The sequence below is a fragment of the Tardibacter chloracetimidivorans genome, from assembly GCF_001890385.1.
GTDB classification, from domain to species: domain Bacteria; phylum Pseudomonadota; class Alphaproteobacteria; order Sphingomonadales; family Sphingomonadaceae; genus Tardibacter; species Tardibacter chloracetimidivorans.
This window is the reverse complement of sequence record NZ_CP018221.1, coordinates 3,007,166-3,225,000: the sequence shown is the minus strand read 5'-3', so window position 1 is coordinate 3,225,000 and position 217,835 is coordinate 3,007,166. Positions and strand designations below refer to the sequence as shown.

Here is a 217,835-nt window from a genome sequence, read left to right as displayed (position 1 = left end):
CGTCCAGCTTGAAATCGCCCTGCGTCAGGGTTGCCGAGACGCCGATGCGGCGCTCGAAGGCGAATGCGTCGGTGAAGGCGGCGCGCTCCATGAAGGAGATGAAGCGCGAGCTCGTCAATTCTTCAAGCGACTGGAAGTTGTTGTGCTGACCAAAGCTGATGGCCGCGACTTTGCCCTTCCACTGGAAATAGGCGTCGGCCAGCTCAACTTCGTTGCCGGCAAAATCGGCCTCGAACTTGTAGGCGAAGGAACCAGGGGTGGTACCTTCGACTCCGATACGGCCACGGCGAAGCTCGTTGCTGAAGCCAAGCTCGTTGGTCGCAACGCCATTGCTCGGGTTGGACACATAGGCGAAATCATATTGCAGGCGGCCGCGGACCTTGAAGTCCCATCCGGCTTCCTTGTCGCCGAACAGCGGCGAGCCCTTGAACGTGGGCGCGCTGCTCTTCTTCGCCTTCTGCAGATCGGCGATCTGAGCCTGCATCGATTCGAGCTGCGCCTTCAGGAACTCGATCTCGGCGGACTGATCTTCCGGAGCCGCAACCATAGCGTCCTGGGCGAAAGCGGGCGTGGCAAGGCAGCCAAGCGCGGCCGTAGCAAGCAAGGCGGCAGTCGTCTTCAACTTCATTGGGTAACCCCCCTTTGGTGCACTGGTTTAGTGTCGCGGCGAGCCCTAGGGGGCTGTGGTGACCGGTCCGAGACTCTTTTATTGCAGCTTGGTGACAATGGCCGATGTTGCCCGATTGCAACGACCTTCGCCGTCTTTCAGCCGGACATGAAAAAGGGCGGCCCCGCTTCCGCGCGACCGCCCCTCAAACCATCCGATGACCAGCCTGTCTGTCAGGCTTCCGCTTCGGCCACCGTGTCCTTGCCGCCTTGCGCACGGCGCGTGCGGCGGCGCGGCTTCGGCGCTTCCTCCTGGGCGTTTTCGGGAGGGGTCAATTCGAGCTGAGGCAACGGGGCGGCTGCACGGCGGGGCGCGCGGCGGCGGGTCGGCCGCTCATCAGAAGCATCCGCGGTCTCCGGCTGCGCCGCATTCTCGGCCTGACGCGCCTCTCCGGTTTCCGAGGAGGCGGCGTCCTGACGGCGCGGCGGGCGTCCTCGCCCTCGCGGGCGGCTCGCCCGGTCATCGTCGCCGTCGCCAGCCTCGTGCCTGCGGTCGCGGTCGGAAGAATCGTCCGACGCCGCGCTTCCGATCGCCGGGGGCAGGCCGCTGATGGAGATCGGCGCGGTCGCGTCTTCGTCGCGTTCATCGCGAAGGTCGTCGCCACCGTCGTCCTCGCCATCGTCAAAACGCTGGTCGGGATAGCGGGGCCGCTCGCGCTGGCCTTCCTGGCGCTCGCGGAACTCCTCCTGACGGGCGCGATGTTCATTCAGCACGCGAAAATAATGATCGGCGAACTGCAGATAATATTCGGCGGTCACCCGGTCACCTTGGGTCTGCGCATCGCGCGCCAGGTTCTTGTACTTTTCGAGAAGCTGGCTCGCATTGCCCCGCTGGCGCGAATCAATCCGGTTCCCCGCGTCAGGACGCTGGCCCTGACCGCCGCCGCCACTCATCGGACGCTGCCCGCCCCGACCGCGCCGATTATTGCGGCCGTTCTGCCGATTATTGATCAAAATTCCATTTCCCTTTTCGTTGATCCGGCCAATGCATGCTGCTCCCGGATCAGGGTAAGGCCAACCACAGCCGAACCGGTCCACTCGTCACGAGGGACCATTGCCCACGCCGGCACATAAACAGCCGGGCGATCATTTGGGGTCAGCGGCGGGGATGTTTTTCACCTGCCCGCCTGACCGTCCTGTAACGGCAAACACGCGCCGCTCCAAGCGGAAAGTTACAGGCGTTGCAGGATTATGCACCGGTCCAGACCGGCCATGTCCCGCCTTGTCGTCGCCCCCAGCCCTGCTGCGGCGGCGATCTCGATCACCGGCCCCGCCTGAGCCGAACCGATTTCAAGAAAGGCCCGCCCTTCCGGCGCAAGCAGCGCGGGCAGTTGCGGGATGAGGCGACGGTAGTCGTCCAACCCGTCCACCCCCGCGAACAGCGCGCCGGCAGGTTCATAATCCGCGACATCGCGCGGTAGCCGGGCCGTGCTTTCTATATAGGGCGGGTTGCAAAAAATGCCATGGAAGCGGCCCCACAAGGACTGCGCCCAATCGCCGCGAACAAAGGCGGCGCGGTCACCCAGCCCCAGACGACGCGCATTTTTCGCGGCAACCGCGAGAGCGGCGGCTGAGCTGTCGACCCCCACACCCGTGCTTTCCGGCCACTGGTCCAGCGCAGCGAGCAGCAGCGCACCGCTGCCCGTGCCGAGATCGAGGAAGCGCAGCGTCCCCTCGCGCGGCAGGCTTTCCGCCGCCGCCTCGATCAGCGTTTCGGAATCGGGCCGGGGAATCAGCACATCCGGGGTGATATGAAGCGCGATCGTCCAGAAATCCCGCGTGCCGGTGATATAGGCGACCGGCTCATAGGCGAGGCGGCGGGCGAGGAGCGCCCAAAAGGCGGCGGGCGGCGCGTCATCCATATGCCCCAGCAACAGGCGTTCGCGCGAGACGCCCAATGCGTGCGCCATCAGCAGTTCGGCATCCAGCCGGGGGGTTCCGCTGACATCGGCCAGCCTTGCCGCCGCCGTTGCAAGTGCGGCGCGGATGCGGTCAGTCATGCCGAAACGGCACGGCGCGTCAGGCCCCATTGTCCAGATGGGCGAGGCGCTCGGCCTGATCCTCGGCGATCAGGGCCTGCACCACTTCTTCAAGGCCCGGCCCTTCAAGGATTTCATCCAGGCGGTGGAGCGTCAGGTTGATGCGGTGATCGGTCACGCGACCCTGCGGGAAATTATAGGTGCGTATCCGCTCCGACCGGTCGCCCGAGCCGACCATCGACTTGCGCGCGCCCGCACGCTCGTTCGCCAGCCGCTCGCGCTCCAGTTCGAACAGGCGCGCCCGTAGCACCTTCATCGCCTTGGCCTTGTTCTTGTGCTGCGATTTCTCGTCCTGCTGGCTGACGACCAGCCCGGTCGGAAGATGGGTGATCCGAACCGCCGAATCGGTCGTGTTGACCGACTGGCCGCCGGGGCCGGACGAACGGAACACGTCGATCCGCAGGTCCTTCTCGTCGATATGAACGTCGACATCCTCCGGTTCCGGCAGCACCGCGACCGTCGCCGCCGAAGTATGGATGCGCCCGCCGCTTTCGGTCGCGGGCACGCGCTGCACCCGATGAACCCCGCTTTCAAACTTCAGCCGGGCGAACACGCCCTGCCCGGTGACGCTGGCGACGACTTCCTTATAGCCGCCGACGTCGGACGCGGAGGCGGAGATCAGCTCGATCCGCCAGCCGCGATCCTCGGCATAGCGCTGGTACATGCGGAACAGATCGCCCGCGAACAGCGCCGCCTCGTCCCCGCCCGTGCCCGCGCGGATTTCCAGCATCGCCGGGCGTTCATCCGCGGCGTCGCGCGGCAGCAGCCTGAGCGCCAGGTCCCGCTCCGCATCCGGCAGCGCGCGGCGGATCGTCTCCAGCTCCTCGCGCGCCATCTGCCGCATCTCGGAATCGGCGGCGCCGTCCTCGGCAAGCTCCGCAAGCGTATCCTGCTCATCGCGCAGCTTGCGAACATGGGCGGCCGCCTCCGCCACCGGAGTCAGCTCGGCATATTCCTTGGAGAGCGCGACGAACTTTTCAGGCGGAAGATCGGGGCGCGCCATTTCGGCCGATAGCTCGGCGTGGCGGGCGGCGATCTGGTCCATGCGAGCGGAAGGTATCGACACCATCAGCCGCGCACCGCCTCGGCCAGCCCATCAAGCGCCACCGCCCGCTGCGTGCCGTCCGCCAGATCCTTCAGCGCCGCCTCGCCTCGCGCCAGCTCGTCCTCGCCGATGATGACGGCATAGCGCGCGCCGCTGGCGTCGGCCTTCTGCATCCGCTTCTTCATATTGCCGCGAAACGCCATGTCGGCTGCGACACCAACACGGCGAAGATCGGCAAGTATCTTTTGCGCGGCGACTTCCGCCGCCTCGCCCATCGGCACGACAGCGACCTCGATGCGTTCAGCTTCCGGTGCGTCGATCAGCATCGCCAGCCGCTCGATCCCGGCGGCCCAGCCGACTGCGGGGGTATGCGGGCCGCCGAGCGTCTCGATCAGCCCGTCATAGCGGCCGCCGCCAAGCACCGTGCCCTGCGCGCCCAGCCGCTCGGTAATGAACTCGAACGCGGTGTGGCGGTAATAATCGAGGCCGCGCACCAGCCGCGACGCGCGGGTCCAGAGCACGCCTGCTGCATCCAGGCCGCGCGTCACCGTTTCAAAGAAGCGCCCGCCCTCCGCCGTCAGATAGGCGTCGATCTCCGGCGCTGCATCGGCGATCGGCCGGTCGCGCGGGTCTTTTGAATCGAGGATGCGCAGTGGATTGCGTTCCAGCCGATCAAGGCTTTCCTCGGACAATTCCCCCTGATGGCGGCGGAAATGATCGACCAGCGCCACCCGCCAGGCCTCGCGCGTTTCCGCGTCGCCCAGCGTGTTGAGGTGCAGCGTCACGGCCTCGTCCACGCCAAGCTCGTTCAGAAGCTGCGCCGCGAAGGTGAGAAGCTCGACATCCGCGGCCGGTTCGCCCGCGCCGATGATTTCCGCGTCAAGCTGATGGAACTGGCGGAAGCGCCCTTTTTGCGGCCGCTCGTAACGGAAGAGCGGCCCCCATGCGGCAAGCTTCAGCGGCGACCATTGCTGCCAGCCCTCGCTGACATAGGCGCGGGCGATGCCGGCCGTGAACTCCGGCCGCAGGGTCAGCGAATCCCCGCCGCGATCGTCGAAGGTGTACATTTCCTTCGCCACGACATCGGTGGTTTCGCCAAGCGAGCGCGAGAACACGCTGGTCGCCTCGAACACCGGCACCTGCACCGGCTGAAAGCCGTAGAGCCGCCGCACCCGCTCGAACACGGCGACCACATGATCGAAGCGGGCGGCGGTTTCGCCTATCATGTCCTGCGTGCCGCGAATGCGCTGGGGCTTTTGTATCGATGACATGGCGCGCCTTTAATGCAGCTTTATCGACGCGGGAAGCTTTTCTGCCGTATTTGGGTATTTGAAGCCTTTCCATTTTGCGGTGCAGCGATAGATAGCGGGCGTTGATTCGTCCCGTCCCATTCAAGGTGCGTAACATCCATGAACATCGACCTCATTCCCATCGGAGACAATCCGCCGGAAAGCCTCAATGTCATCATCGAGGTGCCGATCGGCGGTGAACCGGTCAAATATGAGTTCGACAAGGCAAGCGGGGCGCTGTTCGTGGACCGCATCCTCCATACGCCCACCCGCTATCCGGCCAATTACGGCTTTGTTCCCCACACGCTTTGCGAGGACGGCGATCCGCTGGACGCGCTGGTGGTCGCCCGATCGCCCTTCATCCCCGGATCGGTCGTAAAGGCGCGGCCTGTCGGCGTGCTGAAGATGGAAGACGAAAAGGGCGGCGACGAGAAGCTGCTTTGCGTGCCCGTGGACAGCCTCTTTCCCTATTACCGCAACATCCAGGGGCATGGCGACCTGCCCGAAATCGTGATGCAGCAGATCGAGCACTTCTTTGCCCATTACAAGGATCTGGAGCCCGGCAAATGGGTGAAGATCCAGGGATGGGGCGACGCCGCCGAGGCGCGGGAGATCGTGGCCCAGTCGATCGCGCGGGCGAAAGGCAAGAAAGCAGCCTGAACGGACGGGAGCAGCGGGGGCTCAGCGCCCCCCGCTCACCAGCTTCAATCCGATGATGCAGCCGACAAGCCCGATGACGAGGGCGATCCGAGCCCAGCCAAGCGGCTCCTGATAAAAGGCGATTCCGACCAGCAGCGTCCCGAGAGCGCCGATGCCGCCCCATATCGCATAGGCGGTGCCCATCGGAATCTGGCGCGAAGCCAGTTCAAGCAGGCTCATGCTGAGCGCGACCGAGGCCAGAAACCCCAGCGTCCACGGCAGATTGCGGAAGCCGTCGACGTGGCGCAGGCAGGTGGTGAACCCGACCTCGAACAGCCCGCCCAGAAGCAACCAGACCCAGGCCATCAGGCGGACAGGCTATTCAGCGGCCCGTGCCTCGGCCAGGGCGTTCGCAGCCTCGATCTCGGCGGCCTTGGCTTCCACCAGCGCGACGATGTGATCAACCATCCGCGCGTCGTCGATATGATGATCGGTGACGCCCGCCAGATAGACCATGTGCTTGCCCGCGCCGCCGCCGGTGAGGCCGATGTCGGTCTCGCGCGCTTCGCCCGGACCGTTGACGACGCAGCCCAGCACCGAAAGCGACATCGGCGTGCGAATATGCTGAAGTCGCTCCTCCAGCTTTTCGACCGTGCGGATCACGTCGAAGCCCTGCCGTGCGCAGCTTGGGCAGGAGACGATCCGCACCCCGCGATTGCGGATGCCGAGCGCCTTCAATATCTCGAAGCCGACGCGCACCTCTTCCTCCGGCTCGGCCGAAAGCGAGACGCGGATGGTGTCGCCGATCCCCGCCCATAGCAGATTGCCGATGCCGATCGCCGATTTGACGGTGCCGCCGATCAGCCCGCCCGCCTCGGTGATGCCAAGATGCAGCGGGCAATCCACCGCTTCCGCCAGCCCCATATAGGCCGATACGGCGAGGAATACGTCCGACGCCTTCACCGCCACCTTATATTCGTGGAAATCCTGGTCCTGGAGCAGCTTGATATGATCGAGCGCGCTTTCGACCAGCGCCTCGGGACATGGCTCGCCATATTTTTCGAGCAGGTCCTTTTCGAGGCTGCCCGCGTTGACGCCGATGCGGATCGCGCAGCCATTGGCCTTCGCCGCGCGCACGACCTCCGCCACGCGCGCTTCGGACCCGATGTTGCCCGGATTGATCCTGAGGCAGGCAGCGCCCGCGTCGGCCGCTTCCAGCGCGCGTTTGTAGTGGAAATGGATGTCGGCGACGATCGGCACGGTCGCCGCGCGGACGATCTGCTTCAGCGCGGCGGTGGAATCCTCATCGGGGCAGGATACGCGGATGATGTCGGCCCCCGCCTCCTCGCAGCGGCGGATCTGGTCAATCGTCGCCGTCGCGTCGCTGGTGGGCGTGTTGGTCATGGTCTGCACCGTGACGGGCGCACCACCCCCCACCGGCACATTGCCGACCATGATCTGACGCGACTGGCGGCGCGCGATGTCGCGCCACGGACGGATGGACATGCTCAATCTCCGATTACGCGCGGCTTATAGACTTATGACATGCGTTTCGAAAGGCCGTGTGACACCGCAGTCTTCCGGCGCGTGCCGGAGCGGGAGACCGCCGTCAATTTTACTGCGATCCGTTCGCAAGAATCATTTGCAGTTGCGAATGGTTCTCGATAAGTGGCGCGAATGACCAGTTTCATGCCAGCGACGAAGAAAAAGGCCGGACTGACCCGTTCGTTCTGGCTGAAGCAGCTTCACCGCTGGCACTGGATCAGCGCCGCGCTGAGCCTGGTCGGAATGCTGCTGTTCGCAATCACCGGAATCACGCTGAACCACGCCGCCGACATAGAGGCGAGCCCAACCGTGACCGAGCGGGAGGCCCAACTGCCGCCGCCGCTCCTGAAAGCGCTTCCGGTTGGAGGCGCGGACAAGGCCCCGCTGCCCGAACAGGTCGGCGCGTGGCTGGACAAGGAACTGTCGGTCAGCGCCGCCGGCCGCGAGGCGGAATGGTCGGACGATGAAATCTACCTCGCCCTGCCCCGCCCCGGCGGCGACGGCTGGCTGAGCATCGACCGCGCGACCGGCGACGTGGTGATGGAAGAGACCGATCGCGGCTGGGTTTCGTGGCTGAACGATCTGCACAAGGGCCGGAACACCGGCAGGGCCTGGTTCTGGTTCATCGACATATTCGCAGTCGCCTGCGTGATCTTCACCATCACCGGCCTGTTCCTGTTGCAGCTTCACGCGAAACACCGCCCGGCGACATGGCCGACGGTGGGGCTGGGCTTCATCCTGCCGCTGCTTGTCATCATTTTGTTCATGCATTGATCGAGGTGCCGATGCGTTCCTTCTTTCCACTGGTCCTGACCGGGATCGCCGTGACCCCGGCTGCGGCTCAGGCGGCCGACATGCAGGTGACGGTCAACATCCCGCGCCTGAACGTGGCCGAATATCACAAGCCCTATGTGGCGATCTGGGTGGAAGGCGCGAGTCTGGCGAAGCCGACCAACCTCGCCGTCTGGTATGACGTGAACCTCAAGAAGAACGAAGGCGCGAAATGGCTGCGCGACATGCGCCAGTGGTGGCGCAAGACCGGGCGGACGCTGAACATGCCGGTGGACGGAATCAGCGGCGCGACCCGCGCGCCCGGCCAGCATGTCCTGCGCTTTGCCGAAGGCAAGGCGCCGCTCGGAAAGCCTCCGGCAGGCAGCTATGAGCTGGTCGTCGAGGCGGCCCGCGAGGTCGGCGGACGCGAACTGCTGCGCATTCCGTTCCAATGGCCGCCGAAATCCGCCCAATCGTTGAAGGCGCAGGGCCAGAGCGAGCTGGGCGCGATCGGCCTGACCCTGAAACCTTAAGGAACGAGCCCCAAGCAACAAGGATGTCCAACATGCTTTCTTTCCGGAAGATCGCCGCGGGTGCGGCCGCATTGTCGCTGGCGGTCGCCCTGCCGTTCGGCGCAAGCGCGCACCGCGCATGGATGCTGCCGTCCTCGACCGTGGTTTCGGGCGACGATGTGTGGGTGACGGTGGACGCCGCCATTTCCAACGACCTGTTCTATTTCGAGCACAATGCGATGCCGCTGGATCGGATCAAGGCCTATGCGCCCGATGGAAGCGACGTGGCGATAGAGAATGGCGCAAAGGGCCGCTATCGCAGCACCTTCGACGTGCATCTGACGCAAAAGGGCACGTACAAGATCGCCGCCGACATGGACGGGCTGTTCGCAAGCTACAAGCTGAACGGGGAAAGCAAGCGCTGGCGCGGCAGCGCCGACAAGCTGGGCGAAATCCCGGCCGCGGCGACCGAGGTGAAGATCACCGAAGTCCAGAACCGCAACGAGATATTCGTCACCTCGGGCAATCCGACCGATACGGTCCTGAAGCCCGGCGGCAAGGGGCTGGAGTTGCAGCCGGTGACGCATCCCAATGATCTGGTGGCGGGCGAGGCCGGGCAGTTCCGCTTCCTGCTGGACGGCAAGCCGGCCGCCGGTGTGAAGGTGACCGTCATCCCCGGCGGAATCCGCTATCGGAACCGGCTGAACCAGATGGATCTGACGGCGGACGCCGACGGGCTGGTCTCGATCAACTGGCCGGAGCCGGGCATGTACTGGATGCAGGCCAGCATCGAGGACGCAGCCGCCAGCGCGCCCCGGGCAACGCAACGCCGGGCGGGTTATGTCACGACGCTTGAGGTGATGGCCCCCTAACAGCTCAGCACGTGACGCGAGTCGCCATTCCGCTGACGCTGGGCGGGGCAGCAGCAGCCCCCGCCGCCGGGGCGCAGGTGGAGAGTCTGGGCGGGCTGACGATGGGGACGAGCTGGTCGGCAAGGCTGGTTCGCCCCGCCTTCGTGCCGCTGGCGGCGGTGCGGGATTTGATCCAGCAAAGCCTTGACGGCGTGGTGAGCGAGATGAGCCATTGGGAGCCGGAGTCCCAGCTCAGCCGCTTCAACAAGGCGGTGCCGGGCGAATGGCGCGACCTGCCGCCCGGCTTCTTCGACGTGCTTTGCTGCGCGCTTGAAGTGGCTGAGGCATCGGACGGGGCTTATGATCCGACGATCGGCACGCTGGTTGATCTCTGGGGTTTCGGCCCCGCCCCCGCCCGCCAGGACGCACCGTCACCGCATGAAATCGCAGCGGCGATGCGGAGCGGCGGCTGGCAGCGGCTGGAGATTGACCGAAAGGCAAGGCGCGCCCGCCAGCCGGGCGGATGCAGGCTCGACTTTTCAGCAATCGCCAAGGGCCATGGCGTCGATCGCGCCGCCGATGCGCTGAAGCGGCTTGGGCTCCGCCATTTCCTGATCGAAATCGGCGGCGAGTTGCGCGGCGAAGGCGTGAAGCCCGATGGGTCACCCTGGTGGGTGGCGCTGGAACGCCCGTCAAACGCGACCTGCGAGGAGATTCTGGTCGCGCTGCACGGGCTTTCGGTTGCGACTTCGGGCGACTATCGCCGCTATTTCGAGGCTGACGGAAGGCGCTATGCACACAGCATCGACCCGCGCACCGGCTGGCCGCTGGACAATAAAGCGGCATCGGTGAGCGTCATCCACCAAAGCTGCATGAAGGCCGATGTCCATGCGACGGCCATCACCATAGCAGGCCCGGACCAGGGAATGGCCTATGCCGAGCGGCTTGGGCTGGCAGCGTTGATCGTGCTCACTACCGGCGAAGAGCGGATTTCCCCCGCCCTTGCCGCGATGCTCGATTAGCAGCAATGCTGACGCCTATGAGCGAGGCATCGGAGCTGATCCGCAGGCTGGACCTGCAACCCCATCCGGAAGGCGGCTGGTACCGCGAAACCTGGCGGGCGGAATCGCCCGATGGAGCGCGCGGCACGGCGACCGCGATATTGTTTCTGCTGGAGGCTGGGCAGAAATCCCATTGGCACAGAGTGGACGCGACCGAACTCTGGCTTTTCCATGCCGGAGCCTCGCTTTGCCTCCAGACAGCCGACAGCGACGAAGGCCCGATCCGTTCAACGCGTCTTGGCGGCGACGTTCTGGCAGGCGATGTGCCCCAGCACCGGATTGCGCCACATCAATGGCAGGCGGCCGACGCCGACCGGGGCTGGGCTCTGGTGTCGTGCATTGTGTCGCCCGCATTCGCGTTCAGCGGGTTCGAGCTTGCCGCCCCCGGCTGGATGCCCGGCGGCTAAGCGGTTTCAGCTGTCCGCCCAGCGGCGCAGCAGATTGTGATAGACGCCCGTCAGCTGGACGATGGCGGGATCGTCGTGCCCGCGATCGGCGGCGATGGTCTGAATCGACCGGTCAAGATCGAACAACAGCTGGCGCGCGCCGTCATCGCGCACCATGCTTTGAATCCAGAAGAAGCTCGCCACTCGCGCGCCGCGCGTGACCGGCGTCACATGGTGCAGGCTGGAGGCCGGGTAAAGCACCATGTCGCCCGCCGGCAGCTTCACGCTGTGGACTCCGTAGCTGTCCTCCACCGCCAGTTCGCCGCCGTCATACTCATCGGGATCGCTGAAGAAGAGCGTTGCCGACAGATCGCTGCGGACGCGGAACTCCGACCCTTTCAGCACCCGGATGGCATTGTCGACATGGGTGTCGAACCGCTCGCCGCCCTGATAGCGGTTGAAGAGCGGCGGAAAGATCTTGAGCGGGAGCGCGGCGGCGATGAACAGCGGGGTGCGCCCAAGTGCGGCCAATATCGTCTGGCCGATCTGGCGGGCGAGGGGCGAATCCTCGGGCAGCTGCATGTTGCGCTTGGCAAGCGCCGACTGATAGCCGGAGGTCACATTGCCATCCACCCATTCAGCCGCGTCCAGCAGCGCCCGCGCCTCGCGGAGCTGATCTGCGCCCAGCACGCCCGGGATATGCAGCATCATGGCGGCGCTATCCCTGGAGGACGAAGGGGATCGGAACGATCACCCAGGCGGCGACGGGCTTGCCCGCCTGTTTGGCCGGGGCGAAGCGCCATTTGCGCACTGCCGACAGCGCGGCCTTGTCGAGCCGCGAGTGGCCGCTCGATTCGGCGAGCTTCAATTCCTGGACCGTGCCTTCGGGGCCGACCAGCACCTTGATGGCGACGGTGCCCTGCTCGCGAAGCCTGCGCGATTCAACCGGATAGCGCGGCGCGGGATTGTTGAGATAATCGGCGTTGAAATCGGGCGGGGTGATCGGTGCGGGCGGACCTTCAGCCGCCTTTGCCAGAGCGGCGGCGACAGCCTCTGTCTTCGGCGGGCGAATAACCGCCAGCATCGGCGAAGGCGATGGTGCCGGAGGCTGCACGACCGGATCCGGATTGACGAGCGGCGGCTTGACCGGATCGGGCGGGGTCGGCTCCTCGACCGCGGCGGGCGGCGGCGCGACCATCTGCGGCACCTCGATCAATTCCATCACCACCGGCTTTTGCGGCTGCATGATCGGCACGACATCGAAGACGACAAGGGCGGCAAGCATTGCGGCATGGACCACGCCAAGCACGGCCATCGTCGGCCAGTTGGTCCGCCTGTCCTGCCCATAGACGTTGCGGGCTGCGGCCGATGTGTCGGCGGACACGCGCTGCACCGGCCGGAGCACAGCATCCGCGCCTGCGCCAAATGGCAGGCGATGCGTTTCGGACGTGCGCCGGTAGGCGGCGTGCATGACCATTCCCCGTTAAAAAAGGCGGCGCGCCCCGATTCGCCACCTGTCACAATCCTGCCTAGCGGCCTTCGTAATGCGAATCAATCGCAGTATCATCCGCGGCGTTCAAAAACGCGAAGGGTCCCGCCCTTTCGGGCAGGACCCCAGACAACTTCCAACGGGGTCAGAAGCTGTAGAAAAGGCTGAGCCGCGCGGAACGTCCCTCGCCCGGCACCGCCCAGCCATTGGTGGTGTTGCGGACGTTGGTGAAATATTTCTCGTTCGTGAAGTTCTGCACGTTCAGCTGCACCGTCATCCCGTTGCCGAACGGATAGGACAGCATCGCCCGGTGGACGAAATAATCGTCCGACTTGGGCAGAGGCCCGGCGGTCACGTCGTTACGCACCACCATGCTGCCCTGATAGGTGAAGCCATAGCCGACCTGGAGGCCGACGGGCAGCGTATAGGCGGTGAACAGGCTGCCTGAATGCTTGGGCGTGGAATTGAGCGGACGGCCCTTCAGAATATCTTCCACCGGGCAATCGCCCACGCCGGGATTGGCAACGCAATAGTCGGAAATGCCCTGGCGGGTTTCGCTGTCGAGATAGGTGTAGTTGGCGAAGACCGTCCAGGCGGGCGTGACATGGCCGGTTGCGCCAAGCGCAATTCCATCCACCCGCGCCCGGCCGTCGAGCACCTGCTCGGTTGGCTGGAGCACGTCGTTGGACGTGACGCGATAGTTGGTGCGCTCGTTACGGAACGCCGCCGCAGTCAGGAGCAGCGCGCCCTCCATCAATTCCAGCTTGGCGCCGATCTCGTAGTTCACGGCCTTTTCAGGCGCGGTGTCGCAGAAGCTGCCGCTGTTGCTGACGCAGCCCAGGCGAACGGTGGCAAGCGCGGGCGTTTCCGAATTGGCGTAGCTGACATAGATCGAGCTGGCCGGGGTCGGCTTGAACACCGCGCCCGCGCGGTAGGAAAAGAGATTTTCGTCGTTATCGCCGAACTGGGTGACGCCGCTCGTGAGGTTTTCCGAGCGGAAGCTACCCTTGTTGTTCTCGTAGCGAAGGCCGCCGTTCAGCTCGAACTGCTCGCCGAGCTTGATCGTGTCGAACGCATAGACCGCCTTGTTGGTGAGCGACCCGGCCTGGATGCTGGACGCGATGAAATTGACCGGGCCGGTATAAACGCCCTGCGGATCGGCGATGCTGATCGGATCATAGGCAGGCGCTGTGCCGTCGGCGAAGCGCTGCACATTGCCCTGCGTCAGATCATAATCTTCCTTGGTGATCGACGCGCCGATGACGAAGGTGTGTTCGAGCCCGCCGGTGTTGAACACCGCCTTCAGGTCCGTCTGGTTGTACATGAGCTGGTTTTCGCTGAACCGCGTCGTGCCGCGCGGGCCGCTGGGCGCATAAAGGCCGGGCGTCGCGCAGGCCGCACCAGGAACGCCGAACGCCGTCTGCGGCAGGAAGCCGTTGGCGAGGCAGTAGCTGCCCTGCGGCGGGTTGACCGTCACATCCTGTTCCGCCCGCTGCCAGCGGCTGAGGTTGCGGATCGACAGCGCATCGCTGAAATCATGGTCGAACGCGACGGTCGCCTGATCGACGGTGATCTGCTGGCGATCCATGTTGCCGAAGCCGAAATAGCCCGAATAGGGCGCGCCCGGCAGCAGCCCGCCTTCATAGACGTAATAGGGCACGCCGTAGGTGGGGATGTTGTCGTCTTCCTGGTGCAGATAGGACAGGGTGACGCGGGTCGGGCTTTCAATGCCGAGCGTCACCGAAGGCGCGATGCCCCAGCGTTCGTATTTCTCCACGTCGCGGCGGGGAACGTCGTTCTCGTGATACATGGCGTTCAGCCGCACTGCGACCATGTCGCTTACGCGCAGGTTGCTGTCGACGGTCGCGCGATAATAGTCGTCGGTGCCGACACCCGCCTCAAGCACGGTGAGATCGGTCGCCTGGGGCGTCTTCTGGACGAGGTTGATCGTGCCGCCGACCGAACCGGAGCCGTTATAGACCGAGTTCGCGCCGTTATAGACCTCGATCTGCTGGAGGTTGAACGGATCGGTGCGGCTGTACTGGGCGCTGTCGCGCACACCGTCGACGGTGATGTCGTTGCTGGCCGAATAGCCGCGCAGGTTGATGCTGTCGCCATAGCCGCCGCCGCCTTCGCCAGCGCCGAAGGTGATGCCGGGAATGGTGCTGAGCGCATCGCGCAGCGTGAGCAGGTTCTGCTGGCGGATCGTCTGGGTGGAAATGACGGTGATCGTCTGCGGCGTGTCGAGGATCGCGGCGGTGGCCTTCGGCGACTGGACGCGGTCGACCTTCGGGCCTTCCTCGATCGCCGTGTCGGTGACGACGACGCCCTTCAGCCGCGTGGCGTTGCCCTCATCGGCGGAAGCCGCATCCTGGGCGGCGGCGGGAAACGCTATGGCCGACGCAATGAAGCCGACGCAGCCGAGCGCGAGGAAAGAAGTCGAAGCGCCGTGCGCCTCGCGATTGGACTTGATCATGAACACCCCTTTGGTCGCAAAATCAGAGTTGCAGGGTGCTAATGCGAGCGATTCGCATGTAAGTCAAGAATGACTCTCAATTGCATGGAGAGGTCAGGCATTTTTGGGAAGCGCCGGTCCCAGCTGTGCAGTCCTGGATTTGCGCGGAGTTCAGCGTCGATCGCGGAAGAAATCGCGAAGGAGTGCGGCCGATTCCGATTCGGCGATGCCCGAATAGACGTCCGGCCGGTGATGGCAGGTGGGCTGGGCATAGATGCGCGGGCCATGCTCCACTCCCCCGCCCTTGGCGTCCGGCGCGGCATAATAGAGGCGGCGGACGCGCGCGAAGGAGATGGCCGTCGCGCACATCGGACAGGGCTCAAGGGTCACATAAAGATCGCAGCCCGCAAGCCGCTCGCTCCCCAGCCTTTCACACGCCGCACGGATCGCGACGACTTCGGCATGGGCAGTCGGGTCCAGATCGCCAAGCGTGCGGTTGCCTGCCTGCGCCAGGACAACCCCGTCGGGCGAAAGGATGACCGCGCCCACCGGCACCTCGCCGCGCGCGGCCGCCGCCTTCGCCTCGGCAAGCGCAAGCGCCATGGCGCGGGAGGGCGGAAAAGCGGAAGTCACCGCGCCTTCTAGCCCGCGCCCTTGATGTAGGAAAGGGCCGGGCAATCGGCCCGACCCTCTCGCGACCCCATGGGGGAAAGCTGTTTACTCGGTCGGTTCGACGTCGACGGTCGGCACCTTCACTTCTTCCTTGGTCGTATCGACATCCACCTTGGGCAGTTCCACGGTTTCAGTGGTCGTTCCGACATCGACATCGGCCGTATCGACATCAAAAGCCGGCATCTGCCCACCTTCGGTCTTCACTTCCGGCAGGGCCGTCTCCCTGGTCTGGTCGATATCCACCAGCCCGAACGCAAACACGGCTATGACAACAAGCACCGCCACCACCGCAATGATCAAACCCGTTCGTGCACCACCCGACATAATCTGTCCTCCTTTTTGTTCGGTGAGAGTAACGACTTCACGGCGGCTTGGTTGCATCGTCACGAGGAAGCGGACGACTCCAGCCAGTCCTCAAGGCCACGTTCGGCGGTGGGCCGGACCTCCACCCCCATGTGCCGCCGCAGCAGCCGAAGCGCGAATTCGCCCCCATCCGCCGTGGAGGACGCAACGCAATCGGCGGGCGTCCAGAGGCTGTAATCGCGCATGTGCGCATCGGCCGCGGTGAACAGCACGCACAATTCGGTCGCCATGCCGGTGAGGATCAGGCGGCTGACGCCAAGCCTGGGCAGCAGCGCCTGGAGATTGGTGGCGTAGAAGCCCGAATGCATCGGCTTGATGATGAAAAGGTCCGCCTTGCGCGGGCGGAGCAGGCGGACGAGCGTCGCGGCGGTCTCGCCTGAGGCTTCGCACATCTCCACCAGGCGCGGCCACTCCATGCCCCAGTGACCGAAATTGTCGTTGACATAGATGACCGGAAGCCCGGCCCGGGTCGCGGCGGCGCGCAAGGCCTTGATCCGCCGCGCGGCCGCTTCGGCAGGCGCGGCGATCTCGTCGGCGTGGCGGAAATCCATGTTGCTGATCATGTCGATGATCAGCAACGCGGCTCCCGAACCCGCGCTTGGATCAGCCGGACGGTCCTTTCCCTTTCCCATGCCCGCTCAACGCCCGAACGGACGGGAAGGATGCCTCTGCCGTTAGGCGGCGGCTCTGCGCGAGGCGCGCTTGCGCTCGTGCGGATCGAGGTGAAGCTTGCGCAGGCGGATGGACTTGGGCGTCACCTCCACCAGTTCGTCGTCGTCGATATAGGCGATCGCCTGCTCAAGCGTCAGCCGCTTGGGTGGGGTGAGGCGCAGCGCATCGTCCTTGCCGCTGGCGCGGAAGTTGGTGAGCTGCTTGGACTTGAGCGGATTGACCTCGAGATCGTCGGACTTGGCGTTCTCACCGATCACCATGCCTTCGTAGACAGGCTCGCCTGGCGACACCATCAGGATGCCGCGCTCCTCCAGATAGCCGAGCGCATAGCCCACGGCCTCCCCTGTCGAGTTGGAGATCAGCACGCCGTTCGGACGGCCCGCGATCTGGCCCTTGTAGGGGCCGTACTTCTCGAACAGGCGGTTCATGATGCCCGTGCCGCGCGTGTCGGACAGGAATTCGCCGTGATAGCCGATCAGCCCGCGCGACGGCGCAGAGAAGGTGATCCGCGTCTTGCCGCCGCCCGATGGCCGCATGTCGGTGAGTTCCGCCTTCCGCATCGCCATCTTTTCGACGACGGTGCCGGAATGCTCCTCATCCACGTCGATGACGACGGTTTCATAAGGTTCTTCGCGACCGCCGCCTTCGCCTTCGCGCAGGATCACCTTGGGGCGGCTGATCGACAGCTCGAAACCCTCGCGGCGCATCGTCTCGATGAGCACGCCAAGCTGCAATTCGCCGCGTCCCGCGACTTCGAAGCTGTCCTTGTCGTCGCTTTCCGTGACGCGGATGGCGACGTTCGATTCCGCTTCGCGGAACAGCCGGTCACGGATCATGCGGCTCGTCACCTTGCTGCCTTCGCGGCCGGCGAAAGGAGAATCGTTGACGGCAAAGCGCATCGACAGCGTCGGCGGATCGATCGGCTGGGCTGCCAGCGGCTCGGTCACGGCCGGGTCGGCGATAGTATTGGCGACCGTCGCATCGGTGAGCCCGGCGATCGAGATGATGTCGCCTGCATGAGCTTCCTCCACCGGCACGCGCTCAAGGCCCCGAAAGGCGAGAATCTTGGTCGCACGACCCGCTTCGACCACCTTGCCGTCGGAATCGAGCGCCTGGATCGGCATGTTCATCTTCAGCGTGCCGCTGGCGATGCGGCCGGTGAGGATACGGCCGACGAAATTGTCGCGGTCCAGCAGCGTCACGAGGAACTTGAACGGGCCGTCACGGTCGGCGACCGGCTCCGGCACATGATTGACGATGGTTTCAAACATCGGCGTCAGATCGCCCGAACGGGCGTCCGCGTCGAGGCCGGCATAGCCGTTGCGGCCGGAGGCATAGAGCACCGGGAAATCGAGCTGGTCGTCGCTGGCGTCGAGGCTGACGAACAGATCGAACACTTCGTCGAGCACTTCCTGGATGCGTTGGTCGGGACGGTCCACCTTGTTGACGACGACGATGGGACGAAGACCCAGCGCCAGCGCCTTGCCGGTCACGAACTTCGTCTGCGGCATCGCGCCTTCGGACGAATCGACGAGCAGGATGACGCCGTCGACCATCGACAGGATGCGTTCCACCTCGCCGCCGAAATCGGCGTGTCCGGGCGTGTCGACGATGTTGATGCGGGTGCCGTGCCATTCGATGCTGGTGCATTTGGCAAGGATGGTGATGCCGCGCTCTTTTTCGAGATCGTTGGAATCCATCGCGCGCTCGGCGACCCGCTGGTTGTCGCGGAAGGTGCCGGACTGGCGGAAAAGCTGGTCCACCAGCGTGGTCTTGCCATGATCGACGTGCGCGATGATGGCGATGTTGCGAAGGGACATCGCGGAAGTCTTTCAAAAAAATGAGCCGGAAATCGGGCGCGCCCTTAGCACTCATGCCGCGTCGCAACAAGGAAAAGGTTGGAAAGGCCGTGGAGTGGCGGGAGATTCGATGGGGCGATGCCGTGTTCATGGATGCTGAAACAAGTTCAGCATGACGAAGGTGGGGAGCCAACGCACGTCGCGCGCCTCTCGCGCCCTCCATGTCCCTGCACATGCGCCAATGGCCCGGCGCGCGGGGCGGCCGGGTGGCGTCAAGGACTGATGACCGGCGCGGGGTTGCCGCATTTCGTGCCCGGACCCGATGGTTTCGATAGTGCTGTGTTCAAAAAAAGAAGCACATCGGGATTTGACGCCAGCGGCGGCCGCTATGACCCAGCTTGATGCGACGGGCCTGCTGTCACCTGCTGACTATGTGCCGTGCGAAGCCTCGACCTTTTGCCGGGACTCCCACGCCGGTCATCTTCCGCCCGCGCCGAAGCACGGACGAAAACGCCCGCCCCCGCATCTCGAGCTGCAAGGACCGAATCGAATTAACCGATCCGGTTTGCTGTAGGACAGCGATTTCGCGAGGCCGGGAGCGCTCAGGCTCAGCTTGTCGGAAGCCAGCGCCTCCTTCCGCTAACCCTTCGACAGGCTCAGGGTGAGCGGGAAATGACATCCAAACCGCGCAGAATCTAGTCTTCCGTCGATTCCGACTGGAGCTGGATATAGTTCTCAATGCCCATCAGCTTGATCATGTCGAGCTGGGTCTCAAGCTGGTCGACATGGTCTTCCTCGCTTTCGAGGATATGGGCGAAGAGATCGCGGCTGACGAAATCGCGCACGCTTTCGCAATGGGCGATCGCCTCCTTCAGCACGGGAAGCGCCTCCATCTCCAGCTCAAGGTCGGCTTTCAGCACCTCTTCGACCGATTCGCCGATGCGAAGGCGGCCGAGGAGCTGGAAATTGGGGAGGCCGTCAAGGAACAGGATACGCTCCGACACCTTGTCGGCGTGCTTCATCTCGTCGATCGATTCGCCATATTCGAACTTGGCGAGCTTCTTGACGCCCCAATGCTCGAGCATTCGGTAATGGAGAAAATACTGGTTGATCGCCGTCAGCTCGTTCTTGAGGACGGCGTTCAGATATTCGATGACCTTGGGGTCGCCCTTCATCGTTCACACTCCGATCAATGGGTGCAAAGCATGAACCATGGCAGCGGGAGGGTCAACATATACCGGCAGAAAAGCGCCGATTTTCAAGCAATTGCCAATGCGTCGCAATCAAATCTGATTGGTCGAGCCCTGCTCCGACGCAATGATCTCGCGCGCGAAGGGAAAGCATTGCCCGCACTTGGGACGGTGGCCGGCACGCGCATATGCCGAAGACGGACACGAAGCGCCCGAACGAACTGCGGCGCGGACATCCTTTTCCCGGATGGCATTGCAGACACAGACGACCATGCTTTCCTCTTCCGAATCTGTTTGAACGGAGAGTAATGCATATGAGACTGGCTCGCAATAGCGTTCAGTCGACGGGAAGCGCCTTTCTCCATGCCCGGGCGGACACATCGCTGAAAAGCCCGACTTTATTATAAGGGTCGCCGTCAGCAAAAGCATCGGCGGCGGCCTGATCGGCGAAATCCGCCACGATCATCGAGCCGTTGGGCTGTCCGTCCGGCCCGAGAAACGGTCCCCCCACCACCAGCCGGTCGCCAAGCCCGTTCATATAATCCAGATGCGCCGGGCGCGTATCCAGGCGGAGTTGAAGCGATCCGGGCCGGTCGGTACACTGGATAACGAATAATGGCATGGCGCGGCAAACCTCCCGAAGCCTTGACGAATGACGACCGCTCGCTTATGCGCGCCATCTTTCCGGACGCAAGCCGGAATCATAGATTTCAGCCGTAAACAGGATTTAGACAATGTCGCGGATCTGCGAATTGACCGGCAAGGGCCGTCAGGTGGGCCACAATGTGTCCCACGCGAACAACAAGACCAAGCGGACCTTTCTGCCCAATCTGCAGAATGTGACGCTGATGTCGGACAGCCTCGGCCGTTCGGTGCGGCTGCGCGTTTCGACCAACGGGCTGCGCTCGGTCGAACATGTCGGCGGCCTCGACAACTGGCTGCTGAAGACCTCCGAAGCCAAGCTGTCGCTGCGCGCGCGCCGTCTGAAACGCGAACTCGCCAAAAAGGCGCAGCCCGCCGCCTGAGCCACATCGGCAACGGACTACGCACGGCCGGCGCAACGCCGGCCGTCGTCATTTTCGGACCATTTCGAACTTCATCAGCAGGGTGCGCTGAAGCCCGCTGAAATTGTCGTCCGACAGCAGATAGACGAACTGTCGACCGGATTCGCGGCGGACGGCCAGTCCTTCCATATTGTCGATGCTGAGCGGCGGCGCGAACACGGCCAGCGGCACGGCTGCGATTCGGGGCCTGCCGTCGTCGCCCACCTCCACGCTGAGCCGGTCCAGCCGCGCGGCGATGCCGTGCATCAGCGAATAATGGCGCGACAGCATAAGGAACTCCCGGCCGCCAAGGTGAGCGGCGTCGGTCGGGCTGAACCCCTCAGCGACCGAAACCGCGGCCTCCTGCCAGTCTCCCCCGCCCAGCCGGACAAGCGCGACTGCGGCGCCCGTGCTTGTTCGCAGCGATTCGGAAATGACCAGCGTGACGCCCTCCCCCGAGGCCAGGGCCTCCATCCCGCCATTGCCAGGCAGGCGTGACAGCCAGGCGGGCGGAAGCGCAGCCGGACGCGGCCGACCTAAAGGCAGCCCCCCGGCAAAATCATAGGCCCAGAGACGATGGTCCTGCTCGAACGCGACAAGCGCGCCGGTGGGCTGGCAATTGCCGTCAGCGCAGGGACGAACAAGCTCAAGCGCCTCGGCGTCGCCCGCCTTCTTGCCGGATAGCGGCGCGCCGTCCGCCCCTGAAAGGCGCGTGATCCGGACATCGGCGACGCCGGTGAGTCGACCTCCCGATTCCCGGACATTGAAGCTGAACCAGTCGCCCGCGTCGCTGACGGCGAGAAGCCGCGCGCGATCCCAGCGCAGGCCCGACAGTCCGCCGAAGCGCGGATCGCGCGAGTCCAGATGCACCCCGCCGCGATATTCGAGCGCTCCGACCCGCGTCCGCGCCGGATCGTCGGTCGACAGCGGGATCGCGGTCGCGGTGACCTGAAGACTGGCTGGACCCGCCTCAGGTGGGGGCACGGGCGCGCATGCGGCGGCAAGCGCGGGGAGGAGGAGCGCAGGGAGCAGGCAGGCGAGGCGCTTCATCATGGCAGCGGTCCATAGCCGAAAGCCGGGCGCGGCTGAACGTCCACTTTCTGCCCCGTTCAGCTTCCGCTCACGCGAATCGGGGCAGATTGGTTTCATCGAAAGGCGCGGGGCCAGACGCCGGTCTTTCAGGGTATGGAGTAAAACTATGCTGAAGAAGATTTTTTCAGGGATTGCGATCGCGGCGATGATGGCGACGACAGCGGCGCCGACCGCGGCCCTCGCCCACGACAGGGGCAAGCATCACTGGCACAAGAAGCATGATCGCGGGCATTATCGGGATCGCGGCTATGACCGCGACCGCGGATATTATCGCGATGCAGGATATTATCGCGGCGACCGGCGCTATTCCGGCTATCGCTGCAAGCGCGACAACGGCACGGGCGGGCTTGTGATCGGCGCGATCGCCGGTGGCCTGCTGGGCAATGAGATCGCCCGCGACAAGACGGCGGGCACCATTATCGGCGGCGGCGTGGGCGCACTTGCCGGACGCGCGATCGACAAGAGCGACAGCCGCTGCTGATCGACAACCAGTTCTTCACCCTGTGCGCCGGGATATCAGGTTCCGGCGCACTTTTTTATGCCCGGTACGCCGCCCGCTGTGGAGCGCCATCTTCATCGAAGAGTTCGGCCAGCCGTTCCACCATGGTGCCGCCAAGCTGCTCGGCGTCCATGATCGTCACCGCATCGCGATAATAGCGGGTGACGTCATGACCGATGCCGATCGCGATCAGTTCCACCGGCGAGCGGTTCTCGATCCAGTGGATCACCTGCCGCAGATGCTTTTCAAGATAAGCGCCGGAATTGACCGACAGGGTGGAATCATCCACCGGCGCGCCGTCTGAAATCACCATCAATATCCGGCGATCCTCCGGCCGGGCGATCAGCCGCCCATGCGCCCAGAGCAGCGCCTCGCCGTCGATATTCTCCTTGAGCAGGCCCTCGCGCATCATCAGGCCCAGGTTCTTGCGCGCGCGCCGCCAGGGCGCGTCGGCGGTCTTGTAGATGATGTGGCGCAGGTCGTTGAGACGGCCGGGCAGCGCGGGCCGCCCTTCCGCCAGCCATTTCTCGCGCGACTGGCCGCCCTTCCATGCGCGGGTGGTGAAGCCCAGAATCTCCACCTTCACACCGCAGCGTTCCAGCGTGCGGGCGAGAATATCCGCCGAGATGGCCGCAATCGAGATCGGCCGTCCGCGCATCGACCCGGAATTGTCGATCAGCAGCGTCACGACCGTATCGCGAAATTCGGTGTCGCGCTCCACCTTGTAGGACAGCGAATGCGAGGGGTTGGCGATGATGCGCGATAGCCGGGCGCTATCGAGCAGCCCTTCCTCCTGATCGAAATCCCAGCTCCGGTTCTGCTGCGCCATGAGGCGGCGCTGGAGCCGGTTGGCGAGCTTGGACACGGCCCCCTGCAGATGGATGAGCTGCTGATCCAGATAGGCGCGCAGGCGCGTCAGCTCCTCCTCGTCGCACAGTTCCTGCGCGGCGACGGTTTCATCGAACATCTGGGTGTAGGCGCGATAATCAAAGCCGGGCGCAAGATCGGAGAACGGCCGGTTGGGCCGCACGGGCAGCATGCCCTCCGCGCCGTCTTCGCCAAGGTCGGCGTCGGTTTCACCGTCGCCCTCGCCCTCGGCCTCGCCCTGATCGTCCTCCTCGCCCTCGCCGTCCGACAGCTCGGGCCGGGCGTCGACCTGCTGATCCTGAGCGCCGCCGCTGTCGTCCTGATCCTCGCCGTCCTCGCCCGGCTGGGATTCGTCCTCGCCTTCGTTCTCGCTGGTCTCGTCCTGATCGATTTCGGGCTGCGCCTCGGCATCGAGCAGGTCGAGATCGCGCAGCAGCCGGGTGGAAAGATCGGCGAACGCCTGCTGATCGGCAAGCGCGCCTTCCAGCGCGTCGAGGTCGCCACCGGCCTTTTCTAGAATCTCGTCCCGCACCAGCATCAGCGGCGTGATCGCCTGCGCGGGCGGCGCTTCGCCCGTGAGCTTTTCGCGAAGCATCAGCGCCACGGCCGTCGCAAGCGGCACTTCGGCCTTGTTGCGCGCGCGGACGATCGGATCGGCCTGGACCCGCGTTTCGACCATCTGCGAAAGATTGGCGGCGACGCCCTCCATCTCCCGCGCGCCAAGCGCCTCCACCCGCACCTGCTCCAGCGCATCGAACACGGCGCGGGCGACCGGCTCCACCGGGCGGGACTTCGCATGGGCGGCGGCATTGTGGTGGCGCAGCTTCAGCGCAAAGGCATCGGCCCAGCCGCGCGCCTCGGCGATCTGCCGGGACGTGAGATTGCGCCCCGGGATCGGCACCTTCATCGACTTTTCGGACATGCCCGGAGCGTCGGCGGTATAGCCCAGCTCCGCCTCCGGATCGTGCGCAAGGGCGCGGGCGGCCGCGCCGAGCGCCTGCCGGAAATCCTCAAGGGGATTTTTCTCGGCCAAGACCGTTCAGCCCCCCGCCCGTCAGGCCGCGCGGTGCGCGATCGATTCGGGCAGATCCTTGCCGAAGACGCGCTGATAATATTCAGCTACCAGCGGCCGCTCGATCTCGTCGCACTTATTGAGGAACGAGACGCGGAAGGCAAAGCCGACATCGCCGAAGATCAGCGCATTCTGCGCCCAGGTGATGACCGTCCGCGGGCTCATGACGGTGGAGATGTCGCCGTTGACGAAGCCCTGGCGGCTGAGTTCGGCCACCTTCACCATCTTCTGCACCGTCTCCTTGCCGCCGGGCAGATCATATTCGCCCGACTTGGCGAGCACGATCTGCACCTCGGTCTCGGGCGGCAGATAGTTGAGCGTGGTGACGATGTTCCAGCGGTCCATCTGGCCCTGGTTGATCTGCTGCGTGCCGTGATAGAGGCCCGTCGTGTCGCCAAGGCCGATGGTGTTGGCGGTGGCGAACAGGCGGAACCACGGATTGGGCCGGATGACGCGGTTCTGGTCGAGCAGCGTCAGCTTGCCTTCCACCTCCAGCACGCGCTGGATGACGAACATCACGTCCGGGCGGCCGGCGTCATATTCGTCGAACACGAGCGCGGTCGGCGTCTGGAGCGCCCAGGGCAGCAGCCCCTCGCGAAACTCCGTCACCTGCTGGCCAGCGCGCAGCACGATCGCGTCCTTGCCGACCAGATCGATGCGGCTGATGTGGCTGTCGAGGTTGATCCGGATGCACGGCCAGTTCAGCCGCGCGGCAACCTGCTCGATATGCGTCGACTTGCCGGTGCCGTGATAGCCCTGCACCATCACCCGGCGATTGTGGGCGAAGCCCGCGAGAATCGCCATGGTCGTGTCGGGATCGAACACATAGCTCGGGTCCAGATCGGGCACCCGCTCGTCCTTTTCGGAAAAGGCGGGCACCATCATGTCGGTGTCGAGGCCGAACAGCTCGCGCGCCGAGACCTTGAGGTCCGGCGCGTCCATCACCGTATCGGCGCGGGTGTCGGGATTGATTTCAGGCAAACTGGCCATGACGAACTTTCACTGCTCCTTCAGGAGAAGGCCGGAGCCTTTCTCAGATGCGTATAGGCCGAAATCACGGCCTGCAAAGCCCGCTCGTGCGTGCGGTCCCCGCCGTTCTTGTCGGGATGATAGCGCCGGACCCGCTCCGCATAGGCCCGGCGGATGTCGTGCAGGCTGGCGCAGGCGTCCAGCCCCAGCACCTTCAGGGCCTTGCGATCCTCGCCGGAAAGCACCTGTCCGTTGCGCGAAACCGGCTGCTCCACCGCCGAACGGGCGAATCGCGCGCTCAATATATCCGCCGGATCGGTAAAGCGCGACCATGCCGGTTCCGGATCCCCATTGGCGGCGAAGACCCGCGTTTCCCTTTCCCACCCGGCAAGGGGGCGCTGCGCAGCCTCGATCTCATCGGGAGTCATGCCCTTGAAATAATTATAGCCCGCGTTGAAGGCGCGGACATGATCGAGGCAGAACCAGCGCCAGCGATCGGCCGGTGGCCCCGCGCCCTGCGCCGCCCGGTCGCGGGGCGCCCGGAACTCCCCGGCTTCCTCGCAGCCCGGATGCTCGCAGCCGCGCCCGTCGGCCGCGACACGCCCATGGAAGCGGCCGGGACGGCGCGCCGATGCGCTGCCCTGCCGTTCGCCTTCACCCATGCCGCCGCCGTCCGCCAATGCTGTTCCGCTCCGCTGCGATCCGTGCCAAAGCGCCTATATAGGAAAAGAATTGGGGAATTGGACCGGTTATGGGACCGATTGCACGCGAAATTGAAACGCGCCTTCGCAAAGCGCTGTCCCCGGAATCGCTCCAGGTGATGGACGACAGCGAAAAGCACCGGGGCCATGCGGGCCATGATGCGCGCGGCGAAAGCCATTTTACAGTGAAGATCACCTCGGCCGCGTTCGAGGGGCGATCGCGGGTCGAGCGCCAGCGCATGGTGAACGCCGCGCTCAGCGACTTGCTGGCGGAGCGGGTGCATGCACTGGCCATACAGGCGCGCACCCCGGCGGAGACGGCCGCCTCTTGACCTTGCCGGAGCGATCGCGGAAAGCGTGGGCCGGGCCGGGTTAGCACAGCGGTAGTGCAGCGGTTTTGTAAACCGAAGGTCGGGGGTTCGATCCCCTCACCCGGCACCATTAGACTGGCCGGAAGCCGGGAACGCGGAGCGCCGCCTTTGCCGAGAATCGCCTTCACCACCCATCTCGAGGCGCTGGGGCCGGTCGATCCGACGCCCTATGCCGCGCGGACGGTTGACGAATTGCTGAAAGCGGTCGCCGCCGATTATCCCCGCATTACCGCTTATGTGCTGGACGACCAGCGCCGGGTGCGAAAACATATCGCAATCTTCGTCGACGATGTGATGCAGCCGCGCGAGACGGCGCTGGCCACCCTGCTTGACGATGACAGCGAGGTCTATGTGATGCAGGCCCTTTCGGGGGGCTAGGGTCAGGAGAAGTGGACATGTCGGACCGTCTGTTTGCCGCGACCCGCAAGGGCCTGTTCGAATTGCGCCGCAAGGGGCAGGGCGACTGGGACATCGCCCGCACCTCCTTCATGGGATCGCCGGTCAGCATGATGCTGGACGATTCGCGCGACGGCACGCTTTATGCCGCGCTGGACCTGGGCCATTTCGGCGTGAAGCTGCACCGGAGCGATGACGGCGGCGATAGCTGGACCGAGATTGCCGCGCCATCCTATGCCGGGGTGGATGCGGACAAGGAGGATGCGCCAAGCCTGAACCTGCTCTGGTCGCTGGAGACCGGCGGACCCGGCGAGCCGGGAGTGCTGTGGGCAGGCACCATCCCCGGCGGGCTGTTCCGCAGCGAGGACCGCGGCGAGAGCTGGACGCTGAACCGCGCATTGTGGGACCAGCCGAGCCGTCCGCAATGGTTCGGCGGCGGCTATGACAAGCCGGGCATCCATTCCATATCGCTGGACCCGCGCGACGGCAGGCGGATCGCAATTGCCATTTCCTGCGGCGGCGTGTGGGAGACGACGGACGGCGGCGAAAGCTGGCGGCCGGCCGGCGACGGACTGGTCGCCACCTATATGCCGCCCGAACAGCAGCGCAACCCGGTGACGCAGGACCCGCACCGGCTGGTCCGCTGCCGCGCCGCGCCCGACGCCATGTGGATCCAGCACCACAATGGCATCTTCCATTCGGAAACAGGGGTGGACGGGTGGAGCCAGAACGAGACGGTGGACCCGAGCTTTGGCTTTGCAGTCGCCGTCCATCCCGAAAGGCCCGGCACCGCCTGGTTCGCGCCGGCGATCAAGGACGAGTACCGCTATCCAAAGGACGGGCGGCTGGTGGTGACGCGCACCACCGATGGCGGCAAATCGTTCGACACGCTGACGGACGGGCTGCCCCAGACCCATGGCTACGACCTGATCTATCGCCATTCGCTGGAGGTGGACGAAAGCGGCGAGCGGCTGGCGATGGGTTCGACCACGGGCGGCCTGTGGCTAAGCGAAGATGCGGGCGAGCGGTGGAGCCAGAGCCCCTTCCGGCTGCCGCCCATCAACGCCGTGCGCTTTGCCTGAACCCCTCGCGGTTCGGGCCTGTTCGTCCTAAATAGGGCGGATGGCAGACCTGTTTGCATCCGAGCCGGATTCGGCGACTCCCGAAGCAGCGCAGCCGCTGGCCGAGCATCTGCGCCCGCGACGGCTGGAGGATGTCGTAGGCCAGGAGCATCTGACCGGCGCGGACGGCGCGATCGGCCGCATGGTGGCGGCGGGCAGGCTGGCAAGCATGATCCTCTGGGGGCCGCCCGGCACCGGCAAGACCACCATCGCCCGGCTGCTCGCCGATGCGGTGGGCCTTCGCTTCATCGCCATATCCGCCGTGTTTTCGGGCGTGGCGGACCTGAAGAAGGCCTTCGCCGAAGCGCGCGAGCATGCCCGCATTGGCACGCAGACGCTGTTGTTCGTGGATGAGATCCACCGCTTCAACCGCGCGCAGCAGGACGGTTTCCTTCCCTATGTGGAGGACGGCACGGTCGTGCTCGTCGGCGCGACGACGGAAAACCCCAGCTTCGAGTTGAACGCCGCGCTGCTTTCGCGCTGCCAGGTGCTGATCCTGAACCGGCTGGACCGCGATGCGCTGGAACGCCTGCTGGAGCGGGCGGAGGCGGCGGAGGGCCGCGCGCTGCCGGTGGACGCCGACGCGCGCGAGGCGCTGATCGCGACGGCGGACGGCGACGGGCGCTTTCTGCTCAATCAGGTGGAGACGCTCTATTCGATCCGCATCGACCAGCCGCTGACCCCGGCCGAGCTTTCAAAGCTGCTCCACCGGCGCGTGGCGGTGTACGACAAGGACCGGGAGGGGCATTACAACCTCATTTCCGCCCTCCATAAATCGCTGCGCGGGTCGGACCCGCAGGCCGCGCTCTATTATCTCGCGCGGATGCTGGTAGCGGGCGAGGAACCGCTCTACCTGCTGCGGCGGCTGGTGCGCTTTGCGTCGGAGGATGTGGGGCTGGCCGATCCGCAGGCGCTGGTCCAGTGCCTCGCCGCCAAGGACGCCTATGATTTCCTCGGCAGCCCGGAAGGCGAGCTGGCGATCGTGCAGGCGACGCTCTATCTGGCGACCGCGCCCAAATCCAACGCGGCGTACAAGGCGGAAAAGGCGGCGAAGCGCACAGCCCGCGACACCGGATCGCTGATGCCGCCAAAGAACATTCTGAACGCGCCGACAAAGCTGATGAAGACCATCGGCTATGGCCGCGACTATGATTACGACCATGACGCGCCCGACGCCTTTTCCGGCGACGATTACTGGCCGGAAGAGATGGTGCCGCAGGGATTCTACACCCCCTCGCCGCGCGGCTTTGAAGTGAAGATCGCCGAGCGGCTGGCCTATTGGGACCGGCTCAGGAAGGAACGGCGGGCGGGCGAGTGACCGGTTCGTTCGCTTTCTGTCATCCCGAACTTGTTTCGGGATCCACGAACACCGTGAGGGGATGTACCGAAAACGCCATGTCCATGGATGCTGAAACGAGTTCAGCATGACGGAAGGGTTGTGACGGATTTCACCCGCGTTGCCGCGATCGACTGGTCGGGCGCCAAGGGCAGACGGCACAAGGGCATTGCGATCGCCGCCTGCGGGCCGGGCGACGCCCCTCCGGAGTTGATCGCGCCCGGCCACGTCTGGTCACGCCGGGAGGTGCTGGACTGGCTGCGCGAACGGGCGGCGGATAGCGAACGCTGGCTGATCGGAATGGATTTCAGCTTCGCGCCGCCGCGAATGGTGCGCGGATGCTATCTGCCGGGCGAGGACGTGCCGGGCGATGCGCGGGGCTTCTGGGCCTATGTCGACGCAAAGTGCGCGGACGACGATCTGGGCGCGGCGAGCTTTCTGGAGGAACACCACCGCCGCCACTTCTATTTCGGCGCGGCCGACGGAAAGAAGGCCGATTTCATGCACTTCCGCCAGTGCGAGCTGGCCTTCAACGCAAAAGGCGGCGGCAAGGCGTCCACCGTCTATGACGCGATCGGCGCGGCGCAGGTGGCGAAGGCGAGCTTTGCAGGAATGCGCCTGCTGCACCATCTGGGCGATGCGCTGGCGGTCTGGCCGTTCGACGAGGGGCCGCCGGGACAAAGCATGCTGGTGGAAATCTATTGCCGCGCCTTCATCCGCATGGGCGGCGCGCGCGGCCTGAAGCTGCGCACGATGGACGATCTCAACGCAGTGCTTGCGCGCCTGGGATCAGCCCCCGCCGCAGGAGCAGCGTACAGCGACCATGAGACGGACGTGCTGGCGGCGGCGGCCGGGCTGCGGCAAATCGCGGCGGACCCGCTCTACTGGCAGCCCAAGGACATGGGGCCGGAGATCGCGCGGACCGAAGGCTGGACCTTCGGCGTCGACTGATCGCATATCCTGCTCTAGAGGGGGCGAATGGCAGCTTTTCAACCAATCCACCTTCTGCTGGTGATGACCGGCGGCGGCATCGGCGCTGGCCTGCGCTATCTGTGCGGGCGCTGGGCGCTGGCGCTGTTTGGCCCGGGCTATCCCTGGGGGACGCTCAGCGTGAACATCGCCGGCAGCCTGGCGATGGGCCTGCTGGCCGGCGTTCTGGCGCGCACCGGCGGCAGCGAGCAGATCAGGCTGTTCATCGGCGTCGGCCTCCTTGGCGGCTTCACCACCTTTTCGGCCTTTTCGCTGGAGTTGTACGAGATGCTGCTGCGAGGCGCGCTGCCGACAGCGCTGGCCTATGCGACGATATCGATAACGGCAGGAGTCGCCGGGCTGTGGATCGCAATTCATCTGGTGCGGGCGGCGGCATGAGCGACGTGCGCAGCTTCACCGTCGGCAGCGAAGACGACGGCATCCGGCTGGACCGCTGGTTCAAGCGCCATCTGCCGGAGGCGACGTTCAACACCGTGTCGCGCTGGGCGCGCACCGGCCAGCTTCGAATCGACGGCAAGCGGGCGACGCCCGGCGACCGAGTCGAGACAGGCCAGACGATCCGCGTGCCCCCTGCGGAAAGCGCGCCCTCCCCGCTTGCGGCACCACGCAAGGAACGGCCCCCGCTGGCGGAGGACGAGGCCGCCTATGTCCAGTCGATGGTCATTCACCGCGACCGGTCGGCCATCGTCATCAACAAACCGCCCGGCCTTGCGACACAGGGCGGGACCAAGACGACCGACCATGTCGACCGCCTGCTGGACGGGCTGCTGTTCGACGCCCCGTCGCGGCCCAAGCTGGTCCACCGGCTGGACAAGGACACGAGCGGCGCGCTGCTGCTGGCGCGCACGCAGCGCGCGGCCGCTTTTTTCGCCAAATCCTTTTCCAGCCGCACGGCGAAGAAGGTCTATTGGGCGCTGGTGGTGGGCGTGCCTTCCATCGAGGACGGGATCATCGACCTGCCGCTTGGCAAGCAGCCCGGAACGGGCGGCGAGAAGATGCACGTCGACAAGGAGAACGGCCTGCCCGCACGCACGCGCTATCGTGTGATCGACCGGGCGGGCAACCGCGCCTGCTGGCTGGAGTTGCAACCCTATACCGGCCGCACCCACCAGCTTCGCGCGCATCTGACGGCGATCGGCCATCCGATCGTCGGCGACGGCAAATATGGCGGGCCGGAGGCGTTCCTGTCCGGCGGGATCAGCCGCAAGATGCATCTGCACGCGCGGCGCATCCGCATCGATCACCCCGATGGCGACGTGCTGGACGTGATGGCCGAAGCCCCACGGCATTTCGCCGAGAGCATCGCGCATCTGGGGTTCGATCTGACGGCGGGCGATCTTCCGATCGAAAGCTTCGATCCCGACAACGATCCGGAGGTGCAGGCAAAGCGCGCGGCGGCGGCGGCCAAGGCCCGCCGCAAGGAGCGGCGCGGCGAGCGGCGCAGCCGGAGTCGCGGCAACTGACGGCAATGAACAGGCTGGTTGTCTTCGACTGCGACGGAACGCTGGTGGACAGCCAGGCCAATATCGTGCGCGCGATGGAGATTGCGTTCGACATCCATCGCCTGCCCCCGCCCGATCCGCATGCGACGCGCCGGGTGGTCGGCCTGTCGCTGGTCCAGGCAATGTGCGCGCTGCTGCCGGACAACGACCCCGCGCTGCACGAGGCGCTGGCGGAAAGCTACAAGCGCGCATTCCAGACGCTGCGCGCGGACGGCCATGTCAACGAGCCGCTGTTCCCCGGAATCGCGCGGCTGCTGGACGAGATCGACGCGCGCGGCTGGCTGATGGGCGTTGCGACCGGGAAGTCCAACCGGGGGCTGGGGCTGTGCCTGGCGCATCACGGCATCGGCAGCCGGTTCGTCACGCTTCAGACCGCCGACCGCCACCCGTCGAAGCCGCACCCCGCGATGCTGAACGCGGCCATGGCGGAAGCGGGCGCGACCCCACAAGCCACGCTGATGATCGGCGACACCAGTTTCGACATGGCGATGGGATGCGCGGCGGGCGCGCGATCCGTGGGCGTCACCTGGGGCTATCATGACGCGCACGAACTGCACGAGGCGGGCGCGCAATATGTGATCGACACCGCCGACGCGCTGATCGCCCTGATGGAGGAGCCGGTATGACCAACCCCGAAATCCATGCCCGCAACCGCTATCTGGTGATACAGATCGTGCGGATGGCCGGAATCGCGATGGTCCTGCTGGGCATATTGATCTGGAAGGGCGACCTGATCACGCCGGGCGGCGATGCGATGATCGGCGCACCGATCACGATCCTGGGGCTGATCGACGTGCTGATCATCCCGCAACTGCTTGCCCGGATGTGGCGCAGCCCAAGGCAATGAAGCGCTTTTTCGACAAGGCGGCGGCGCAGCCGATGGAGGGCGGCTTCGGCATCGCGCTGGACGGCCGCCCCGTCCGCACGCCCGCCAAGGCGGCGCTCCTCGTGCCGACACAAGTGCTGGCGGACGCCATTGCCGGGGAATGGAATGCACAGGGCGCGAAGCTGGACCCGCGCTCCATGCCGCTGACGGGGCTCGCCAACGCAGCCATCGACCGGATCGCGCCTGACCCCGCCTTGTTTGCGGCGAGCCTCGCCGTGTTCGGCGAAAGCGATCTTGTCGCCTATCGCGCCGACAGTCCGCCGTCGCTGATTGTACGGCAGGCGGCAGCCTGGGATCCGGTGATCGACTGGGCGCGGCGGCGCTATGACGTGGAGTTTACCGCGACGACCGGCGTCATCCACCACCCCCAGCCCGCAGCGACGCTGGAGCGGCTGCGCGCGGCGGTGGCGGCGCGAACCCCGTTCGAGCTGGCCGGGCTCAATGCGCTGGTGACGATTTCGGGATCGCTGCTGATCGGCCTTGCCATGCTGGAGCGGGAGATCGACGCCGAGGCCGGTTGGCTTGCGGGCCATGTCGACGAGCTTTGGCAGGCCGAGCAATGGGGCGACGACGAACTCGCGCAAAAAGCCCGCGTCTCCCGCCGGGGCGATTTCGACGCGAGCGCGCGATTCCTGAGCCTGCTACACTGACGCAGGCCGGGGCAGGAACCAGCGGGCGATGACGATGCCGCCCGCCGCCAGAATGATGAAATCCGCGACGAAGTGATAGACTGAATAAATCCAGTCCTGATGCCCCCAGATGGGGTCGGCGAGCGTGATGTAGATACTGGCGGCGAGGGTGAAATAAACCACCATCCGCGCCCGGCTGGCGAAGTCGGCGACGCGGGCGGCCACCAGCAGCAGCGCAAGGCCAAGCACCGTGACGCTGACCAGCATATGGATGAAGCCGCCAATCATCGCGCTTGGATCGGCCAACGAAAAGCCGCCCGTATTGTAATGGATGGTGGCAACAGGCCCGCGCCCGTACAGCACCGTCCCTTCGGCCGAATTGGGCCAGGGCACGATATAGGTGCCGGTCTTCGGCAGATTGGCGGCAAGCGCGTTCTGGACAGAGGCGTTGGCGGCGTCGCTCGCCGTCGCATAGGCGAGCATCGACAGTGGCGAGCCGTAAAGGATGAAGCCAAGGATAAACATGGCGACCGCAGCCGCGACACAACCGATGACGAAACGGGTCATGCGCATTCTCCCCATTTGTTACGAGGGAAGAACCATCGGCGCGCGCTAAGGCTCCCTACCCAGTCTTCGTATCGAGCCCGCGCACGAAATCGACGAGGCCGGGCTGGCGCACCCGCTTCAACCGTTCCGCCGCCAATATTGTGCGGATATGGGCGAGGCATGCGTCCACGTCGCGGTTGATGAGGACATAATCATATTCCGCCCAATGGCTGATCTCGGCCTCGGCGCGGGCCATGCGCCCGGCGATGACATCGTCCGAATCGGTACCGCGCGCGCGCAGGCGGCGCTCCAGCTCCGCCATCGACGGGGGCAGGATGAAGATGCTGACCAGATCGGCGAGCACCTGCTTCTGGCGAAGCTGCTGCGTGCCCTGCCAATCGATGTCGAACAGCACGTCATGGCCGCGCGCGAGCATGGCGTCCACGGGTGCGGCGGGCGTGCCATAGCGGTGGCCGAAGACATGCGCCCATTCAAGAAAGGCGTCGCCCGCGACCATCGCGTCGAACTGCTCGGGCGTCTTGAAGAAATAATCGCGCCCTTCCACCTCGCCCGGCCGCTGGGGCCGGGTGGTGGCCGAAACCGACATTTCGATATTCTCGTCAGCGGCGAGCACGGCGCGCGAAAGCGTGGACTTGCCCGCCCCGCTGGGGGACGAGAGCACCAGCATCAGACCGCGCCTTGGAAACGGAATTGCATCGACCATGGCGTTCGGTGCGTCACTTGGGCTAGGCGCGTCAAGTCATCTGGTGGGGAATGGGGGTATGAAGCGGCAGCATTGGGCAAGGATTGCGGGCATCATCGCGCTGGCGGCCGCGATCCTGTGGCTGATGGGACGTGCGCCGATCTGCCGCTGCGGCGACGTGAAGCTGTGGCACGGCGTGGTCGCAAGCGCCCAGAACTCGCAGCATATCGCCGACTGGTACAGCTTCAGCCACATCATCCACGGCTTCATTTTCTATGGGCTGCTGTGGCTGGTGGCGAAAAAGAAGCCGATGGGCTGGCGGATGACGGCGGCGGTGGCGATCGAGGCCGCGTGGGAGGTGGCCGAAAACAGCCCGGCGATCATCAACCGCTACCGCGCCGTGACGCTGGCCTATGATTACTACGGCGACAGCATCCTCAATTCGGCAAGCGACATCGGCTTCATGATGCTGGGCTTTTTCATCGCGCGGCGGCTGCCGGTGACGGCGACCATCGCCATCGCGATCATGATGGAGCTTTTCACCCTCGCCATGATCCGCGACAATCTGACGCTGAACGTGCTGATGCTGGTCTGGCCTGTCGATGCGATAAGTATTTGGCAGGCCGGTTGAACGCCCCAGGGCTGTGGATAGGGCCGAGCGAAAATGATATAGTGCGGACGTCAGTCACTTCTTCACCGCAGGAGACGGATGATGACGGACGCAAACCTCGAAAATGTCCTTGATGAAAGCCATGAGCTGATTTCGTCGGCCCGTGTGGAAGGCACGCCGGTATTCAATCCCAAAGGCGAAAAGCTGGGCAGCGTTCATTCCGTGATGATCCACAAGCATACCGGCCAGGTGGCCTATGCCGTGCTTTCGTTCGGCGGGTTTCTGGGAATCGGATCGCACGTCCACCCGCTGCCCTGGAACCTGCTGGACTACGATCCCGAAAGGCACGGCTATGTCGTGGACCTGACGCGCCAGAAGCTGGAGCAGGCCCCGATGCTGCGCTTGGACGAGGCGGACCGGCCGAGCGACCGGAGCTATGACGAAAGGCTGTACGATTATTATGGCGCGCCCCGCTATTGGGGGCTCTGACCGTTGTTTTTTTGGCCGTCCGCGGCCGCAACATTAAACATTGATTAACCAGCCTGCCCCATCAAACGCCTTTCTGAACAAACGCATGGGGCGAATCTGGCAATGCAGAAGCAAGGCCCGGAACCGGCATTCGCCACCGGTCGCGTCACGGCGCTGATCGACTGGATGACCGCCCGGTCGCGCCGCCAGGCCGCCATTGCCGTCGTGATCGGAGTCGCGGCGATCGCGGTGGCCGACTATCTGACCGGCCCGAGGGTATCGGTCGGTCCGCTGAACCTGCTGCCCATGTGCCTAGCGGCCTGGGCGCTGGGTGCGAGGGCGGGTTTCGTCACCGGCACGGCCGCGGCGGTCCTCACCATTCTGCAGGAAGGACGACCGGGGCCGCTCCAGCCCGAAGGTGCGATGAGCAGGGATTTGACCGCCATATGGAACGCCGGGATGCGCGTTCTGGTGGTGGCTGTGGTGGTGATGCTGGTCGCAGGCTTCCGGCGCGCCTTCGAGGCCGAGCGCACGCGCGGCAACGTCGATGCGCTGACCGGGGCCTATAGCCGACAGGCGCTGAACGCCCGGATCGCCGCCACCGTCGCGCTTGCCCGGCGACACAAGCTGACGCTGGTGCTCGCCTATGCCGATCTCGAGGGGTTCAAGACGGTCAACGACACCCATGGCCATGCTGTTGGCGACGATGTGCTGAAGACGTTCGCTTCGGCGGCGTCGGCGTCGATCCGCAAGAGCGACAGCCTGTGCCGGGTGGGCGGGGACGAGTTCATCATATTGATGACCACCGCATCGCCCGCCCGTGGCTATTCGGCGGCCGAGCATCTCCACGCGCGGTTGAGCCGGATCATGGAAACGCTGCCTTTCGAAGTGACGTGCAGCATGGGGGCGGTGATCTTTGACGGCGACGCACCCGCCGACCCGCAGGCGTTCATCACATATGCCGACGCGCTGATGTATGAGGTGAAGAAAAGCGGAAAAAACGCGCTGCGGATCGCCCATGCCCACATGGGCCGGGCGCAGGACCAGCCTCCTGCCCGAATGAAAGCCCCCGCAAGAACGGCAATGGCCTGAGGAAATCCAGTGACCGGACTGACCTTCTTCTCACCCGCGCGAAGGCCGAAGGACGAAACGCGCCGACAGGCCGTGCTGGACAGCTATGGAATCATCGGCAGCCCGCCCGGCCCGGTGTTTCAGGCGATCGTGGCGGAAGCCGCGCGCGCGATGGGCACGCCCACGGCCGCGATCTCGCTGATCGACCGGGATCGCCAGTGGTTTCTGGCAAGCGTGGGGCTGGATATCAGCGAGACGCCGCGCGCCTGCTCGTTCTGCGCGCACGCGATGCTGCACCCCAATGATCTGCTGTGCGTGCCCGACGCGAGCAGGGACGAGCGGTTCCGGGGCAACCCGCTGGTGACAGCGGAGAACGGCCTGCGCTTCTATGCGGGCGCGCCGCTGATCCTGCGGGACGGAACGCCGATCGGCGCGCTCTGCGCGATCGATGTGGTGGCGCGAGGGCCGCTCACCGCCCGTCAGGAAGAAAAGCTGCGGCAGCTGGCGGGGCGGGTGATCGACGAGATCGAGAAACGAAAGCCTCAACCCCTGGGCTGACGCCTCACCATTTCCTCCGGCCGAACGAGGCGGCGAAACGTCTCCTCGTCCACAAGCCCAAGCTCCAGACCCGCTTCCAGCAGGGTCTTGCCCGTGGCATGAGCGTGCTTTGCAATGCTGGCGGCGTTGTCATAGCCAAGCTCCGGCGCAAGCGCGGTGACCAGCATCAGCGACTGTTCCAGAAGTGCCGCGATCCGTTCGCGGTCGGGCTCAAGCCCCGCAACCGCGCGATCGGCAAAGCTCATCGCCGCGTCGGACAGCAGGCGGATGGATTGCAGCACATTATAGGCGATCAGCGGCTTGAAGACGTTCAGTTCCAGATGGCCCTGAAGCCCGCCCACCGTCACGGCCATGTGATTGCCCATGACCTGTGCCGCCACCATCGTCAGCGCCTCGCACTGGGTGGGGTTGACCTTGCCGGGCATGATCGAGCTGCCCGGCTCGTTTTCGGGCAGGCGCAGTTCGCCAAGGCCGCAGCGCGGGCCGGAGCCGAGCAGCCGCAGGTCGTTGGCAATCTTGGTGAGGCTGACGGCAAGCACGTTGAGCGCGCCCGAAAGCTCCACCATCGTGTCATGGGTGGCGAGCGCCTCGAACTTGTTGGGCGCGGTCGCAAAAGGAAGGCCGGTGGCGGTCGCTGCCTCGGCGGCGAAATCTTCGGCAAAGCCCGGAGGCGCGTTGAGCCCGGTCCCCACCGCAGTGCCGCCCTGCGCCAGCCGACAGAGCCGGGGGAGGACCGCCTCCACCCGCGCGATTCCATCTTCCAGCTGGCGGGCATAGCCGGAAAATTCCTGCCCCAATGTCAGCGGCGTCGCGTCCTGCAAATGGGTGCGGCCGATCTTGACGATATCGTCCCAGCCGGCGGCATGGGCGGCGAGCAGGCCGTGCAGATGGCGAAGCGCCGGCACCAGACTGCCGGTCACCTCGCGCGCGGCGGCGATGTGCATTGCGGTGGGGAAGCTGTCGTTCGACGACTGGCCCATGTTGACATGGTCGTTGGGATGGACCGGGCTCTTGCCGCCGCGCGTGCCGGTGAGCAGCTCATTGGCGCGCCCGGCGATCACCTCATTGGCGTTCATGTTGGTCTGCGTGCCCGAGCCGGTCTGCCAGACGACAAGCGGGAACTGGTCGTCGTGCTTTCCTTCCGCCACTTCCCCGGCCGCAGTTACGATGGCGTTGGCCGTCACTTCATCCAGACCGCCGTTGCGGGCGTTCACCCGTGCAGCGCACAGCTTCACCAGCCCGAGCGCATGGACGAGCGGAAGCGGCATGCGCTCCCCCCCTATAGGGAAATTGCGGATGGATCGCTGGGTCTGCGCGCCCCAATAGGCGGTGGCCGGTACGTCGATCGGCCCGAAGCTGTCCGTTTCCTTCCGGGTGCGGCTCACTTCTTCCGCTTGAAATCGATCGCCACGACGTTGGAGCCGTCGTCGGGCGGCGATGCGGGCGGCAGTCCGTCGTTTTCGGCGGTTTCGCTTTCGTCCAGATCAAGCTCGGCGCCCTGCACCTGGAACTGGAGCGCGAAATTGACCGCCGGATCGACGAAGGACGTCACCGCCGCATAGGGGATGCTGAGCTTTGCCGGCACCTGATTGAACGACAGCCCCACCTCGAACCGGTCCTCGCTCACGCTCAGATCCCAATAGCGGTTCTGGATGACGATGGTCATTTCCTCGGGGAAGCGTTCCAGCAGGTGGCCGGGAATGTTCACGCCGGGCGCGCGGGTGCGGAAGGTGATGTAGAAATGATGGCCGCCGGGCAGGCCGCCAGCGGCCTCCACCTCGCCAAGCACACGGCCGATGACGGCGCGCAGCGCATCCTGCACGATCTCGTCATAGGGAATCAGGCTGTTGATCGTTTCTTCGGTCATCGGGGTATTGGTGAACGCTGGGGCGGCGAGGGTCAAGACGGGATGGGCCGATTTCGGCGATGATCGCGCGTTATTTCAGCCAGTCGCCGAATGCCTCCACGATGTCGGCGTAAAGCCGCCGCTTGAACGGCACGATCATATGGGGAAGCTCCTGCGCGCTCGCCCATTTCCAGGCGCGGAACTCGGGGTGCGAAGTGGCGAGGTTGACGTCGGAATCGGCACCCAGAAAGCGCGCGAGATACCATTTCTGCCGCTGGCCACGATACCGCCCCTTCCAGAGCTTTCCGACCAGATCCTCGGGCAGGTCGTAGGTCAGCCAGCCGGGCGTTTCGGTGACGATCTCCACCAGCCGGGGGGCGATTCCGGTTTCCTCCTCCATCTCGCGAAGCGCGGTGGCGCGGGGCTCCTCGCCCTTGTCGATACCGCCCTGGGGCATCTGCCAGGCCTCGGCCGTGCTGTCGATCCGCTGACCGACGAAGACATGGCGCTGGCGGTTGAGCAGCATCACGCCGACACCGGGACGATAGGGAAGCTCGCTCATGACCCAAGGCCTTTTCACAGTTGCGCCGCGGGCGCTGTAGGTCGGGACCGCCCCCTTTATCAAGGCCGCCGCGCGCCCCATATGAGAAGCCGGGCGCATGGCCTGTCCTTAGCGGGCCGCAATTTTTCTACTTTGTGCCGCCTGCGCCGAAGGCGTAGGGAATGCACACTAAGGAATCTCCGGGGTGACCATGGCGACTTTGGCCAAGACGATTGAAGAAGCAAGCCAGGGCGGCGCGACGAATGTCGAAGCGGTGGTGGTGCGTTTTGCGGGCGACAGCGGCGACGGCATGCAGTTGACGGGTGGCCAGTTCACCCTGTCGACCGCGCTGACCGGAAACGACCTTGCGACCTTTCCCGATTTCCCGGCAGAAATCCGGGCGCCGCAGGGCACGACCTTCGGCGTTTCCGCCTTTCAGATCAATTTCGGGTCCAGCGACATCGAGACGGCAGGCGACGAGCCGGACGTGCTGATCGCGATGAACCCGGCCGCGCTCAAGACCAATGTCGGCGCGCTGAAGCCGGGCGGCCTTATCATCGCCGATTCGGGCGAGTTTACGGCGCGCAACCTCGCCAAGGCGGGCTATACGGAAAACCCGCTTGAGGACGGCAGCCTCGCCAAATGGCAGCTCGTCGCGTTCAACATCAGCCAGCTTACGCTTGATGCGGTGAAGCCCTTCGGCCTTGGCAACAAGGAAGCGCTGCGCAGCAAGAACATGTGGACGCTGGGGCTGGCGCTTTGGATGTTCGACCGCGACCGCCAGCCGCTGATCGACTGGCTGAAGGCGAAGTTCGCAAAAAACCCGACCGTCGCCGACGCCAATATCGCCGCGCTGAACGCGGGCCATGCCTATGGCGAGACCGCCGAGATCGGCGGCCCGATGAAGCAGTATCACGTCAATCCCGCGCCTGCAGCGCCCGGCCTCTACCGCACCGTGACGGGCGCGGAATCGATTTCGCTGGGCCTTGTCGCGGGCGCGCAGCTTGCCGGATTGCCGCTGTTCTTCGGCGGCTATCCGATCACCCCGGCATCCGCCATCCTGCACCAGCTTTCGCGGCTGAAGGAATTCGGCGTCACGACCTTTCAGGCTGAAGACGAGATCGCGGCCATCGCATCGGCGATCGGCGCATCCTATGCGGGCCAGCTTGGCGTCACCTCATCGTCGGGGCCGGGCATCGCGCTGAAAGGCGAGGCGATGGGCCTTGCTGTGATGACCGAGCTTCCGCTCGTCATCGTCAACTCGCAGCGCGGCGGGCCTTCCACCGGCCTTCCGACCAAGACCGAGCAATCGGATCTGTACCAGGCGGTCTACGGCCGCAACGGCGATACGCCGATGCCGGTGATCGCAGCACGGTCGCCCGTCGACGCATTCGACGCCGCGATCGAGGCGTGCCGAATCGCGGTGCAGTTCATGACCCCGGTGATGCTGCTGACCGACGGCTATATCGCCAACGCCGCCGAGCCATGGGCCGTGCCCGACATGGCGGGCTATGCGCCCTTTCCGGTGAAGTTCCATGACGAGCTTCCGCCCGAAGGCGAGCCTCTGCTGCCCTATGCCCGCGACGAAAAGCTGGCGCGGCCGTGGATCAAGCCCGGCACGCCCGGACTGATGCACCGCATCGGCGGCATCGAAAAGCAGATCGGCACCGGCAACCTCGACTATGGCCCCGCCAACCACCAGGCGATGACCGACATCCGCAAGGCGAAGGTGGACGGCATCGCCGACCATGTGCCCGAGCAGGATGTGTGCCTTGGCGACACCAGCGGCAGGCTGGCGATCGTGGGCTGGGGATCGACCTTCGGGCCGATCCATCAGGCGGTGCGCCGCCAGCGGGCGAAGGGCCGCGACGTCAGCCATATCCACATCCGCCATGTCTGGCCGCTGCCGAAGAACCTTGGCGCGCTGCTGAAGAGCTATGAAAAGGTGATCGTGCCGGAAATGAACACCGGACAGCTCAAGACGGTGCTGCGTGACCAGTATCTGGTGGATGCGCGGCCGCTCAACAAGGTGTCGGGCCAACCGTTCCGGATCGGCGAGATCGAAGCCGCCATCGAGGAGGCCCTGGGGTAGGATAGTCGGACCCGTTCGTGTCGAGCCGAGTCGAGACACGCGCGGGAACGTCCCTGGACTTCGCTCGGGACGAACGGGAATGATGATATGAACGAGATGACCAAGCTCACCGCCGCTGATTTCGCTTCCGACCAGGAAGTGCGCTGGTGCCCCGGCTGCGGCGACTATGCGATCCTGAAGGCGGTGCAGCGCACCATGCCGGAAATCGGGGCCGACCCCGCGAAGACGGTGTTCGTGAGCGGCATCGGCTGCTCGAGCCGATTTCCCTATTACATGGCGACCTATGGCTTCCACACTATCCACGGCCGCGCGCCGGCGGTGGCGACGGGGGTGAAGCTCGCCAACCCCGAACTGGACGTGTGGCTGGTGACCGGCGACGGCGACGGCCTGTCGATCGGCGGCAATCATATGCTGCACCTTTTGCGGCGCAACCTGGATTGCCAGGTGCTGCTGTTCAACAACGAGATCTACGGGCTGACCAAGGGCCAGTATTCACCCACCAGCCGGGTGGGCACCAAATCGCCGTCGACCCCGTTCGGATCGGTGGACCGGCCCACCAGCCCCTGCGCCTTCGCGCTCGGTTCGGGCGGGCGGTTCGTCGCGCGCGGCATCGACACGCACAAGAACCTTCCCGAAGTGCTGAAGCGCGCGCACGCCAACAAGGGCGCGAGCTTTGTCGAAATCTACCAGAACTGCATCGTCTATAACGATGCGGTGTTCGAAAGCTTCACCGAGAAGAAGGCCGCGCCCGCCAACCAGATCTGGGTGGAAAACGGCAAGCCGATGCTGTTCGACAATGGCGCGAAGGGCCTGACGCTGGACCGCGAGCGGCTGAAGCTGGAAGTGGTCGAGGTTGTGGACGGCAATTGGGAAGCGGCCGGCGTCATCGTCCATGACGAGACGAACAAGGGCGTCGCGCAGATGCTGATCGACATGCCCTATCCGGCATTCCCGATCGCGCTCGGCGTCATCTATTGCGACCCCGCACCGACCTTTGAAAGCGCCGTCGTCACGCAGAATCTGGAAGCCGCCAAGGGCAAGACGGCCGATCTCAACGCGCTGCTCGCCAAGGGGCAGACGTGGAAGGTGACGCCGGGGGGACATCCCGAGCTTTAGGCCACACGGGCTTGCGGCGTGGCGGCAGGCTCCATCCTCTGGTTCCGGCAAGACCTGCGGCTGTTCGACCAGCCCGCCGTGCGCGCTGTCGCGGCCGATGGCCCGGTGCTTCCCGTCTATGTGCTGGACGATGAGACGCCCGGCGACTGGCGCATTGGTGCTGCGCAACGGTGGTGGCTGCACCACAGCCTGAAAGGCCTGTCGGCGGCGTTGGAGGACAAGGGCGCACCGCTGCTTTTGCTGCGCGGAAAATGCGACGAGGTTCTTGCGGAACTGGCGCGGGAAACCGGCATTCGCCGCGTCCATGCCGTGCAGCATCATGAACCCTGGTGGCGGCGCGCCGAGGCCCGGCTCGCGAAATCGGTGGAGCTTGTGCTGCACCATGGCGCAACGCTTGCCCCGCCGGAACAGGTCACAAGCCGCACCGGGGCGAGCTATCGCGTCTTCACGCCTTTCTGGCGGGCGCTGCTGGACCAGATGCCGCCGCACAAGCCCGAGGCCGCGCCGCAAAGCCTGAAGCCGTTGCCGAAGCCGCCGCGCGGAGAGGCGCTCGCCGACTGGAAACTGCTGCCCAGGCGCCCCGACTGGGCAAAGGGCTTTGACGTGTGGACCCCGGGCGAGGAAGGCGCGAAGGCCGCGCTCAGGCACTTCCTACCCGAAGTCGCCGATTATGACGCCACGCGCAACCTGCCGTCGGTCGAGGGCACGTCCCGGCTTTCGCCGCACCTCCACTTCGGCGAAATCTCGCCGGCCACGGTGTGGCACATGGCGTCAAAACAGGCGCACGCCAGAGCCGGGCCTTTCCTGCGCGAACTGGCATGGCGGGATTTTGCGCTTGGCCAGGTGCAGCAATTTCCACGGCTGGGCGAGGAAAACGGGCGCGAGCAGTTCGACGGCTTTTCCTGGCGGTCGATCAACGCCCGATCGGGCAAGGCCGATTTCGAGGCATGGACGCGAGGCCGTACCGGCTATCCGATCATCGATGCGGGAATGCGGCAGCTCTGGGCGACGGGCTGGATGCACAATCGCGTGCGGATGATCGCCGCCAGCTTCCTCATCAAGCATCTGCTGATCGACTGGCAGCACGGCGCGCGCTGGTTCTGGGGCACGCTGGTCGACGCCGATTACGGCAACAACAGCATGAACTGGCAATGGGTGGCGGGGACCGGCGTGGATTCCGCACCCTTTTACCGCATCATGGCCCCGCTCTCGCAAAGCGCGAAGTTCAACGCGGCGGACTATATCCGCGAATGGGTGCCCGAACTCAGCGATCTGGATGACGCCCATATCCATGAGCCATGGACGGCCCCCTCGCCGCCCGCGGGCTATCCCGAACCGCTCATCGGCCATGCCGAAGCGCGGGCACGGGCTCTGGCGGCGCTTGATGCGGTAAAGTCTGGAAAAAGCTGAGCCGCGCGCCCAATATCCGAAACGCCATGACCACCATCTATCCGCCGCCGCGCGGACGACATCTGCTGACCGCCGACAGGCGCTTTTCCACGGGCGGCGGGCTGGTGTCGCGCATCATCGGACGCGGCGCGGCGCGGCTGCTCGACCGTATCGACTCCGGGCTGGAGCAAGGCTCCATCCGGCTCCGCCTGCCGGACGGGAGCGAACGGACGCTCGGCGGGCGGAAGCCGGGGCCGGACGCGACGGTCGCGCTCAACAGCTGGCGCGCGCTCGTCAGGCTGGCGGTGAGCGGCTCGGTCGGCTGGTTCCGCGCCTGGATGGAAGGCGAGTGGGAAAGCCCCGATCCGGTGGCGCTGTTCGAGCTGTTCATGGTCAATCGCATCAGCCTGGGCGAGGCGGGCCGCGCGTCGGGGCCGAACCGGCTGTTCAACCGGCTGGTGAGGACGTTTCAGGCGAACACCCGCACGGGCGCGCGGCGCAACATCAATTTCCATTACGATCTCGGGAATGACTTCTACCAGGCCTGGCTGGACGAGACGCTGACCTATTCAAGCGCCGTCTTCGCCGAACCCGTCTCCGCCGCCGAGCCGCTGGAGCAGGCGCAGGCCCGAAAGGTGCGCCTGCTGCTGGACCGGCTGGACCTGAAGCCGGGCGACCGGCTGCTGGAGATCGGCAGCGGCTGGGGCTATCTGGCCGAAACCGCAGCGCGCCAATATGGCGCGCAGGTGACCAGCATCACCCTGTCGGAAGAACAGCTTGCCCATGCCCGCGCCCGGGTGGAGCGGGCGGGCCTTGCCGACCGGGTGACGTTCAGCCTCACCGACTATCGGGACGTCGACGGCCGGTTCGATGCGATCGCGAGTGTCGAAATGGTGGAAGCGGTAGGGCAGGAATATTGGCCCGACTTTCTGGGAGCGGTCGCGCGCGTGCTGAGGCCCGGCGGAAAGGCTGCGGTGCAGTTCATCTCGATCGACGAGGCGATCTTTGAAGGCTATGCGCGCAACGCCGACTTCATCCAGACCTATATCTTTCCCGGCGGCCTGCTGATTTCGGAGCGGCGCTTTCGCGCCATCGCCGAGGGGCACGGCCTGTCGTGGGAGGACCGCAAGGGCTATGCCGCGCACTATGCCGAAACGCTGCGCCGCTGGCGGGAGCGATTCGACGCGGCGGTCTCCGAAGCGCGCCTGCCGCCCGGCTTCGACGCGCATTTCCACCGGCTGTGGCGATATTATCTGATGTATTGCGAAGGCGGCTTTCGCGGCGGCGGGATCGACGTCGCGCAGGTCACGCTGCAGAAAATCTAGAGATAGGGCGGCGCGTTGAGGCCCTTGGGGCTTGCGGTGAAAATCTCGCAGCCGGTCTCGGTGATGCCGATCGAATGCTCGAACTGCGCGGACAGCGACCGGTCGCGGGTCACCGCCGTCCAGCCGTCGTCCAGCACCTTCACATCGGGACGGCCGCCGTTGATCATCGGCTCTATGGTGAAGAACATGCCGGGCTTCAGCACGATGCCCGCGCCGGGACGCCCGACATGGACGACATTGGGCGCATCGTGGAACACGCGGCCAAGCCCGTGCCCGCAGAAATCGCGCACCACGCCGTAGCGGTGCTTTTCCGCATGGCTCTGGATGGCATGGCCGACGTCGCCCATGGTGTTGCCGGGGCGCGCCTGCTCGATGCCGAGCATCATCGCCTCATAGGTGACGTCCACCAGCTTGCGCGCCTTCAGCGGAACGTCGCCCACAAGGAACATGCGGCTGGTGTCGCCGTGCCAGCCGTCGACGACGGTGGTGACGTCGATATTGACGATGTCGCCCGATTTCAGCGTTTTCGGCCCCGGAATGCCGTGGCAGACGACATGGTTGATCGACGTGCAGATCGATTTGGGAAAGCCCCGATAGTTGAGCGGCGCAGGCGCTGCCCCTGCCGCGACGATCATGTCATGGGCGAGCCGGTTCAGCTCGTCCGTGGTGACGCCGGGGACGACATGCGGCGCGAGCATGTCGAGCACCTCGGCGGCGAGCCGCCCGGCCGTGTGCATGCCGGCAAAGCCGTCCGGCCCATGGAGCTTGATCGCGCTGCCCGCGATTTCGGCGTCTTCCGCCGCCTCTACGATGGTGTAACTGGTCATAAATGCGCATATAGCAACGCAGGATCATTTTTGCGAGCGAAGAGCCGCTTTCGGGAGTCATGGCGAGTGAGTGAGCGCATCTGGACAGCAGGGCTTGTCGTGATCGGCGACGAGATACTGTCCGGCAGGACGCAGGACGCCAATATCGCCAACAGCGCGAAATGGCTGAACGTGCAGGGCGTCCGCCTGGCCGAGGTGCGGATCGTCGCGGACCTGATGGACCAGATCGTGAGTGCGGTGAACGCGCTCAGGTCTGCCCATGACTATGTGTTCACGACCGGCGGAATCGGGCCGACCCATGACGACATCACGGTGGACGCCGTTGCGCAGGCGTTTGGCGTGCCCGTCGTCATCCACCCCCGCGCGAGGGCGATCCTCGCCGATTATTACGAAAGCCGGGGCGGGCTGAACGAGGGCCGGCTGCGCATGGCGCGGGTGCCGAAAGGCGCCGAGCTGATCGAGAACGCGACATCGGGCGCGCCCGGCATCCGCATGGGAAACGTTTTCGTGCTGGCAGGCGTGCCGCGAATCGCGCTCAACATGATGGACGCGCTGAGCGGCACGCTGGAAGGCGGCAGGCCGATGCTGTCGCACACCATCGGCTGCAGCGTCGCCGAAAGCGAGGTGGCCGAACTGCTGCTGAAGGTGGAACGGGCGCACGAGGGATGCCAGATCGGCAGCTATCCCTTTTTCCGGGACGGCGGCGTCGGCGCGAACTTCGTCATCCGGTCCACCGACCCGCACCAGCTGAACCTTTGCGCGACGGCGCTGATGGAAGGGCTGAAGGCGCATGGCTGGCATCCGGTGGACGGCGGCATCTGATGACCCATGCATTGCCGGTGGTGGTCGCCGCGCTCTATCGCTTTGCGAGCTTTGACGATCATGCGGCGCTGCGCGCGCCGCTGGAAGCCGTCTGCCGGGAGGCCGGGACCAAAGGTACACTGCTGCTTGCGCCCGAGGGGATCAACGGCACCATCGCCGGAACGCGCGAAGGCGTGGACCGGGTGCTTGCCCATATCCGCGCCCTGTCCGGCTGCGCCGCTCTTGACGTGAAGGAATCGGACGCTGCCGAAATGCCCTTCTTCCGCATGAAGGTGCGGCTGAAGAGGGAGATCGTCACCATGGGCGTGCCCGGCATTGACCCGGCGCGCGACACGGGGGCCTATGTCGACCCGGAGGACTGGAACGCGCTGATCGGCGCGCCGGACGTGGTGGTGATCGACACCCGCAACGATTATGAAGTGGATATCGGCACCTTCAGCGGCGCCATCAATCCCCAGACCGCATCGTTCAGGGACTTTCCTGACTGGTTCGACAGGCTTTCATCGGGCTTTGGCGACAAGCCGCCGCGCATCGCGATGTTCTGCACCGGCGGAATCCGCTGCGAAAAGGCCACCGCCTTCGTCAAGGCGCGCGGCGTCGAGGAGGTCTATCACCTGAAAGGCGGCATCCTCAAATATCTGGAGAGGGTGCCCCCGGAAGAAAGCCTCTGGGAAGGCGAATGCTTCGTCTTCGATCAGCGGGTGGCGCTGGGCCACGGCCTTGCCCCCGGCAGCCACGCGCTGTGCCACGGATGCCGCATGCCGGTGAGCCCGGCGGACCGCTTGTCCCCGCTTTATGTGGAAGGCGTGACCTGTCCCGCCTGCCATGAAGAGCGCGACGAGGAGAGCAAGGCGCGCTTCGCCGAACGCCAGCGACAGGTGGAGCGCGCCGCGCTTCGCGGAGAACAGCACATCGGACGGGAACAGGCCCAAACCGCCGAATATGGCCGCGCATCTGGCGGCGGGCGGCAATAGTCCCTATCTAGCATCGATGGACGAACCGCGCCCACCAATGCCACTGACGCCCATGGCCGCGCCCCGCCGGCCGAAGCGCGCCGCGTTTCCGCAACCGGCCTTTCGCGACGCTGCGGGCGATCTCAAATCCATGTTCAGCAACATGGACCGGCGACGCTGGCTGTTTCTGGCGCTGGCCTTCGCCATGACCTTTGCCGTCCTGTTCGGCTTCCTGCTCGACAGCGATTTCCGGAAGCTCGGGCCGGGCGAGCAGATCATCTATGTCGAGAACTGGCGCGCCAACCGCAGCGAGGCCGAAATCGCAGCGCGGCAGCGGCGCGACCAGGCGGTGCAAAGGCAGCAGGAAGAAGAGCGCCGCCGTCAATATCAGAAGCTGGGCAAGTCGCTGGGCATCGAATGACCGGCGGGGGGGGCATCGCCGACACCGACCGCCGCTGGATGGGTTCGGCGCTCGCCCTGTCGGCGCGCGGCCGTGGCAGGACAGCACCCAACCCCAATGTGGGCTGCGTTATCGTGCGCGACGGCCGGGTCGTCGGACGCGGCTGGACCGCGCCCGGAGGACGCCCCCATGCCGAGGCCATGGCGCTGGAACAGGCGGGCGTCGCCGCAAAAGGCGCGACGGTATATGTCACGCTGGAACCCTGCGCCCATGAAAGCGCGCGCGGCCCCGCCTGCGCCGACCTGCTGACGGCGGCGCGTCCCGCGCGTGTGGTGATCGGCGCTGGCGATCCCGACCCGCGCACCGACGGCAAAGGCGCGGAGCGGCTGCGCGCGGCCGGCATCAGCGTCATTGAAGGGACAAGGGCCGACGAGGCCGAAGCGATGATGGCGGGTTTCTTCACCCGCCAGCGGCTGGGCCGTCCGCATGTGACGCTCAAGCTTGCGACATCGCTCGACGGGTGCATCGCCATGGCCGATGGCCGGAGCCGGTGGATCACCGGGGACGCGGCGCGCGCCCATGCCCATCTGGAGCGCGCGCGCGCAGAGATGATCCTGGTGGGGCGCGGCACGCTGGAGGCCGACGCGCCGAAGCTGGACGTCCGGCTGACCGGGCTTGAGGACCGATCCCCCCGGCGCGCGGTGCTGACCGGCGGCAAGGCGGCGAACGGCTGGGAGAGCCTCAAGTCCCCCGGCGACATCGCCGCGCTGGACAAGGTCGACCATCTGCTGGTGGAAGGCGGGGCCGCCACCGCAGCCGCGTTCCTCGCCGCCGATCTGGTGGACCGGCTGCTGCTTTACAGCGCCCCCATATTGATCGGCGGGGGCAGGCCTGCGCTGGGCGACATCGGCCTTGCCGACCTGTCGGCGGCGCACGGGCGATGGCGCATGACGGATCAGCGAAGGTTCGACGCCGACTCCCTCGACGTCTACCTTCGCACGCGCTAGGGCATCTCGCATGTTCACGGGAATCATCACCGATGTCGGCACGATCGACGCCATCGAGCAGCGCGGCGACCTGCGCGTGCGGGTGCGCGCCGCCTATGACATGGCTGGCGTCGATCTGGGCGCGTCGATCGCCTGTTCGGGCGTATGCCTGACGGTGGTGGACAAGGATGAGGGCTGGTTTGCCGTCGATGTTTCGACCGAAACCGTGCGCCGCACCGCTCAGGGCCAGTGGACCGTCGGACGGCGGCTGAACCTTGAGCGCGCGCTGAAAGTGGGCGACGAACTTGGCGGCCACATCGTCACCGGCCATGTCGACGGCGTCGGCAGAATCGCCGCCGTCGCGCCAGAGGGTGATTCGCAGCGCGTAGAGATCGAGGCCGGGGCCGAGCTTGCACCGTTTCTGGCGCCCAAGGGGTCAATCGCGGTCGACGGGGTTTCCCTGACGATGAATACGGTGGACGACCTGCCCGGCGGCGGCGTGCGGTTTGGCATCAACGTCATTCCGCATACCGCGCAGGTGACCAGCTTTGAAACGCTGGAGCCCGGTCGCGAGGTCAATCTCGAAATAGATGTGATCGCCCGCTATCTTGGGCGCATGCAGTCGCTGAGGAACAGCAAATGAAAAAGGCGTTTTTGTCGAGCGTCGAGGAAATCATCGACGAGGCCAAGAACGGCCGCATGTTCATTCTGGTGGACGACGAGGATCGCGAGAACGAAGGCGATCTCGTCATCCCCGCGCAGATGGCGACTCCCGACGCGATCAACTTCATGGCCAAGCATGGTCGCGGCCTGATCTGCCTTGCGCTCAACAAGTCGCGCGTGGACCAGCTTGGGCTGGACCTGATGAGCCGCAACAACGGCACGCGGCACGAAACCGCCTTCACCGTATCGATCGAGGCGCGCGACGGCGTGACGACCGGCATTTCGGCCGCCGATCGCGCCCGGACGATCTCCGTCGCTATCGATTCGTCGAAAGACCGCGAGCATATCGTGACGCCGGGCCATGTGTTTCCGCTGGTCGCGCGCGAGGGCGGCGTCCTTGTCCGCGCGGGCCATACGGAAGCGGCGGTGGACGTGGCGCGGCTGGCCGGCCTCAACCCTTCCGGCGTGATCTGCGAGATCATGAAGGACGACGGCACCATGGCGCGGATGGACGATCTGGTCGCCTTCGCGCAGCTTCACAATCTGAAGATCGGGACGATCCGCGACCTGATCGCCTATCGCCGCCGCTACGACCATCTTGTCGAATGCGTGGCCGAACTGCCGTTCAAGAGCGAATTCGGCGGTGACTGGGTGGCGAAGTCGTTCACCAACAAGGCGTCGGGCGGGGAAAATCTGGCGCTGGTCAAGGGCCGGATCGACCCTGGCAAGCCAACGCTGGTCCGCATGCATGTGATGTCGCCCTTGAGCGACATGTTCGGGGCCGTGACGCCGCGCGCGCGGTTGCTTGAGCAGTCGATGCGCCTTATCGCCGAAGAGGGCACCGGCGTCGTCGTGGTCATCAACCGGGCCGGGCCGGGGCAACTCAGCCGCATCCTGAAGGCCGACGGCGGCAGCGCGCAGGACATGGATGAACTGCGCGATTACGGCATCGGCGCGCAGATTTTGACCGATCTCGACGTGCACGAGATGGTGCTGCTCACCAACTCGCACCACACGCTGGTCGGACTGGAGGGCTATGGCCTCAACATCGTCGGCGAACGTCCGATCAGCGAGCCGGAAGCCTGATGGCGAGGATACTGATCGTCGAGGCGCGCTATTATGACGCGCTGAACGACGCGCTGATCGAGGGCGCGCGCGCCGTCCTCGAGGATGCGGGCCACAGCGTGGAAATCGCGACCGTGCCGGGCGCGCTGGAGGTACCGGGGGCGGTCGCCATGGCGGCGGAGACGGGCCGCTATGATGCGTTCGTCGCGCTGGGGGTCGTCATTCGCGGCGAAACCTATCATTTCGAGATCGTGTCAAATGAAAGCGCCCGTGGGCTGATGGCGCTGACGATGGATGGACTTGCCGTGGGCAACGGCATTTTGACCGTCGAGAACGAAGCCCAGGCATGGGTGCGCGCCCGCAAATCGGAAAAGGACAAGGGCGGCGACGCCGCGCGCGCGGCATTGGCGATGATGGCGCTCAGGGAACGCTTCGGCCAGTGACGGCGACGGCAAAGCCCAACCGGGCCGCATCGCGGTCCGCCGCGCGGCTGGCCGCCGTGCAGGCGCTCTACCAGCAGGAGATGGAGGCGACGAAGCTTCCCGTCCTCCTCACCGAATTCCACAACCACAGGCTGGGCGCGGAAATCGAGGACGAGCAATATCACGATGCCGAAGTCGCGTTTTTCGACGATCTGGTGACGGGGGTTGACGCGCGGCGCACGGAAATCGACGCGCAGATCGTGTCGAAGCTCGCCGCCGGTTGGACGATCGAGCGGCTGGACAAACCGATGCGGCAGATCCTGCGCTGCGGCGCCTATGAACTGATCGCGCGGCCCGATGTGCGGACCGGAACGATCATCTCGGAATATGTCGACGTCGCCAAGGCATTCTACGAAAAGCGCGAGGCGGGATTCGTGAACGGTTTGCTGGACGGCATCGCCAAGGCGGTGCGCGCCTAGGGTCAGCACCCTGGCCTCACAGCGCCGCAAGGGGGGAATGATGACGGCCGACGTGACAATTCGCGCCCATGGGCGTGTGGGCCATATCACGCTGACGCGACCGCGCGCGATCAACGCGCTGACGCTGGAGATGTGCGAGGCGATCAGCGCCGCCCTGCTCGAATGGCGCACCGACCCCGCGGTGGAGGCGGTGATCGTGGACCATGGCGAGGGACGCGGCTTTTGCGCCGGCGGCGATGTCCGGACGGCGGTGGAGCATGGACCCGACGCGACGCGGCGATTCTTCCACGCCGAATATCGCATGAACCATCTGATGTTCGGCTATCCCAAGCCGATCGCCGTGTTCATGGACGGAATCACCATGGGCGGCGGCGTTGGAGTTGCCCTGCCCTGCCGCTATCGGATCGCGACCGAAAACACCGTGTTCGCAATGCCCGAGGCGACGATCGGCCTGTTCCCCGATGTGGGTGCGGGCTGGTATCTGTCGCGCCTGCCCGACCGGGTGGGGCAGTTCATGGCGCTGACCACCGCCCGGCTGGACGGGGCGGAATGCCTCGACCTGGGGCTGGCGAGCCACTATCTGCCGTCGAACGCGCTTTCCGGCGTAAAGGCCGCCATCGCCAGCCAGCCGCATTACATCGACCAGCTCCTGCGGACGAGCGACGTGGTGGCGCCCCCCGCCCGGATCGAACGCAATCGCCCCCACATCGCCCGGCTGTTCGCGAGCGACCGGCTGGAGGACATTCTGGCCGCGCTGGAGGAGGACGGGTCGGAATGGGCGGAAAAGGAATTGCGCACGATCGGCGCGAAATCGCCCACCTCATGCAAGGTGGCGCTGCGGCTGCTCGCCCATGGCGCCGAGCAACGCGACTTCACCGACGAGATGCGGCTTGAATATGCGATCGCGGCGCACATGGCGGCCAGCCATGATTTCATCGAGGGCGTGCGCGCGCTGCTGATCGAAAAAGACAATGCGCCGGTGTGGAAGCCGGCGCGCCCCGAAGACGTGAGCGACGCGATGATCGACGCGATGTTCGCGCCCCTGCCCAAGGCCGAGGAGTGGACCCCGTTCGAAGGGCTGGGCGACCACGGCTATATGTGACGCGGCCCCCGAAAGGCTCAGAAGGTGGTGCGGACGGTCACGCCATAGGTGCGCGGTTCCGCCGGGAAGTTGATGAACATCTGGGTCGCGGAATCCGCATAGCCCCTTTGCACCAGACCGGCCGATCCCGTGCCCTGGCCCGGCGCATTGGCGATGGTCTGGGTGTAATCGACATTGAGCAGATTCTGGCCCCAGAACTCCAGGCTCCACACCTTGCCCGGGCCGGTGAGTCCGATGCGGGCGTTGAGCGTGGTCACGCTGTCCTGCCGCTTTTCGGGGAAGAGGTCGGACCCGGTGTCGAAATCGGACATGTAGCGCATGTCGGCGTGGAACAGCGCGCGCATGCCCATTGCGTTGATTTCGGGCGTATAGGTGAAGCCGGTGGTGACGACATATTCGGGCGCGTTCGAAAGCTGCTGCCCCGGCAGCAGCGCCAGCGCATCGGGAAGCGGCCGCCCGCCGCTGCCCACCAGCCGGGAGCGGTATTCGGTGTCGGCATGGGTGAAGCCCGCCGTCACCGCCACATCGTCCGTCGGGAACAGCCCCGCCTCAAGCTCAATCCCCTTGGAGATGACGCCCGGCCGCGTCCCGCCCGAACAACTCCCGAGATTGGGCGATACCCCTGCCACAGGGGTGAGCGCCTCCTTGCAGGACTGCACATTCTCCACGACGAAACTGATGCCGTTGAAGGTGTTGAGCTGGAACTGTTCGAACTTCTGATAGAAAAGCGCGGCGCTCAAACGGAACCGGCGGAGGTCGAGCTTCAGCCCAAGCTCATAGGCGTCGACCTTCTCCGGCGCGAAACGAAGGTCGGCCACGCTGATGCTGTCGGGGTTCAGCCCCGACCGGTCGAGATTGTAACCGCCCGCCTTATATCCCTTTGAATAGCTGGCGTAGGTCAAAAGCGCGTCCACCGGCTTGTAGCTGAGGACCAGCGTGCCGCTCCATTCATTGTCGCTCTGGCTGTCGCTATAGTCGCCATCCACGGTGGTGCCGATATTCGACAGGCAGGAAAGGGTGATGAGATCGCCCGCAAGCTCGCGGGCAAGCGGCGTCGCGGCCGGATTGTCCCGCACGCCGGCCAGTGCGGCGCGCTGCGCATCGCACGCCGAATTGTCGGACAGAAAGGTCGCGTCGAGCTTCTTCTTGTCGTGCGTCCAGCGCGCGCCGACGGTGACCGCCAGCCGATCGGTGACGTTGAAGACATTATGCGTGAAGAAGGCGAAATTCTCGCTCTTCTGCCGCAGGCGGTCGCCGGTGACACCGACATCCGCGATTCCGTAGAGCCGGGCGAGGCCACCGAGCAACGCCGGTGCGGACGCGCCAAGGGCAGGCCCGACCGCGCCGCCAAGCGCGGGGTTGAGACAGCCGGGGGCTGCCGGTTGCAGGGCGACCGACGCTGGAATGCTAAGGCGGGCGGCGGCTTGGCCGACCACCTGGCACGACTGGAACAGGCCATAGTCGTTGCCGAAGCCCAGATCGTCGGTCAGGCGCAGCGTCTCGTTGGAATAATAGGCCCCCACCAGCCAGTCGAGCCGGTTGTCCAGCGCCCGCCCCTGCAACCGCAGTTCCTGGGTGAAGGTCTTGAACCGCTGGTTGTAGGCGGTGCGGCGCAGCAGATCGAGATTGGAGAAATCAGGGTCCTGCCCCCGCTTTGATTCCCAATCGCGCCAGGCGGTGATGGAGGTCAGCTCGGCCCAGCCGAAATCCCAGTTCAGCTCGCCCGACACGCCCCAGTCGCGCACATCGGACCGATAACCGAGATCGGGGGTGACCGAGACCTGCCGGTCATATGGGTCCTGCAACACCACGCCGCCAAGCGCCCGCTGGAGCGCAAGGACGGAACTGGGCTGTGTGACGATGGCTCCGCCGACATTCACAGTGTCGCTGGCGGGCTGAATCACCGCCGCGCAGCAATCCTCGTTGCGCTTGGCGTAATCGGCGATCAGCCGGACGGAGAGATCGCTGGTCGGCTCGAACAGCAATTGCCCGCGCGCCAGCCAGCGGTCGCGATCGTTGAAGCGGCGGCCGGAGATGACGTCCCTCAGAAAGCCGTCGCGCTTGGTGTAGACGCCATCCAGCCGGTAGGCGAGGGTCTGCGACGTGCCGAACGGCCCGGTCACGCCGGCGGCCGCGCGCCAATAGTCGTAATTGCCATAGGTCAGCTCGGCATTGCCGAGCGCCTCATATTCCGGCTTGCGTGTGATGATGTTGATCAGCCCCGCGCTGGTATTGCGGCCGAAGAGCGTGCCCTGTGGTCCGCGCAGCACCTCTATGCGTTCCACCTCGCCGAGTTCGGAGAGAGCGACTCCGGACCGGCTGCGATAAACGCCGTCGATGAAGGTGGCGACCGACGATTCAAGGCCGGGATTGTCGCCGACCGTCCCGATCCCGCGAATGCGCGCCACCCCGCCGACCGCCTCTGAACTGGTGGATGAAATCAGCAGCGAAGGCGATATCTGGTTGAGACCGCGTATATCGACCGCGCCCGTGTTCTGAAGCTGATCGGCCGTGACCGCCGAAACCGCGATAGGCACGTCCGAAATCGATTGCGCCCGCTTGGTCGCCGTGACGACAATCGCGTCCACGGCGTCATAGCCCGTATCGTCGGAGCTTTCAGGCGTTGCGGGCGGGAACGAAGACTGCTGATCCTGAGCCTGCGCTGGAACTATGGCGCAGAGGGCGGAAACGCAGCCGAGCCAGACAGATTTCCTCATCCGCTTTACTCTCGTTACCGGCGGCTTCACTGGCCGCTGTTCTTGAAAATGCTGCCTTCCTACTTCCCGATCAAGCACCTGCCGCAAAAGTGGCGGGCGGTGCGTCTTAAAGGTCACATGGCGGCCCGGACACCCAGGAGGCAAATCCTTGTGGAACAAGGATGAAGCATCGCCTATGAAAGCGCATCAGTTTTCGGGGGAGTAATCTGATGTCAAATATTCGTAACTTGGCTTTGGGCGTTGTTTCAGGCGCGGTACTGGCGGCGAGCCCGGCTCTGGCTGCGGACAAGTCGTCAGGACGCAAGGCGCAGGAAAAGGGGGTTCAGGAAATCCCCGTCTGCACCAAGAAGTTGGGCACGATCGCGGTGGTTGAACCGGACACCAACTGGTGGCAGCAGATCGGCCTCGGCTCACCCGAGGCGATCATCAAGGTGTTCGTGATGAAATCGGGCTGCTTCGGGCTGGTCGATCGCGGCAAGGGCCTGGCGAACCGCAACATCGAACGCGCGCTTGCCGATTCGGGCGAATTGCAGCGCGGGTCGAACATCGGCCGGGCGCAGGTGAAGGCGGCCGACTATTTCGTGGTGCCGGACATCGTGACGCAGAACAGCAACTCCGGCGGCAACGCGCTTGGCGGCGTGCTGGGCGGGCTTGGCCGGGGCTTCCTTGGCGGCTTTGGCGCGATCGCGGGCGGAATCAACATCAAGAAGAAGGAAGCCAATGTCACGCTGACTCTGGTCAACGCACGCACGACCGAGCAGGAGCGGCTGACCGAAGGCTATGCCCGCAAATCGGACCTGTCGTTCGGCGCAGGCGGCGGCGGCTTCTTCGGCGGTGGCTTTGCGGCTGTCGGCGGCGGCGGATATCAGAACACCGACATCGGCCAGGTGCTGGTGCTCGCTTATCTGGACGCCTACACCAAGCTGGTGCAGCAGCTTGGCGGACTGCCCGAAAACGCAAGCGCGGCGGCTCCGAAGGCCGAGTAGTCCGAATGAGGGGCCGCGCCGGGCGCGGCCCCATCCGATCAGGGCTTTGGTTTGGTGTAGGGAACAAAGTCGCCAAAGCCGCACGCGCCCATGGTCATATGGGCGGGCGGATCGATGACCTGGAATATGTCCCCGCGACAATGGCGGGTGAGCGTCGGCTTGGTCAGGATCGCGCGGCCGGGAGCAAGGCCCGGACAGCCATGCGGCAGATCGTTTCGCCAGATCCGCCCGCCGTGTCCTTCGAACAAGATCGTATAGCGATCGATGATGCGCTGGCTGCCAAGCTCCGACAGGGAGACGCAGCTTTCCGGCTTGCCCGGCGTCCGTCCGGCAAGCGCCTTTTGAAGCGCGGCTTCCGCCCTGGGCGTGCGGGTCGGCGGCTCGCCGGCGGCGGTGAGCGTCAGGACGGCAAGCGCTGCGGCGCATGAAATGAGGCGGTGCATTTCCTTCTCCTGCGAACAATGCCGCCCCTGTCCGGCCGGATCATAGTTTAACCCTTGAAGCTGTCCTTTGCGAGCCGTCGCCGCGCAAACTCTTCCACCGAACCCGCGCGGGTGAAGGGGTTGGTCGCCCGCTCAAGCCCGATGCTGGTCGGGATCGTCGGCAGCCCCTGTTCGCGCGCCGCGTCGACGGACCTCATCCGTTCCGCCAGAACCGCATTCTCCGGCTCAACGGTCAATGCGAAGCGGCCGTTGGACTGGGTATATTCATGCGCGCAATAGACCTGCGTCGCATCGGGCAGCGCCATCAGCTTTTCGAAATTGGCCCACATCTGCTGCGGCGTGCCCTCGAACAGCCGCCCGCATCCCATTGCGAACAGCGTGTCTCCGCAGAACAGCGCGTCATCGTCGGCGAGGTGATAGGCGATGTGCCCGGCGGTGTGGGCGGGAACCTCGATCACCCGCGCGTCGACGCTGCCGAGCGTCACCTGATCCCCCTCCTTCACGGTCCGGTCGATGCCGGGAATCTTGCCCCTTTCAGCGGCGGGGCCGGTGATGGACGCGCCGGTCGCTTCCTTGATCTCAAGGTTCGCGCCGGTGTGATCGGGATGCCAGTGGGTGTTCCATATATCGGTGATCTGCCAGCCGCGCCGCGCCGCCTCGGCCAATACCGGCGGCCCCACGGCAGGATCGACCACCGCCGTCCGTCTGCTCTCCGGATCATGCACCAGATAGATGTAATTGTCCGACAGGACCGGCAACTGGGCGATTTCCACAGCCATCACCATGTTCCCGTATTGGGCATCGACGCCCAGGGTTCGGCCGCCTCGAGGCAACCCTCCTGCAACAGTTCGATCGAAATGCCGTCTGGCGAGCGGACGAAGGCCATGTGGCCGTCGCGCGGCGGGCGGTTGATCGTGACGCCCGCATCCATCAGGCGCTGGCACGTCTCGTAGATATTGTCGACGCGATAGGCGATGTGGCCAAAATTGCGGCCGCCGTCATAGCCCTTCTCGTCCCAGTTCCAGGTCAGTTCCAGCTGCGCGTCCTGGTTGCCGGGCGCTGCAAGGTAGACCAGCGTGAAGCGGCCCTTTTCATTGTCGTGCCGACGTATCTCCCTCAGCCCCAGCAGATTGTAGAATCCGAGGCTTTCCTCGACATCGGACACACGGACCATCGTGTGGAGATATTTCATCTCGCTTCCCTCCTTAGGTCAGGACCCACTCCAATGTGGGGGATCGGGAACGGAGCGGCAACCGTAAAGGCGCAGAGTCCCGGTCGGACTCTAGGCATATCGGCCAGCCGCATCTATAAGGCGCTGCATCGCAATATGGGAGCCTGGTCCAATGGCCGATGAAAAGCCGGTCATCCTTGTCCTGAACGGACCCAATCTGAACTTGCTGGGCCTTCGCGAGCCGGAGATCTACGGGCGTGACACGCTGGACGACATCGCCGGCAAGCTGGAGGACCGGGCGCAGGAACTGGGGGTGTCAGTCGACTGCCGCCAGTCCAACCATGAAGGCCATCTGATCGACTGGCTGCACGAGGCGAACGCGCGCGGCGCGAAGGCGGTGATCCTCAACCCGGGCGGCTATACCCATACATCGGTGGCGCTTCACGATGCGATCAAATCGATTACCGTGCCGGTGATCGAGGTTCATCTTTCAAACCCGCACGCGCGGGAGGCGTTTCGCCACAAGAGCTTCGTCGGCCAGGCTGCGAAAGGCACGATCGCCGGTTTCGGGGCGACCGGCTATCTTCTGGCGCTGGACGCGGCGGTCCGCATCTGACAGGGATGCGCGCAAACCGGACTTGAGCGAGAGTCATAAGTAAAGCAGGGGTTCAAATGACCGATTCCACGGCCAAGGGCGCAGCCATGAAGGTCGATTCCGATCTGATCCGGCAGCTTGCCGAACTTCTCGACGCAAGCAACCTGAGCGAAATCGAGGTTGAGGACGGCGACCGCCGCATCCGCGTGGCGCGGACGCTGAGCGCGGCCCCCGTCCACTTCTCCGCCCCACCGGCAGCGGCCGCAGCGGCTCCGGCCGCGCCGGCGGCAGTCGCGGTGGAGAGCGCAGCCGATCATCCGGGCGCGGTCAAATCACCGATGGTCGGCACCGTCTATCTTTCCGCCGAGCCAGGCGCCGCGCCGTTCATCGCCGAAGGCACGCAGGTGCAGGCGGGCGACACGCTGCTGATCGTGGAAGCGATGAAGGTGATGAACCCGATCACCGCGCCCAGGGCCGGCAGGGTGGCGCAGCTTCTGGTCGAGAATGCGCAGCCAATCGAGTTCGATCAGCCGCTCGTCATCATCGAATAGGCGGGCAGTCGCATGTTCAACAAGATATTGATCGCCAATCGCGGCGAGATCGCATTGCGCGTCCACCGCGCCGCGCACGAGATGGGAATCAAGACGGTGGCCGTCCATTCGACCGCCGACGCCGACGCAATGCATGTGCGGCTGGCGGACGAGGCGGTGTGCATCGGCCCGCCATCGGCCACCGATAGCTATCTGAATATCCCCAACATCATCGCGGCGGCGGAGATCACCCATGCCGACGCCATTCACCCCGGCTATGGCTTTCTTTCCGAAAACGCCCGCTTTGCCGAGATCGTCGAACTGCACAAGCTGGTGTGGATCGGCCCCAAGCCCGAACATATCCGCATCATGGGCGACAAGGTGGAGGCGAAGCGCACCGCCGCCGGGCTGGGCCTGCCGCTGGTGCCCGGGTCCGACGGGCCGATCACCTCGATCGATGAAGCCCTGAAGGTCGCGGACGAGATCGGCTATCCGGTGCTGGTGAAGGCGGCGGCCGGCGGCGGCGGACGCGGCATGAAGGTGGTGCCAGACGCGGCCAGCCTGGAGACGCTGATCGCCCAGGCGCGCAGCGAAGCCAAATCCGCATTCGGCGACGATACGGTCTATCTGGAAAAGTATCTGGGCAATCCGCGCCATATCGAGTTCCAGGTGTTCGGCGACGGCAATGGCCACGCCGTGCACATGGGCGAGCGCGACTGCTCGCTGCAACGCCGCCACCAAAAGGTCCTGGAGGAAGCCCCCTCCCCAGTCATCAGCGCCGCCCAGCGCGACGAGATGGGCGGGATCGTGGCGAACGCGATGGCGAAGCTGGGCTATCGCGGCGCGGGGACGATCGAGTTCCTGTACGAGGAAGGCCGCTTCTACTTCATCGAGATGAACACCCGGCTTCAGGTGGAGCATCCGGTGACCGAGATGGTGACCGGGCTGGACCTGGTGCGCGAGCAGATCAGGGTCGCCGCCGGCGAACCGCTGAGCGTGACGCAGGACCAGATCGAGTTTCGCGGCCACGCCATCGAATGCCGCATCAACGCCGAGGACCCGCGCAGCTTTGCGCCGTCACCCGGCAAGGTGACCGATTATCACGCGCCGGGCGGGCTGCACGTGCGCGTCGATTCCGGGCTCTACACCGGCTACAACGTGCCGCCCTATTACGACAGCCTGGTGTCCAAGCTGATCGTCTACGGGTCTGACCGCGAAGGCTGCATCCGCCGCCTGCGCCGCGCTCTGGAGGAATATGTGATCGGCGGGTTCAAGACCACCATTCCCCTGCACCAGGCGCTGCTGGAAGATCCGGAGTTCCTCTCCGGCGACTATACGATAAAATGGCTGGAGGAGTGGCTGGCCAAGGATACCGGCCAATGAGGGAACCCGGCGCATGAAGGCGACCATCTATCACAATCCCAATTGCGGCACGTCGCGCAACACGCTGGCGATCCTGCAGGAAACGCCCGGCGTCGAGGTGAAGGTGGTCGAATATCTGAAGAACCCGCCCGCCCGCGAGACGTTGAAGGCGCTCTATGAACGGGCGGGAATAACTCCCCGCGACGGATTGAGGGTGCGCGGCACGCCTGCCGAAGACCTTGGGCTCACCGATCCGAACGTCGGCGACGACGACATACTGGATGCGATGGTGCGCCACCCGATATTGATCGAGCGACCGCTGGTGGAAACCGAAAAAGGCGTCCGGCTCTGCCGCCCGAAGGAAAAAGTGACCGAGATTCTTTGAGCCGGTTCATCGCCGGCCTGGCCGGGAACCCTCAAACAGGATTGAGCATTAACGGATAAATGCGTTAATCTCGGCGCTGACAAAATGACGACGCTCGATCCTGATCTGCTGCTGAGAGCTTATGCGGTTGGCGTTTTCCCCATGGCGGACAGCCGGGACGCGCCCGATGTGTTCTGGGTCGAGCCGAAAAGACGCGGTATCCTTCCGCTCAACAGCTTTCATCTTTCGCATTCGCTCGCCAAGGCGTTGAAATCGGACCGGTTCACCGTCACCGCCGACAAGGCATTCGCCGATGTCATGCGCGGCTGCGCGGAGCCCAAGCCCGACCGGCCGGAAACATGGATCAACGAACTGATCATCGAGGGTTATGAAAAGCTGTTCGCGCGCGGCCACGCCCATTCGGTGGAATGCTGGCTGAACGGCGAACTGGCGGGCGGGCTGTACGGCGTGACGCTGGGCGGCGCGTTCTTCGGCGAAAGCATGTTCACGCGGCGGACCAATGCCTCCAAGGTGGCGATGGCCTGGCTGGTGGCGCGGCTGCGTGTCGGCGGGTTCAAGCTGCTGGACACGCAGTTCCTGACGCCGCATCTGGCAAGCATGGGCACCATCGAGGTGCCGCGCAACGCCTATCAGTCGCTGTTGTCGGAGGCGGTGGCGACGCCCGCCGATTTCGGCGCGCTGGATTCGCTGGAAGCTCCGGCAGGCGCGGCGGGCGGCGGGGATGCCGCCGGTTCCGGCGCGCTTTCAGGAAAGCGCATCGCGCAGCTTTTGACCCAGACGTCATAGACCTGGTGCGCGACCGGGTTGAGCGACGGCGTCTCGGCGTAGGTCCAGCCTGAAAAGACGCGGCGGAACTGGCCCTTGGGGTCGGCGACGTCCACCTGGATGAACGCGCCGGTGAAGCTCGGCTTTTCCCAGTCCGGAGTCGTTTCGCACGCCCTCAGCCGGACGATGATGCCGCCCAACCGCACCGCCTGGCCGGGTCGCATCTTCAGTTCCTGCGTCTTGCCGTTCTGCTTGTTGAGCACGGCGAGCGTGGCGACCCGCTCGGCCATCGGCGTGACCTTCCGGGGCGCGGCGCGCGGGGCATCGGCCGCCCGGGGTGCTGGAGCGGGCGCTGGAGCTGGAGCGGACGCAGGGGCTGGGGCCGGGGTTTCCGGCGCGGCGGCATCCTGTCCCGAAAGCGCAAGCGCGGCTGGCGCCAGCAGAAGGCGGCGTAACCTCATTGCGTGGCGGGAAGCGCCGGCTCGCCGGAAGGCGCGGCGTCCATCGGCGTATCCGCCATGGCCCCGGCCGCATCATCCGCGGCATTGCCGCCGCCATTTCCGTTCTTGCCGATCCCGCCGGACTGGTTGATGAACTGGCCGATCATGCTGAGCAGGTCCACCGAACCCTGGGTGTCGATGATGAGATCGCCGTCCTTGAGCGGTACGGGATCGCCGCCGGGCACAAGGGCGACGAACGATCCGCCCATGATTCCTTCCGACGTGATGACGGCGCTGCTGTCGGCCGGGACGGACACCTTCGGATCGATCGAAAGCGTAAGCCTTGCCTGCCAGGTCTCCGGGTCGAGCGACGAGGCAACCACCTGCCCCACCGTCATCCCCGCGACGCGCACATCGGTGCCGACGCCGACCCCCGATGCATCGTTGAAAAGGGCGGCCACCTGATAGCTGCCCGCCCGCGCCCCACCGCCGGTGCGGCCATAGGCAAAGACGATGAACCAGGTGGCGACGGCCACGACAAGCACGCCTATCAGCGCCTCGACCAGATTTTCCTTCAACACGACACGCATCGGATATTCTCTCAGTTGGGCGTCCAGGCTTCATAGTCGCCGGTCGAGCGGGCGCGCTCTCCGGCAACGCTGAGCGAGCCCTTGGGTGCATAGGCGAGCGCGGTTCCCGTCATGTTGGGAACATGCGGCTTTTCCCAGCTCTTCGGCTGAATCGGGGCATCCTCGGGAAGCACATCGGTGGTGCGGTGCAGCCATCCATGCCATTCGGGCGGCACGCGCGACGCCTCGGCCGGGCCGTTGTAGATCACCCAGCGCCGCCCGCCCTTCTTGGCCTCATAATAGACATTGCCCTGCGCATCCTGCCCGACGCGGCGGCCGAACCGGCGCGTATGGAGCTGCGTGCCGAGTGTCGGCCCATCCCACCAGGTGAATATGCGCTTCAAGAGTCCCACGCGCGGCTTGCCTTTTCATCCATTGGAGCGATCGGGCGCTTTACACCCTGATCGCGCGGCTTTGGCAAGCGCGGCGTGGACGGAAACCCTATTCGCCGCCCGGATCGCGCCAGTTCACCCGATCCCCGGGCTGGAGACCGATCTGCTCCGCGCGGCCGCCCGCGATTTCAAGCACCGCCTCCACCGGCACGCCCGAATCGATCGGATCGAGCGAATAGGGTTTCGTCATGGCGGCGACGCGCGCGACCGTGCCGCCGGGCGCGATGAAGATGATGTCGAGCGGGCTTGGCGTGTCCTTCATCCAGAAGCTGGCGAGCCGCGCCGGACGCATCGGAAAGATCATGCCGCGATCCGGGGCCAGCGGCCGGCGATGCTTCAAGCCCTGCGCCTGCTCCGCCTCGCTACGGGCGATCTCCACCACAAAGGAAAAGGCGCCCTTGCCGGTGACGATGGCGAGCGGTGCGGTCGTAAGCTCGCTTGCGGCAGGGATCGGCCGGTCTTCCGCTGCGGCCGATATGAGGGGCGGCTGGCACGCCACCGCCAATAACGGAAACAGCAGCAGCAGCGCCGCAGCGGCGCGCGGCAGCGGCCGGCTCAATCGATGGCCGCCGCTTCCACGACAACCGCCAGCGGTCCCCGCTTGCCGGATGCGATTCGCGCCGAGAGCGGCTGCTCGGGTATCAATTCAGCCAGGCCCGCCCGACGGATTGTCTCCATATGGACAAAGATATCGGGCGAATCCGGCCCCTGTGTCAGAAAGCCATAGCCTTTCAGGCGGTTGAACCATTTGACCGTCACCGGCTCGAACGGCCCCGCCTCTTCGACCAGCGCCATCGGATCGGTCCGGTTGCTCGACCGCCGCATCGCCTCGTCGGGATCGGGACCGATCGCGCAGCTCAAGTCGAACGACAGGACCCGCCGGGCCTGCCGCCCGCGCGCGCCGCACTGGGCCAGGCATTGCACCCGCGCGCCCTCGGGCAGGCTTCGCCGGCCGATCTCGCGCAGCACCGAAAAATGAATGAGGATATCGCCCTTGCCGTCGTCGGCCGCCAGAAAGCCATAGCCTCTGGCGGTGTCGAACCATTTGACGGCACCCTCGACGGTTTCATTGTCGACGCCTTCAGCGCAGGACTGCGAACCTTGCCCTGCGGACGAAGCGCCTTTTTCCAACACACCCTCTGGAACACCAAGAGCGACTAACTGCGGTCCGTCCATTTTACCCCCGTAAGTTCAGACCGTGGGCCGCAAAGTCTATTACGCGCAGCCGTTTCTGTTAACAAAATTTCTTTCCCGGACGGATTTGCCGGGATAGCGTTCCCGCCGCTGCGAACAGGCGTGGCAATGTTACTCCCCCGGAGCGCGGGCTTGGCGCCGCGACGACCGCCGGTTACGCGCTTGCGGGCCGGAGAAACGAGATGGGCATGACGGCATGAAGCGACCGGAAGACAAGGATTTTCAGCCAGTTGGTCCCCAAGGGGACGACGGCGGTGCTCCGCCCGTCGTGTGGGCGGGGCTATTGAGCCTGATCACCCTCTTCTTTCTGGGTATCATGCTCGCGTCCTAGCTGCGCCGCAGCATGCAAAAACTGCATCAGGCCTCGATTTCGAGTTCCTCAACGGTCGCGGCGTTCGCGACTCGGCGGGCGACATCCATTCCGTGCCCGGCTCTGAGCAGGATTCCGAGATCCTTTCGCCGCTTTTCGGGACCGGATTCGGCCTCCGCGAAGGGGCCGAGCCGCCGCCGCCGGGCGAGCGCCAGCGCCGACTCCATCTCGTCCAGATCGGCAGCGGCGTCCTCGCGCAGTTGCGGCGCTATGCCATCGGCCGCGAGCGCCTGCCCGATCCGGCGGCGGCCATAGCCCCGGCGGGCGAGCGACCGGGTGCGCGCCTCGGCGAACTGCCGGTCGTCGACATAGCGAAGCCCGGCCAGCCGCTGGACAAGCGCTGCGACGGGCGGCGCATCCTCTCCGTCCCAGCCGCGTTCGCGCAATTTGCGCCTCAGATAGCGGGCCAGCTTCTCCTCGCTGGTCGCATAGCGTTCGACATAGCGCAGCGCCATGGCGTCGAGCTCTCCCGGCCCAAGCGGGGGGCGGCCCTTGCGGCCCGGCTTCGCATCGCTGTCCATGCGCCATGATCCTGCCACAGTGGAGCCGGATTTTGAACGTCTAGGCGTGCAAATGGAACAATCCGGTGTAATAGCGCCGGCGGCGTCAATGCCGGCGCGACGGGGCCAATAGGGAGTATCGCTTGCTGCACGCGCCTGACATTGCCGGTGAAGCCGCCATGGCAGATCAGACCGCTTCACTCGCGCCGACGCCGACGGAGGACGATCTCGTCCGCCGCTTCGCCGATTTCGAAACGCTGGGCGAGGCTCTGGACTATGCCGCGCGCGGCCGGCGCGGACTCAATTTCCACGATGCGCGGGGCACGCTCCGGCGCGCCTATCCGTTCAGCGAACTGCGCGCCGATGCGATCGGCATGGCGCACCGGCTGATCGCGGCGGGCATCAGGCCGGGCGACAGGATCGCGCTGATCGCCGAGACCTGCCCCGAGTTCGCCGCCAGCTTCTTTGGCGCGATCTATGCCGGCGCATGGCCGGTGCCGCTGCCGCTGCCCACCTCCTTTGGCGGGCGCGAGGCCTATATCGACCAGATCCGCGTCCAGCTTTCCAGTTCCGACCCGACGATGGTGCTTTCGTCCGAAGGGCTGCACGCGATGGTGGCCGAAGCCGCCGCCACGGGCGCGGTCGAGGCGCTGGACTGGGCCGAACTCGCCGCGCGCGACGCCAGCGAGGCGGCGCTTCCCAAGGCCGATCCGGACGCAACGGCCTATCTGCAATATTCAAGCGGCTCCACCCGCTTTCCCCATGGCGTGGCGGTGAGCCATCGCGGGCTTTTGAACAATCTTGCGGCCCATTCGCACGGGATGCAGGTGATCGACACCGACCGCTGCATATCCTGGCTGCCCTGGTATCACGACATGGGGCTGGTCGGCTGCTTCCTGTCACCAATCGCCAACCAGGTGTCGGTCGATTATCTGGCGACCGAGGATTTCGCCCGGCGTCCGCTGTCGTGGCTCGACCTGATCAGCCGCAACACGGGCACCAGCATCTCCTATTCGCCGACCTTCGGCTATGACATCTGCGCCCGCCGCATCGGCGGCCAGTCCGACCTGAGCCGGTTCGATCTGTCGCGCTGGCGGCTGGCGGGCAATGGCGCGGACATGATCCGCCCCGATGTAATGCAGGCGTTCGTCGATGCCTTTTCCGCCGCCGGATTCAAGGCCGGCGCCTTTCTGCCGAGCTATGGCCTGGCCGAGGCGACGCTTGCGGTGTCGATCATGCCGCCGGGCGAGGGCATTCTGACCGATCTGGTGGAGGAAACCCTGCTTTCCGGCGCGCCCGACGCGCATGGCGACCGCCCGGTGCGCTATCGCGCGATCGTCAACTGCGGCCGCCCGGTGCGCGACATGAAGGTGGAGATCCGCGACGACGACGGCGCGGTGCTGGGCGACCGGCAGATCGGCCGCATCTATTGCAGCGGCCCATCGGTGATGATCGGCTATTTCCGCGATCCGGAAGCGACCGAAGCCTGCCTCAAGGACGGATGGCTGGACACCGGCGACATGGGCTATATGGCCGACGGCTATATCTACATCGTCGGCCGCGCCAAGGACATGATCATCGTCAACGGCAAGAACCACTGGCCGCAGGACATCGAATGGGCGATCGAGCAGCTTCCCGGCTTCAAGGCCGGGGACATCGCCGCCTTTGCGATCACCACGCCCGGCGGCGAGGAAGCGCCCGCAGTGCTGGTCCAGTGCCGGACGAGCGACATGGCCGAGCGCGCGCGGCTGCGCGACGCGATCCGCGACAAGGTGCGAGCCATCACCGGCATGTCCTGCGTGGTGGAGCTGGTGCCGCCGAGGACGCTGCCGCGCACCTCTTCGGGCAAGCTCAGCCGTTCAAAGGCGCGCAATCTCTACCTATCGGGCGAGATTCAGCCGCTGGACGTGGCGGCCTGACCGGCCGGATCAGCCGGGACCGATCCGCAGCAGCACGATTTCAGGCGGCACGCCGACCCTGAGCGGCAGGTTGCTGGTGCCGACGCCGCTGGTGATGACAAGCGGTATGCCGTTCACCATCATTGCGCCGCGCGCGGCGGGCAGCTTGTTCTGATGAGCGACGAACCGCCCGGTCAGGGCGGGGAACATCTGTCCGCCATGGGTGTGCCCGGCCAGGATGAGATCGGCGTAATCGGGGGCGAAGGCGGCAAAGGCGGGCTCATGCGCGAGGAGGATGACGAAATCCCGCGCCCGCTCGCCCGCGCGCGACCTCATCTGCTTGTCATAGGCGATCTTCGCCGGGCCGAGATTGCCCTTGCAGTGGATGACGTCGTCCACGCCCAGCACGGAAACGCCCGGAAGCAGCGCGACATCGTTCCGCAACACCCGGATACCGCCTGTGCGGAGCAGCCCGGCGATCCGGTCATCCTGCCCGTCCGCGCAGTCGTTGTTGCCGAGGACCGCGATCACGCCCAGCCGGGCGCGAAGGCCATGGAGCGGCGCGATCGCCCGTTCGGCGGGAATGTCGCCCATGCCGAAGGGCGAGCCCTTCACATAGTCGCCGCCAAGCAGGATGAGGTCGGGCGCGAGCGCATTCACCTGATCGACGATCCTCGACAGCCGCTCCGGCGGCATGTCCGGCACGCCCGCATGGGTATCGGACAGAAAGGCGATGGTCAGCGGTGGCGAACCGCCGGAACCGCCGCGCGGCAAGGCGTAGCTGACCGGATGCGGCCGCTCCATCGCCTGCCGCCACCCGGCATGGAAAATCGCCAGCATCAGGGCCAAAAGCAGAAGCAGCGCGGGGAGTGCCCAAGATTTTCTTAACCTTTTCAATCTGTCCGACAAGATATTTGGCCCAGCGGTGAGGAACGACTTGTTAACATTGGCGTCCTAATCTGACGCAGCATAGCCATTTCGGACCGTCATGACGCAAAAGACCATCAATTCCTCGCCCAGAAGGCCGCTTTCGCTCCGGCAACTGCTAGGGATCGCGCACGATGGCGACCCCCTGTGGGACCAGGTGCGCGCGATGCAGCTTCAGGCGAGCCAGCAGTTCCTGTCGCTGAAGATGGCGATGTCGATCGTCTACGCGAGTTGCCTCGCGCTCACCCTGCGCGACGCCTATGGAGTGGCGGCGCTTGCAGCCTGGTGCGGGCTGGTGATCGCGGCGAGCATCGCCTGCCATAATGCCCTGCGTTCCGAAGAACTTGGCGGAGCGCGCGGGCGGGCGCGGGTGCAGAGCATCTGGGCGGCCACCGCCGTTCTGGCCATACCGAATCTTCTCTGGATGATCCCGGCAATCTTCCTCACCGACCTGACGAACGCCGACCAGGCGCTGACCGTGTTTCTGGTGAGCACGGCGATGATGGCGAGCACGGTGCTGCTGTTCTCCGCGCCCGTGATGTGCCTCACCCAGCTTGGCCTGCTCACGGGCGCGCTCATCACCGGCCTGCTGCTGAAGTCGAACCTGCTCAACGCGGCCGTCGTCGCCGGTTTTGCCGCCTGCATGGCGAGCGTGATCGTGCAGCACGCGCGCGCATTCATCGCCGCGCGGCTGGACGAGGCCGAACTGAAGGACAAGAACGCGACCATCACGCTGCTGCTGCGCGAATATGAAGAGGCACAGGGCGACTGGCTGTGGCAGATCGACAGCGAGGGCCGTCTCGTGCATCTGACCGATCGCATGGCGGGCATGCTGGGGCGCGAACCGGACGACCTCGTCGGCCGCCATTTCGTGACATTGATCGCAGGCGGCGACGATGAGGCGGCGATGCGGCCGCTGGCGCTCAAGACCCTTGCCTATCAGATCGAAAGCCAGGCCCCGTTCACCGATCTGGTGGTGCCGGTGATGATCGATGAGCAGCCGCGCTGGTGGCAGCTTTCCGCCCAGCCGATCGTCGACGAGGACGGCATTCATCGCGGCTTCCGTGGCGTCGGGTCGGACATCACCGAAGCCCGGCTGTCCGAAGACAAGATCAACCGCATGGCGCGCTATGACGCGCTGACCGGCCTGCCCAACCGCGCGCTGCTGATGGACGGGCTGGAAGAAGCGCTGATCCGCGCGCACAGGCTGCGGCGCGTCTGCGCGCTGATGTTCATCGACCTGGACCGGTTCAAGTCGATCAACGACACGCTGGGCCACCAGATCGGCGACAAGCTTTTGTGCGAAGTCGCCCACCGGATCGAGGATTCGACCGACGACGGCCACCGCATCGGCCGCCTGGGCGGCGACGAATTCGCCATCGTCGTGCGCGAGGCGGACGACGACAAGGCGGTGATCGAGCTTGGCGAAAGGCTGATCGACCGGCTTTCGGATACTTACGAGATCGACGGCCACAAGCTGTCGATCGGCGCGAGCATTGGCATCGCCTTCGGGCCAAGCGACGGCGCAAGCGCGCACAATCTGATCCGCAGCGCCGATCTTGCGCTTTATCGCGCCAAGGACGCCGGACGCGGCGTGGTGCGCCGCTACCTGCCCGAGATGCACCGCGAGGCGGAAGAACGCCGCCAGCTGGAAACCGAGCTGCGTTCCGCACTGAAGAACGGCGAGCTGACGCTTGCCTATCAGCCGATCATCGCGTCCCACACGCAGAAGATCGAAGGATTCGAGGCGCTGCTGCGCTGGACCCACCCCGCCCTTGGCGAAGTGCCGCCCGACAAGTTCGTGCCGATCGCCGAGGAAGCGGGCCTCATCACCTCCATCGGCGAATGGGTGATCCGTTCCGCCTGCGCCGAGGCGGTGAACTGGCCGGACAATATCCGCCTGGCGATCAACCTGTCGCCGCTGCAATTCGCCAATCCGAACCTGACGACGGTGATCCTCTCGTCGCTCAGCAAGAACGGGCTTTCGCCGACGCGGCTTGAGGTGGAGATCACCGAGGGCGTGTTCCTCGCGGAAAACGCCTATACGCTGGCGACGCTGCACCAGCTGGAGGCGATCGGCGTTCGCATTGCGCTCGACGATTTCGGCACCGGCTATTCGTCGCTGGGCTATCTGCGCAAGGCCAATTTTTCCAAGATCAAGATCGACCGCAGCTTCGTGCGCGGCGCGGCGCAGAACTCCGACGAAAGCGTGGCCATCATCCGCGCGATCGTGGCGATGGCGGGAAGCCTCGGCATGGAAACCACGGCCGAAGGCGCGGAGACCGAGGAAGAATATGAAAGCGTGCGCGACCTTGGCTGCGGCCAGGTGCAGGGCTTCTTCTTCTCCCACCCCATGTCGGCGGCGCAGGCGAACGCTCTGGTGAGCGAACCCGAAGGCGAACCGAACGTCGTCCGCCGCAACTTCGGCTGACCTCGGCGCTTGCCCGGCGCGCCGGGACCGGGCATCAGTGCCGCGTGACGACCACAATCGCCATCACCGGGGCGACCGGCTTTGTCGGACGCCACCTCGCCGAACGCGCAGTCGCGCAGGGCAATGCCGTCCGCGCGCTGACCCGACAGCCGCAGCCCGCCCAGCCCGGCATCGTCTGGATCGAGGGCGCGCTGGACCTTCCGGGCAGCCTTGGGCGACTGGTCGAGGGCGCTGACGCCGTCATCCATGTCGCAGGCGTCATCAACGCGCGCAACGAGGCGGGGTTCATCGCCGGTAACGTGGCGGGCACCGCATCGATGATCGCCGCCGCAGCAGCGGCCGATGTCAGGCGCTTCGTCCATGTCTCCTCGCTTGCGGCGCGCGAGCCGGAGCTTTCGGCCTATGGCCGGTCAAAGGCGGAAAGCGAAAAGCTGATGGCGGAAAGCGGGCTGGACTGGGCGATCGTGCGGCCTCCCGCCGTCTATGGCCCCGGCGACCGGGAGAGCCTGGAGCTGTTCCGCATGGCGGCGCGGGGACTGGTGCTGCTGCCCCCGGCGGGGCGGCTGTCGCTGATCCATGCGCACGACCTTGCCGACCTGCTCCTCCTCCTCGCAGGGCCGGGAGCGCCCTCGCACCTGACGCTGGAGCCGGACGACAACCGTCCCGGCGGCTGGGGCCATCACGAATTCGCCACAGCCATCGCCGATGCGGTGGGACGCAAGGCACGCAGCCTGCCGATGCCCGCCCCCCTGCTCACGCTTGGCGCTGCGATCGACACCGGCTGGGCGCGGCTCAACCGACGACTGCCCAAGCTCAGTTTCGACCGCGCCCGCTATTTCTGCCATCCCGACTGGGTGGCGACCGCCGAGCGGCGCCCCGATGCGGCGTTCTGGTCGCCCGCGATCGAAACGCCCGCGGGGCTGGCCGCCGTCGCCGCCTGGTATCGGGAAAAAGGCTGGCTCTAGCGAACTTTAGTTCGCCGCGTCTTCCACCGTGCGGCCGACCGACTGCACGTCCTTGCCCACGCCTTCAAAAGTGTTGCACCCGGCAAGCAGCACCGCCGCGCCCAAAATGAAAACCACCGCTCTTTTCATCAACAGAACTCCCATCGCCCGTTACCCCGCCAGCAATTTGCCCAAGCACCGTCGAAGCTCAAGCAAATTGATGCGCGCAACCGCGCCCAAAGCCTGCCCGCATCCTGCCCCAATTGCTTGGCAATGGGTGCACGATACCGCTAAGGACGCCCGATGACCGATCGCAGCCAGATATTCGCCCGCATTGTCGAACTGATCGAACCCTTCAACGAAAAGGGCGTGACGCTTGGCGAGGACACCAGCTTCGCCCGCGACCTGGAGCTGGATTCGCTGAAGGTGATGGATCTGGTCGCCTCGATCGAGGACGAATGGGACATCACCCTGCCGCTCAACATGCTGCCTGAACTTGAAACCATCGGCCAGCTTGCCGATGCAGTGGCGAAGCTCGCGAAATGACCGATCTCTTTTCAAAGTTCGACGCGCTCATCGCAGAGCGTCAGGCGCTGCTCGATTCGGGCGTCCGCGACCCGTTTTCGCTGGTGATGGAACAGGTCGTGTCGCCGACCGAGGCGATCATCTCCGGCAAGCGGACGATATTGCTGGGCACCTACAACTATATGGGCATGACCTTCGACCCCGATGTGATCGCGGCGGGCAAGAAGGCGCTGGACGAATATGGATCGGGCACCACCGGCAGCCGCGTGCTGAACGGCACCTATCAGGGCCACCGCGAGGTGGAAGACGCGCTGAAGGACTTCTACGGCACCGATCACGCCATCGTCTTTTCGACCGGATACCAGGCCAACCTGGGCGTCGTCTCCACGCTGGCGGCGAAGGGCGACTACATCATCCTCGACGCCGACAGCCACGCCTCCATCTATGACGGCTGCTATCTTGGGAACGCCGACATCGTCCGCTTTCGCCACAACAGCGTCGAGGATCTGGACAAGCGCCTCGGCCGCCTTCCCGCCGAAGCGGGCAAGCTCGTCATCCTTGAAGGCGTCTATTCGATGCTGGGCGATATCGCGCCGCTGAAGGAGATGGTCGCCGTCGCCAAGAAGCACGGCGCGATGGTGCTGGTGGACGAAGCGCACGGCATGGGCTTTTTCGGCGAGCATGGGCGCGGCGTCTTCGAGGAAGCGGGCGTCGCCGACCAGGTGGATTTCGTCGTCGGCACCTTTTCCAAATCGGTGGGGACCGTCGGCGGCTTCTGCGTATCGAACCATCCGAAGTTCGAGGTGCTGCGGCTGGTCTGCCGTCCCTATGTGTTCACCGCATCGCTACCGCCGTCGGTGGTCGCGACCGCCGCGACATCTATCCGCAAGCTGATGCACGCGGGCGAGAAGCGCGCGCACCTCTGGAAGAACTCGCGGCGGCTGCACCATGGCCTGCGCGACCTGGGATTCGCCCTTGGCACCGAGACCGCGCAATCGGCAATCATCGCGATCATCCTGCCCGATCAGGAAACCACCGTCCGCCTGTGGCAGGCGCTGCTGGAGCTGGGCCTTTACGTCAACATGGCGCGTCCGCCCGCGACCCCGGCGGGCATGTACCTGCTGCGCTGCTCGCTGTGCGCCGAGCATAGCGACGAACAGGTGGACGAGATCCTCGAAATCTTCGCCAAGGCGGGTGCGGCAACGGGTTATCTCTCCTCAAGGGCAGCCTAACGACTGCCCGCGCCGAAGGCAGGATGGGAAGGATTTATTAACCATCGGGCGTTATCTCCGGCGCCAAGGGGCAAGGAGAAGACGCGATGTCGGACACGTCGGAACGCCTGCCGAACGGAAAGCCTGGGCGCTGGGCGTCATATGCCGCAGCGCTGTTCGCGTTTCTGCTTATCTCCATCGTGCTTTTGCTGTTCCGCGCGAACGACGCCCGCGAACAGGCAGGCCAGGCCGAACGCCACACCTATGACGTCCTGGTCGCCACCGGATCGTTTGAAACGGCGGTGGCGCGCGCCGAGGCGTCGCTGGGCATGTTCGTCGTCTCCAGCGATCCGCGCGACGGCACCCGCTATTATGACGAGTGGCTGAAGGCCGGGCGTCTGCTCATCCGGGTGACGCAGCTCACCGCCGACAATCCACGCCAGCGCCAGCCGATCACCGAACTGAAGGCGCTGTACCGCAAAAGGGGCGAGGAACTGGCGCGCCCGGCCAATCTTGCGACCTACAAGCGGCAATGGGCGGCCTTTCACGCTTTTGACGAGGAAAGCTCCACCAGCACCGGAACGCAGATGCGCCGCGTGTTGCAGCGGATCGGCGAGGAGGAGCGCGACCGCCTGTCAGCGCGCCGGGATCACGCCAATTCGATGACGGACTGGTCCAACCTGCTGGACAGCGCGCTGGCTGCGCTTGGCGTCATGATGATCGCGGCGGCGGGCCTGCTGGGCTGGACAGCCGTCCGCGCCGTCGCCGCGCGGCGGGACACCGAACGGCGCGTGCAGGCGCATCGCCGCCGCACCGCCGAGCTGGAGCGAGCGGTCGCCGCGCGCACGGCCGAGCTGAGCGACGCCAATGCGCGGTTGAGGGCGGAGGCCGAAGAGCGCGCCGCCGCCGAGGCGCAGCTTCGCCAGATGCAGAAGATGGACGCGATCGGCCAGCTTTCGGGCGGGATCGCGCACGACTTCAACAACATGCTTGCGGTGGTGATCGGCGGGCTCGACATGGCGCGGCGCAGGCTGACCCGCGAAACCGCCGAGATGGAGCGCCATATCGTGAACGCGATGGAAGGCGCGAACCGCGCCGCGTCGCTCACCCAACGCCTGCTCGCCTTTGCCCGCCAACAGCCGCTTCAGCCGGAAGGGGTCGCCGTCGGCCCGATGATATTGGGCATGTCGGAAATGCTGTCGCGCACGCTCGGCGAACAGATCGAGATGGAGATGACGGTCGCGGACGACGCCTGGCCGGTGTGGACCGACCCCACCCAGCTAGAAAGCGCGATCCTGAACCTGGCGGTCAACGCGCGCGACGCAATGCCTCTGGGCGGACGGCTGACGATCAGCGCCGAAAACCGGACGATCGCCCAGAGCACCACTGCGGGGCGGGGCACATTGTCGCCCGGCGACTATATCGTCATCACAGTGAGCGACACGGGCGCGGGTATTCCCGAGCATGTGATCGACCGCGTGCTGGAGCCTTTCTTCACCACCAAGGACGTGGGCAAGGGAACCGGCCTTGGCCTGAGCCAGATCTACGGCTTCGTCCGCCAGTCGCGCGGCGAACTGTCGATCGATTCGGTGGAGGGTGAGGGCACCACCGTCACCCTTTTCCTGCCGCGCCATGCGGGCAACACATCCGCGCAGCCGCGCGTGGTGTCGCTGCCGGCCCCGCCGCCGCGCGTGCAACAGCCCCAGTCGCAGCACGCGCAGACCGTGCTGGTGGTGGAGGACGAGCCGCGCGTCCGGGCATCGACCATGGCTGCCCTTCAGGAGCTGGGATATAATGTCGTCGAGGCCGACAGCGGCGCCGTGGCGCTGGACCGGCTCGCCGAAGACCCGTCGATCCACCTGCTGCTGACCGATGTCGTGATGCCGGAGATGACCGGCCCCGAGCTTGCGCTTGCCGCGCGCGACGTGCGGCCGGGACTGAGCGTGATGTTCACGACCGGCTATGCGGGAAGTGTCGAGGATGCCGGCGGCCGGGGGGCGGAACTGCTGGGCACCACGCCTATTCTCCACAAGCCCTTCACCATCAGCGCGCTTGAGGCGAAGGTGCGCGAGGCGATGGGCCACCGCGCCGCCGCCTAGGGCCCCGATCCTAAAGCCCGAAACAGCCCGCCAAATCATTTCCTTGCCGTCCCGAATGGACTGGCAACCGCAAATCGCCGGGCTATAACCGCGACATGGCCGAACAGCGCGACGACGAAGACCTGACCGAAACCGTCGACGCGGCCCCCGCGTCGTCGCCGCTTGCCGATGACGACATGTTCGACCCGGCGTTCGTCGACGCGATCATCGAAGGGCTGGACGAGGAAGACGCCGCCCACGTCCAGGAACTGGTCGAGCCGCTCCACCCCGCGAACATAGCCGATCTGTTCGAACTGCTGGACAGCGACCGCAGGCGCAGGCTGGCGGCGGCGCTTGGCCCGCGTCTGGACGGCGACGTGCTGGCCGAAATGAACGACTGGGTCCGCGACGACCTGATCGATGCGCTGGCCCCGCATGAAGTGGCCGACCTCGCCACCCAGCTCGACACCGACGACGCCGTCGCGATCATCGAGGATCTGGAGGCCGAAGAGCAGCGCGCAGTGCTGCGCGCCATGCCCGCCGACGATCGCGCGGCCATCGAAGCAGCGCTGTCCTATCCGGAGGAATCCGCCGGGCGACTGATGCAGCGCGAGCTGATCGCCGTGCCCGAGCATTGGACGGTCGGCCAGATCATCGATTATCTGCGCGAAAACCCCGAACTCACGACCGATTTCTGGGAGGTGTTCGTGGTCGACCCCGGCCACCGCCCGGTCGGCGCGCTGAAGCTGTCATGGATATTGCGGACGCCGCGCTGGGTTCCGGTCGCCGACGCCATGCAGCGCGAACAGACGCTGATCCCGGTCGACATGGACCAGGAGGAAGTGGCGCTGCGCTTCCAGAAATACGCTCTGATCTCGGCCGCCGTGGTCGACAGTTCGGGCAGGCTGGTGGGCATGATCACCGTCGACGACGTCGTCCACATCATTCAGGAGGAAGCGGGCGAGGACATCACCCGGCTTTCGGGTGCGGGCGACGGCGACATCAACCGGCCGTTCCTTGAAACCGTGAAGACCCGCCAGACCTGGCTGATCGTGAACCTTGGGACGGCGCTGCTCGCCTCGGGGGTGGTGTCGCTGTTTCAGGACACGATTTCGCGGCTGGTGGCGCTTGCCGTGCTGATGCCGATCGTCGCCTCCATGGGCGGCAATGCGGGCACGCAGACCATGGCGGTCGCGGTGCGCGCGCTCGCCACCAACCAGCTTACCCAGTCCAACACCATCCGCACCATCACGCGCGAACTGCGGATCGCGATCGCCAACGGCTTCACGCTGGGCGTGCTGATCGGGCTAGGCGTCTACATCATCTATCGGGAGCCGGAGCTGAGCGGCGTGATCGCGGCGGCGATGGTCATCAACAATCTGATCGCCGGGCTTTCAGGCATATTGGTGCCGCTGACGCTGGACCGGCTGAAGGTGGACCCGGCGGTGTCGTCCGCCGTGTTCGTCACCATGATGACCGACATCATGGGCTTTTTCTCGTTCCTGGGCCTTGCGACACTGGTCGGCTTGCCGGGCTAGATCGCTTCACTTTCCGCAACGGACCACCCCCTGCCCCCTGCCCGCGACCGCGCAGGCGGGACTGCCGCCGATCGTCACATTGCCCGCGCCTTCGGCCTTCACCGTCGCCCGGCGGGTGGCGGAAAGCGTGACATCGCCCGCGCCCGCCATGGTGACATCGGCGTCGGCCACGGTGAGGCCGTGCGCATCGACATTGCCCGCCCCGAGCACGGTCACCCGCGCCTGCGCGGCCTTGCCCGCGAGCACGACCTTGCCCGAACCGGAAAGGCTGAGGTCCAGCCTGTCGGCCTCGATTTCAGCGACCGACGCATTGCCCGATCCCGACACCCACAGATCGATCCGCGAACCCGCCATGCGGTCTATCGACACGCTGCCCGAGCCGTTGAGCGCCGCTGAAGACAGGGACGGTGTGGAGATGCTGAGCGTCACCTCGCCGCCGGGCCGCTCGCCCGGCCAGCCGGTCCAGCCCGAACGGTCGGGCCGGACGATCAGGGTGCGCCCCTGCACGGTGACACTCAACCGGTCCAGCGCACGCAGATCGCCGCTGGCGCGCGCCGACGAGCCGGCCCCGGTCCGCACATCGACCGTATAAGGCCCTTCCACCCTCAGCTTGTCGAAGCCGGTGACGCTGAAGGAGCGTCCGGCGGCGTGGGCCTGACCGGCAAGAACAAGGGCAGCGGCAAACGGAAGCAGGAATTTGCGTGACATCGGTTCTTCTCATCATTCAATCATCGACGATGATTCAGCGACACGATACGGATCATAGCGCGTCGTGACGCGGGAAGGCGAAAAGATCGACAATCGGGTGTGGCTCGACTATTGCGAGCCCGAATTTCTCCAGTGCAACGAAGGCGTTTGGCTATTCACCGGGTAAGATTTGCAAGTTTTGTCAGAGGACTGCGAGACAACAGCTCGCTTCGCAGCATCTTGCAGAACACAGGCTGGCTCCTCACCGGAAAAGGTGTGGGTGCCGTTCTGAGCCTGTTCTACCTGGCGATTGTGACCCGAACGCTGGGGCCGGTAGGCTTTGGGCTTTTTTCGCTGATTTTAAGCGCCGCCCAGACCATCGGCATCATCATCAGCTTCGAAACCTGGCAGATCATCGTCAGATATGGGCAGGAATATGTTCCGTCGGGCGACCATGAAAAGTTCGGCCGATTGTTTTTCTTTTGCATAGCACTTGATCTGTGCGGCGCCATTGTCGGCAGCCTGATCGCAATGGCCGTGGCGTTCCTGCTCGGCCCCGAACTGGGCTTGACCAACGACATGGCCGTTCAGGCAACGCTCTTCAGCATGGTGATGCTGCTTACCATCCGGTCCACGCCGACCGGCATTCTGCGCCTGTTCGACCGGTTCGACGCCGGTGCATTTGCCGAAACGATGGTGCCGGTCGGCCGGATGATCGGCGCATTGGCGGTCTGGCTGACAGGACCGAGCATCAGCGGCTTCCTGATTGCATGGGCGGGCGCCGAACTGCTGTGCGCTGTCGCCTATTGGTATCTCGCGCTCAAGACCATTCGGGAAAGAACGGGAAGGCTGAGCGGCCGCCGCTTCCTGACGGCGCGCCACGATCAGCCGGAAATACTCCGCTATCTGGTCGCGACGAACATCAGCACGAGCGTGAGCGGCGCAACCCGCCACCTCGCCGTTTTGCTGGTGGGGGGCTTCGTCGGCCCTGCAAGTGCGGGCCTCTATCGCCTCGCCAACCAGTTGAGCGCTTCGTTGACCAAGATCGCGGGCCTGCTTTCCAAGTCGATCTTCGCCGAACTGGTCAAGGTGCGCGCCAATGCCGATGCCGAAAGCCTGCGCGCGCTGTTCAGCCGCGCCAGCCTGCTCGCGATCATAACCGGCATATTGATAGCGATAATCGTCGTCTTCATCGGCAAGCCGCTGCTTCTGCTGCTTGCCGGGCCGGAATATGAGGCCGCTTATCCGCTGCTGGTGCTGCTCGGTATCGCCGCCGCCATCGACCTCATCGGGGTTACCTATGAACCGCTGTTGATGGCGACCGGGCGGATGAACTGGTCGGTCAAAATACGCCTGTTCAACGCGGTGCTGCTGGTCGTCATATTGACGATCCTGCTCCCCCGGTTCGGCACCATCGGGGCGGCGATAGCCACTTTGGCCGTTGCGGTCGTTGGGCTTCTGCTGATGGGCAGGGCCGCCAAGCGGGCGGCTTTGCAGGCCGGCTGACGTCGTTATGCCCTCCGGTCAGGCGGTCTGGGCAAGCGCCTGCTGGAGCAATTCATGCCATTGCCTGCCGACAGCGTCGGCGCTGTAGCGCAGATTGAGGTGAGACCTTGCCGCGTCAAGAAGCAGGTCGCCCGCGGGCGGGCACGCGGAGTAGCGCCTTAGCCCTCCCTGCCAATCGTCCAATGCTATGAACGGCCGCAGCTCTTCATAAGCGTCGATCGAATCCGCTATGACACCCAGTCCGGCCAAGATCGCAGTGGCGGGCCGATTGATGGTCTTCCCGATTGTATAGCCGTTCCGTTCTACGGGTATGACTGCGGCATCGTGGACGGAGAGCGCCTCGTAAAAGCTGTTCATCGCCCAGGGCATGTAATGGGTTGGAACCCCTCGCCACCCCAGCCTGGCCTTCAGATATTTGAGACGCGAGTTGCTGATAAAGGTCAATGTCACCGGCCTGTGCCGTGCGAAATGTCTGAGATGGACGACCGCGGCATCAAGATGTGAAAAGCCTGCCATATTGCCCTGGCTCTTGCCGAACCAGACGCAATGCAGTGCTTCGGGATGGGCGGCGACGAAAGCGCGCAGCGGGACAACTCGTATCGCTCGCCGGGGTTGAGGCAGGCAGCCGTCCCGGTCTGCGGCATGTCGATCTGGTCGGGTATCACCCATTTGCTGATCGGGAGGCCCGATGTGTGACATTCAAGTTGCGCAGCAAGAACAGGCGTTGAATAGACGATGTGCGTAGACAGCGACAGCACTTCGCGCAGGCGTGCAAGCCGCGCCTGTTTGTCGATGCGCTTCTTTCCCTCGAATATGTTGTCGCAAATATCGAATATGACCGGCTGCCCCCGGATTCGCATTTCACGGGCAACCGCAATCGCTTCCTCTGAAAAATGCTTGGAGAGGATGATCGCATCAAGATGCCGACAGCAATCACCTGACGAAAAGGTGACGACGTCCAGTCCCGATTGCCGGAGATAGGCCATCGGCCCCAGCAGACGCAGGCGAATGCTGGCCATGACGGGATCATAGCGTTTCGCAAACCAGGCGATCCGCTTGGCAGGCGCGGTCATTTTGGCTGGTCGTCCGCCAGCCGTACTTCACGCGCAAGCAGATCGACCCAGGACGACAGGCTGAATGAAATATCGAGCCTGTTCACGGCCGAGGCGAGCGCGAGTCCGCGATCCATTTCAAGCTCGGCGATGATGCCTCGCGCAAGGGCGCGAGGATCGTCCACCGGCACAAGGGTTCCCAATTTTCCACCTTCAAGCGCTTCACGAACACCGGCCGGACAATCCGTGGCGACGATGGGCAGGCCACAGATCAGGGCTTCGTTCAAGGCATTGCTGGCCCCTTCCCACCTTGACGCACTGACGAACATGTCCGCCTTGCTCATGATCGCGAATGGGTTTGCCTGATAATCGAGGAAATCGATACTGTCGGACAGATTCAGCTTTGAAGCGAGAGCCCGAAGCCGATCGACATTCTTTGCGCTTCCATGACCGATGACCAGCAGTTTCGCCTTGTACTTCACTTTCAACCAGGCCAGCGACCGGATGAGAACATCGAAACCTTTCTGATGCGCGATCCGGCCCATAGCCACTAGCACCGGCTGCGACCTGTTCTTTTCCGTCAGAAAGGGGTGAACGAACGGTTCCGCTGCCATGCGGCGGACGCGCGCGACGTCCACCCCGTTAGGAATACACTGCACATCCCCCAAACCGATCTGACCGATTTCGGTCGCCAGCTCCTTTGAAACGGCGACGACGAAATCGGCATTGTCATACTTCAACTTCGTCAATGTCGGGCGGGACAGCCCGGCAAGCCTGCCACCCCCCGTCCTCACCGAGGAATTGCTTGCGCGAAGGCCAAGCCGCATCCGCTGCCTGTGCCCGCTGAGCAGGGAGGCAAATTTCGCAGGCAAGTGCATGTGGTTGCCACCGCTCAGGAATACGGCGGGTTTCCTTTTACCTATTTCCGATCCGAGGAATCTTATATTCTGGACCAGGTCGATCGCCCGGTTGGGCATGGCTGCCGACGAGCCGACCTGAACGACCGGGACATTGCCGGGCACCCGTTCCCTGAACGGGCCATCCTCTCGAACCGCCCACAATTGGGCAGGCAACCCGGCCTCCACGGCGGCTGTTGCAATTTCTATGGATTTGGCCACGGTCCCGCTTGAGCGGAAATCATAGTTCGCAATGGCGATAGCACCCGGACGCAACACTGATTACGCACCTGAAACAAACGACTGGAGCGGCCATTATGTTCAAAATGGACTGCTGCCAGTCCTTAAATCAGCGGCCTTATACTGATCCCAAGACTGCCTTTGTTATGCCATCGACAGTAGCTAGAGGCTCAGCTTTCCATTACGGCTAACATATTCAGGGTTTCACTTTCATGACGATCAGCAAGGCCATCATCCTGAGCGCAGGGCAGGGCTCGCGCCTGCTTCCGCTGACCGCGGACATGCCCAAGTGCATGATCGACTTTAACGGCCGCACGCTGATCGAATGGCAGATCGAAGCCTTGAAGGCGAACGGCATCCGCGACATCGCCGTCGTCACCGGATTTCGCACGGAGGTGGTGGAAGCGCATCTGGCGACGATCGGCGGGGCGTCGTTCGAGGTGATCTTCAATCCCTTCTTCAAGGTCGCCGACAATCTGGGCACATGCTGGATCGCGCGGCACGCCATGGACCGCGACTTCATCATCCTGAACGGCGATACGATCGTCTCCGACGAAATCGTCGGACGGCTGATCGCCGGGGCGAGCGGCTCGATCAATGTCACGGTCGACGTGAAGCCCGACTATGACAGCGACGACATGAAGGTCCACCGCGAGGGCGACCGGCTGATCTCCATAGGCAAGCGCCTGCCGCCCGGCGAGGCCAATGCCGAATCGATCGGCATGCTGGCCTTCGTCGGCGAAGGGCCGCGGATTTTCCGCGAGCAGGTGGAAAGGATGATGCGCACCCCCGACGGCGTGCAGCGATGGTATCTGCGCGCGATCGACATGATCGCCAAGGAGCGCACGGTGAACACCGTGTCGATCGAGGGGCTGGAATGGGCCGAGGTCGATTTCCCCGAAGACCTGGAGATCGCCGGCGCGCTGACGGCCGACTGGGTGGCGGAAGGGCGCTATTCGCGCTGACGCCCGTCAGGCGGGCCAATGGCCTTTCAGCCAGCTGGCCAGCGCCTCCAGTTCGCCCTGCTCCAGCTTGCGCCCTTTCGAGAGATCGGGCGGGCCGGGCCAGCTCTGGTCGGCCAGCGTCACGCCGGCCGCGTCGCGGCTCCCCTCATAGCGGGGGAAGACGTGGAAATGGACGTGGGGATCGACCATCATCAGCATCAGATAGTTGAGTTTCTCATGCGCCACGGCGCTGCCCAGCGCGGCCGCTATGTCAGCCGTCGCCTGCTTCAACTCCGCAAAGGCGGCGGGTGAAAGGCTGCCGAAATCGGTGGCGTCGGACCGGGCGGCAAGCACCAGCGAGCCGAGCGTCAGCTGGGCGGGACGCAGCAGAACCACCCAATGTTCATATTCGCGGATGAGGGTGGCGGGATAGCCGAACTTCAGGATGGTGTCGTTCATGCCGCCTGCTCCAGCCATGAGCGGATCGGGTTGCCGCGCCGGTGCCGCCAGGCGGCCTGCGCCAGCCGCACCGCGTGGAAGACGAGCGAAAGCGCCGTCCATGCCGCCACCGCGACCAGCCCCAGGTCCGGCCGCGCGACCAGCATCGATGCGAACAGGATCACCATGTTCGGATTGCGCCGTGCGGTGATGAGGCGGAAATCGGAGTCTAGCTTTTCCCACACATGGATGTGCATTCCATACCATTGCAGGAACGCGCCCTCGATCAGGCGCTGGAGCACATATCCGCCGATGATGACCCACAGCGCCAGGGCGAAGGTTTCGGGCGCGAGCGGACGGCCATAGGCCCACAGGCCCACGCCCCATGCATACCACCAGAAGGGCGGGTGCACGAGATCGATGCCGTGATCGAAGACATCGCCCCATTTGGAACTGGTGATCGTGCATCGGGCGAGCTTGCCGTCCACCGTATCCAGAACCATGAAGACAAGGCCCGCAGCCATGCCCCACCAGTAATGGCCGTACCAGAAGGCGACGGTTGCGACCACGCAGAGCAGGGCCCCGATGGCAGTCACCATATTGGGCGACATGCCGATGCGCGCCGCCAGCCGCGTGAGGACCAGCGCCCATTCGGGCCAGAGATATTTGGTGAGGACGTCGGTCACGCCCTTGTATGCGCCGAAATAGCTCGCCCGTTCGGCGGCGCGCACGGTCGACGGTTCCAGCTTCAGCGCGAAGGGCTGCTCACGCTTTCTCAGTTCGGAATTGATCGCCTGAACACCGCTTTCATGCGCGATGGCCTTCATCGACGTGCCCGCAGGCAGCGGGCGGCCTTCACGCATCGCGGCATCCACCAGCGCGCGCTCCTCGGCCGTGCGGCAATGGGCGACGACGGGGACACCGCCCAGCGTCAGCACCTCTCCAGGATGACCGGCGACATGTTTCAGCCAGCCGGGATCGAAGACATGGGCGTTGTTGGCAAGGACGACGGCCCCGTCCACCGGAAGCTGGTCTTCCACGCCAAGGCTCGCGGCGCGGGCGATCCTGCGGACCCTCTCGGCTGTTGTAAGGCCCCACAGCTTCGTGGGATTTTCGTCGGTGGGAACGACCGTGATCATGTTCTGGCTAGTGATCCTCATAGGGGGTCAGACGAAGCGGCGGATAGCCCGCCCCTATTACCGCAAAATCGCCTCTCTGCAATTCTTACGCCTTCGGCCGTCTCGTCCAGCGCGAGGCATTGCCGGGATCGGCAGGCGGCGTTCTCAAGGTTCTGGCACAAGGTTCTGGATTATCTTTCGCGCCGCGCTTGAGTCCTAATGGCCAAGCGCCCGCTCGAACAGCCAGACGCGGATCGCGCTCGACAAGTTGGTGGTGCGCGCCTCGTCGATCCGCGCGACCAGCGTGTTGAGCGGCAGGCCCTCTTCATCCGCGGCGCGCTTCAGCGCCCGCCAGAAGACCGGCTCCAGGCTGATGCTGGTGGCGTGACCGAAAAGATTCACCGATCTCTTGATCAGTCCGTTGCCGGCCACGCGCGCCCCGTCAATACATGTGCTGGCCGCCGTTGATCGACAGCGTGGAGCCGGTGATGAACGCCCCTTCATCGGCGCAGAGGAAGGCGACGCCACGGGCGATCTCATCGGCATGGCCCAGCCTGCCGACCGGCACCCGGGCGACGATCTTCGCAAGCACGTCCTGCGGGACGGCGGCGACCATTTCCGTATCGATATAGCCGGGAGCCAGCGCATTGACGGTGACGCCGAACTTCGCGCCTTCCTGCGCCAGAGCCTTGGTGAAGCCGTGAATGCCGGACTTGGCGGCGGCGTAATTCACCTGGCCATATTGCCCCGCCTGGCCGTTGACCGACCCGATATTGACGATCCGGCCCCAGCCGCGTTCGCGCATGCCGGGAAACACCGCCTTCGCCATGTTAAAGCAGCCGCCGAGATTGACGTCGATGACTTCCTTCCACATCTCGTAGGTCATCTTCAACATGATGCCGTCGCGGGTGATGCCGGCGTTGTTGACCAGCACATCGACCGGGCCGAGATCGTCGACGACCCGGGCGACGCCGCGCTGACAGGCCTCATGGTCGGACACGTCCCATTTATAGGCGGGAATGCCGTGTTCCTCGGTGAATGCGCGCGCCTTTTCGTCATTGCCGCCATAGTTGGCGGCAACCGTCATGCCGGCATCCTTCAAGGCCAGGCAGATGGCCTCGCCGATCCCGCGTGTGCCACCGGTAACAATCGCGATACGTCCCACCTGCTGCTCCCTTCAACTAGCCGACCGATGTCAGCCTATGTCTGTGCAACCCAGCCCGCAAGCTCCCCAGAAAGGAGTATTTTCAGCATGCGCACTCCGGCCTCGCCGGCATTTAGGCACGGCAGATAGGCGAAGCGTTCCCCGCCTGCGGCAAGAAAGCCGTCGCGGCCGCGAATCGCCAACTCTTCCAGCGTTTCGAGACAGTCGGCTGCAAAGCCGGGTGCGATGACCGCGACGGAACGGACCCCGCCCGAGGGCAGTTCCCGAAGCACCGTATCGGTGGCGGGCTCCAGCCACTTCGCCCGGCCGAAACGCGACTGGAAGCTGATCCGCACGTCCCGCTCCAGCCGTTCGGCCAGAAGCCGCGCCGTCTTCCGGCACAGGCAGTAATAGGGATCGCCGAGGGCAAGGGTGCGCGCTGGCATGCCGTGAAAGCTGGCGATGATCAGCTCGGGCTCGAAATCGAGCGCGGCGATCCCCGAGTCCACCGATTGCGCGAGCGCCGCGATATAGGCCGGATCGTCATGATAAGGCGGCAGGAAGCGAAGCGACGGTTGCCAGCGCATCCCGGCCAGCACGCGCGCGACCTCGTCGAACACGGTGGCGGTCGTCGCCGCGCAATATTGCGGATAGAGCGGCGCGACGAGGATCCGGTCGCACCCGGCGTCCTTCAACGCGGCGAGCCGTTCAGCGATGGACGGCGTGCCATAGCGCATCGCGTAATCGACGATGACGCCGCCGCCGAACGCGCCTGCCAGCGCCGCCGCCTGATCCTGCGTGATCGCCTTCAGGGGCGACAGGTCGCGCGCGCGGTCCCACACCAGCGAATAGGCTTGAGCGGATTTTCTTGGGCGGGTGTTGAGGATGACGCCGCGCAAAATGGGCTGCCAAATGAGCGGAGGGATTTCGACCACGCGCGGGTCGGACAGGAACTCGCGCAGATAGGCCTTCACCGCACGAGGCGTGGGCGCATCGGGCGTGCCCAGATTGACGAGCAGCACGCCCACGCCGGGCCGGGCGACCGGCGGGTGGGCATCCGGCAGGCTGTTCATGCCCCGCCCGATACGGCGAGCGGCAGGCGACGGACGCGCCGCCCGGTGGCCGCGTGGACCGCATTGGCGATCGCAGGCGCGACGGGGGGCACGGCGGCCCCGCTGACCCCGGCGGGAGGCGCATCGCTCTCCATGATCTGCACGGTGATTTCAGGCGCGTCGGCCATGCGCGGCGGACCCATGTCGCCAAGCGCCGTCTGCTGCGCCAGGCCTTTGGACCAGGTGATGCCGCCCGCGACCGCGCCGTTGAGCGCGAATATGATCCCGCCTTCGATCTGCTGACGGACCAGATCGGGGTTGACGACCCGCCCGCAATCGACCGCGCAGAAAATCCGGTCGACATCGATGCCCTGATCCTTGTTGATCGAGACTTCGGCAAGCACCGCCACCACCGCGCCTGCCGTCTCGTGGACGGCGAGGCCTTGCGCCACCTCGCCCGCAAAAGGCGCGAAGCCGCCGATGCCCGCCGCCGTCTTCAACGCTTCGGCATGGCGCGGTTTGCTGCGCAGCATGCGGATGCGGAAAGAAAGCGGATCAAGCCCCGAAGCGGCGGCAAGCTCGTCGATGAAGCATTCGGTGAAAAAGGCGGTGGCGCTGTGCATGCCCGACCGCCAGACCCCCGGCTCAGCTCCGGTGTCCGCGTAGCGATGCGCCACCTTCAGCGCCGGAATGTCATAGGGCGGGACCGCGCCCTCGATCGAATCCGCGTTCGCGCCCTTGTCGATCGATACTCCCGGCAGCAGCGCGCGGACGAAGGCCGTTCGGTAATCGGGCGCGGCGATCAGCGCCTCCCACGCGGCGATGGTCTTGTCGGGCGTCAGCGCGGCACGCATCCGCGCCATTGCCGGGGGGCGCATCGCGTCGTGGACGCTGTCCTCGAACCTGGACCAGACAAGCTGGACCGGCCGCTTCATCTGGCGCGCGATCAGCGCCGCCTGCACCGCCGGGCGGGGATCGAGCAGGCGACCGAAACCGCCGCCCACCAGCGTCGGATAGACGACCACCGCCTCCGTCGGAAAACCGATGGCCGACGCAACTGCATTTCGCACCAGCGTGGCAGACTGGGTGGCGGCCCAGATCTCGCACCGATCGCCCGAGATGCGCACCGTCGCGCCCGGCGTCTCCGGTGAGCCATGGGCCAGCATCGGCACGTCATAGCTGGCGGATATGACATTCTTGCCGCCGAGCAATTTTTCCGCATCGCCGGTGTTCGCCGCGTCTGCCGAGGGGCCATCGTCGAGCGCATTTTGCAGCGTCTTGCCGATCACGGCGCTATCGGCCAGCCGTCCGCGCGTTTCAAAGCGCGGCTTGAGCACGTTCAGCGCGCGATTGGCCGCCCACCAGCTTTCGCCGACCACGGCAATCCAGCGATCGTCCCGGATCACCTTCACCACGCCGCGCAACGCTTTCGCTGCCTTTTCATCGGCCGACACCAGCCTGCTGTCGCCCGGAGGGCCTGAGCGGACCGAGGCATAGACCATGTTCGGCAGCCGCACATCGGCCCCGAAGCGTGCGCTGCCGTCAAGCTTTGCCGGCGTATCCAGACGGGGCACCGAACGCCCGACGAGGCGCGGCGTGGACGGATGGGGCGCTGGAATCTCCGGCGGGAGGTCGAAGCCCGCAGCGTCTTCCGCCAGCGCGCCGAAGGCGATCCGCTCCGCCCCGTTCACGACGAAGCCGCTGCGGGCCTGAAGCTCTCTCCAGTCGGTGTTCCACCGCTCCGCCGCCGCGCGGCACAGGAGGGCGCGCGCGACCTGCCCGGCACGGGCAAAGCTGTCATGAAAGGCGGGAATGGAACTGGAGCCGACCGTCGCCTGGAGAAGACGCGCGTCCTCAGGCCAGGAGCGGAGCAGCCGTCCGGCCGGTCCCGCCCAGCCCGGCAGCGCCATTTCCTCCAGCCGCCGGAGCAGCAGTTCATTGGCATAGGCGGGACCGATCGGCGCGGGCTCCACCCCCACCATCGACCAATTTGCGCCAAGAGCGTCGGCCAATATCTGGGGCAGCACAGTCCAGACGCCCTGACCCATCTCCGCCTGTGGCACCGCGACCGTGATGCGGTTATCCGTCCCGATCTTGAGGAACGCGCCAAGCGCGGTCTCCCCTTCCCCCACCGCGAGATTCATCGACTGTTCGCGCGGCCAGACGCTCCATGCCAGGAGCAATCCTGCGCCCACGCCGCCGCCGATCAGGAGGGCGCGACGGTCGACTGCGATCTTCGGCTTGGACAACAGGCTCATCGCGCCAACTGATAGGATGGGTCATCGAAACTGGCTAGAGGGCACGGAAGCCTTGCCGCTTTGCCTTTGCCCTGCCATGCCCCTCCGCCTATGCTGGCGCAAACCGCGAGGGGGAACGGGAATTGATGTCCGGGTTGTTTGCTGACGTCGCCACTGCGATCGATTTCACATCGCTGGGCCTTTCTCCCATCGCTCTGGACCTCGGCTTCCTTCAACTCCGCTGGTACAGCCTTGCCTATATCGCGGGCATACTCGTCGGCTGGTGGTATCTGCTGCGCCTGCTGCAGGCGCCGGGCGCGCCCATGGCCCGCCGTCACGCGGACGATCTGGTCACCTGGGCGACGCTTGGCATCATCCTGGGCGGCCGACTGGCCTATGTGCTGTTCTACGACCCCGCCCGCTTCCTTCAGCACCCCGGCGACATCGTGAAGCTGTGGGAGGGCGGCATGTCCTTTCATGGTGGCGTCATCGGGGTGAGCCTCGCGATCATCCTGATGGCGCGGCGGCACAAGCTCGACTGGCTGCGCATCCACGACTATGTCGCCTGTGTGGTGCCGATCGGCCTCGGCCTCGGGCGGCTGGCCAATTTCGTCAACGGCGAGCTTTGGGGCCGCCCCACCGATGCAAGCTGGGGCGTCATATTTCCCGGCGCGCCGGGCGATCTTCCCCGGCATCCAAGCCAGCTTTACGAATTCGTTCTGGAAGGCGTCGTGCTTTTCGTAGTGCTATGGTTCCTGTTCTACAAGACCGATGCGCGTCGCAAGCCGGGGATGCTGGTCGGCACCTTCCTGCTCGGCTATGGACTGGCGCGCTTCTTCGTGGAGTTCTTCCGCGAGCCTGACATCCAGCTCGGCACGCTGTCATGGGGGCTCACAATGGGGCAGACGCTGACCCTGCCGATGATCGCGGGCGGCATCTATCTGATCGCCACCGCCGGTCGCCGGGCAAGCGGAAAGCGGGCGGGGCTGCGCGCGGGCTGACCGCCCGACCTGCCGACAATGGGCGATTTGGGCGCTTTTCGCCCATTTATCGCCTGCAGAAAGTATAGGCGAAGACCTATCCCTTTATTAAAATTAACCTTTTATTAGTTCCGGGCGACGGTTGCGGTCCCGGAACGTAGTAAACGGAATTTTAACCCACTTCGGTGAATCCTGTCAGAAATACGGCGGAGAACAACCTGGCCTGGTATGGAAATTACGGCTTCCAGACTATGACAAGAAGATTGGCGTCCGTTTTCTCTCTCTCAAAGGACCACCGACGATGAAGCTGTTGCACCTTCCGGTGCTCGCGGCGATATGTGTAGCCGCACCGGGCATCGCATCCGCGGTCACAATCTCCAGCGCCGCCCAGCTTGCCTCCGCCCTGAAGGCGGCAAAGGGGGGTGAAACCTTCGATCTTGCGCCGGGCAATTACGGCACGCTCCTGATCCAGTCGAGGCGGTTTTCGACACCGGTGACCTTCCGATCGATCGACCCCAGCAAACCGGCCGTGTTCAGCGGCCAATCGGTCGTCAGGGATTCATCGGGCGTGCGCTTCGATGCCGTGTCCTTTCATATGCCCAACCCCGGCTCGATCAAGGAAGCGGGCAAGGCGCTTGCCCTGTACGGATCGAGCAACATCAGCATGAGCAACGTCCGGGCCTATGGAAGCCTGGATGGCAACCCTCAGAACGACGGTCTGGGCATCTATATCCAGGGCAGTTCGGGCATCACCGTATCGGGGTCGAACTTCACCGAACTTCATCGCGGCATCGGCATCAGCAGGAGCACCGGCGTCGTCATAACCGGCAACATGATCCACAATGTCCGGTCCGACGGTGTCGTGCTTGCACAAAGTGAAAATGTGAAGATCAGCTCGAATATCATCCGGGATTTCATGCCAGTGAAAGGCGATCATCCCGATGGCATACAATTGTGGACGGCCGGCACGAACGCGCCGAGCAAAAACATCGAGATTTCAAGCAATCTCATCGTCGGAAAGCTTGGCGCCCAGATGCAGGGCATCTTCGTGACCGACCAGTCGGGCGGCAAGCTGCCGTATTCCGGCATCACGATCAAGAACAACACGGTTGTCGGGGCCGCCTGGCACGGGATTACCGTTCATCACACCAGTAACGCATCGGTGACCGGCAATACCGTCGTCACCATTCCGGGATCAAACAACACAAGCTGGATCATGATGCGATATGTTTCGGGCGTAATGAGCGGAAACACAGCAAAGAGCCTCCCCGTCTCGGACAGCCCGAATCTGAAACAGGCGAACAACAAGACCAACACGATCAGCAGCAGCCTTGCCGAGCAGGCGATAGAGGCATGGTACCAGGCCAATCTCGCGACCTTGCCGGACCCGGACACCATTGCGCAGTCACCGATCGGATCGAACGACCCGACCGTCAACAACGGTTTCAACACCCCGACGCCGACGCCTGACGATCCGGTGCTGTTGACCAATTCGGCTTACAAGATGGTGGCGATCGACGATCAGAGCGTGCAGCAGAATGACGCTTTCAGCCAGACCAGCCAGCAGCTGCAACAGACCACTACAGGCTCCAATACCGGAACCAACAACGTCCTGAGTGCAGTGCCTGAACCGGAAACCTGGGTTCAGCTGGTGGCCGGTTTCGGCATGGTGGGCTGGCTCATGCGCCGGTCACGCAGCGGGACGCGCGCGTCGGTCGGCTGAACGCCCTTTCCTTCGAGAGTGCAATTGCGGGGGGCGGCCCAAGGTCGCCCCTCGTTTTTTTATTCGCGGACGGCGATGAGCGACTTGGGCAGGCCCAGAAATCGCTCGTGAAAAATGACGGCGTCGCCGAACAGGGCCTTCATCTGTCCCTTGGTCAGCAGGTTCACCGACTGGATGTTGGTGACCGCCTCTTCCACTGAAGCCGCCTTTTTCCTGAAGCCGAAACCCCGCCGCTGGATCAGTGCGGCGCGCGCCTGTTCGGGTAACCAGTGGAACCCGACCGTCCTGAAATGCGGTTCAACCGGAAAGGCGAAATCCGGCGTCTGAAGATAATAGACCGGGGCCAGCCGCCGGACTTCGGCCGCCATCATCTTCATCTGTTCCCAACGGCCGACATGCTCGATCACGCTGTTGGAATGGACGATGTCGAAGCTGTTGTCGGCATATTCGGAAAGGTTGCAGGCATCACCCAGCCTCAATCGGAACGGCCCGTCATCTCCCGTCTCGCCCTCCATGTTCACGATGGTGACGGAGATCGGATAGGGTGACCACATATCCTGCAGCGCGACCCAATAATCCCTGGTCCCGCCGATATCGAGGATCCGGACCTCCTGCCTCGATTGCGCCGCGCGGTGGATGAGGCCCAGGAAGTGCTGGAATCGCTTTCGTCGAAATCGATTTCCGTTGACCTTCATCGGCCATCGCCTTGAATTTCGGAGTCCCGCCGGGCCGGTCTCCAAAGACCTGCTTTCCTATGCACCATCCATTATGCAAGGGAAAGGTCATGGACCTGCCATCCCGATCAGCCGCCGTGCGGCTGCGACAGCTTGCGCAAAGCGAAGGCGCGGTTCCAATCGCGACCTTCATGGCGATTGCGAACGCGCATTATTATGCGACTAGGATCCCTTTCGGCGGCGAGGGCGATTTCATCACCGCACCGGAGACGAGTCAGATGTTCGGCGAACTGATCGGCCTTTGGGCGGCCGATCTGTGGAACCGGAGCGGGCGGCCGAAGGCAGCGCTGGTGGAGCTTGGCCCCGGCCGGGGTACGTTGATGGCCGACGCCCGGCGTGCGGCGAGCCGCGTGCCCGGCATGGCGGCCCTGTCTGTCCATCTGGTCGAGACGAGCCCCGCCCTTCGCGTCGAACAGCGCCAGCGCATTCCCGACGCGATCTGGCATGACGACGTGTCGACCCTGCCGGACGACCATGCGCTGCTGGTGATCGCGAACGAGTTCTTCGATGCGCTGCCGGTCCGGCAGTTTGTCCGCACCCTAAAGGGCTGGCGCGAACGGGTGGTGACGCTGGACGATGACGGCCGGTTCGTCCCGACGAGTGGAAGACGGCCCGCCGATCCGCTGATCCCGCCCCGCCTCGTCCATAGCCATGAAGGCGCGATCGTGGAGGCGTCACCCGCGAGCGCCGCGATCATGGAGGCGCTGGCCCAGAGCATCGTCCGACAGGGCGGCGCCATGCTGGTCGTCGACTATGGCTATGAAGGTCCGGCCGTGGGCGACACGCTGCAGGCGGTGAAAGGCCACAGCTATGCCGATGTCTTTGCCGATATCGGGGAAGCCGATCTGACGGCCCATGTCGATTTCACCGCGCTCGCCGAAGTCGCCCGTCGCACGGGCGCGAGGACTTTTGGCCCGGTATCGCAGGCGGCGCTGCTCGCCGGTCTGGGCCTGTCGGCGCGAGCGGACGCCCTGAAACGCGCCAATCCGGACCGGGCGGACTCCATTGACGAAGACGTCAACCGGCTTACTTCTCCAGAGGAGATGGGCGTGCTTTTCAAGGCGCTGGCCGTGACGGCCCCGGATTGGGCGATTCCCGCCGCATTTCCGACAGGCGGAGTGGACGAATGACGGATGCTGTCGAGATTAATCGCGCCGAAGCGCTTGGCGGCGTGCCGCACGGCTTTCTGGGGCGGCGCGGCGGCGTTTCGGAAGGCATGCTCGCGGGGTTGAACGTCGGATTGGGCTCTGACGACGACCGGCAGGCGATCGCCGAGAACCGGCGGCGCGCGGTTGAGGCGGTTGCGCCGGGCGCAAGGCTTGTGACGCTTCATCAGGTGCATAGCGCCAAAGCGGTAACCGTCACATCGCCTTGGCCCGACGATGCGCGGCCGCAGGCCGATGCGGTGGTGACGGACAGGCCGGGCCTGCTGCTGGGCATATTGACGGCCGATTGCGCGCCCGTGCTGTTCGCCGACCCGGACGCGGGCGTGATCGGCGCGGCCCATGCGGGATGGAAGGGGGCGTTTGGCGGCGTGATCGCAGCGACGGTCGAGGCGATGGAAAGGCTGGGAGCGAAGCGGTCGCGCATTGCGGCTGCGATCGGGCCGTGCATCGCCCGCGCATCCTATGAGGTCGACCACGGCTTTCGCCGCCGCTTTGCCGATGCCGATCCGGAGAATGAGCGCTTTTTTGCAGACGGCCGTCCCGGCCATGCCTGGTTCGATCTGGAAGGCTTCAACGCCGCGGCGCTGGCGGCTGCCGGCATCGGCCGCGTTGAAGCGATGGGGCTCGACACCTATTCTGCGCCCGACCGCTTCTTCAGCTTCCGACGCGCGACGCATCGCGGGGAGGCGGATTACGGCAGGCAGTTGAGCGCCATCGCGCTGCCCTGACTGTCCCCGGCCTTCACAGCCGCCCCTCGCCCGGCTAGCCTGACCCGGCAAGGGGGATGGGATGCGGGAAAGACTTGGCTTCTGGGCCGGACTGGCGGGATTTTGCCTGCTGCTTCTGCTTCCGGCGCCAGACGGCATGGGGGCGGACGCATGGCGCGTCACTGCGCTCGCCTTTCTGATGGCCTGCTGGTGGATGACCGAGGCGCTGCCGCTCACCGCGACGGCGCTGCTGCCTTTCGCACTGCTGCCGCTGCTGGGCGTTTCCACCCCGTCCGATGTGGCGGCCAGCTATTATTCCCCCATCTTGTTCCTGGTGCTGGGGGGCGCGTTCATGGCGCTCGCGATCGGGCGGACAGGACTGCACCGGCGGCTTGCGCTCGCCATCGTAGGGCGCGCGCCCGCTTCGCCCCGGGCGCTCCTTCTTGCCTTCATGGTCGCAACCGCAATGCTGAGCATGATCGTCTCCAACACGGCGACCACGCTGATCATGATGCCGGTGGTGGTCGCCATATTGACGGCGACGGGCAGCCCGGAGGGTGAGCGGAACCCGCTGGCCATCGCGCTCACGCTCGGCGTCGCCTATGCCGCGACCATCGGCGGGCTGGGCACGCTGGTCGGCTCTCCCACCAATGCGATCGCCGCGGGGCTGGTGGACAAGCTGACCGGATTTCGCATCGACTTTCTGACCTGGGCCATGTTCGGACTGCCGATAGTGGTCATGGCAATCCCGCTGGCCTGGCTTCTCCTGATCCGCACCACGGGGCTGTCGGCCGGAAAACTGGACCCCAAAATGCTGTCCGATGCGATCGGAAGCCCGGGCCCCTGGTCAAGCGCTGAACGGCGGCTTGCACCGATCGTCGCGCTCGTGGTCTGCGCCTGGATCACCGCGCCGCTGCTGGGCGGCGCCCTTCCTCCCGGCCTTGCCGATGACGGGGTCATCGCGATTCTGGGCGCATTGCTGCTGTTCGTGGTCCCGGCAGGCGATGGTCGCCCGATATTGGTGTGGAAGGAAGCAAAGGCCGCGCCCTGGGACATTATAATGATGTTCGGCGGCGGACTGGCGCTGGCAGAGGCGATCACCCGCGCAGGGCTGGCCGTCTGGCTTGGCGAACGTCTGACGATGCTGAACGAGGTGCCGCTGGTCGTGATGGCGCTGGTGCTGACCGCTTTCATCATCCTGGTGACTGAGTTCGCCAGCAACGTCGCTTCGGCATCGGGCTTCATGCCGGTCGTGGCCGGGTTGATGATCGCGACGGGAGCCGACCCGCTGCTGCTTGCGATGCCGACGGCAATCGCCGCGAGCTGGGGCTTCATGCTGCCGGCGGGCACCGCCCCCAACGCCATCGCCTTTGCGACCGGGCGGCTGCACGTGACCGACATGCTGCGGGCGGGCCTCTGGCTTGATCTGGCGGGGACCGGCCTGATCGTGGCGACGGTCTTCATCATCAGGGCCATCGCTGCTTGAGAAGCGGCGCGCCCCGCTTTATGAGCCGCTCGACTCGGGGCGGGAACTGAAGATGAAAATTCTGGCAGGCAATTCCAATCGGCCGTTGGCGCAGGCGATCGCGGACTATCTCGACCTGCCCCTGACGGATGCGGCGGTGCGCAGGTTCGCCGACGAAGAGGTCTTTGTCGAAATCCACGAGAATGTTCGCGGCGAGGATGTGTTCGTGCTCCAGTCGACGGCCTATCCGGCCAATGACAATCTGATGGAGCTGCTTATCTGCATCGATGCGCTGAAACGCTCGTCGGCGCGGCGGATCACGGCTGTCCTCCCCTATTTCGGCTATGCAAGGCAGGACCGGAAGCCCGGGCCGCGCACTCCCATTTCGGCCAAGCTGGTCGCCAATCTCATCACCACGGCCGGCGCTGACCGCGTCCTTTCGATGGACCTGCATGCGGGCCAGATTCAGGGCTTCTTCGATATCCCGACCGACAATCTCTATGCCGCGCCGGTGATGTCCGCCGACATCCGCAGCCGGTTCAGCGCGAAGAACCTGATGGTCGTGTCTCCGGACGTGGGCGGCGTGGTGCGCGCAAGGGCGCTCGCCAAGCGGCTGGACAACGCGCCGCTCGCCATCGTCGACAAGCGCCGGGAACGGGCCGGTGAGTCCGAAGTGATGAACATCATCGGCGATGTCTCCGGCCGTTTCTGCATCCTCGTCGACGACATCGTCGATTCGGCCGGGACGCTCTGCAACGCGGCAGCGGCGCTGATGGAGGCGGGCGCTGAAGGCGTGGCCGCCTATGTGAGCCACGGCGTGCTTTCGGGCGGCGCAGTGGCGCGCGTCGAATCCTCTGCGTTGACCGAGCTGGTGATCACCGATTCCATCGGCGTGCCGCAAGCGGTGAAGGATGCGGCCAAGATCCGCCTTTTGACCATTGCCCCGCTGTTTGCCGAGGCGGTCAAGCGCATCGCGGACGAAACCTCAGTTTCCAGCCTGTTCGACTGAGCGGAAAACTCCGCCCCAAATGGCCGGTATCGTCAGAGCACCCCGGCCGCGTTCATCACCGCAACGCTGCGATCAGCATAAGACTTGGGCACGCCCATTCTGAAAAACACCTTGCGGGGATCGCTGGATGCGCCGGGGACGGCGCGAACGACGGCCCGCCAGTAGTTCCGGGCCATGTCCGACTGCATCTGCATCGCCGCAGCCACCGCCCTGAGCGCGGTAATGGAGATTTGCCCCTTGTCCTGCAGTTGCGCCATCTGGGCGGCGTTCGCCTTCGCGGCGGCCGCATCTCCCCGGACAAGCGCGTCGTAGAAGGGCGCCACATAGAACCATGCCGCCGGATCGGATTCCGTCTCAAGCGCGCGATTGACCAGATCGAGCCCCCTCTTGTCGCCTAGAAAGAACAGCACGGTTCCGGCGCGGCTGAGAATCTTGGGACAATGACGATTATTGGCATAGGCCCGTTCGGCATTGGCGCGCGCGCGCTGATAATCGCCATACCGAAGCTGAAGAAAGGCGAGGTCCATCAGCGCCATGCTGTCGTTCGGGTCCTGCTCGACCGCGCTGGCGGCGAGGCGGATTACCCCCCTGGGGCTATCGTCGCCGGCCGGGGCGTAGTGAAAATCCAGATTGTCCTGCTTCAGCCGTGCCAGCAACGTTCTGGCGCGGCTCATTTGGGGGCGCATGGCGATGGTTTGTTCCAGACACATGTGCAGGCGGCCGTATTCAGCCGCTGTCCTGTCCATGTCGAAAGCCAGGGTGCGTACCACGCAAGGGTAGCCCGGCGCTGGCATATCGGGGTAGCCATGCAGCGCCCGCTCCACCACGGGACCGCGCAGGCGGGTCAGACTGCTGGCGAGGCTCATCGACACCCACGCCAATTGATCCGGCCCTCGGGCCGCGGCACGGATCGGCACCTCATGCGTCCAGACGACAAGATCGTTATCGGCCTGAACCAGCTCGACCGCCAAGGACAGATCGTTGCCTTTGCCGTAAAGCCTGGAACGCAACCGATAATCCGGCGGTGCGTCCTCCGAAGAGCCGGGCTCGGGCGTCGCTGAACGAATACGAAGCCAGCCGGTCCGCCGCAGGGCGTCGGTCAACTGGAATGTGACGATTTCGGCCGTTCCGCTTTCGGCCTTGCCCGACGCAATAACCGGCCGGACCTCGACCAGCGGAAAATCGACGAAGGCCTCGGACGTCTGGCCGTCGAGATGCCAGGGCGCGAGCCAGCGCTTGCCCGTGCCCGTCAGCCAGAGCAGGGCGATGGCCGCGACGAACAGCAGCGTCAAAAACCAGACCAGCGTTCCGGACCCAAGCCGTCCTTGCGACCTGCCCGCCGGAGGAAACATTTGTGTGGAGCCGGCCCCGCGCCCGGTCTGCGTTTCAATAAAGTGGATTTCATAGCTGCCGGGCCGAAGCTCGAACCGCAGGCCGTTTACCGGCGCATTGTGGCCGTAATGACTGTCCAGCGCCTTGCGGAGCCGTCCGATCTGGACGCGCGGATAGCTGTCCTGCTGCGCGTCGAAATCTTCTCCCCGGCCGAGGCCATCGACTGCGACCGTATAGGATTTGATCAAGGAGCCACGGCCGGCCTCGGATTCTGCGACGATGAACCGGAGCAGCCGCCGCATTACCGGCGAACGGCTAAAGGCTGGCGACGCTTCAATCGCGGCCAGTTCCTGTTCTATCCTTGTTCTTAACCGCTCAGGAGCTGGCGGGTGGTCTCCCTGCTGCATTGGCAGGCCTCGTTATTATTGGCGCGACACCGTTTCTTGAACATTGGTTAACGTAAAGTAAAAATACTGCGGAAGTTCCTCTATCGTGCTGATTTTTCTATATCCGTATAACACGTAACGTCTTGTTACACCGTGTAGCTCCCGACACGATCCATCCTTTTCGCGAACCCTCATGTGAGCCGCAGCATCGGCCTATCACGCCTGGGGACCGATGGGGAAGTTACACGCGCCATTTGTGACCTGTCTATACTCCCGATGGCGGCCGCATCGCTCCATGCTGTGCATGCGAATGAAGTCATGGCCTGTGGGCGCGAGCGACTGACCCTGTGGCGCAAATGGTCCCTGCGCCTTTGGGACTCCCCTGTCGCAAGCGCCCGCCGGCCTTTCGTTCGCCGCCTTCCGGCCGGGATGCAGTTGCAACTCTGGTCCCCGCAGCCAGCCCGGCCGGAAGGACCGGAAAGGACGGATTTCGCAGCCGGACCGATTGCCTGGCGCTGCGACCGAACTATCTAATTGATAGCATGTCCGTAACCACCCCCGCTGCAACGGCGAGCGCGCATCCGCTGCGCCGCTTCCTTCCCTATCTCTGGCCCGAGGGACAGGGACGCCTGAAGGCGCGGGTGATCGCCGCGATCATGCTGGTGCTGCTTGCCAAGGCGACCGTGTTGGCCATGCCCTTTGCCTATAAGGGCGCGATCGACCGCATGGCCCCCGGCATGGAGCCGGGAGTGGCGATCGCGGTGGCGCTGATCCTCGCCTATGCCGCAGCGCGTTTCGGCGCGGTGCTGTTCGACAACCTGCGCAACGCCATATTCGAGCGCGTGGGTCAGGACGCGGCGCGACGCCTATCGGTGGACGTGTTTTCTCATATCCACCGGCTGTCGCTGCGCTTTCACCTGGAGCGTCACACGGGGGCGCTGACCAAGATCGTAGAGCGCGGCACCAAGAGCATCGACACCATGCTCTATTTCCTGCTGTTCAACATCGGGCCGACGGTGATCGAGCTTGTCGCCGTCTGCGTGATCTTTCTGGTGAAGTTCGGCTGGGGGCTGGTCGCCTTCACGCTTCTGGCGGTGGCGGTCTATATCGTCTTCACCCGTATCGTCACCGATTGGCGCGCCCGGGTGCGCCGGCAGATGGTGGACAGCGACACGCACGCCGTCTCCAAGGCGGTCGATTCGCTGCTGAACTACGAGACCGTCAAATATTTCAACGCCGAGGACCGCGAGACGCAGCGCTACGGCCGTGCGGTCGACGCCTATATGAACGCGGCGGTGCGAAACGAGACGTCGCTCGCGCTGCTGAACGTCGGCCAGTCGGCGATCACCAACATCATGATGGCCGCCGCAATGGGGTTCACCGTCTGGGGCTGGGCGCAGGGCCGCTTCACCGTTGGCGACGTGGTGCTGGTGAACGCGCTTCTCGCCCAGCTTTTCCGGCCGCTGGACATGCTGGGCATGGTCTATCGCGAGATCAAGCAGGGGCTGATCGACATGGAGGCGATGTTCGGTCTGATCGATACCCCCGCCGAGGTGGCCGATGCGCCGGACGCGCCCCCGCTGAAGGTGTCGGGGGGCCATGTGCGGTTCGAGAATGTCGTCTTTGCCTATGACCCCGCCCGGCCGATCCTGAAAGGCGTGGACCTGGACGTCGCCCCCGGCCGGAAGCTGGCCGTGGTGGGACATTCGGGCGCAGGCAAATCCACCCTGTCACGCCTGCTCTACCGCTTTTATGATGTAACATCCGGCCGGATCACCATTGACGGCCAGGACATTCGCGACGTGACGCAGCAATCGCTGCGCGGCGCGATCGGAATCGTCCCGCAGGACACGGTGCTGTTCAACGACAGCATCGGCTACAACATCGGCTATGGGCGCGACGGCGCGACCCGGGCCGAGGTGGAGGCGGCGGCGCGCGGCGCGGCCATCCACGCTTTCATCATGAGCCTGCCCCTTGGCTATGAAAGCGAGGTCGGCGAGCGCGGGCTGAAGCTGTCGGGCGGCGAAAAACAGCGGGTCGCCATCGCGCGGACGATATTGAAGAACCCGCCGATCCTGATTCTGGACGAAGCGACGAGCGCGCTGGACACGCGAACCGAGGCGGAAATCCAGTCGGCGCTTGCCGATGTCAGCCGCTCGCGCACCACCATCGTCATCGCGCACCGCCTCTCCACCGTGGTCGACGCCGATGAGATCGTGGTGCTGGACGCCGGGCGCGTGGCGGAACGGGGCACCCATGAGCAGCTTATGGCGCGCGCCGGAATCTATGCGGACATGTGGGCGCGCCAGCAGGCCGACCGCGAAAAGGAAGAGGAGGAAGCGGCCTGAACCGCCCCGGGGGTCAGGAGGCTAGATGGTCACCGATTTCGAACGGCCGCGGACGAAATCATCGACATAATCATTGCCGCTGGATTCAAGCTCGGATGTCGGCCCGGACCAGATGATCCGCCCGTCCTTGAGCATCGCCACGCGATGCGCGATGGTCCGCGCGCTCGCCATGTCATGGGTGATGGTGACGGCCGTGATCCCGAGATCGCGTACAAGGCTGACGATCAGGCTGTTGATCGAATGGGCGCGGATCGGGTCCAGCCCGGTCGTCGGCTCGTCGAAGAACAGGATTTCCGGATGGCCCGCGATGGCGCGGGCGAGCGCGACCCGCTTCTGCATGCCGCCCGAAAGTTCCGACGGGCGCAGGTCCAGCACCTCCGCACCAAGCCCGACCTTTTCGATATTTTCCAGCGCGATGCGCCGCATCTCCGCCGCATGGCCGCCACTGCCCTTGCTGAGCGCGAAGGTGACGTTGCGCCACACCGGCAGCGAATCGAACAGCGCGCCGCCCTGAAACAACATGCCGAACCTGCCGCGCACCCGCTGAAGCTCGCGCCCGCTCATGCGGGTCACGTCCTCGCCGTCCACCAATATGCGGCCTTCATCCACCTTCATCAGGCCCAGGATGCACTTCAGCATCACCGACTTGCCGGAGCCGGACCCGCCGATCACGACAAGCGATTCGCCCGGATCGACGCTGAGGTCGATTCCATCCAGCACGGTCTTGCGGCCAAAGCGCTTGACCACGCCCTGAAGCGCGATCTTTGGCCCGGAAAGGGTGTTGCCGTCGTTCATCAGCCGAACGCGATCACGGTGAGGATGAGGTTGGAAAGCAGGATCAGCACGAAAGCCGACACCACCGCGTTTGTCGTCGCGCGGCCGACACCCGCCGCGCCGCCATTGGAGGTGAAGCCGTTGTAGCAACCCATCAGGCCGATGGCGAAACCGAACACGCCCGCCTTCACAAGCGACATGACCAGATCGTCCATCTCCAGAAACTCGCGGGTGACGCTCAGATAGTTGGCGCTGTTGAAGCCGAGCTTGGCCGTCGCCAGCAGCCAGCCGCCGAAAATGCCGATCGAATTGGCGACAAGCACCAGCAGCGGCAGGGCGATGGTGCTGGCGAGGACGCGCGGTGCGACGAGGTAGCGATAGGGATCGGTCCTGAGCGTCACCATCGCGTCAAGCTGCTCGGTCACGCGCATCGTGCCAAGTTCCGCCGCCATTGCCGACGACACGCGCCCCGCAACCATCAACCCGGCGAGAACGGGCGCAAGCTCGCGCACCATGCCGATAACGACGATGGCGGGAACGGTCGATTCCGCGTTGAAGCGGGAGCCGCCGGTATAGATCTGCTGGGCCAGCGCAGCGCCGGTGAAGATCGCCGTCAGCCCCACCACGGGCAGCGAGAACCAGCCGATCTGGGCAAGCTGTTCGGCAAGGCGCGACGGATAATAGGGCGGAGTCAGCCCCCGCCCGATCGCGGTCGCCGCAAAGAGCGTCACGCGCCCCAACGCGGCAAAGGCGTTGATGATGAAGCGCCCGATCGTCGCGAAGAACTCGATTACGCTCTGCACCAGGGTTCGGACCTCGCCTCGCCAACCTATGACCAGACGCGGTGATAGCGGCGGCCAAGGCCGGTAAGCAACTCATATTGCGAGAGACCGGACTGGTGGCTGGCGCGGGGCAGATCGAAGTCGATGGTCACGTGATCGCCTTCGCGAAGATCGGGCGCGGCGGCAAGGTCGATAACCGTCAGGTCCATCGAGACGCGGCCGAGCACCGGAAGCGCCCTCTCTCCGGCGAGTGCGCGGCCCTGCCCGGAAAAGCCCCTGAGATAGCCGTCGGCGTATCCCAGGTTGAGCACGCCCACCCGCATCGACCGTTCGGCGGTGAAGGTGGCGTTATAGCCGACGCTGTCGCCGGCGCTGATTTCCCTCACCTGAAGAAGCTCCACCTCCGGCCGGGCGACCTGACGGATGCGCCCTTCCATATCGGGCACCTGAACGCCGCCATAGATGGAAAGGCCCGGCCGGGTGAGGTCGAACGCATAGTCCGCGCCGAGACAAATACCCGCCGAATTGGCGAGGCTATAGGCATTTGCGGGCACCGTCTGGCGAAGGGCCGAAAAGGCCTGGAGCTGGCGGCGGTTGAGCGCATGGGCGGGTTCATCCGCGCAGGCGAGATGGCTCATCAGCGTTTCGACCATCAGCCCGTCGAGCAGGCCGGAGGCAGCCTCTTGCGGGGAAAGGCCCAGCCGGTTCATCCCGGTGTCGACCATCACGTCGCAGGGGCCGCCGCCCGCCTCCTTCCACCGCACGACCTGTGCGGGGGTGTTGAGGATCGGCCGCGCCAGCCCCGCGCGGGCATGGGCCAGATCGCCGCCGCGAACGCCGTGCAGGACCGACAGCGTCGTGCCCTGCGGCATGCGGCCAAGCGCAAGCGCCTCCGCCCAGGTGGCGACGAAGAAGTCGCGGCAACCCGCCGCCGCCAGCCGCCTGCAAACTTCAATAGCGCCAAGGCCATAGCCGTCGGCCTTTATCGCGGCCCCGCAACGCGCTTGCCCGCTCTTGGCCGCCAGCCAGCGCCAGTTCGCAACCAGCGCATCGCCATCAAGCAGCAGGCGGGAGGGGACATCGGCTATCATAGCCAGCCGATTAGCGGCGAATGGCGGCCGACGCCAGCGGGGGAATGGCCCTGACCCGCATATCGCCTGAAGGTCTGGCGGCGTTCGTCGGCCCAAAGGAAAAGGGGCGGCTTTTGCGGCCGCCCCTTCCCCGGATCCTCTCCCTGCCCTGCCTCAGCAGAGGCGACCAAGCCGGTGGTAGAGATTGCTGTACTTGGTCGATTCAGGCTGATCCTCGATCTCTTTGAGATAGTGCATCACCGCCGTGCGGAGGAGCTGGAAGTCCTCGGTCGAAAACACCGCCCGGGCACGCGCCGGTTCGGGAGTGGCGGCTTCGTGCTGTGCCATGTCAGGTCTCCTGCTGGTCGCGCCTATGCGAACTGGTTCATCGTATTATGGGCTCCGCCCGCCTTCAACGCCGCTTCGCCCGCGAAATACTCCTTGTGGTCGTCGCCGATGTCGGAGCCGGACATGTTCTGGTGCTTCACGCAGGCGATGCCCTGGCGGATTTCCTGCCGCTGCACGTTGAGGACATATCCGAGCATACCGGCCCGACCGAAATATTCCTTGGCGAGATTGTCGGTCGACAGCGCCGCCGTGTGGTAGGTGGGCAGAGTGATGAGGTGGTGGAAAATGCCCGCGCGCTTCGCCGCATCCGCCTGGAAGGTGCGGATCTTTTCGTCCGCCTCGGCCGCCAGCTCGGTGTTGTCGTAGATCACGCTCATCAGCGCGTCACGCTCAAAGCCCGACACATCCTTTCCTTCCTTCGCCCAGCGATCGTAAACCTGCTGGCGGAAATTGAGCGTCCAGTTGAACGACGGCGAGTTGTTGTAGACCAGCTTCGCGTCGGGAACGACCTCGCGGATGCGGTCGACCATGCCGGCGATCTGCTCGACATGCGGCTTTTCCGTCTCGATCCACAGCAGGTCCGCGCCATTCTGGAGCGAGGTGATGCAATCGAGCACGCAACGGTCCTCACCCGTCCCTTCGCGGAACTGATAGAGGTTCGACGGCAGCCGCTTCGGCCGCATCAGCTTGCCGTCGCGGTTGATGATGACGTCACCGTTGACGCTGGCGATGTCGGTGATTTCCTCGCAATCGAGGAAGCTGTTGTACTGGTCGCCAAGGTCGCCCGGCTCGCGGCTGAAGGCGATCTGCTTGGTGAGGCCCGCGCCCAGCGAATCGGTGCGCGCGACGATGATCCCGTCCTCGACGCCCAGTTCCAGAAAGGCGTAGCGGCAGGCGCGGATCTTCGCGATGAAATCCTCGTGCGGAACGGTGACCTTGCCATCCTGGTGGCCGCACTGCTTTTCATCCGACACCTGATTTTCGATCTGAAGCGCGCAGGCACCCGCCTCGATCATCTTCTTGGCGAGGAGATAGGTCGCCTCCGCATTACCGAAGCCGGCGTCGATGTCGGCGATGATCGGAACGACATGGGTCTCGTAATTCTCGGCCTTGTCCAGCAGCTCCCTTTCCTTCGCGCTGTCGCCGGCCGCGCGGGCGGCGTCGATCTCGCGGAAGATCATGCCCAGCTCGCGCGCATCGGCCTGGCGGAGGAAGGTGTAAAGTTCCTCGATCAGCGCGGGAACACTGGTCTTTTCATGCATCGACTGGTCCGGCAGCGGCCCAAACTCCGAACGCAGCGCGGCGACCATCCAGCCCGACAGGTAAAGATACCTGCTTTTGGTGGTGCCGAAATGCTTCTTGATGGAGATCATCTTCTGCTGGCCGATAAAGCCGTGCCAGCAGCCCAGCGACTGGGTGTAGTTCGCAGGATTTGCGTCATAGGCAGCCATGTCCTGGCGCATGATCTTGGCGGTGTAGCGCGCGATGTCGAGGCCGGTCTTGAACCGGTTCTGCAACCGCATGCGGGCGACGGCCTCCGCGCTGATGCCGCCCCAGGCGCCGTTATGGCCCCGGATCAGCTCATCAAGCTGGGTGATCTGCGCATTGTAGGACATGAAACTTCCCTCCGGTATCAAACTCTGTCCGGGAGATGGCGCATCGCCCGCGAGGGCGAAAGCGCCGCCGAGGTCCACTTGTAAGACTTTACAAAACGATCTTGTAATGTTGTATTGCCTGCACAACGGAATGGATGAACTTGTCATGGCCGGCGAACGTGCGGTTTATATGGGCCCCCGCCTCAGGCGGCTGCGGCGCGACCTGGGCCTGACCCAAGCCGACATGGCCGGCGATCTGGACATATCACCCTCCTATATCGCGCTGTTGGAGCGCAACCAGCGGCCGCTGACGGCCGACATGCTGCTGCGGCTGGCGCGGACGTACCGGATCGACATGGCCGATCTGGCGGGAGACGGGGCCACCGAATATGCCGCGCGGCTGCAGGCGGCCCTTCGCGATCCGATGTTCACCGACCTGGACCTGCCCAAGCTGCAGAGCGAGGACGTCGCCACCAACTTTCCGGGCATGACGGAGGCTTTCCTGCGCCTCTACACCGCCTATCAGGAGGAGCAGCTCGCGCTTGCGGATCGCGATGCCGAAACCCCGCGGGGGGGAGACGGCAATGCCCGCCGGACGGATGCCGTGGCCGAGGCCCGGCGGTTCCTGACCGCGCGGCGCAACAGCTTTCCCGCGCTTGACGAGGCGGCCGAGGCGCTGGCCGCCACCGTCGCCGAGGCCGGCGGCTTTGCTCCCTATATCGAGGCGCGGCATGAACTTAAGGTGCGGCGGCTGCCGCTTGAAGTGATGGCCGGATCGATCAGGCGGCTGGATCGGCACGGGCGGGCCGTGCTGTTGAGCGAGGCGCTGGACGGAGCCGGCCAGAAGTTCCAGCTCGCGCTCCAGCTCGTCTATCTCGAAATGCGCCAGGATGTGGAGAAAGCGCTGAAGGACGGCAGCTTCACCACGGATAACGGCGAAAGGCTGGCGAGGCGGGCGCTCGCCAACTATGCGGCGGCCGCGATGATCATGCCCTATGCGCCCTTCGCCAGGGCGGTGGAGGCGCGCCGTTATGACGTGGAGGCGATCTCCAGGCAGTTCGGGACAAGCTTCGAGCAGACGGCCCATCGACTGACGACCCTGCAAAAGCCCGGCCACGAGCGGGTGCCCTTCTTCTTCATCAAGGTGGACCCGGCCGGCAATGTCTCGAAACGGCTGGACGGGGCGGGCTTTCCCTTTGCCCGGCACGGCGGCGGCTGCCCTTTGTGGTCGGTCCATCAGGTGTTCCGCACCCCGGGCGAGATCGTCACCCAATGGCTGGAACTGCCCGACGGCGAGCGCTATTTCTCGATCGCGCGAACGGTGACATCGGGCGGCGGGGCCTATGGCGCGCCCAAGGTGGAACGGGCCGTGGCGCTGGTGTGCGCGGCCGAACACGCCCACCGCCTCGTCCACACGAGCGGCCAGCCCGCCGCCGCGCAGGCCGCGACTCCGATCGGCGCGACATGCAGCCTGTGCCACCGGACGGAGTGCGGCGCCCGCTCCGCCCCGCCGATCGGGCGGCAGGTGATGCCGGACGACTATCGCCGGGCCGACACGCCCTATGGCTTTGCGGATGACTGATGGGGACCGGCCAGAATAGTGACGCTTCACTACCGGGACGGACGGACGCGCTGAACAATGCCATTGTGTCTATGTGCACTAAAAACCGCGGTTTTTAGACGGCGTAGGACGAAATGCCGCGGAACGAAGAAAGAACTTTAGACGCTTGCGGTACCGGTGCGGTACCAGCAGGTAGATCCCAATACATGTCACGAAAGCTCTTGGCTTCCTGCCACTTGCAGCATCAGCCATCTTAGCGCAAAGACGGCCTCCAAACTGCTGGGGATGATCATGTCAAGAAAGCGCGCTCTGATTACGGGTGTCACCGGTCAGGACGGGGCCTATCTATCTGAGTTGCTGTTGTCGAAGGGATATGAAGTTCACGGCGTCAAGCGTCGAGCCTCGCTTTTCAATACCGATCGCATCGACCACCTCTACCAGGACCCCCATGTCGATGATCAGCGCTTCGTTCTTCATTATGGTGACCTGACCGACAGCACCAACCTGATCCGCCTCATCCAGCAGGTCCAGCCGGACGAAATCTATAATCTTGCGGCAATGAGCCATGTCGCGGTGAGCTTCGAGACGCCTGAATATACCGCGAACGCCGACGCGATCGGCACGCTTCGTATCCTTGAGGCGATCCGGATTCTCGGCTTAGAGAAGAAGACGCGCTTTTATCAGGCGTCGACGTCGGAGCTTTACGGCTTGGTTCGGGAAGTGCCCCAGACCGAACAGACACCATTTTACCCCCGCAGCCCATATGCGGTGGCGAAGCTCTATGGTTACTGGATTACCGTGAACTATCGCGAAGCTTATGGGATGTATGCCTGCAACGGTATATTGTTCAACCACGAAAGTCCGCTACGGGGCGAGACCTTCGTCACGCGCAAGATTACGCGCGCGATCGCACGCATTGCGCTTGGGCTTCAGGACTGCCTCTACCTCGGCAACCTGTCCGCACTACGAGACTGGGGACATGCCCGCGACTATGTCGAAATGCAGTGGCTGATGCTGCAGCAAGACGAGCCGGACGATTTCGTCATAGCCACTGGTGTGCAATACAGCGTCCGCCAGTTCGTGGAACTGGCGGCGGCAGAGCTTGGTATAACGATCGCGTTTGAAGGAGAAGGGGAAAAAGAAGTCGGCGTGATCGCCACAGTTTCGGGCGACAAGGCGATTGTGAAACCTGGCCAGGTCATCCTGCGGGTCGATCCGCGCTATTACCGCCCGACCGAGGTGGAAACATTGCTGGGCGACCCATCTAAAGCGAAAGCGAAGCTGGGCTGGGAACCTAGGGTTTCGCTACGCGAACTGGTAAGCGAGATGGTCGCTGCAGATTATACCGCGGCCGAGCGCGATACGCTTGTCAAACAGGCCGGCTTCCGAGCCTATGACTATCACGAATAGCCAATCGCGCCTTCGCTTGGCGCGGCGTTTCTTTTGATGCGGCTTTCAATATGGACGCGAACTTGAAGAACCGTGATCAGCACAGCCTCGCTGTCAATTCGGCCTGGCTGATCGGGGACAAGGTTGTGCGTCTCGGCCTCAATCTGATCATCACGATCTGGCTTGCTCGGCATTTTGGCCCGGAGGGCTTCGGCGTCTGGAACTTCGCCTCTGCGTTCGTCGCGCTATTCGGCGTGTTCGCAGTGCTCGGGATGGACGGGATCATCGTCCGTGAGCTTGTGACAGATAAGGTCAATGCCGGGCGCATATTGGGAACCGCCCTGGCAATGAGGCTGACCGCAGCGACCATTGCCGCCATGGCGGCGGTTGCGGCGGCCTTCGGGATCAGAGGAGCGTTTGATCTGGCGACACTTCTCGTCGCCCTTAATTCCCTTACACTGGTGTTCCAGGGTTCCCAGATCATCGAGTATCATTTTCAGGCGGAGATGAGGGCGCGGGCGGCGGTGATAGCCGCGAACGTGGCTTTTCTGGTTACATCAATCCTGCGCCTGCTCCTGCTGGCCATGGGTGCCCCGATTGCGTGGTTCGGCCTATCCCTGGCGGTAGAGGCCGCGCTTGCTGCTTGTCTTCTGGCCTTTGCCTACCGGCGAGACCGGATGCACGCCCCCTGGTCGATCTCACTTCCTTTGGCAAGGCGATTGCTGGGGCAGAGTTGGCCTCTCCTTCTCTCCGGCTTCGCGGTGATGACTTATATGCGGATCGACCAGATCATGCTGGCAACGATGCTGGACGATCATGCGGTCGGCGTATTCTCAGCCGCGCTCCGGGTTGCCGAGGTATGGTATTTTATTCCCATGGCGATCACCGGTGCCGCATTTCCGCGTATGCTTGAGAAGCGGACGGCGGATCCGACCACCTATCAGCGCTATACTCAGGGGCTTTACGACGGCATGGCGTGGCTCGGCCTTGCGGTGGCGGTGCTCGTGAGCCTCTCTGCCCAGAGGCTGATTCCGCTGCTTTATGGACAGGAATACGCTCAGTCAGCGGTCATTCTTTCCATCCAGATATGGGCTGGCATAGCCGTAGCAATGTCCTATGTGCACGGTCGCTGGCTGCTGGCCGAAGGCCTGCAGAAGTATGGCTTATATTATACTCTGGCAGGCGCGGCTACGAACATCTCGCTGAACTTTCTGTTCATACCGAGATATGGAGCAGTCGGAGCCGCGTGGGCGACTCTGGCAACGCAGATCGGCATATTGCCCATCCAGTTAGCCTTCAGGAGAGGGCGCGGAAACTTTTTTATGATGCTCAATGCCGTCGCCGCTCCCGCACGCCTCTTGCGTGCTGTGATTAATGCCTCAACCGTGAGAAGCCAGGTCAGATAACCCCATGATGTCTCTTTTGAATCCACGCAACTTTGCCAATCATTTGCGCCGCAGGCGGCTACGACTCGGCCCAGAAATTGTTCAAGTGGATTTTCTTGGCACCCGAATACTTGTAAAGGCCAGAGAGGACGTTGGCCAAAGCATGGCTCTTGGAAGTTTTGAGCTAGATGACTTAAAATACTTCTTTTCCACTATAAGATCTGATGACTCTATATTTGATATTGGTGCAAATGTCGGGGCATATTCAATTCCTCTTGCGAGATCTTTCCCAAAAGCAAATATATTTGCTTTTGAACCTATACCTTTAAATTACTCTCTAATTCTTGCATCGTCTAGAATTAACAGGGTAACCAATTTATCTGTTTTTGAAAGTTGCATTAGCGACAAATCAGGAACTGAGTCGTTTTCTATCGCGGAAGATAGCGCGTACTCTTCTCTGATAGACACTCGTCGAAAGGGCGTCTTCGAAACCGTTTCCGTTCAAACAATATCCATAGAAGATTTCTGCAGCCAGAATTCCTGCATCCCTAATATATTGAAAATTGACGTTGAAGGTGCAGAAATGAAGGTATTGAAAGGAGCCAGTAATATCTTTTCTGATTCTCGTTTTAGTCCAAGAATGGTAATGATTGAGCTATACGACCAGAATTTGAGAATGTTTGACACATCCATAGGAGATATAGTTTCTATAATGAGCTTTTATGGATACAAAGCTAGTGTAATCGCAAATGGAAAGAAGCGGCCATTTGAAGAGGCGCATCACAACATATACTACAATGTTTTCTTTGAGAAATGAAGTTCATGCATAGCCCGAACTTATCAACGCGACAGCCGTGCGAATGCGGCGCTATATTGAGCGCTCAATTGACGCTGTTCGATGATCGGTACGGTTATCCTGGCGAATACGCATTGCTTAAATGTGTATCCTGCGGCCACCATCGTCTGGCCACGGAAATGAACGGCGACGAAATCGGTGATCTTTATACTAACTACTATCCTCGCTCCTCATTTGACGTGGAAGCATGGTCCCCACCACGCGAGGAAGGACGTTTACGTGTCTGGTGGAGCGGGCTGAAGGCATCCGCTTTCCGCTGGGTACCGCGTGACGTAACGATTCTCGATGTTGGATGTGGCTTCGGCGAAGCGCTTGGCTACCATCGGGCGCGGGGATGTGACGCTCATGGCATCGAGGCCGATCGTAACATTTTACGCGTCGCGCAACGGCACGGACTCAATGTTACGGCGGGCCTGTTCGAGGCGGCCTGCTATGCTCCACAGAAGTTCGATATTGTCACGCTCGACCAGGTGATCGAGCATGCATCTGATCCGGCGGCCCTTTTGCGGAACGTTCATCAGGTATTGAAACCCGGCGGGCAGGCTATCGTCAGCACCCCGAACCCTAACGGCTGGGGAGCAAAGCTGTTCGGACGGCGATGGATACACTGGCATGCTCCATATCATCTGAACTACTTTACTCGGCATTCGATGAAGCGGTTGGCAGCTAAAGTCGGTTTTGACGTGGAATTCGTCAGGGTCGTAACCAATTCCGCATGGATTGAATATCAATGGGCGCACCTTGTGACCTTCCCCCGGCAAGGTCACGCATCGCCCTTCTGGGGGAGTGAAAAACTAAGCCTTCCCCAACGGATGGCGCTGAAGATGTTCCGGTTGATCGGCTACACAGGCGTAAATCATCTCATCGCACGCTTGGCGGATGCTTTCGGCGTTGGTGACAATGTTGTTTACGTGCTTCGCAAATCGTGATGCTGTACATCATCCTACCTGTTCACAATCGCGCGGAAACGACGAGCCTGTTTCTGGACGCGCTGCAGCGCCAGACCTTCCAGGATTTCTTGTTGGTTCTGGTGGATGACGGCTGTACTGATGAAACCGTCAGCATCGCTCGCGAAAAGATCCCCTCGGACAGGTTGATCGTACTACAGGGCGATGGACAGCTTTGGTGGGCAGGTGCGCTCAATCTAGCTTATTACTCGCTGATCGGCAAGCTCGCGGACAATGATGTTATCCTCATCATCAATGACGACGTCACTTTCGCAGAGGACTTTCTGGCAAAAGGCTTGGATGCCCTGCGCCGCCATCCGGGAGGGTGTCTGCAGGCAGTTGGCACAGACCCACGCAGCTCAGAGGTCGACTGCGGCACCATTGCCGATCTCATCCGGTTGACATTCCGCGCGGCCCGGCCCGGCGAGACGCCGAATTGCCTTTCAACGCGGGGCCTGATGCTAGACGCAGCCATGTTCAAGGCGTCCGGCGGTTTCCGGCCCAGATGGCTTCCACATTATCTCAGCGACTACGAATTTACACTGCGCCTTCAGCGGAAGGGGGTACGGCTCGCTGTCGAGCCGGGGTTCTGCGCGCAGACCGACCTTTCATTGACGGGGATGGGGCAACCCACGGCAACCGGAGTGGTCGCCTTTTGGCGGCAGAGCTTTTCTAATCGCGCCAAATTTAATCCAAAACACTGGACGGCTTTTGTGCTCCTGACCTGTCCTGCGTGGATTGCGCCGTTTCACATAGTACGTATATGGGGCCGCTTTGCACGGGGGCTACTGGCCACGGCAACGCACCGCACGCCGGACCACGCATGACATATCCGTCCGCTGATATTGGGAACGCGTCCACACCCGTCGCGATCTTCGCGTTCGCGCGTCCCGACCACCTCAGGCGAACGATCCAATCCCTGCAGGCCAATGCCGAGGCAGCGCTTACCCATGTGACGGTCTACTGCGACGGCCCCCGCAACCAGTTTGACATTCCGCAGGTGGAGGCCGTGCGCCAGTACGTGGATACGCTGGAAGGATTTGCGTCGGTCTCAGTCGTCCGACAGCCGCACAATCTTGGTCTGGCGCAGTCCATCATTATCGGGGTGACGCAGATGCTGGAGCAGCATGAAGCAGTCATCGTCATAGAGGACGATCTTCTGCTATCCCCTTATTTCCTGAAATATATGAACGATGCCCTGTATCACTACCGCGACGATCAACGCGTGGCGAGCATCCATGGATACAGCCTTCCCACGGACCGACCATTGCCCGAAACCTATTTCCTGAAGGGAGCCGATTGCTGGGGCTGGGCAACGTGGCGGCGCGCGTGGGGGGGGTTCAATCCCGATGGCCGGGCTCTCCTTTCCGAACTGGAACGCCGACACCTGGTCCACCATTTCGATTTCGACGGCTCCTTTCCCTATACGGAGATGCTCCGCAATCAGATCAGCGGCAAGAATAACTCATGGGCCGTCCGATGGCAGGCGTCCTGCTATCTGGCCGACAAACTGACATTGTATCCGGGCCGAAGCCTGGTTGAAAATATTGGCAACGATTCAAGCGGGACGCACAGCATCACCACCTCTGTCTACAGCGGTGACATAGCCTCCCAGCCCATTCCGGTCGGCAATATTGACGTGGCCGCTTCCGAAGAGGCACGAAACGAAATAATCCGGTTCCTAAAGGGCCGGCGAACCTGGAAAGCCAGGGTGCGCGGGCTGCTCAAGTCCTTTGCAGGAGCGTCCTGATGAACCCTCGTGGGCTTTTGAAGGATATCACCCCTCCACTGCTGATGAAAGCTTATCACAAGTGGCGCGGACAATCGCTCCGCTTTGGAGGGACGCCACAGGGTTGGAACGAGGCCGCGCGAATGTCCTCAGGATATTCAGAGTCCGCGATACTCGATCGTGTTCGCACGGCGACCCGTGCCGTCGTTGCCGGCGAAGCCGCCTATGAGCGGGATTCTGTATTGTTCGACAAAGCCGATTATCCCTTCGCCCTCATCACCGCGCTTCTTCGCGCTGCGGCATCCGCGGATATGCGGCTGGACGTCATCGACTTTGGCGGTTCGCTTGGGAGCACCTACCGGCAATGCCGCCCGTTGCTCGACGCCGTTCAGCACCTCCAGTGGCATGTTGTCGAACAGCCCCATTTCGTGGAGGCGGGCCGGCAGGAGTTTGAAACCGACGAACTGCACTTCTGGAACGACATTAGCGATGTCCCCGAAAAAACAGGCAGGCGTATCTTTCTCCTGTCGTCTACCCTGCAATATGTCGAAAAGCCCCACGAAATCCTGGCAAGGGCTACAGAGGTGTGCGCTAGTTACCTTATCATCGACAGAACACCCATGGCAGACCTTGAAGAAGACTTTCTATCGATTCAAATGGTGCCCCGTCGTATTTACAAGGCAAGCTACCCATGCTGGATTTTTTCGGAAGGCCGCCTTTCCGAACACCTCGAAAAGGACTGGACGACGATCTATTCGTTTCTCTGCACTGAAGGTTTTCACCGCACGGTCAATGGACTTGAGTTCGGCTTCAAGGGTCTTGTAATGGAGAGGAAGCCGTGATCGGCAGCTTGCGGCGCTTATCCAGAAAGCAGATCTTCAACCCCGGCCCGCTAGGGCTATTCCTCAATCCGTTTTTCCTCGCACGGCGGGCTCTCTGGCACGAGATGGCAAGGCAAGGCGGCACGTTGGCCGGTCCGATGCTGGATGTAGGTTGCGGAACCAAGCCATACCGGGAATTATTCGAGCTTGAGGAATATATAGGATTGGAGATCGATAGCCCCTCCGCAAGGACGCAAAGCAGGGCCGACTATTTTTACGATGGAAAAAAATTCCCATTCGAGGCCGAGATATTCAATTCTGTCCTGTGCAATCAGGTTTTAGAGCATGTCTTCAATCCTGACGATTTTCTTCAGGAAATACACCGGGTTCTCAGACAAGGCGGCATGCTGTTGCTCACCGTCCCCTTCGTATGGGATGAGCACGAACAGCCATATGACTATGCAAGATATTCCACATTTGGCTTGAAATCGCTGCTGGAACGCAACGGCTTTAACGTTCTTACTCAAAAAAAGCTTCTCGCGGATTCCTCCATCCTCTTCCAACTCATAAATGCCTATCTGTTCAAGGTTTTCCATACCCGATCGGCCCTGGTGAACCGATTGACGGTGGCGTTGCTGATCGCGCCTGTTTCTGCATTAGGCCTCGTCTTTGGAGCCCTGTTGCCGAAAAATGACGACCTATTCCTTGATCAGCTCATTTTAGCTAAGAGGTGCTGATGTCCGAATTTTTGAGCAAGCGTGTCCTGATAACCGGTGGCCTTGGCTTCATCGGCTCCAACCTTGCTCGCAGGCTGGTGGGGCTTGGTGCCGACGTAACGCTGGTCGACAGCCTGATCCCGCAATATGGTGGCAATTTCCAGAACATCGCCGATATTCGCGACAGGCTCACCGTCAACATATGTGATGTACGCGATCCGTTCGCCATCGAGCATCTCGTGCGCGAGCAGCATTTTTTGTTCAACCTGGCGGGGCAGACGAGCCATCTGGATTCGATGACGGACCCGCAGACCGACCTCGACATCAATGCGTCGGCCCAGCTTTCATTGCTTGAGGCATGCAGGAAAGCAAACCCGGGGATTCGCTTGGTGTTCGCAAGCACCCGCCAGCTCTATGGCCGGCCGGACTATCTGCCCGTCGATGAAAAGCACCCGATCCGACCGGTCGACGTCAATGGGATAAACAAGCTGGCGGGGGAAGGTTACCACCTACTCTACAGCAACGTTTACGACATTCGCGCAAGTGTGCTCCGTCTGACGAACACCTATGGACCAGGCATGCGCGTCGTTGATGCACGCCAGACTTTTCTGGGCATCTGGATCAGGCAGCTTATTGAAGGCAGTGCCATCAAGGTGTTCGGTGATGGCCTTCAACTGCGCGACTTCAATTTCGTCGACGACTGCGTCGACGCACTGCTGCTTGCTGCCACGAACGAGGCCGCGATCGGGCAAGTCTACAATCTGGGAAGCCGGGAAGTTGTAAACCTGAAGAGTCTGGCTGAACTTATGATCCAGATGGTCGCCGGTGGGCGCTTCGAGATTGTACCTTTCCCCGCCGACCGCAAGGCGATCGACATCGGCGACTATTATAGCGATTTTTCGGCAATAGAACGTGACCTAGAATGGACGCCGAAGGTCGATCTCAAGACCGGCCTCGCCCAGACGATCGCCTATTATCAGCAGCACCATGCTCATTACTGGAATGCGTCCACATGATCCTGATGAACGACTTCAAGGCCGAGCCTGCCGAAATCCGCACCGCAATGACCGATGCCGCCGCGCGCGTTTTCGCTTCCGGCTGGTATGTTCTGGGTCAGGAAGTAAAGGCTTTCGAAGAACGCTGGGCAGAGACGTGCGGCACACCGCATTGCATCGGCGTTGGGAACGGCATGGATGCGATCGAACTGGTCTTGCGCGCGCTCGAAATTGGAGATGGTGATGAGGTCATCACCACATCGATGACGGCGTTCGCGACTACGCTTGCCATCATGCGCGCGGGCGCAATACCCGTTTTGGCTGACATAGAGCCCGACAGCGGTCTCCTCGCGATCGAAAGCGCTCGCCGCTGCGTTTCGCCGCGCACGCGCGCGATCGTACTTGTCCATTTGTATGGGCAGGTCCGCGACATGGATGGTTGGGAAGATTTGTGCCGTGAGCATGCGATCGAATTGATAGAGGATTGTGCCCAGTCGCATCTGTCCTGCTGGGATGGAGTCACCGCTGGCGCCTTCGGAACAGCGGGAACATACAGCTTCTATCCGACGAAGAACCTGGGCGCCATTGGTGACGGCGGAGCGGTGGTAACGCACCGCTCCCACTTGGCGGAACGCATTTCCCAGCTTCGGAACTATGGGCAGAGCGAACGCTATAAGCATCCGTTTGTCGGCATGAACAGCCGATTAGATGAGTTGCAGGCGGCGATCCTTTCCGAAAGGCTGCGCTGGCTTCCCTCATTCACTGACCGTCGCAGAGCCATAGCGCAGCGATACGACAACGAGATCGACAACCCGGAAATCACGCTGCTTGCGCCGCCGCAGCAGGCGCTTGCACATTCATATCACCTCTATGTTGTGCTTTGCGAACGCCGTGATGCCTTGGCGGCGCATCTACTTGAACGCGGCATACAGACGCACGCCCATTATCCGGTCCCAGTGCACTTGCAGCAGCCCTGCCTTGATCTACAGCGGGATCGGGCCGGGCTAGAATGTTCGGAACGCCATGCCGCGACCTGCCTTTCCATCCCCTGCCATCCACAACTCGGAGACGAGAACGTTGACAGGGTGATCGAGGCGCTGAACGGATTTTGAGGATGAAATGCCGCATCTGCTCAGGAGAGACCCGCCGAGCCTTTGACATGTGCTCACGCAGGGTGGATCAAACCGTTCCAGTCTTTCGATGCGGTGCGTGCGATGCCTATTTTTCCAATGGCGGCGCGACAAATTACGATGATGCCGATCTGACGGAGTACTACACGCGCTACGCAGCCGCTATTCGCGCTCGCTATAATCGGTTAATGACGGAAATTGAACGCTATTGCAGTGTCGGAAGCCTGATCGACATCGGCTCTGGAATGGGCTTTTCGCTGCAAGTGGCCAAGGCTCGGGGTTGGACTGCAAGCGGCATAGAGCCCAACCAGGCACTCGTATTAAGCGCGAAGGAAAGGGGAATAGATGTCGTTCATGGATATCTATCCGATGATGCAGTCGGCCAATATGATGTTGTTCTCATAGACAACGTCCTTGAACACGTTCCCGATCCTGTGGCGATGATCCGCCAAGCGAAGCGGTTGATGGCTCCTGACGCGCTGTTGGTGCTTGCGGTGCCGCCGTTCGACTGGCTCCGGCGGTGGCTGGGCACCATTCCCATTATAAGAAACAACGTGTCACATCCCCAGATAAATGTGTTCAACGAAGTTGATGAGCATGTAAACATGCTTGGCCGGCAGGGGGTAAGGCGGCTTGCCTCGGCGACCGGACTGAACATCCTGCCTGTTCGTTATCACCATAGCCGGGTGTTCAATAACTTTGTATTTCTCCTACTTGGATTGGATGACGGATATTACTTTCTGAGGGGATAAGGGACCTCAAAATAGTTATGGAACATTATGTTACATTGTTTGACAGCTTATTCCTTCCCCAGGCGCTGGCGCTGCACGCCTCGATGGAACGGCACTGCGCGCCCTATCATCTCTGGATGATCTGTGTCGACGAACAATCTTTTTCAGTTCTGCTGAATCTTGATTTGCACAATGTGTCCCTATTGAATCTTGGAAACGTTGAGACCGCCTCTCTAAAGGAGGTCAAGCCCAGCAGGACTCGGGGCGAGTATTGCTGGACGCTAACCCCGTTCGCTCCGCGCTTCGTATTTGAGGCAGACCCCAGCGTTGAGCGGGTCACATACGTTGATGCAGATCTCTGGTTCCGAAAGAGTCCGGACCCCATATTCGCCGAGTTCGAAAAGTCCGGCGCGCACGTGCTGATGACGGACCACGGCTATTCGCCGGAATATGACCAGTCTGCGACCTCCGGACAATATTGCGTGCAGTTCATGACCTTTAACCGGCATGGCGGCGAACATATACGACACTGGTGGGAGAGCCGCTGCATCGAATGGTGTTTCGCCCGTTTCGAGGACGGCAAGTTCGGCGATCAGAAATATCTGGACGATTGGCCGGAGAGATTTGGGAATGACGTTCACGTCCTTGGGCACGAAGCTTGGACGCAGGCCCCATGGAACGCCACCCGATTTCCATACAGCCAGTCAATCCTGTTTCATTTTCACGGTCTCAGGCTGGGGCCTCGCGGGCTATTGGATTTTGGGTCAATCTATCCTCTGCCTCCCATCGTGGTTCGGCAGGTGTACGGTCCTTATGTAGCGGACCTCAAGGCGGCGATCGCCCGACTTCGCTCAGCCGGATGCGAGCCACGGCCGCAAATCCGCCCCCGCGGCCCCTGGATCACGGCCAAACGGTTCTTGTCGGGCATCTATAATAATCTGTGGCGCTTCAACTATCAGAACCACCAGAAGTATTAAATGATGATTGAGGCAGAGTACAAGACTCAAAATTCAAGGGATGTCCTTTTAATACCGTTGTATCTTGCGTTGACGATGGGCGCTCTGAACATCCCGATGCTTTCATTTTTCTTGTCGGTTTTTATCCTTATTAATATTCAACCTAAACATAGCGATGTGCGGCTTATTTTTTCCCTTATTGCCGGCGTTTCCCTGTCTCTCATGGCAGCCGCGCGCCCTGTGGCGTTCGAGCAATTCAGCGATACCGACGTATATTATGGGATATATCGGGCAATCTGTGACGGCGATATGAGTGTACTTACGCTGTATGGCGGTGGGTTTGAGGTCGGAATTTCTGTTTTATTTTTTCTACTATCCCTTATTTCATCGAACCTGTCCATCAACGGGATGATGTTTTTCCTTTCTCTGTTCAGTATTATTTTGTTTATCGTATGGCTATGCCGGGTCAGCGCTCAGGAAGCACCCCAAAAGCAAGCCCTTCTGCTCGGCATCTCACTCTTGATGATCAATCTATATTTCTCTACTCAGACATCGCGTCAATTTATAGCGACGATATTACTGCTTTTCGCAATAACGGAAAAATCGCTTTTTATCAGATTCGCTTTGCTGGCGTTGGCCAGTGCGTTTCACATAACGTCGATTCCGTTTTTCATCATATACGTGCTTGGGCAGAGGTGGAGATACGGCTGGCTTGCTGTGCTCGGGCTGGCGGCGGTGCTGCGCTTCTACTTTGCAAACCTACTGGCGATGATCGGTGTAATGCCAGCAGCAATGGCGGAGAAGATAACCTATTATCTCAACAATTCCGCAGGCTATACCGAGGCGGATCTTGGCGCCCTCAGGATCATAGTACTTCTCGCAATCGTCTCAGTAATTGCTACTATCACATGCCGGCTGAAACCTCCGGCGGAGGCTCGGGTCTGGTTGAAGGTTCCATGGATTGCGGGGGCTGTGCATATCATTCTGTTACCCATACCCTTGCTGTCGCTGAGGACAACCCTTGTCATTCACGCGTTGCTGCCGGGGTTTTTGGTAGCAAAAATGCTCGACAGAAGGCAAACGTGGATGATGGCTATGGCAGTGTCTAATGCACTTCTGCTCTACAAGGTGGTCAGCTTTGCCTCAGCCGAGGGTTCAGGCAATTTGTTGTCGACATTGGCCATCTCTCATCTGCTGTTTCTTTGAGTATTCCGAATGATCAATGATGCGGCCCCGGTCCACCAGCAGCCAGTCGTTACTGTCGTTACCGTCGTGTTCAATGATGCGGAGGGCATCAGCAGGACGATCGAGTCGGTGGCGGGACAGACCTATGATTCTGTCGAACACATTGTCGTTGATGGAAAATCCCAGGACGGGACCGCCCAAAAGGTTGAGGAACGTCGCGACCTGATCGATGTTTACCTTTCAGAGCCTGATCGCGGCATTTACGATGCAATGAACAAGGCGATCGGGCTTGCCAACGGCAAGTTCATGCTCTTCATGAACTCTGGGGACGTCTTTTTCGACCGATCATCGCTCTCGAAGCTGATCGAAAGGGCGGAAGCGACGAACAGTTCGGCCGTGTTCGGCGGATGGGTCAGGCAATCTCCAGGCGGCTCGACGGAATTCCGACAACCGAAGTTGCGATCAGGGTTATTCAACCACCAGGCGGTCCTTTACGCCCGAAGCCTGCATCGCGAACTCGGGCCGTATGCGTTGGTGCCAGGGCTGACGACGGCGGACTACCTTTTTCTGTCGGCGCTGCTGCAGGACAGCCGCATACCGACCTCCGAGCTTACGGAGCCGGTGGCCATTATCGATATCGGCGGCGTTTCCGCCGGCAACCACACGTTTGCCCAGAAGAGCGCTATTGACTATTTGCATGGCCGCATCTCGAAGTGGCGGCTTGCCTCTTATCTCGTGCTTCATCCGATCTATCGCATGGTGAAGAAACTTTCAGGGCGACAATGACAATCTCGGTTTGCATGGCGAGCTATAATGGCGCGCCTTATATTGAGGATCAGCTCCGGTCGATACTGGCGTCGGGCCAAGTTGATGAGGTGCTGATATCCGATGATGGTTCGTCGGATGACAGCGTCGACCGCATAAGGGCGATCAGCGATCCTCGCGTTCGGCTCGTCCTCGGCCCTGGCCAGGGGTTGGTTCGCAATTTCGAGTTCCTACTATCGGAGGCGCGAGGAGACTATATCTTTCTGGCCGATCAAGATGATATATGGCTGCGAGGAAAAGTATCTACCATGATGGCGCATTTACGCTACGCCGATCTCGTCGTCAGCGATTGCGCGGTAGTTGACGAGCGGCTGAACACCATAACAGAATCATTCTTTGCCCTACGTCGCTCGCGGAACGGCCTGATGCATAATATCATGCGAAACAGTTATCTAGGCTGTTGCATCGCCCTGAGGCGGCAGTTGCTCGATTACGCGCTACCTTTTCCGGCAAATGTGCCGATGCATGACTGGTGGTTGGGACTGGTCGCCGAAACCTTTGGTCGACCCCAGTTCATTGCGGACCGGTTGGTGCTCTATCGCCGCCACGGTGGCAACACCTCAACCACTTCCGAGAGTTCCGCCACGCCGATGCTGGTGAGGTTGCGGTGGCGCATCATCCTGGCCTGGGCTCTGGCCCGGCGAATGATTCTGACAAAAGTTTGCTGATCACGCCGATGGTAAAGATTTCACTCATAACAGCGACTTACAACGCCGCCGATACCGTGGCCGACAGCCTTCGTTCGGCAGCCATGCAGACATACCAAAACGTGGAGCATATTGTCATCGACGGTGCGTCCACTGACGGCACCCAAAAAATCGTCGAAGAGAGTGGCGAACGGCTGACGACTTTTGTCAGCGAGCCGGACCGAGGCATCTATGATGCCCTGAACAAGGGCATTGCACTCGCCACCGGCGATGTAATCGGCTTTCTTCATGCCGACGACCTTTTTGCGCATCAAGAAGTTCTATTGCGGGTCGCTAGCACGTTTCAGGATCCCGACGTCGACGTCTCTTATGGCGACCTTGAATATGTCAGGCGGACTGATCCGGATCGTGTCGTGCGCCGGTGGATCTCGGGCACATTCGCTCCGGGACGACTTGCATATGGATGGATGCCGCCACACCCCACCTTTTACGTCCGCCGCCAGATGTATGACCGTTTTGGCCTCTTCGATCTCGACTACAAGATTTCCGCTGACTATGACCAAATGCTGCGGCTGCTTCGCCAGCAGGAAACAACGGTGCGCTATATCCCCGAAACGTTGATCCAGATGAGGTTAGGAGGAGCCAGCAATCAGTCCCTCCAATCCATTCTGCTGAAGAGCTCGGAGGACTACAGAATAATCCAACGTCACAAGCTGATAGGCTTTCTTACGCTTCTGGGGAAAAATCTGTCCAAGGTTCGTCAATTCAGACCTTTTTGACTGTAAATAACTTGTGGTTGTGAGCTATTTAGTTCCACCCGTTCGAATTTGTGAAATCGCATTTTTCACCATTTCCGCGAAAAGAGCATACAAAGTCCAGGAAATCAGCCCCAAGGCAATGCATATCACCAGAACGATTGATGGCCGTGGCCGTGTGGGTCGCTGAGAAGCTTCAGCGCCTCCAAACACTTCCGCTACAAACGAAATGTCCGAATTTGCCATCATCCTCATTCGCTCGTAGAATCTAAGTTGATCTAAAAGACTTTGCCTGTAATCGACGACTTGGACCTCATTCAGCCGGCCCTGAAGGTATTTTATATATTCTGTTGATCGAATTAAGGATTTCTGTCGTAGAAAATTGTCTGCTTCGGCATTTATTCTGTTAAGAAAATATATCGAAAAATTTGGGTCCCTATGATCGAACGAAACTGTAGTTATAGGTTTTATCTTATCGTCCCTGATCACGACCGATTTTCTGATATACTCCTGAAGGTCTTTTGGGCCGGGGGGGATCCAACGATATCTGGGGATACCCAAAATATATTTAAGCCCTCCAATTATGGACGAACTAACGGATTTGGGCTCTTTCCATGTCTTATAGTCTCGATCCCATAATCCTTCAAAAACCTTGTGCATTATCACCGGATCTTCGCTCAGCTTGACAGCGACCGCGTATGACTTGGCTGCCTCCTCATACATCGCAAATCCGGAGCTTTCACCGTTTCCGAGATTCAGACCGACGAGCGAACCGAGTCCAGCCAAATTGCTCGATATCTTCGCAGCGTTCTGCTCCGCCGGCGTGAGAACCAGCTCGGTGGTATAGGTATATGTCGCGGCCCTGAGATAAAAGGAACCAACAACTATTGACAGAAGTACAAAAACGACTCCGCTGAACTTTCTACTCCACAGTCTTGTCAGGATATCCGTGAAATTCATCTCGAAATTTCCAGAACGAGAGTGACCTGGCGGTATCTCATTGTTATCATTAGCCATGGAAGTTCTTCCGGTTCAAGAGGTTCGGCGGCAGTATTCAATCTTCTCGGGCTCTGAGGAAAGCCTTGTCAGCATCGCAATCGATCAGGTGGCTCGTAGCTGACTAGCCCGGAAATCTTCATAAGCCCGCCGCAGACCAGTCTCCAACGTCACCTTCGGGGTCCAGCCGAGCGCGGCGATCTTGCCTGAATCCATCAGCTTTCGCGGGGTGCCGTCGGGCTTGGAAGGGTCGAACGCCAAGCGTCCCTCATACCCGATAACGGTGGCGATCATTTCCGCCAGCTCGCGAATGGTCACATCCGATCCGTAACCAATGTTGACGAGCGGCGGTACGAATTCGTCCGGATCGCGGCTGCCCAGCAGTGTGGAATAACGCGCATCGTCAAGCGTCATCAGGAACAGGCAGGCATCGGCCAGATCGTCACTGTAAAGGAACTCACGCCGGGGCGTGCCCGATCCCCAAATCACTACCTCCGCCGCTCCGGACAGCTTTGCCTCATGAAAGCGCCGAAGCAGTGCCGGTATGACATGGCTGTTCGTGGCGTGATAGTTATCGCCCGGTCCATACATATTGGTTGGCATGGTCGCCAGGAAACGCGCGCCATACTGGCGGTTGTAGCTCCAGCAGCTCTCGATTCCGGCGATCTTTGCGAGCGCATAGGGGCGATTGGTGCCCTCCAGCGGCCCGGTGAGGAGATATTCCTCCTTGATTGGCTGGGGCGCCAGCTTCGGATAGACGCAGCTCGATCCAAGAAACATCAGGCGCTCAACGCCCGTTTTCCATGCATTGTCAATTATGTGAGTCTGGATGAGCAGATTGTCGCGAATGAAATCGGCCGGACAAACCGAGTTGGCGTGAATGCCGCCGACGCGTGCGGCGGCCATGAAAACATGCTTCGGCCGCTCCGTTTGAAAGAACTGTGCGACGGCCGAACCATCGGTGAGATCCAGTTCACCGTGTGTGCGCGCAACGATGTTGGTAAAGCCGGACCGCTTCAGGGCGCGGAAAATTGCGCCGCCGACGAGACCGCGATGACCCGCCACATAGATTTTGTCGTCTATACGCATTGCGAAACTCGGCTCCGGGTCGATCTGAACAGCGACCCACGCATATGGCGGACAAGGCCGGCGCTCAAGTTTTTCCTTTTTCAGGGACGGGCCGTACCCTATGCACCGTAGTCAGCCCGTCCATCTCCCGCCAATAGGTCTCCACCGCCGCGATGAAGTCCTTAAGATACTCAGGCCGGAGATGGGTGTAGTTGCGGCCTGAGCCCCGCTCGGAGCTGTGCCCTGCAGCGGCGTCGATCTGCGCCTGCGGCACGCCTACGGTCTGAAGATAGGTGTGGAGCGTATGGCGCAGTGTGTTGGGTGAGCCCAGCCCGCGCCACATGAGCTCTCGACCGCCATTGTTGTCGACCTGCTCCCGCTGCCGACCTTGTCTATCGAGCAGCGGGACACGCAAACCCAGATGCGGGTTCCGGATTCCTGCCTCCATCAGACAAGCGTCGAAGGCTTTACGGATGCCGTAACATGGTCGTTCATAATATTCCGGAACAGCAGGGTCCGCCCAGAAGCTTTTAGCCAATGGCGTCTGATACCGGATGATCTTGCCGCTCGCGCCTGCCAGCCAAGGTCGCAGCGAAGGCGCAACCGGGACGGTCGATCGCCGCTTTTTGGTCTGCATTCTTCCCGGTGGATTGAAATAGATAATGCCATCCCGCACCTGTGGCGCCTCCAGTTCGAGGATCGCCTCAGTCCGTCCATGTGTGCTCAGGCTGATCAACGTAAACAGGTGTACGTGATGGCGCTCCTGAAGACGCCAGGCGGCCTCCAACAGGCCGGCGACCTGTTCCATGCTGTATTCAAGCTCCTTAGGCCCGGAACGTAAGGCCGCATCCACATCGGGAATGCACGGCACCTCTCGCAGCCGATTCCTCTTCCGGGCATAATTCAGCGCACTACTCAACGCGGCGAGATCGCCACGGATGGTTTCACCCTTGACGCCTTCGCCAAGGCGAAAGGTGATCATCCGATCTACAATGTCACCGCCAAACAGGTCTTCGACCGAAACCGCACTTCCAATCCTGCCTGCACCCCGCTCGGCTGCAAAGAACCGCTCCCAATGCGCAACCGATGATGCATAGATGCTGGCGCGGGCAAGTTTGTGAACGTGCTCCTCCAGCCACTGTGCGAAGACTGTCGACACGAGCGCCTGTGCGGCAGGCGCAGGCGCTACTGGACGGTTGTGTCGCTCGAAATGCGCTGCGAGTGCCTTTTCAGCCTCGATTGGTGGTGCGTCAGGCGAACCGCCGCCAACGCCCGTGCCGATGCGGCGTCTGCTACGAGCGGATCGATCGTACCAGCAGATGCACCATTCGTCTCGATCCTGGCGATACCAGAGCCAGAAGTCTCCAAGCTGCCGTCGTCCCGGCAGGCGATTTGCGGCTTTGGACATTTCAGGCCTTCGCGTATTTCCCGTGTTTCCAGATCAAGGATGATCGGCATGGCGTCCGAAGCGAGGAGCGCGGGGACCAGCTCCGGCGGGAGGTGGAATGCCGTGCCGTTGCGAGCTGCTCGCCTAAGGCGCTTTGCGATCTGCTGAAATGGACTTTGGGGGCAACTGCGGTTCTCTTGCGTGTGTTCCATAACATTAATTTCTTACCATGAGCAAAATTTCGAACATATCTGTTATATACATTACAATAAATTAGCTCGTCAAGGCAAAACATGTCCTTTATGGCACACAAGTGTGGCCCCGCGTGGCCTATCCACAAGGTGCGCGTATTGCTGACCACGTGCTTGGCGATATAATTGTTTGATCTGGGAGGCATGCAATGACCGAGAAGCGAACCGGCTATCCATATGAGGAAACGCGCGCGACGCAGATGCTTGCAAGGGCTTTGAAAAAGGCTTGGGATGAGAAGCGCCTCAGCCAGCGCATGCTTGCCGAGCAGCTCGGCTATCGGAGTTCGGTCATACTCAGCCACATGGCGAGCGGCCGGGCTCCCATCCCCATCGAGCGTGTTGGTGACTATGCACACCTACTTGAGATGGAGGAAGGGGAATTTCTTTTGGCGGTCCTTGAGCAACGCTATCCGCATCTCGATTTCAGGAACATGGGCGCGAAAACCGAGCCGCAGAGCGACGACGGACTGTTGGAGGAGTTGGAGCTTATCGCCGGACAGCCGCTCTCATCGTTGCCGCCAAGCCAGATGAACGTGGTGCGCCAAGCACTCGCGGACCATCAGGCACAGCGTCGCTGGCTCTCGCTGAATGAACTGCCCGTTGTGGAATTCCTCCGGCGCACCTTTCCGGAGCTAAGGGAACAGGGGCTTGATCAGGAGCAGCGCCAGCACCTTCATGCCTGTCTCGAAGGGTGGTCGTAGCGCTGCCAAAATCCCTCAGCACCTATTCCGCCTGTTCCCCACTGGATTTCGTATTCAGGAGGCCAGGTTGTACGGGTCCGTGCTAGGGAATAGCCGGTGTATCCCACCCCGGGCGGCGGTCCGCAGTCGGCACCAAAGGTGAACCACAACGAGCCAATCGGCCCGATTGCGCGTTAAGTGAACATGCTGGTCCTCCCTTCCCCACGACGCATCTCCGGTGCCGCTCTTTGGTCCGCGCTTCCGACGATCGCCCTTTGGCTCGCCGCGCTCATTCTCCTGTCCAGCCAGGAAGCGGCCGCTCAGGATGCTGCGCCGACACAGGCACCGGCAGAAGTGTCGGCAGAGGCTCCGCAGACGGCCATTGCGGCAAGGGCGGATGGTCAATCCGACGCAGACATTCGCGGGCGGATCCGCAGCATCTTCTCGGAAATCGCAGGGCTTCGGGGTGTGGAGGTTCGGGTATCCGCTGGCGTGGTCACGCTGACCGGAACGGTCGCGACGCTGGAGGACGTGAACCGCGCGATTGCGATTGCCGGGCGAGTGGCCGGCGTCGTCACGGTCCAGAACGAGCTTGAACGCGATCTCAAGGTCGACAGCAATCTGACTCCTGCGATCGACAGGTTCAGCGACGATCTGCGCGGCCTCGTTCGCGGATTGCCGCTTATCGGCGTGGCGTTGGTCATCGCGCTGGTGATTGGTGCGTTCGGTTATCTGCTGGCCTCCTTCGGGCGACTTTGGCGAAAGATCGCGCCCAACACGTTCCTCGCAGAGTTGCTGGCGACGCTGGTCCGCTTTGTCTTTGTCGTGCTCGGAATCGTGGCCGGGCTGGAAGTGCTGGGCGCGACCGCGCTGCTGGGCGCCGTGCTTGGCGGGGCCGGCGTGATCGGAATCGCGATAGGGTTCGCCATTCGCGACACCGTCGACAATTACGTCTCCAGTCTTATGCTCAGCCTTCGCCAGCCATTTCGCGCGAACGACCATGTCGTAATCGAAGGTCATGAAGGTCGTGTCGTGCGGCTCACCAGCCGTGCGACCATCCTGATGACCCTTGAAGGCAATCATCTGCGGATTCCCAACTCGACCGTGTTCAAGGCGGTGATCCTGAACTACACCCGCAACCCGGAACGGCGTTTCGACTTCGAACTCGGCATCGACGCGAACGACGATCCGGTGGATGGCATGGCCGTCGGTCTCCGGGCGGTCCGAGGCCTGGATTTCGTGCTAGAGCAACGGGCGTGAAATAGGAATCAGGCCAAGGATTCCCAGCGACCGGAAAATATGATTCACCGTTGCTGGAGGTGGATCATGGGGAAAGCCTTTTCGAGCGATCTTCGGAATCGGATATCTGATCATGTGGCGGCGGGTCATTCGCGACGTGATGCGGCGCGGCGATTTGGAGTGAGCGTGAGCTGCGCGATCAAGCTTGTGCAGCGTGTGGCGAAGACGGGGTCGGCGGCTCCGGCGCGGCAGGGGCGGCCGCCGGGAGCAGGCAAGCTTGCGCCGTACATGACAATGCTGATCCGCTGGGTGGAGGCGCAGTCGGATATCAGCATGCCCGAGCTTGCGGCAAAGCTTGAGGCGACGACGAAGATGCGTGTTCATCCAGCCTCATTGTCGCGCGCCCTTCTGGGAGCGGGCTTCAGATATAAAAAAACAGCTTCTGGCCTCGGAGTGCGGACGCGATGATGTTTGCGAGGCTCGTCGGCGATGGCGGCTGCATCGCCAGCCGCGCATGCGCGAGCAGGCGCACCGCTTGGTATTCATCGATGAGACAGCGACCACGACGAAAATGACGCGTCTGCGGGGGCGGGCTCGCCGTGGCCAGCGCCTGAAGGGACGCGCGCCATTTGGCCATTGGAAGACGCAGACCTTCATAGCAGGATTACGGTGCGACGGCCTGACCGCTCCCTGGATCATCGATCGGCCGATGACCAAAGAGATCTTCGAAATCTACGTGGAAACCCAGCTCGCGCCGACACTCGATCCGGGCGACGTCGTGATCCTCGACAACCTGCCGAGCCACAAGAGCGAAAAGGCCAAGGCGATCCTCAAGCAGCGCGGCGCCTGGTTCCTCTTCCTCCCGCCATACAGCCCTGATCTCAACCCGATCGAGATGGCCTTCTCAAAACTGAAAGCGCACCTCAGGCGCATCGGGGCCAGGACGATCGATGACCTCTGGCGAGCCGTCGGCAGCATCTGCGACCTCTATCCGCCCGACGAATGCCGCAACTACTTCATCGCCGCCGGATATGCACACGATTAAACGCTCGATGCTCTAGATAGGCCTGCCGCGACCGCGATCATAGATGAGGTGGGCGATTCCAATATCGTGCTGCGCTTCTTCGGCTGGGTCGATCAGTCGCGCACAGACTTCCTGAAAGGCCGCAGCCTTGCGCTGGACGCGGCCAAGCGCGCCCTGGAGGGAGCCGGCTTCGCCCTCCCGGAGCCGATCTATCGCCTGCGGTTCGACGAGACAGCACCGCTCCCGCTCCAGGGCAAGGGCACCAGATCGACCACGGCAAAGCCGAAACCGCAGGTGCCGAAAGCGGCGGAGAGGACCGCCGGGGATGCGGCTCCGGACGCGCATGTCGCAAAGCTGGTGGAGGAGGAACGCGCCGGGAAAGCAGACGGCGATCTGCTCGACGATAGGCGCCCGATCGAGTGAGGCCGCATCACGCACTATGTATGGGAAGCCACATCCCGCGCAGACGGGGCTACTCCACCATGTCCAGCAGTGAATTGTTCAATTGCTCATGGCCTGCCGATGGCGGAGACGCAGCGCCAGGATCAACCTCGGACATGGCAATGCTCAGCATGGTCCCAAGAGCAATGGCGACCCCATAGGGAACCGAACGGGCGGTCTTCCAGCTGGGGGCCGGCCGCGCACCTCCGGATCGGCGAAAGCGGCGGGTGCCGAGCGACAGCAAGGCGAGTATGCCTCCGGCGAGCGTGATGCTCAGAACCAGCAGGGGCAGCTGCGTCAGCTTGAACCAGAGAGCGACCGCCGCCCAGAGCTTGACATCGCCGCCTCCCAATATGCCCCGCTGAAACAGAATCGCGCCTATGCTTAGAACCAGGAGGAAAGATGCGAAATTTTGCCAGACCTCGGCGGTCCACCCTCCAAGCGTCGTGGCGACGAGAAACAGAAGGACGATCACGAGCGGGAAAATATTGGATATCCGCCGCGACAGCACATCCTGTATCCCCGCGGCGGAGACAAGCAGGGCGAGCGCAAGGATGAGATAGTTCAACTCCATGTCCTGCCGCCGCTATTTGCCGGAGGCGGCGTTGACCGCGGCCAGATTGTTCGCGGCGCGATCGTAATAGACGTCGCTGATCTCCATCGCGCGGCTGAGATATGCCCTGGCCGCCACGAAATCGCCCTGGAGCCAGGCCGCATAGCCGGCATTGTTCAGATTCTTGACCAGCTCGGTATCGCTGGCCGAAATGCCGATTGCATCGTCATATGAGCCGTTCAGCGCCAGCGCGAGGCGCAGATTGGTTTCAATCCTTTCATTGCCCGGCAACATGCCATGCGCCTGCTTCAAGTCATGCAGCGCTTCGGGAAAGCGTTTCTGCAGCAACCGGGAATAGCCCCGGTTGGCGAGAATCTCCCCCGCATTGGGGCGCACGGCAACTCCGCTGGCATAGGCCGCTTCCGCAGCCTGCCAGTTCCGCTTGAGGTCATAAGCGACACCGAGCGCGCTCCAGGCACGCCACAGCGAGCCATCGGCTTTCGTCGCCGCCGACAGATGGCCCAGCGCGTCATCGATGCGGTTGATCCGGATCGAGGCGATCCCGGCGCCTTGATGGGCGCGGGCACCCACCCCAATGTCCGCGACGAGAAGCCGGAAACCTGCGAGCGCCACATCATTCTGCCCACGCGCAAGATCATATTCGGCCTTCAGCAGATCGAGCATCGGCCCCGACTGGCGCGCAAGCTGTGATTGCTCCAGAAGCGTTTTCGCCTGAACGAGCCGATTGGCTCTGATCGCCTCATCCAACGCCGTGAGATCGATCGGCGCGACCTGCGCTACCTCGGGCTGCTTTTTCTTCTTCGCCTCCGCGCCGCAATGTACGGTGATCGCCAGAAAGGCACCGGCCAAGCCAAGCACGATGATGGGGCGCATCATCATGCGCTCACCTGCACACGCCGCAAATGGTCGTCGAACCGTGCAGCGTCCTGGCCGATTGCCAACGTGATCGACTGCACCTTGGGCGATGGTGTCAGTCGAACCTCGAACGGAAGCTGCGCCGCGATCGCCTTCGCAACGGCCGATTGTTCCACGGGATAGAGAAGCTCAGTTTCTTTGGTCGGAAGCGTGTCGCCCACGTCGGTGTTCGAATAGCCGTTGACCGACAGAAACCCGGCGAAGCGGGCGGCCATGCCGCGACGGCCAACCCCGTTCAGGACCACCAGTGATGTCGCTGTTCCGGTGCTTAGCATGACTTCGTCGTTCGCCATCTCGGCGAGGGTGGCAGCGTCCACATATATCCTCTGGCGGTGGTATTCGGGCGAATAGCGCGCGGGACGCTCGCTTGCGCTTTCCGCCGCCGGTCGCGTCACCGAAGTGATTTCCGGGCGCCTCGCAATATGTGCGAGCCGCGTCACCAGAAGCTGTGTGTTCACCGATAGTCGCTCCACCCATGACGAGCGTGTCGTTGCGCGCTCGGCCGGTCGTGCTTGCGCCCGCTCGCCCGCTGACGGGGTGAGGGCGGCCAGATTTCGCGCCGCGATGCCTGCCACCGTGTCTTCGGCGCCTTGCTCTGCCCGCGCGAGCATCGCCTGCGCCTCAACGCGCTTGCCCTGCAAGGCGAGCGAGTATCCGAAGTTGTTGAGCGTCATCCGCGAATCCGGATCAAGACCCAGCGCCCGCTCGTAATAGTTCCGGCTAAGGTCGAAGCGGCCCATGCGGTCATATGCCGCGCCCAGCCCGTTCAAAGCGTCGATCGACTTGGGGTTGAGCCGCAAGGCCTTGCGAAAGCCGTCCAGCGCAAGCGAGGCATTGCCCGCGGCAAGCTGAGCCTTGCCCCTGGAATAGTGATAGCTCGCATCAGCAGTGGCAGCGTCGGGCGTCTGGCCGCTCCACCGGACATTGGAAGGCATTTGCGCGCTGCTGCACCCTGCGACCGTGACCGCCGCCAAGAGAACTGGCTGGATTCGCATCGGTCTTCCCCTCCCCTTGTATTTAGCCGCCCATCGCCGGAAGCATCACGCGGATCACGCGGATGACGGCCGGAAGCATCAAAACACCAATCATGGTCGGCAACATGCACGCCACCAGCGGCACCGACAGCAGCACCGGAAGCCGGTGAGCCTTCTCTTCCGCCCGAAGTTTACGGCGCTCGCGCATTTCACCGGCATATATCCGCAGCGTCTGCGCGATGCTGGACCCCAGCTTTTCGGACTGGATGATGAGCGTGGCGAACGCACGAATCTCGGCAATGCCCGCCCGGTCGGCCATGCGGCGCAGTGCGTCTTCCCGCCCGCGCCCGGCGCGCAGTTCAAGCGTCACGGCGGCAAGCTGCTCGGCCAGGAGCGGATGCGAATGGACGATCTCCTTGCCCACGCGCTGGAAGGCGGCGTCTATTCCAAGCCCAGCTTCGACGCAGACCAGCATCAGGTCCAGCGCATCGGGAAAACCGTTAAGGAGTTCGCGCTGCCGCCGGTCGCGCTTGGCGGCGATGAAGATATTGGGCAGATACAGCCCTGCCACCGCCAGCAGCACGGCCCCCGCATAAAGCTTCATGATCGACGGCTGCACGGATGTCGCAAGGAAGAAGATGACGAACATGGCGGGCAGGCCCAGCGTCATCACGATCCGAACGAGCGTGAAGAGCGCGGGTGCCTGCGGGTGGGTATATCCCGCGGCGATCAGCTTTGCCCTGACGGAACGATCGTCGCTGTCGGCAAGGGAGACCCCGCGCTGCTCGATCTCCTTGACCAGGCGGGTCCAGAAGTTCTCGACTTCCGCCGTGCGCAGCGAACCTGCGGTTGTCAGCCCCTCGCGCACGCCCCTGATCTCGGGCAAGCGACGGCGGACCGCGACCCGCGACAGGATCATCGGCGTGATCGTGACGATTCCAAGCGTGACGATCAGGAAGATCAGCGCCAGCAGCGAGAAGCGCGACAGCTCGACGAGGGAGAGATTACCGGGCATCGGGCTATACCTTCAGGTCGATGAGGCGGCGGATCCAGTAGAATCCGAGCGCATAGAGCAGCAGCAGCGCTATGACCGACGGGAAGAAGGCGGCGTCTTCGGCGACGTCGATATAGAACGCCGGGTTGACGAGGAATAGCACCGAGAAGGCGAATACGGGAAGGCCGGTGAGCATCGCCGCCGTCATTCGCCCTTCGGAACTGAGCGCACGCACCTTCATCACCATTGCAGCCCGCTCGCGGATAACCTTGCCGAGATTTTCCAGTATCTCCGCCAGGTTTCCGCCGGTCTCACTCTGCACGGCGAGGCTGACCACGAACATGTGCATGTCCTCCAGTCCGCAGCGGTCGGCCATGTTCTGCAAGGCGTCCCGCAACTCAAGACCGTAGGTCACTTCGTCGACGACAATGCCGAACTCGGATCCGATCGGGTCGGGAAGGTCGGCGGTGAGAAGCTCCAGCGCGGCCGAGATGGGGTGACCGGCGCGCAATCCCCGGACGAACACTTCCAGCGCCAGCGGAAACTGTTCCTCCAGTTTCCGGATGCGTCTGTCGCGCAAACGCCCGATAATCATCATCGGCAGGCCGAAGCCGATGGCGGCCGCCAGGAGCAGAACGAGAAAGATCGCACCCGGAGATACCTTCGACCCCATTGTCACGATCGCGACGATCGCCAGCAGGACGATGCCGACCGCCGTCGCCACCATCAATGTCACGAAGCGGGCGACCGGCATGATCAGCCCGGCCTGGGACATGGTGCGGTTCACGTTCGTGAGGAACCTGCCGAACGGACCGGCGAAATGCATGTCCCTGCCTTCCCGACGCAGCATGGACAGCACTTCGGCGCGATCCATGCCCTTGGCGATCAGCCCAAGCCGTCGGTTCATCTGCCTGCGTTCGCCGTGAACGCTACGGAACCAGCTGACGCCCCCTTCGACGGCAAGCACGGTCGCAGCGAAGATCAAGATGTAGACGAGTATCTGGAGTGCGAGCGGGTTCATGCGGCCGCCCCCAGCTTCCGGTCTGGGGCGAAAAGCTCCACCGGCAGACGCACGCCATAGGCCGCCGCCACATCGATGAACTTGGGACGGATGCCCGACGCCTCATAATGACCCACGACACGCCCTTCGGCATCCATGCTGGTGCGCTTGAAGCGGAAGATTTCCTGCATGGTGATGACTTCGCCTTCCATGCCGGTCAGTTCGCTGACGCTCACCAGACGACGGCGGCCGTCCACCGACCGTTCGATCTGGACGACGATGTTGAGCGCCGAGGCGATCTGCGCGCGGGCGGAACGAGGCGGGATGTCGATACCCGACATGCCGATCATCTGCTCCACCCGCGACAGGGCATCGCGCGAGGTATTGGCGTGCACCGTCGTCATCGAGCCGTCGTGACCGGTGTTCATCGCCTGCAGCATGTCGAACGCCTCACCGGAGCGCACCTCGCCCACGATGATGCGGTCCGGCCGCATGCGAAGCGCGTTCTTCACGAGGTCGCGCTGTGTGACCTCGCCCCTGCCCTCGATATTGGGCGGCCGGGTTTCCAGCCGCGCCACATGCCGCTGCTGCAGCTGAAGCTCGGCGGAATCCTCTATGGTGACGATCCGCTCGCGGTTGTCGATATAGGCGGAAAGCGCGTTCAGCAGGGTCGTCTTGCCCGATCCCGTGCCGCCGGAAATCAGGACATTGCGCCGGCACATGACGACTGCCTTCAAGACCTCGGCGATTTCAGGGGCGATGCTGCCGATCTCGCACAACCTGTCCATGCTGATCGGAATCTTGGCGAACTTGCGGATCGAAAGCAGCGCGCCGTCCACCGCAAGCGGCGGCACGATGGCGTTGACGCGGCTTCCATCCTCAAGGCGGGCGTCCACCATCGGAGACGATTCATCCACGCGGCGGCCGACTGCCGAAACGATCTTTGAGATCACCCGCATCAGGTGCTTTTCGTCCTTGAAGCGGGCGGCCGTTTCCTCAAGCACGCCGAAGCGTTCGACGAAGACGGTCTTGTGCGAATTGACGAGAACGTCGGTGATCGTCGGGTCCTTCAGCAGCGGCTCCAGCGGCCCTAGCCCAAGGAGTTCGTCGAGGATGTCGTCCACAAGCTGGCGGCGCTCGCTGCTGTTGAGCGCATGTTTCCTGTTGGAAAGCTGTTCATGGACAAGTTCGCCGATCTCGCGGTGGATCTGGTCGCGAGTCATAGTTTCCAGCGCCGCCAGATTGATGCGGTCCAGCAGCGACTGGTGGATGTCGACCTTGAGATCGGTATGATGATCCTTGGCGCTAAGGCCGCTGATATCGGCAAGCGTCAACACCCGGTGCGCTTCGGCCGCATCCGCCGCCTGTTCCTCTCGCTCCTGGCCCCTGCGTCCCTTGATATGCCACGCCATGACTATTCTCGCTGCTCGATGTGGGTGAGAAGCATGTCGATCATCGCCGACATGTCTTTTTCGAGTCTGGTCTTCATCTTTATGTCGCTGACCGGCACGCCCTGATCGATCGCGGCGCTCAGCGTCCGGAAATCATTGCTGATTGTCGCCGCTATCGAATGGTTCAGCGCCTGTTCCGCCTCGTCCGTCTTGATCGACTTGAGGAAGCCCCGCTCGTGCCGGTTGACGATCACGTAAATCGGAAGATCGCCCAGGTCCTGGCTGGCCAGCATGTCGAGCTGCCGCCGCGCCTGACGCAGGCTCGGGATGCTCATTTCGGTGATGAGGCAGACGGCGTCGGCGCGGGCGACAAGCGACAGCGACCAGTTGGTCCAGCTTCCCGGCAGGTCGACGAGGACGTTCGAGAACTCCTGCCGCGCAAGGTCGAGTATGTCGCTCATCTGTTCCGCGCTGACCGATTCCAGCGGGATGATGTCCGGCGGCGCGGCGACCACGTGAAGCCCCGATGGGTGTTCGGTCGTGGTGGAGCGGAGCAGGGCACCATCGGCCCGCGCACCGGCCGCGATCACATCGGCGACCGAAAGGGTGGGCGACAGGCCGAGATAAAGCGCAGCGTTGCCGAATTGCAGGTCGAGATCCAGCAGGCAGGTCTCGCGGCCAGCGACGCCCTCCCTTGCTGCAAGCAAACAGCCCATCTGGGTGGCGAGCGCCGTCGCACCCACGCCGCCGACGCTCTTCACAAAAGCGATCACGCGCCCGTGGGAATCCTCACTCGGCGCGGCTCCGGCCGACATGCGCTGACGGGCCTGACCCAGCGCCTGCTGGAGTTCATCGAGCCCCAGCGGCAATGCGATCACATCGACCGCGCCCAGATGCATGCACTGGCGCGTCTCGCCATGTGTCGGTTCGCGAAGCGCAGCGATCACCGGCAATGGCGAAAGCGCGCGAATGGCGTTGGTGAGCCGTTCCCATCCCTCGGGAGTCTTGCCGTCGGTTTCGATGACGATCGCGCGCGCCCAGCCAAGGGTCGCGGCGTCCGGAGTGGCTTCGGGCGAAAGGGCGACCAGTCGCGCTTCAAACCCCGCGAGCGGCCCTGACGGAACCTCGGCCGCGGCCAGTTCCGCCTCGGAAAGCAGAACCGCGACGGCGTCCCGCCCGCGCGCGCTTCCCTTGAGCGAGCCTGTCTTACCGCGTCTGAACTCCATCATGGTCACTTTCAATTACTCACTCAATTCGACACATTGCCCACGCCGTCTTCCATCGTCAGCGCCGCGGAAAAATCAGGCAGCGAGACCGAACCGCCGAACAGGGCAAAGCTGAGGGGGGTAAAATCAAGATTGGCCAGCCGCACGCGAACGAGCGGCGATACGTCCGGGCCGTTGGGATCGCCTGCATAGCCGAGGCCGACGTTCTCGTAATCGATAAGCACTTTATCGGCCTGTATCTCGGGCATCATCATCTGCATGCGGGTGACGATGTTGGTAAAGGCAGTGCTGTCGTAGCCCCAGCTTGTGCAGTTGACGTTATCGCAGGTCGTGCTGGCAAAGGCGCTAGTGGGGATCGGGTCACCGCCGGCGATGCCGCCTTGCAGGGCAAAATCATAATCGGCCAGATTGCCTGGAACCATATCGGTCACCACCGCGAAGCGCACGCCCATCTGGGTGGCCTTTTCCGCGCGGTTCCAGGTCCACATCAGCCGTCCGACATCGATGATGCCCAGCAGGAAGATCAAAAGCAGCGGCAATACCATCGCGAACTCGGCGGCAGTCGCTCCCGAAGAGGAATGAGCGAGGCGGGTCAGCAGCCGCATCATATGCCCATCAGCGCGCTTTCCGCGCTCGCGGTCACATCAAGCCCGGCCACGCCGAAGCCGACACCGCCGAAAAGCGAGCCATAGGGCACCGTCGCGGTGACGGTCACAATCCGCTCGCCACCCGTCAGCCCGTTATAGATGCCGGAGTAGGTCCCGCTGTTCGGGCAGGCGATCGACACGGCGATCGTGTTGTTGCTCGTCCAGTAGCGCAGGCGCGGATCGCCGCTGCCAGCGATATTGCCATAGCGAACCAGGTTCTTGATCGCCGCATCGGCGGTTGGAGTCCCGCTGCACGGCATCGTCGTGAAGTTCTGACGCGCCGCATAGCGCGCGCCGTCGCGCACTGCCTTCAGGACGACATGCTCATCCAGGAAATAATTCCCCAGCTCAAACGATCCGAACATCAGGATGATCAGCATCGGCGACACCAGCGCCATCTCGGCTGCCGCCGCGCCGGAGCGATCCCGTGCAAGTGAACGCCACAGCATCGCCGTCACTCGATCAGATACGGCACTGAGCGCCGCACCAACTGGCCGTTTTCGCCATCGCCGGATGGTTTGCCGGTCCCGATGATTTCCACATAAATCTCGCTCGCGCTCGTTCCCGCGTCCGACCGCGAAATAGACGGTTGGACAAGGAATACTTCTGCCCAGGTTCCGATACTGGCTTGGATGGAAGCGCCGGACAGCCTCGGCAATCCGCCAGCGGCGACTTCACAATTATCCACAACGGCGATGGTTAGGACGCGGCGGTCCGGCTGTGTTGCACTGGGCGAGATCCCAGCCTTGCAGACCGGCGCGCCATGTTGCGTGAATGCGCCCCCATTTACTCCCGTAAGGTTACGGGAGACATTGGGCAGCATCCCCGGCGTGTTCTTTTCCCAATCATAGAAATCATATCTGGTGGCGTTTGCTGGAAGGCCGGTCACCGCCTGCCAGTTCGATCCGGTTGCGTCGCTCAGCGTCGGATGGTTGGTCTTGAAATAGATGTCCCGCCGCCAACTGCCGTCGCCGAATGCATCGCACTCGTCGACATCAGCATAATGGCAGATGTCCATCGGATATCCCATATGAACAACTGTTCCATCATCCCCAGAGGAATCGGTAGGAAGATACTGATCGGATTTTGGAGGCAGTTTCCATTCATTATTGTTATTGGCTACACCACACGCATTTTTTGAAGGATTAGCACGACGAACGACATCTTTTGTGGAATTGTCGGAGGGGTTACAGTTATTGCTGTCATAGCATGTATTTCTGGCCCACCCATTGTTGAATATGTCAAACCGGACGTTGAGGGCATCCATGACAGCGGCTGCAACGCCTGTGTCCACATCTGCTTCGGTTTCGGCAATGCATGACACGGATGCGGAATTCAGTCCGACCGCGATATTCTGGTCGGGTGTCCCATTATTGGCGGCTCCCACATCCAGCCATCCGAAGTTCCCCGCCGCCGGACTATTCCCACCCTTGATCAATTTCAGTCCCTGCCCCCGGTGATTGTCGGGGTTATATGCGGTTCCCGGAACAGGGTTGCACATCATGATGGGGGGAATCTTGCAAACTGCCGAGGCGAGACCGGCGAAGGCGGTGCCAACCAGATTCCCTGAATTAAATGCGCCTGCTATGGGCGTGAATGCGTAATCTGCGCTGCGGGCTTCCACCGTCACCTCTACAAACCTTGCCTCGGCGTCGGTTGTCGCGGGGGTCGTTTTCGGCTTGTCCTGATAAAAGCGGATAGTTTCCAACGCATCGCACGCGGCTTCATTCGCTACGTCGATGGTGATACCCAGCCCGTCATTGGCGAAGCGTGTCTCATTGACCACCATTGCGCTCGCCGCCTGTGCGGCCCTTGCGCATGCCCCGGCCTCGCCATCAAGCTGGCTCGCCGCTGCCAGCGCGGCATGATCCGCCGCCTGCTGCAATTCCGTATCGAGGCTCGCCAGCCGGGCATAGTCGAACGCCAGCCCGCCGGCCGCGATCAGGCCGAAAAGCGACAGCGCGACAGTGGGCGCAACGGCTCCGGCTTCCGACCGCAGCAACCCTGTCCCACGCACGCGCATTTCCCGTCTCCCTGCAACTCCGTCTATCTCGATCCGCCCGAACCGATGCTCGATCCGCCACCGGAGCCGCCCGTGCCGCTGGTCGTGCGGATCGTCTGCGGCTCCTTGACCGTGCCCTTGCGATAGCGCTCCAGCGCGGACGCCGCGCGATCGCCCGAGCTTCCCTCCACGGGCGTGCCCGCATATTCCGGATCGGGGTTGATTATGTGCTGCGCCATGTTGTGCTTCACGGTCGCGCCAAGCCCAGTGTCGATCGGCGTGCATCCGCCAAGGAGCATCGCTGCACCGGCCCCGATCGCGATGGTTGCTGTCTTGCTGCGCATGATCGTCACCTCAAAATGTGGCCATAGTCGCCGTCCACGCCGGTGGGCGCGCTTGTAGCGACCGCCTTGGGACGATCCACCGGGGGCTGGGTCGGGTTGATCGGGTTGACTCCAACCGCCCGGTCCGTCCGGCCGAGCAGGAAAAGGTCAAGCTCGTTCGGAGCAGCCGCCCGGTCGGTCGGCACCGTCAGCGATTCCGGCGCTGCCGGTTTCACCAGCCGCGGCGTCACGATGATGACCAGTTCCGTCTCCTGCTTCTGAAAGCCGGAAGAGCGGAAGAGCGCCCCAATGATCGGGATAGACCCCAGCACCGGGAACTGGCGCACCGTGTCCTGAAAGTCGTTGCGGATCAGCCCTGCAATGGCGAAGGACTGGCCGTCGCGCAGCTCCAATGTGGTCTTTGCGCGCCGCGTCTGGAGGCCGGGGATCGTGAGCCCATTGATGACGACCGAGGCCGATGGATCGATCGAGCTGACTTCGGGCGCGACGACCAGGTTGATGAGGCCGTCCTCAAGCACCGTTGGCGTGAAGCCCAGGCTGACGCCGAAGGGCTTGAACTCGACTGTGATCGAGCGGCTTAGCCCGCCGCCGCCACCCCCGCCGCCGCTGTCCTGCGACACCGGGATCGGAAACTCGCCGCCCGCAAGGAAGCTCGCCGTCTCGCCCGAAAGCGCGACAAGGTTTGGCTCTGCCAAGGTGTTGACCACGCCCTTGCGTTCCAGCGCGTCGAAGAAGCCGGTGATGTTCAGCTTTCCGATGTCGAAGCTGCCGCTCAGGATTCCGAATGTATCGAGGATTTCCCCAAGCGCAATCACAGGGTTGCCGCTCTCGTCTGCGAGAAGCGAGACGCTGCTTCCGGTCGAACCCAGAAACTTGCCGCTGTCCGATGAAAAGGCGCTGCTGACGCCGATCTGTTTCGCAGCGGAACGCAGCATTTCCGAAAAGCGCACTTCCAGCAGCACCTGCTGGGAAGACCCGACCGCCATCATGTTGACGACCTTGCCGGGGGCATAGGTTTCGGCGATCTGCCGCGCGCGGTCCACCGCCGTTCCGGACGAGACGATGCCGGAAAGCACGATGGCGTCGTTCGATATGCGCGCGCCGACGCGCTCATTGGGCATCAGGTCGTGAAGCTGCTTTTTCAGCCCCATCACGTCCGGCCCGACAACAAGATCGACGACCGCGATCAGATTCTTGTTGCGGTCGTAAAGCGTGAGGCTGGTGGACCCGGGCTTTTTGCCCAGCACATAGAGCGACCGGTTGGTGAGCGGCATGATGTCCGCGATTTCCGGATTGCCGATCAACGCCTGCCCAAAGGCCTGATCCACGCGAAGCACCTGGCTTTTGTTGACAGGCACTTCAAAGGTGCCGCCGTGCGGCCCGCTCGCCACATCCACCGGGCTTGCCGATTGCGCCGCGACATGGGGCACGACTGTAACCGGAAGGGTCAGGGCAAGGATGCAAGCCGCAACAGCCGTCATCGGGCGTTTGGGGCTGGTAAAATCAACTGGCCGTCTCATGCAGCGGCTCCCCCTTGTTAAGTATTCCGCCTAATTCCCTGAATAGATACCCACGGAATATTTGCTGGATTCCAGACCGCGCACGATGGTGACTGCATTGTCCACGCGCCGGGCGCGGGGCCGATAGCCATAGCTGGCGCGCTGGAACATGGCGGGGGCGGCAAGCGCGCCCGACGATCCGTCGCGCAGGTCGTTGAGGCTGACGGTACGCACCGGCTCCGGCGCCATATTGCCGTTGTGACGCAACGCGAGGCTGAGCGAACCCACCTGCTGCGCCAGCGCCAGCTTCTGGGAATCAAGCTGCGACACCTCAAGCGTCGCGGTTTTCACCACCACCGGCTTGTCGGTATTTTCGCTGGCCTGCTGGTCGATGCCCAGCACGCGTATGTTCTGAAGCAGGATGTCGGTGATCGTGCGATCGCCCTCGCCCGGCAGGGTGCGGGTGATGAGCACGTCCACCCTGTCGCCCGGAAGCACGAAGCCGCCGACGCCGGTCATGTCATTGACCCGCACCGATGCGGCGCGCTTTTCCGGGTCGAGCAGCGCGGAAATCGACGCGCGGCCGCCCTTGCCCGAAAGCTTTGAAAGGAGGATCGGCTCGTTCGCCTCGATCCGGTTCAGCGCCACGCGCTGTTCGGATGTGAGTTGCGCGGTGGTGGTGAACGCGCCCGCCGGAAGGGCCGATGCCGGATAGTCGATCAGCTTGATCGATGCCTCGGTAATGGGCGTGCCCATGTCGAGCGGCACCCTGGCGACAACGATCTTTGCAAGACCCTGCGGCCTGAATTCGGTCGCCGAATTGTCAGATGGTGCGATCCACCGCATTGCGATGAAAACCGCGGCGAGGCCAAGTAATATGGCGACGCCTAGAATAATGAGCGATTGTCCTCGCGCCACGCCCCCCTCCTCCGCAATAGAGGCCGATACTCAAATCAAGCAACCGGACGCGACAAACTGTTGCAAGCATCCGACGAAGTGGTTGGCAGGTCAAGCCTTTTCAGGCCCGACCTGCCAGCGTGCGAGATCAGCAGGTGCTGTTGCTGGGTGCGTCGATGCAAGCCGAGGCATTGTCCATAGCACCGCCGATAGATTCAGCGAGTCCTAGCGCAGCTATAGCAATTACGCTGCCGATTACGGCAAGGATCAAGGCATATTCCGCCGCCGATGCGCCGGATTCATCATTCCACAGGTTCTTCAAAAAGCTTTTCATGACATAATCCCGAATACTTGGAGTCCCCATCCGGGGATGCCCCGTTGCTTCCAAGCACTCAGGCAATTACGGCCGTGAAAGAAGGTGAACTCCGGGAAAGAACGCCCCCCGCCGTCTTCTGGCTGCACTTGCCGAGCAAGATTGGCGATGCATGAGCCGTGCCAAAACTCGTTTCGGGATGGAATCTTGTTACATATCCATGACATGTGTTGTTCACATGTTTTAGGCACAATTATCGGTCTGTAAAGCTGGCCGACGATTCAGCCATTACTTGTTGAGACTCACACGCAACTAGGTCTCGATTATGATCACTGTCGCTCGATTCAGTGGGAACAAACTGGACAGGCGCTCAGCCCCGCACCCGATGCCGATATGTCACGTTGATCCGGCGGGACAGCAGCAGATAGGGGAGCCACAGCGTCACGCTGATCAGCACCTTCTTGATATTGCCTTCGAACAGCATGTCCGCCGCCGCCGCGACCGTATCAGGCGTTCCCGGCACCACATGGATCAGCGACTTGATCGCAAACTGCGTCGCCAGATCAAACGCCCAGACCGCCATCAGCAGAACGGGAAATGCCGTGTGCCGTTTCAGCGCCGCCGCAAAGCAGATGGCGTAGAAGGCGCTGAACACGACGACATCTGCAAGGCATAGCACCGACAGCGTCTTGAGCCACAGGGGCGCAGCATCAGGCATCGGCGGGATCGCGCCCAGATATTCGAGCGTCCGCACCGGCACGTTCAGCAATATGCCGATCAGCAGCGAGAACATGATTCCATAAGGGCCGTAGAGCCGGTGCCGCGATGCCTCCGCAGCCGTCACCTGCCGCCACCGCATCTGCCCCTTGGCGAACCAGGGCGCGGGCGCGGGCGACGGTTCAGAAAACCAGCGAAGCGCCAGCGTCAGAAATACGGCCGGGGAAGCGATGACCAGCGCATAGGTCGCAAAGCCCGTGACGATGGCCGGCTGCATCGCTTCAGAACCCGGCAGTGCGCCCGCAAAGCCCAGCCGCAGTCCGCAGATCAGGCTTGCCACCACAACCCAGCCGGTGATGATCGGACCGGTGGCGCGCTCAAGCGCCGCCACGCCAGTCACCGATTTCGCCATCAACCGTTGCATATATCGCATATTCGCCGCCTCATCCGGCAAAGGCAAATCCGCCGGAAGCGACATGATCCTTCATGGAACTTACGATTTGGCTAAGACGGGGTTCCGTCGAGCCGGGACAACAGCGTGCAGGCGTCCTGTCCGTTAGGCGGCCTCGCCCTTGCAAAGCGCGGCGACCGCCCCCAGCATCCTTCGCGATTCGGTGGGTTTTTCGAGGCGCGGTGTGGCTTCGAACTCCGGCGGAATGACATTGGCATCATAGCCGGTCAAAAAGACGAATGGCACGTTCCGCGCCTTCAATGCCAGAGCGCATTCGAACTCAGGTCCGGCGCCGAGATTTACATCGAGCAGCGCGCAATCGGGGGTCTCCCGATCGAGCAGGCTGAGTGCATCCTGTGCGTTGCCGACCGGCCCCAGAACAGTGGCGCCGGCGCGCTCCAGCGTCTCCCGCGCGTCCTCGGCAAGGAAGAAATTGTCCTCGATCACCAGCACCGATCGACCGGCAAGCAATGTATCGGTCATAAGCGCATCTCCTCCGTGCCGCGTGATTGCCCCGGTATATCGGTCTGCAAAATGCTTTCCCCCGGTTTGAGCGGAAAGGCGATCACGCAAAGAAGTCCGTCCGGGTTCAACGTCAGCTCGCCTCGCCCTTTCAATTCATATGGAACGCGGCGCGTTATCAGTTCGGTGCCGAATCCCTTGCGGCGGTTGGATTGCTGCGCGATTTCCACGCCGCTCTCCCGCCATTCAAGTTCCAGCCAGTCCTGCCCGTCGCGTTGTTCACGCCGCCAATGCACGGCGATTTTTCCAGCCGGCGCGCGGATCGCTCCGTATTTCGCGGCGTTGGTGGCAAGCTCATGGATCGCGAGCGTCAGCACTTCAGCGGCCTTGGGGGCAAGGGTGACGGGCAACCCTTCCACCGACACGCGTGACTGGTCGGCGGTATGCGCCAGCAGTTCATCGCGCACCATGCCTTCCAGTTCGACACCCACCCCCGCGCCACGTGTCAGCAGCGTCTGCGTCCGCGCCATGGCGGCAATGCGGCCGCTCAGCCGTTCGCGCAGATCCTCGGTCGTATCTCCAGGATCGCCGCGGTTGATGATCGACGCGACCATAGTGAGCACATTGCGGACCCGGTGCTGCAATTCCGCCAGCAAGACCGCCTGGCGCTCTTCATTGCGCTGGCGCTCCGTGATGTCCTTGCCGATCTTGAGGAACCCACGAATCGATCCATCGTCATTGCGCAGGGCAACCGTCTGCCCATCCAGAAATACGCGCCCGCCGCCCTTCGTCGCGTGCCAGCGGACATTGGGCGCTTCGCCATCTTTACGTGCGCGGCTGAGTTCCTGCTCCGGGAGGCCGTTCGCACGATCCTCGGGCGTGAAGATATTGGAGATCGGCTTGCCGAGCATTTCTTCCTCGCTCCAGCCGAAAACGGCGGCCGCGCCCGGCATCCAGGCCGTGATGAGATCGTCCGGATCGCTCAGTATGATCGCATAGTCGCGCGCATTTTCGACGATGAGCCGAAACCGCTCGTTACCCTGTTCAAGTTCGCTCAGCAAACGCTGGAGTTCGTACTGGCGCTCGCGGGCGCGGACGGCGGCACGGATGGAGCTGGTCAGAGTGATTGCCTGAACCGGGCGTTCAAGCAGCGTCACATTGCCGAACGACGCGACAAGCCGGGTGCGCCAATCGGCAATGCGCTGCTGGGGGAGGCGGCTGGTGAAAATAATGACGGGGATATCCGACCATGCCGGCTGATCCTGTATCCAGCCCGTCAAGCGCGTGAGGTCCCTCCCGAACAGCCCTTCCTCGGTAGCAACCACCGCAAGGCAATGCGGGCCGAGGCGGTCGATCAGCACGTCGTAATCGGTGCAGATCGTCGCCTCGACGCCGATACGCGCAAAGATTTCCGCGGCGGCTGGCCCATCACGTCCGACCGGCGCCAGGATCAGAACCGTGCCGTCCTCCATGTTTACGCCTGATCGCTCGCCCCGGGAACCGCTGGCGGCTCCTTTTCACCGACATAGACCGGCGTCCCTGAGAAAACGCCGGAGAATTGGGTGAGTGGTGGGCCGACTGCAATTCCATCAGAAGTCAGCCGGAACTCGCGGATGGTATGCTCGTGATTGCCGCTGCGCTTCTTCACCACGGAAAGCGCGCGCCGGACGGAGCCTCCCACTTCGAAATAGCGCAGCATCACCACGGCGTCGCTCAGATAGGAGATGTCCAGAGGCGTATCCATGGGGCCGACCAAGCCGTGCTGGGCGAGGACAAGGATGGTGAGCACGCCCTGTTGCCCCAGATAGCTGAGCAGTTCATGCATCTGCAGGATCAGGAACCGCTCGTCGGGCATTGCGGCGAGATAGCCGTTAAGGCTGTCGATCACGACAATCCGCGCCCCGTCCTGCTCCACGCTGGCGCGGACGTTGGCCGTGAATTCTCCGGGAGAGAGTTCAGCCGGATCGATCTGCTGTATGCGCAATTTACCCGAGGCCAGAGCTTCATCGAGCGACTGCCCGATCGTCCGCGCGCGTGCCTCCAGTGTGCCCCGCCCCTCATCGAAGGCGAAAAAAACGGCATGCTCGCCCCGCCGTGCAGCGGCCAGCGCGAAACCCAGGGCGAGCGAGGACTTTCCGACCCCCGCAGAGCCGATGAAAAGAGCATTGGTCCCCCGCTCCAGGCCGCCGCCAAGCAATTTATCGATCTCGGAATTGCCGCTCGGCGTAAACTCTCCCCTAAATTCGGCGTGATGCTCGGCAGCGATGAGGCGCGGGAAAATCCTGAGTCCACCCTTGACGATGGTGAAGTCATGATAGCCGCCACGGAACTGGATGCCGCGCATCTTGACCACGCGGACACGGCGGCGCTCCGCGCCAAAGTCTATGGCGAGTTGCTCAAGATTGACCACGCCGTGGGAGATCGAGTGCAGTTGAAGGTCTGCCTCCGACGCGGTGAGATCATCAAGGAGGATCACTGTGCAGTTGCGGGCGGCGAAGAAATGCTTGAGCGCGAGGACCTGACGCCGGTAGCGGAGCGGACTCTGTGCCAGAAGACGCAGCTCTGAAAGGCTGTCGAAAACAACCCGGACCGGATCGAGCGAGGAGACCTTGTCGAAGACGAGGTTGATGGTCTCGCTCAGCTCCACCTCGGCGGGGTGCAATATCGTCAGCTCGCGGTCCGGATCGAGTGAGGTTTCCGGCGGCACAAGCTCGAAAATGTCGATTCCGTCAAGCGTCCAGCCGTGGCGCTTGGCGACCAGCGCCAATTCGCGGCGCGTTTCCGAAAGCGTGATGTAGAGCACCCGCTCCCCCCGCCGGACGCCATCGAGGAGGAACTGGAGCGCGATCGTCGTCTTCCCCGTGCCGGGGCGACCTTCGTACAGATACATACGATGCGGATCGAGCCCGCCGCCCAGAATGTCGTCGAGCCCCTCGCTGCCCGTAGAGATTCGCTCGTCGCCGGTCTCTTCCCGTTGGTCCCTGTCGTCGTCTGCCAAGTCGCGCCTCCCTTGCCACCGCTCACGAGGGCGAGCGCGAATTCGGACCGGTTACGGAAAGAATGCATCACGTCGGATTTCGCTCCGTCATCGGCGACAATGAAGCGGGACGCAAGCTATGGAGGAGTGATGCCGCCGCATCGACGCCAAGGGCCGCCGCTCAGCTTTCCTGCTGCACCAGGAGTCGACGCAGGTCCTGACGTTTTCCCATGAGATCAGCGAGCGAGTACCGGTCCAGAACTGCCAGAAACGCGCCCAGAGCCTCCTTCAGCACGCCGGTCATTCCGCATGCGGGGGCCAGGGCGCAACTCCCACAGTCCACCAGGTTGAAGCCTTCCTCGGTGTGGCGGACGAGAGCGCCGATGTTGATCTCTTCGGGCGGCCTGCCCAGGCGGATGCCGCCGCCGCGTCCCCGCACGCTATCGATATAGCCCGAACGGGCGAGGTCGTTCACCACCTTCATGAGGTGATTCTGCGAGATGCGATAGGCCTGCGCCACCTCGGCGATCGAGCACAGCCGTTCCGGCCGCGCCGCGAGATGGAGCAGCACGCGTATCGAATAGTCGGTGAACAGGGTCAGCTTCATATTCGTTCCGTCGGACCGCATCTCGGCCCACCGCATTAATATGTATTGTGGTTGCATCTTTCAATTGATCGTTATAGATGCATCCATATTGCATGATTGAGGTGCGAGACGTGAACAGCACGCAAAGGATCGACGAAGCAGACCTCGCCCGGCTGGTGGATGCGTTCTACGCCCGGGTCCGGGCTGACGCCGAACTGGGTCCGATCTTCAACGACGCCGTTCATGACTGGCCCGAGCATCTCGAAAAGCTGACGGCGTTCTGGTCGTCCGTGATGCTGGGGAGTGGCCGCTACAAGGGCCAGCCGGTCCCTGCGCATATGAAGCACAAGCACCGGATCACGCCCGAACTGTTCGAACGCTGGCTCAGTCTCTGGAAGCAGACCACCGACGAACTGATGTCGCCCGACGCGGCGCTCGCCCTTCAGGACAAGGCCGCCCGCATCGCCGAAAGCCTGCAGCTTGCGATGTTCTTTCGACTGGATCGGCCGCCCGGACCGGCCGGCACCAGCCAGGCGGCGGTTTGACCATGGCTGATATCCTCCCCTATCGATCCACGCCGGTTTTCGATCAGGACACGCTTCCGGCCGCCCTGCGCGCCCGCCACGACACCAAGGCAGGCGTCTGGGGCCTGATCCGCGTCATCGAAGGCGAACTCAAACTCACCTATCTCGATCCACCCTCGGAAGTCGTGCTGACCCCCGCCAGTCCTGGCCTCATCCTTCCGCAGCAACCCCATTATGTGACACCGCTCGGCCCGATGAAGATGCGGGTCGATTTCTACGACCAGCCCCCCGGCGACTGACGCGCCAATCCTTTTCCTCGTTCACCGTTCAAATCACAGGAGATTTCGATGACGCAACCTCTCAGCGATCAGACCATTGCGCTCGTCAAGGCGACAGTCCCGGCGCTGGAAGCCCATGGTCTGGATATCGTGGGCGAAATGTATTCGCGCATGTTCCAGAACCCGGCGATCCGCGACCTGTTCAACCAGTCGCATCATGGCGATGCCGGGTCGCAGCCCCGCGCGCTCACAGGCGCAATTCTGGCCTATGCCAGCAATATCGACAATCTCGGCGCGCTCGCGCCAGCCGTGGAGCGGATCGCGCAGAAGCATGTCGGCCTGCAGATCCTGCCTGAACATTATCCCTATGTCGGCGAAGCGCTACTGGGCGCGATCAAGGCCGTCCTCGGCGACGCCGCGACGAAAGAGATTCTCACCGCCTGGGGTGAGGCTTATTGGTTTCTCGCCAATATCCTGATCGCCCGCGAAGACCGCATCTATACCGAACAGAAGGATACGGCCGGCGGCTGGAACGGCTGGCGTGATTTCCGGGTAGAGGAGGTCATCCGCGAAAGCAGCGTGATCAACTCCTTCATCCTGCGTCCTGTCGATGGCGGCCCGGTGATGGCGCATCGGCCGGGTCAGTATCTGACCTTCTGGTTCGCGATTCCGGGACATCCTCCGGTCAAGCGCAACTATTCGATCTCCTCGGCGCCGAATGGTGAAAGCTACCGCATCTCGGTCAAGCGCGAGCCGCATGGCCTTGCCTCGGGATGGCTGCATGACGCGACCAAGGCCGGCACCATATTGAAAGTCGCCGCCCCCGCCGGCGAATTCTTCCTGCACGAGCATACCGAACGGCCGGTGGTGCTGCTCTCCGGCGGTGTCGGCCTGACCCCGATGGTGGCGATGCTGGAAGCGCTCGTCGCAAGGGGCATCGACGTGCCGGTCCACTATGTCCACGGCACCCATGACCGCGACACACATGCGATGCGCGACCATGTCCGCAACCTGGCGGCCAAGGCAAGGACGGTGCGCGTGACCGAGTTCCACCAGACCCCGCTAGCCGACGAGGTGGAAGGCCGCGACTATGACAGGGCCGGGATCATCACCGACGAATGGCTGGCCACCAACACCCCTGTCGCTGACGCCGATTTCTATATCTGCGGGCCGCGGCCCTTCCTGCGCCACGCGGTTTCCACCCTGTCGCTCGCAGGGGTTCCGTCCGATCGCATTCACTATGAGTTCTTCGGCCCGGCCGACGAACTTCTGGCCGCCTGACGGAAAACGGAATGGACGACGTCATCACCGGACGCTCCCATGTCCTTTCGGTTCTCTCCGAACGGGCGGGCTGGCCTTCGTGACGCCTGTGGTGATGCCGTCCATTCGCAGCCGTATTCGGCAGCGCGACGGGTGTTTCAGTTGGCCATTGCCTCGTCGCAGCTAGCCTGGCGCACCTTGACGATCGTGAGCCTGCGTTCATTCCCCTCCCGGTCTGGCCAGAGAATGGACTGACCATCACGCAGACCGATCAGCCCCGCGCCCACGGGGGTCAGAATGGATATACGGTTTGCCGCAATATCGGCCTGCCGGGGATAGACCAGTTGCACGATCCGCGTCGCGCCGCTCGCCTCGTCGACGAATTCAACCTCGGCGTTCATCGTGACGACGTTGCCGGGAATCCGGTCCGCCCGGTGAATCGTGGCGCGGGAGATTTCCTCAAGAAGCAGTTCGCTGACCTGCCGCAGGCGATCCTGAACGCCGACTGCCAGATCGGCGAGGGTATCTGCTTCTGTGTCGATCATATGGATGGGCGGCCGCTTTGGCGCCGTTCTGCGTGTCATGGTGTAGGGCTTTCCGGGAATTGGCGCATCGGACTGAGTGTCCGGTGCTGGGTCTGACATGTGCCGCCCCGGGCTCAGGGCGTCATCCGCCGGAACCCGGGGCTACATGCCCGCGAGAAGTCGTCCGCCCCGAAAGCAGAAACGCGAAAAAATGACCCGAGCCACCATGATGGGAAGATGCCTGCCTTGCCTCCGCAAGTCAATTACGCCGCGCCGAATGCCGTTCCCCAGGCTTGCACATGATGTACGCAACACGAGCCGAGGGGAGTTGGCGGCGGACGACGCTTTTTGGATTCGATAGCTGTTTTTCTTTCCACTATGGAATTTTCGGATCTCTCTGCGCCGCCCGGAGAGCGAATGGAGAGACTCTTAATCGATGTTTGAGAACAGCATCATCCTGCTCGACTGGCTCGGCATCGTGGTCTTCACGATTACAGGCGCACTGGTCGCCTCGCGCAATCAGATGGACGTCGTCGGTTTCATTCTTCTGGGAACCGTCACCGGCATTGGCGGCGGCACCATACGCGACCTCCTCCTGGACGCCCACCCGGTGCTGTGGGTTGAACGTCCGCAATATCTCGGCGTGTGCATCCTCGTGTCGATCGCAGTCTTCTTCACCGCCCATCTCGCCGCTTCCCGCTACCGGCTGATCCTCTGGCTCGACGCGCTCGGTCTTGGCTTGTTCGCGACTGCGGGGGCCGAGAAGGCGGCGAGCCTTGGAGAAGCTCCGCTCGTCGCGATAACCATGGGGGTAATCTCCGCCTGCTTCGGCGGAATCATACGCGACGTGCTTGGCAAGGAAGACTCGATCATTTTCTCCCGCGAGATCTATGTCACCGCAGCGGTTGCCGCGGCGTCCACTTTCATCGGTCTCGACGCCATGGGCGTGTCGCGCGAGTTGTCGGTAGGACTGGCGCTGGCGGCGGGCTTCGGCCTTCGCGCCGGGGCGCTTGCATTCGGATGGTCGCTGCCGCGCTACAAACCCCGCGCGCCCGAACGCTGAACGACTGAGCCATTGGTGGCCGCACATGCGGCCAAGGCACATCCAGCCGTCACTCGCCTCCGGTGCACTGCTCGGGCAACCGCAGAATCGAACGATAATGCTCAAAACAGCGGGCGCCGCATGTGAGACGGATGAGGGCGCCTTCGGCAATGGGCCGCGCCCGTCGTGGGTCTTCCGCAATCAAGGGCGCTATGACTTCCCGGTTCCATGCTTCGCTATGCTTGACGTCAAGCACGGCATGCAGATCGAAGTAGCGCCGCTCGCGATCACTCAGGCCGATGCGGCGCAGCCCTTTTGCAACCATCGCGGATCGCCCTGGCGCCGTCATTTCGATCACGCCCAAGGCCCCGATCGATTGCCATACATATCTGCGGCAGGTCGCCATTGCCGTCATGGCGTTGGCGAGAGCAAGGCTTTCCCACACGGTGTGTTCGATACGCGGCTCCACCGCGAGCGTTGCCGCCAGATCGCCGAGCATTGGGCCGTGCATGCCTTTGGCATTGCCCCGGCCCATCTCATCCCAATAGTTGCGCGCCAACTCAAGCTTTGGCCGTGAGGGCAGCTTGATCTGGGTATAGGCGACAAGATCGTCGAAGCCCGCTTCGCCGGCCGCCTCCTGCTCAAAGAATAAGCGGAGCGCGTCGGTTGAGGCTTCTTCCGCCAGCCAGGGGAAAAGCGGATCGCCCTGGCCCGGCCCCTCAACCTTCAAGAGCTCGAACCAAGCCAGGAAGCTTTCCGCGTCTTCAGGCGCTTCTGCAGCTTTTGCTGCAATTTCCTGCCGGAGTTCTTCCAGAAACGCCCCTTCAAGCCGCAGCATGCGTTGATCGCTGGCCAGCCGGTCCGCCCAGTCCGGTTCGATCATCTGCGGGGCTAGCCGCTCCCGGTTCCACCGGGCAAGACCGCGCTGAAAGTCATCGTTGAGAAATTGAGACGCACTGGGGCACAGCCCGGCGACGTGAAAGGACGTGGCCATTCAAATATCTTTCAAATTGTAGCAATGGAGTCCTTAACGCGCGGGCGCGATACTCGATCCGTAGCATGTCTACCGCAATGCCGACACAGATGCCTCCACATTGGGGCCTGTCCTGCGTCAGCGAGTTGATCACCGCTATGGAAGATGCGGTTCAATGTTCAAGATATTGCGCATGCGGAACCAAAAAAAGCTTCGTGCGTACGTCGTTAGCATTTACAGCGACATCGGCTGCTGTTTCGGGGGGAACGCTCAAGCATGGCGGAAGATGCCAAAGGCACACGACTGCTCATAGGGGCGCTGGTTGGTTCTCTCTCGTGTATTTCCCTTCCGTGCGCCGCGCAAAGCGTCGAGGAACTGCGGGACATGCCGATCGATGCGCTGGCGAACCTGGATGTGTCCTCGGTCACAAAGTCGGCCGCCAGCCTTTCCGACGCACCGGCCTCGATCTATGTGATCACGCATGATGATATCGTGCGCGCGGGAACGGTCACGCTTCCGGGCATATTGAGGCTCGCGCCGAACCTGCAAGTGCTGAGGAGCAGCGCCAGCGGCGCAACCATCACCGCCAGGGGGCTGAGCGGCAATCCTGAAGCGCAGAACTTCCCCAACAAGCTGCTCGTCCTGATCGACGGCAGGAGCGTTTATTCGCCGCTGTTTTCCGGCGTCTATTGGGACATGCAGGATATCATCCCCGAAGATGTCGACCGCATAGAGGTGATCAGCGGCCCCGGTGCGACCCTGTGGGGCGCCAATGCAGTCAACGGGGTCATCAACATCGTGACCCGCAATGCCGGTGCCAGCCAGGGAGGCTATGTCAGCGCGCTGGGCGGCAGCAAGCTGTTCGACGCCGCCCTCCGCTTCGGAGACCGGATCAACGACACGATCAATTACCGGCTGTACGTGAAGGGTCGCCGACGCCCCGACAGCGTGGAAACCGCCGATGACGATGCTTATCGCGTCCAGGCCGGCGCGCGATTTGACTGGAGCCCGTCGGACGCGGATCTGGTCACTTTCCAGGGGGACATCCAGCGCGGCTCCCGGGGTCAGGGCGCGTTGCCTAACGAGGTCTTTCGGGGAGGCAATATCGTCGCGCGCTGGAACCGAAGCTGGAGCAGCGCTTCGGCATTGCAGCTTCAGGTCTATTACGACCATGCGGGTCGCGAGACTCGCCAGGATAACGGCAGGTTCCAGCTCGATACGTTCGACGTGGATTTCCAGCACAGTTTCCAGCTTGCCGCCAGTCACAACCTCGTATGGGGCGGCGGCGCGAGGGTGACCCGGTACAATATCGACGAAGCGCCCGGCCTTGCCTTTTCTCCTGACAAGCGCACCCTGTTTCTCGCCAATATGTTCGTGCAGGACAGCATGGCGTTGACGCCTTCGCTGACGGCGATCGCCGGGCTGAAGCTGGAGAGAGACCCATATTCCGGTGCGGTGCTGCTGCCCAGCGCGCGCCTTTCCTGGAAGCCCAGCTCAACATCGATGCTCTGGGCGGCGGCATCTCGCGCGATCAGGTCGCCCACCCCGTTCGACCGCGACGTGGTGGAAACGGTGGGCGATACCGTATTCCTGCTCGGACCCGCAGATTTCCGGTCCGAGAAGCTGACTGCCCTTGAAGCGGGCGTGCGCCTTGTCCTCACATCCCAGGCATCGCTGTCCGTCTCGTCCTTCTACAATCTGTATGACGATCTGCGGAACATTGAACTCGCCCCCAGCGGGTTTCTGCCGCTTCAGTGGGGCAATGGCATCAAAGGCTCCAGCTACGGCCTGGACGCCTGGGGCGATTTCAGGATCACCGACTGGTGGCGGCTGAAGCCGGGCTATAGCCTGCTGATCCAGAAGTTCGACTTCAAGTCGGGCGCAAGCGAACTGCTGGGGATCAGCCAGATCGGTAACGACCCCAAGCACCGCGTGTCGCTGCGATCTTCGATGGATATCGGCCCGCGCATCAATGTGGATGCCGACCTGCGGTATGTCAGCCGCCTGCCCGATCCCCATGTGCCCGGCTATGTGGAACTCGGCGCGCGGATCGGGTGGCGCTTCATCGACGAGGCGGAGCTTTCGATCTCCGGCTTCAACCTGCTTCACAAAAGACATTATGAGCTTCCCGCCACGCAGGCGAGCCCGGTGCCGCGCAGCGTTTATGTTGCGCTGAAATGGCATATCTAGGATCGGCGCGCGCTTTCCGCCGGATGCGGCGGGCGGCGGCTGTCGCCATATTCATTGCCGGAACCGTGCCGACGAGTGCGGCGGCCGGGGCTGATCCGCCCCTCGAACAGGCGGTGAAGGCAAGTTTTCTGTTCAAGTTCGTGCCGTTCGTCGATTGGCCTGCCAACGCATTCGCAAGCGCGACCGCCCCTTTCCAGATATGCCTCAGCGGCCAGGATCCGTTCGGCCCGGTGCTTGATGAGGTGGTACGGGGACAGAGGGTTCATGGCCGCACCATCATTGTTCGCAGGCTGAAGGATGCGAACCCCGCCGGCTGCAACCTGCTCTTCGCCGGGGAAACGTCGGATCTCGATCCGGATATACTATCCGGGAAGGCCGCAAAGCCGATCCTGACGGTCACCGACAGGAGCAAGAGCGTTGCCGGGGGAATGATCGATTTCGTCATGCAAGGCGGCCGGGTGCGTTTCCGTATCGACGAACGCGCGGCAAGGGCAAGCGGCCTCAGGATAAGCTCGAAGCTGCTTGGACTTGCTGTCGCGGTGGAGGACAGATGAAACCGAACCAGCTGTCCGCCATCACGCCCCGCGCGGCAATATTCATTGCCTCCGCCCTTTTGGGCGCGGCCATTCTGCTCGCCTTCCAGAACGATCGCTTGCTGAAGGCGGAGAAAATCCGCCAGACAAGTGTGCAGGCAGAGATCCTGGCCGCCAGCATCGCCGCCCCGCTCGCCTTTGACGACGCCATTGCCGTGCAGGAATATCTTGCCGCGTTACGCAAGAACCCGGACATCCAGGCTGCGGGCGCATATGACGACGAGGGCCGTCTCATGGGGCAGTTCAGCCTGTCCGGCGCCCCGCCGCCAAAAACCGGCAGGCTGATCCCGCCCCGGATCGTCGATCGGGATCTCATCGTGACCGCCAAGGTCGCCCAGGGCGACACGTCCCTCGGCTCCGTCTATCTGCGCAGTTCGCTGGAACGCTGGCCCCGCCGCGGGCTTCGCTATCTGGGCATCGCCTTGCTGGTGCTGATGGCGTCACTGCTGATCGCGGTGCTCGGCTCATCCTATGCATCGCTGCGCGAAGCCCATGACAAGCTGCGCGCCGAAATAAGAAACCGCGAAAAGGCGGAGGAAGCGCTGCGCCAGTCGCAGAAAATGGAGGCGATGGGGCAGCTGACCGGCGGAGTCGCGCACGATTTCAACAATCTGCTTATGGTCGCCCAGAGCGGACTGGACCTGATGGATCGCACCTCCGACCCGGTAAAGATCGAAAAGCTGAAGGCGGGCATCCGTCACGCGATCGATCGCGGCGCCAAGCTGACGCAGCAGCTTTTGACCTTTGCGCGCAAATCGCCCCTCCATCCCGAAGTGGTCGATATCGGCAGGCGGCTGCGCAGCATGGACACGCTGCTGGAGCGCTCGCTGGGCGAGAATTTCAGCGTCGACTACCGGATTGCGCCGCAGCTCTGGCCGGTGGAAGTCGATCCATCCCAGCTTGAGGTTGCGTTGCTCAACATCGTCCTGAATGCACGCGACGCGATGCCCGGCGGCGGCCGGATTGTCATCAGCGTCGAAAACGAAACCGGCAGGGACGGCGATCGGGTACGCGTTTCCGTCGCGGACACCGGCAGCGGCATTGCGCCCGAACTGCTCTCCAGCATCTTCGACCCGTTCTTCACCACCAAGGGCGTGGGGAAAGGAACCGGCCTTGGATTGAGTCAGGTTTACGGTTTCACCCGCTCCTCGGGAGGCGAGGTCCAGGTCGAAAGCGAGCCGGGCAGCGGCGCAACGATATCGCTCCTGTTGCCGAGAACACTGAAAGCACTTCCGGAATCGGAATTGGTGACGCGGCGGGATGTGGCGGGCCACAGGAATGGAAGGATTCTGCTCGTCGAAGACGATGACCAGGTCGCCGCGATGATCCGGGAGATGCTGGCCGCGCTTGGATATGACAGTGAACGCGCCATTTCCGGCGATGCGGCCGTCGATCTGCTGAATACGGATGAAAACTTCGATCTTGTGATATCCGACATGGTCATGCCGGGGCGAAGAAGCGGACTTGACCTGGTTCAGGAGATCGGCGAGCGGTGGCCAGCGCTTCCGACGATGTTGATGACGGGATACAGCGATGCCGCGATTGCAGCCGCGCGCGAGAACATCAGCGTGCTCCGCAAACCCTATACGATTGAGCGCCTGTCGACGGAAATTCAGGCGACTCTCAGTTTGCGCGAAGGCTGAGCGCGGATCGCGCTACAGTCCGGAGCGTTGTTGAGAAATGCCGGCCCATCAGACTTTCGACTGAAATCGCATGAGAAGCCGTCTCCGCGCGCTCTGGCTGAGCATCAAATCCAGCTACTGGTTCATTCCTTCAGTCCTGAGCTTCGCCGCGATCCTTCTCGCGCTCGGGACGATCCACCTTGACCGGACACGAAGCGTCGACTGGCTCAGCCTCTTCCCCTGGTTCGAGGGGAGCCGCCCGGAAGGGGCGCGGGCTCAACTGACGGTCATCGCAAGCGCGATGATCGCGATCGCCTCGACCGTCTTTGCCATCACGATCGCGGCTGTCGCCTACGCCTCGGGCAATTACGGGCCTCGACTGCTGACCAACTTCATGAACAATCGCGGAAACCAGTTCTCGCTGGGCGTTTTCATCGCGACTTTCGTCTACAATCTTGTCGTGCTTCGGGTGGTTCAGGACCCACGGGACACGTCGGCCGCCGATGTGGCGGGGGAGACGCTCACCGGTTTCGTGCCGCAACTTTCGATGATGGTGTCGGCCGCCTTCGCAATTCTGGCGATCGGCGTGCTGGTTTATTTCCTCCACCATATTCCCGCGAGCATAAGGATCAACACGGTCCTGGGTGAAATCGGGCGTAAACTGATCCACGATATCGAACGCAGGTTTCCGATCGAAGGCGGATCGAGGGAACCGGAAAGGCGCATAACGGGAACTCCCATCACCGCCAGAAGCATGGGCTATGTGGAGATTATCGATTTCGCCGAGCTTGACGAGATCGCTCGCGAGGAAGGGCTGGCAATCGCGCTGCGCATTCGCACCGGCGATTTCATTCATCCCCACGTGCCGGTGGTGGAAACAAGCGAGGCTGCCAGCGAGGCCATCCAGCAGCGAATCCTGAGCTGCTTCTCGCTCGGCAATTCCCGGACGCCCACACAGGATCTGGAGTTCCTGATCGACGAACTGGTCGAGATCGCGCTGCGCGCCCTGTCCCCCGGAATCAATGACCCTTTCACCGCCATAACCAGCATCCACTGGATGGGCGCAGCGCTTGCGAAGCTCGCTGACCGAGATCTGGGCGAGGGGCCGGAGCAGGAAGGCTATGACCGCGCACGTGTGCAGCCCCTGGCCGACGATTTCGACCATTTCGTGCGGCGTAGCTTCGGTGCCGTTCGCGCGTCCGCTGCCACGAGTCCCCTTGCGGCGAGGATGTTTCTCGAACGGCTGAACGGCGTCAGACTGGGCGCAACTTCGGCACAGCGACGCGAGATCCTTGTCACGGAGGCCGGGGCGCTTGTGGAGCAAGCCGAACTGGAACTTAAGGGGCCGGCGTTGAAGGAGGTCCGTGAGACAATGCGCCAACTGTTCCAGACGCTGTGATGGGCCGGCGTCTCAAGCGTCTCTCATAACACCTCTATTCACCGGAGGATGGCTTGGAATGTCGGGAAAGCGCCTGATAGGCGCGACCCGGATGGGAGGTCTTGGCGATTTCTAGGACTTTGGTTTTCAGCGCCCCACCCGCACGCATGCACCGTGGAATAGCTCGACCCATTTAGGCGGAAACACCGCCGTGGCTTTCGGGCGGATCGAGCAGATCGGCAGGCGGAAGGGAGCGACGAACCTCATGCCATGACAGACACCCGGCTCGCACAGGCCATTCGCCAAGACGCCAACGACACGTGATTGCCGCCATGGTCGCTGCAATCGCGGTAGAGCACGGCGGCGAGGCCCGGCGATGCCACCGATCGTCGGCGCGACATCCGCATCGTGATTTCCCACCCGCGTTCCAGCACCCGTTCTGCAACAGTCGCTTCTGTCAGCAACGTTAAACAGGAGACTGCAATGCGACTCTATCAGGTGAATCTTCCCGGCGGCCCGGTAATGGTGTTCGCGCACACCATCCAGCGTGCATGGATCATGGCCTTCACCCGCTACGCCTATGACTGCGATCCCGATCCGGCCTTTGCCTGGGACGCCACTGAGGAATGGCTTGCGGCAAGTGACGGGCAGCAGGCGCACACCCGCACCACGCTCGATGACATGGAGGAGGGGGTCGGGATCTACGACCCGGTCAATGGCTGGGAACTCACCGTGTCGCTCCCCGCCGAGATCACCAAGCTATATCCGGAAGAGGACGACGAGGAGGCCTGACAATGCCTGGGGGCGCTAAACGGCGCACCCGTTCCTCTCAGGAGAACACGCTCGCCTACGCCCGAAATCTCATCAAGGCACACAGGATCTAGCGTCGACCATGGCATTTGGAAGTGAGCGTGCGTGGGGGCATATGGCGTCGACCTATCGGGGCGGCGTATCAGTGATGGGAAGTCGCCGACGATAAGAGAACACGCCCCGATAGCCATCTTGCGCGCTCGCACTACGATCCAATTGGCCACCGCACGCTGGGCCACTGCCTAATTCATCATGGTAGGCCTAGGTACCCGCAGGATTTCATTGTCGGGGCCAGCACTCGCACATCGGTCCAATTTCCCACCTTGCCGGCTCGCACATCGATCCGATTAGCCCCACTGCCACCTGTGCCGCGGTGCGCAATCCGCGCTAAAGCATCCATTGCTCGCCAAGGCTTCCCACGCGCCACCTGTCCCAGCCTCGCACATCGACCCGATTACATGCCATGGCTCGCTCGACCAGCGCTAATTCCACCCATGAAATAACTCGTAATACCCCCGTTTCTCCCTCTCAGGATCGCACTCTCACATCCATCCGATTAGCACCCTTCCTTGGCACCTGGGCCATGGCGCGCATCCGTCCCTAGGGAGACTCGCACATCGGTCCAATTTGCCGCAGTATGCAGGACTATTGCCCGAGCTTGTCCTCAAATGGCTTACCGTTTCGGAACAAGCCGCCAGGAGCGATACACGCGCTGCAACCATTTCAGTATTCGCGGTCCCCACCGCGCGCGCGCCTTGCGCGACCGCTCCATCGCCTGTTCGTGCTTGGCGCGCGCCATCGCCTTTTCGACCTTGCGGATGTGCACCTCGACATCGGCCGGCCGGATCCGCGCGAACCGTCCCAGCGAGCGGACGAAGGTGACGGCGTCGGTCGAACCTTTCGCCGAATTGCACTCCATGCACGCGGCGACGCGGTTCTCATAGAGGTTGGGACCACCGGCCGATTTGGGGATCAGATGATCGCAGGTGCGTTTTCTGATGCCCAGCGAGTGCTGGGGGCGCGTCCAGGTGATGCGGATGCCGCAGTAGAAGCACACCGGCGCGCTTCCGCCGTAGCTCCATGCCTTGTCCTCAAGCTCATAGCTGCGCCAGGTCGCCCCCATCGTCAGCGCGCCTCCAGAAGGAGCAGACCGGCGATCGGATCGCGGATGATGAGGCATATCTCGCTGGCGGGCGTTCTTGCCCGTGCCAACGAGCCGCGCGGCGCGTCACCCGAGAGGAATGACGAAAAACCGGGTCGTTCTGGAACCCGCCGAGAGTCGCGTGGCGCGCGCACTGCGTGAAGATTGAACCGGGCGGGCGCTTCGACCCGCAGATCACGACCGCCGCCGCACCACCCGAATATTGATCCTGTCCGTCGCACCGGTGTCCTCCAGAACTACACCGGTTCGCCAATAACCGCACAGACCGGGTGCAGGTCAAACGACACAGGGTCCTACAGGCACATTTTGTGCGCGCCCGCAGATCGTCATTTCTGACAGCTGGCTCTGGAGCGCCGACACACCGGCAGCATCTCCATGATCCGTCAGGCACTCGTTCTCCAGAACACTGCCAGTGGCGGACGCAACTCCGTCCGACATTCCCCTTAGCCGCAATCTGTACCAAGGATCCGAGACGCACCGACAACGAACAGGCTCCAAGAACGTGTCGTAAGCCAACAGGGCAAACTACCCTCCGATGGCGTGCGCACAGCCAACTCGGGTCAAGCGACCTGCACCCGCCTTCCCAATGGCCTCTATTTTGCCCTCAGAGGCACCTCTAAGGCGCGAAAGATGTCGTTACGCTACCGACATAGCGGAGACATGCCTTCGTTGCCTGGTGAGCTTTTAAATCGAAGTTCGGAGAGGCAAGAATTTCAAACTCTTCTCACCGGTGTCTCCTAGCGGGAGAGCAGTCAGCAAAAGAACCTGAACCCTACCATACCCGGAGACGCCACTCACCGCAGCGGGTCGCTTCTCTGCACGCCGGCAGTTTCCGCTCACTGGAAAGTGCTGTCGACACCTCACCGACAGCGAAATCTGCTGCTCACCGCGGAGTGGTTGCTTGGTGTAGGATCATCTCCAAAAATGACAAGATTTTCGAACGTTTCGTTTATACCGAACGTAGTGAGGTATAATATATAATAACTAAATATAATTAATAATATTATATTATATATACACTACCGCGTGCGTACACGTGAGCGCGCGCCTCACCTGCGCGGAGACGCACGCGCGCTAGGGTGGGACAACAATTCAGATCGCGGTGTGATCCGGTCCGGGGCACCGGCTTTCCGAACAAAATCCCCTGTTCGAGGAGCGGTCCCCGGTGGCACCTGGAAGCGAGCAACAGCTCGACCGGAAGCTGAGCACGTTTTCATCAAAGCGCTGTCATGGTAGCTCGAAGCTCGTTTTGACGTCTGGTGCGCGCTCTGAGCGCTCTCCCCAGGTGGTTAAAACCGTGCATCGCTTTCTTGCTTTCTTGCGTCGAAAATGGGGTCAAAACACGCAAGAACTTAGCAAGAACTTAGCAAGAAATTTCGCGTAAGCATTTGAAAACATTTAATTTACCTATTTGGCTATATTTTCGCGTTTGTTGTGGTTGATTCTGGATAATTTTGCTCCTTTTAGACGAATGGTTGATCCCGGCCGATCCGCTCTCCCAGGACAAGCAAAACGTAATCCGACGACCGCACCAACAGGATCAACATCGATCGACGCCGGTGCGCCAACGGAACGGTTGTGACACCTTCTCGTTAGGTGAGCTTGCAAGGCAGGACATCGACGCGATGACCCATGGTATCCGCTGTCGCCCAGTGAGCACAGCGACGCACGCGCAGTTCTATGGCAAGCCTGCTTCCATCCGCCGGTCCCGCCCCCGGTGACGCGTTTCAATACGGATCTTGGCGGAAAGTTCCGAACCGAAGCCGCACCAGATTTCATCAAGCCCACCCTGCGCCTGCGTGACGTCATTGCGCTGACCATCGGCATCATCATCGGCGCGGGCATATTCCGCACCCCCTCGCTTGTCGCGGGCGCATCGAGCAGCGAGACCATGATGCTGGCTGCCTGGATCATCGGCGGCACGCTCTCCATCGTCGGCGCGCTCTGCTATGCCGAACTCGCGTCAGCCGAGCCGGGCGCTGGCGGCGACTATCACTATCTGATGCGGGCGTTCGGCCCCAGACCGGCGTTTCTCTATGCCTGGTCGAGGCTTGCCGTCATCCAGTCGGGATCGATCGCGCTTCTGGCCTTCATATTCGGCGACTATGCCACGGCGCTCTACAGCCTCGGCCCCTATTCCAATGCCATCTATGCCGGTCTCGTGGTGCTTGCGGTGACGCTGCTGAACTGCGCCGGGATCTATTTCGGTACGCGGGCGCAGAACTGGCTGACCATCGCCGAAGTGCTGGGGTTGCTGGTCATCATCGTCGCCGGGCTGCTGCTTGTGCCGGAAGCCTCGCCCCAGCCGGTCGTCGCGGGCGACGCGTCGTTCGGAATGATGATGGTGTTCGTCCTCCTCACCTACGGCGGATGGAACGAGGCGGTCTATCTCTCGGCAGAGCTTCGCGACGGGCGGCGGCGCATGGGTCATGCCATGATCCTCGGCCTGATCATGGTGGCCGTGCTCTATCTGCTCGTCAACCTCGCCTATCTGAGGGCGCTTTCGCTTGGTGGAATGGCCGCAAGCGACGCCGTTGCCGCCGATGTCATGGATCGTGCGTTCGGGGCCGGGGGCGCTGCGCTGATGAGCGCCGTGATCATGGTCGCAGCGCTCACTTCGGCCAACGCTACCGCAATCACCGGAGCGCGCACCGGCTATGCGCTGGCCCGGACATTTCCTGCATTCGGCTGGCTCGCGCGCTGGGACGACAAACGCGGGACGCCCGTCAACGCCTTCATCGCCCAGGGCGTGATCGCGCTGCTGCTGGTGATCGGCGGCTCCTTCTCGCGCGACGGCTTCCAGTCGGCAGTCGAATATACGGCCCCGGTCTTCTGGTTCTTCCTGCTGCTGATGGGCATCGCGCTGTTCATCCTCCGCCGCCGTCGGGGTGGGGCAAAGCCTCCGTTCGCCGTGCCACTCTATCCCCTGCTGCCGGCGATCTTCTGCCTGACCAGCGCCTATCTGCTCTATGCAAGCCTCGCCTATGCCGGTCTCGGCGCAATAATCGGCGCAGGCGTCGTCGCGGCTGGCGGGATTCTCCTGATCTTCCTGAAGCCACGAACCCCTGAGGAGACGAGATGATGAAAGCGCCCGTATTGACGAGATTGGTGGCGGCGGCGCTGGTCGTGACGCCCGCTCTGGGCCAAGCGGCAGCCGCACAAGATGTGACCGCGCCGCTGGCCGAGCGGATGCCAGACGTCATCTATGTGCCCACGCCCCAGCCGGTCGTCGAAGCGATGCTCCGCATGGCAAACGTCAAGCCCGGCGATGTGCTCTATGATCTCGGCTCTGGCGACGGCCGCATACCGATCACGGCGGCGCGCCTTCACGGCATACAGGCGGTTGGCATCGACATCGACCCCGTCCGCATTGGAGAAGCGCGCACGAACGCGAAAAAGGCAGGTGTCGACGATCTCGTCAGCTTCCGGAACGAGGACCTCTTCCAGACCGATTTCAAGGAGGCGACCGTCGTCACCCTCTATCTGCTGGAAACCCTCAACGAAAAGCTGCGCCCAAAGCTGCTCGCCGAGTTGAAGCCCGGCACGCGCATCGTCAGCCACGCCTTCACCATGGGCGATTGGAAACCGGAGCGGCAGCAGGAGGTGGATGGACGCATGATCTATTTCTGGCGCGTGCCTGCACGCAAATGAACGCCTGGAAACCGCTGCATTGGGCGCTTGTCGTCATTCTCGTCGGTTGTGCGCCGTCGGGGCGGGACGATACTTCGGCGGTGGGGCCGGACGGCAAGCCGCTTCGCGCCCCCGATGTGCGGTATGAGCCGACGCCCCGATCGGTCGTGCCACGCATCCTCGATCTGGCCGCGGTTCGCGCCGGCGATGTCGTCTATGATCTGGGATCGGGCGATGGCCGCATCGTGATCGCGGCGGCGCGGGATCGTGGCGCACAGGGCGTCGGCATCGACATCGACCCCGAACGCATTGCAGAAGCCCGCGCCAACGCCCGCGCGGCTGGCCTGACGGACGAAGTAATCTTTCGCAACGAAGACCTGTTTCTGGCCGATTTCAGCGACGCCACGGTCGTCACGCTGTTTCTCTATCCCGACGTCAACCTGAAGCTGAAACCAAGGCTGGTCGAGCAGTTGCAGCCCGGCACACGGGTCGTCAGCTACCATCACGACATGGGGTGCTGGCAGGCCGAGCGGACCGTCCGGGTGCGCGGCGCGCCGATCTACCTCTGGACCATGCCCGCCAGTCCCGACGCCGTGTGCCTCGACGACGTGCCCGACACGGATTGACGTCAAGACGCCGGCGCAACCCGCCAGATCGTGTTCGAAAGGTCATCCGCCACGATCAGCGCGCCGCGCGGGTCAACCGCGACCCCGACCGGCCGGCCGCGCGTTTTCCCGTCCTCGCCGATGAAACCGGTGACGAAATCCACCGGCGAGCCGGACGGACGGCCATCACGGAAAGGCACGAAAACCACCTTGTAGCCGGAGGGTTCGCTGCGGTTCCAGCTGCCGTGCTCGCCGACGAATACACCCTCGACGAAACGTGCGCCCATCGCTGGCGACGAAAACGCAAGGCCGAGTGCGGCGACATGCGAGCCAAGCGCATAATCGGGCGCTATCGCGGAGGCAACCTTCGCCGGGTCCTGCGGGCGGACGCGAGGGTCGACGTTCCGGCCCCAATAGCTGTAGGGCCAACCATAAAAGCCGCCCTGGCGAACCGAGGTGAGATAATCGGGCACCAGATTGGGGCCAAGCTCGTCGCGTTCGTTCACCACCGTCCATAGGGTGCTTGAGCCTGGCTGGATCGCTATTGCGGTGGGGTTACGCAGCCCGGTCGCATAGGGCCGATGCGCGCCTGTTCTGGCGTCCACCTCCCAGATCACCGCGCGATCGACTTCGGCGGCCATCCCGCGCTCGGTGATGTTGCTGTTGGACCCGATACCGACATAGAGCACCCCTCCGTCAGGGCTGGCGGCGAGCGCCTTGGTCCAGTGATGGTTGATCTCCGATGGCAGGTTCGTGACCTTGATCGGCGGGCCGCTTGCCTGCGTCTGGTCGTCAGAATAGGCGAACCGCACCAGCGAATCCTGGTTGGCGACATAGATCTGGCCGTTGGCGAGCGCGAGGCCATAGGGCGCGTTCAGGTCCTTGGCGAAGATCGTGCGCCCTTCATATCTGCCGTCGCCATCCGCGTCGCGCAGCAGGGTCAGCCGGTCGCCGCCCTTCACCGAACTGCTGCCCTTCGATTTGAAATAGCCCGCGATGAAATCCTTGGGAGTCAATCGCGGCGCGCTGCCGCCCTTGCCTTCGGCCACCAGCAGATCCCCGTTTGGCAGGACGAGGATCTGGCGCGGAATCTTCAAATCGGTTGCAATGGCGCTGATTGTATAGCCCTGCGGCACAACCGGGCGCTGGTTTCCCCATGGCGTCGGGTTGGCGATGCCCATGGCCGGAAGCAGACCCCGCTCACGATCGGGCAATTGCGGATCGCTGCCGGCCTGCGTCGGCGCGGGGTCACCGCCGCACGCCGCAAGCATCATCGTTGCAAGGAGAAGCGGATATTTCATGTCCGGTCTCCCGCGCGGAGGGAGGCAAAGCCGATCCAGACCGCCGCCAGCATCAGGATAACATTGATGGCCGAGAGGATCAGGCCGGTGGGCATGCTCGCCCAGGCATCCTTGGCATGGACGAGTGCATTGATGAAGCCGAGCACCCATGTCGCGAGAAGCAGCACGAAATAGATCAGCACGCGCCCCGTGCGCCGCCGCGCCCGGATCAGATCCACGAGCGCCCACAGCAAGGCTAATCCGCTGAACACCAGCGCCCCCGCGATCAGCCAGGACGCGAAGTTGGTCCACTGGATCTGATAGCTCGCGGCATAGCCGATATCGCTCAACAAACCGCCGAGGAACAACGGCAGCCCCCCGGCGAGCAGCACAGCATGGGCCGGGTGCACGAAGGCTGCAGGAGTGCGAGGGATTTCCGCGGCCACGACAGGTCCACCTCCGGTTGATCGACGCCGATGCGCGCCGCGCTCAATCCCCTGGGCTCCGGCAAGGCGGTGCGGCTGCCCGTTGGATTTACAGTGGAAAATGCCGGGACGCCGTCATCGTTCCCGTCGTGACGCAGATAACCCGACTTACAGACAGAGTTGCAAAACCTGTCTGTATGAAAGTACCGACGATATCGTCTGGAGCCGCTGGGGTCAGGGTTGCGGTACCAGTGCGGTACCAACGCGGTGCGTCATGCCCAAACAGAAAGGGCGGCTTCAAAGAAACCGCCCATTTTCAATAAGTTTGTTGGTGGAGCCGAGGGGGATCGAACCCCTGACCTCTACAATGCCATGATAGTGATTGATCGACAAAAATCTACAATCAACACGGGTTTCTGCGGCGCGCAACTGGACATTGTTGGACGTTGATCGACAAAATCAACGCAGATGTCTGCGTTACGCAGGTGTTTACGCCGCCTTTCTGATCGCGTTGACCGCTTTCCGAAGATGCTCCGGGCAGTGGTGCAGATAGGTCTTATAGACCGTCCGGATGTCATCGCCCAGCACGCCGCCAATGTCTTCCAGTGACACCCCGGCCTGTGCGGCCCATGTGGCGCCGGTGTGCCGGAGCGTGTGCGGCGTCACGCCTTTCAGATTGGCGCGCTTCGTCGCGCTCGCGAATGCCGTGCGGATCGATCCGATATCGCCAAGCAGATATATGCCATCGGCTTCATCCATCATTCTGGTGATGATCGGCAGCGCCCAATCGGCGATCGGCACAGGCGGCCGGCGCTTCTTCGTCTGCCGGCGGCCGTGCGGGTTGAGATAGATCATGCGGTTAGCCAGATCGACCTGATCCTTCCGCAGCGTCACCAGCGCCGTCTTCCGGCTCCACGTCGCCAGAGCCAGCACAACGAACTTGTAGATGCGTGGCAGCTTGCCCTTGGGCGCAGGGCTTTGCAGCGCGGCCGCCAGCAGCCGGTCGGCTTCCTCGTGTGCCAACCAACGGTCCTTGGGATCGGATGCCGGAGGCAGCTTGAACCTCGGCGCGTCATCGGCCGAGAGTCGCTTGTTGCGGATGGCGTGGTTGATCGCCGCCGTCAACACCGGCAGTTCGCGCGCGATCGTTCCATCCTTTGACGGCCGCCCCAGCCGCCCAGCCCTGCGCGCATCGATATAGGCGTCGATATCGGATTGCTGGATGTCCCGAATCGCCAGATGGCCGAAGTGCTGATTGATCTTGCGCGCGGCATAGCGCTGCGTGTCCACGCCGATGACGTTGCGCAACACATGCTCGTGCCAGTAGCTGGCTGTCGCGTCGCTACCTTCCTCCGGATCGCCGACGGCTTCCTTGACCAAGAGCGGGCCATTGCCATTGGCCGAAGGCATGGCGTCATCCCGGTCTTTCAGGAGGATAAAGTTCGCGAGGATCTTTTGAGCTTGCTGAAAATCCTGTGTGCCTGTCGAGCGGCAGCGAGATCGTCCATGCTCGGTCCATCTGATTTCGTAGATGCCGTGCTTGTTCGTGTCGATATATGGCCCGCGGTTCTTGCGCGGCATGTCAATTTCCTTTCCACATATTTTTCGAGATCGGCTTCCCTGATCAGCACCGGCTTGCCGGGAATATATGGCAGTTCCCCGGCTTGTCGGAGGCGGCTGATCGTCTTAACCGACACTTTCAACACCAGAGCGACGTCGGCCTGGGTGAGCAGACGCATCGCCGATCAAGCCTCTGCGTCGGCGCGTTTGTCATCCTCATAGATCAGTTCGACGATCTTCGCGGCCGTGCCGAATGTCACCATGCGGTTGATGCGGAGCCAGGCGCGGCCCGGATAGCCGGCCGGTTGCGTCATCGAGACGGCCGGGATCTCATCTTCCATCGCCTGCATAATGCCATTGGGCAGCAGCTCTTCCGGCGCCATGCCGAACGCCTTGGCGAGCTTTTCCCGCGCCACCGGCGTCGGAAACGATTTGCCGTTCACATAGTTGGAAATGGAATCCCGGCCCATCTGCGCGGCACGCGCGAGATCAGACTGGTTCCATCCTTTGCCGACCATGAGCTGGAACAGCTTTCGGCCTAGCTCCTGCTTGGTCATTGCCTTGGAGCTAACGCTTACAGGCTCATCCCCCACGGGGGGCATATTTTCCCGAACTTTCCTGGGCACGATAATCTCCATTGTCGATCTACGTTGACTACAATCTGTAGGAACGGATGTCAACGATCAACAAGGTAGTGTGTTCCGACACTTTGTGGAAATTTTTGATTAACCCCTATTGACGCGCCCCCAATGTGTCGGCATGTTGATCTACATCAAATCAACATAATCGACAGGCGCCATGAACCTCGACAAACTTCTTATCGATGCAACCGGGCTGAATGAAGCCTCCAGTGCGCGCCAAAGACACCATGCGTTGCAGCAGATGCTTGCCGAGGACGGCCATTCCATCAGCGCTAAGGGCGTGGGGAAGTGGTTCGAACGCGAAAGCCTGCCGGCGACCTGGCTCGTGAACATCCTGAAGTCGGCGCAGCGCCGCGGACGTCGGGTGGATTTGAAGAATTACATCTAGCGAAACGGGAGGCAATGATGCTCAATAAGCTTCTGAACTGGTTCCGCCGCCCGAAGTGGGAGGAGTTCTCCAGCCGAGTTGACCGCACCTACTACTGGCCACGGGAAACCCTCGAACCCCAATGGCGCACCAACTTCTCTCTCACCGCAGCCCAGCGGTCGGAGCGTAGTCGTAAAGCAGCAGCTACCCGCAAGGCCAACAAGGCCCGCGCCCAGGGCGCATAGGACAATTCCACAAAGGAGAATTGGAATGGAGGACGAAGACAAGCCATTGGCCCAGATGTCGCTGGCGGAGCTTCATGGCCGCCGCGATGCGGCCAGTACGCACATGACCTATCTCAAGGGCGTGATAGCGGACATTGATGCAGAGGTTGCGGGCCGGCTTTCGGGCAGCGCCGCGTCCGCCTTCGAGCAGGCGGGCAAGGTGCACGGAACCATGACCCTGCCATTGCAGGACGGCATGTCGGCCAAGGTCGAGATCAGCAAGAAGGTCGAATGGGATAGCGATGTGTTGATGCGCGTCGCGCAGACCATGCCGTGGGAGCGCGTCACCAGCGTTTTCAAGATCGCGTTCGCGGTGCCGGAGAAGATCTACGAGGGCATTCAAGCCGTCGATCCGGTGTTGACGAAGACGATCGACACCGCTCGCACTGTCAAATACGGCGCGCCGAAGATCACATTGGTGAAGGAAGCATAGATGGATATCGTCCGCGTTCTCAGGGTTGTCGAGTATGTCGGCCCTCGTGATCTGATTGAAAAGCAAATCGCAAATTCGCTGCATGGTTCCAAGACTTTTGGTCATCTCGGCGAGGTGCGTATCAGCGCCGTTACCATTGGCGAGTTCCCCGAAATTCTCAAAGTTGAGGAACCGGCATAATGGCCCTCCATATCATCTCCGCCGATGAGCGGCTGGCCACGCGCCAGAAAGTCAACATCGCCATCTTCGGCCCTTCGGGCAGCGGCAAAACCTTCCAGGCGAACACGCTGGATCCGGACAAGACACTGTTCCTCGATCTTGAGGCGGGAACGCTCGCGATCCAGGCGTGGCGTGGCGACGTCATCAATGTCCGCGAGGAAGCCGCCAAGATGGGCGTGCATCCATGGGAGTTCGCCCGCGCGATCATCTGCCTGTTGGGCGGTCCCGATCCGTCGGCGGCGCCGGATAGCCCCTATGGTGCGCAAGCCCATGCCAGCTATGCGACGTCGCTGGGCGACCCGGCCACGTTCGACAAGTACGATACCGTGTTCATCGACTCGATCACGGTTGCCAGCCGCATGGCGTTCCTGTGGTCACAGCGTCAGCCGGGCGCCTTCTCCGAGAAGACCGGCAAGCCGGACACGCGCGGCGCCTATGGCGTGCTGGGGCAGGAAATGGTGCAGTGGCTGACGCAGGCGCAGCACATCCGCAGCAAGAACATCATCACCGTCGGCATTCTGGACGTCGGCAAGGACGACTTCGGCCGGCCGACATATGATCCGCAGATTGAAGGCTCCAAGGCCGGGCGCGAACTGCCGGGCATCTTCGATCAGGTCATCACGCTTGGTCTGTTCGACATGTCCGGCGGCCAGCCGTCGTTCGACCTGGCTAAAGGCACGGAGCGCGGCTTCATCTGCCACCAGAACAATGGCTATGGCGTCCCGGCGAAGGACCGCTCCGGCCGGCTTGATGCGGTCGAGGCTCCGAACCTCGGCGCGATCATCAAGAAAATCCAGTCCGCGCCGCGGCAGGACATCCCGGTGTTCACCGCGCCTGCGGCGCAGACCGCTGCGGTTGATGAGGCGGCGTAACGAATCACCTTTCCTACATGTTCTCTTTCTGTTCTCTTAGGAGCTATGTTTATGATGGACTTCTCTCAAGGCGCCGGTCAGTCCTCCGGCAGCGACCTGATCCCCAATGGGCAGCTTGCCTGGGCGATCCTGAATGTGCGGGCGGTGAAGGCGTCCAAGAGCGGCGGTCAATATATCGACGTCGAACTGACGATCGATGACAGCCAGCCCTATGCTCGCCGCAAGATATGGGAAATGATCGGCGATCCGAACTTCCCGGGCAATTCCGAAGAATACCGCCAGATGGGTCTGGTTGCGATCAGCCGCATTCTGGAAAGCGGCCGGGGAGCCGGGCCGAACAATCCGGCCGGTTACAAGATCAATCAGTATCAGGATCTGCACGGGCTTCGCGTGGCCATCAAGATCGGCATCAGCAAGGGAAAGGACGGCTATGACGACAAGAACCGCGTCGTCGAATGGCTGACCCCAAACCCATCCAGCGCGTCCGGCTTCAAAGAATTTGAGGCGCTTCAGCAGGGCATCTACAACAAGGCGGCGGCAAAGCCAGCCGCGGCCGCGCAGACGGGGTTTGGCTTTGGTGGCCAGGGCAATCCCGCCCCGCCCGCGACGGCAGGCTTCGGCTCACCCCAGACGCAGGCGCAGCCTGCGCCAAATACCAACGCGGGTTTTCAGCAGCCCCAGCAGGGCGGGGCGAACGGCTTTGCAGGGAATGCAACACAGCCATCGGCCCAGCCGGTGAATGCCAATGCGTCCCCTTCTGAAAACTGGCTCGCTCAGGCGAACGCACAATGAGGACATGCGCCGCTATCGAGGCTCGTCTTCGGTCTTGCCTTCGCGGCGGCGCAGCTCGTTTTCCACTGCGGCACGGACGAAATCGGTTCGCGATTCGACCGGGAAAAGCACGGCTTCAATGCGGGCAAACGTCCCTTCAGGGAAACGCGCCTGCATATCCTCTGCCCATCTCCGTTTTCGGCCCACGGGGCATTGCGTAGCGGACTGGCCGATCGTGTCGCAAGCGTTATTATTTCTCATATGACTTATTAATACTCTGACAATAACCGGTGTCCATTACTCATATGAGTTAACACTTGATCATGGGATGGGAGCAGGCGGGGATATGATGAAATCACAGGAATTTGAAGCGTTCAGTAGTGCTCGCAACGCCATCGAGAATGGCGAAAAAGTTTCGGAAAACATAGCAATAATGCTCAAGCTCGCATTCGAGGCGCAGAACCTGACGCTGCGGGCATGGGCGGCAAATTTCATGATGAAAATTTTCAATGTCGAGATCGGGAGCGCCGAAGATGAAACTACGGCAAAGGCAAGTCGACTTTAGGGATCGATGCGTTGCCGCGCTTGATGAGCGCGGCAATACGCTGGGCGTCGCGCCTACTGGCGCGGGCAAAACGGTGATGTTGTCCGCCATCACTGGTCACTATATTCAACAGGGCGCAAATGCGCTCATCATCCAACACCGCGACGAACTGGTTGACCAGAACCGCCGGACGTTCGAGGCGGTCAACCCAAGGGCGACGATCGGCCTGTTCACGGCAGACCGGAAGGAATGGGGCTATAACGCCACCTTCGCCATGATCCAGACGCTGGCGCGCGCCGGCAATCTGGAAGACATGCCGGCGTTCGACGTGGTGACGATCGATGAAGGCCACCACGCGGCGGCCGACAGCTATCTGAAGACCATCGACACCGCGATGAAGCGGAACCCGAACACCAAGCTGTTGCTGGTGACGGCGACGCCAAACCGGGGCGACAAGAAAACGCTGCGCGGCGTGGTCGACAACGTGGCCGATCAGATCACGCTGAAGGAACTGATCGAGGCCCGTCTTCTCGTGCGGCCGCGCACGCTGGTGCTGGACATTGGCGTCCGCGAGGAACTGCGGGGCGTGAAGAAGCGCGCCAATGATTTCGATATGAGCGCCGTTGAGGCGATCATGGACAAGTCGGTCCTCAATGACCGGGTGGTCGAGGAATGGGGGAAGGTTGCCGGCGATCGGCAGACCGTCGTGTTCTGTTCGACCGTCCTGCACGCGCAGCACGTTGCCGAAGCTTTTCGATCGGCCGGCATTCGCGCGGCTGCCGTATGGGCCGACATGGGCGACGCCTCCCGGCGTGAGACGTTGGAGGCATATGACCGCGGCGAGATCCAGGTCATCGCCAATGTCGCGGTGCTGACCGAAGGCTGGGATCACCAGCCCACGAGCTGCGTCATCCTGTTGCGACCGTCCAGCTATCAGTCGACCATGATCCAGATGATCGGCCGCGGCCTGCGGCTGGTTGATCCGGAGCGATATCCCGGCGTCCGCAAAGACGACTGCATTGTCATGGACTTCGGCACGTCCATTCTGATGCACGGCTCGATCGAGCAGGATATCAATTTGGAAGGCAAGGGCGCCAAGGACTGCCCGGAATGCGCATCGACCGTGCCAGCACAATGCGCGGAATGTCCGATCTGCGGCTATGAATGGCCCAAGCCAGAGCCGGAAGAAGACGAGCCCACCCTGTTGCCTGCCGGAGACGGCGAAGACGCCGCCCCGTCCGTCCTGCATGATTTCGTGATGACGGAGATCGACCTTCTGGCCGATTCCCCGTTCCGCTACGAAAATCTGTTCGACGGACTGGTGTGCATCGCGACAGCCTTAGACGCATGGGTTGCGGTGGTCAGCTATTATGGCCGCTGGCACGCCCTGGGGGGCGGCCGGATGATTGGCGTCAAGTATCTGGCCGACAATTCAGATCGTTTCGTGGCGATGGCTGCGGCCGATGATTTCCTGCGGATACATGGCGACAGCGACGTCGGCAACAAGGCTAAGCGTTGGATGTCGCAGCCCTGTTCGGACAAGCAGCGCGAGCATCTCGGACTGTCGCCGTTCGAGGCGATCGGCGTCACCAAATATCAGGCGGCTTGCCGGCTGGAATGGAAGTTCAACGAGCGGCTGATCCGTCGGTTGCTGGAAAACTCGATGAGGATGGCGGCGTGAGCCTCGGAAGACGGGCGCCACCACCAGAACCACCCATTGTTCCACGATGCAGCGCCTGCGACGCAATGCTGGCGCCCTACGGCGTGGGACGCGGAGCCGGGATGCTGGGCGAAATCACATGGTACTGCCGCGACCATTGGCTGCGCCTGCCGGATGGGCAGGAAGCGATTGCCCGGCGGATGCTGGAGATCGGAGAAACCGGCGAAGACCTGTTGACAGGTGCCGACAGTTTGTAGATATTCACGATCAACATCAATCGACATATCAATAGGGACGCCCGCATGGACAACCCGCTTTCCCGCCAGGTCGGCGGAGAACATTACACTAAGCTGAAGATCCAGCCATTGGAATACAGCATGGCGAACGGGCTCGACGCCTGCCAGCACAGTATCATCAAGTACGTCACGCGCTTCCGCGACAAGGGCGGCATCAACGATCTGGAAAAGGCGCTGCATGTTCTGGAGATCCTGATTGCGCGGGAAGCCCGCCCCTCAGGGGAGCGTTGGCACACCTACAACTTCGAACCGCCTAAGCCGCGAGATCTGAACGGAGGTCGGGCATGAGCGAGAAACTTACCCGCATCCGACTGCCGGGGCAACGGCAATGGCCCGGTCTTATGGACTGGGGAGAGCTAAGCGCGTCCGACATGATCTCTCAGGCTCGCAGCTATTCCGCCCATCTCAGGGCGCAGGCCGATCTACTGGACGCCGCTTCAGACGCCGATTTTCAGATTGATGTTATTCGCGGCTCGCATGTTCAACACCACGTCCGCGAGGTCCAGAAGGCCACCTCAATGACCCTTCCGGGAACAGGGGGCGGGAAGGCGCAACCGCCCAAAAGCATCAAGCTCATCATGGGCAAGGATGGCCCGCGCATCTGGTGGTGGGGCCGCGAACCCGCGTCGCTGCCGGAAGGCGAGATCATCGAATACGTCCCTGTCTATCAACCTACATGGGAGAACCCCGATGGCCCCCAAGCAGCGTGATGTTCGCGAAGACATGGAGGCCCCATTCATTCGCAATGAATACGGCCTTTGGTGCCCACAGTGCGGGGAGCGGATCGCCGACTGGGAATGGATCGGTGATTGCGATGCCTGCGGCTACCCCAGCGAAATCGAGGATGATTGCGATGACGACATCTACTGAGCGGAAACAGCGTAAGCGCGAGGAATGCCGCGATTGTAAGCACTGGTCGTCCGGCAAGGGCGTGTCATGGCTCGGCGGCGTTCCGGATTGGTGCGGAGAATATGCAGAGCCTATGCGCGGCGATGAACTGGCGTGCGCTGCTTTCGTGGAGAAGGACGAGGCAGCATGACCCTTCTAGAGCTAGGGTCCGCGATCATCAGCCCGTGCGGCCTGTATCGCTATCGCCTTGAGCGCGAGGTGGCAGGCACGGGTCAGACCGTCGTTATCATGGTCAACCCGTCTACTGCTGATGCAGCGCAGGACGATGCCACCATTCGCAAGCTGCGAGGCTTTGGCGAGCGCAACAGATGGGGCCGCATCATCGTCGGCAACCTGTTTGCCTATCGTTCGACAGATGTCCGCAATGTGGCAGACGCCAGCGACCCGGTAGGCCCGGACAACGACGAACATCTGTTCGATATGCTGGCCGGAGCAAACCAGATTGTATTCGCATGGGGACCGGCAGGCAAGCTTCCGAAGCGCCTCCGCACCCGCTGGAAAGCGGTCGCTTCCATGGTCAACGATCTAGGCCAGCGTGCTTACTCCATCGGCGCGCCTGCGAAAGATGGCCACCCATGCCACCCCCTCATGCTGCCGTACAGCCGCCAGCTTCAACCGTGGAGCCTACACCCATGACAGACCTTGCAGCGAAGGTAGAAGCAGCGGAGGGGCCGACGTTCGAGCTTATGTGCGATGCGTTCGACCTGTGCTTTCCGAAGCCCCCAAGAATATGGACCGAGGACTACAATGCATGGGCCGACGAATATACCCAGTGGCAGGCCAGGGCATCAGCCTTCTCCTTATTTCTGGACGTAGGCGCATGGGAAAACGCGGCGATGATGCTGGTCCCCGAAGGGTGGTTCTGGCGGGTCGGGCATAGCACGCTTTATGCCGGATGGGCGCACCTCAACCGCAAACACCCGGACTTCTGTAATCGTGAAGACGAGCACAGCGCACAAGCCGCCACCCCCGCGCTCGCACTCACTGCCGCATCTCTTCGTGCAAGATCGGAGAACCCCGCATGAGGGTGCTTGTCGCCTGTGAGTTTTCCGGAACTGTGCGGGATGCGTTCAGGGAACGCGGCTTTGATGCGTGGTCATGCGACATGTTGCCGACAGAGGGTGATCCTCGCTGGCACATCCAGGGCGATGCGGTCGCTGTTACATATTCTGGGGGTAAATCGCTTTTAGACCTAGGATTTGTAACACCGTGGGATTTGCTGATCGCCCACCCGGAATGCACATTCCTGGCGAATAGCGGGGCCAAGCACCTCTATGCCGGGATGAAGGCAGAGAACGGCCCTAACCCCGATCGCTGGGCCATGATGGGCGCGGCTGCCACGTTCTTCAATATGATGTTGAATGCACCGATTGCGCATGTGGCGGTCGAGAACCCGATCATGCTGGGCCACCCGCGCCGGTTGTTCGGCATCCCGACCCCGACGCAGACGATCCAGCCTCACGAGTACGGCCACGGCGAGACGAAGGCGACATGCCTCTGGCTGCGGAACCTGCCACCTCTCATGCCGACCAATCCGGTTGAAGGCCGGGAGCAGCGCGTCTGGAAGATGGGGCCGGGACCGGATCGCAAAAAGGAACGCAGCCGGACCTTCCCCGGCATTGCCGCCGCGATGGCTGAGCAATGGGGCGATTACATCCGTGCGCATCGCGAAAGGAAAGCCGCATGAAACATATCGTCGAAAGTTCGGATGGTAACGGGATAACTGACTTAGCTCGCGGCTTCATACGCGGCGTGTGGCGTCTCGCGCCATACTTCGTCGGCTTCCACGGCTTGATAAATCGTGACGCCATGCAGGTGGCTATAGCCGCCATGTGGCTCGGCATCCGAGCAAATGGAGATCAGCATGAATGAAGATACGGAAAGCGCGTTTCGGTTCGCGCCAGACGCGGACGGATCAACCAACATGGCGCATGACCAAGCCTCCACGATTTTGGCCGTGTGCGTCGTTCACCAGCAGAATGCGGGCTTCAAGAACTACATCGACCTCCGCCGGGTCGAATGTCCATCTTGCTCGGCAGCGGGCTTCAACACTGGCTGGGGCTATTGGCTTTTTGCTTGTGGCGCTGAAATCCTGAGCGACGGCGAGGTGGGTGCAGGTTGCCAGCACACCCAACCATCAGGTCCTTCAGGTGGAGATCAGCATGAATGAAGATCAGGACACGACATGGACGCCGGATATCGTGATCTATCACGATCACTGCGCTGACGGCTTTGGCGCTGCATGGGCGTGCTGGCTGCGCTGGCGTGACAGGCCTGAATATATTGCTGCCAGCTATGGATCACCGCCGCCGGATGTGGTGGGCAAGAACGTGCTGATCGTCGATTTCAGCTACAAGCGCGACGTGCTGCGCGAGATGGGCAAGCAGGCTCATTCTATCGTCGTTCTGGACCACCACAAGACGGCGCAGGCCGACCTTGCGGATTGGGCGATTGAAGATGTTGCCGGTGATTTTTGGGCTGGTGATGACGTGATGAAGTCTGTCCGCCACAATGACGATTATATCGGACAGCCCATCGCCGCCTTGTTCGATATGAACCGCTCCGGCGCTCGCATGGCTTGGGATTTCTGCCACGAGAACGACCCACCGAACCTGATCCAGCTTATCGAGGATCGCGACCTGTGGCGGTTCCAATACGATGAGACAAAACCTTTCAGCCTGTGGCTGCGGTCGGAGCCGTTCAACTTTGAACGGTGGGAGTTGATCGCCCAGGAACTGGCAGACGGGCGCGACGGCGACCGGATCATGACAGAGGCGCACGCGATGCAGAGATTCTTCGATGCGAAGGTGGATGAGATCGCCTCATTCGCCAAGCGCCGCCGCGTCGGAGACCATGAACCGATCGTCGTGAATTGCCCGCCGATGTTTGCCAGTGAGGTCGGTCACGCATTGCTGGATAAGCACCCGAATGCGCCGTTCGCAGCAACCTATTTCGACGCTCCGAATGTGCGGATGTGGAGCCTTCGCAGCCGCGATGATCGGGAAGATGTGTCTGCGGTAGCGGCCCAATTTGGCGGCGGTGGGCATCGGAATGCGGCGGGCTTCTCCCAACCTTCAGCAGGGGATCAGCAATGAAACAGAAGATAGAGCGGCTGCGGTCGCTGATGGAGAAGGCGACGCCGGGTGAGTGGTTCCACGACACCGAGGATGGAGAGGACGGTCGGGGCAAGGTCGCGTTCAGGTCCATCTACGCCGCCCAAGGGGAACACAGCATCAAGCTGTTTGACGCTCTGAACAGCGACGCCGCTTGCATAATAGAGGAAAGCGACGGCGACGAATATGGGCCGTGGATCTACGCCTATGATGAAGTTTCGGACAAAAACGCCGCCCTGATCGTCGAAGCCGTCAACGCATTGCCAGACCTTCTATCTCACATCGACGCTCTTGAGGCGCGGGTGGCACGGGACAAGGTGCCGATGGATTATGGAACAGCCAACGATGGGCCAAAAGCTATCGAGCTAAGCCCTCCTACGTCACTCCATCGGCTTGGTACTCGAGCCGAAGCAGCCGAACGCGCTCTTGCAGAGGCGGTGAAGGAACGAGACGCGCTTCGCTCGGCGTCAACCATCATTCGTCAACGCGATGAGGCGGTGGAAGTGCTGGAGGAGGTAGCGAAAGAAGCTCTGATACACGCCGATCTTAAAATCAGGTCATTCCCAAAAGCTGATCAGAGCGATGTTGAATTTATTCGTAAGGCGCTCATCAAGATCGCCGCCTTTCTCACGAAGAGGGGAGAGAAGTGATGTACATCAAACCAAATTGGCTTGAGTGGCTCGAGGCCATCACCGGCGGTTTCCTTCATGGGCTTGGCGTCATGCTGGCAGTTGGCTTGGTGCTTCTGGTGTTCGGCTTGTTGAAGAGAGGCACCCCCAATGGCTGACCTCTCAAAGCTGGCAGCATCGCTGACGGAGGATCAGGAGCTTCGCCTGGGCGATTGCCTGGACATCTTGCCTACCTTGCCCGACGCATCGGTCAACATGGTTCTTGCTGACCTCCCTTACGGCACGACGCAGAATAAGTGGGACAGCATCATCCCGCTGACGATGTTGTGGCGCGAATACAAGCGCATCCTAGCGCCTCAAGGCGCAGTGGTGCTAACGTCTCAAGGGCCGTTCACAGCTCGGCTTATCCTCTCCAACGAGGATTGGTTCAAATACAAGATCGTTTGGGAAAAGTCGAAGCCCACTAACTTTCTCAACGCGAAGAAGCAGCCACTGCGGAAGCACGAGGACATCTGCGTCTTTTACCCCCGCCAGCCTACCTATCATCCGCAAATGAGCGCGGGCGCGGCTTACGATAAAGGTGTCCGCAAAGACCAGCAAACCGGCTCCTATGGGGACTTCAGGCCTGCGCATATCAAGAGCGAAGGCGGACGTTACCCAACGGACGTGATCTATTTCAAAACGGCCGAAAGCGAGGGTGCGGTCTATCACGCCACTCAAAAGCCTGTGGCGCTCTGCGAGTATCTGATCCGCACCTACACCAACCCCGGCGATGTGGTACTGGATAATTGCATGGGGTCAGGAACGACAGGGCTGGCCTGCCAGAACAGCGGCCGGCGCTTCATCGGCATTGAGAAAGACCCAGACATATTCGCGATAGCCAATCGGCGGCTGACGTTCGCCCTGGAGGCAGCATGAAATATGACATCTCAAAGGACAATCTGATGACTGACGAACAGTGCACGCGATGTGGACACGAAAACGCGATCTGGGTCGCCCATTCCCCGCTTTGGAACGCGGTCATGCGTGGTGGCTGCATCAACGGCGAGCCAGAGTTCAACGACATGGTGTGCTCGGCTTGCTTTATGGAACTGGCAGAAGCGAAGGGCTTGGCGACCAAGTTCCGCGTGACCGCCGAAGAGATCAATACACCGCTTCAGATGACCACGCCATCCGGCCGCGTTTGGGATGACAAGAAGTGGCTTTGGGTTGAGGATTGAGCAGATGACTGACGAACGTGCGCTGAAACTGGCGCGGAAGAAGCGGTGCGTGATCTGCAGCGGCGCGGGCCATCTGCGCGGCTACAGAGGCCGGGGCGTCATCAGGTGCATCTACTGCGATGGAAGCGGCCACCTCCCTGTCGATGGAGGCGAGAATGTCTGACCTACTCGAACTGCGTTACCTCAACATCGCCACTAGGGCGGCGATTGCTATGGACTGGGCAGACGTTCAGGACACCTTGGGATCGGCGACTATTCGATCCATCATAGCCCACGCTCGCACCCTTCAGAAGCTGGCAGAGCTTGAGGCTGAGAATGCATGGAGGCCGGGGCAAACTGGCGCGATCTTGGTATTTTCCGAAGGCTCGATCCATCTGAACCGCGACGGGTCGGCGCGACTCGTGTTCGCGGATGAGGAACTTGAGTGGGACAACGATCGGGAAACCGCGAAAGATTACCGCTTCCAGCGTCTTCCCGCCTCCGAGGTCAATGCAATTCGCCGCTTCTTAAATAGTCGCCTCCCATCTCCACCGAAAGGCGATGTCGCATGAAGCGTTGGTACGCGGCCCTTTTCGCTGCCCTGTTGGGTTGGTGCATCGGCAAGGCTCTAGGCGTCCCACCATGGCGTGCCTGGGACATTGGCGACCGCATGGACATCGCGGTGCTTTCCGCTGCCCTTGTGCTTGTTCTGACGCATCAAGAAAGGTCAAATCCATGACCACAGAAGTGAAGGTGACGGAGGCTGATATTGCCTTCGCCGAGATGTTCCGGCGCGGGACAGGCGGGGGCTACGACCGCGACGTAAGCCGGATGGCACATGAAGCTGCCAAGCATCGCCTCGCCCACCACCAAGCAGACGAGGCGACGGTGGAGAGGGCCGTCATGGTGTGTCCGCAATGTGAAGGTGAAGGTGGCTACCCTGATGGGGCCGATGAGGATGCTTGTCACACCGAATGCACCCGCTGCGGCGGGAATGGATGGATTGTTGATACAGCAGCCATCACAGCCATGTGGGAGGATGGGTAGATGAGTTGTCCGAAATGCGACATGGACGGCATCCAACACTTTGGCGAGTGCACCACGTATTCCTACCCTGCGCCTTCTCTTGCTGAGCGCGGCGAGCCACCCATGACCACCCACTCAGATAAAGCGGATGATCTGGTTGAGGAATTAGGAGCAGTGTCCTTGAAGGATGATATCAAGCAGAAATGGGCTAAGACAATTGCTTCTCAGATAACGGAGAAGTCGTGGAATGAACTCCCACAATATGCAGATTATAACAATAATCCATTGGGGAAACTGGACTTTGAATTGGCCGCTGGCGCGATTTTCGCGCACACTATGGAGTTGCGTTATAAAGCAGCCGCCACCATCAAGGAACTAAAGGCAGAGGTGGAGAGCCGAACAGCAGCCTTCAACGAACTCCACAGGCAGATGGGAAACGCGCAGGCACTGGCCGCCACCTACAAAGACCAGCTCGATATGTTCCTGTCGCAAAAGCTCGCAGCAGAAGCACGCGCCGCCAAGGCCGAAGAGGCGCTGCGGCGGATAGCTGACCCGCACGAGGTGACTTATCTGGAAGGCGCTAGGTTCGTTGCCCGAGAGGCTCTAGGCGAGGAGAAAGCGTGATGAACGATCTAGTCTGTCCTGAATGCGGCAAGCGCTTATTCGTAAACTATAACGACCTTCCACCAGCGACGGAATGGTTGGAGTGTGACTGCGGCTATACCTGCTGCCATGCGAAGCTTGCGCCTGCGAACATCCCGGCGGGTGAAAACGCGATCAAGATTTTCACAGAGACCAAAAAGCCATGACCGATCCAGCAGAACTGGCGAAGGGGCTGGACCTCTCCACCGATCCGCGCCATGCCCCTGGCGAAGAATGGAGAAGCATGATGACCTTGGCAGCCAGTGTGACAAGCGATCTTGTCGTCTATCGTTCGGCGATGGCACCGGTCCGCCGCATTCACACCGTTCTCGATAAGGACATGGCGTATTTCAGCCCGCAGTTCGATGGCATACCTCTGCCGGTGTGTGATGATTTCCCGGACGGGGCCGATTGCGTCCTGTTCAGGTGCAAGATTCCAAGCGTGGAATGGGCGCTCAAACGGCTAGCTCTGCATGTGTGCGATTGGGCGAAGTCGAACCCAGGAACATGGGCGCTGGGGATCGGCATCATGACATACAATGAGCAGAGTTCCGAGTTTGAAGCATATCTGCCGCTGATCAGAATGCAGCGCCCGCACTGACAAGGACAAATTTGATGATGGATTTCACACCATCGCCGGCCGCAGCGTTCAGCGATGCGTTCCAGGCGCATATCGATGCGGCCATGGAGGCCGCCAATCAGGCCCAACCGCCGCGCAACTACATCGGCGCCAGCCGCCTTGGCGAAGAATGCGAACGGATGCTGGGATATGAATATCACCAGACCCCGAAGGATCCCGACGCGCATTTTCAGGGCAAGACGCTGCGGATCTTCGATCGCGGGCATGACGCCGAAACCCGCATGGCCAATTACCTGCGCCTGGCTGGATTTACCGTGCTGACGGAACGGCCGGACGGCCGGCAATTCGGTTTTGGCGTGGCATGGGACGATGCGCGCGGGTGCTATCGAATCAGCGGGCATTGCGATGGCGTGGTCACTGCCGGGCCCGACGATTTCGGCCCGTATCCGAAGCTGTGGGAGATGAAGGCGCTGGGCGACAAGGGTTGGAAGGACACGCAGCGCAAGGGCGTTAAGGTGTCCAAGCCGCTCTACTATGCGCAGATGCAGCTTTATATGGCCTATCTCGGCCTGGCGGACCATCCGAGCCTGTTCACCGCGATCAACGGTAACACCGGCGAGATCTATGCGGAGTTGGTGCCGTTCGATCACGCTGCCGCACAGGCCGCGTCGGACCGCGGCGCGCGCGTAGTGTCGACTTTGACGCCCGACGAACTACCGCGCATATCAAAACAATCGACAGACTTCCGGTGCAAATTCTGTTCTTATGCGCAGCGTTGCTGGAGCGAAGCGCAGCCGGCAGCCGCTGAAGCGCCCGCGCCTTGGAATTGGGGAAATTGAAATGTCGCTGGAAGGAATGTCCTGTTCGAACTGTGACTGGTGGGTGACGCATAGCGAGCCGTCGGGGGAGGTTGGCCGCTGCCATCGTAACCCGCCTGTTCTGGTGCGGTCCGAGGGCGAAACAGAGGCCGGAAGGCCGAAGGCGTGGTTTGGCTGGCCCACCACAATAGGCAGGCAGATGTGCGGCGAGCATAGCAAATGGAGCCGATAGGTGGGTGGCCCTGGCAATTCATCATATTTCGGTGAATGGCTAAACGAGCCCACTACCATGGCGCCGATTCTGAAAGCACTGAAGGAGGCCGAAGGGCCGATGCTGGTGCGGGATGTGGTGCAGGTGACAGGCATCCCCCGGCCAAGGGTGAGCGGCGCCCTGGCGCGGCTTCATTCCCGTGGCCTTGTTGGTCGCTACAAGGTGGAGGAACAACGCCTCGGTCCAAGCGGACATCCCACAACCTATAGATTCTGGTGCTATCAATTTATTGTAGAGAATGACGAATGACATCAGTCAGCATTATCCCCATCAGCACCGCAACCGGGCTGGTGAGCGAGGCGCAGATACGCGCCTATATCGACGATCTTTTCCGCCACGTTGACTGGTCCGAAGGCGGGGTGATCTCCCTGCTGGGGATCGGGGAGAAGGGCACGGACAAGGAGGGCAAGTTCCGCGAGCGCAAGTTCGTCGATCCGCGATCCGCCTTCTGCGTGTCTGCCATCAAGGGCCATGTCGACCGATGGGCCGCCCATGGAGTGGCCGCGTTCATCGTGCCTGCCGTGGTGAGGGACGAAGCCGAGGCGGCCGGTGATGTGACGCTGGAGCGGATCCAGGCATTGACCGCGATCGTGGTCGATATCGACAGTGGCGATACAGGTGCGAAATGGGAACATGCCGAGACGCATCTTGGGTCCGCGTCGTTCACGGTTCTTTCGGGCGGCGTGACGGATAGCGGCCAGCCGAAGCGGCATTGCTACTGGCTGCTGTCGGAACCGGCCGAAGACGTCGAGCGCGTGGCTGCGCTGCGGAAGGTGCTGGCAGCAAAGATAGGCGGCGATCAGTCGTTCGGCCGCGCCACCCAGGTCATTCGTCTGCCGGGCAGCGTCTACGCCAAGGGCGGGCAGGCAAAGCCGGTCCAGTCAATAAGCGGGAGCGAGGTTGGCGAAGCGCCTCGCGACTTCCATCTTGATGAGCTGGCGGAGGCGATCGAGGCAATGCCGGCGATGGAAGGGGTGATCGTTTCCGTCACCCCGGGCACGCCGTCGCCAATGTCCGAGTGCGGCAGCTTCATGGATTTCATGGCAGGCGCGGGCAAGTCGATGACAAGCAATGCCATCGAGGCGATGCAGCGCGACGTCCATGAAGGCGGCGATACCGATCGCAACCGCTGGTCCGAGTTCTCCGCCGTTGCCGGGTTCAATATCAAGCAGGTCCGGCTTGGGCTTATGTCGCTGGAGGAAGCGGCTGAGGCCGCCTACGGCTGGATGTTGAGCCATATGGTGCCGCCCTGGCCGCGCGAGCGCTTCCAACAGGAATTCATCGGCATATTGAACCATGACATGAAGGCGAACGGGCCGCTTCAGGAGATGCAGCGCCCCGGCGCCGGCATTTCCGTTTCGACCATGGAGACGATCGACACCACCGATGATCTGCTGTCGTGGGCCGTTGTCCATCGATCATCGCCGGAGCCGAAGGCACGGCGAATGCTGGTGGACGGGCTGGTGTTTGCCGGGAAGCGCCATATGGTCGTTGCCGAAGGCGGGGCAGGCAAGACGTTCCTGTGCATGGATCTGGCGCTGAAGCTGGCGGCGGCCGGAGAGGGAAGCAGCCTGACATGGATGGGGCAGGCGATCACGCCGGAAGCAAATGGCGGAACCGTCATCATCATGACCGGGGAAGATGACATTGAGGAACTGGATATCCGCTGGAATGCTCTCGACAGCGACGGTTCTATGCGTCGTCTGGCCGGTGAACGACTTATCGCTCTGCCTCTTGATAATCTCGGCGGCGCTTTTCCGCTGGTCAGTCACCACCCTGCCACCCGCGAAGCCATCGCCTCGGAGCGCTGGGGAAAGCTGTATCGGGCGATGCACGGCATCCATCAGCGCGGAGGGCGCGTCAGCGCCGTCATCATCGACACGTTGAATGCGACGCTGCATGGCGAGGAAAACAGCGCAGTCGTCATTGGCGAATATGTCCGCGCAGTCGCGCCAATCTGTGGCGAGCTGAAGGCGGCCCTCGTGGTGACGCACCATGTCCGCAAGGCCGGAGACGAGCCGATCAGGGACGTGGACGAGATGCGGGCCGCCATCCGTGGCAGCACGGCCCTGCCGAACGCGATGCGGATGGTGATGGGCTTCTGGGCCGCGCATGACTGGCAGAAACGCATGAAGGCCATGGGCCTGCCGCCAGAGCGCGGGATGCTCTATATGGGCGGCGTGCTGAAGGCGAACATGCCGGAGGCCATGAAGGAGCCGAAGACGCTCCTGCGGCAGCCGAGCGGTTTGCTGGAAGATGTGACGCTGCATGAACGGTCCAGCCGCGGCAGCACCTACGAGCTGGAAGAATGGCTCATCTGGTGCATCCGCGAATATGCCGATCACGAGCGGCTGTTCTTCACGCGCACCGATTCCAACAGCGTCCACAACCACCGCGCCATGTTCCATCCCAAGATCGCCGTGCTGACGCGGCAGGAGACGCGGGATCTGATTGACCGGCTGCTGACGCAGCGCCGGCTGGTGCAGCGATCGGTGGAAGGATCAGGCTCCAGCATGATGAACCGGCTGGACGTTCCGGAGTGCCTGCACATCGATCGCTTCGCCGCCCCGAAGGGCAAGAAGCACAAGATGCTGACGTTCGATCACGTCTATTTCGATGATGGATATGGGCAGATCAGAGCCAAATATGGGCATGACGATGCGGGCTAAGTGATTGATTTATAACGCTGCCGTCTTTTGGTCCCGCCAAGTCACTGATTTGGCGGGATTTTATTTTGCGGTTTGTGCCGAAATGATGCGCCTGCCAAAACTGCCGAAGGCTGCCAATGGCTGCCGGCAGCAGACTGCCGTCGGCAGCGGCAGCGGGCCGGCAGCGGTCGGCAGTCTGGAAGGCCGTTATTTTTCAATGACTTAGCGCTGCCAAAATTCTTGGCAGCGGGCCTAAAATTTCCCTTTAAAATCAATGCCTTCCACGCTGCCATACTTAAGTAAGCTAGCCTACGGCGCTAGCGCTTATGCCTATAGGCAACGCTGGCTTAGACAAACTTACTCCCGGACCCCGGCAGTCGCAGTCCAAATGATGTGCCATTGATGATCACTGTTGATCACCATCCGATGACAGGCTACTCTCCTTAAGAGACAAAACGGAGGTCATCATGTTCAAGATTGAGAGGGGTCTGCCCATTCCGCCAAAGGGGACATCAAGGGTAAAGACGATGAAGGGTGGGAAATGGACATATCCATTCCGAATGATGCAGGTGGGGGATAGCTTCCTGCTTCCGTGCGCTATCGAGGATAGAACCGATAGAACCATGGCCTGCCACGGCGCAGCCAACGCCTTTAAGCGCTATCATGGCAACGGGTTCAAAATTACAACCCGCGTGGACCCGAAAGGCATTCGCGTCTGGCGCATAGCGTAGGCCGGTTGTAGATTATCGCGGTCAACATATCCGGAGGATCATGGCTATGCAGGCAAGTGACGCGCTGGTGCTGATAGGGATGTTTGCGGTTGCCTATGTCGCCTGCGTGGCGATCGATCGCGTGACCGACCGCCTCACCGATCGAAGGCTGAAGGCGGCGCAGGACAAGTTGCGCAAGGCGCGGATGAAGCCGCGGCCGCGGTCTCCGTCCATCGCCGGGACATGGTGCGCCTGCCGCGTGATGTGCATCTGACCGAACGCGGCAAGGGACTGGCCGATCTCGCGTACAAGCTGGATCTTGGGGTTGCGTTCTGCGCGGCGGATCAGCGGGACGCGGTGTTTTTCATTGAAGGCGCGGAGCCGATCATGTGCGGGCGGATCATCTTGAGGGCGCCGGCCATTGTCTGAACCGCGCGCTGTCGCATTCACGGTCAACGGCACACCCAGGCCACAGCCGCGCCCGCGGTTCGTGAAAGGACGCGTGGTCAGCACGGCAAGCCGAGGCGCGAAGCTGTGGCGGCAGGCGGTTGAGCTGGCTGCGAGGCACGCCAGGGCAAAGCCATTCACCGGAGCGGTCGAAATCCGCATGGCGTTTCGCTTTGCCGTGCCGAAGACGCGGCCGGAATATCTCGGGCAGCCGCACACGGCGAAGCCGGACGGGGATAATCTGGCGAAAGCGGTCATGGATGTGCTGGAGGCGGTCGGGTTGCTGGAGAATGATTGTCGTGTTTCCAGGCTGACGGTGGAAAAGCGGTGGGCAGAGACGGCTGGTGTTGGGGTTGAGGTGATAGATTGCGCGTGGAACGCCGTGGAACGTGGGCAGGAGCGCGTTGATAGTGTTGATGGGTGTCGATCACCACCGGAATGGCTTTGCGCTTCTGAGGGCCGTTTGCGGGCAAAATAGAAGGTGCTATGGTTTTCTCCGATTTGAGCCGGAGGGAACGGGATGGTGATTGCGGGATTGGCGTTGATGATGGCTGTTGAGGCCGTCAGGCCCTACGAGGACATGAAGCTTTATGGGGCGACGATATCTTGTGTTGAGGTCGTAAATGCTTTCGACAATCCCAACGCCAGGTTTGACCAAAGCGTGTTCTATGCCTGGATCAATGGGCTGCTGAGCGGCATGAACATGGCGGCCATCAGTCTGCATCGAGGCAATGTCTATTCCGGCCCCTCAGATGGCCCGGTGAAAATGATCGTCGAGCATTGCCGCTCGCATCCATTGGACAGAATGACGGACGGGCTGACTGTGGCGTTGGAGGCAATCGTCACCAAGCGGCTAAAAGAAATGGGCCGCTCGCAAGGAACGGCCCAGGAGAAATAACAGGCTGGCGGTCTATGCGTTTATCGCTTCAAGGAACTTGTAGACCATGATCGCCTGATCGCGCGTCATCAGGCCGTCTATCAGAACCTTGTCGCCGTCTCCGATGATCTCGAAAACAAGATCAGGCTTGCGGAGCGCCGTCTTCCATTTCGGCTTGCTCGTGCGCTTGGGAGCGCTGGACGCGGCTTTCACGCGAGCATGGTTCGCCGTCACAACAGTGCGGCGGGTTACGTCATAGGTGGAGGTGATTGTCTTCGGCATTGCTTCGTTCCTCTTTTCAGGAGGATGACCCGATCGGCGGGTCGCCGGGAGCTGAAAACCTGAACGAAGGCAGGCGTGCTTCTTCCCCGCAGAGCGGGTTTTGTATCCGCACACTCCCGGCACAAGGCCGGATCGAACGTCGATGACAGATTGTGCCTCTGTCGTGGGCCGTCCGCTTCGTAGCTGTTTTCAGCAGCAAGGCGGACTGTATGACTACAAACTGTAGGTGTCAAGTCGCTCTAATTGTCGTTCCATCTGGTGAGGGCCAGCGTTGCTATCAGCACCGCCAGGCCGATGAGGAGGATGGCGGTCATTGGTCGATGCCGCGCGCGAGAATGCCGACCACGATGATGCCCAGCAGAGCAAGCGCGATGAATGGTGCGAGCAGGATGCGGGTCATTGATGGGCCCTTTCTGCTCTGGCGTCGTTGTAGATCGTCTCCGCCAGTCGCTTTGCGGCCTGTGGGCTGTCTTGCGGGTTGTCGTATTCGTCCCGCCCGTAGCGGCTTGCTACTCGCGTCCGTTCGCACCAATGAGTGGCTTGCGCGCGCCATTTCGTGCCCCGAGCGGCCTTCAGCTTGAAGCCCTTCACATAATCGCATGGCGTGACAACTAGAGTGATATCGCTGCTCACGTTCGCGATGAACCCAGCCAGGTCTGGCGCGGCTTCCCATTTGATCATCATTGCCCCGCCTTTCCGGCCTTGGTGAGAAGGGCGCGAATGCGATCATAACGCCCCATGTTAGGGTGCGCCGGATCAATGGGTGGAAGCATTTCCCATGCTTCCCGGACCGCCTCCAGGGCCTCACCCAGCAGATCGGCTTCAGCAGCCGCGATGGCGTTGGGGCCGAAGTGCTTGTCGTAGGACGTGTAAGCGGCGGCTAGGAGGCGGGCGTTGCCTTCCCACTCCTCTTGCGGGCAGTCCGCAACCATCAGCGTGTTGCAGATTGCGATCCTGCCCTTCGGGCTAGAAATGTCACCTTCGTCCGTCACGCCTAAAGGCCCCGGCGTGTGCTGTGCGTTGGTCATTGTGATTGCTCCTTGTTGATCGTGATTATCGACAGTCAGGCCGCGTTGGCCTGTTGCTTGCGCCATGCGTCGTTCGCTTCGGTCCATGCCTCTCCGGCCGCCATGAACGCGGCACACAGCCGTGCCAGTTCAGGCGTGGCCTTGCCCCGGCTCTCGTACCGCGCGTTGCAAGCGTCAGAGCCGTAGGTGCGGATCAGTTCGCGGCTCCATGCCTCATCGGCCGCGTTCCATGCGGTCCAGCGTTCGTGGAGTTCCTGCAAGGTCATTGCGGCAGCCCTGCCGTTGCCCATGCGTGGAACGCGTAGAACATGGAGGCTGCGAAGATGGTGATAGCCCACCAGTCGTCGGATTTGGACATGTGCTTTCCTTTGATGATGGTTGTTGATATTGTTGATCATCATATGCCTACAAGGTGTAGGCAGTCAAGGTGGCAAAATCAGCGGAAATCCGATGCTAAAAATCAGCAAGGCTGACTTGACGGAAAAACAACTGGCGTTCGTCCAAGCGTATGCGGAGGGCTGTTCACCTGGGGAAGCGGCGCTTAAGTCCGGCTACGCCACGAGGGAGGTTGGATACCAAGTCGTAAGGTCGCCTGCGGTGCAGAAAGCGCTGCACGAGTGGCGCGAAAACATGATCAACACAGAGGGCGCGAACCTCGCTATTCGCACCATGATCGCTCTCATGCAGCCCGGCAATCCGGGTGGCGTCCGGTTCCAGGCGGCCAAATATATGCTCGATGCGGCCGGTCATGGCCCGAAGGACGAGAGCGGCCACGCCAAAGAGCTTCACGAGATGACGGCGGACGAGCTTGAAGCCGCAATCTCCAAGCTGGACAGCGCGCTTGCTGGCAAGGCAGAGGCCGCAAAGCCCGTAAATGCGCGGGTTATTGAGGGGTAGCGCAGGCTGGATCGGCGCTACCGACCATCGCCTACCGGGCATCTACCTGTAATCATTGGTGAATAGTGTAGGCACGCCCTACCTTTAGAGGGTAGTGCATGGCCTGTGGGTGGGGGTCGAGGGGTGGCCAGCACCCTGCATATCCGGCCCACCCCCCGGCCACCACCCGACGCCGCGCCGGATTTTCACTACTCCCCGCGCTGACAAATTTTTGGCGCGAAAACCCATTGCCCCCAACCTGTAGACAGCCTTGCCCGGCCTCCGGCTTGTCGATATACGTCGATCGACAACTATCAACACGAGGGCGCTGCCCATGGCTGCCGACACGCACGAACGCACCTACGCCATCACCAAGCGCCTGGCCGTCACCGGCGCAGTCCTGGACCTCCGCGACTCCCGCGGCGTCTACCCCCGCGCGATCTTTCTGGACGCGGCAGGGGAGATCACCGGAACCGCGGTGGATGAGACGGAAGCGCAAGCCCAGACCTTCGCCGCCGGCATGTGGCACCCGACTGCCTTCAAGAGCATCAGCAGCATCGGCTCCGCCACTGGCGTCAAGGTCGGCTGGTAGCCGGCGCCTTCTCCGCCTGAAAGGACTCTCTCATGGCTAACGCGGTCTATCCCCTCTACAAGCAGGCGCTGCTTGATGCTTCGTCGAACGTCGATGTCAACGACGGCACGGTAAAGGTCGCGCTGATCGACACCGGGACATATACCTACAGTTCGGCGCACGACTTTTACGATGATCTCTCCGGGGTTGTCGGGACGCCTCAGACCATTGCCAACACCACGGTCACGAACGGCCTTCTGGACGGCGATAACGTCACCTTTACGGCCCTGAGCGGAAATACCGTCGAAGCTCTGGTGATCTACATCGACACTGGAGTTGCGGGCACGTCCCGGCTTGTTGCGTACATCGATACCGGAGTGACAGGTCTACCGCTCACGCCAAACGGCGGGGACGTGACGATCACCTGGAATGCATCCGGCATCGTGCAGCTTTAGGTAACCCACGGTGGCCGCGCCCGTCCTCGTATCCAGCCACACTGCATATCGCGGTGCGCTGACCATTGCCGGGGACGGTGGGCTTGTCGATCTCGGGTTCATGCTGCTTGCGGTGGGATCTTCCACTCCGACTTCATGGAGCATCACGCTTACATCGGGGACTTCGGGGCACTGGACGACACCGACGGATGGGACGTTTCCAACGCCTACGTCAACGGGCGATACGGCCGATCTCAATGGCGGGCCTTATGTCTTCAATGTCACCGCGACGAATGGCGACGGGACTTCGGGCACCTGCGTCCTGACGATCAATATCAGGGCGGATACCTACACCATATCGGCACAGTCCGACTGGACGGCGGCGAGAGGGGCGTCGAATTCTACGACGCTTTGTGGCAAGACGGCTGAGGTTGCCCGCGCTGCTACTGGTTTCGAGGTCACAAGCCTGCTGGTCAGTCTTCACAACACGACCGCTTCGAACACCAATTACCATATCATCACGAACGAGGATAACGACTACCCGGCACCGATCTATTATGTGCGGCACCGGGATAGCAGCTACGTCAAGTACAACAATCTGTACACGATCACTGACAGGGCTTCAGGGTCGAGCGGGCACTATTTCATCCGCAACGACTTCAACGGCACCGATGTTACGACAATGGTCGAGATCAACGATCCGATCATTCGCGGGCCTGCCGGGGAGGTGGAGAACACCGCGAACGGGATTTACATCTACTTCACGCTTGAAGGCGAGTTCACCGTCCGCAACGCGGACATGACGTGGGTTGCAAACGCCTTCGGCGCAGCGCCGAACACGTTGAAGGTCTACGGCGGCAAGGCGCGCTATTTCACCTCGAACGGCGCTCAGACCAGTTCTGATAGCTTCACGCTTCACGATTTCATCTTCATGTCCCCGATGCGGGACACGTCGAATGCAGTTTATCCTGATCAGGATCACGTCGATTTCATTCAGTTCTCAGACAACATCGCGGTCGCGCCGGATATGCAGCGCATATGGCTGGTCCATGCCGATGGCACGGCAAGCTGCACCACCCAATCGGGAACGTCGGTCCAAGGCCCCGGCGTGATGAAGAACATCGTCTCGGTGATGGCCAACGAAGGCTATTCGCCGATGATCAATCGCGGCGATAATCTTGAGGTCGCTTGCCTCACCTCAATCAACCAGACCGTGTTTCCGGGGATGAGTTCCACGGCAACCGCATGGGGCGATTCCTACACCGATGCGGGGGCGGGTGGGGGAGAGCCTTGGGTCCGGTTCGTCAACACCCATACCGCTGTCACCATTGAGCGCGTGTGGGTTGGCAACAACGTCGGCGGAACCCTCACGGGGGTGACGCTGGGAGACGGCATCCTTGAATGGCGGCGCTACGCAATGGGCGGCGGCGGAGTGCAGGCAGCCTACGACCCTTCGCTGGTGTTTCAGGATTACGCGGCGCTTTCGACGATAGACTACACAAGCGCCGATACCGACGCGATCATTGCCGCTCTGAAAGCTGCCCTTTCGCCTGACCCGACCGGCCCCGCGAAGCTCTCCGACAACAGCTATTCGACCGCACTTTATCCGGACGGCGGGTGGAACCTCGCGCTGCCCTACGCCACGAAATACACGCTCTCGGCTTCAGTCTCATCCGTTGAAGTGGACGGCTCGGTCATCATCACCGCGAACCTTCTGGACGAAGACGATGTGTCTGCGGTGCGTGGTGTTGATCTAGTCATTACCCTCACCGAAGGCGGCGCTTCCGGAAACACCGGCACCTATCAGATCACCATTCCAGCGGGTGAAAACTCAGGACAGGTCACGGCGACCGACGCCGGTACGGGAACCGGAAGCTGGACCTTCACCGCAACCACACCAACCGATCTCACCGACCCTGCCGCGCTTGACGTGCCGGTGACAGGAGGCAGCATGGCACTTAACGACACCTTCACGGCGACCGACGGCACGCTGCTGACGGCCCGGAACGCCGACAGCGGCCAAGCATGGACCGCGCTCACCGGCAATTTCGTTATCGCCAGCAACCGTATCAGGGCGAACACCTCCACGGTGGTTGTCCAGAACGAATGGACGCCTGCCGCTGCGGAATACGATATCGAAGCCGATTTCTATGTCCACACCACGATCACGCAAAGCGCGTTCATTGCCGCGCGGATTCAGGACAGCACCAACTACGTCGTTTTCGGATGGCTGAACGGCACCGGCTGGACGATAGGCCACACGGTCAGCGGATCGTTCACGAACAACAATTCGTCGGGTGCCACGCTGTCGGCTGGCACGTCCTACCATCTGAAGGCGGAGGTCCGGAACGGCACCAAGCGGCTGTACGTCGACGGCGTTCTGAAGTGCTCGACTACGGCCAACAACATCACTCCAGCGGGCAAGGTTGGCTTCCGCAATTCGGGCGGCACTCCGGGCGATGCGACCGGCTACCACTGGGACAACCTGGCCGCCACTGACTTGGTGGCCGCCCAGGACCTAACCCCTTCGCTGTTCACCAATAGCCAGACCTTCCACGCGCCTGCGGTGACAGCCACCTACGCGCTGGCACCGGCATTGGTCACGAATACGCAGACGTTCTTCGCGCCGACGGTCAGCGGGGGCGGGGGAGGCGGTGGGATCGCGGTGGGAAACGGATCCATGACATCGGTGGGCATATTCGTGGGGTTTTCAGCATGAACGGAACGATGATGAATTGGCTCAAGCACGCCGCGCTCGCGGCTCTGATCACCGTGGTCTTTGGCCTGGCCTTCAGCCCGGTCGCCGGTTGGACGATCGCCCTGGTGTTTTTCTGGGCGAAGGAAGCCGGCGAGAAGTCAAAGGACTGGTCTGCCCCCGGCCGCCCGTGGTCGGACTGGAACCCGTTCAGCCGGCGTTGGGAGCAGGACGACGTTCTGGACCTGGCATCGGCAATCTTCGGCGCCAGCGCGGCCCTGCTTGTGTGGGCGCTTTGTTGATTTTATCGGTCAACATCAATAAACTGCCGCATCTCTTGCGAAGGACCGGGTGAATGTCGCAACCGACGCCATATAGCCGCCAGTTCGACTTTACCGATTGGTCGGCCACCCGGCCGTCCGACCAGCAGCCGGGCACCAGCCTCGATGCCGAGCTGAACGCGGTCAAGGTCACGTTGGACGCCGTTCTGGCGAACCTCGTGCAGATCCAGCGCGACGATGGCGCGTTGAAAAATAGCGCTGTCACGCTCGACACGTTGGCAACGGACGTTCTGACCACGCTGGGCTCCGGCCAGGGCTGGACACCACGCGGAGCGTGGGTGACTGCGACCGCCTATGAAATGGGGGACGTGGTTGCGGAAGACGGCAGCACCTATGTCGCGACCGTCGCTCACACGTCCGGCACATTCTCCACCGATGAAGCGGCCGATAAATGGGTTCCGATCTTCGGCGCGGTGGCGTCTGGTTCTATCGCGGATGGCGCGGTGACAACCGCCAAGATTGCGGACGGCGCGGTCACTACAGCGAAGCTGGGGTTCACGTCGCTTACACTTTCCGGCAGCTTCAGCGCGCAAGGCGGCTTTGCGGATGGGCAGAAATTCAATGGCAATGCGGGCATAGGGGCCACGCCGCCGACGTGGTCCGCTTTTAAGGCGCTCAGTCTTGGCAGTTCCGGTAACTTCATCGCCGGGTCGTCTGGCACCACATTGGCTCTTGGCGTCAACGCTTACTACGACGGAACGGACTGGCGGCGACCAACGGACCTAACTGCATCGACCAAGTTTCTGGCTGACAGCACCACGTTCTTGTGGTCGTTCGCAGCGGCAGGCGCTGCGGGTGGCGTTGCCACGTTTGCGGACCGGATGCGGCTTACGCAGAACTCCTTCGGCGGCGGGATGCTGGACCTCTATGGAGCGGCTGGAGTTCTCGCGATCCGTCTAGACACCAGCGGCACTATCACCAGCACAGGTACATATTCGACAACCACCCTCAATGCCGCGAATATGTATGTCCACAGCGACGGATCGTTCATGAGGTCCACCTCATCGCTGCGCTTCAAGGATGTTCTTGAGCCGGTCGCGGACGAGTGGGCCTACAAGATCCTCGATGCCGAAGGCATTTTTTACAAATCGCTATGCGCCGCCGACAATCCCGATTGGACTTACTACGGCTTCGGCGCCGAGACTATCGCCCAACTAGATCCGCGATGGGTGTTTTGGAGAACCACCGACGAAGCAGGCGAGCCTTTGGCAGAGCCGGTCGCGGACGGCGTCCAGTATGAGCGCATGGTTGTCGCCTTGCAGCACATCGCCAAGCGCGAGAAGGCGCGGGCGGATGAAGCGGAAGCGCGCCTGAACGCCATTGAGGCCCGCCTGGCGGCGGCAGGCATTGCCTGATGCGCGACACCGATCATTTCCCGCCGGAGCCGCCCAAGGGCGGCCGAACGCTGTCCGATCAGGATGTCCAGGCGATTGTCTTCCAACTGCGCCAACAACTGACCGATGAATTCTATAATGACCTTGGCCGCGGGCTTTGGGCGTGGATCAAGAAAATTGCGATCGGCGCGATATTGGCGCTTGCCGCCTATGGCGCGGCCAAGGGCATGAAGTTCTGATGGCGCGCAAGCCCACCAAGCAACAGGAAGCGCCGCAGCTAACGCCGGAAGAACAGGCGGAGCAGGAGCGTATCCAGCAGCAGACGGATCTTCAGCGGCAGCGTCGCATGGCGATGCGCCTGCTGTGCGCGAAGCGCTCCAGGGAAAGCGTGATTGATTTTACCCGGTTCACCATGCCGCATCCGGAGGAACCGGACGATGCGGAGCAGAGCCGCTATGATCCGCAGTATTTCCACAAGGCGCTGGCCGCCGCGCTGGAAGAGGTGGAAGCCGGGCGGATACTGCGGCTGATCATCACTTTCCCGCCGCGCCACGGCAAGACCGAGCTTGCGGGCAAGCGCTTCCCGGCGTGGTATGTCGGTCGCGATCCATATCGCAATGTCGCGGTCTGCACCTATAACCAGCCGTTCGCCGATGATTATGGCCGCGCCGTGCGCGCCGTCATGCAGTCGAACAGCTACAAGCAGATTTTCCCAGGCGTCACGTTGCGCAAGGGCTCCGCCGCGTCCGATCGGCTTCAGACCGAGGAAGGTGGTGCGCTGTTCTTTCTGGGGCGGGGCGGCACGATCACAGGCCGCGGCGCGGACCTGATCATCATCGACGATCCGATCAAGAACAGCCAGGAGGCATCGAGCCAGACCATCCGCGACCAGCTTTGGGAATGGTATCAGAACGACATCAAGTCGCGCTTCATGTCCGACACCGGCGCGATGATCATCATTCAGACCCGCTGGCACGAAGACGATCTCGTTGGCCGGATCACCGATCCGACTAACCCCCATTATGACGGCGAAGAAGCCTCCAAATGGAAGATCATCGACATACCGGCTATCGCACGGGACAATGACGTGCTGGGCCGCAAGGCGGGCGAGCCGCTATGGCCGGAGCGGTTCGGGCTGGAATATCTCAACAATTTCAAGCGGACCAACCCGAAGGGTTTCAGTGCGCTCTATCAGCAGCAGCCGACGCCCGAAGACGGCGATTTCTTCACGTCGGACATGGTGCGGACCTATCGGGCCGGCGATGCACCGAAAAGCCTGCGGATCTACGCCGCGAGTGACCACGCCGTCGGCACCAAGCAGGAGCATGACCGGACCTGCCTTCTGGTGGTCGGTGTCGACGATCAGCATCGCATCTGGGTGCTGGATACCGTCTGGAAGCGGATGAAGACCGACGCGACCGTGGACGCGATGATCTCGCTGATGAAGAAGTGGAAGCCCCTGATCTGGTGGGCGGAGAGCGGTCACATCTCCAAGTCGATCGGCCCGTTCCTGTTCAAGCGGATGCAGGAAGAACGGGTTTACGTGAACGTGTCCGAGCAGGTTCCGTCAAAGGACAAGGTGACGCGCGCGCAATCGATCCAGGGCCGCATGTCGATGGGCATGGTGCGCTTCCCGATGTTCGAACCGTGGTTCGAGGACGCCCGGCAGGAATTGCTGAAGTTTCCGCAGGCGCGGCATGACGATTTCGTGGACGCCCTGGCGCACATGGGTCTGGGGCTGGACCGGATTATCCGGGCCGCACCCGCCAATGACACCGCGTTCAAGGGGCCGCGTGTGGGAACGCTCGCATGGGTCAAGCGGGACGCCAGTTTTCGTGATCGCCAACGCCGGATCGCGGCCAGTTTGAGGGGCATGTAATGGACGGTCTGGAAGAAGCGGTCAAAAGCGGCATGGTGCGGGACGACCCGGAACCCGGCGATAGCCGGCGCGCGCTTGTCCAGCAGTGGCAGCAGAAGGTCAAGCACGCCAAGGAGCATTGGAAAGACGATTTCAAGCGGATGCGCGAGAACATGGATTTCGCGTCCGGCAAGCAATGGCCGAACGAGAAAAAGGACGACGATCGGTACAAGGCGAATATCGTCCAGCGCGTTCTGAAATCGTCCGTGGCGTCGCTCTACGCCAAGAACCCGCGTGTCATCGCGCGGCGCCGCGAGCGGCTGGACTTCGCGGTCTGGGACGGCAAGCCGGAAACGCTGCAAATGGCGATGATGGCGATGCAAGTTGCGACGCAGAAAGGCGTTCCGCCTGATCTTCAGTCGATCTCCATCCTTCAGGACATCCAGCAGAACGTCGAGCGCCGGAGCATGCTCGATAAGGTCGGCCGCACGCTGGAGGTGCTGATCCAGTATTACATGAGCGAGCAGATCCCGGACTTCAAAACCCAGATGAAGCAGATGATCCGGCGCGCCCGGACAACCGGCGTCGGCTACATTGAGCTGGGCTTCCAGCGGCAGATGGACCTGTCCGACGATCAGTCGACGCGCATTTCGGACATGACGGAACGCCTTGCCACCATTGGCCGGTTGCAAGCCGATATTCAGGACGGCGAAACGGATACCTATTCCGCCGAGGCGGAGGAACTGCGGCTGGCGATACAGGCGATCGAGAACGAGCCGGAAGTCATCATTCGCGAGGGCTTGCTCTGGAACTTCCCGCAGTCGACGCGGATCATCCCTTCTCCGGAGACGCAATCGCTGATCGGCTGGGTCGGTTCGAACTGGCTGGCGAAAGAAGTGATCCTGACGCCCGACCGCGTGAAGGAGGTCTATGGCGTCGATCTCGGCAAGAACTATGCGGCCTACAAGGTGTCGAACAGCACCCCATGGGGGGCGGCCAAGCAGTCCTATGGCATGGCCAACGGCTCGCCCTATGCCAAGACCGGCGAAGGGCTGGCGTGCGTCTGGCATGTCTATGATCGTGACACCGGTCTGGAATATGTGATTGCCGACGGCTATCCCGACTTTCTGCAGGAGCCTGGCAGCCCGGCCATTCAGGTCGAGCAATTCTTCCCGATCTGGGCCGTCACCTTCAACGAGACGGAAAACGAGTGCGAACTGTTCCCGAAGTCCGACGTCGAATTGCTGAAGCATATCCAGCTCGAATATAACCGGGCGAAGGAGGCCCTGCGGCAGCATCGCATTGCAAACCGGCCGCTCTATCTGGCGCCCGACGGGCAGTTCGATGAGGATGACCAGAAGAACCTGGCCGGCCATGCGGCGCATGACGTCATTATTATCAAGGCGATGCGTGATAACGTTAAATCGTCTGACTTGATCTCGCCCGTGAACAAGATTGGCGTCGATCCGAACCTGTACGAGACGGAATCCATGTTCAATGACATGGTGCGCGTCGTCGGCATTCAGCAGGCCAATATCGGCGGCATTGCCAATGGCACGGCAACCGAAAGTTCCATCGCGCAGTCGAGCCAGAACAGTTCGATCAGCCTGGACAGCGACAGCCTGGACGATGTGCTGACCGCCGTGATGCGCGCGGCTGGGCAGATCATGTTGATGAACCTGTCGACGGAAACCGTGATGGCCATTGCCGGCCCCGGCGCAGTCTGGCCGGAGCTTTCGCGGTCGGAAATGATGCAGGAGGTCGGTCTGGAGATCAAGGCGGGCTCCAGCGGCCGGCCCAATCAGGCGCAGGATGCGGCGACCTTCGAGCGTATGTACCCGCTTCTCGTGCAGGTTCCGGGCATTTCGCCGCGCTGACTGGCGGAGCGCGCGGTCAAGATCGCGGACGATGACACGCAGATCGAGGATGCGTTCATTGACGGCCTGCCGTCGATCGTGGCGCAGAATGCCATGGCGCGGCCGTCCACGGGTGATCCCGCGAACGATCCGGATGCCCAGGGCGACAAGGGCGGCGATCAGACTGGTGAGCAATCCCAGCCCGGTAGCCGGACGCAGGCAGACTTCAACAATGGCCCCCAGCCGAACCAGATACCCGGTGGCATGGGCTAGTTGTTGATTTTGACGATCAACATGATACAACGCAACTTGCAGAAAGGCGCTAAACCATGACCTTGAAGTCAACCGAAGCCTCGCCCGCTTCGGAAAACGAAGACACCAAAGCACCCGATCAGGTGACTGACACGGGCGTAGAGGTGTCGAATGAGGACGCTAACTCCGCGGAATCGTCCAACGCGGACAATACGGACGCTAAGCAGGAGCCGACCAATCTTCTCGATGTCGTCAAAGGCGTCGTCGATAAGAAGGAACCGGCGGAAGAGGAATCGTCCACCTCGGAAGCGGCGGAAGGATCGGAAGCCAAGACCGATGAGGCGAAAGCCGAAGAAGTCGAGGATGTAGCCGAGGCTGATGTCCCTTTCCACAACCACCCACGCTGGAAGGCCGTCATCGAGGAGCGTAACGCGCTTCGACCGGAGGCCGAAAACTACCGCAAGATTACCGGGTTCATGGACGCCAATGGGCTGACTGGTCCGGAAGTCGCGGAAGGTTTCGAGATCATGGCGCTGCTCAAGAGCGGTGACATGGGCAATCTCACAAAGGCGCGGGACTGGTTTGCTGAACGCCTCCAGTCGCTCAACGAGCATCTGGGGGAGGCTCTGCCGGATGATCTTCAGCAGAAGGTCAACGACGGTCTGGTTGATGAGGTGCTTGCGAAGGAGCTGGCGCGCGAGCGCTCGCAGCGCACGCATCTCGAAACCAAGACGGCCGAACGCACCCGGCAGGACGAGGAAACCCGCAGGGCTTCCGAAACACAGCGCGTTGCCACCGATATGGCGACCGCCGTGCAGCAGTGGGAAGACGGGATCAAGGCCAAGGATCCGGACTATGCCGCGAAGAAGGCCAAGCTGGTCGAGACACAGGCTTTGGCGATTGTCGCGCGGGACGGAAAACGACCCCAGAACCGCGATGAAGCCGTTGCCCTTGTCGATCGCGCCTACCGCGAGGTGAACGATAACCTGAAGGTTTTCGCGCCCAAGCCGAAGCCGGTCGCTGCCAGCCCAGCCGGATTGTCCGCACGCGCAACGGCCACCCCGAATTCAATTCGGGATGTGGTCGATGCGGCACTGACCCGTTGAGGAGGCAATCATGCCGTTTACCGCTCAAGAGCTTGATAACATCGCAAGCGCCACGCTGGACTTTTACATCAAAGGCCCGGCCATGGCGCAGTCCATTCAGGGCCGCCCGCTTTATGACGCCATGAAGCGCAGCCAGAAGACGTTCCCTGGTGGCAAGAACGATATTCGCCGCAATGTGAAGGGCGAATATAGCTCGGCCTTTCAGGGCTACAGCCACGATGACACCGTGAGCTACGTCAACCCGGCGAACCTGAAGCAGACCAACTTCCCCTGGAAGGAACTGCATTCCGGTATCGCGATGACGCTGACCGAACTGAAGCACGCTGGCATCAGCGTGGTGGACAGCCTGAATGGCGAAAACACCACCATGCATACGGATGCGGAAAAGGTGGCGATCACCAACCTGCTCGAAGACAAGCTGGACGATCTTTCCGAAGGTTCGGCCCGCTCGTTCAACGAGATCCTTTGGCGCGACGGTACGCAGTCGTCCAAGGTGTTCGCTGGCGTCACGTCGATCATCTCCGTGAACCCGAATTCGGGCTTCACCGGCGGCATCGATCGCGCAGGCAATAGCTGGTGGCGGAACCGCGCGTTTGTTGGGACGCTTGGCGCGACCGACAACACCGGGCCGAAGATCACCCATTCCACCTCCAACCAGACGCTGACCAAGAAGCTCCGCGCCGAGGTGCGTCAGCTCACCCGCTATGGCGGCAAGCCGTCGCTCCTGCTCGCCGGTTCCGGCTTCATCGAGAAGGTGGAAGCCGAAATCCACGAGAAGGGCACCTATACCGATGCAGGCTTTGCCAACACCGGCAAGACCGACATTGGCATGGCGGACATCTCGATGCGTGGCGTTGGCCGGTTCCAGTATGATCCGACTCTGGATGATCTGGACATGGAGAATTATTGCTTCTTCATGGACCCGCGCCACGTCTATCTGGACGTGATGGATGGTGAGGACTGGAAACAGCACTCCCCTGCCCGCCCGCCCGAGAAATACGTGCTTTACCGTGGCCTGACGTGGACAGGTGGGCTGGTCGCCGATCAGCTCAACTGCCACGGCGTCTACGAAGCCGCTTGATGTCGATTTTTGCAGGAGACAAACAATGAGCCTCCAGACAGTCACCGGCGTTCTGGCGTCGGCCCTGGCCACAAGCGGCACTTTCACCGTCGGGTATCCCGGCGGTGCGAATGACCGCGGCAAGTTCGCGTCCGGCACCAACGCCAAGCTCGTGCTTGGCGGCCGGCTGCTTTCGCAACCCGAAGACATGACGCTCTCCTATGGAGCGTCCACTGTCACCGTCACCTACAAGGGTGCGACCACCATGCCTGCCGGAACGTCCTGGACGTTCCAGTTCGATGAGTATGGCACCGGCGATGTGGTGGCGGACGCCACCAGCGGAGCCGAGCTTTACAAGGATGTGAAGACGGTCCTGATCAATCTCGGTTCTCCGGGTGCGATCGACACCGATGGCGTGGCGGAAGCGCAGGCGGTTGCAGGCGCTGCCGACCTGACGCTTGATGGCGATCTGGTCAGCGACGGCGTGGCGGTTCTTGACGCGCGCTATGGCCGGAACGTGATCATCGATTCGTCCGGCGCTGGCGACACGACCCAGACGGCGACGGTCTACGGCACCGATTACCTTGGCAACACGGTCATCGAAACCATTGCCTTCAACGGCACCACAGCCGTTGCGGGTAAGAAGGCGTTCAAGACCATCACCCGCATCGCCATTTCGGCGGCGCTGGCCGGCAATGGCTTCGTCGGCACCGGCGATGTGCTTGGTCTGCCGGTCTATCTGCCCGCGGGCGGCCTCGTTCTGAAAGAGATCGAGGACGGCGCCATTGCCACCAGCGGCACCCTGGTTGCCGGTCTGGCGGTCAACACGCCTTCCACGGCCACCACGGCGGACGTGCGGGGCACCTATGACCCCAATTCGGCCTGCGACGGTTCAAAGGGCTTCGCCCTGATCGCCGCCCTGCCGGATCCGGGCTTCCTGGGCAACCCGCAATACGACGGTTGATGCGTACCGCCCCTCGGCTTCGGCCGGGGGGCTCATCTTTAGCAGGAGGAACCAATGCAACTTTGTAATGTCGAGGTCCGGCTTGGCGACAGCGCTGGCCATACCGTTCGCAAATCGGATGTCACGCCTGCCGAAATTCTCGTTCTCCGGGCGATCCACGGCGAAAGCGCCGTTGTCGATATCAACCCGACGAAGATGTCAAAGCGCGCCCAGCATGAGGAATGGGATCGCCTTCAGCGTAGCTATGGCCGCACCCCAGCCGGGCTGACGGATGCCGGCAACGGCTCTCTGCTGGAGAAGCTATTCCCCGGCGCACAGAAAAACCTTCCCGTTTCCCTGAAGGATATTGGCCTTGCCGAGCTGATGAACCCGCATCGTGAGAGGCCGGAGGTAGTCGATGGCGCGGACGCCTAAACAGGCCAAGGCCAACGCCGAAGCGAAGCCGGATAAGGGCGGAACGCCCTTCTATCGCGCGCGCGTCTATCACGAGATTCGGGACGGCGACGGCATCAAGCGCGTCGAGCCCGGCTTTATCGTGTCGGCCGGGCCGGAGCATGTTGCCGTCTATCCGCCTGATCTTTTTGCGATTGCGTTCCCCGATGTGGAGATCGCGAGCCTCCCGGAAAAGGAATAGTCCATGGCGCGCGGGGTAACGCTTGGTGAGATGGTCACAAGTGTTCGCATTGAAGCGAACATGGATCCGGACCCCGCGCTGTCGGTCAACATGGAGCCGCTGATCAAGGAGTTGATCAGGCGGGAATATGAGCGGCTGTATGAGGAATTCGACTGGCCGTTTCTGCGCATCCGCAGCGATATCGATCTTCAGGCGGGGCAGCGCTACTACGACGTTCCGGATGACCTGAACCTGGAGCGCATCGAGCGGATCGATTATTTCTGGGGCGATAAATGGTTCCCGCTCGATCGCGGGATATCCATGGACGACTACAACTTTCACGACAGCGACGCGGACGTTCGCGCCGAACCGGCGATGAAGTGGGACGTGCTTTATACCGGCAGCGAGGCCCAGCTTGAAATCTGGCCGATCCCTGCCACCAATGATCAGAAAATCCGGATCATCGGCATCCGCAATTTCACACCGCTGATCACCACCGACGCGATCTGTGACCTCGATGACCGCATGATCATCCTGTTTGCGGCGTCGGAAATCCTCGCCCGCAAGCAATCGCCGGAGGCGGCCACAAAGCAGACCAAGGCGGTCGAGCGGTTCCGCACGGTCAAGGGACGCAGCGTCCAGACCCGAAAGAGCAGCTTCAGCTTTAGCGGCGGGAATGGCGCAGAGCGCCGCCGTGATCGCGAGCCTCTGGTCGCATATGTCAGGAACCCCTGATGGCGTATGTCGTCATCGAGGACTTCAAGGCAGGGCTTGACGGCAGGAAGCTCCCGGCATCTTCGCCGCAAGGGTCGCTCCAGCGGCTCGTGAATGCCCACATCACCCGCGGTGGCGAGATCGAGAAGCGCAAGGCGTGGGTGATGAAATACAGCCTGCCGCCGGCCGAGACGTTCGGCTTGGCGGGCGCGAATGGCGTGCTTTACGTTTTCGGGTCAGAGGCTTCCCCGGCCGTGCCCTCCGGCGTCACCTATCAGCGGCTTGTCCACCCGTCGGCTGAAGACATGACGCAACTGACCGACGCCGAATTCTTCGATGGGAAGGTGTTTGCGGCCGCGCTTTACGCCAATGGCGACGGCCTGTGCTTCTACGACGGCACGCGCGTGACCGATTGGGATTCCGGGAGCGCCGTCACCCATATCGCCGGCCAGAAAGCCGCCGCCGCTCTGACGATCAAGAGCAAGGTCTACACCGTTTCCACCAGCCTGTTGAGTTTCTGCGCGGTCGATGATCCGGACGACTGGGCAGGCACCGGCGCCAGCTTCATCAACATGTCAAACCAGTCGGCAGGATCCGAGACGCTGACCGGGCTGGGGCGGTATCAGGGCTATCTGGCGGTTTTTGCCCGGCGCAATACACAAATATGGTTTCTTGATCCGGACCCGGCGCAGAACGCGCAGCGTCAAGTGCTGCCGAACATTGGCACGCTTGCCCATAAGTCGATCGTCAGCTTTGGCGATATTGATGTTTTCTTTCTGTCGGACACCGGCATTCGATCGCTCCGCGCGCGGGATTCGTCCAATCAGGCTGGCGTGTCGGACGTCGGAACGCCGATCGATGATGAGATGATCGAGTACATGCGGACGCTGACGGACACGGAGAAGACCCGCGCTTGCGCTATAATGGATCCGATCGACGGCCGGTACATTCTCGGCCTTGGCGCCCGCCAATATGTGTTCTCCTACTATTCGGCCTCCAAGATTTCGGCATGGTCGCGCTATGATCCGGGCTTCACCGCGACGGAATTCGTGTCGATGGACAGCCAGGTCTGGGCGCGCGGCGGTGACACCATCTATCTCTATGGCGGCGATGACGGCGAAACCTATGACCTGTCGACGGTAGAGGTAGAGCTTCCGTACATCGATGGCCGCACCATTGCGACGTGGAAGCAGTTCACCGGGCTGGATGTCGTCTGCGAGGGCGAATGGACCATCTATATCAACACCAACCCGGCGACGCCCGACGTCTGGTCACAGGTGGCGATCGTCCGCGGAACGACGTTGGCGCACATGGATATCAGCATGGTCGGCGACAGCCCGGTCATCAAGCTCAAGCTCGTGAACGAACGCGCCGGCCCGGCCAAGCTCAGCAAGGTCATTATCCACTATCAGGCAGCGCAGGCGAGCTGATGTTCATTGAGCCGCTATCCGCCCCCAAGGTGCGGCATATCGTCACGCATATGCGGGAATGGGACCATCGCGAGATATTCGCGACCAGCTTTTCCGAAGATCCGGACGGCATGGTGGAATCGGTCATGTCGACCGGAGCGGTTTCATGGGTGGCCGGTCTGAAGGAGCCGATCGCCACATGGGGCGCGGCGCCTTGTTGGCCCGGTGTGTGGTCATTGTGGATGTTTGCAACCGACGATTTTCGACAAATCGGATTATCGGTGACAAAATTCATTCGTCGCACTATGATCCCAACGCTTTGGGCAGACGGCGCGCACCGTCTGGAATGCCGGTCGATGGAGGGTCATGTGGAAGCACAGCGCTGGCTTGGAGCCCTCGGCGCACAGCGCGAATGCACACTGAAGCGGTACGGCAAGAACGGCGACGACTTTCATATCTATACCTGGGAGCGTCCCTGATGTGCTTCGGAGGCGGCGGATCCAAAGCGGCCAATAGGATCGCGAAAGAGCAGCGTGCCGATGAGGTCGCGCGCCAAGCCCGCATCAAAGACGGGATGGCGAAGATCAATGCGATCTTCGATGGATCTTCGCGCGGCATAAATCCGGTCACGGAATATGATCCCTCCAAAACCTTTTACAATGAGGATGGGACGCCTTTCGAGCCGGGCGCAGCCAACGGCGGGAATTTCATCTCCCTGCCGTTCGGCGGCGGATTTTATCTTGGCGGCATCCCCCAGATCGCCGCGAAGACCGGCAAGTTGTTCTCTGGTGTTGAGCGCACCGGCGGCTTTGATGACGCTTTCTATGACAAGCGCCGGCAGGCTTATGAAGACTATGCTCTGCCCCAGCTTGATCAGTCCTATGACCGGTCCAAAGATGAGCTGATCTATGCGCTTGATCGCTCCGGGATCCTTCAATCCGGCGCCGCGCAGAAAAAGAATGCGGAGCTGTCGGACGAGTTCGACAAGCATCGGCTGGATATCGCCAACAAGGGTCTGGAGGTCGCCAATGACACGCGCGCCAATGTAGAGAATGTGCGCTCCAACCTTGTGACGCAGCTTCAGGCCACCGGCGACGACCAGGCGGCGGCGCAGGCGGCTGTGCGGCAAGCGCAGAACCTTAATCAACCTGCCGGCTTCTCTCCTTTGGGCCAGCTATTCGCAGGTTTCGCCGACAGTGTTTCGCGCATCGGCTCGAATGCACGGAACGACTATTCCGGCTTTATCGGCGGCGGACGTTCGCTTTTCTCCAATGGTGGCGGTTCCGCCAGGGTGGTAGGCTGATGTGCGGTCCATGGGCAATCCCGCTGGCATTGGCGGTTGGCGGATCAGTAGCGCAGTATTTCGGCAACCAGCGTGCCGAAAACGCCATGATGGCCCGCCACAACGTAGAGCAAGGCCGCCAGAAACGCATGAGTGCGGAGCAGGACGCGCTTTTGGGCGAGTCCTATGAATCGGCGGAAAAGCTACGCGATGACACGGACGCGGTTTCGGCACGCAAGGCCGCCTTTATCGACGCACTCAATTCCAGGTCGGACAATCAGGATTTTCTGCCCGGCAATGCGCCCGCGATCGTGGCGGAGAGTAACAACAAGGTGGTTGGCGAGCAGCGCGCGCGCAGCCAGCAGCAGGCGGAAGCGCTCGCCAATCTGACCGGGATGGGCGATCAGCTTCTCGACACCAATGTTTCGCTGGGCCGCCTTGGCCAGCAGATCGGCCAGATTGGCACCAGCAAGGCGCGGTCGGCGGAAGTTCTCGATGCCGAGTTGCGCGCCGCCGCGCAGAAGGGCTCCACGCTGCGCGGGCTTGGCGGTCTGGCGCAGATGGTCGGATCGGCATGGCTGGGCGCCAATGCCTTCACAGGACTTGGATCGGGGGCCACGGCTAGCCAGGCGGTCTCGCACGGCGCAGGCGGCTCATCCGGCGGCTTTGGCGCAATGGGGGGAGCGGTCGTTTAATGCCTCGCTATCAGAACCCTTATTACGCCGGTCCATATCCGACCGACCCGACCTGGGGCATGGTGGGCAGCAGCCTTTCCACTGCTCTGTTCGGCAATCCGGAGATGGCGGCACAAGCCAAGCTGAACCGCGCGCGGGTGGATCAGGCGCAGGCGTCGGCCGGCTATGATCGCGCACGCACGACGCAGACGGAGGATGTGACCAACGCGCGTCGAAATTGGGGCGTGAACGACGGCCTTCCGGGCACAGTGGCCAGCATTTTCCGCGGCAATCCCGATGACGCGACGGCGGACCAACTGAACAAGGGTGCTGTCGGTCAGATTATTCTTGATGCCGCTCGGGGGGCGATGGCGCCGCAGGAGCCAAGCGGCCTTGCGGGGGCGATTACTCGTATCCCCGGACCTGAAACCACCGCAACCGATGATGAAATCACGGTATCGGCACCGCGCGCCGTTCCGGTTCCTGCACCCCCTTCCGGCCCACCGGTCAGTGAAAATGTCATGCGGATGCTTGGCATGTTGCTGGGCCAGCAGTCCGACGATAACACCGCCTACACGGTCGAGCAGGGCGACGCCTATCAGGGCCGCGAGCTGGATAACCGCTACCGCATGAACGAGGCCGACAATGCCACGACACGCCGTGGCCAAGACGTCAGCGCGTCCACCACCATGCGCGGCCAGGATATCAGCGCGGCAACGTCCCGCCGCGGCCAGGATATTACCGACAGACGTGATCGCGGGCATGGCAGCTTTGGCAAGGGCGATCCGAACAAGCCGAAGTTCGTTCCGCCGACGCAGATGGATGATGTGGATTCCGAGATCCTGCGCCAGATGAACGGCGGCAGGGATGAGGAAGGCAATCCGATCCAGAGCATTTCTGACGGCGCCATGACCAATGTGCGCCGCAAGGCGATCGAGTTCTATCAGCAGAACGGGAACATGGCGGAGGCGGTTGGGATGTCGCTGCGCTATTGGCAGAATATTGGACGGAGGGAACGCACGAGGGACGCCAATCGGCCGCCACTAGACTCCTTCAGGAATTAGCTATGGGCTTTGACGTCGCCGCCGCAAAACAGGCGGGCTATTCAGACGCCGAAATAGCGGACTTTCTCGCCAAAGACCAGAAGTTCGACACGTCCGGCGCGCGCAAGGCGGGCTATTCGGATGGCGAAATCATCAGCCATCTGTCTTCCGTCCCGTCGCCAAAGCCCGCTGGGAAGCCAGCCGCTCCATCATCCTATGAAACGCAGCGCCGGCAGGTCATGGATCGGCAGGCGAAGCTGACGGCCGATCCGCAAGGTGGAGAGGAAGCGGCTGGCGCGCTTGTCCGCGGGGGCGCTCGTTCGGCACTGCCTACTACAGCGGGTGTGATGGCGTTCACGCCAGGTTTCACGGCTGGCGCAACTCTGGGCGCGCTCGCTGGACCGGCCGCCCCGGTTGTCTCACCGCTGGCCGGCTTGGTGGGCGGCCTCGCCACTTCCATGGGGGCTGGCTATGGCGCTGGGGTGTTGCAGGAAAAGGCGCTTGATCTTGCGCCTGAAAGTGTCGTGCGCGCCTTGGGGCAGACCGATGAGCAGCGCACGCAGGATGTAACGGCGCACCCCCACGCCACGATGATTGGCGAGATGCTTCCCGGCTTCCTGTTCGGCCGTCCCTCACTGTCGCCAACTCGCGTCGCGCCCAATGCCGGGCCGCTGGAGCGCGTTCTTGCCAACCCGGTCATGGCGTCCACCGCCGGCGCCACAATCGGCGGCGGCCAGGAAGCCGCGCGCGAATTGGTCACTGGCGAAGGGCTGGATCCGGCGAAGATCGCCATTGCGGCCGGCGCGGGCGCACTTCAGAACCGCAACACGCGGCTTGGCGACGCCACCATGGCCGTAGGCGACAAGATTGTGCGGGCCACTGTCCGGCCCGTGACGAAGGGCGTCGATGCAGGTGTTGACCTGCTTGCGCGCCGCGCGGCCGCACGACAGCCCGACGTGCCAGACGCTTCAGCCGTTGCCGACCTTGTTCCGGCAGAGGCTGTGGTTGCCCGGCCGATGGCCCCCGAACCCGTTGTTGAACCCGTTCCCACCGCGCCCGACCAGCCCATGGGCGCGGCCGTGGAGCCCCGGCCCGTTGAAGGCGTCAGTCCTCCCGCCGCTGCCGACGGGCCGGGTGCACGGAATGATCCGCTTCGCCCCGATCCCGGTCCATTGGGGGAAGGCGAGCGCTATGTCACCACCCCGGCCGGCAATCGCGTCCGGACGCGCTTTGAGGTGGTGGACAGCCGCGCGTTGAAGGCGGCCGAAGGCGACCTTCAGAACCGTGATCGTTCGCGTGCGTCGACTGATATCCAGGTGCAGGATATCGTTTCCAAGTTCGACCCGACGCGCCTGGGCGACAGCGCGGAAACCGACCGCGGCGCACCGATCATTGGCCCGGATGATGTGGTGGAAAGCGGCAACGGCCGGATGCTGGCGCTGAACCGAGTGTTCGACGAATTCCCCGACCGGGCGCAGGCATATCGCGACTATCTGGAATCGCAGGGACACCGGACGGAAGGCATCGAGCGACCGGTGTTGGTCCGCCGCCGCGTCAGTGATTTCACCCCTGAGCAGCGCGTCCAGTTCGTCCGCGACAGCAATTTCGATACCAAGCTCCAGATGGGCAGCGCGGAGCGCGCCAAGACGGATGCGGCAGGGATCAATGGCGAGACGCTGGACCTGTACCGCGGTGGCGATGTCACCGATGCGGCCAACCGGGATTTCGTGCGCGTCGTTGTCGGGAAGCTCCCGCCGCAGGAACAGGCGGCGTTCTTCACCGCCGACGGTCAGATTTCAGCCGATGGCGTTCGGCGCATTCGCGCGGCCCTGAAGGCTGCGGCCTATGACGATGCGGATCTGCTGGGCACGCTGGACGAAAGCCAGGACAACAACATCAAGTCGATCGGCGGCGCGCTCGAAAGCAATGCGGCCGGCTGGGCGCGGCTTCGCACCGACATTGCCGACGGCAAGGTGTTGCCGCAGTTCGATATCACCAAGGCGCTGACCGCGGCGGCAAAGGCGATCCGCGATCTTCGCCAGAAAGGTGAGAGCGTCCGCGATTTCCTCGCGCAAGTCGACGCCTTCATGCCGCGCGATCCAGTGACGGACGGCCTGATCCGCCTGTTCTACAATGAGAAGCTGACAGCGCCCGCGAGCAAGCAGGCGATCACGGCTGCCATTGGCGAATATGTGAAGCGCGCCCGCGCGCAGCTTTCCGACCCCGGCATGTTCGGCAATGATGGCCCGGACAATCCGGCGGACCTGATCGATGACATTCTGGCGGGCCGCAGTGGCGATCGGGATCAGACGTCGTTTCTGGCTGCGGCTGAAGACCGGATGGATTTGGATCTTGCGGACGCGCCCGACATGGCCGGCAGCAAGGTCAAGACCGAAGCGGAGGGCAAGGCTCCAGATCGCGGCGCATATCAGCCGAGCTTTGCCGAAGCATCGTTCACCAACCGCCAGTCGGTAAATGACAGCGCCGCGCGCGCGATGGGCATGGATCCGGAGAAGTTCAATCTCCTACCGCCCGCGCGGAAAGCAAAGCTGCTGGGCGACGCGCTGGAAAAGCTGACTGGCGTGAAGGTCGCGGTCGCGCCGGACATGCCGCTGCAATATGCGATCGACCAGATGCTGGACGCGCACCAGACCTTGCAGGGCATGGCGTCCGTGCTTGGTATTTCGCCAAAGGCGATCAGCCTGGGCGGCAATCTCAGCCTGCGGCTGTTGAAGGGCGCGAAGTTCCTCGGCGCGTTCAATCCGGGCGCAAACCAGATCATGCTGCCGAAGCGGTCCAATAGCTTCGCGCACGAATGGGCGCACGCGCTGGACTATTATCTGCTGGGCAAGGTGTCGCCCGATATGGCGCGTGGCCTGACTGGCAAGGTGCGCGCCGATGGCGCGGACTTCCAGCCAGCCAATGTCCGCGAAGCGTTCGTGAAGCTGTTGAATGCCATGTTCTTCGATGAAGCCGAGATGGCCTTGAAGATCATGGACCTCGAGAAGCGCATTGCCGAAACCAAGAGCGCCAACCAGAAGGCGGCGCTTCAGACGCAGATTGATAATTTCAAGACCGGGCGCAGCAAGTCGCGGACGGCGCAGAGCGCCTTCTATCGCGGCGCGGCGGAGGTTAATCGCCGTGGTGGACAGGGCGATTATTGGACGCAGCCGACCGAGATGTTTGCCCGGTCATTCGAGGCGTTCACCGCTTTCAAGATGGCGAGCGAGGGTTTCGGCAGCGAGTTCGTCACCAAGGGCAACGAGAATTATCTGTCCGATGCCGAAGACCGGTTCCGCCTGACCTTCCCGAAAGGCGATGAACGCGCGCGCATTTTCGACGCCATGCAGGGCGTCATGGATATGCTCAACGCCGAGAACATGATCCGGGAGGCCAATGGCGGTGAGGTTACACCGCGCATCGCGGCTGATTTCGACAGCGCGGCGGAGAGCGGTCCGAACCCGGCCGATGTGAAGCGGACAATGGCGATCGTCGAGCGCCGCAACCGGTCCATGGCCGATCGGTTGTTCGGTGCCGACAGGGAAGCGCTCACCATCTGGCGGCACAACCGGGATGCGGCAAAGGCGGACGCGGAGTTGCGCGCGGCCGATCCGGTCAAGATCGGCTCCAAGATCAACAATGTCCGCTCGCTGGCATTCTCGGCCGCGGCGGATGGCGTGAAGATGATCGCGACGCGCTGGGGGTCCAAGGCGGCGCAGAAGATCGCCGATCAGTTCATGAGCGACCTGGGCGGCACCAGGCACGTTAGCCGCACATGGCACCAGTCGATCGAGATGCGCACGAACAAGGCATTGAACCCGGTCATGGCGCAGCTCCAGAAGCACGGCTCCAAGGGATGGGTCTACAAGAGCCTGTCGAAAGAACAGACGTCGACGCTGCGCGACCTGCTGCTGGGCAAGAAAGTCGATGACGACATGGGCCTGACGCCGCTCGCGGACGCCATGCGCAAGGCTTACAATGATGAATGGTATGAGAACCGCAACGCCGGGGTCGATCTCGGCTATGTGAACGACGCAGCCTATATCCACAGGCAGATCGACCGCGAATATGTCGCCAAGAACCCGGACAAGTTCACGGAGCAGGCGCAAGAGGTCTATGGGCTGGTGTTCGACCGCGACGTTGGCGCGGATGCGGGCGCCATTGCGGGCGATCCGGACAGGCTGGAAAACTTCATTGCCATTGCCCGGCAGAACGGCATCGATGGCGTGAAGGCGTTGCGCAAGGCTATGCGCGATGACGACGGCGATCCTGAAGCCGTGTCTTCGTTGATCGATGAGATGCTGGACGAGGTGCGGTCTGCCTATGCGATGCAGGCGGCCTTCGCCTATCGCGACGCGATCCTGCACACCGAGACGTTCCCCGATTACACCATGACGTCGAGCTTGCCGAATGCGGAGAAGCGCCGTTCGCTGCCGCCCGAAGCCGATGACATTCTGAAGGACTTCTACAACCCGGACCCGGTGTCGTCGCTGATCCAGTATGTTCGCCATTCGGTGCAGCGAACCGAATGGGCCAAGCGCTTCGGGCATCCCGACGGCAAGAACCCGGCTGGATCGATCGCGCGTCAGCTTGATGAGCAGATGGCACAGGAGGGCGTGCCTGAAAGCGAGCGCCGCTATGTCTGGAGCCTTGTGGACCGCATGACCGGCCGTTACCGGCGGACGGGCTGGCTGGCTAATCCTGGCGTGGTGAGCGCGCTCAGTTTCCTGCGCGTGAAGGGCACGCTGGCGATGATGGGCCGCGCCGTCACGCTCTCCACGTTCGAGCCGGCGGCAATGGGCATTGTGACCGGCAGCCCGATCGATGGCGCCAAGGCGGTTGCGAAGACCTGGGCGTCCATCCTGCACAGCGGCACCCGGCAGGAACTGCGCGATTGGGGTATGGCGCACGGGTTCATCAAGCACCATCTGCTTGAGCAGTTCATGATGCAGGACCGGTTCGGCACCACGAGCGATTCGCCGACCCGGTGGGATCAGCTTTCCGGCTGGATGTTCCGCAACAGCGGCATCACCTTTCTGACCAACATGTCCGACGTCGCGGTCATGGACGTGGCGCGCCGCGGGCTGGTCAACGAGATGTCGCACCGCGTTCTCGATGGCGACAAGCGCGGCAAGGAAGCCGCGAACCTGATGCGCGAGCTGGGCGTGCGGGATCCGGACGCCTTCGCCCGGCAGATTGTCGACATGCAGGGCGCGCTGCCTTCAGAGGAATGGCTGGCCGGGCCGGAGGGCTATGACTACAACACGGCCCTGCTGCGGCTGGCGAACATGACGATCCAGAAAGCCAATGCCGCGGACCTGACGCCGCTCAGTCGCAACCCGCTCGCCTCCTATGCCACCTATTCGATCACGTCCTATATCCAGAGCGCCTACAGGCACCTCCTGAAGCGGAACATCACCAAGGGCGCCCGACTGGCCAAGGAAGGCGAGATCGGCCTTCTCGCGCAATATACGGCCGGCACACTGCTCAGTGCCGGGCTGCTCTATGGCTTCAATATGCTGGCGAGCATCACGCGCGAAGTCCTGTTCAATCCGGAGCGGCAGGAGGAATGGGAGAAGGACGGCCAATGGTGGAAGGCCAACATGGCCCTGGCCGCATCACGGACCTTCTCATTCGGCGCGTTCGATCCGATGATCAATTCATGGACCGGGCTCAAATACAATCGCGACCTGGCTTATCTCCCGCTTGGCGCATACATGGGCGCGGACTTCCAGAACATGACCAATATGGCGAAGACTCTTACTGACCGAAACAGTCCGAACACCAACACCGCCGAATATAATGCGTTGCGGTCATTCTATGGCTTCGCGCTCGCGCCTGCCATGGCGGGCGTGGTTGCGGCATTCCCCGGCGGCCCGATCTACACAACGGCCGCCGGCGCAGGCACCGCCTATGGCACGAGCCCGAAGGCAGGCGACATTTTTGCGACCGCCGTTGTCGGTGAAAAGGATGGGCGCAAGCGCAAGAAGAAGACCGAGAAAGGCGCAAGTGGACGTTAGCGCGTCGATAATGTAGATATTGGCGGTCTACATGGAGCATCACATGGCCTACACCCTGAGCATTCGGTCCCTGTCCCGCCTTGAAGGCGTTCACCCGGATCTGGTGAAGGTCATCCGACGCGCCATCGAAATCACGCCTATCGACTTCGCCGTGATTGAAGGACTGCGGACGCGCGAACGGCAGAAAGAGCTTGTCGCGGCCGGCGCTTCCAAGACCATGAACTCCCGGCACATCACTGGCCATGCCGTCGATATAGCGCCTTGGGTGGGTGGCACCATCCGGTGGGACTGGCCACTCTTTCACAAGCTGGCTCCAGCCGTGAAGCAGGCCGCCGCTGACGTCGGTGTACCCGTCACCTGGGGCGGGGATTGGCGATCGTTCAAAGACGGCCCGCATTGGGAACTGCCGCGAAAGCAATATCCGTGACCACCATCAACCTTCCCGATCATCCGGTACGGCAGTCGCGCTGGTATCAGATCTATGCGCGCCTCGCCCGGCCGACGCTGGATTGGGTGACGGTCGGTTCAGTCTCCTATGTTGGCATCATCGGTCCATGGACCGGCAACGCTGTCTCTGAAGGATATCTCGTCCAGATACTGATGTTCGCCACGGCGACCTTCGGCATCCGCACCTATGAGAAGGTGAAGGGCGTCGCATGATCGGCCAGCCTTACCTCGCGCTTGGCGGCGTGCTTGCGCTGGTCGCCGCCTACGGCGCGGGCCGGTGCGACGCTCACAAGATCGAGGCCGGCAAGCGGGCGGCCGTAGACCGCGCCGAGGCTGCGGCTGAAGCGAAGTACCAGCGCGCCAGCGCCGATCGGGCGCGGCAGGCACTTGAAAGTGAGGCGAAGGATGAGATCGCGAGCAACACCATCACCCGGACGATCGAGCGGATCGTCACCCAGCCTGGCCCTACTGTCTATCGCAATGTGTGCTGGGATGGCGACGGCGTGCGGGCCTATAACCAAGCGGTCGAGCTTGCGAACGACCGTCCAGGAATCCTTCCTGCGGCCGTGCGAGAAACTGGAAAAACTGCCGCCGGGAGAGAAGACGGGGGCGATGACGCTGATGCCGGCGACTGAAGTGATCCACCTCTATGGCATTTGCGCCAAGCGCATGGACGCGCTCGCCCGCGAGGTGCGGGCCGCAGCGGAAAGGGCTGACCGATAATCAGCCAGTCCTCCAGCCGGTGCCACCCGAAGGCTGATTATTATCTTACGCCGCAAGCATGAAAGCGCAATACGCAGACGTAACGCCGATCGTAACGCCGATTTCGAACCTGTTGAGCGTTTGAGGGCTTGTAGAAAAGGCCAGTCAACCCCTTGGGATTGCTGGCCTTTTTCATGGTGGAGCCGAGGGGGATCGAACCCCTGACCTCTACAATGCCATTGTAGCGCTCTCCCAGCTGAGCTACGGCCCCGAAAACCTTGTCATGCCGGATGGGTCCGGCCGGTTCGGCGCGCTTCTATGTTAAGCGCGCACCCGGTGCAAGTTTGAAAGAAGGCCGTCTCAGCTTTCTTCTTCCTTGTCGCGGCCGGCGACGCCCAGATCGTCGTCGCCACCCAGATCAACGTCTTCCTCTGCGTTGTCAGAGTCCTCGTCGATCTCCAGATCCTCCGCCAGGTCCGAATCGGATGCGGGCTCTTTTTCCTTCTTTTCCGGCTCGCCGAACGGCAGCGGCTGCTTGGACTTGAGGACAGGCTCGGGCGCCCAGGCGGTGCCGCAGGAAATGCAGGTCACGGGATCTTCGGCCTGCAGATCATAGAAGCGCGTCCCGCATTTCGGACAGGTCCGCTTGGTGCCCCATTCAGGCTTGACCACGTTCTTTATCTCCACGCGCGTAGACTGGAAAAAGGATGGGCGAGCCGCAATCCGGCCTTCCCACGAAACGGGCGCGCCTTGCCATAGCAGGCGGGCGCTGTCAAAAGCCAAATCCCTTTTCCAGCCAGCTTCGCCCCGGAACCAGAATGACCGCTGCGTCCCAGCCCCTTCCGCTCAGCCTCAACGTTTCGACCCCGCTCATCGGCACGGTGCGCGTGCCGGGCGACAAGTCGATCTCCCATCGGGCGCTGATGCTGGGCGCGCTGGCGGTCGGCGAAAGCGTGATTGAGGGCCTGCTGGAAGGCGAGGACGTGCTTGCGACCGCAGCGGCGATGCGGGCGATGGGTGCATCGGCGGAGCGGACCGGCGACGGGCTGTGGCGGGTGAACGGCGTCGGCGTGGGCGGGCTTCTGCAACCGCAGACGGCGCTCGACATGGGCAATTCAGGCACGTCCACCCGGCTGCTGATGGGCCTGGTCGCAAGCCATGCGATCACCGCCACCTTCACCGGCGACGCATCGCTGTCGAAGCGGCCGATGGGGCGGGTGATCGATCCGCTCTCGCTGATGGGCGCGCGCTTCGAGGCGTCGCCCGGCGGACGCCTGCCGCTCACCATGGCCGGGCTGTGCCCCGCCGTGCCGCTGCGCTATGTGCTGCCGGTCGCGTCCGCCCAGGTGAAATCGGCGGTGCTGCTGGCGAGCCTCAACGCGCCGGGCGTGACCATGGTGATCGAGAAGACGCCCACCCGCGACCACAGCGAACGGATGCTGACCGGATTTGGCGCTCAGGTGACGGTGGAAGACGCCCCCGAAGGCCGCATCATCTCCATCCGTGGAGAGGCGGAGTTGAAGCCGCAGGCGATCATCGTGCCCGGCGATCCTTCATCGGCCGCGTTTCCGATGGTGGCGGCGCTGATCGTGCCCGGATCGGACGTGCTGATCGAGAATGTGGGCGTCAATCCGACCCGCGCCGGGCTGATCCAGGCGCTCCGGATGATGGGCGCGTCGATCGAGCTTCTGAACGAGCGCGAGGTAGGCGGCGAGCCGGTGGCCGATCTTCGCGTTCGCGCATCCGCGCTTTCGGGAATCGAGGTTCCGCCGGAGATCGCGCCAAGCATGATCGACGAATATCCGATCCTGTTCGTCGCAGCAGCGCTTGCCGGGGGCACGACCGTGGCGCGCGGGCTGGGAGAGCTGCGCGTGAAGGAATCGGACCGAATCACCGTGATGGCCGAAGGGCTGCGCGCCTGCGGGGTGCGGGTGGAAGAGCTGGAGGACGGTCTGGTCGTCCACGGCACCGGCGGCGAAAGGCGGGCGGGAGGGGCAACCGTCGCCAGCCATCTGGATCACCGCATCGCGATGAGCTTTGCCGTGCTTGGCCTTGCCGCACACCGGCCGGTGATCGTCGACGACGCCCGGCCGATCGCGACCAGCTTCCCCTCTTTCGTGCCGCTGATGGAATCGCTGGGGGCGGAGTCGCGATGATCATCGCCGTGGACGGCCCCGCCGCGTCCGGCAAGGGCACGATCGCGCGCGCTCTGGCGCGGCATTATGGCCTGCCGCACCTCGACACCGGCCTGCTCTATCGCGCCGTCGGCGTCGCCGTGATGCGGGCGGGCGGCGACCCGGCCGATCCGGCCCAGGCGCTTGCGGTTTGCGATTTCCCCGCCGAAATGCTCGCCGATCCTGCGCTCAGGAGCGAGGAGGCAGGCCGCGCGGCCTCCATCGTGTCGGTTCACGAGGCGGTGCGCGACGCCCTGTTCGCGCGGCAGCGCGCCTTTGCCCGCCAGCCGGGCGGCGCCGTTCTGGACGGGCGGGACATCGGCACGGTGATCGCGCCCGATGCCGACGCCAAGCTGTTCGTCACCGCCAGCCCGGCGGCGCGGGCCGCCCGACGTCATGCCGAGCTGCAGGCGGGCGGCGGCACAAGGTCCCTGGAGGCGGTGCTGGGCGACATATATGCGCGCGACGCGCGGGATTCGAACCGGGCGGCCGCCCCGCTCGTGCAAGCGGACGACGCGGACTTGCTGGATACGACGGAGCTGGGTATAACCGCCGCCGTCCAGCGGGCGATCGCGCTCGTGGAGGCAAGAAGAACATCAGGGCGCGGGTAGCTTCGGGGGCTCCGAAGGCTGCTTTCGTGCCTGTTTGTGTTTTCCTGTTTTCCGCGCGCCTCCGACAGTCTCGACGGATGCTCGCCTGACGAAGGGTCAGGCGGGGTGGATCAATGCAAGACCGCCGGAGACAACCGGCTGGCCTGCATAATGTATGGAAAGACATTTATTTATGGCAACATCGGCAATGCCGACCCGCGACGATTTCGCGGCACTTCTCGATGAATCCCTTGGTGAAAGCACCTCCTTTGAAGGCCGTGTGGTCAAGGGCATCGTCACCGCAATCGAAAATGACGTCGCATTGATCGATGTCGGCCTCAAGTCCGAAGGCCGCGTCTCGCTTCGCGAATTCGCCGCTCCCGGCCAGAAGGCCGAGCTTGCGGTCGGCGACGAAGTCGAAGTTTTCGTGGATCGCGTGGAGAATGCGCAGGGCGAGGCTATGCTGTCGCGCGACCGCGCCCGCCGCGAAGCCGCATGGGACACGCTGGAAAAGCAGTTCGAAACCCAGGAGCGGGTCGAGGGCGTGATCTTCGGCCGCGTGAAGGGCGGCTTCACCGTCGACCTGTCGGGCGCGGTGGCGTTCCTGCCGGGCAGCCAGGTCGATATCCGTCCGGTGCGCGACGTGACCCCGCTGATGGGCATTCCGCAGCCGTTCCAGCTTTTGAAGATGGACCGCCGCCGGGGCAATATCGTGGTCTCGCGCCGCGCCGTTCTGGAAGAGACCCGCGCCGAGCAGCGCTCCGGCCTCATCCAGTCGCTGCATGAAGGCCAGGTGATCGACGGCGTCGTCAAGAACATCACCGATTATGGCGCCTTCGTCGACCTGGGCGGCATCGACGGCCTGCTCCACGTCACCGACATGAGCTATCGCCGCGTCGGCCATCCGTCGGAGCTGATCAACATCGGCGACACGGTGAAGGTGCAGATCGTCCGCATCAACAAGGACACGCAGCGCATCTCGCTGGGCATGAAGCAGCTGGAGGCCGACCCCTGGGCCGGCGCGAGCGCCAAATACCCGGTTGGCGGCAAGTTCACCGGCCGCGTCACCAACATCACCGAATATGGCGCCTTCGTGGAGCTGGAAGCCGGCATCGAAGGCCTGGTCCATGTCTCCGAAATGTCGTGGGTCAAGAAGAACGTGCACCCCGGCAAGATCGTCTCCACCAGCCAGGAGGTGGACGTTCTGGTGCTGGAGGTGGACGAGGACAAGCGCCGCATCTCGCTTGGCCTCAAGCAGGCGCAGGCCAATCCGTGGGAAGCCTTTGCGGAGAAGCACCCGGTCGGATCGACCGTGGAAGGCGAAGTCAAGAACGCCACCGAATTCGGCC

Annotated in this window: 246 protein-coding genes, 2 tRNA genes and 2 pseudogenes (2 of these 250 running past the window's edge); 157 read left to right on the top strand and 93 right to left on the bottom strand. The window is 62.7% G+C overall.

Annotated features, from left to right (window positions below):
* The 5 genes from BSL82_RS16785 to hisS form a co-directional block, all read right to left on the bottom strand.
* Positions 1-628 carry the start of an OprO/OprP family phosphate-selective porin gene (locus BSL82_RS16785; RefSeq protein ID WP_072598392.1) on the bottom strand. It extends 695 nt beyond the left edge of the window, so 628 of the gene's 1,323 nt are visible here — the first part of the coding sequence; it begins with the start codon at positions 626-628; its stop codon lies beyond the left edge, outside the window.
* Positions 629-840: 212 nt separating this feature from the next.
* Positions 841-1,620, bottom strand: a complete 780-nt coding sequence (locus BSL82_RS16780; protein ID WP_072598391.1) for a DUF4167 domain-containing protein — start codon at positions 1,618-1,620, stop codon at positions 841-843.
* A gap of 218 nt (positions 1,621-1,838) precedes the next feature.
* Positions 1,839-2,666 carry a peptide chain release factor N(5)-glutamine methyltransferase gene (gene prmC, locus BSL82_RS16775; protein WP_072598861.1) on the bottom strand — a complete coding sequence of 276 codons (828 nt, stop codon included), beginning with the start codon at positions 2,664-2,666 and terminating at the stop codon, positions 1,839-1,841.
* A gap of 19 nt (positions 2,667-2,685) precedes the next feature.
* The gene (gene prfA, locus BSL82_RS16770) at positions 2,686-3,774 is read right to left on the bottom strand and encodes a peptide chain release factor 1 (protein WP_072598390.1); all 1,089 of its coding nucleotides are present in this window, start codon (positions 3,772-3,774) and stop codon (positions 2,686-2,688) included.
* Positions 3,774-5,021, bottom strand: a complete 1,248-nt coding sequence (hisS, locus tag BSL82_RS16765) for a histidine--tRNA ligase (RefSeq protein ID WP_072598389.1) — start codon at positions 5,019-5,021, stop codon at positions 3,774-3,776. Before hisS ends, prfA begins: the two co-directional genes overlap by 1 nt.
* Positions 5,022-5,159: 138 nt before the next feature.
* On the opposite strand from hisS, the gene ppa reads away from it, so the two are divergent.
* Positions 5,160-5,699, top strand: coding sequence for an inorganic diphosphatase (gene ppa, locus BSL82_RS16760; RefSeq protein WP_072598388.1), 540 nt, complete (start codon positions 5,160-5,162; stop codon positions 5,697-5,699).
* 21 nt (positions 5,700-5,720) lie between these two features.
* On the opposite strand, the gene BSL82_RS16755 is transcribed toward ppa, so the two are convergent.
* Positions 5,721-6,044, bottom strand: coding sequence for a DMT family transporter (locus tag BSL82_RS16755; protein ID WP_072598387.1), 324 nt, complete (start codon positions 6,042-6,044; stop codon positions 5,721-5,723).
* Positions 6,045-6,056: 12 nt separating this feature from the next.
* Positions 6,057-7,184, bottom strand: a complete 1,128-nt coding sequence (gene ispG, locus BSL82_RS16750; RefSeq protein ID WP_072598386.1) for a flavodoxin-dependent (E)-4-hydroxy-3-methylbut-2-enyl-diphosphate synthase — start codon at positions 7,182-7,184, stop codon at positions 6,057-6,059.
* A gap of 171 nt (positions 7,185-7,355) precedes the next feature.
* Here ispG and BSL82_RS16745 point away from each other — a divergent pair, with 171 nt between their 5' ends.
* The 5 genes from BSL82_RS16745 to BSL82_RS16725 are packed head-to-tail and all read left to right on the top strand — an operon-like array spanning position 7,356 to position 10,825.
* Complete coding sequence (locus BSL82_RS16745) at positions 7,356-7,997, top strand: PepSY-associated TM helix domain-containing protein (protein ID WP_072598385.1); 642 nt, start codon at positions 7,356-7,358, stop codon at positions 7,995-7,997.
* Between the two features lie 11 nt (positions 7,998-8,008).
* Entirely contained in the window at positions 8,009-8,527 is a 519-nt protein-coding gene (locus BSL82_RS16740) for a DUF2271 domain-containing protein (RefSeq protein ID WP_072598860.1), read from the top strand.
* 32 nt (positions 8,528-8,559) lie between these two features.
* The gene (locus tag BSL82_RS16735) at positions 8,560-9,378 is read left to right on the top strand and encodes a DUF4198 domain-containing protein (RefSeq protein WP_072598859.1); all 819 of its coding nucleotides are present in this window, start codon (positions 8,560-8,562) and stop codon (positions 9,376-9,378) included.
* A gap of 11 nt (positions 9,379-9,389) precedes the next feature.
* Complete coding sequence (locus BSL82_RS16730; protein WP_072598384.1) at positions 9,390-10,379, top strand: FAD:protein FMN transferase; 990 nt, start codon at positions 9,390-9,392, stop codon at positions 10,377-10,379.
* Positions 10,380-10,396: 17 nt separating this feature from the next.
* On the top strand, positions 10,397-10,825 hold the full coding sequence (locus BSL82_RS16725; protein ID WP_158010990.1) for a cupin domain-containing protein: 429 nt from the start codon (positions 10,397-10,399) through the stop codon (positions 10,823-10,825).
* A 6-nt stretch (positions 10,826-10,831) separates the two neighbouring features.
* On the opposite strand, the gene BSL82_RS16720 is transcribed toward BSL82_RS16725, so the two are convergent.
* The 10 genes from BSL82_RS16720 to BSL82_RS16675 all read right to left on the bottom strand — a co-directional run bounded on the left by BSL82_RS16720 (position 10,832) and on the right by BSL82_RS16675 (position 20,066).
* Positions 10,832-11,515 (bottom strand): Fe2+-dependent dioxygenase, encoded by a 684-nt coding sequence (locus BSL82_RS16720; RefSeq protein WP_072598382.1) that lies wholly within the window; start codon positions 11,513-11,515, stop codon positions 10,832-10,834.
* Between the two features lie 7 nt (positions 11,516-11,522).
* Positions 11,523-12,275 (bottom strand): energy transducer TonB, encoded by a 753-nt coding sequence (locus BSL82_RS16715; RefSeq protein WP_158010989.1) that lies wholly within the window; start codon positions 12,273-12,275, stop codon positions 11,523-11,525.
* A 163-nt stretch (positions 12,276-12,438) separates the two neighbouring features.
* Positions 12,439-14,769: a TonB-dependent receptor gene (locus BSL82_RS16710; protein WP_072598857.1), complete on the bottom strand. Its 2,331-nt coding sequence runs from the start codon at positions 14,767-14,769 to the stop codon at positions 12,439-12,441.
* Positions 14,770-14,919: 150 nt separating this feature from the next.
* Entirely contained in the window at positions 14,920-15,381 is a 462-nt protein-coding gene (locus BSL82_RS16705) for a nucleoside deaminase (RefSeq protein ID WP_418361261.1), read from the bottom strand.
* An 84-nt stretch (positions 15,382-15,465) separates the two neighbouring features.
* A complete protein-coding gene (locus BSL82_RS16700) occupies positions 15,466-15,744 on the bottom strand; it encodes a hypothetical protein (RefSeq protein WP_083579271.1) in 279 nt (92 codons plus the stop codon).
* Between the two features lie 59 nt (positions 15,745-15,803).
* Complete coding sequence (locus BSL82_RS16695; protein WP_072598379.1) at positions 15,804-16,415, bottom strand: cysteine hydrolase family protein; 612 nt, start codon at positions 16,413-16,415, stop codon at positions 15,804-15,806.
* A gap of 42 nt (positions 16,416-16,457) precedes the next feature.
* Positions 16,458-18,275, bottom strand: coding sequence for a translational GTPase TypA (gene typA / locus BSL82_RS16690; RefSeq protein ID WP_072598378.1), 1,818 nt, complete (start codon positions 18,273-18,275; stop codon positions 16,458-16,460).
* Positions 18,276-18,949: 674 nt separating this feature from the next.
* Entirely contained in the window at positions 18,950-19,429 is a 480-nt protein-coding gene (gene bfr, locus BSL82_RS16685) for a bacterioferritin (RefSeq protein ID WP_072598377.1), read from the bottom strand.
* Between the two features lie 108 nt (positions 19,430-19,537).
* Positions 19,538-19,717 carry a (2Fe-2S)-binding protein gene (locus tag BSL82_RS16680; RefSeq protein ID WP_072598376.1) on the bottom strand — a complete coding sequence of 60 codons (180 nt, stop codon included), beginning with the start codon at positions 19,715-19,717 and terminating at the stop codon, positions 19,538-19,540.
* Positions 19,718-19,781: 64 nt separating this feature from the next.
* Positions 19,782-20,066 (bottom strand): YciI family protein, encoded by a 285-nt coding sequence (locus BSL82_RS16675; protein ID WP_072598375.1) that lies wholly within the window; start codon positions 20,064-20,066, stop codon positions 19,782-19,784.
* 112 nt (positions 20,067-20,178) lie between these two features.
* On the opposite strand from BSL82_RS16675, the gene rpmB reads away from it, so the two are divergent.
* Positions 20,179-20,469 carry a 50S ribosomal protein L28 gene (rpmB, locus tag BSL82_RS16670; protein ID WP_072598374.1) on the top strand — a complete coding sequence of 97 codons (291 nt, stop codon included), beginning with the start codon at positions 20,179-20,181 and terminating at the stop codon, positions 20,467-20,469.
* Between the two features lie 48 nt (positions 20,470-20,517).
* Here the strand turns inward: rpmB and BSL82_RS16665 are convergent, their stop codons facing one another.
* Entirely contained in the window at positions 20,518-21,540 is a 1,023-nt protein-coding gene (locus tag BSL82_RS16665) for an esterase-like activity of phytase family protein (RefSeq protein WP_072598373.1), read from the bottom strand.
* 145 nt (positions 21,541-21,685) lie between these two features.
* Between BSL82_RS16665 and BSL82_RS16660 the strand changes: the two genes are divergently transcribed.
* A complete protein-coding gene (locus BSL82_RS16660) occupies positions 21,686-22,060 on the top strand; it encodes a glycine zipper 2TM domain-containing protein (RefSeq protein WP_072598372.1) in 375 nt (124 codons plus the stop codon).
* Between the two features lie 55 nt (positions 22,061-22,115).
* Here BSL82_RS16660 and cobT read toward each other — a convergent pair whose 3' ends face one another.
* The 3 genes from cobT to BSL82_RS16645 are packed head-to-tail and all read right to left on the bottom strand — an operon-like array spanning position 22,116 to position 25,648.
* Positions 22,116-23,978, bottom strand: coding sequence for a cobaltochelatase subunit CobT (gene cobT / locus BSL82_RS16655; RefSeq protein WP_072598371.1), 1,863 nt, complete (start codon positions 23,976-23,978; stop codon positions 22,116-22,118).
* 21 nt (positions 23,979-23,999) lie between these two features.
* Positions 24,000-25,007 (bottom strand): cobaltochelatase subunit CobS, encoded by a 1,008-nt coding sequence (gene cobS / locus BSL82_RS16650; protein WP_072598370.1) that lies wholly within the window; start codon positions 25,005-25,007, stop codon positions 24,000-24,002.
* Between the two features lie 20 nt (positions 25,008-25,027).
* Positions 25,028-25,648: a J domain-containing protein gene (locus tag BSL82_RS16645; RefSeq protein ID WP_072598856.1), complete on the bottom strand. Its 621-nt coding sequence runs from the start codon at positions 25,646-25,648 to the stop codon at positions 25,028-25,030.
* 89 nt (positions 25,649-25,737) lie between these two features.
* On the opposite strand from BSL82_RS16645, the gene BSL82_RS16640 reads away from it, so the two are divergent.
* The 11 genes from BSL82_RS16640 to BSL82_RS16590 all read left to right on the top strand — a co-directional run bounded on the left by BSL82_RS16640 (position 25,738) and on the right by BSL82_RS16590 (position 32,939).
* Entirely contained in the window at positions 25,738-26,019 is a 282-nt protein-coding gene (locus tag BSL82_RS16640; RefSeq protein WP_072598369.1) for a BolA family protein, read from the top strand.
* 34 nt (positions 26,020-26,053) lie between these two features.
* Positions 26,054-26,128 (top strand) — tRNA-Thr (locus tag BSL82_RS16635).
* A gap of 38 nt (positions 26,129-26,166) precedes the next feature.
* On the top strand, positions 26,167-26,436 hold the full coding sequence (locus tag BSL82_RS16630; RefSeq protein WP_072598368.1) for a MoaD/ThiS family protein: 270 nt from the start codon (positions 26,167-26,169) through the stop codon (positions 26,434-26,436).
* Between the two features lie 17 nt (positions 26,437-26,453).
* Complete coding sequence (locus tag BSL82_RS16625) at positions 26,454-27,536, top strand: WD40/YVTN/BNR-like repeat-containing protein (protein ID WP_072598367.1); 1,083 nt, start codon at positions 26,454-26,456, stop codon at positions 27,534-27,536.
* 40 nt (positions 27,537-27,576) lie between these two features.
* Positions 27,577-28,893 carry a replication-associated recombination protein A gene (locus tag BSL82_RS16620; RefSeq protein ID WP_072598366.1) on the top strand — a complete coding sequence of 439 codons (1,317 nt, stop codon included), beginning with the start codon at positions 27,577-27,579 and terminating at the stop codon, positions 28,891-28,893.
* Positions 28,894-28,980: 87 nt separating this feature from the next.
* Entirely contained in the window at positions 28,981-29,862 is an 882-nt protein-coding gene (locus BSL82_RS16615; RefSeq protein ID WP_072598365.1) for a hypothetical protein, read from the top strand.
* A gap of 27 nt (positions 29,863-29,889) precedes the next feature.
* Positions 29,890-30,279 (top strand): fluoride efflux transporter CrcB, encoded by a 390-nt coding sequence (gene crcB / locus BSL82_RS16610; protein WP_158010987.1) that lies wholly within the window; start codon positions 29,890-29,892, stop codon positions 30,277-30,279.
* The gene (locus BSL82_RS16605) at positions 30,276-31,364 is read left to right on the top strand and encodes an RluA family pseudouridine synthase (protein ID WP_072598364.1); all 1,089 of its coding nucleotides are present in this window, start codon (positions 30,276-30,278) and stop codon (positions 31,362-31,364) included. Before crcB ends, BSL82_RS16605 begins: the two co-directional genes overlap by 4 nt.
* 5 nt (positions 31,365-31,369) lie before the next feature.
* Complete coding sequence (locus BSL82_RS16600) at positions 31,370-32,029, top strand: HAD-IA family hydrolase (protein WP_072598363.1); 660 nt, start codon at positions 31,370-31,372, stop codon at positions 32,027-32,029.
* Positions 32,026-32,250, top strand: a complete 225-nt coding sequence (locus BSL82_RS16595) for a hypothetical protein (RefSeq protein WP_072598362.1) — start codon at positions 32,026-32,028, stop codon at positions 32,248-32,250. Before BSL82_RS16600 ends, BSL82_RS16595 begins: the two co-directional genes overlap by 4 nt.
* Positions 32,247-32,939 carry an ATP12 family chaperone protein gene (locus BSL82_RS16590; RefSeq protein ID WP_072598361.1) on the top strand — a complete coding sequence of 231 codons (693 nt, stop codon included), beginning with the start codon at positions 32,247-32,249 and terminating at the stop codon, positions 32,937-32,939. The genes BSL82_RS16595 and BSL82_RS16590 overlap by 4 nt, the downstream gene beginning before the upstream one ends.
* Here the strand turns inward: BSL82_RS16590 and BSL82_RS16585 are convergent.
* Entirely contained in the window at positions 32,931-33,485 is a 555-nt protein-coding gene (locus BSL82_RS16585; RefSeq protein WP_072598360.1) for a hypothetical protein, read from the bottom strand. The two genes, BSL82_RS16590 and BSL82_RS16585, sit on opposite strands and share 9 nt — an antisense overlap.
* Positions 33,486-33,540: 55 nt before the next feature.
* Complete coding sequence (gene gmk, locus BSL82_RS16580; RefSeq protein WP_072598359.1) at positions 33,541-34,188, bottom strand: guanylate kinase; 648 nt, start codon at positions 34,186-34,188, stop codon at positions 33,541-33,543.
* 58 nt (positions 34,189-34,246) lie between these two features.
* Here gmk and BSL82_RS16575 point away from each other — a divergent pair, with 58 nt between their 5' ends.
* The 4 genes from BSL82_RS16575 (at position 34,247) to BSL82_RS16560 (ending at position 36,874) form a co-directional block, all read left to right on the top strand.
* Positions 34,247-34,798 (top strand): DUF2585 domain-containing protein, encoded by a 552-nt coding sequence (locus tag BSL82_RS16575; protein WP_072598358.1) that lies wholly within the window; start codon positions 34,247-34,249, stop codon positions 34,796-34,798.
* Between the two features lie 81 nt (positions 34,799-34,879).
* Complete coding sequence (locus BSL82_RS16570) at positions 34,880-35,266, top strand: PRC-barrel domain-containing protein (RefSeq protein ID WP_072598357.1); 387 nt, start codon at positions 34,880-34,882, stop codon at positions 35,264-35,266.
* Positions 35,267-35,368: 102 nt separating this feature from the next.
* Positions 35,369-36,337, top strand: coding sequence for a GGDEF domain-containing protein (locus tag BSL82_RS16565; protein ID WP_072598356.1), 969 nt, complete (start codon positions 35,369-35,371; stop codon positions 36,335-36,337).
* Positions 36,338-36,346: 9 nt separating this feature from the next.
* Positions 36,347-36,874, top strand: a complete 528-nt coding sequence (locus BSL82_RS16560; protein ID WP_226998508.1) for a GAF domain-containing protein — start codon at positions 36,347-36,349, stop codon at positions 36,872-36,874.
* On the opposite strand, the gene fumC is transcribed toward BSL82_RS16560, so the two are convergent.
* The 3 genes from fumC to BSL82_RS16545 form a co-directional block, all read right to left on the bottom strand.
* Positions 36,859-38,259, bottom strand: a complete 1,401-nt coding sequence (gene fumC / locus BSL82_RS16555) for a class II fumarate hydratase (RefSeq protein WP_072598355.1) — start codon at positions 38,257-38,259, stop codon at positions 36,859-36,861. The genes BSL82_RS16560 and fumC overlap by 16 nt on opposite strands.
* Positions 38,256-38,741: an SspB family protein gene (locus tag BSL82_RS16550; protein WP_072598853.1), complete on the bottom strand. Its 486-nt coding sequence runs from the start codon at positions 38,739-38,741 to the stop codon at positions 38,256-38,258. Before BSL82_RS16550 ends, fumC begins: the two co-directional genes overlap by 4 nt.
* 70 nt (positions 38,742-38,811) lie before the next feature.
* Complete coding sequence (locus BSL82_RS16545; RefSeq protein ID WP_072598354.1) at positions 38,812-39,282, bottom strand: RNA pyrophosphohydrolase; 471 nt, start codon at positions 39,280-39,282, stop codon at positions 38,812-38,814.
* A gap of 190 nt (positions 39,283-39,472) precedes the next feature.
* On the opposite strand from BSL82_RS16545, the gene BSL82_RS16540 reads away from it, so the two are divergent.
* The 4 genes from BSL82_RS16540 (at position 39,473) to BSL82_RS16525 (ending at position 45,183) form a co-directional block, all read left to right on the top strand.
* Positions 39,473-41,353, top strand: a complete 1,881-nt coding sequence (locus BSL82_RS16540; RefSeq protein WP_072598353.1) for a 2-oxoacid:acceptor oxidoreductase subunit alpha — start codon at positions 39,473-39,475, stop codon at positions 41,351-41,353.
* An 87-nt stretch (positions 41,354-41,440) separates the two neighbouring features.
* Positions 41,441-42,469, top strand: coding sequence for a 2-oxoacid:ferredoxin oxidoreductase subunit beta (locus BSL82_RS16535; RefSeq protein ID WP_072598352.1), 1,029 nt, complete (start codon positions 41,441-41,443; stop codon positions 42,467-42,469).
* 18 nt (positions 42,470-42,487) lie between these two features.
* Entirely contained in the window at positions 42,488-43,879 is a 1,392-nt protein-coding gene (locus BSL82_RS16530; protein ID WP_072598351.1) for a cryptochrome/photolyase family protein, read from the top strand.
* A 26-nt stretch (positions 43,880-43,905) separates the two neighbouring features.
* Positions 43,906-45,183: an SAM-dependent methyltransferase gene (locus BSL82_RS16525; protein WP_072598350.1), complete on the top strand. Its 1,278-nt coding sequence runs from the start codon at positions 43,906-43,908 to the stop codon at positions 45,181-45,183.
* On the opposite strand, the gene map is transcribed toward BSL82_RS16525, so the two are convergent.
* Positions 45,180-46,010 carry a type I methionyl aminopeptidase gene (gene map, locus BSL82_RS16520; RefSeq protein WP_072598349.1) on the bottom strand — a complete coding sequence of 277 codons (831 nt, stop codon included), beginning with the start codon at positions 46,008-46,010 and terminating at the stop codon, positions 45,180-45,182. The two genes, BSL82_RS16525 and map, sit on opposite strands and share 4 nt — an antisense overlap.
* Positions 46,011-46,076: 66 nt before the next feature.
* On the opposite strand from map, the gene BSL82_RS16515 reads away from it, so the two are divergent.
* From BSL82_RS16515 to BSL82_RS16475, 9 genes are read left to right on the top strand one after another with little or no spacing between them, the layout of a single operon-like run.
* Entirely contained in the window at positions 46,077-46,832 is a 756-nt protein-coding gene (locus BSL82_RS16515) for a competence/damage-inducible protein A (RefSeq protein WP_072598348.1), read from the top strand.
* Positions 46,832-47,806 (top strand): oxygen-dependent tRNA uridine(34) hydroxylase TrhO, encoded by a 975-nt coding sequence (gene trhO / locus BSL82_RS16510; RefSeq protein ID WP_072598347.1) that lies wholly within the window; start codon positions 46,832-46,834, stop codon positions 47,804-47,806. The genes BSL82_RS16515 and trhO overlap by 1 nt, the downstream gene beginning before the upstream one ends.
* 52 nt (positions 47,807-47,858) lie before the next feature.
* Positions 47,859-48,206 (top strand): hypothetical protein, encoded by a 348-nt coding sequence (locus tag BSL82_RS16505; RefSeq protein WP_158010985.1) that lies wholly within the window; start codon positions 47,859-47,861, stop codon positions 48,204-48,206.
* The gene (gene ribD / locus BSL82_RS16500) at positions 48,203-49,192 is read left to right on the top strand and encodes a bifunctional diaminohydroxyphosphoribosylaminopyrimidine deaminase/5-amino-6-(5-phosphoribosylamino)uracil reductase RibD (RefSeq protein ID WP_418361260.1); all 990 of its coding nucleotides are present in this window, start codon (positions 48,203-48,205) and stop codon (positions 49,190-49,192) included. Before BSL82_RS16505 ends, ribD begins: the two co-directional genes overlap by 4 nt.
* A 10-nt stretch (positions 49,193-49,202) precedes the next feature.
* Positions 49,203-49,814 (top strand): riboflavin synthase, encoded by a 612-nt coding sequence (locus BSL82_RS16495; RefSeq protein WP_072598345.1) that lies wholly within the window; start codon positions 49,203-49,205, stop codon positions 49,812-49,814.
* Positions 49,811-50,920, top strand: coding sequence for a 3,4-dihydroxy-2-butanone-4-phosphate synthase (ribB, locus tag BSL82_RS16490; RefSeq protein ID WP_072598344.1), 1,110 nt, complete (start codon positions 49,811-49,813; stop codon positions 50,918-50,920). Before BSL82_RS16495 ends, ribB begins: the two co-directional genes overlap by 4 nt.
* Positions 50,920-51,342 (top strand): 6,7-dimethyl-8-ribityllumazine synthase, encoded by a 423-nt coding sequence (ribH, locus tag BSL82_RS16485; RefSeq protein WP_072598343.1) that lies wholly within the window; start codon positions 50,920-50,922, stop codon positions 51,340-51,342. Before ribB ends, ribH begins: the two co-directional genes overlap by 1 nt.
* Positions 51,339-51,800 (top strand): transcription antitermination factor NusB, encoded by a 462-nt coding sequence (nusB, locus tag BSL82_RS16480; protein ID WP_072598342.1) that lies wholly within the window; start codon positions 51,339-51,341, stop codon positions 51,798-51,800. The genes ribH and nusB overlap by 4 nt, the downstream gene beginning before the upstream one ends.
* A gap of 40 nt (positions 51,801-51,840) precedes the next feature.
* Positions 51,841-52,902, top strand: a complete 1,062-nt coding sequence (locus BSL82_RS16475; protein ID WP_072598851.1) for an enoyl-CoA hydratase/isomerase family protein — start codon at positions 51,841-51,843, stop codon at positions 52,900-52,902.
* 17 nt (positions 52,903-52,919) lie between these two features.
* Here the strand turns inward: BSL82_RS16475 and BSL82_RS16470 are convergent, their stop codons facing one another.
* Entirely contained in the window at positions 52,920-55,619 is a 2,700-nt protein-coding gene (locus BSL82_RS16470; RefSeq protein WP_072598341.1) for a TonB-dependent receptor, read from the bottom strand.
* A 209-nt stretch (positions 55,620-55,828) separates the two neighbouring features.
* On the opposite strand from BSL82_RS16470, the gene BSL82_RS16465 reads away from it, so the two are divergent.
* Complete coding sequence (locus tag BSL82_RS16465) at positions 55,829-56,605, top strand: CsgG/HfaB family protein (RefSeq protein WP_072598340.1); 777 nt, start codon at positions 55,829-55,831, stop codon at positions 56,603-56,605.
* A gap of 38 nt (positions 56,606-56,643) precedes the next feature.
* Here BSL82_RS16465 and BSL82_RS16460 read toward each other — a convergent pair whose 3' ends face one another.
* Genes BSL82_RS16460 through BSL82_RS16450 form a run of 3 tightly spaced genes read right to left on the bottom strand, consistent with a single transcriptional unit; the run spans position 56,644 to position 58,240 of the window.
* Entirely contained in the window at positions 56,644-57,048 is a 405-nt protein-coding gene (locus tag BSL82_RS16460; RefSeq protein ID WP_072598339.1) for a hypothetical protein, read from the bottom strand.
* A gap of 47 nt (positions 57,049-57,095) precedes the next feature.
* Entirely contained in the window at positions 57,096-57,827 is a 732-nt protein-coding gene (gene gloB, locus BSL82_RS16455) for a hydroxyacylglutathione hydrolase (protein ID WP_072598338.1), read from the bottom strand.
* Positions 57,827-58,240, bottom strand: a complete 414-nt coding sequence (locus tag BSL82_RS16450; RefSeq protein ID WP_072598337.1) for a VOC family protein — start codon at positions 58,238-58,240, stop codon at positions 57,827-57,829. Before BSL82_RS16450 ends, gloB begins: the two co-directional genes overlap by 1 nt.
* A 151-nt stretch (positions 58,241-58,391) precedes the next feature.
* Here BSL82_RS16450 and aroQ point away from each other — a divergent pair, with 151 nt between their 5' ends.
* From aroQ to aat, 5 genes are all read left to right on the top strand, one after another.
* The gene (aroQ, locus tag BSL82_RS16445) at positions 58,392-58,835 is read left to right on the top strand and encodes a type II 3-dehydroquinate dehydratase (RefSeq protein WP_072598336.1); all 444 of its coding nucleotides are present in this window, start codon (positions 58,392-58,394) and stop codon (positions 58,833-58,835) included.
* Positions 58,836-58,891: 56 nt separating this feature from the next.
* Positions 58,892-59,365 (top strand): acetyl-CoA carboxylase biotin carboxyl carrier protein, encoded by a 474-nt coding sequence (accB, locus tag BSL82_RS16440; RefSeq protein WP_072598335.1) that lies wholly within the window; start codon positions 58,892-58,894, stop codon positions 59,363-59,365.
* 12 nt (positions 59,366-59,377) lie between these two features.
* The gene (accC, locus tag BSL82_RS16435; protein ID WP_072598334.1) at positions 59,378-60,727 is read left to right on the top strand and encodes an acetyl-CoA carboxylase biotin carboxylase subunit; all 1,350 of its coding nucleotides are present in this window, start codon (positions 59,378-59,380) and stop codon (positions 60,725-60,727) included.
* Positions 60,728-60,740: 13 nt separating this feature from the next.
* Positions 60,741-61,091 (top strand): arsenate reductase (glutaredoxin), encoded by a 351-nt coding sequence (gene arsC / locus BSL82_RS16430; RefSeq protein WP_072598333.1) that lies wholly within the window; start codon positions 60,741-60,743, stop codon positions 61,089-61,091.
* A gap of 84 nt (positions 61,092-61,175) precedes the next feature.
* A complete protein-coding gene (gene aat, locus BSL82_RS16425; RefSeq protein ID WP_072598332.1) occupies positions 61,176-61,877 on the top strand; it encodes a leucyl/phenylalanyl-tRNA--protein transferase in 702 nt (233 codons plus the stop codon).
* Between the two features lie 35 nt (positions 61,878-61,912).
* Here aat and BSL82_RS21485 read toward each other — a convergent pair.
* The 5 genes and pseudogenes from BSL82_RS21485 to BSL82_RS16400 all read right to left on the bottom strand — a co-directional run.
* Positions 61,913-62,080, bottom strand: a pseudogene (locus tag BSL82_RS21485) (DUF2155 domain-containing protein); the annotation flags it as partial.
* Positions 62,081-62,313: 233 nt separating this feature from the next.
* A complete protein-coding gene (gene mlaD / locus BSL82_RS16415; RefSeq protein WP_072598330.1) occupies positions 62,314-62,886 on the bottom strand; it encodes an outer membrane lipid asymmetry maintenance protein MlaD in 573 nt (190 codons plus the stop codon).
* An 11-nt stretch (positions 62,887-62,897) separates the two neighbouring features.
* Positions 62,898-63,278 carry an NADH:ubiquinone oxidoreductase subunit NDUFA12 gene (locus BSL82_RS16410; RefSeq protein ID WP_072598329.1) on the bottom strand — a complete coding sequence of 127 codons (381 nt, stop codon included), beginning with the start codon at positions 63,276-63,278 and terminating at the stop codon, positions 62,898-62,900.
* A gap of 88 nt (positions 63,279-63,366) precedes the next feature.
* Complete coding sequence (locus BSL82_RS16405; RefSeq protein WP_083579266.1) at positions 63,367-63,876, bottom strand: DUF192 domain-containing protein; 510 nt, start codon at positions 63,874-63,876, stop codon at positions 63,367-63,369.
* Entirely contained in the window at positions 63,873-64,493 is a 621-nt protein-coding gene (locus tag BSL82_RS16400; RefSeq protein ID WP_083579265.1) for a cold-shock protein, read from the bottom strand. The genes BSL82_RS16405 and BSL82_RS16400 overlap by 4 nt, the downstream gene beginning before the upstream one ends.
* Before the next feature lie 214 nt (positions 64,494-64,707).
* On the opposite strand from BSL82_RS16400, the gene BSL82_RS21575 reads away from it, so the two are divergent.
* Positions 64,708-64,842, top strand: a complete 135-nt coding sequence (locus BSL82_RS21575) for a hypothetical protein (RefSeq protein WP_257786808.1) — start codon at positions 64,708-64,710, stop codon at positions 64,840-64,842.
* A gap of 26 nt (positions 64,843-64,868) precedes the next feature.
* Here BSL82_RS21575 and BSL82_RS16395 read toward each other — a convergent pair whose 3' ends face one another.
* Positions 64,869-65,402 carry a RecX family transcriptional regulator gene (locus BSL82_RS16395; protein WP_072598327.1) on the bottom strand — a complete coding sequence of 178 codons (534 nt, stop codon included), beginning with the start codon at positions 65,400-65,402 and terminating at the stop codon, positions 64,869-64,871.
* Between the two features lie 158 nt (positions 65,403-65,560).
* Between BSL82_RS16395 and BSL82_RS16390 the strand changes: the two genes are divergently transcribed.
* On the top strand, positions 65,561-67,300 hold the full coding sequence (locus tag BSL82_RS16390; protein WP_072598849.1) for a fatty acyl-AMP ligase: 1,740 nt from the start codon (positions 65,561-65,563) through the stop codon (positions 67,298-67,300).
* 9 nt (positions 67,301-67,309) lie between these two features.
* On the opposite strand, the gene BSL82_RS16385 is transcribed toward BSL82_RS16390, so the two are convergent.
* Positions 67,310-68,119 (bottom strand): metallophosphoesterase, encoded by an 810-nt coding sequence (locus BSL82_RS16385; protein ID WP_072598326.1) that lies wholly within the window; start codon positions 68,117-68,119, stop codon positions 67,310-67,312.
* Positions 68,120-68,267: 148 nt separating this feature from the next.
* Here BSL82_RS16385 and BSL82_RS16380 point away from each other — a divergent pair, with 148 nt between their 5' ends.
* Positions 68,268-70,637 carry a putative bifunctional diguanylate cyclase/phosphodiesterase gene (locus tag BSL82_RS16380; protein ID WP_072598325.1) on the top strand — a complete coding sequence of 790 codons (2,370 nt, stop codon included), beginning with the start codon at positions 68,268-68,270 and terminating at the stop codon, positions 70,635-70,637.
* Positions 70,638-70,681: 44 nt separating this feature from the next.
* Positions 70,682-71,602: an NAD(P)H-binding protein gene (locus tag BSL82_RS16375; RefSeq protein WP_072598324.1), complete on the top strand. Its 921-nt coding sequence runs from the start codon at positions 70,682-70,684 to the stop codon at positions 71,600-71,602.
* 6 nt (positions 71,603-71,608) lie between these two features.
* Here BSL82_RS16375 and BSL82_RS16370 read toward each other — a convergent pair whose 3' ends face one another.
* A complete protein-coding gene (locus BSL82_RS16370; RefSeq protein WP_158010981.1) occupies positions 71,609-71,731 on the bottom strand; it encodes an entericidin A/B family lipoprotein in 123 nt (40 codons plus the stop codon).
* Between the two features lie 153 nt (positions 71,732-71,884).
* On the opposite strand from BSL82_RS16370, the gene BSL82_RS16365 reads away from it, so the two are divergent.
* The 4 genes from BSL82_RS16365 (at position 71,885) to mgtE (ending at position 76,933) form a co-directional block, all read left to right on the top strand.
* Positions 71,885-72,127, top strand: coding sequence for an acyl carrier protein (locus tag BSL82_RS16365; protein ID WP_072598323.1), 243 nt, complete (start codon positions 71,885-71,887; stop codon positions 72,125-72,127).
* Positions 72,124-73,338 (top strand): serine palmitoyltransferase, encoded by a 1,215-nt coding sequence (spt, locus tag BSL82_RS16360; protein ID WP_072598322.1) that lies wholly within the window; start codon positions 72,124-72,126, stop codon positions 73,336-73,338. Before BSL82_RS16365 ends, spt begins: the two co-directional genes overlap by 4 nt.
* A gap of 86 nt (positions 73,339-73,424) precedes the next feature.
* Positions 73,425-75,416: an ATP-binding protein gene (locus BSL82_RS16355; protein WP_072598321.1), complete on the top strand. Its 1,992-nt coding sequence runs from the start codon at positions 73,425-73,427 to the stop codon at positions 75,414-75,416.
* Positions 75,417-75,511: 95 nt separating this feature from the next.
* Positions 75,512-76,933 carry a magnesium transporter gene (mgtE, locus tag BSL82_RS16350; protein ID WP_083579263.1) on the top strand — a complete coding sequence of 474 codons (1,422 nt, stop codon included), beginning with the start codon at positions 75,512-75,514 and terminating at the stop codon, positions 76,931-76,933.
* A 6-nt stretch (positions 76,934-76,939) separates the two neighbouring features.
* Here mgtE and BSL82_RS16345 read toward each other — a convergent pair whose 3' ends face one another.
* Positions 76,940-77,641 carry a head GIN domain-containing protein gene (locus BSL82_RS16345; protein ID WP_072598320.1) on the bottom strand — a complete coding sequence of 234 codons (702 nt, stop codon included), beginning with the start codon at positions 77,639-77,641 and terminating at the stop codon, positions 76,940-76,942.
* A gap of 132 nt (positions 77,642-77,773) precedes the next feature.
* Between BSL82_RS16345 and BSL82_RS16340 the strand changes: the two genes are divergently transcribed.
* Entirely contained in the window at positions 77,774-79,126 is a 1,353-nt protein-coding gene (locus BSL82_RS16340; protein ID WP_418361259.1) for a lipopolysaccharide biosynthesis protein, read from the top strand.
* An 18-nt stretch (positions 79,127-79,144) separates the two neighbouring features.
* On the opposite strand, the gene BSL82_RS16335 is transcribed toward BSL82_RS16340, so the two are convergent.
* The 3 genes from BSL82_RS16335 to BSL82_RS16325 are packed head-to-tail and all read right to left on the bottom strand — an operon-like array spanning position 79,145 to position 81,296.
* Positions 79,145-79,576, bottom strand: coding sequence for a hypothetical protein (locus BSL82_RS16335; protein ID WP_158010979.1), 432 nt, complete (start codon positions 79,574-79,576; stop codon positions 79,145-79,147).
* Positions 79,573-80,199, bottom strand: a complete 627-nt coding sequence (locus tag BSL82_RS16330) for a hypothetical protein (RefSeq protein ID WP_072598318.1) — start codon at positions 80,197-80,199, stop codon at positions 79,573-79,575. The genes BSL82_RS16335 and BSL82_RS16330 overlap by 4 nt, the downstream gene beginning before the upstream one ends.
* Positions 80,196-81,296, bottom strand: a complete 1,101-nt coding sequence (locus BSL82_RS16325) for a glycosyltransferase (protein ID WP_158010977.1) — start codon at positions 81,294-81,296, stop codon at positions 80,196-80,198. The genes BSL82_RS16330 and BSL82_RS16325 overlap by 4 nt, the downstream gene beginning before the upstream one ends.
* 230 nt (positions 81,297-81,526) lie before the next feature.
* Between BSL82_RS16325 and BSL82_RS16320 the strand changes: the two genes are divergently transcribed.
* Positions 81,527-82,279 carry a phosphocholine cytidylyltransferase family protein gene (locus BSL82_RS16320; RefSeq protein ID WP_072598316.1) on the top strand — a complete coding sequence of 251 codons (753 nt, stop codon included), beginning with the start codon at positions 81,527-81,529 and terminating at the stop codon, positions 82,277-82,279.
* Positions 82,280-82,285: 6 nt separating this feature from the next.
* On the opposite strand, the gene BSL82_RS16315 is transcribed toward BSL82_RS16320, so the two are convergent.
* The 6 genes from BSL82_RS16315 to BSL82_RS16290 all read right to left on the bottom strand — a co-directional run bounded on the left by BSL82_RS16315 (position 82,286) and on the right by BSL82_RS16290 (position 88,268).
* Positions 82,286-82,717, bottom strand: coding sequence for an HIT family protein (locus BSL82_RS16315; protein ID WP_072598315.1), 432 nt, complete (start codon positions 82,715-82,717; stop codon positions 82,286-82,288).
* Positions 82,714-83,835, bottom strand: coding sequence for a CDP-alcohol phosphatidyltransferase family protein (locus tag BSL82_RS16310; RefSeq protein ID WP_193408589.1), 1,122 nt, complete (start codon positions 83,833-83,835; stop codon positions 82,714-82,716). The genes BSL82_RS16315 and BSL82_RS16310 overlap by 4 nt, the downstream gene beginning before the upstream one ends.
* A 195-nt stretch (positions 83,836-84,030) precedes the next feature.
* Entirely contained in the window at positions 84,031-84,246 is a 216-nt protein-coding gene (locus BSL82_RS16305) for a ribbon-helix-helix domain-containing protein (RefSeq protein WP_072598313.1), read from the bottom strand.
* A 10-nt stretch (positions 84,247-84,256) separates the two neighbouring features.
* On the bottom strand, positions 84,257-84,979 hold the full coding sequence (gene phbB / locus BSL82_RS16300) for an acetoacetyl-CoA reductase (RefSeq protein ID WP_072598312.1): 723 nt from the start codon (positions 84,977-84,979) through the stop codon (positions 84,257-84,259).
* Between the two features lie 35 nt (positions 84,980-85,014).
* The gene (hemH, locus tag BSL82_RS16295) at positions 85,015-86,031 is read right to left on the bottom strand and encodes a ferrochelatase (protein WP_072598311.1); all 1,017 of its coding nucleotides are present in this window, start codon (positions 86,029-86,031) and stop codon (positions 85,015-85,017) included.
* Entirely contained in the window at positions 86,028-88,268 is a 2,241-nt protein-coding gene (locus BSL82_RS16290; RefSeq protein ID WP_072598310.1) for a xanthine dehydrogenase family protein molybdopterin-binding subunit, read from the bottom strand. The genes hemH and BSL82_RS16290 overlap by 4 nt, the downstream gene beginning before the upstream one ends.
* Before the next feature lie 122 nt (positions 88,269-88,390).
* Between BSL82_RS16290 and lgt the strand changes: the two genes are divergently transcribed.
* Entirely contained in the window at positions 88,391-89,248 is an 858-nt protein-coding gene (gene lgt / locus BSL82_RS16285) for a prolipoprotein diacylglyceryl transferase (protein ID WP_158010976.1), read from the top strand.
* A 280-nt stretch (positions 89,249-89,528) separates the two neighbouring features.
* A complete protein-coding gene (locus BSL82_RS16280; RefSeq protein WP_072598308.1) occupies positions 89,529-90,950 on the top strand; it encodes a right-handed parallel beta-helix repeat-containing protein in 1,422 nt (473 codons plus the stop codon).
* Between the two features lie 59 nt (positions 90,951-91,009).
* Here BSL82_RS16280 and BSL82_RS16275 read toward each other — a convergent pair whose 3' ends face one another.
* The gene (locus BSL82_RS16275) at positions 91,010-91,645 is read right to left on the bottom strand and encodes a methyltransferase domain-containing protein (protein WP_072598307.1); all 636 of its coding nucleotides are present in this window, start codon (positions 91,643-91,645) and stop codon (positions 91,010-91,012) included.
* A gap of 89 nt (positions 91,646-91,734) precedes the next feature.
* Between BSL82_RS16275 and BSL82_RS16270 the strand changes: the two genes are divergently transcribed.
* The 4 genes from BSL82_RS16270 to BSL82_RS16255 all read left to right on the top strand — a co-directional run bounded on the left by BSL82_RS16270 (position 91,735) and on the right by BSL82_RS16255 (position 96,031).
* On the top strand, positions 91,735-92,814 hold the full coding sequence (locus tag BSL82_RS16270; RefSeq protein ID WP_072598306.1) for a class I SAM-dependent methyltransferase: 1,080 nt from the start codon (positions 91,735-91,737) through the stop codon (positions 92,812-92,814).
* Entirely contained in the window at positions 92,811-93,578 is a 768-nt protein-coding gene (pgeF, locus tag BSL82_RS16265; protein ID WP_072598305.1) for a peptidoglycan editing factor PgeF, read from the top strand. The genes BSL82_RS16270 and pgeF overlap by 4 nt, the downstream gene beginning before the upstream one ends.
* A 61-nt stretch (positions 93,579-93,639) precedes the next feature.
* Positions 93,640-95,043 carry an SLC13 family permease gene (locus BSL82_RS16260; protein ID WP_072598304.1) on the top strand — a complete coding sequence of 468 codons (1,404 nt, stop codon included), beginning with the start codon at positions 93,640-93,642 and terminating at the stop codon, positions 95,041-95,043.
* A 52-nt stretch (positions 95,044-95,095) separates the two neighbouring features.
* Positions 95,096-96,031, top strand: a complete 936-nt coding sequence (locus BSL82_RS16255; protein ID WP_072598303.1) for a ribose-phosphate pyrophosphokinase — start codon at positions 95,096-95,098, stop codon at positions 96,029-96,031.
* 32 nt (positions 96,032-96,063) lie between these two features.
* Here the strand turns inward: BSL82_RS16255 and BSL82_RS16250 are convergent, their stop codons facing one another.
* Positions 96,064-97,665 carry a tetratricopeptide repeat protein gene (locus BSL82_RS16250; RefSeq protein ID WP_072598302.1) on the bottom strand — a complete coding sequence of 534 codons (1,602 nt, stop codon included), beginning with the start codon at positions 97,663-97,665 and terminating at the stop codon, positions 96,064-96,066.
* A gap of 626 nt (positions 97,666-98,291) precedes the next feature.
* Between BSL82_RS16250 and BSL82_RS16245 the strand changes: the two genes are divergently transcribed.
* Positions 98,292-100,097 (top strand): ABCB family ABC transporter ATP-binding protein/permease, encoded by a 1,806-nt coding sequence (locus BSL82_RS16245; protein WP_072598301.1) that lies wholly within the window; start codon positions 98,292-98,294, stop codon positions 100,095-100,097.
* 21 nt (positions 100,098-100,118) lie between these two features.
* Here BSL82_RS16245 and BSL82_RS16240 read toward each other — a convergent pair whose 3' ends face one another.
* From BSL82_RS16240 to BSL82_RS16225, 5 genes are all read right to left on the bottom strand, one after another.
* A complete protein-coding gene (locus BSL82_RS16240) occupies positions 100,119-100,892 on the bottom strand; it encodes an ABC transporter ATP-binding protein (protein WP_072598300.1) in 774 nt (257 codons plus the stop codon).
* The gene (locus BSL82_RS16235; protein WP_072598299.1) at positions 100,892-101,677 is read right to left on the bottom strand and encodes an MlaE family ABC transporter permease; all 786 of its coding nucleotides are present in this window, start codon (positions 101,675-101,677) and stop codon (positions 100,892-100,894) included. Before BSL82_RS16235 ends, BSL82_RS16240 begins: the two co-directional genes overlap by 1 nt.
* Before the next feature lie 23 nt (positions 101,678-101,700).
* Complete coding sequence (alr, locus tag BSL82_RS16230) at positions 101,701-102,744, bottom strand: alanine racemase (protein ID WP_072598298.1); 1,044 nt, start codon at positions 102,742-102,744, stop codon at positions 101,701-101,703.
* A gap of 153 nt (positions 102,745-102,897) precedes the next feature.
* The gene (locus BSL82_RS20795; protein WP_193408588.1) at positions 102,898-103,071 is read right to left on the bottom strand and encodes a hypothetical protein; all 174 of its coding nucleotides are present in this window, start codon (positions 103,069-103,071) and stop codon (positions 102,898-102,900) included.
* Between the two features lie 23 nt (positions 103,072-103,094).
* Complete coding sequence (locus tag BSL82_RS16225; protein ID WP_072598297.1) at positions 103,095-104,687, bottom strand: isocitrate lyase; 1,593 nt, start codon at positions 104,685-104,687, stop codon at positions 103,095-103,097.
* A gap of 145 nt (positions 104,688-104,832) precedes the next feature.
* Here BSL82_RS16225 and BSL82_RS16220 point away from each other — a divergent pair, with 145 nt between their 5' ends.
* The 17 genes from BSL82_RS16220 to BSL82_RS16140 all read left to right on the top strand — a co-directional run bounded on the left by BSL82_RS16220 (position 104,833) and on the right by BSL82_RS16140 (position 121,318).
* On the top strand, positions 104,833-106,248 hold the full coding sequence (locus BSL82_RS16220; RefSeq protein ID WP_072598845.1) for a helix-turn-helix domain-containing protein: 1,416 nt from the start codon (positions 104,833-104,835) through the stop codon (positions 106,246-106,248).
* 270 nt (positions 106,249-106,518) lie between these two features.
* On the top strand, positions 106,519-107,637 hold the full coding sequence (gene gmd / locus BSL82_RS16215; protein WP_072598844.1) for a GDP-mannose 4,6-dehydratase: 1,119 nt from the start codon (positions 106,519-106,521) through the stop codon (positions 107,635-107,637).
* A 50-nt stretch (positions 107,638-107,687) separates the two neighbouring features.
* Positions 107,688-109,022, top strand: coding sequence for a flippase (locus BSL82_RS16210; RefSeq protein ID WP_072598296.1), 1,335 nt, complete (start codon positions 107,688-107,690; stop codon positions 109,020-109,022).
* Between the two features lie 4 nt (positions 109,023-109,026).
* On the top strand, positions 109,027-109,818 hold the full coding sequence (locus tag BSL82_RS16205) for an FkbM family methyltransferase (protein WP_072598295.1): 792 nt from the start codon (positions 109,027-109,029) through the stop codon (positions 109,816-109,818).
* Between the two features lie 68 nt (positions 109,819-109,886).
* The gene (locus tag BSL82_RS16200) at positions 109,887-110,786 is read left to right on the top strand and encodes a class I SAM-dependent methyltransferase (RefSeq protein WP_072598294.1); all 900 of its coding nucleotides are present in this window, start codon (positions 109,887-109,889) and stop codon (positions 110,784-110,786) included.
* Complete coding sequence (locus BSL82_RS16195) at positions 110,786-111,631, top strand: glycosyltransferase family 2 protein (protein ID WP_072598293.1); 846 nt, start codon at positions 110,786-110,788, stop codon at positions 111,629-111,631. Before BSL82_RS16200 ends, BSL82_RS16195 begins: the two co-directional genes overlap by 1 nt.
* On the top strand, positions 111,628-112,554 hold the full coding sequence (locus BSL82_RS16190; RefSeq protein WP_072598292.1) for a glycosyltransferase: 927 nt from the start codon (positions 111,628-111,630) through the stop codon (positions 112,552-112,554). The genes BSL82_RS16195 and BSL82_RS16190 overlap by 4 nt, the downstream gene beginning before the upstream one ends.
* Entirely contained in the window at positions 112,554-113,375 is an 822-nt protein-coding gene (locus tag BSL82_RS16185) for a methyltransferase, TIGR04325 family (protein WP_072598291.1), read from the top strand. The genes BSL82_RS16190 and BSL82_RS16185 overlap by 1 nt, the downstream gene beginning before the upstream one ends.
* Positions 113,372-114,091 carry a class I SAM-dependent methyltransferase gene (locus BSL82_RS16180; RefSeq protein WP_083579259.1) on the top strand — a complete coding sequence of 240 codons (720 nt, stop codon included), beginning with the start codon at positions 113,372-113,374 and terminating at the stop codon, positions 114,089-114,091. The genes BSL82_RS16185 and BSL82_RS16180 overlap by 4 nt, the downstream gene beginning before the upstream one ends.
* Positions 114,091-115,086, top strand: coding sequence for an NAD-dependent epimerase/dehydratase family protein (locus tag BSL82_RS16175; RefSeq protein WP_072598290.1), 996 nt, complete (start codon positions 114,091-114,093; stop codon positions 115,084-115,086). Before BSL82_RS16180 ends, BSL82_RS16175 begins: the two co-directional genes overlap by 1 nt.
* A complete protein-coding gene (locus BSL82_RS16170) occupies positions 115,083-116,177 on the top strand; it encodes a DegT/DnrJ/EryC1/StrS family aminotransferase (RefSeq protein WP_072598289.1) in 1,095 nt (364 codons plus the stop codon). Before BSL82_RS16175 ends, BSL82_RS16170 begins: the two co-directional genes overlap by 4 nt.
* A 62-nt stretch (positions 116,178-116,239) precedes the next feature.
* Positions 116,240-116,947: a class I SAM-dependent methyltransferase gene (locus tag BSL82_RS16165; protein ID WP_072598288.1), complete on the top strand. Its 708-nt coding sequence runs from the start codon at positions 116,240-116,242 to the stop codon at positions 116,945-116,947.
* 17 nt (positions 116,948-116,964) lie between these two features.
* The gene (locus BSL82_RS16160) at positions 116,965-117,903 is read left to right on the top strand and encodes a glycosyl transferase (protein ID WP_072598287.1); all 939 of its coding nucleotides are present in this window, start codon (positions 116,965-116,967) and stop codon (positions 117,901-117,903) included.
* The gene (locus BSL82_RS16155; protein ID WP_072598286.1) at positions 117,904-119,088 is read left to right on the top strand and encodes an EpsG family protein; all 1,185 of its coding nucleotides are present in this window, start codon (positions 117,904-117,906) and stop codon (positions 119,086-119,088) included.
* Between the two features lie 9 nt (positions 119,089-119,097).
* The gene (locus BSL82_RS16150; RefSeq protein WP_072598285.1) at positions 119,098-119,853 is read left to right on the top strand and encodes a glycosyltransferase; all 756 of its coding nucleotides are present in this window, start codon (positions 119,098-119,100) and stop codon (positions 119,851-119,853) included.
* Positions 119,854-119,867: 14 nt separating this feature from the next.
* Entirely contained in the window at positions 119,868-120,560 is a 693-nt protein-coding gene (locus BSL82_RS16145; RefSeq protein ID WP_162274414.1) for a glycosyltransferase, read from the top strand.
* A complete protein-coding gene (locus tag BSL82_RS16140) occupies positions 120,500-121,318 on the top strand; it encodes a glycosyltransferase family 2 protein (protein WP_226998507.1) in 819 nt (272 codons plus the stop codon). Before BSL82_RS16145 ends, BSL82_RS16140 begins: the two co-directional genes overlap by 61 nt.
* Before the next feature lie 24 nt (positions 121,319-121,342).
* Here BSL82_RS16140 and BSL82_RS16135 read toward each other — a convergent pair whose 3' ends face one another.
* The 3 genes from BSL82_RS16135 to BSL82_RS16125 all read right to left on the bottom strand — a co-directional run bounded on the left by BSL82_RS16135 (position 121,343) and on the right by BSL82_RS16125 (position 124,766).
* Positions 121,343-122,311 carry a GumC domain-containing protein gene (locus BSL82_RS16135; RefSeq protein WP_083579257.1) on the bottom strand — a complete coding sequence of 323 codons (969 nt, stop codon included), beginning with the start codon at positions 122,309-122,311 and terminating at the stop codon, positions 121,343-121,345.
* Between the two features lie 84 nt (positions 122,312-122,395).
* Positions 122,396-123,379, bottom strand: a complete 984-nt coding sequence (locus BSL82_RS16130; RefSeq protein ID WP_072598282.1) for a GDP-L-fucose synthase family protein — start codon at positions 123,377-123,379, stop codon at positions 122,396-122,398.
* Positions 123,380-123,443: 64 nt separating this feature from the next.
* On the bottom strand, positions 123,444-124,766 hold the full coding sequence (locus tag BSL82_RS16125; RefSeq protein WP_158010972.1) for a site-specific integrase: 1,323 nt from the start codon (positions 124,764-124,766) through the stop codon (positions 123,444-123,446).
* Between the two features lie 379 nt (positions 124,767-125,145).
* On the opposite strand from BSL82_RS16125, the gene BSL82_RS16115 reads away from it, so the two are divergent.
* The 4 genes from BSL82_RS16115 to BSL82_RS16095 all read left to right on the top strand — a co-directional run bounded on the left by BSL82_RS16115 (position 125,146) and on the right by BSL82_RS16095 (position 128,362).
* Entirely contained in the window at positions 125,146-125,697 is a 552-nt protein-coding gene (locus BSL82_RS16115; RefSeq protein WP_072598279.1) for a helix-turn-helix domain-containing protein, read from the top strand.
* 183 nt (positions 125,698-125,880) lie between these two features.
* The gene (locus BSL82_RS16110) at positions 125,881-126,936 is read left to right on the top strand and encodes a mechanosensitive ion channel domain-containing protein (protein ID WP_072598278.1); all 1,056 of its coding nucleotides are present in this window, start codon (positions 125,881-125,883) and stop codon (positions 126,934-126,936) included.
* A gap of 66 nt (positions 126,937-127,002) precedes the next feature.
* Positions 127,003-127,960, top strand: a protein-coding gene (locus tag BSL82_RS20115; protein ID WP_158010753.1) for an IS630 family transposase whose coding sequence is annotated in 2 segments (ribosomal slippage) — positions 127,003-127,353 and positions 127,355-127,960 — 957 coding nt in all. Because the reading frame shifts where the segments join, the coding sequence is not laid out codon by codon here.
* A 48-nt stretch (positions 127,961-128,008) separates the two neighbouring features.
* On the top strand, positions 128,009-128,362 hold the full coding sequence (locus tag BSL82_RS16095) for a hypothetical protein (protein WP_072598277.1): 354 nt from the start codon (positions 128,009-128,011) through the stop codon (positions 128,360-128,362).
* A 49-nt stretch (positions 128,363-128,411) separates the two neighbouring features.
* Here BSL82_RS16095 and BSL82_RS16090 read toward each other — a convergent pair whose 3' ends face one another.
* The 19 genes from BSL82_RS16090 to BSL82_RS16000 all read right to left on the bottom strand — a co-directional run bounded on the left by BSL82_RS16090 (position 128,412) and on the right by BSL82_RS16000 (position 146,370).
* The gene (locus BSL82_RS16090; protein ID WP_158010970.1) at positions 128,412-128,948 is read right to left on the bottom strand and encodes an A24 family peptidase; all 537 of its coding nucleotides are present in this window, start codon (positions 128,946-128,948) and stop codon (positions 128,412-128,414) included.
* Positions 128,949-128,966: 18 nt separating this feature from the next.
* Positions 128,967-129,833 carry a tetratricopeptide repeat protein gene (locus BSL82_RS20790; protein WP_193408587.1) on the bottom strand — a complete coding sequence of 289 codons (867 nt, stop codon included), beginning with the start codon at positions 129,831-129,833 and terminating at the stop codon, positions 128,967-128,969.
* Complete coding sequence (locus BSL82_RS16080; RefSeq protein WP_072598275.1) at positions 129,830-130,864, bottom strand: LytR C-terminal domain-containing protein; 1,035 nt, start codon at positions 130,862-130,864, stop codon at positions 129,830-129,832. Before BSL82_RS16080 ends, BSL82_RS20790 begins: the two co-directional genes overlap by 4 nt.
* 22 nt (positions 130,865-130,886) lie before the next feature.
* Entirely contained in the window at positions 130,887-131,858 is a 972-nt protein-coding gene (locus tag BSL82_RS16075) for a type II secretion system F family protein (RefSeq protein WP_072598274.1), read from the bottom strand.
* Positions 131,859-131,862: 4 nt separating this feature from the next.
* Positions 131,863-132,858, bottom strand: coding sequence for a type II secretion system F family protein (locus BSL82_RS16070; protein ID WP_072598273.1), 996 nt, complete (start codon positions 132,856-132,858; stop codon positions 131,863-131,865).
* On the bottom strand, positions 132,855-134,249 hold the full coding sequence (locus tag BSL82_RS16065; protein ID WP_072598272.1) for a TadA family conjugal transfer-associated ATPase: 1,395 nt from the start codon (positions 134,247-134,249) through the stop codon (positions 132,855-132,857). The genes BSL82_RS16070 and BSL82_RS16065 overlap by 4 nt, the downstream gene beginning before the upstream one ends.
* A 2-nt stretch (positions 134,250-134,251) precedes the next feature.
* On the bottom strand, positions 134,252-135,457 hold the full coding sequence (locus tag BSL82_RS16060) for a CpaE/TadZ family protein (protein ID WP_072598271.1): 1,206 nt from the start codon (positions 135,455-135,457) through the stop codon (positions 134,252-134,254).
* 20 nt (positions 135,458-135,477) lie between these two features.
* A complete protein-coding gene (locus BSL82_RS16055; RefSeq protein ID WP_072598270.1) occupies positions 135,478-136,062 on the bottom strand; it encodes a TadE/TadG family type IV pilus assembly protein in 585 nt (194 codons plus the stop codon).
* The gene (locus tag BSL82_RS16050; RefSeq protein ID WP_072598841.1) at positions 136,059-136,550 is read right to left on the bottom strand and encodes a TadE/TadG family type IV pilus assembly protein; all 492 of its coding nucleotides are present in this window, start codon (positions 136,548-136,550) and stop codon (positions 136,059-136,061) included. Before BSL82_RS16050 ends, BSL82_RS16055 begins: the two co-directional genes overlap by 4 nt.
* Before the next feature lie 5 nt (positions 136,551-136,555).
* Positions 136,556-138,124: a pilus assembly protein TadG-related protein gene (locus BSL82_RS16045; RefSeq protein ID WP_072598269.1), complete on the bottom strand. Its 1,569-nt coding sequence runs from the start codon at positions 138,122-138,124 to the stop codon at positions 136,556-136,558.
* A 23-nt stretch (positions 138,125-138,147) separates the two neighbouring features.
* The gene (locus BSL82_RS16040; RefSeq protein WP_072598840.1) at positions 138,148-138,447 is read right to left on the bottom strand and encodes a hypothetical protein; all 300 of its coding nucleotides are present in this window, start codon (positions 138,445-138,447) and stop codon (positions 138,148-138,150) included.
* A 5-nt stretch (positions 138,448-138,452) separates the two neighbouring features.
* Positions 138,453-139,967, bottom strand: a complete 1,515-nt coding sequence (locus BSL82_RS16035) for a type II and III secretion system protein family protein (RefSeq protein WP_226998506.1) — start codon at positions 139,965-139,967, stop codon at positions 138,453-138,455.
* Between the two features lie 30 nt (positions 139,968-139,997).
* The gene (gene cpaB / locus BSL82_RS16030) at positions 139,998-140,864 is read right to left on the bottom strand and encodes a Flp pilus assembly protein CpaB (protein WP_072598267.1); all 867 of its coding nucleotides are present in this window, start codon (positions 140,862-140,864) and stop codon (positions 139,998-140,000) included.
* 127 nt (positions 140,865-140,991) lie between these two features.
* Positions 140,992-141,177, bottom strand: a complete 186-nt coding sequence (locus BSL82_RS16025; protein ID WP_072598266.1) for a Flp family type IVb pilin — start codon at positions 141,175-141,177, stop codon at positions 140,992-140,994.
* Between the two features lie 349 nt (positions 141,178-141,526).
* A complete protein-coding gene (locus BSL82_RS16020) occupies positions 141,527-142,297 on the bottom strand; it encodes a DUF2569 domain-containing protein (RefSeq protein ID WP_226998505.1) in 771 nt (256 codons plus the stop codon).
* A gap of 132 nt (positions 142,298-142,429) precedes the next feature.
* On the bottom strand, positions 142,430-142,807 hold the full coding sequence (locus BSL82_RS16015) for a response regulator (protein WP_072598265.1): 378 nt from the start codon (positions 142,805-142,807) through the stop codon (positions 142,430-142,432).
* Positions 142,804-144,258: a sensor histidine kinase gene (locus BSL82_RS16010; protein ID WP_072598264.1), complete on the bottom strand. Its 1,455-nt coding sequence runs from the start codon at positions 144,256-144,258 to the stop codon at positions 142,804-142,806. Before BSL82_RS16010 ends, BSL82_RS16015 begins: the two co-directional genes overlap by 4 nt.
* A 2-nt stretch (positions 144,259-144,260) precedes the next feature.
* A complete protein-coding gene (locus BSL82_RS16005; RefSeq protein WP_072598263.1) occupies positions 144,261-145,784 on the bottom strand; it encodes an ATPase domain-containing protein in 1,524 nt (507 codons plus the stop codon).
* Positions 145,785-145,944: 160 nt separating this feature from the next.
* Positions 145,945-146,370 carry an Rrf2 family transcriptional regulator gene (locus BSL82_RS16000; RefSeq protein WP_072598838.1) on the bottom strand — a complete coding sequence of 142 codons (426 nt, stop codon included), beginning with the start codon at positions 146,368-146,370 and terminating at the stop codon, positions 145,945-145,947.
* 77 nt (positions 146,371-146,447) lie between these two features.
* Here BSL82_RS16000 and BSL82_RS15995 point away from each other — a divergent pair, with 77 nt between their 5' ends.
* Genes BSL82_RS15995 through hmpA form a run of 3 tightly spaced genes read left to right on the top strand, consistent with a single transcriptional unit; the run spans position 146,448 to position 148,432 of the window.
* Complete coding sequence (locus tag BSL82_RS15995) at positions 146,448-146,894, top strand: group III truncated hemoglobin (RefSeq protein WP_072598262.1); 447 nt, start codon at positions 146,448-146,450, stop codon at positions 146,892-146,894.
* Positions 146,895-146,896: 2 nt separating this feature from the next.
* Positions 146,897-147,172 (top strand): TehB family protein, encoded by a 276-nt coding sequence (locus BSL82_RS15990; RefSeq protein WP_072598261.1) that lies wholly within the window; start codon positions 146,897-146,899, stop codon positions 147,170-147,172.
* A 48-nt stretch (positions 147,173-147,220) separates the two neighbouring features.
* The gene (gene hmpA, locus BSL82_RS15985) at positions 147,221-148,432 is read left to right on the top strand and encodes an NO-inducible flavohemoprotein (RefSeq protein ID WP_072598260.1); all 1,212 of its coding nucleotides are present in this window, start codon (positions 147,221-147,223) and stop codon (positions 148,430-148,432) included.
* A gap of 137 nt (positions 148,433-148,569) precedes the next feature.
* Here hmpA and rnk read toward each other — a convergent pair whose 3' ends face one another.
* A complete protein-coding gene (gene rnk, locus BSL82_RS15980) occupies positions 148,570-148,995 on the bottom strand; it encodes a nucleoside diphosphate kinase regulator (RefSeq protein ID WP_072598259.1) in 426 nt (141 codons plus the stop codon).
* 376 nt (positions 148,996-149,371) lie between these two features.
* Here rnk and BSL82_RS15975 point away from each other — a divergent pair, with 376 nt between their 5' ends.
* Positions 149,372-149,998, top strand: coding sequence for a trimeric intracellular cation channel family protein (locus tag BSL82_RS15975; protein ID WP_072598258.1), 627 nt, complete (start codon positions 149,372-149,374; stop codon positions 149,996-149,998).
* A gap of 49 nt (positions 149,999-150,047) precedes the next feature.
* On the opposite strand, the gene BSL82_RS15970 is transcribed toward BSL82_RS15975, so the two are convergent.
* The gene (locus BSL82_RS15970; RefSeq protein WP_072598257.1) at positions 150,048-150,971 is read right to left on the bottom strand and encodes an iron-containing redox enzyme family protein; all 924 of its coding nucleotides are present in this window, start codon (positions 150,969-150,971) and stop codon (positions 150,048-150,050) included.
* Between the two features lie 255 nt (positions 150,972-151,226).
* On the opposite strand from BSL82_RS15970, the gene BSL82_RS15965 reads away from it, so the two are divergent.
* The 5 genes from BSL82_RS15965 to BSL82_RS15945 all read left to right on the top strand — a co-directional run bounded on the left by BSL82_RS15965 (position 151,227) and on the right by BSL82_RS15945 (position 157,525).
* Positions 151,227-153,140, top strand: coding sequence for a TOL_0244 family TonB-dependent receptor (locus BSL82_RS15965; protein ID WP_072598256.1), 1,914 nt, complete (start codon positions 151,227-151,229; stop codon positions 153,138-153,140).
* On the top strand, positions 153,128-153,694 hold the full coding sequence (locus tag BSL82_RS15960; protein ID WP_072598255.1) for a TOL_0243 family YfiR-like periplasmic protein: 567 nt from the start codon (positions 153,128-153,130) through the stop codon (positions 153,692-153,694). The genes BSL82_RS15965 and BSL82_RS15960 overlap by 13 nt, the downstream gene beginning before the upstream one ends.
* The gene (locus BSL82_RS15955; protein WP_072598254.1) at positions 153,691-155,376 is read left to right on the top strand and encodes an ATP-binding protein; all 1,686 of its coding nucleotides are present in this window, start codon (positions 153,691-153,693) and stop codon (positions 155,374-155,376) included. Before BSL82_RS15960 ends, BSL82_RS15955 begins: the two co-directional genes overlap by 4 nt.
* Positions 155,377-155,446: 70 nt before the next feature.
* On the top strand, positions 155,447-156,754 hold the full coding sequence (locus tag BSL82_RS15950; RefSeq protein ID WP_072598253.1) for a DUF2254 domain-containing protein: 1,308 nt from the start codon (positions 155,447-155,449) through the stop codon (positions 156,752-156,754).
* Between the two features lie 462 nt (positions 156,755-157,216).
* Complete coding sequence (locus BSL82_RS15945; RefSeq protein WP_072598252.1) at positions 157,217-157,525, top strand: hypothetical protein; 309 nt, start codon at positions 157,217-157,219, stop codon at positions 157,523-157,525.
* A gap of 691 nt (positions 157,526-158,216) precedes the next feature.
* On the opposite strand, the gene BSL82_RS15940 is transcribed toward BSL82_RS15945, so the two are convergent.
* Positions 158,217-158,666 carry an HNH endonuclease signature motif containing protein gene (locus BSL82_RS15940; protein WP_072598251.1) on the bottom strand — a complete coding sequence of 150 codons (450 nt, stop codon included), beginning with the start codon at positions 158,664-158,666 and terminating at the stop codon, positions 158,217-158,219.
* Positions 158,667-160,422: 1,756 nt separating this feature from the next.
* Between BSL82_RS15940 and BSL82_RS15935 the strand changes: the two genes are divergently transcribed.
* From BSL82_RS15935 to BSL82_RS15925, 3 genes are read left to right on the top strand one after another with little or no spacing between them, the layout of a single operon-like run.
* Positions 160,423-161,787 carry an APC family permease gene (locus tag BSL82_RS15935; protein ID WP_226998503.1) on the top strand — a complete coding sequence of 455 codons (1,365 nt, stop codon included), beginning with the start codon at positions 160,423-160,425 and terminating at the stop codon, positions 161,785-161,787.
* Positions 161,784-162,356, top strand: coding sequence for an SAM-dependent methyltransferase (locus BSL82_RS15930; RefSeq protein WP_226998502.1), 573 nt, complete (start codon positions 161,784-161,786; stop codon positions 162,354-162,356). Before BSL82_RS15935 ends, BSL82_RS15930 begins: the two co-directional genes overlap by 4 nt.
* A complete protein-coding gene (locus tag BSL82_RS15925) occupies positions 162,353-162,961 on the top strand; it encodes an SAM-dependent methyltransferase (RefSeq protein WP_072598250.1) in 609 nt (202 codons plus the stop codon). The genes BSL82_RS15930 and BSL82_RS15925 overlap by 4 nt, the downstream gene beginning before the upstream one ends.
* Positions 162,962-162,963: 2 nt before the next feature.
* On the opposite strand, the gene BSL82_RS15920 is transcribed toward BSL82_RS15925, so the two are convergent.
* The 5 genes and pseudogenes from BSL82_RS15920 to BSL82_RS15900 all read right to left on the bottom strand — a co-directional run bounded on the left by BSL82_RS15920 (position 162,964) and on the right by BSL82_RS15900 (position 166,762).
* On the bottom strand, positions 162,964-164,241 hold the full coding sequence (locus BSL82_RS15920; protein WP_072598249.1) for a PQQ-dependent sugar dehydrogenase: 1,278 nt from the start codon (positions 164,239-164,241) through the stop codon (positions 162,964-162,966).
* Entirely contained in the window at positions 164,238-164,666 is a 429-nt protein-coding gene (locus BSL82_RS20660; RefSeq protein WP_072598248.1) for a DUF2231 domain-containing protein, read from the bottom strand. Before BSL82_RS20660 ends, BSL82_RS15920 begins: the two co-directional genes overlap by 4 nt.
* Positions 164,667-165,134: 468 nt before the next feature.
* A complete protein-coding gene (locus tag BSL82_RS15910) occupies positions 165,135-166,226 on the bottom strand; it encodes a tyrosine-type recombinase/integrase (protein ID WP_083579252.1) in 1,092 nt (363 codons plus the stop codon).
* Positions 166,227-166,243: 17 nt separating this feature from the next.
* Positions 166,244-166,384 (bottom strand): annotated as a pseudogene (locus BSL82_RS21865) (helix-turn-helix domain-containing protein); the annotation flags it as partial.
* A gap of 6 nt (positions 166,385-166,390) precedes the next feature.
* The gene (locus BSL82_RS15900) at positions 166,391-166,762 is read right to left on the bottom strand and encodes a helix-turn-helix domain-containing protein (protein WP_072598245.1); all 372 of its coding nucleotides are present in this window, start codon (positions 166,760-166,762) and stop codon (positions 166,391-166,393) included.
* Positions 166,763-167,003: 241 nt separating this feature from the next.
* Between BSL82_RS15900 and BSL82_RS15895 the strand changes: the two genes are divergently transcribed.
* Genes BSL82_RS15895 through BSL82_RS15875 form a run of 6 tightly spaced genes read left to right on the top strand, consistent with a single transcriptional unit; the run spans position 167,004 to position 169,813 of the window.
* Positions 167,004-167,234, top strand: a complete 231-nt coding sequence (locus tag BSL82_RS15895) for a hypothetical protein (RefSeq protein ID WP_072598244.1) — start codon at positions 167,004-167,006, stop codon at positions 167,232-167,234.
* Positions 167,235-167,248: 14 nt separating this feature from the next.
* Positions 167,249-167,458: a hypothetical protein gene (locus BSL82_RS20655; protein ID WP_158010966.1), complete on the top strand. Its 210-nt coding sequence runs from the start codon at positions 167,249-167,251 to the stop codon at positions 167,456-167,458.
* A 25-nt stretch (positions 167,459-167,483) separates the two neighbouring features.
* On the top strand, positions 167,484-167,930 hold the full coding sequence (locus tag BSL82_RS15890; RefSeq protein WP_072598243.1) for a hypothetical protein: 447 nt from the start codon (positions 167,484-167,486) through the stop codon (positions 167,928-167,930).
* The gene (locus BSL82_RS15885; protein WP_072598242.1) at positions 167,931-168,110 is read left to right on the top strand and encodes a hypothetical protein; all 180 of its coding nucleotides are present in this window, start codon (positions 167,931-167,933) and stop codon (positions 168,108-168,110) included. It begins immediately after the preceding gene.
* Positions 168,110-169,021: an ATP-binding protein gene (locus BSL82_RS15880; protein ID WP_072598241.1), complete on the top strand. Its 912-nt coding sequence runs from the start codon at positions 168,110-168,112 to the stop codon at positions 169,019-169,021. Before BSL82_RS15885 ends, BSL82_RS15880 begins: the two co-directional genes overlap by 1 nt.
* A 51-nt stretch (positions 169,022-169,072) precedes the next feature.
* Positions 169,073-169,813, top strand: a complete 741-nt coding sequence (locus tag BSL82_RS15875; RefSeq protein ID WP_072598240.1) for a hypothetical protein — start codon at positions 169,073-169,075, stop codon at positions 169,811-169,813.
* 12 nt (positions 169,814-169,825) lie between these two features.
* Here BSL82_RS15875 and BSL82_RS20650 read toward each other — a convergent pair whose 3' ends face one another.
* Positions 169,826-169,969 carry a YlcI/YnfO family protein gene (locus BSL82_RS20650; protein ID WP_158010964.1) on the bottom strand — a complete coding sequence of 48 codons (144 nt, stop codon included), beginning with the start codon at positions 169,967-169,969 and terminating at the stop codon, positions 169,826-169,828.
* Positions 169,970-170,138: 169 nt separating this feature from the next.
* Between BSL82_RS20650 and BSL82_RS15870 the strand changes: the two genes are divergently transcribed.
* From BSL82_RS15870 to BSL82_RS15740, 32 genes are all read left to right on the top strand, one after another.
* Positions 170,139-170,357: a hypothetical protein gene (locus BSL82_RS15870; protein ID WP_072598239.1), complete on the top strand. Its 219-nt coding sequence runs from the start codon at positions 170,139-170,141 to the stop codon at positions 170,355-170,357.
* On the top strand, positions 170,326-172,017 hold the full coding sequence (locus tag BSL82_RS15865; protein WP_072598238.1) for a DEAD/DEAH box helicase: 1,692 nt from the start codon (positions 170,326-170,328) through the stop codon (positions 172,015-172,017). The genes BSL82_RS15870 and BSL82_RS15865 overlap by 32 nt, the downstream gene beginning before the upstream one ends.
* Before the next feature lie 101 nt (positions 172,018-172,118).
* Complete coding sequence (locus BSL82_RS21570; RefSeq protein WP_257786807.1) at positions 172,119-172,253, top strand: hypothetical protein; 135 nt, start codon at positions 172,119-172,121, stop codon at positions 172,251-172,253.
* A gap of 45 nt (positions 172,254-172,298) precedes the next feature.
* Positions 172,299-172,580, top strand: coding sequence for a DUF3310 domain-containing protein (locus BSL82_RS15860; RefSeq protein ID WP_072598237.1), 282 nt, complete (start codon positions 172,299-172,301; stop codon positions 172,578-172,580).
* Positions 172,577-173,002, top strand: a complete 426-nt coding sequence (locus tag BSL82_RS15855; protein ID WP_158010962.1) for a hypothetical protein — start codon at positions 172,577-172,579, stop codon at positions 173,000-173,002. Before BSL82_RS15860 ends, BSL82_RS15855 begins: the two co-directional genes overlap by 4 nt.
* A complete protein-coding gene (locus BSL82_RS15850; RefSeq protein ID WP_072598235.1) occupies positions 172,983-173,162 on the top strand; it encodes a hypothetical protein in 180 nt (59 codons plus the stop codon). Before BSL82_RS15855 ends, BSL82_RS15850 begins: the two co-directional genes overlap by 20 nt.
* On the top strand, positions 173,146-173,331 hold the full coding sequence (locus tag BSL82_RS20645) for a hypothetical protein (protein WP_158010960.1): 186 nt from the start codon (positions 173,146-173,148) through the stop codon (positions 173,329-173,331). Before BSL82_RS15850 ends, BSL82_RS20645 begins: the two co-directional genes overlap by 17 nt.
* On the top strand, positions 173,328-173,837 hold the full coding sequence (locus BSL82_RS15845) for a DUF1643 domain-containing protein (protein WP_072598234.1): 510 nt from the start codon (positions 173,328-173,330) through the stop codon (positions 173,835-173,837). Before BSL82_RS20645 ends, BSL82_RS15845 begins: the two co-directional genes overlap by 4 nt.
* A complete protein-coding gene (locus BSL82_RS15840) occupies positions 173,834-174,226 on the top strand; it encodes a hypothetical protein (RefSeq protein ID WP_072598233.1) in 393 nt (130 codons plus the stop codon). The genes BSL82_RS15845 and BSL82_RS15840 overlap by 4 nt, the downstream gene beginning before the upstream one ends.
* Before the next feature lie 191 nt (positions 174,227-174,417).
* A complete protein-coding gene (locus BSL82_RS15835; protein ID WP_226998414.1) occupies positions 174,418-174,888 on the top strand; it encodes a hypothetical protein in 471 nt (156 codons plus the stop codon).
* Entirely contained in the window at positions 174,885-175,073 is a 189-nt protein-coding gene (locus tag BSL82_RS20640; protein ID WP_158010958.1) for a hypothetical protein, read from the top strand. Before BSL82_RS15835 ends, BSL82_RS20640 begins: the two co-directional genes overlap by 4 nt.
* Positions 175,054-175,371, top strand: a complete 318-nt coding sequence (locus BSL82_RS15830) for a hypothetical protein (RefSeq protein WP_162274392.1) — start codon at positions 175,054-175,056, stop codon at positions 175,369-175,371. The genes BSL82_RS20640 and BSL82_RS15830 overlap by 20 nt, the downstream gene beginning before the upstream one ends.
* Positions 175,364-176,296 (top strand): hypothetical protein, encoded by a 933-nt coding sequence (locus BSL82_RS15825; RefSeq protein ID WP_072598232.1) that lies wholly within the window; start codon positions 175,364-175,366, stop codon positions 176,294-176,296. The genes BSL82_RS15830 and BSL82_RS15825 overlap by 8 nt, the downstream gene beginning before the upstream one ends.
* Complete coding sequence (locus BSL82_RS15820; protein WP_072598231.1) at positions 176,293-176,964, top strand: hypothetical protein; 672 nt, start codon at positions 176,293-176,295, stop codon at positions 176,962-176,964. The genes BSL82_RS15825 and BSL82_RS15820 overlap by 4 nt, the downstream gene beginning before the upstream one ends.
* Positions 176,964-177,101 carry a hypothetical protein gene (locus BSL82_RS20635; protein WP_158010957.1) on the top strand — a complete coding sequence of 46 codons (138 nt, stop codon included), beginning with the start codon at positions 176,964-176,966 and terminating at the stop codon, positions 177,099-177,101. Before BSL82_RS15820 ends, BSL82_RS20635 begins: the two co-directional genes overlap by 1 nt.
* Positions 177,094-177,861, top strand: a complete 768-nt coding sequence (locus BSL82_RS15815) for a DNA-methyltransferase (RefSeq protein WP_072598230.1) — start codon at positions 177,094-177,096, stop codon at positions 177,859-177,861. Before BSL82_RS20635 ends, BSL82_RS15815 begins: the two co-directional genes overlap by 8 nt.
* Positions 177,862-177,887: 26 nt before the next feature.
* A complete protein-coding gene (locus BSL82_RS15810) occupies positions 177,888-178,163 on the top strand; it encodes a hypothetical protein (protein ID WP_158010662.1) in 276 nt (91 codons plus the stop codon).
* 4 nt (positions 178,164-178,167) lie between these two features.
* On the top strand, positions 178,168-178,326 hold the full coding sequence (locus BSL82_RS20630; RefSeq protein WP_158010955.1) for a hypothetical protein: 159 nt from the start codon (positions 178,168-178,170) through the stop codon (positions 178,324-178,326).
* Positions 178,319-178,714 (top strand): hypothetical protein, encoded by a 396-nt coding sequence (locus BSL82_RS15805; RefSeq protein WP_072598228.1) that lies wholly within the window; start codon positions 178,319-178,321, stop codon positions 178,712-178,714. The genes BSL82_RS20630 and BSL82_RS15805 overlap by 8 nt, the downstream gene beginning before the upstream one ends.
* A 163-nt stretch (positions 178,715-178,877) precedes the next feature.
* A complete protein-coding gene (locus tag BSL82_RS15800; RefSeq protein ID WP_072595686.1) occupies positions 178,878-179,189 on the top strand; it encodes a hypothetical protein in 312 nt (103 codons plus the stop codon).
* Between the two features lie 21 nt (positions 179,190-179,210).
* The gene (locus BSL82_RS15795) at positions 179,211-179,792 is read left to right on the top strand and encodes a hypothetical protein (RefSeq protein WP_158010953.1); all 582 of its coding nucleotides are present in this window, start codon (positions 179,211-179,213) and stop codon (positions 179,790-179,792) included.
* A complete protein-coding gene (locus BSL82_RS15790; RefSeq protein WP_072598226.1) occupies positions 179,792-179,977 on the top strand; it encodes a hypothetical protein in 186 nt (61 codons plus the stop codon). The genes BSL82_RS15795 and BSL82_RS15790 overlap by 1 nt, the downstream gene beginning before the upstream one ends.
* The gene (locus BSL82_RS15785) at positions 179,974-180,411 is read left to right on the top strand and encodes a hypothetical protein (protein WP_072598225.1); all 438 of its coding nucleotides are present in this window, start codon (positions 179,974-179,976) and stop codon (positions 180,409-180,411) included. Before BSL82_RS15790 ends, BSL82_RS15785 begins: the two co-directional genes overlap by 4 nt.
* A gap of 14 nt (positions 180,412-180,425) precedes the next feature.
* Positions 180,426-181,229: a hypothetical protein gene (locus BSL82_RS15780; RefSeq protein ID WP_072598224.1), complete on the top strand. Its 804-nt coding sequence runs from the start codon at positions 180,426-180,428 to the stop codon at positions 181,227-181,229.
* 268 nt (positions 181,230-181,497) lie between these two features.
* Positions 181,498-181,728, top strand: coding sequence for a helix-turn-helix transcriptional regulator (locus tag BSL82_RS15775; RefSeq protein WP_072598223.1), 231 nt, complete (start codon positions 181,498-181,500; stop codon positions 181,726-181,728).
* Positions 181,725-184,148, top strand: coding sequence for an AAA family ATPase (locus tag BSL82_RS15770; protein ID WP_072598222.1), 2,424 nt, complete (start codon positions 181,725-181,727; stop codon positions 184,146-184,148). Before BSL82_RS15775 ends, BSL82_RS15770 begins: the two co-directional genes overlap by 4 nt.
* Positions 184,149-184,152: 4 nt before the next feature.
* Positions 184,153-184,353, top strand: coding sequence for a hypothetical protein (locus BSL82_RS15765; protein ID WP_072598221.1), 201 nt, complete (start codon positions 184,153-184,155; stop codon positions 184,351-184,353).
* A gap of 238 nt (positions 184,354-184,591) precedes the next feature.
* Positions 184,592-184,858, top strand: coding sequence for a DUF7303 family protein (locus tag BSL82_RS21935; protein WP_503660810.1), 267 nt, complete (start codon positions 184,592-184,594; stop codon positions 184,856-184,858).
* A 46-nt stretch (positions 184,859-184,904) separates the two neighbouring features.
* The gene (locus BSL82_RS15755) at positions 184,905-185,111 is read left to right on the top strand and encodes a hypothetical protein (RefSeq protein ID WP_072598219.1); all 207 of its coding nucleotides are present in this window, start codon (positions 184,905-184,907) and stop codon (positions 185,109-185,111) included.
* Entirely contained in the window at positions 185,081-185,266 is a 186-nt protein-coding gene (locus BSL82_RS15750; protein WP_072598218.1) for a hypothetical protein, read from the top strand. The genes BSL82_RS15755 and BSL82_RS15750 overlap by 31 nt, the downstream gene beginning before the upstream one ends.
* Positions 185,259-185,762: a RusA family crossover junction endodeoxyribonuclease gene (locus tag BSL82_RS15745; protein WP_072598217.1), complete on the top strand. Its 504-nt coding sequence runs from the start codon at positions 185,259-185,261 to the stop codon at positions 185,760-185,762. Before BSL82_RS15750 ends, BSL82_RS15745 begins: the two co-directional genes overlap by 8 nt.
* 42 nt (positions 185,763-185,804) lie before the next feature.
* A complete protein-coding gene (locus BSL82_RS15740) occupies positions 185,805-186,182 on the top strand; it encodes a hypothetical protein (RefSeq protein WP_072598216.1) in 378 nt (125 codons plus the stop codon).
* A 12-nt stretch (positions 186,183-186,194) separates the two neighbouring features.
* On the opposite strand, the gene BSL82_RS15735 is transcribed toward BSL82_RS15740, so the two are convergent.
* The 4 genes from BSL82_RS15735 to BSL82_RS20625 form a co-directional block, all read right to left on the bottom strand.
* Complete coding sequence (locus tag BSL82_RS15735; RefSeq protein WP_072598215.1) at positions 186,195-186,443, bottom strand: hypothetical protein; 249 nt, start codon at positions 186,441-186,443, stop codon at positions 186,195-186,197.
* A 396-nt stretch (positions 186,444-186,839) separates the two neighbouring features.
* Entirely contained in the window at positions 186,840-187,127 is a 288-nt protein-coding gene (locus BSL82_RS15730) for a hypothetical protein (RefSeq protein WP_072598214.1), read from the bottom strand.
* Complete coding sequence (locus BSL82_RS15725; RefSeq protein ID WP_072598213.1) at positions 187,124-187,471, bottom strand: hypothetical protein; 348 nt, start codon at positions 187,469-187,471, stop codon at positions 187,124-187,126. Before BSL82_RS15725 ends, BSL82_RS15730 begins: the two co-directional genes overlap by 4 nt.
* A 35-nt stretch (positions 187,472-187,506) precedes the next feature.
* Positions 187,507-187,737 carry a hypothetical protein gene (locus BSL82_RS20625; RefSeq protein WP_158010949.1) on the bottom strand — a complete coding sequence of 77 codons (231 nt, stop codon included), beginning with the start codon at positions 187,735-187,737 and terminating at the stop codon, positions 187,507-187,509.
* Positions 187,738-187,858: 121 nt separating this feature from the next.
* On the opposite strand from BSL82_RS20625, the gene BSL82_RS15715 reads away from it, so the two are divergent.
* The 24 genes from BSL82_RS15715 (at position 187,859) to BSL82_RS15600 (ending at position 213,655) form a co-directional block, all read left to right on the top strand.
* On the top strand, positions 187,859-188,368 hold the full coding sequence (locus BSL82_RS15715) for a terminase small subunit (RefSeq protein WP_158010947.1): 510 nt from the start codon (positions 187,859-187,861) through the stop codon (positions 188,366-188,368).
* Between the two features lie 313 nt (positions 188,369-188,681).
* On the top strand, positions 188,682-188,939 hold the full coding sequence (locus BSL82_RS15710) for a hypothetical protein (protein WP_072598210.1): 258 nt from the start codon (positions 188,682-188,684) through the stop codon (positions 188,937-188,939).
* 32 nt (positions 188,940-188,971) lie between these two features.
* Positions 188,972-189,373 (top strand): hypothetical protein, encoded by a 402-nt coding sequence (locus BSL82_RS15705; protein ID WP_072595557.1) that lies wholly within the window; start codon positions 188,972-188,974, stop codon positions 189,371-189,373.
* Between the two features lie 10 nt (positions 189,374-189,383).
* Entirely contained in the window at positions 189,384-192,071 is a 2,688-nt protein-coding gene (locus BSL82_RS15700) for a LamG-like jellyroll fold domain-containing protein (RefSeq protein WP_072598209.1), read from the top strand.
* Positions 192,068-192,349: a hypothetical protein gene (locus tag BSL82_RS15695; RefSeq protein ID WP_072598208.1), complete on the top strand. Its 282-nt coding sequence runs from the start codon at positions 192,068-192,070 to the stop codon at positions 192,347-192,349. Before BSL82_RS15700 ends, BSL82_RS15695 begins: the two co-directional genes overlap by 4 nt.
* A gap of 53 nt (positions 192,350-192,402) precedes the next feature.
* Positions 192,403-193,743, top strand: coding sequence for a hypothetical protein (locus BSL82_RS15690; RefSeq protein WP_072598207.1), 1,341 nt, complete (start codon positions 192,403-192,405; stop codon positions 193,741-193,743).
* On the top strand, positions 193,743-193,961 hold the full coding sequence (locus BSL82_RS15685; protein ID WP_072598206.1) for a hypothetical protein: 219 nt from the start codon (positions 193,743-193,745) through the stop codon (positions 193,959-193,961). The genes BSL82_RS15690 and BSL82_RS15685 overlap by 1 nt, the downstream gene beginning before the upstream one ends.
* Positions 193,961-195,601: a phage terminase large subunit gene (terL, locus tag BSL82_RS15680; RefSeq protein ID WP_072598205.1), complete on the top strand. Its 1,641-nt coding sequence runs from the start codon at positions 193,961-193,963 to the stop codon at positions 195,599-195,601. Before BSL82_RS15685 ends, terL begins: the two co-directional genes overlap by 1 nt.
* Positions 195,601-197,457 carry a hypothetical protein gene (locus BSL82_RS15675; RefSeq protein WP_072598204.1) on the top strand — a complete coding sequence of 619 codons (1,857 nt, stop codon included), beginning with the start codon at positions 195,601-195,603 and terminating at the stop codon, positions 197,455-197,457. Before terL ends, BSL82_RS15675 begins: the two co-directional genes overlap by 1 nt.
* Before the next feature lie 93 nt (positions 197,458-197,550).
* Positions 197,551-197,709 (top strand): hypothetical protein, encoded by a 159-nt coding sequence (locus BSL82_RS20620; RefSeq protein WP_162274411.1) that lies wholly within the window; start codon positions 197,551-197,553, stop codon positions 197,707-197,709.
* 56 nt (positions 197,710-197,765) lie between these two features.
* Complete coding sequence (locus tag BSL82_RS15670; protein WP_072598203.1) at positions 197,766-198,794, top strand: hypothetical protein; 1,029 nt, start codon at positions 197,766-197,768, stop codon at positions 198,792-198,794.
* A 10-nt stretch (positions 198,795-198,804) separates the two neighbouring features.
* Positions 198,805-199,875, top strand: a complete 1,071-nt coding sequence (locus tag BSL82_RS15665; protein WP_072598202.1) for a phage major capsid protein — start codon at positions 198,805-198,807, stop codon at positions 199,873-199,875.
* A gap of 25 nt (positions 199,876-199,900) precedes the next feature.
* On the top strand, positions 199,901-200,818 hold the full coding sequence (locus tag BSL82_RS15660) for a hypothetical protein (protein WP_072598201.1): 918 nt from the start codon (positions 199,901-199,903) through the stop codon (positions 200,816-200,818).
* A gap of 54 nt (positions 200,819-200,872) precedes the next feature.
* On the top strand, positions 200,873-201,232 hold the full coding sequence (locus BSL82_RS15655) for a hypothetical protein (protein ID WP_072598200.1): 360 nt from the start codon (positions 200,873-200,875) through the stop codon (positions 201,230-201,232).
* A complete protein-coding gene (locus BSL82_RS15650) occupies positions 201,216-201,452 on the top strand; it encodes a hypothetical protein (protein ID WP_072598199.1) in 237 nt (78 codons plus the stop codon). Before BSL82_RS15655 ends, BSL82_RS15650 begins: the two co-directional genes overlap by 17 nt.
* A gap of 3 nt (positions 201,453-201,455) precedes the next feature.
* The gene (locus BSL82_RS15645; protein ID WP_072598198.1) at positions 201,456-202,166 is read left to right on the top strand and encodes a phage adaptor protein; all 711 of its coding nucleotides are present in this window, start codon (positions 201,456-201,458) and stop codon (positions 202,164-202,166) included.
* A complete protein-coding gene (locus tag BSL82_RS15640; protein WP_072598197.1) occupies positions 202,166-203,575 on the top strand; it encodes a hypothetical protein in 1,410 nt (469 codons plus the stop codon). Before BSL82_RS15645 ends, BSL82_RS15640 begins: the two co-directional genes overlap by 1 nt.
* 178 nt (positions 203,576-203,753) lie before the next feature.
* Positions 203,754-204,857, top strand: a complete 1,104-nt coding sequence (locus tag BSL82_RS15630; protein ID WP_158010943.1) for a hypothetical protein — start codon at positions 203,754-203,756, stop codon at positions 204,855-204,857.
* Positions 204,857-205,531 carry a hypothetical protein gene (locus BSL82_RS15625; RefSeq protein WP_072598194.1) on the top strand — a complete coding sequence of 225 codons (675 nt, stop codon included), beginning with the start codon at positions 204,857-204,859 and terminating at the stop codon, positions 205,529-205,531. The genes BSL82_RS15630 and BSL82_RS15625 overlap by 1 nt, the downstream gene beginning before the upstream one ends.
* Entirely contained in the window at positions 205,531-206,574 is a 1,044-nt protein-coding gene (locus BSL82_RS15620) for a hypothetical protein (protein WP_072598193.1), read from the top strand. Before BSL82_RS15625 ends, BSL82_RS15620 begins: the two co-directional genes overlap by 1 nt.
* Positions 206,575-206,576: 2 nt before the next feature.
* The gene (locus BSL82_RS15615) at positions 206,577-212,573 is read left to right on the top strand and encodes an LPD1 domain-containing protein (RefSeq protein ID WP_072598192.1); all 5,997 of its coding nucleotides are present in this window, start codon (positions 206,577-206,579) and stop codon (positions 212,571-212,573) included.
* 43 nt (positions 212,574-212,616) lie between these two features.
* Positions 212,617-213,000 carry a M15 family metallopeptidase gene (locus BSL82_RS15610; RefSeq protein WP_072598191.1) on the top strand — a complete coding sequence of 128 codons (384 nt, stop codon included), beginning with the start codon at positions 212,617-212,619 and terminating at the stop codon, positions 212,998-213,000.
* Complete coding sequence (locus BSL82_RS15605; RefSeq protein ID WP_072598190.1) at positions 212,997-213,233, top strand: hypothetical protein; 237 nt, start codon at positions 212,997-212,999, stop codon at positions 213,231-213,233. Before BSL82_RS15610 ends, BSL82_RS15605 begins: the two co-directional genes overlap by 4 nt.
* Positions 213,230-213,655, top strand: a complete 426-nt coding sequence (locus tag BSL82_RS15600) for a hypothetical protein (RefSeq protein WP_072598189.1) — start codon at positions 213,230-213,232, stop codon at positions 213,653-213,655. The genes BSL82_RS15605 and BSL82_RS15600 overlap by 4 nt, the downstream gene beginning before the upstream one ends.
* A 262-nt stretch (positions 213,656-213,917) precedes the next feature.
* Here BSL82_RS15600 and BSL82_RS15595 read toward each other — a convergent pair.
* Together BSL82_RS15595 and BSL82_RS15590 are read right to left on the bottom strand one after the other, a co-directional pair.
* Positions 213,918-213,993, bottom strand: a tRNA-Ala gene (locus tag BSL82_RS15595).
* 89 nt (positions 213,994-214,082) lie between these two features.
* The gene (locus BSL82_RS15590) at positions 214,083-214,394 is read right to left on the bottom strand and encodes an FYDLN acid domain-containing protein (RefSeq protein ID WP_072598835.1); all 312 of its coding nucleotides are present in this window, start codon (positions 214,392-214,394) and stop codon (positions 214,083-214,085) included.
* 146 nt (positions 214,395-214,540) lie between these two features.
* Here BSL82_RS15590 and aroA point away from each other — a divergent pair, with 146 nt between their 5' ends.
* The 3 genes from aroA to rpsA form a co-directional block, all read left to right on the top strand.
* Positions 214,541-215,878, top strand: coding sequence for a 3-phosphoshikimate 1-carboxyvinyltransferase (aroA, locus tag BSL82_RS15585; protein WP_072598188.1), 1,338 nt, complete (start codon positions 214,541-214,543; stop codon positions 215,876-215,878).
* The gene (locus tag BSL82_RS15580; RefSeq protein WP_072598187.1) at positions 215,875-216,507 is read left to right on the top strand and encodes a (d)CMP kinase; all 633 of its coding nucleotides are present in this window, start codon (positions 215,875-215,877) and stop codon (positions 216,505-216,507) included. Before aroA ends, BSL82_RS15580 begins: the two co-directional genes overlap by 4 nt.
* A 172-nt stretch (positions 216,508-216,679) precedes the next feature.
* Positions 216,680-217,835, top strand: partial view of a 30S ribosomal protein S1 gene (rpsA, locus tag BSL82_RS15575; RefSeq protein WP_072598186.1) — the 5' portion only. It continues 554 nt past the right edge of the window; 1,156 of the gene's 1,710 nt are visible here — the first part of the coding sequence; it begins with the start codon at positions 216,680-216,682; the stop codon falls past the right edge of the window.

Coding starts and splice junctions, on each gene's coding strand:
- prmC (WP_072598861.1), bottom strand. CDS start 2,666: ATGACTGACCGCATCCGCGCCGCACTTGCAACGGCGGCGGCAAGGCTG.
- prfA (WP_072598390.1), bottom strand. CDS start 3,774: ATGGTGTCGATACCTTCCGCTCGCATGGACCAGATCGCCGCCCGCCAC.
- hisS (WP_072598389.1), bottom strand. CDS start 5,021: ATGTCATCGATACAAAAGCCCCAGCGCATTCGCGGCACGCAGGACATG.
- ppa (WP_072598388.1), top strand. CDS start 5,160: ATGAACATCGACCTCATTCCCATCGGAGACAATCCGCCGGAAAGCCTC.
- BSL82_RS16755 (WP_072598387.1), bottom strand. CDS start 6,044: ATGGCCTGGGTCTGGTTGCTTCTGGGCGGGCTGTTCGAGGTCGGGTTC.
- ispG (WP_072598386.1), bottom strand. CDS start 7,184: ATGTCCATCCGTCCGTGGCGCGACATCGCGCGCCGCCAGTCGCGTCAG.
- BSL82_RS16745 (WP_072598385.1), top strand. CDS start 7,356: ATGACCAGTTTCATGCCAGCGACGAAGAAAAAGGCCGGACTGACCCGT.
- BSL82_RS16740 (WP_072598860.1), top strand. CDS start 8,009: ATGCGTTCCTTCTTTCCACTGGTCCTGACCGGGATCGCCGTGACCCCG.
- BSL82_RS16735 (WP_072598859.1), top strand. CDS start 8,560: ATGCTTTCTTTCCGGAAGATCGCCGCGGGTGCGGCCGCATTGTCGCTG.
- BSL82_RS16725 (WP_158010990.1), top strand. CDS start 10,397: ATGAGCGAGGCATCGGAGCTGATCCGCAGGCTGGACCTGCAACCCCAT.
- BSL82_RS16720 (WP_072598382.1), bottom strand. CDS start 11,515: ATGATGCTGCATATCCCGGGCGTGCTGGGCGCAGATCAGCTCCGCGAG.
- BSL82_RS16715 (WP_158010989.1), bottom strand. CDS start 12,275: ATGCACGCCGCCTACCGGCGCACGTCCGAAACGCATCGCCTGCCATTT.
- BSL82_RS16710 (WP_072598857.1), bottom strand. CDS start 14,769: ATGATCAAGTCCAATCGCGAGGCGCACGGCGCTTCGACTTCTTTCCTC.
- BSL82_RS16700 (WP_083579271.1), bottom strand. CDS start 15,744: ATGTCGGGTGGTGCACGAACGGGTTTGATCATTGCGGTGGTGGCGGTG.
- BSL82_RS16695 (WP_072598379.1), bottom strand. CDS start 16,415: ATGGGAAAGGGAAAGGACCGTCCGGCTGATCCAAGCGCGGGTTCGGGA.
- typA (WP_072598378.1), bottom strand. CDS start 18,275: ATGTCCCTTCGCAACATCGCCATCATCGCGCACGTCGATCATGGCAAG.
- bfr (WP_072598377.1), bottom strand. CDS start 19,429: ATGAAGGGCGACCCCAAGGTCATCGAATATCTGAACGCCGTCCTCAAG.
- BSL82_RS16680 (WP_072598376.1), bottom strand. CDS start 19,717: ATGGTCGTCTGTGTCTGCAATGCCATCCGGGAAAAGGATGTCCGCGCC.
- BSL82_RS16675 (WP_072598375.1), bottom strand. CDS start 20,066: ATGCCATTATTCGTTATCCAGTGTACCGACCGGCCCGGATCGCTTCAA.
- rpmB (WP_072598374.1), top strand. CDS start 20,179: ATGTCGCGGATCTGCGAATTGACCGGCAAGGGCCGTCAGGTGGGCCAC.
- BSL82_RS16665 (WP_072598373.1), bottom strand. CDS start 21,540: ATGATGAAGCGCCTCGCCTGCCTGCTCCCTGCGCTCCTCCTCCCCGCG.
- BSL82_RS16660 (WP_072598372.1), top strand. CDS start 21,686: ATGCTGAAGAAGATTTTTTCAGGGATTGCGATCGCGGCGATGATGGCG.
- cobS (WP_072598370.1), bottom strand. CDS start 25,007: ATGGCCAGTTTGCCTGAAATCAATCCCGACACCCGCGCCGATACGGTG.
- BSL82_RS16645 (WP_072598856.1), bottom strand. CDS start 25,648: ATGGGTGAAGGCGAACGGCAGGGCAGCGCATCGGCGCGCCGTCCCGGC.
- BSL82_RS16640 (WP_072598369.1), top strand. CDS start 25,738: ATGGGACCGATTGCACGCGAAATTGAAACGCGCCTTCGCAAAGCGCTG.
- BSL82_RS16625 (WP_072598367.1), top strand. CDS start 26,454: ATGTCGGACCGTCTGTTTGCCGCGACCCGCAAGGGCCTGTTCGAATTG.
- BSL82_RS16620 (WP_072598366.1), top strand. CDS start 27,577: ATGGCAGACCTGTTTGCATCCGAGCCGGATTCGGCGACTCCCGAAGCA.
- BSL82_RS16615 (WP_072598365.1), top strand. CDS start 28,981: ATGCTGAAACGAGTTCAGCATGACGGAAGGGTTGTGACGGATTTCACC.
- crcB (WP_158010987.1), top strand. CDS start 29,890: ATGGCAGCTTTTCAACCAATCCACCTTCTGCTGGTGATGACCGGCGGC.
- BSL82_RS16605 (WP_072598364.1), top strand. CDS start 30,276: ATGAGCGACGTGCGCAGCTTCACCGTCGGCAGCGAAGACGACGGCATC.
- BSL82_RS16600 (WP_072598363.1), top strand. CDS start 31,370: ATGAACAGGCTGGTTGTCTTCGACTGCGACGGAACGCTGGTGGACAGC.
- BSL82_RS16595 (WP_072598362.1), top strand. CDS start 32,026: ATGACCAACCCCGAAATCCATGCCCGCAACCGCTATCTGGTGATACAG.
- BSL82_RS16590 (WP_072598361.1), top strand. CDS start 32,247: ATGAAGCGCTTTTTCGACAAGGCGGCGGCGCAGCCGATGGAGGGCGGC.
- BSL82_RS16585 (WP_072598360.1), bottom strand. CDS start 33,485: ATGACCCGTTTCGTCATCGGTTGTGTCGCGGCTGCGGTCGCCATGTTT.
- gmk (WP_072598359.1), bottom strand. CDS start 34,188: ATGGTCGATGCAATTCCGTTTCCAAGGCGCGGTCTGATGCTGGTGCTC.
- BSL82_RS16575 (WP_072598358.1), top strand. CDS start 34,247: ATGAAGCGGCAGCATTGGGCAAGGATTGCGGGCATCATCGCGCTGGCG.
- BSL82_RS16570 (WP_072598357.1), top strand. CDS start 34,880: ATGACGGACGCAAACCTCGAAAATGTCCTTGATGAAAGCCATGAGCTG.
- BSL82_RS16565 (WP_072598356.1), top strand. CDS start 35,369: ATGCAGAAGCAAGGCCCGGAACCGGCATTCGCCACCGGTCGCGTCACG.
- BSL82_RS16550 (WP_072598853.1), bottom strand. CDS start 38,741: ATGACCGAAGAAACGATCAACAGCCTGATTCCCTATGACGAGATCGTG.
- BSL82_RS16545 (WP_072598354.1), bottom strand. CDS start 39,282: ATGAGCGAGCTTCCCTATCGTCCCGGTGTCGGCGTGATGCTGCTCAAC.
- BSL82_RS16540 (WP_072598353.1), top strand. CDS start 39,473: ATGGCGACTTTGGCCAAGACGATTGAAGAAGCAAGCCAGGGCGGCGCG.
- BSL82_RS16535 (WP_072598352.1), top strand. CDS start 41,441: ATGAACGAGATGACCAAGCTCACCGCCGCTGATTTCGCTTCCGACCAG.
- BSL82_RS16525 (WP_072598350.1), top strand. CDS start 43,906: ATGACCACCATCTATCCGCCGCCGCGCGGACGACATCTGCTGACCGCC.
- map (WP_072598349.1), bottom strand. CDS start 46,010: ATGACCAGTTACACCATCGTAGAGGCGGCGGAAGACGCCGAAATCGCG.
- trhO (WP_072598347.1), top strand. CDS start 46,832: ATGACCCATGCATTGCCGGTGGTGGTCGCCGCGCTCTATCGCTTTGCG.
- BSL82_RS16505 (WP_158010985.1), top strand. CDS start 47,859: ATGGCCGCGCCCCGCCGGCCGAAGCGCGCCGCGTTTCCGCAACCGGCC.
- ribD (WP_418361260.1), top strand. CDS start 48,203: ATGACCGGCGGGGGGGGCATCGCCGACACCGACCGCCGCTGGATGGGT.
- BSL82_RS16495 (WP_072598345.1), top strand. CDS start 49,203: ATGTTCACGGGAATCATCACCGATGTCGGCACGATCGACGCCATCGAG.
- ribB (WP_072598344.1), top strand. CDS start 49,811: ATGAAAAAGGCGTTTTTGTCGAGCGTCGAGGAAATCATCGACGAGGCC.
- ribH (WP_072598343.1), top strand. CDS start 50,920: ATGGCGAGGATACTGATCGTCGAGGCGCGCTATTATGACGCGCTGAAC.
- BSL82_RS16475 (WP_072598851.1), top strand. CDS start 51,841: ATGACGGCCGACGTGACAATTCGCGCCCATGGGCGTGTGGGCCATATC.
- BSL82_RS16470 (WP_072598341.1), bottom strand. CDS start 55,619: ATGAGGAAATCTGTCTGGCTCGGCTGCGTTTCCGCCCTCTGCGCCATA.
- BSL82_RS16465 (WP_072598340.1), top strand. CDS start 55,829: ATGTCAAATATTCGTAACTTGGCTTTGGGCGTTGTTTCAGGCGCGGTA.
- BSL82_RS16460 (WP_072598339.1), bottom strand. CDS start 57,048: ATGCACCGCCTCATTTCATGCGCCGCAGCGCTTGCCGTCCTGACGCTC.
- gloB (WP_072598338.1), bottom strand. CDS start 57,827: ATGGCTGTGGAAATCGCCCAGTTGCCGGTCCTGTCGGACAATTACATC.
- BSL82_RS16450 (WP_072598337.1), bottom strand. CDS start 58,240: ATGAAATATCTCCACACGATGGTCCGTGTGTCCGATGTCGAGGAAAGC.
- aroQ (WP_072598336.1), top strand. CDS start 58,392: ATGGCCGATGAAAAGCCGGTCATCCTTGTCCTGAACGGACCCAATCTG.
- accB (WP_072598335.1), top strand. CDS start 58,892: ATGACCGATTCCACGGCCAAGGGCGCAGCCATGAAGGTCGATTCCGAT.
- accC (WP_072598334.1), top strand. CDS start 59,378: ATGTTCAACAAGATATTGATCGCCAATCGCGGCGAGATCGCATTGCGC.
- arsC (WP_072598333.1), top strand. CDS start 60,741: ATGAAGGCGACCATCTATCACAATCCCAATTGCGGCACGTCGCGCAAC.
- aat (WP_072598332.1), top strand. CDS start 61,176: ATGACGACGCTCGATCCTGATCTGCTGCTGAGAGCTTATGCGGTTGGC.
- mlaD (WP_072598330.1), bottom strand. CDS start 62,886: ATGCGTGTCGTGTTGAAGGAAAATCTGGTCGAGGCGCTGATAGGCGTG.
- BSL82_RS16400 (WP_083579265.1), bottom strand. CDS start 64,493: ATGGACGGACCGCAGTTAGTCGCTCTTGGTGTTCCAGAGGGTGTGTTG.
- BSL82_RS21575 (WP_257786808.1), top strand. CDS start 64,708: ATGAAGCGACCGGAAGACAAGGATTTTCAGCCAGTTGGTCCCCAAGGG.
- BSL82_RS16395 (WP_072598327.1), bottom strand. CDS start 65,402: ATGGACAGCGATGCGAAGCCGGGCCGCAAGGGCCGCCCCCCGCTTGGG.
- BSL82_RS16390 (WP_072598849.1), top strand. CDS start 65,561: ATGGCAGATCAGACCGCTTCACTCGCGCCGACGCCGACGGAGGACGAT.
- BSL82_RS16385 (WP_072598326.1), bottom strand. CDS start 68,119: ATGCTGGCGATTTTCCATGCCGGGTGGCGGCAGGCGATGGAGCGGCCG.
- BSL82_RS16380 (WP_072598325.1), top strand. CDS start 68,268: ATGACGCAAAAGACCATCAATTCCTCGCCCAGAAGGCCGCTTTCGCTC.
- BSL82_RS16370 (WP_158010981.1), bottom strand. CDS start 71,731: ATGAAAAGAGCGGTGGTTTTCATTTTGGGCGCGGCGGTGCTGCTTGCC.
- BSL82_RS16365 (WP_072598323.1), top strand. CDS start 71,885: ATGACCGATCGCAGCCAGATATTCGCCCGCATTGTCGAACTGATCGAA.
- spt (WP_072598322.1), top strand. CDS start 72,124: ATGACCGATCTCTTTTCAAAGTTCGACGCGCTCATCGCAGAGCGTCAG.
- BSL82_RS16355 (WP_072598321.1), top strand. CDS start 73,425: ATGTCGGACACGTCGGAACGCCTGCCGAACGGAAAGCCTGGGCGCTGG.
- mgtE (WP_083579263.1), top strand. CDS start 75,512: ATGGCCGAACAGCGCGACGACGAAGACCTGACCGAAACCGTCGACGCG.
- BSL82_RS16345 (WP_072598320.1), bottom strand. CDS start 77,641: ATGTCACGCAAATTCCTGCTTCCGTTTGCCGCTGCCCTTGTTCTTGCC.
- BSL82_RS16330 (WP_072598318.1), bottom strand. CDS start 80,199: ATGACCGCGCCTGCCAAGCGGATCGCCTGGTTTGCGAAACGCTATGAT.
- BSL82_RS16320 (WP_072598316.1), top strand. CDS start 81,527: ATGACGATCAGCAAGGCCATCATCCTGAGCGCAGGGCAGGGCTCGCGC.
- BSL82_RS16315 (WP_072598315.1), bottom strand. CDS start 82,717: ATGAACGACACCATCCTGAAGTTCGGCTATCCCGCCACCCTCATCCGC.
- BSL82_RS16310 (WP_193408589.1), bottom strand. CDS start 83,835: ATGATCACGGTCGTTCCCACCGACGAAAATCCCACGAAGCTGTGGGGC.
- hemH (WP_072598311.1), bottom strand. CDS start 86,031: ATGAACAGCCTGCCGGATGCCCACCCGCCGGTCGCCCGGCCCGGCGTG.
- BSL82_RS16290 (WP_072598310.1), bottom strand. CDS start 88,268: ATGAGCCTGTTGTCCAAGCCGAAGATCGCAGTCGACCGTCGCGCCCTC.
- BSL82_RS16280 (WP_072598308.1), top strand. CDS start 89,529: ATGAAGCTGTTGCACCTTCCGGTGCTCGCGGCGATATGTGTAGCCGCA.
- BSL82_RS16275 (WP_072598307.1), bottom strand. CDS start 91,645: ATGAAGGTCAACGGAAATCGATTTCGACGAAAGCGATTCCAGCACTTC.
- BSL82_RS16270 (WP_072598306.1), top strand. CDS start 91,735: ATGGACCTGCCATCCCGATCAGCCGCCGTGCGGCTGCGACAGCTTGCG.
- pgeF (WP_072598305.1), top strand. CDS start 92,811: ATGACGGATGCTGTCGAGATTAATCGCGCCGAAGCGCTTGGCGGCGTG.
- BSL82_RS16260 (WP_072598304.1), top strand. CDS start 93,640: ATGCGGGAAAGACTTGGCTTCTGGGCCGGACTGGCGGGATTTTGCCTG.
- BSL82_RS16255 (WP_072598303.1), top strand. CDS start 95,096: ATGAAAATTCTGGCAGGCAATTCCAATCGGCCGTTGGCGCAGGCGATC.
- BSL82_RS16250 (WP_072598302.1), bottom strand. CDS start 97,665: ATGCGGCGGCTGCTCCGGTTCATCGTCGCAGAATCCGAGGCCGGCCGT.
- BSL82_RS16245 (WP_072598301.1), top strand. CDS start 98,292: ATGTCCGTAACCACCCCCGCTGCAACGGCGAGCGCGCATCCGCTGCGC.
- BSL82_RS16240 (WP_072598300.1), bottom strand. CDS start 100,892: ATGAACGACGGCAACACCCTTTCCGGGCCAAAGATCGCGCTTCAGGGC.
- alr (WP_072598298.1), bottom strand. CDS start 102,744: ATGATAGCCGATGTCCCCTCCCGCCTGCTGCTTGATGGCGATGCGCTG.
- BSL82_RS20795 (WP_193408588.1), bottom strand. CDS start 103,071: ATGGCACAGCACGAAGCCGCCACTCCCGAACCGGCGCGTGCCCGGGCG.
- BSL82_RS16225 (WP_072598297.1), bottom strand. CDS start 104,687: ATGTCCTACAATGCGCAGATCACCCAGCTTGATGAGCTGATCCGGGGC.
- BSL82_RS16220 (WP_072598845.1), top strand. CDS start 104,833: ATGGCCGGCGAACGTGCGGTTTATATGGGCCCCCGCCTCAGGCGGCTG.
- gmd (WP_072598844.1), top strand. CDS start 106,519: ATGTCAAGAAAGCGCGCTCTGATTACGGGTGTCACCGGTCAGGACGGG.
- BSL82_RS16210 (WP_072598296.1), top strand. CDS start 107,688: ATGGACGCGAACTTGAAGAACCGTGATCAGCACAGCCTCGCTGTCAAT.
- BSL82_RS16205 (WP_072598295.1), top strand. CDS start 109,027: ATGATGTCTCTTTTGAATCCACGCAACTTTGCCAATCATTTGCGCCGC.
- BSL82_RS16195 (WP_072598293.1), top strand. CDS start 110,786: ATGCTGTACATCATCCTACCTGTTCACAATCGCGCGGAAACGACGAGC.
- BSL82_RS16190 (WP_072598292.1), top strand. CDS start 111,628: ATGACATATCCGTCCGCTGATATTGGGAACGCGTCCACACCCGTCGCG.
- BSL82_RS16185 (WP_072598291.1), top strand. CDS start 112,554: ATGAACCCTCGTGGGCTTTTGAAGGATATCACCCCTCCACTGCTGATG.
- BSL82_RS16175 (WP_072598290.1), top strand. CDS start 114,091: ATGTCCGAATTTTTGAGCAAGCGTGTCCTGATAACCGGTGGCCTTGGC.
- BSL82_RS16170 (WP_072598289.1), top strand. CDS start 115,083: ATGATCCTGATGAACGACTTCAAGGCCGAGCCTGCCGAAATCCGCACC.
- BSL82_RS16160 (WP_072598287.1), top strand. CDS start 116,965: ATGGAACATTATGTTACATTGTTTGACAGCTTATTCCTTCCCCAGGCG.
- BSL82_RS16155 (WP_072598286.1), top strand. CDS start 117,904: ATGATGATTGAGGCAGAGTACAAGACTCAAAATTCAAGGGATGTCCTT.
- BSL82_RS16150 (WP_072598285.1), top strand. CDS start 119,098: ATGATCAATGATGCGGCCCCGGTCCACCAGCAGCCAGTCGTTACTGTC.
- BSL82_RS16145 (WP_162274414.1), top strand. CDS start 119,868: ATGGCGAGCTATAATGGCGCGCCTTATATTGAGGATCAGCTCCGGTCG.
- BSL82_RS16135 (WP_083579257.1), bottom strand. CDS start 122,311: ATGGCTAATGATAACAATGAGATACCGCCAGGTCACTCTCGTTCTGGA.
- BSL82_RS16130 (WP_072598282.1), bottom strand. CDS start 123,379: ATGCGTATAGACGACAAAATCTATGTGGCGGGTCATCGCGGTCTCGTC.
- BSL82_RS16125 (WP_158010972.1), bottom strand. CDS start 124,766: ATGTCCAAAGCCGCAAATCGCCTGCCGGGACGACGGCAGCTTGGAGAC.
- BSL82_RS16115 (WP_072598279.1), top strand. CDS start 125,146: ATGACCGAGAAGCGAACCGGCTATCCATATGAGGAAACGCGCGCGACG.
- BSL82_RS16110 (WP_072598278.1), top strand. CDS start 125,881: ATGCTGGTCCTCCCTTCCCCACGACGCATCTCCGGTGCCGCTCTTTGG.
- BSL82_RS20790 (WP_193408587.1), bottom strand. CDS start 129,833: ATGATGATGCGCCCCATCATCGTGCTTGGCTTGGCCGGTGCCTTTCTG.
- BSL82_RS16080 (WP_072598275.1), bottom strand. CDS start 130,864: ATGCGAATCCAGCCAGTTCTCTTGGCGGCGGTCACGGTCGCAGGGTGC.
- BSL82_RS16075 (WP_072598274.1), bottom strand. CDS start 131,858: ATGCCCGGTAATCTCTCCCTCGTCGAGCTGTCGCGCTTCTCGCTGCTG.
- BSL82_RS16070 (WP_072598273.1), bottom strand. CDS start 132,858: ATGAACCCGCTCGCACTCCAGATACTCGTCTACATCTTGATCTTCGCT.
- BSL82_RS16065 (WP_072598272.1), bottom strand. CDS start 134,249: ATGGCGTGGCATATCAAGGGACGCAGGGGCCAGGAGCGAGAGGAACAG.
- BSL82_RS16060 (WP_072598271.1), bottom strand. CDS start 135,457: ATGATGGAGTTCAGACGCGGTAAGACAGGCTCGCTCAAGGGAAGCGCG.
- BSL82_RS16055 (WP_072598270.1), bottom strand. CDS start 136,062: ATGATGCGGCTGCTGACCCGCCTCGCTCATTCCTCTTCGGGAGCGACT.
- BSL82_RS16050 (WP_072598841.1), bottom strand. CDS start 136,550: ATGCTGTGGCGTTCACTTGCACGGGATCGCTCCGGCGCGGCGGCAGCC.
- BSL82_RS16045 (WP_072598269.1), bottom strand. CDS start 138,124: ATGCGCGTGCGTGGGACAGGGTTGCTGCGGTCGGAAGCCGGAGCCGTT.
- BSL82_RS16040 (WP_072598840.1), bottom strand. CDS start 138,447: ATGCGCAGCAAGACAGCAACCATCGCGATCGGGGCCGGTGCAGCGATG.
- BSL82_RS16035 (WP_226998506.1), bottom strand. CDS start 139,967: ATGAGACGGCCAGTTGATTTTACCAGCCCCAAACGCCCGATGACGGCT.
- BSL82_RS16025 (WP_072598266.1), bottom strand. CDS start 141,177: ATGAAAAGCTTTTTGAAGAACCTGTGGAATGATGAATCCGGCGCATCG.
- BSL82_RS16020 (WP_226998505.1), bottom strand. CDS start 142,297: ATGCAACGGTTGATGGCGAAATCGGTGACTGGCGTGGCGGCGCTTGAG.
- BSL82_RS16015 (WP_072598265.1), bottom strand. CDS start 142,807: ATGACCGATACATTGCTTGCCGGTCGATCGGTGCTGGTGATCGAGGAC.
- BSL82_RS16010 (WP_072598264.1), bottom strand. CDS start 144,258: ATGGAGGACGGCACGGTTCTGATCCTGGCGCCGGTCGGACGTGATGGG.
- BSL82_RS16000 (WP_072598838.1), bottom strand. CDS start 146,370: ATGAAGCTGACCCTGTTCACCGACTATTCGATACGCGTGCTGCTCCAT.
- BSL82_RS15995 (WP_072598262.1), top strand. CDS start 146,448: ATGCATCCATATTGCATGATTGAGGTGCGAGACGTGAACAGCACGCAA.
- BSL82_RS15990 (WP_072598261.1), top strand. CDS start 146,897: ATGGCTGATATCCTCCCCTATCGATCCACGCCGGTTTTCGATCAGGAC.
- hmpA (WP_072598260.1), top strand. CDS start 147,221: ATGACGCAACCTCTCAGCGATCAGACCATTGCGCTCGTCAAGGCGACA.
- rnk (WP_072598259.1), bottom strand. CDS start 148,995: ATGACACGCAGAACGGCGCCAAAGCGGCCGCCCATCCATATGATCGAC.
- BSL82_RS15975 (WP_072598258.1), top strand. CDS start 149,372: ATGTTTGAGAACAGCATCATCCTGCTCGACTGGCTCGGCATCGTGGTC.
- BSL82_RS15970 (WP_072598257.1), bottom strand. CDS start 150,971: ATGGCCACGTCCTTTCACGTCGCCGGGCTGTGCCCCAGTGCGTCTCAA.
- BSL82_RS15965 (WP_072598256.1), top strand. CDS start 151,227: ATGGCGGAAGATGCCAAAGGCACACGACTGCTCATAGGGGCGCTGGTT.
- BSL82_RS15960 (WP_072598255.1), top strand. CDS start 153,128: ATGGCATATCTAGGATCGGCGCGCGCTTTCCGCCGGATGCGGCGGGCG.
- BSL82_RS15955 (WP_072598254.1), top strand. CDS start 153,691: ATGAAACCGAACCAGCTGTCCGCCATCACGCCCCGCGCGGCAATATTC.
- BSL82_RS15950 (WP_072598253.1), top strand. CDS start 155,447: ATGAGAAGCCGTCTCCGCGCGCTCTGGCTGAGCATCAAATCCAGCTAC.
- BSL82_RS15945 (WP_072598252.1), top strand. CDS start 157,217: ATGCGACTCTATCAGGTGAATCTTCCCGGCGGCCCGGTAATGGTGTTC.
- BSL82_RS15940 (WP_072598251.1), bottom strand. CDS start 158,666: ATGGGGGCGACCTGGCGCAGCTATGAGCTTGAGGACAAGGCATGGAGC.
- BSL82_RS15930 (WP_226998502.1), top strand. CDS start 161,784: ATGATGAAAGCGCCCGTATTGACGAGATTGGTGGCGGCGGCGCTGGTC.
- BSL82_RS15925 (WP_072598250.1), top strand. CDS start 162,353: ATGAACGCCTGGAAACCGCTGCATTGGGCGCTTGTCGTCATTCTCGTC.
- BSL82_RS15920 (WP_072598249.1), bottom strand. CDS start 164,241: ATGAAATATCCGCTTCTCCTTGCAACGATGATGCTTGCGGCGTGCGGC.
- BSL82_RS15910 (WP_083579252.1), bottom strand. CDS start 166,226: ATGCCGCGCAAGAACCGCGGGCCATATATCGACACGAACAAGCACGGC.
- BSL82_RS15900 (WP_072598245.1), bottom strand. CDS start 166,762: ATGACCAAGCAGGAGCTAGGCCGAAAGCTGTTCCAGCTCATGGTCGGC.
- BSL82_RS15895 (WP_072598244.1), top strand. CDS start 167,004: ATGAACCTCGACAAACTTCTTATCGATGCAACCGGGCTGAATGAAGCC.
- BSL82_RS20655 (WP_158010966.1), top strand. CDS start 167,249: ATGATGCTCAATAAGCTTCTGAACTGGTTCCGCCGCCCGAAGTGGGAG.
- BSL82_RS15890 (WP_072598243.1), top strand. CDS start 167,484: ATGGAGGACGAAGACAAGCCATTGGCCCAGATGTCGCTGGCGGAGCTT.
- BSL82_RS15885 (WP_072598242.1), top strand. CDS start 167,931: ATGGATATCGTCCGCGTTCTCAGGGTTGTCGAGTATGTCGGCCCTCGT.
- BSL82_RS15880 (WP_072598241.1), top strand. CDS start 168,110: ATGGCCCTCCATATCATCTCCGCCGATGAGCGGCTGGCCACGCGCCAG.
- BSL82_RS15875 (WP_072598240.1), top strand. CDS start 169,073: ATGATGGACTTCTCTCAAGGCGCCGGTCAGTCCTCCGGCAGCGACCTG.
- BSL82_RS20650 (WP_158010964.1), bottom strand. CDS start 169,969: ATGCAGGCGCGTTTCCCTGAAGGGACGTTTGCCCGCATTGAAGCCGTG.
- BSL82_RS15870 (WP_072598239.1), top strand. CDS start 170,139: ATGATGAAATCACAGGAATTTGAAGCGTTCAGTAGTGCTCGCAACGCC.
- BSL82_RS15865 (WP_072598238.1), top strand. CDS start 170,326: ATGAAACTACGGCAAAGGCAAGTCGACTTTAGGGATCGATGCGTTGCC.
- BSL82_RS21570 (WP_257786807.1), top strand. CDS start 172,119: ATGCTGGGCGAAATCACATGGTACTGCCGCGACCATTGGCTGCGCCTG.
- BSL82_RS15860 (WP_072598237.1), top strand. CDS start 172,299: ATGGACAACCCGCTTTCCCGCCAGGTCGGCGGAGAACATTACACTAAG.
- BSL82_RS15855 (WP_158010962.1), top strand. CDS start 172,577: ATGAGCGAGAAACTTACCCGCATCCGACTGCCGGGGCAACGGCAATGG.
- BSL82_RS15850 (WP_072598235.1), top strand. CDS start 172,983: ATGGCCCCCAAGCAGCGTGATGTTCGCGAAGACATGGAGGCCCCATTC.
- BSL82_RS20645 (WP_158010960.1), top strand. CDS start 173,146: ATGACGACATCTACTGAGCGGAAACAGCGTAAGCGCGAGGAATGCCGC.
- BSL82_RS15845 (WP_072598234.1), top strand. CDS start 173,328: ATGACCCTTCTAGAGCTAGGGTCCGCGATCATCAGCCCGTGCGGCCTG.
- BSL82_RS15840 (WP_072598233.1), top strand. CDS start 173,834: ATGACAGACCTTGCAGCGAAGGTAGAAGCAGCGGAGGGGCCGACGTTC.
- BSL82_RS20640 (WP_158010958.1), top strand. CDS start 174,885: ATGAAACATATCGTCGAAAGTTCGGATGGTAACGGGATAACTGACTTA.
- BSL82_RS15830 (WP_162274392.1), top strand. CDS start 175,054: ATGGAGATCAGCATGAATGAAGATACGGAAAGCGCGTTTCGGTTCGCG.
- BSL82_RS15825 (WP_072598232.1), top strand. CDS start 175,364: ATGAATGAAGATCAGGACACGACATGGACGCCGGATATCGTGATCTAT.
- BSL82_RS15820 (WP_072598231.1), top strand. CDS start 176,293: ATGAAACAGAAGATAGAGCGGCTGCGGTCGCTGATGGAGAAGGCGACG.
- BSL82_RS20635 (WP_158010957.1), top strand. CDS start 176,964: ATGTACATCAAACCAAATTGGCTTGAGTGGCTCGAGGCCATCACCGGC.
- BSL82_RS15815 (WP_072598230.1), top strand. CDS start 177,094: ATGGCTGACCTCTCAAAGCTGGCAGCATCGCTGACGGAGGATCAGGAG.
- BSL82_RS15810 (WP_158010662.1), top strand. CDS start 177,888: ATGACTGACGAACAGTGCACGCGATGTGGACACGAAAACGCGATCTGG.
- BSL82_RS20630 (WP_158010955.1), top strand. CDS start 178,168: ATGACTGACGAACGTGCGCTGAAACTGGCGCGGAAGAAGCGGTGCGTG.
- BSL82_RS15805 (WP_072598228.1), top strand. CDS start 178,319: ATGTCTGACCTACTCGAACTGCGTTACCTCAACATCGCCACTAGGGCG.
- BSL82_RS15800 (WP_072595686.1), top strand. CDS start 178,878: ATGACCACAGAAGTGAAGGTGACGGAGGCTGATATTGCCTTCGCCGAG.
- BSL82_RS15795 (WP_158010953.1), top strand. CDS start 179,211: ATGGACGGCATCCAACACTTTGGCGAGTGCACCACGTATTCCTACCCT.
- BSL82_RS15790 (WP_072598226.1), top strand. CDS start 179,792: ATGAACGATCTAGTCTGTCCTGAATGCGGCAAGCGCTTATTCGTAAAC.
- BSL82_RS15785 (WP_072598225.1), top strand. CDS start 179,974: ATGACCGATCCAGCAGAACTGGCGAAGGGGCTGGACCTCTCCACCGAT.
- BSL82_RS15780 (WP_072598224.1), top strand. CDS start 180,426: ATGATGGATTTCACACCATCGCCGGCCGCAGCGTTCAGCGATGCGTTC.
- BSL82_RS15775 (WP_072598223.1), top strand. CDS start 181,498: ATGGCGCCGATTCTGAAAGCACTGAAGGAGGCCGAAGGGCCGATGCTG.
- BSL82_RS15770 (WP_072598222.1), top strand. CDS start 181,725: ATGACATCAGTCAGCATTATCCCCATCAGCACCGCAACCGGGCTGGTG.
- BSL82_RS15755 (WP_072598219.1), top strand. CDS start 184,905: ATGCAGGCAAGTGACGCGCTGGTGCTGATAGGGATGTTTGCGGTTGCC.
- BSL82_RS15750 (WP_072598218.1), top strand. CDS start 185,081: ATGGTGCGCCTGCCGCGTGATGTGCATCTGACCGAACGCGGCAAGGGA.
- BSL82_RS15740 (WP_072598216.1), top strand. CDS start 185,805: ATGGTGATTGCGGGATTGGCGTTGATGATGGCTGTTGAGGCCGTCAGG.
- BSL82_RS15735 (WP_072598215.1), bottom strand. CDS start 186,443: ATGCCGAAGACAATCACCTCCACCTATGACGTAACCCGCCGCACTGTT.
- BSL82_RS15730 (WP_072598214.1), bottom strand. CDS start 187,127: ATGATGATCAAATGGGAAGCCGCGCCAGACCTGGCTGGGTTCATCGCG.
- BSL82_RS15725 (WP_072598213.1), bottom strand. CDS start 187,471: ATGACCAACGCACAGCACACGCCGGGGCCTTTAGGCGTGACGGACGAA.
- BSL82_RS20625 (WP_158010949.1), bottom strand. CDS start 187,737: ATGACCTTGCAGGAACTCCACGAACGCTGGACCGCATGGAACGCGGCC.
- BSL82_RS15710 (WP_072598210.1), top strand. CDS start 188,682: ATGGCTGCCGACACGCACGAACGCACCTACGCCATCACCAAGCGCCTG.
- BSL82_RS15705 (WP_072595557.1), top strand. CDS start 188,972: ATGGCTAACGCGGTCTATCCCCTCTACAAGCAGGCGCTGCTTGATGCT.
- BSL82_RS15695 (WP_072598208.1), top strand. CDS start 192,068: ATGAACGGAACGATGATGAATTGGCTCAAGCACGCCGCGCTCGCGGCT.
- BSL82_RS15690 (WP_072598207.1), top strand. CDS start 192,403: ATGTCGCAACCGACGCCATATAGCCGCCAGTTCGACTTTACCGATTGG.
- BSL82_RS15685 (WP_072598206.1), top strand. CDS start 193,743: ATGCGCGACACCGATCATTTCCCGCCGGAGCCGCCCAAGGGCGGCCGA.
- terL (WP_072598205.1), top strand. CDS start 193,961: ATGGCGCGCAAGCCCACCAAGCAACAGGAAGCGCCGCAGCTAACGCCG.
- BSL82_RS15675 (WP_072598204.1), top strand. CDS start 195,601: ATGGACGGTCTGGAAGAAGCGGTCAAAAGCGGCATGGTGCGGGACGAC.
- BSL82_RS20620 (WP_162274411.1), top strand. CDS start 197,551: ATGGCGCGGCCGTCCACGGGTGATCCCGCGAACGATCCGGATGCCCAG.
- BSL82_RS15670 (WP_072598203.1), top strand. CDS start 197,766: ATGACCTTGAAGTCAACCGAAGCCTCGCCCGCTTCGGAAAACGAAGAC.
- BSL82_RS15665 (WP_072598202.1), top strand. CDS start 198,805: ATGCCGTTTACCGCTCAAGAGCTTGATAACATCGCAAGCGCCACGCTG.
- BSL82_RS15660 (WP_072598201.1), top strand. CDS start 199,901: ATGAGCCTCCAGACAGTCACCGGCGTTCTGGCGTCGGCCCTGGCCACA.
- BSL82_RS15655 (WP_072598200.1), top strand. CDS start 200,873: ATGCAACTTTGTAATGTCGAGGTCCGGCTTGGCGACAGCGCTGGCCAT.
- BSL82_RS15650 (WP_072598199.1), top strand. CDS start 201,216: ATGGCGCGGACGCCTAAACAGGCCAAGGCCAACGCCGAAGCGAAGCCG.
- BSL82_RS15645 (WP_072598198.1), top strand. CDS start 201,456: ATGGCGCGCGGGGTAACGCTTGGTGAGATGGTCACAAGTGTTCGCATT.
- BSL82_RS15640 (WP_072598197.1), top strand. CDS start 202,166: ATGGCGTATGTCGTCATCGAGGACTTCAAGGCAGGGCTTGACGGCAGG.
- BSL82_RS15630 (WP_158010943.1), top strand. CDS start 203,754: ATGGGGCGCGGCGCCTTGTTGGCCCGGTGTGTGGTCATTGTGGATGTT.
- BSL82_RS15625 (WP_072598194.1), top strand. CDS start 204,857: ATGTGCGGTCCATGGGCAATCCCGCTGGCATTGGCGGTTGGCGGATCA.
- BSL82_RS15620 (WP_072598193.1), top strand. CDS start 205,531: ATGCCTCGCTATCAGAACCCTTATTACGCCGGTCCATATCCGACCGAC.
- BSL82_RS15615 (WP_072598192.1), top strand. CDS start 206,577: ATGGGCTTTGACGTCGCCGCCGCAAAACAGGCGGGCTATTCAGACGCC.
- BSL82_RS15610 (WP_072598191.1), top strand. CDS start 212,617: ATGGCCTACACCCTGAGCATTCGGTCCCTGTCCCGCCTTGAAGGCGTT.
- BSL82_RS15600 (WP_072598189.1), top strand. CDS start 213,230: ATGATCGGCCAGCCTTACCTCGCGCTTGGCGGCGTGCTTGCGCTGGTC.
- aroA (WP_072598188.1), top strand. CDS start 214,541: ATGACCGCTGCGTCCCAGCCCCTTCCGCTCAGCCTCAACGTTTCGACC.
- BSL82_RS15580 (WP_072598187.1), top strand. CDS start 215,875: ATGATCATCGCCGTGGACGGCCCCGCCGCGTCCGGCAAGGGCACGATC.